Source organism: Spirillospora sp. NPDC047279, from assembly GCF_040643285.1.
Taxonomy (GTDB): Bacteria; Actinomycetota; Actinomycetes; order Streptosporangiales; family Streptosporangiaceae; genus Spirillospora.
This window is the reverse complement of sequence record NZ_JBEYUA010000012.1, coordinates 59883-288466: the sequence shown is the minus strand read 5'-3', so window position 1 is coordinate 288466 and position 228584 is coordinate 59883. Positions and strand designations below refer to the sequence as shown.

The 228584-nt window shown below is 72.4% G+C and carries 208 protein-coding genes, 2 pseudogenes and 3 riboswitches (1 of these 213 only partly in view); of the genes and pseudogenes, 90 read left to right on the top strand and 120 right to left on the bottom strand.

What is annotated here, in order from left to right; all coding sequences use genetic code 11:
• The 4 genes from fmt to ABZ810_RS29885 all read right to left on the bottom strand — a co-directional run.
• Positions 1 to 427 carry the 5' portion of a methionyl-tRNA formyltransferase gene (gene fmt, locus ABZ810_RS29900; RefSeq protein WP_358409007.1) on the bottom strand. The gene continues 524 nt to the left of window position 1, outside the view, so only the first 427 of its 951 coding nucleotides appear in the window; it begins with the start codon at positions 425 to 427; its stop codon lies off the left edge, out of view.
• Position 428: 1 nt separating this feature from the next.
• Positions 429 to 974: a peptide deformylase gene (def, locus tag ABZ810_RS29895; protein ID WP_358409005.1), complete on the bottom strand. Its 546-nt coding sequence runs from the start codon at positions 972 to 974 to the stop codon at positions 429 to 431.
• A 75-nt stretch (positions 975 to 1049) separates the two neighbouring features.
• Positions 1050 to 2858, bottom strand: coding sequence for a hypothetical protein (locus tag ABZ810_RS29890; RefSeq protein WP_358409004.1), 1809 nt, complete (start codon positions 2856 to 2858; stop codon positions 1050 to 1052).
• Between the two features lie 16 nt (positions 2859 to 2874).
• A complete protein-coding gene (locus ABZ810_RS29885) occupies positions 2875 to 5046 on the bottom strand; it encodes a primosomal protein N' (RefSeq protein WP_358409003.1) in 2172 nt (723 codons plus the stop codon).
• 193 nt (positions 5047 to 5239) lie between these two features.
• On the opposite strand from ABZ810_RS29885, the gene ABZ810_RS29880 reads away from it, so the two are divergent.
• Together ABZ810_RS29880 and ABZ810_RS29875 are read left to right on the top strand one after the other, a co-directional pair.
• On the top strand, positions 5240 to 6919 hold the full coding sequence (locus ABZ810_RS29880; protein ID WP_358409002.1) for an MFS transporter: 1680 nt from the start codon (positions 5240 to 5242) through the stop codon (positions 6917 to 6919).
• Between the two features lie 22 nt (positions 6920 to 6941).
• Positions 6942 to 7409: a hypothetical protein gene (locus tag ABZ810_RS29875; protein WP_358409000.1), complete on the top strand. Its 468-nt coding sequence runs from the start codon at positions 6942 to 6944 to the stop codon at positions 7407 to 7409.
• 86 nt (positions 7410 to 7495) lie between these two features.
• Here the strand turns inward: ABZ810_RS29875 and metK are convergent, their stop codons facing one another.
• The 13 genes from metK to pyrR form a co-directional block, all read right to left on the bottom strand.
• On the bottom strand, positions 7496 to 8689 hold the full coding sequence (gene metK / locus ABZ810_RS29870) for a methionine adenosyltransferase (protein ID WP_358408998.1): 1194 nt from the start codon (positions 8687 to 8689) through the stop codon (positions 7496 to 7498).
• A 169-nt stretch (positions 8690 to 8858) separates the two neighbouring features.
• Complete coding sequence (coaBC, locus tag ABZ810_RS29865; protein ID WP_358408997.1) at positions 8859 to 10049, bottom strand: bifunctional phosphopantothenoylcysteine decarboxylase/phosphopantothenate--cysteine ligase CoaBC; 1191 nt, start codon at positions 10047 to 10049, stop codon at positions 8859 to 8861.
• A gap of 14 nt (positions 10050 to 10063) precedes the next feature.
• On the bottom strand, positions 10064 to 10318 hold the full coding sequence (rpoZ, locus tag ABZ810_RS29860) for a DNA-directed RNA polymerase subunit omega (RefSeq protein WP_151566392.1): 255 nt from the start codon (positions 10316 to 10318) through the stop codon (positions 10064 to 10066).
• A 22-nt stretch (positions 10319 to 10340) separates the two neighbouring features.
• Positions 10341 to 10970, bottom strand: coding sequence for a guanylate kinase (gene gmk / locus ABZ810_RS29855; protein ID WP_358408995.1), 630 nt, complete (start codon positions 10968 to 10970; stop codon positions 10341 to 10343).
• A 62-nt stretch (positions 10971 to 11032) separates the two neighbouring features.
• Positions 11033 to 11356, bottom strand: coding sequence for an integration host factor, actinobacterial type (gene mihF / locus ABZ810_RS29850; RefSeq protein ID WP_358408993.1), 324 nt, complete (start codon positions 11354 to 11356; stop codon positions 11033 to 11035).
• A gap of 659 nt (positions 11357 to 12015) precedes the next feature.
• On the bottom strand, positions 12016 to 12714 hold the full coding sequence (gene pyrF / locus ABZ810_RS29845) for an orotidine-5'-phosphate decarboxylase (protein ID WP_358408991.1): 699 nt from the start codon (positions 12712 to 12714) through the stop codon (positions 12016 to 12018).
• Positions 12711 to 13694, bottom strand: coding sequence for a dihydroorotate dehydrogenase (locus ABZ810_RS29840; RefSeq protein WP_358408989.1), 984 nt, complete (start codon positions 13692 to 13694; stop codon positions 12711 to 12713). The genes pyrF and ABZ810_RS29840 overlap by 4 nt, the downstream gene beginning before the upstream one ends.
• A complete protein-coding gene (locus ABZ810_RS29835) occupies positions 13691 to 14569 on the bottom strand; it encodes a dihydroorotate dehydrogenase electron transfer subunit (protein WP_358408988.1) in 879 nt (292 codons plus the stop codon). Before ABZ810_RS29835 ends, ABZ810_RS29840 begins: the two co-directional genes overlap by 4 nt.
• Before the next feature lie 73 nt (positions 14570 to 14642).
• Complete coding sequence (gene carB / locus ABZ810_RS29830; RefSeq protein WP_358408986.1) at positions 14643 to 17981, bottom strand: carbamoyl-phosphate synthase large subunit; 3339 nt, start codon at positions 17979 to 17981, stop codon at positions 14643 to 14645.
• Entirely contained in the window at positions 17981 to 19132 is a 1152-nt protein-coding gene (gene carA / locus ABZ810_RS29825; RefSeq protein WP_358408985.1) for a glutamine-hydrolyzing carbamoyl-phosphate synthase small subunit, read from the bottom strand. Before carA ends, carB begins: the two co-directional genes overlap by 1 nt.
• Positions 19129 to 20415 carry a dihydroorotase gene (locus tag ABZ810_RS29820; protein WP_358408983.1) on the bottom strand — a complete coding sequence of 429 codons (1287 nt, stop codon included), beginning with the start codon at positions 20413 to 20415 and terminating at the stop codon, positions 19129 to 19131. Before ABZ810_RS29820 ends, carA begins: the two co-directional genes overlap by 4 nt.
• A gap of 61 nt (positions 20416 to 20476) precedes the next feature.
• Positions 20477 to 21418, bottom strand: coding sequence for an aspartate carbamoyltransferase catalytic subunit (locus tag ABZ810_RS29815; protein ID WP_358408981.1), 942 nt, complete (start codon positions 21416 to 21418; stop codon positions 20477 to 20479).
• A complete protein-coding gene (gene pyrR, locus ABZ810_RS29810) occupies positions 21415 to 22011 on the bottom strand; it encodes a bifunctional pyr operon transcriptional regulator/uracil phosphoribosyltransferase PyrR (RefSeq protein ID WP_358409093.1) in 597 nt (198 codons plus the stop codon). Before pyrR ends, ABZ810_RS29815 begins: the two co-directional genes overlap by 4 nt.
• Before the next feature lie 397 nt (positions 22012 to 22408).
• Between pyrR and ABZ810_RS29805 the strand changes: the two genes are divergently transcribed.
• Positions 22409 to 22903, top strand: coding sequence for a transcriptional regulator (locus ABZ810_RS29805; protein ID WP_030145002.1), 495 nt, complete (start codon positions 22409 to 22411; stop codon positions 22901 to 22903).
• 179 nt (positions 22904 to 23082) lie between these two features.
• On the opposite strand, the gene ABZ810_RS29800 is transcribed toward ABZ810_RS29805, so the two are convergent.
• The 4 genes from ABZ810_RS29800 to ABZ810_RS29785 all read right to left on the bottom strand — a co-directional run bounded on the left by ABZ810_RS29800 (position 23083) and on the right by ABZ810_RS29785 (position 28562).
• Positions 23083 to 24507: an amidase family protein gene (locus tag ABZ810_RS29800; protein WP_358408979.1), complete on the bottom strand. Its 1425-nt coding sequence runs from the start codon at positions 24505 to 24507 to the stop codon at positions 23083 to 23085.
• A gap of 68 nt (positions 24508 to 24575) precedes the next feature.
• On the bottom strand, positions 24576 to 25985 hold the full coding sequence (locus ABZ810_RS29795; protein WP_358408977.1) for an MFS transporter: 1410 nt from the start codon (positions 25983 to 25985) through the stop codon (positions 24576 to 24578).
• A gap of 949 nt (positions 25986 to 26934) precedes the next feature.
• Positions 26935 to 27438 (bottom strand): SAV_6107 family HEPN domain-containing protein, encoded by a 504-nt coding sequence (locus tag ABZ810_RS29790; RefSeq protein WP_358408976.1) that lies wholly within the window; start codon positions 27436 to 27438, stop codon positions 26935 to 26937.
• Between the two features lie 296 nt (positions 27439 to 27734).
• Positions 27735 to 28562: a peptidoglycan-binding protein gene (locus ABZ810_RS29785; RefSeq protein ID WP_358408975.1), complete on the bottom strand. Its 828-nt coding sequence runs from the start codon at positions 28560 to 28562 to the stop codon at positions 27735 to 27737.
• Positions 28563 to 28659: 97 nt separating this feature from the next.
• On the opposite strand from ABZ810_RS29785, the gene ABZ810_RS29780 reads away from it, so the two are divergent.
• From ABZ810_RS29780 to ABZ810_RS29760, 5 genes are read left to right on the top strand one after another with little or no spacing between them, the layout of a single operon-like run.
• Entirely contained in the window at positions 28660 to 29127 is a 468-nt protein-coding gene (locus tag ABZ810_RS29780; RefSeq protein ID WP_358408974.1) for a YbaK/EbsC family protein, read from the top strand.
• Between the two features lie 4 nt (positions 29128 to 29131).
• Positions 29132 to 29488 carry an arsenate reductase family protein gene (locus tag ABZ810_RS29775; RefSeq protein ID WP_358408973.1) on the top strand — a complete coding sequence of 119 codons (357 nt, stop codon included), beginning with the start codon at positions 29132 to 29134 and terminating at the stop codon, positions 29486 to 29488.
• 44 nt (positions 29489 to 29532) lie between these two features.
• Entirely contained in the window at positions 29533 to 30417 is an 885-nt protein-coding gene (locus ABZ810_RS29770) for a hypothetical protein (protein ID WP_358408972.1), read from the top strand.
• A 36-nt stretch (positions 30418 to 30453) separates the two neighbouring features.
• Positions 30454 to 30786, top strand: a complete 333-nt coding sequence (locus ABZ810_RS29765; RefSeq protein ID WP_358408970.1) for a hypothetical protein — start codon at positions 30454 to 30456, stop codon at positions 30784 to 30786.
• A 20-nt stretch (positions 30787 to 30806) separates the two neighbouring features.
• The gene (locus ABZ810_RS29760) at positions 30807 to 31406 is read left to right on the top strand and encodes a GNAT family N-acetyltransferase (RefSeq protein WP_358408969.1); all 600 of its coding nucleotides are present in this window, start codon (positions 30807 to 30809) and stop codon (positions 31404 to 31406) included.
• Here the strand turns inward: ABZ810_RS29760 and metF are convergent.
• Positions 31343 to 32278: a methylenetetrahydrofolate reductase [NAD(P)H] gene (gene metF / locus ABZ810_RS29755; RefSeq protein ID WP_358408968.1), complete on the bottom strand. Its 936-nt coding sequence runs from the start codon at positions 32276 to 32278 to the stop codon at positions 31343 to 31345. The genes ABZ810_RS29760 and metF overlap by 64 nt on opposite strands.
• Positions 32279 to 32348: 70 nt before the next feature.
• Here metF and ABZ810_RS29750 point away from each other — a divergent pair, with 70 nt between their 5' ends.
• From ABZ810_RS29750 to ABZ810_RS29735, 4 genes are all read left to right on the top strand, one after another.
• Complete coding sequence (locus ABZ810_RS29750; protein ID WP_358408967.1) at positions 32349 to 33401, top strand: polyprenyl synthetase family protein; 1053 nt, start codon at positions 32349 to 32351, stop codon at positions 33399 to 33401.
• Positions 33402 to 33571: 170 nt separating this feature from the next.
• A complete protein-coding gene (locus ABZ810_RS29745) occupies positions 33572 to 34114 on the top strand; it encodes a carboxymuconolactone decarboxylase family protein (protein WP_358408966.1) in 543 nt (180 codons plus the stop codon).
• Positions 34111 to 36294, top strand: a complete 2184-nt coding sequence (locus ABZ810_RS29740) for a glycoside hydrolase family 3 C-terminal domain-containing protein (protein ID WP_358408965.1) — start codon at positions 34111 to 34113, stop codon at positions 36292 to 36294. Before ABZ810_RS29745 ends, ABZ810_RS29740 begins: the two co-directional genes overlap by 4 nt.
• A gap of 87 nt (positions 36295 to 36381) precedes the next feature.
• On the top strand, positions 36382 to 37338 hold the full coding sequence (locus ABZ810_RS29735; RefSeq protein WP_358408964.1) for a serine/threonine-protein kinase: 957 nt from the start codon (positions 36382 to 36384) through the stop codon (positions 37336 to 37338).
• 15 nt (positions 37339 to 37353) lie between these two features.
• Here ABZ810_RS29735 and ABZ810_RS29730 read toward each other — a convergent pair whose 3' ends face one another.
• The 4 genes from ABZ810_RS29730 to ABZ810_RS29715 form a co-directional block, all read right to left on the bottom strand.
• Positions 37354 to 37518, bottom strand: coding sequence for a hypothetical protein (locus ABZ810_RS29730; RefSeq protein WP_358408962.1), 165 nt, complete (start codon positions 37516 to 37518; stop codon positions 37354 to 37356).
• 106 nt (positions 37519 to 37624) lie between these two features.
• Positions 37625 to 38302, bottom strand: coding sequence for a thiamine phosphate synthase (gene thiE, locus ABZ810_RS29725; protein WP_358408961.1), 678 nt, complete (start codon positions 38300 to 38302; stop codon positions 37625 to 37627).
• Positions 38303 to 38485: 183 nt separating this feature from the next.
• Positions 38486 to 38860 (bottom strand): Rv2175c family DNA-binding protein, encoded by a 375-nt coding sequence (locus ABZ810_RS29720; RefSeq protein ID WP_358408959.1) that lies wholly within the window; start codon positions 38858 to 38860, stop codon positions 38486 to 38488.
• A 47-nt stretch (positions 38861 to 38907) separates the two neighbouring features.
• The gene (locus tag ABZ810_RS29715; RefSeq protein ID WP_358408958.1) at positions 38908 to 40095 is read right to left on the bottom strand and encodes an FAD-dependent oxidoreductase; all 1188 of its coding nucleotides are present in this window, start codon (positions 40093 to 40095) and stop codon (positions 38908 to 38910) included.
• 86 nt (positions 40096 to 40181) lie between these two features.
• Positions 40182 to 40295, top strand: a riboswitch (TPP riboswitch).
• On the opposite strand from ABZ810_RS29715, the gene thiO reads away from it, so the two are divergent.
• The 4 genes from thiO to ABZ810_RS29695 all read left to right on the top strand — a co-directional run bounded on the left by thiO (position 40285) and on the right by ABZ810_RS29695 (position 43557).
• Positions 40285 to 41442 (top strand): glycine oxidase ThiO, encoded by a 1158-nt coding sequence (gene thiO, locus ABZ810_RS29710; RefSeq protein ID WP_358408957.1) that lies wholly within the window; start codon positions 40285 to 40287, stop codon positions 41440 to 41442. It overlaps the preceding riboswitch by 11 nt.
• Positions 41439 to 41639, top strand: a complete 201-nt coding sequence (gene thiS, locus ABZ810_RS29705; protein WP_358408956.1) for a sulfur carrier protein ThiS — start codon at positions 41439 to 41441, stop codon at positions 41637 to 41639. The genes thiO and thiS overlap by 4 nt, the downstream gene beginning before the upstream one ends.
• A 1-nt stretch (position 41640) precedes the next feature.
• Positions 41641 to 42423, top strand: coding sequence for a thiazole synthase (locus ABZ810_RS29700; protein WP_358408954.1), 783 nt, complete (start codon positions 41641 to 41643; stop codon positions 42421 to 42423).
• 141 nt (positions 42424 to 42564) lie between these two features.
• Positions 42565 to 43557 carry a DMT family transporter gene (locus ABZ810_RS29695; protein WP_358408953.1) on the top strand — a complete coding sequence of 331 codons (993 nt, stop codon included), beginning with the start codon at positions 42565 to 42567 and terminating at the stop codon, positions 43555 to 43557.
• On the opposite strand, the gene ABZ810_RS29690 is transcribed toward ABZ810_RS29695, so the two are convergent.
• The gene (locus tag ABZ810_RS29690) at positions 43527 to 44606 is read right to left on the bottom strand and encodes a serpin family protein (protein WP_358408951.1); all 1080 of its coding nucleotides are present in this window, start codon (positions 44604 to 44606) and stop codon (positions 43527 to 43529) included. The two genes, ABZ810_RS29695 and ABZ810_RS29690, sit on opposite strands and share 31 nt — an antisense overlap.
• A 76-nt stretch (positions 44607 to 44682) precedes the next feature.
• On the opposite strand from ABZ810_RS29690, the gene pknB reads away from it, so the two are divergent.
• Together pknB and ABZ810_RS29680 are read left to right on the top strand one after the other, a co-directional pair.
• Positions 44683 to 46632, top strand: a complete 1950-nt coding sequence (gene pknB, locus ABZ810_RS29685) for a Stk1 family PASTA domain-containing Ser/Thr kinase (RefSeq protein WP_358408950.1) — start codon at positions 44683 to 44685, stop codon at positions 46630 to 46632.
• 33 nt (positions 46633 to 46665) lie between these two features.
• A complete protein-coding gene (locus ABZ810_RS29680) occupies positions 46666 to 47517 on the top strand; it encodes a deoxyribonuclease IV (protein ID WP_358408948.1) in 852 nt (283 codons plus the stop codon).
• 433 nt (positions 47518 to 47950) lie between these two features.
• On the opposite strand, the gene ABZ810_RS29675 is transcribed toward ABZ810_RS29680, so the two are convergent.
• From ABZ810_RS29675 to ABZ810_RS29655, 5 genes are all read right to left on the bottom strand, one after another.
• Entirely contained in the window at positions 47951 to 49657 is a 1707-nt protein-coding gene (locus ABZ810_RS29675; protein WP_358409092.1) for a cation acetate symporter, read from the bottom strand.
• Between the two features lie 5 nt (positions 49658 to 49662).
• Positions 49663 to 50040, bottom strand: coding sequence for a hypothetical protein (locus tag ABZ810_RS29670; RefSeq protein ID WP_358408946.1), 378 nt, complete (start codon positions 50038 to 50040; stop codon positions 49663 to 49665).
• A 48-nt stretch (positions 50041 to 50088) separates the two neighbouring features.
• Positions 50089 to 50880, bottom strand: coding sequence for a LytTR family DNA-binding domain-containing protein (locus ABZ810_RS29665; RefSeq protein ID WP_358408945.1), 792 nt, complete (start codon positions 50878 to 50880; stop codon positions 50089 to 50091).
• A 96-nt stretch (positions 50881 to 50976) separates the two neighbouring features.
• Complete coding sequence (locus tag ABZ810_RS29660; protein WP_358408944.1) at positions 50977 to 52287, bottom strand: histidine kinase; 1311 nt, start codon at positions 52285 to 52287, stop codon at positions 50977 to 50979.
• Between the two features lie 26 nt (positions 52288 to 52313).
• Positions 52314 to 52919 (bottom strand): sulfite oxidase-like oxidoreductase, encoded by a 606-nt coding sequence (locus tag ABZ810_RS29655; protein ID WP_358408943.1) that lies wholly within the window; start codon positions 52917 to 52919, stop codon positions 52314 to 52316.
• A 273-nt stretch (positions 52920 to 53192) separates the two neighbouring features.
• On the opposite strand from ABZ810_RS29655, the gene aroF reads away from it, so the two are divergent.
• From aroF to ABZ810_RS29640, 3 genes are all read left to right on the top strand, one after another.
• Positions 53193 to 54233, top strand: a complete 1041-nt coding sequence (gene aroF, locus ABZ810_RS29650; protein ID WP_358408942.1) for a 3-deoxy-7-phosphoheptulonate synthase — start codon at positions 53193 to 53195, stop codon at positions 54231 to 54233.
• A 359-nt stretch (positions 54234 to 54592) separates the two neighbouring features.
• The gene (locus tag ABZ810_RS29645; protein WP_358408941.1) at positions 54593 to 55459 is read left to right on the top strand and encodes an EamA family transporter; all 867 of its coding nucleotides are present in this window, start codon (positions 54593 to 54595) and stop codon (positions 55457 to 55459) included.
• Positions 55460 to 55596: 137 nt separating this feature from the next.
• Positions 55597 to 56487, top strand: a complete 891-nt coding sequence (locus ABZ810_RS29640; RefSeq protein ID WP_358408939.1) for a DUF5954 family protein — start codon at positions 55597 to 55599, stop codon at positions 56485 to 56487.
• A gap of 33 nt (positions 56488 to 56520) precedes the next feature.
• On the opposite strand, the gene thiI is transcribed toward ABZ810_RS29640, so the two are convergent.
• Together thiI and ABZ810_RS29630 are read right to left on the bottom strand one after the other, a co-directional pair.
• Positions 56521 to 57750, bottom strand: coding sequence for a tRNA uracil 4-sulfurtransferase ThiI (gene thiI, locus ABZ810_RS29635; RefSeq protein WP_358408938.1), 1230 nt, complete (start codon positions 57748 to 57750; stop codon positions 56521 to 56523).
• Between the two features lie 166 nt (positions 57751 to 57916).
• On the bottom strand, positions 57917 to 59554 hold the full coding sequence (locus tag ABZ810_RS29630; RefSeq protein ID WP_358408936.1) for a helix-turn-helix transcriptional regulator: 1638 nt from the start codon (positions 59552 to 59554) through the stop codon (positions 57917 to 57919).
• Between the two features lie 237 nt (positions 59555 to 59791).
• Between ABZ810_RS29630 and ABZ810_RS29625 the strand changes: the two genes are divergently transcribed.
• On the top strand, positions 59792 to 60286 hold the full coding sequence (locus ABZ810_RS29625) for a hypothetical protein (RefSeq protein ID WP_358408935.1): 495 nt from the start codon (positions 59792 to 59794) through the stop codon (positions 60284 to 60286).
• Between the two features lie 73 nt (positions 60287 to 60359).
• Here ABZ810_RS29625 and ABZ810_RS29620 read toward each other — a convergent pair whose 3' ends face one another.
• Both ABZ810_RS29620 and ABZ810_RS29615 read right to left on the bottom strand, forming a co-directional pair.
• Positions 60360 to 60815 (bottom strand): nitroreductase family deazaflavin-dependent oxidoreductase, encoded by a 456-nt coding sequence (locus ABZ810_RS29620; protein ID WP_358408932.1) that lies wholly within the window; start codon positions 60813 to 60815, stop codon positions 60360 to 60362.
• A gap of 180 nt (positions 60816 to 60995) precedes the next feature.
• Positions 60996 to 62021 carry a 6-phosphofructokinase gene (locus ABZ810_RS29615; protein ID WP_358409091.1) on the bottom strand — a complete coding sequence of 342 codons (1026 nt, stop codon included), beginning with the start codon at positions 62019 to 62021 and terminating at the stop codon, positions 60996 to 60998.
• 143 nt (positions 62022 to 62164) lie between these two features.
• Between ABZ810_RS29615 and ABZ810_RS29610 the strand changes: the two genes are divergently transcribed.
• Positions 62165 to 62674, top strand: a complete 510-nt coding sequence (locus ABZ810_RS29610) for a DCC1-like thiol-disulfide oxidoreductase family protein (protein WP_358408930.1) — start codon at positions 62165 to 62167, stop codon at positions 62672 to 62674.
• Here the strand turns inward: ABZ810_RS29610 and ABZ810_RS29605 are convergent.
• The 5 genes from ABZ810_RS29605 to ABZ810_RS29585 form a co-directional block, all read right to left on the bottom strand.
• Positions 62655 to 63095: a hypothetical protein gene (locus ABZ810_RS29605; RefSeq protein WP_358408927.1), complete on the bottom strand. Its 441-nt coding sequence runs from the start codon at positions 63093 to 63095 to the stop codon at positions 62655 to 62657. The genes ABZ810_RS29610 and ABZ810_RS29605 overlap by 20 nt on opposite strands.
• Complete coding sequence (locus tag ABZ810_RS29600) at positions 63092 to 63907, bottom strand: DUF692 domain-containing protein (protein WP_358408926.1); 816 nt, start codon at positions 63905 to 63907, stop codon at positions 63092 to 63094. The genes ABZ810_RS29605 and ABZ810_RS29600 overlap by 4 nt, the downstream gene beginning before the upstream one ends.
• Positions 63904 to 64809, bottom strand: coding sequence for a TIGR04222 domain-containing membrane protein (locus ABZ810_RS29595; RefSeq protein ID WP_358408924.1), 906 nt, complete (start codon positions 64807 to 64809; stop codon positions 63904 to 63906). The genes ABZ810_RS29600 and ABZ810_RS29595 overlap by 4 nt, the downstream gene beginning before the upstream one ends.
• Positions 64806 to 65699, bottom strand: coding sequence for a TIGR04222 domain-containing membrane protein (locus ABZ810_RS29590; protein ID WP_358408922.1), 894 nt, complete (start codon positions 65697 to 65699; stop codon positions 64806 to 64808). The genes ABZ810_RS29595 and ABZ810_RS29590 overlap by 4 nt, the downstream gene beginning before the upstream one ends.
• A gap of 120 nt (positions 65700 to 65819) precedes the next feature.
• Positions 65820 to 66458: a response regulator transcription factor gene (locus tag ABZ810_RS29585; protein WP_358409089.1), complete on the bottom strand. Its 639-nt coding sequence runs from the start codon at positions 66456 to 66458 to the stop codon at positions 65820 to 65822.
• Between the two features lie 166 nt (positions 66459 to 66624).
• On the opposite strand from ABZ810_RS29585, the gene ABZ810_RS29580 reads away from it, so the two are divergent.
• Positions 66625 to 67314 carry a hypothetical protein gene (locus ABZ810_RS29580; RefSeq protein WP_358408919.1) on the top strand — a complete coding sequence of 230 codons (690 nt, stop codon included), beginning with the start codon at positions 66625 to 66627 and terminating at the stop codon, positions 67312 to 67314.
• 1 nt (position 67315) lies between these two features.
• Entirely contained in the window at positions 67316 to 69919 is a 2604-nt protein-coding gene (locus tag ABZ810_RS29575) for an AAA family ATPase (protein ID WP_358408916.1), read from the top strand.
• Here the strand turns inward: ABZ810_RS29575 and ABZ810_RS29570 are convergent.
• Together ABZ810_RS29570 and ABZ810_RS29565 are read right to left on the bottom strand one after the other, a co-directional pair.
• Entirely contained in the window at positions 69911 to 71149 is a 1239-nt protein-coding gene (locus ABZ810_RS29570; RefSeq protein ID WP_358408914.1) for a DUF5931 domain-containing protein, read from the bottom strand. The genes ABZ810_RS29575 and ABZ810_RS29570 overlap by 9 nt on opposite strands.
• A gap of 22 nt (positions 71150 to 71171) precedes the next feature.
• Positions 71172 to 71885: a lysophospholipid acyltransferase family protein gene (locus ABZ810_RS29565; RefSeq protein ID WP_358408912.1), complete on the bottom strand. Its 714-nt coding sequence runs from the start codon at positions 71883 to 71885 to the stop codon at positions 71172 to 71174.
• Positions 71886 to 72216: 331 nt separating this feature from the next.
• Here ABZ810_RS29565 and ABZ810_RS29560 point away from each other — a divergent pair, with 331 nt between their 5' ends.
• Positions 72217 to 73152, top strand: coding sequence for a hypothetical protein (locus ABZ810_RS29560; RefSeq protein WP_358408910.1), 936 nt, complete (start codon positions 72217 to 72219; stop codon positions 73150 to 73152).
• Between the two features lie 10 nt (positions 73153 to 73162).
• On the opposite strand, the gene ABZ810_RS29555 is transcribed toward ABZ810_RS29560, so the two are convergent.
• The 6 genes from ABZ810_RS29555 to ABZ810_RS29530 form a co-directional block, all read right to left on the bottom strand.
• Complete coding sequence (locus ABZ810_RS29555) at positions 73163 to 73885, bottom strand: endonuclease/exonuclease/phosphatase family protein (RefSeq protein WP_358408907.1); 723 nt, start codon at positions 73883 to 73885, stop codon at positions 73163 to 73165.
• A 94-nt stretch (positions 73886 to 73979) separates the two neighbouring features.
• Positions 73980 to 74924: an ROK family glucokinase gene (locus ABZ810_RS29550; RefSeq protein WP_358408905.1), complete on the bottom strand. Its 945-nt coding sequence runs from the start codon at positions 74922 to 74924 to the stop codon at positions 73980 to 73982.
• A gap of 60 nt (positions 74925 to 74984) precedes the next feature.
• The gene (locus tag ABZ810_RS29545) at positions 74985 to 75443 is read right to left on the bottom strand and encodes a hypothetical protein (RefSeq protein WP_358408902.1); all 459 of its coding nucleotides are present in this window, start codon (positions 75441 to 75443) and stop codon (positions 74985 to 74987) included.
• Between the two features lie 67 nt (positions 75444 to 75510).
• Positions 75511 to 75945, bottom strand: coding sequence for an SRPBCC family protein (locus tag ABZ810_RS29540; protein ID WP_358408899.1), 435 nt, complete (start codon positions 75943 to 75945; stop codon positions 75511 to 75513).
• A gap of 46 nt (positions 75946 to 75991) precedes the next feature.
• On the bottom strand, positions 75992 to 76759 hold the full coding sequence (locus ABZ810_RS29535; RefSeq protein ID WP_358408897.1) for a metallophosphoesterase: 768 nt from the start codon (positions 76757 to 76759) through the stop codon (positions 75992 to 75994).
• Between the two features lie 66 nt (positions 76760 to 76825).
• On the bottom strand, positions 76826 to 77524 hold the full coding sequence (locus ABZ810_RS29530) for a copper homeostasis protein CutC (RefSeq protein ID WP_358408895.1): 699 nt from the start codon (positions 77522 to 77524) through the stop codon (positions 76826 to 76828).
• Between the two features lie 229 nt (positions 77525 to 77753).
• On the opposite strand from ABZ810_RS29530, the gene ABZ810_RS29525 reads away from it, so the two are divergent.
• The gene (locus ABZ810_RS29525) at positions 77754 to 79544 is read left to right on the top strand and encodes an AMP-dependent synthetase/ligase (protein WP_358408893.1); all 1791 of its coding nucleotides are present in this window, start codon (positions 77754 to 77756) and stop codon (positions 79542 to 79544) included.
• A 78-nt stretch (positions 79545 to 79622) separates the two neighbouring features.
• Here the strand turns inward: ABZ810_RS29525 and ABZ810_RS29520 are convergent, their stop codons facing one another.
• The 6 genes from ABZ810_RS29520 to ABZ810_RS29495 all read right to left on the bottom strand — a co-directional run bounded on the left by ABZ810_RS29520 (position 79623) and on the right by ABZ810_RS29495 (position 86212).
• Positions 79623 to 80276: an SDR family oxidoreductase gene (locus ABZ810_RS29520; protein WP_358408891.1), complete on the bottom strand. Its 654-nt coding sequence runs from the start codon at positions 80274 to 80276 to the stop codon at positions 79623 to 79625.
• A 109-nt stretch (positions 80277 to 80385) separates the two neighbouring features.
• Positions 80386 to 81654 (bottom strand): DUF1996 domain-containing protein, encoded by a 1269-nt coding sequence (locus ABZ810_RS29515; protein ID WP_358408889.1) that lies wholly within the window; start codon positions 81652 to 81654, stop codon positions 80386 to 80388.
• A 34-nt stretch (positions 81655 to 81688) separates the two neighbouring features.
• Entirely contained in the window at positions 81689 to 82318 is a 630-nt protein-coding gene (locus ABZ810_RS29510) for a DUF4142 domain-containing protein (RefSeq protein WP_358408888.1), read from the bottom strand.
• Between the two features lie 168 nt (positions 82319 to 82486).
• Positions 82487 to 84001 carry a ferredoxin gene (locus ABZ810_RS29505; RefSeq protein ID WP_358408886.1) on the bottom strand — a complete coding sequence of 505 codons (1515 nt, stop codon included), beginning with the start codon at positions 83999 to 84001 and terminating at the stop codon, positions 82487 to 82489.
• Positions 83998 to 84768 (bottom strand): hypothetical protein, encoded by a 771-nt coding sequence (locus ABZ810_RS29500; protein ID WP_358408885.1) that lies wholly within the window; start codon positions 84766 to 84768, stop codon positions 83998 to 84000. Before ABZ810_RS29500 ends, ABZ810_RS29505 begins: the two co-directional genes overlap by 4 nt.
• The gene (locus ABZ810_RS29495) at positions 84749 to 86212 is read right to left on the bottom strand and encodes a hypothetical protein (RefSeq protein WP_358408884.1); all 1464 of its coding nucleotides are present in this window, start codon (positions 86210 to 86212) and stop codon (positions 84749 to 84751) included. Before ABZ810_RS29495 ends, ABZ810_RS29500 begins: the two co-directional genes overlap by 20 nt.
• Before the next feature lie 2329 nt (positions 86213 to 88541).
• Here ABZ810_RS29495 and ABZ810_RS29490 point away from each other — a divergent pair.
• Positions 88542 to 88916: a hypothetical protein gene (locus ABZ810_RS29490; protein WP_358408883.1), complete on the top strand. Its 375-nt coding sequence runs from the start codon at positions 88542 to 88544 to the stop codon at positions 88914 to 88916.
• Positions 88917 to 89075: 159 nt separating this feature from the next.
• A complete protein-coding gene (locus ABZ810_RS29485; RefSeq protein WP_358408880.1) occupies positions 89076 to 90053 on the top strand; it encodes a lytic polysaccharide monooxygenase in 978 nt (325 codons plus the stop codon).
• A gap of 126 nt (positions 90054 to 90179) precedes the next feature.
• Here ABZ810_RS29485 and ABZ810_RS29480 read toward each other — a convergent pair whose 3' ends face one another.
• The 5 genes from ABZ810_RS29480 to ABZ810_RS29460 all read right to left on the bottom strand — a co-directional run bounded on the left by ABZ810_RS29480 (position 90180) and on the right by ABZ810_RS29460 (position 95791).
• Complete coding sequence (locus ABZ810_RS29480; RefSeq protein ID WP_358408878.1) at positions 90180 to 91307, bottom strand: glycosyltransferase family 4 protein; 1128 nt, start codon at positions 91305 to 91307, stop codon at positions 90180 to 90182.
• A gap of 87 nt (positions 91308 to 91394) precedes the next feature.
• The gene (locus ABZ810_RS29475; RefSeq protein ID WP_358408876.1) at positions 91395 to 93068 is read right to left on the bottom strand and encodes a ubiquinol-cytochrome c reductase cytochrome b subunit; all 1674 of its coding nucleotides are present in this window, start codon (positions 93066 to 93068) and stop codon (positions 91395 to 91397) included.
• Positions 93065 to 94171: a Rieske 2Fe-2S domain-containing protein gene (locus tag ABZ810_RS29470; RefSeq protein ID WP_358408873.1), complete on the bottom strand. Its 1107-nt coding sequence runs from the start codon at positions 94169 to 94171 to the stop codon at positions 93065 to 93067. Before ABZ810_RS29470 ends, ABZ810_RS29475 begins: the two co-directional genes overlap by 4 nt.
• Positions 94168 to 95085 carry a cytochrome c gene (locus ABZ810_RS29465; protein WP_358408872.1) on the bottom strand — a complete coding sequence of 306 codons (918 nt, stop codon included), beginning with the start codon at positions 95083 to 95085 and terminating at the stop codon, positions 94168 to 94170. Before ABZ810_RS29465 ends, ABZ810_RS29470 begins: the two co-directional genes overlap by 4 nt.
• Positions 95086 to 95137: 52 nt before the next feature.
• Positions 95138 to 95791, bottom strand: coding sequence for a heme-copper oxidase subunit III (locus ABZ810_RS29460; protein ID WP_358408871.1), 654 nt, complete (start codon positions 95789 to 95791; stop codon positions 95138 to 95140).
• A 178-nt stretch (positions 95792 to 95969) separates the two neighbouring features.
• Here ABZ810_RS29460 and ABZ810_RS29455 point away from each other — a divergent pair, with 178 nt between their 5' ends.
• Together ABZ810_RS29455 and trpD are read left to right on the top strand one after the other, a co-directional pair.
• Positions 95970 to 96392 carry a hypothetical protein gene (locus ABZ810_RS29455; RefSeq protein WP_358408868.1) on the top strand — a complete coding sequence of 141 codons (423 nt, stop codon included), beginning with the start codon at positions 95970 to 95972 and terminating at the stop codon, positions 96390 to 96392.
• A 68-nt stretch (positions 96393 to 96460) separates the two neighbouring features.
• On the top strand, positions 96461 to 97507 hold the full coding sequence (gene trpD, locus ABZ810_RS29450; protein ID WP_358408865.1) for an anthranilate phosphoribosyltransferase: 1047 nt from the start codon (positions 96461 to 96463) through the stop codon (positions 97505 to 97507).
• Between the two features lie 150 nt (positions 97508 to 97657).
• Here trpD and ABZ810_RS29445 read toward each other — a convergent pair whose 3' ends face one another.
• The gene (locus ABZ810_RS29445; RefSeq protein ID WP_358408863.1) at positions 97658 to 97960 is read right to left on the bottom strand and encodes a hypothetical protein; all 303 of its coding nucleotides are present in this window, start codon (positions 97958 to 97960) and stop codon (positions 97658 to 97660) included.
• 1650 nt (positions 97961 to 99610) lie between these two features.
• Between ABZ810_RS29445 and ABZ810_RS29440 the strand changes: the two are divergent.
• A pseudogene (locus ABZ810_RS29440) lies at positions 99611 to 100497 on the top strand (IS5 family transposase).
• 260 nt (positions 100498 to 100757) lie between these two features.
• Here ABZ810_RS29440 and ABZ810_RS29435 read toward each other — a convergent pair.
• Entirely contained in the window at positions 100758 to 102047 is a 1290-nt protein-coding gene (locus ABZ810_RS29435) for a DUF222 domain-containing protein (protein ID WP_358408860.1), read from the bottom strand.
• A gap of 789 nt (positions 102048 to 102836) precedes the next feature.
• Here ABZ810_RS29435 and ABZ810_RS29430 point away from each other — a divergent pair.
• Positions 102837 to 102986, top strand: a complete 150-nt coding sequence (locus tag ABZ810_RS29430; protein WP_358408858.1) for a hypothetical protein — start codon at positions 102837 to 102839, stop codon at positions 102984 to 102986.
• 165 nt (positions 102987 to 103151) lie between these two features.
• Here the strand turns inward: ABZ810_RS29430 and ABZ810_RS29425 are convergent, their stop codons facing one another.
• From ABZ810_RS29425 to ABZ810_RS29415, 3 genes are read right to left on the bottom strand one after another with little or no spacing between them, the layout of a single operon-like run.
• Positions 103152 to 103439 carry an Lrp/AsnC ligand binding domain-containing protein gene (locus ABZ810_RS29425; RefSeq protein WP_358408856.1) on the bottom strand — a complete coding sequence of 96 codons (288 nt, stop codon included), beginning with the start codon at positions 103437 to 103439 and terminating at the stop codon, positions 103152 to 103154.
• Positions 103440 to 103472: 33 nt separating this feature from the next.
• Positions 103473 to 104222, bottom strand: a complete 750-nt coding sequence (locus ABZ810_RS29420; RefSeq protein WP_358408853.1) for a rhomboid family intramembrane serine protease — start codon at positions 104220 to 104222, stop codon at positions 103473 to 103475.
• Positions 104223 to 104264: 42 nt separating this feature from the next.
• Positions 104265 to 106055 carry a DEDD exonuclease domain-containing protein gene (locus tag ABZ810_RS29415; RefSeq protein ID WP_358408850.1) on the bottom strand — a complete coding sequence of 597 codons (1791 nt, stop codon included), beginning with the start codon at positions 106053 to 106055 and terminating at the stop codon, positions 104265 to 104267.
• A gap of 277 nt (positions 106056 to 106332) precedes the next feature.
• Between ABZ810_RS29415 and ABZ810_RS29410 the strand changes: the two genes are divergently transcribed.
• From ABZ810_RS29410 to ABZ810_RS29380, 7 genes are all read left to right on the top strand, one after another.
• Positions 106333 to 107601, top strand: coding sequence for an NYN domain-containing protein (locus ABZ810_RS29410; protein WP_358408848.1), 1269 nt, complete (start codon positions 106333 to 106335; stop codon positions 107599 to 107601).
• A gap of 406 nt (positions 107602 to 108007) precedes the next feature.
• Positions 108008 to 108199, top strand: a complete 192-nt coding sequence (locus ABZ810_RS29405; RefSeq protein WP_358408846.1) for a hypothetical protein — start codon at positions 108008 to 108010, stop codon at positions 108197 to 108199.
• Positions 108200 to 108367: 168 nt separating this feature from the next.
• Positions 108368 to 109354, top strand: a complete 987-nt coding sequence (locus ABZ810_RS29400; protein ID WP_358408844.1) for an NlpC/P60 family protein — start codon at positions 108368 to 108370, stop codon at positions 109352 to 109354.
• 404 nt (positions 109355 to 109758) lie between these two features.
• A riboswitch (cyclic di-AMP (ydaO/yuaA leader) is annotated at positions 109759 to 109948 on the top strand.
• Between the two features lie 23 nt (positions 109949 to 109971).
• Positions 109972 to 110502: a C40 family peptidase gene (locus tag ABZ810_RS29395; RefSeq protein WP_358408843.1), complete on the top strand. Its 531-nt coding sequence runs from the start codon at positions 109972 to 109974 to the stop codon at positions 110500 to 110502.
• Positions 110503 to 110608: 106 nt separating this feature from the next.
• A riboswitch (cyclic di-AMP (ydaO/yuaA leader) is annotated at positions 110609 to 110783 on the top strand.
• Positions 110784 to 110793: 10 nt separating this feature from the next.
• A complete protein-coding gene (locus ABZ810_RS29390; RefSeq protein ID WP_358408840.1) occupies positions 110794 to 111582 on the top strand; it encodes a CHAP domain-containing protein in 789 nt (262 codons plus the stop codon).
• 52 nt (positions 111583 to 111634) lie between these two features.
• Positions 111635 to 112930 carry a hypothetical protein gene (locus ABZ810_RS29385; protein ID WP_358408838.1) on the top strand — a complete coding sequence of 432 codons (1296 nt, stop codon included), beginning with the start codon at positions 111635 to 111637 and terminating at the stop codon, positions 112928 to 112930.
• Between the two features lie 635 nt (positions 112931 to 113565).
• Positions 113566 to 114849 (top strand): M48 family metallopeptidase, encoded by a 1284-nt coding sequence (locus ABZ810_RS29380; RefSeq protein ID WP_358408837.1) that lies wholly within the window; start codon positions 113566 to 113568, stop codon positions 114847 to 114849.
• Positions 114850 to 114913: 64 nt separating this feature from the next.
• Here ABZ810_RS29380 and ABZ810_RS29375 read toward each other — a convergent pair whose 3' ends face one another.
• The 4 genes from ABZ810_RS29375 to coxB all read right to left on the bottom strand — a co-directional run bounded on the left by ABZ810_RS29375 (position 114914) and on the right by coxB (position 119267).
• Positions 114914 to 116257, bottom strand: a complete 1344-nt coding sequence (locus ABZ810_RS29375; protein WP_358409088.1) for an Ig-like domain-containing protein — start codon at positions 116255 to 116257, stop codon at positions 114914 to 114916.
• A 131-nt stretch (positions 116258 to 116388) separates the two neighbouring features.
• On the bottom strand, positions 116389 to 116799 hold the full coding sequence (locus ABZ810_RS29370; protein WP_358408835.1) for a cytochrome c oxidase subunit 4: 411 nt from the start codon (positions 116797 to 116799) through the stop codon (positions 116389 to 116391).
• Between the two features lie 3 nt (positions 116800 to 116802).
• Positions 116803 to 118401, bottom strand: a complete 1599-nt coding sequence (gene ctaD, locus ABZ810_RS29365) for a cytochrome c oxidase subunit I (protein WP_358409086.1) — start codon at positions 118399 to 118401, stop codon at positions 116803 to 116805.
• A gap of 74 nt (positions 118402 to 118475) precedes the next feature.
• Positions 118476 to 119267, bottom strand: coding sequence for a cytochrome c oxidase subunit II (gene coxB, locus ABZ810_RS29360; protein ID WP_358408833.1), 792 nt, complete (start codon positions 119265 to 119267; stop codon positions 118476 to 118478).
• 167 nt (positions 119268 to 119434) lie between these two features.
• Between coxB and ABZ810_RS29355 the strand changes: the two genes are divergently transcribed.
• Together ABZ810_RS29355 and ABZ810_RS29350 are read left to right on the top strand one after the other, a co-directional pair.
• On the top strand, positions 119435 to 120580 hold the full coding sequence (locus ABZ810_RS29355; RefSeq protein WP_358408830.1) for a cysteine desulfurase family protein: 1146 nt from the start codon (positions 119435 to 119437) through the stop codon (positions 120578 to 120580).
• Between the two features lie 130 nt (positions 120581 to 120710).
• Positions 120711 to 120962, top strand: a complete 252-nt coding sequence (locus tag ABZ810_RS29350) for a sulfurtransferase TusA family protein (RefSeq protein WP_358409085.1) — start codon at positions 120711 to 120713, stop codon at positions 120960 to 120962.
• A 241-nt stretch (positions 120963 to 121203) separates the two neighbouring features.
• Here the strand turns inward: ABZ810_RS29350 and ABZ810_RS29345 are convergent, their stop codons facing one another.
• Both ABZ810_RS29345 and ABZ810_RS29340 read right to left on the bottom strand, forming a co-directional pair.
• Positions 121204 to 122190 carry a carbohydrate kinase family protein gene (locus ABZ810_RS29345; protein ID WP_358408827.1) on the bottom strand — a complete coding sequence of 329 codons (987 nt, stop codon included), beginning with the start codon at positions 122188 to 122190 and terminating at the stop codon, positions 121204 to 121206.
• A gap of 271 nt (positions 122191 to 122461) precedes the next feature.
• Positions 122462 to 122827: an iron-sulfur cluster assembly accessory protein gene (locus tag ABZ810_RS29340; RefSeq protein ID WP_358408825.1), complete on the bottom strand. Its 366-nt coding sequence runs from the start codon at positions 122825 to 122827 to the stop codon at positions 122462 to 122464.
• Positions 122828 to 123119: 292 nt separating this feature from the next.
• On the opposite strand from ABZ810_RS29340, the gene nadA reads away from it, so the two are divergent.
• Entirely contained in the window at positions 123120 to 124274 is a 1155-nt protein-coding gene (nadA, locus tag ABZ810_RS29335; protein WP_358408823.1) for a quinolinate synthase NadA, read from the top strand.
• A 141-nt stretch (positions 124275 to 124415) separates the two neighbouring features.
• Here the strand turns inward: nadA and ABZ810_RS29330 are convergent, their stop codons facing one another.
• The 7 genes from ABZ810_RS29330 to ABZ810_RS29300 all read right to left on the bottom strand — a co-directional run bounded on the left by ABZ810_RS29330 (position 124416) and on the right by ABZ810_RS29300 (position 129560).
• Positions 124416 to 125180, bottom strand: a complete 765-nt coding sequence (locus tag ABZ810_RS29330; protein ID WP_358408820.1) for a maleylpyruvate isomerase family mycothiol-dependent enzyme — start codon at positions 125178 to 125180, stop codon at positions 124416 to 124418.
• 42 nt (positions 125181 to 125222) lie between these two features.
• On the bottom strand, positions 125223 to 125801 hold the full coding sequence (locus ABZ810_RS29325) for a hypothetical protein (RefSeq protein WP_358408818.1): 579 nt from the start codon (positions 125799 to 125801) through the stop codon (positions 125223 to 125225).
• A 4-nt stretch (positions 125802 to 125805) separates the two neighbouring features.
• Positions 125806 to 126714 (bottom strand): M48 family metalloprotease, encoded by a 909-nt coding sequence (locus ABZ810_RS29320; protein ID WP_358408815.1) that lies wholly within the window; start codon positions 126712 to 126714, stop codon positions 125806 to 125808.
• Between the two features lie 84 nt (positions 126715 to 126798).
• Positions 126799 to 127368: a hypothetical protein gene (locus tag ABZ810_RS29315; protein ID WP_358408814.1), complete on the bottom strand. Its 570-nt coding sequence runs from the start codon at positions 127366 to 127368 to the stop codon at positions 126799 to 126801.
• Positions 127369 to 127370: 2 nt separating this feature from the next.
• Entirely contained in the window at positions 127371 to 128288 is a 918-nt protein-coding gene (gene htpX, locus ABZ810_RS29310) for a zinc metalloprotease HtpX (RefSeq protein ID WP_358408811.1), read from the bottom strand.
• 181 nt (positions 128289 to 128469) lie between these two features.
• On the bottom strand, positions 128470 to 128748 hold the full coding sequence (locus ABZ810_RS29305) for a hypothetical protein (RefSeq protein ID WP_358408808.1): 279 nt from the start codon (positions 128746 to 128748) through the stop codon (positions 128470 to 128472).
• A complete protein-coding gene (locus tag ABZ810_RS29300; protein ID WP_358408806.1) occupies positions 128745 to 129560 on the bottom strand; it encodes a PspA/IM30 family protein in 816 nt (271 codons plus the stop codon). The genes ABZ810_RS29305 and ABZ810_RS29300 overlap by 4 nt, the downstream gene beginning before the upstream one ends.
• Before the next feature lie 107 nt (positions 129561 to 129667).
• On the opposite strand from ABZ810_RS29300, the gene ABZ810_RS29295 reads away from it, so the two are divergent.
• From ABZ810_RS29295 to ABZ810_RS29275, 5 genes are all read left to right on the top strand, one after another.
• Positions 129668 to 130264: a DUF3043 domain-containing protein gene (locus tag ABZ810_RS29295; RefSeq protein ID WP_358408803.1), complete on the top strand. Its 597-nt coding sequence runs from the start codon at positions 129668 to 129670 to the stop codon at positions 130262 to 130264.
• 34 nt (positions 130265 to 130298) lie between these two features.
• Positions 130299 to 131300: an aldo/keto reductase family protein gene (locus tag ABZ810_RS29290; RefSeq protein WP_358408800.1), complete on the top strand. Its 1002-nt coding sequence runs from the start codon at positions 130299 to 130301 to the stop codon at positions 131298 to 131300.
• Between the two features lie 168 nt (positions 131301 to 131468).
• Complete coding sequence (locus tag ABZ810_RS29285; protein WP_358408798.1) at positions 131469 to 131666, top strand: hypothetical protein; 198 nt, start codon at positions 131469 to 131471, stop codon at positions 131664 to 131666.
• A 53-nt stretch (positions 131667 to 131719) separates the two neighbouring features.
• The gene (locus ABZ810_RS29280; protein ID WP_358408795.1) at positions 131720 to 132676 is read left to right on the top strand and encodes a bifunctional adenosylcobinamide kinase/adenosylcobinamide-phosphate guanylyltransferase; all 957 of its coding nucleotides are present in this window, start codon (positions 131720 to 131722) and stop codon (positions 132674 to 132676) included.
• Positions 132673 to 133413: an adenosylcobinamide-GDP ribazoletransferase gene (locus ABZ810_RS29275; protein WP_358408792.1), complete on the top strand. Its 741-nt coding sequence runs from the start codon at positions 132673 to 132675 to the stop codon at positions 133411 to 133413. The genes ABZ810_RS29280 and ABZ810_RS29275 overlap by 4 nt, the downstream gene beginning before the upstream one ends.
• Here ABZ810_RS29275 and ABZ810_RS29270 read toward each other — a convergent pair.
• From ABZ810_RS29270 to ABZ810_RS29245, 6 genes are all read right to left on the bottom strand, one after another.
• On the bottom strand, positions 133402 to 136179 hold the full coding sequence (locus tag ABZ810_RS29270; protein WP_358408790.1) for a fumarate reductase/succinate dehydrogenase flavoprotein subunit: 2778 nt from the start codon (positions 136177 to 136179) through the stop codon (positions 133402 to 133404). The two genes, ABZ810_RS29275 and ABZ810_RS29270, sit on opposite strands and share 12 nt — an antisense overlap.
• Positions 136179 to 136916, bottom strand: coding sequence for an ABC transporter ATP-binding protein (locus ABZ810_RS29265; RefSeq protein WP_358408787.1), 738 nt, complete (start codon positions 136914 to 136916; stop codon positions 136179 to 136181). Before ABZ810_RS29265 ends, ABZ810_RS29270 begins: the two co-directional genes overlap by 1 nt.
• Positions 136913 to 137677: an ABC transporter permease gene (locus ABZ810_RS29260; RefSeq protein ID WP_358408785.1), complete on the bottom strand. Its 765-nt coding sequence runs from the start codon at positions 137675 to 137677 to the stop codon at positions 136913 to 136915. The genes ABZ810_RS29265 and ABZ810_RS29260 overlap by 4 nt, the downstream gene beginning before the upstream one ends.
• Positions 137674 to 139065, bottom strand: coding sequence for an ABC transporter substrate-binding protein (locus ABZ810_RS29255; protein WP_358408782.1), 1392 nt, complete (start codon positions 139063 to 139065; stop codon positions 137674 to 137676). The genes ABZ810_RS29260 and ABZ810_RS29255 overlap by 4 nt, the downstream gene beginning before the upstream one ends.
• A 71-nt stretch (positions 139066 to 139136) precedes the next feature.
• Complete coding sequence (locus tag ABZ810_RS29250; RefSeq protein ID WP_358408780.1) at positions 139137 to 139364, bottom strand: 4Fe-4S dicluster domain-containing protein; 228 nt, start codon at positions 139362 to 139364, stop codon at positions 139137 to 139139.
• Complete coding sequence (locus ABZ810_RS29245) at positions 139328 to 140182, bottom strand: GntR family transcriptional regulator (protein ID WP_358408778.1); 855 nt, start codon at positions 140180 to 140182, stop codon at positions 139328 to 139330. Before ABZ810_RS29245 ends, ABZ810_RS29250 begins: the two co-directional genes overlap by 37 nt.
• Before the next feature lie 230 nt (positions 140183 to 140412).
• On the opposite strand from ABZ810_RS29245, the gene ABZ810_RS29240 reads away from it, so the two are divergent.
• The 8 genes from ABZ810_RS29240 (at position 140413) to lipB (ending at position 149035) form a co-directional block, all read left to right on the top strand.
• A complete protein-coding gene (locus ABZ810_RS29240; RefSeq protein WP_358408775.1) occupies positions 140413 to 141888 on the top strand; it encodes a leucyl aminopeptidase in 1476 nt (491 codons plus the stop codon).
• Positions 141889 to 142033: 145 nt separating this feature from the next.
• Positions 142034 to 143425, top strand: coding sequence for a dihydrolipoyl dehydrogenase (gene lpdA / locus ABZ810_RS29235; RefSeq protein ID WP_358408772.1), 1392 nt, complete (start codon positions 142034 to 142036; stop codon positions 143423 to 143425).
• Positions 143426 to 143463: 38 nt separating this feature from the next.
• Entirely contained in the window at positions 143464 to 144972 is a 1509-nt protein-coding gene (gene sucB, locus ABZ810_RS29230) for a 2-oxoglutarate dehydrogenase, E2 component, dihydrolipoamide succinyltransferase (protein WP_358408770.1), read from the top strand.
• Between the two features lie 260 nt (positions 144973 to 145232).
• Entirely contained in the window at positions 145233 to 145658 is a 426-nt protein-coding gene (locus ABZ810_RS29225; RefSeq protein ID WP_358408767.1) for a Uma2 family endonuclease, read from the top strand.
• Between the two features lie 96 nt (positions 145659 to 145754).
• On the top strand, positions 145755 to 146474 hold the full coding sequence (locus ABZ810_RS29220; RefSeq protein WP_358408764.1) for a DUF981 family protein: 720 nt from the start codon (positions 145755 to 145757) through the stop codon (positions 146472 to 146474).
• 55 nt (positions 146475 to 146529) lie between these two features.
• Positions 146530 to 147444 carry a TIGR01777 family oxidoreductase gene (locus tag ABZ810_RS29215; RefSeq protein WP_358408762.1) on the top strand — a complete coding sequence of 305 codons (915 nt, stop codon included), beginning with the start codon at positions 146530 to 146532 and terminating at the stop codon, positions 147442 to 147444.
• Between the two features lie 86 nt (positions 147445 to 147530).
• On the top strand, positions 147531 to 148268 hold the full coding sequence (locus tag ABZ810_RS29210) for a peptidase E (RefSeq protein WP_358408760.1): 738 nt from the start codon (positions 147531 to 147533) through the stop codon (positions 148266 to 148268).
• A 98-nt stretch (positions 148269 to 148366) separates the two neighbouring features.
• Complete coding sequence (gene lipB, locus ABZ810_RS29205) at positions 148367 to 149035, top strand: lipoyl(octanoyl) transferase LipB (RefSeq protein WP_358409083.1); 669 nt, start codon at positions 148367 to 148369, stop codon at positions 149033 to 149035.
• Positions 149036 to 149273: 238 nt separating this feature from the next.
• On the opposite strand, the gene ABZ810_RS29200 is transcribed toward lipB, so the two are convergent.
• Positions 149274 to 149783 carry a YfbM family protein gene (locus ABZ810_RS29200; RefSeq protein ID WP_358408757.1) on the bottom strand — a complete coding sequence of 170 codons (510 nt, stop codon included), beginning with the start codon at positions 149781 to 149783 and terminating at the stop codon, positions 149274 to 149276.
• A gap of 234 nt (positions 149784 to 150017) precedes the next feature.
• On the opposite strand from ABZ810_RS29200, the gene lipA reads away from it, so the two are divergent.
• Both lipA and ABZ810_RS29190 read left to right on the top strand, forming a co-directional pair.
• Positions 150018 to 150947 (top strand): lipoyl synthase, encoded by a 930-nt coding sequence (lipA, locus tag ABZ810_RS29195; RefSeq protein WP_358408754.1) that lies wholly within the window; start codon positions 150018 to 150020, stop codon positions 150945 to 150947.
• Between the two features lie 54 nt (positions 150948 to 151001).
• Positions 151002 to 151697 (top strand): DUF4191 domain-containing protein, encoded by a 696-nt coding sequence (locus ABZ810_RS29190; protein ID WP_358408751.1) that lies wholly within the window; start codon positions 151002 to 151004, stop codon positions 151695 to 151697.
• A 55-nt stretch (positions 151698 to 151752) separates the two neighbouring features.
• Here the strand turns inward: ABZ810_RS29190 and ABZ810_RS29185 are convergent, their stop codons facing one another.
• Positions 151753 to 152238 (bottom strand): RDD family protein, encoded by a 486-nt coding sequence (locus tag ABZ810_RS29185; RefSeq protein ID WP_358408748.1) that lies wholly within the window; start codon positions 152236 to 152238, stop codon positions 151753 to 151755.
• Between the two features lie 176 nt (positions 152239 to 152414).
• On the opposite strand from ABZ810_RS29185, the gene glnA reads away from it, so the two are divergent.
• Positions 152415 to 153839 carry a type I glutamate--ammonia ligase gene (gene glnA / locus ABZ810_RS29180; RefSeq protein ID WP_358408745.1) on the top strand — a complete coding sequence of 475 codons (1425 nt, stop codon included), beginning with the start codon at positions 152415 to 152417 and terminating at the stop codon, positions 153837 to 153839.
• A 154-nt stretch (positions 153840 to 153993) separates the two neighbouring features.
• Here glnA and ABZ810_RS29175 read toward each other — a convergent pair whose 3' ends face one another.
• Positions 153994 to 154188, bottom strand: a complete 195-nt coding sequence (locus tag ABZ810_RS29175; RefSeq protein WP_358408742.1) for a hypothetical protein — start codon at positions 154186 to 154188, stop codon at positions 153994 to 153996.
• Between the two features lie 195 nt (positions 154189 to 154383).
• On the opposite strand from ABZ810_RS29175, the gene ABZ810_RS29170 reads away from it, so the two are divergent.
• Positions 154384 to 155499, top strand: coding sequence for a helix-turn-helix transcriptional regulator (locus ABZ810_RS29170; RefSeq protein ID WP_358408739.1), 1116 nt, complete (start codon positions 154384 to 154386; stop codon positions 155497 to 155499).
• A 10-nt stretch (positions 155500 to 155509) separates the two neighbouring features.
• Here ABZ810_RS29170 and ABZ810_RS29165 read toward each other — a convergent pair whose 3' ends face one another.
• Positions 155510 to 156844: a peptidase C39 family protein gene (locus ABZ810_RS29165; protein WP_358408736.1), complete on the bottom strand. Its 1335-nt coding sequence runs from the start codon at positions 156842 to 156844 to the stop codon at positions 155510 to 155512.
• Positions 156845 to 157012: 168 nt separating this feature from the next.
• Between ABZ810_RS29165 and ABZ810_RS29160 the strand changes: the two genes are divergently transcribed.
• Both ABZ810_RS29160 and ABZ810_RS29155 read left to right on the top strand, forming a co-directional pair.
• Entirely contained in the window at positions 157013 to 159181 is a 2169-nt protein-coding gene (locus ABZ810_RS29160) for a DEAD/DEAH box helicase (RefSeq protein ID WP_358408733.1), read from the top strand.
• Positions 159182 to 159335: 154 nt separating this feature from the next.
• Positions 159336 to 159743, top strand: a complete 408-nt coding sequence (locus ABZ810_RS29155; protein ID WP_358408731.1) for an OsmC family protein — start codon at positions 159336 to 159338, stop codon at positions 159741 to 159743.
• A 28-nt stretch (positions 159744 to 159771) separates the two neighbouring features.
• On the opposite strand, the gene ABZ810_RS29150 is transcribed toward ABZ810_RS29155, so the two are convergent.
• Positions 159772 to 161283, bottom strand: coding sequence for an alpha/beta hydrolase (locus ABZ810_RS29150; protein ID WP_358408729.1), 1512 nt, complete (start codon positions 161281 to 161283; stop codon positions 159772 to 159774).
• A gap of 283 nt (positions 161284 to 161566) precedes the next feature.
• On the opposite strand from ABZ810_RS29150, the gene ABZ810_RS29145 reads away from it, so the two are divergent.
• Positions 161567 to 162559, top strand: a complete 993-nt coding sequence (locus ABZ810_RS29145; protein ID WP_358408727.1) for a phosphatase PAP2 family protein — start codon at positions 161567 to 161569, stop codon at positions 162557 to 162559.
• Between the two features lie 13 nt (positions 162560 to 162572).
• Positions 162573 to 163517 carry a phosphatase PAP2 family protein gene (locus ABZ810_RS29140; RefSeq protein WP_358408724.1) on the top strand — a complete coding sequence of 315 codons (945 nt, stop codon included), beginning with the start codon at positions 162573 to 162575 and terminating at the stop codon, positions 163515 to 163517.
• Positions 163518 to 163554: 37 nt separating this feature from the next.
• Here the strand turns inward: ABZ810_RS29140 and ABZ810_RS29135 are convergent, their stop codons facing one another.
• On the bottom strand, positions 163555 to 166578 hold the full coding sequence (locus ABZ810_RS29135; protein WP_358408721.1) for a bifunctional [glutamine synthetase] adenylyltransferase/[glutamine synthetase]-adenylyl-L-tyrosine phosphorylase: 3024 nt from the start codon (positions 166576 to 166578) through the stop codon (positions 163555 to 163557).
• 103 nt (positions 166579 to 166681) lie between these two features.
• Positions 166682 to 168043 carry a glutamine synthetase family protein gene (locus ABZ810_RS29130; protein WP_358408718.1) on the bottom strand — a complete coding sequence of 454 codons (1362 nt, stop codon included), beginning with the start codon at positions 168041 to 168043 and terminating at the stop codon, positions 166682 to 166684.
• Between the two features lie 319 nt (positions 168044 to 168362).
• Between ABZ810_RS29130 and ABZ810_RS29125 the strand changes: the two genes are divergently transcribed.
• Complete coding sequence (locus tag ABZ810_RS29125; protein ID WP_358408716.1) at positions 168363 to 169406, top strand: terpene synthase family protein; 1044 nt, start codon at positions 168363 to 168365, stop codon at positions 169404 to 169406.
• Here ABZ810_RS29125 and ABZ810_RS29120 read toward each other — a convergent pair.
• The gene (locus tag ABZ810_RS29120; protein WP_358408714.1) at positions 169389 to 170408 is read right to left on the bottom strand and encodes a DUF5937 family protein; all 1020 of its coding nucleotides are present in this window, start codon (positions 170406 to 170408) and stop codon (positions 169389 to 169391) included. The genes ABZ810_RS29125 and ABZ810_RS29120 overlap by 18 nt on opposite strands.
• A gap of 55 nt (positions 170409 to 170463) precedes the next feature.
• Between ABZ810_RS29120 and ABZ810_RS29115 the strand changes: the two genes are divergently transcribed.
• Positions 170464 to 171723 carry an MFS transporter gene (locus ABZ810_RS29115; RefSeq protein WP_358408711.1) on the top strand — a complete coding sequence of 420 codons (1260 nt, stop codon included), beginning with the start codon at positions 170464 to 170466 and terminating at the stop codon, positions 171721 to 171723.
• Positions 171724 to 171791: 68 nt separating this feature from the next.
• On the top strand, positions 171792 to 173591 hold the full coding sequence (locus ABZ810_RS29110) for an NAD+ synthase (RefSeq protein WP_358408709.1): 1800 nt from the start codon (positions 171792 to 171794) through the stop codon (positions 173589 to 173591).
• A gap of 32 nt (positions 173592 to 173623) precedes the next feature.
• On the opposite strand, the gene ABZ810_RS29105 is transcribed toward ABZ810_RS29110, so the two are convergent.
• The 3 genes from ABZ810_RS29105 to ABZ810_RS29095 form a co-directional block, all read right to left on the bottom strand.
• Positions 173624 to 175738: a SpoIIE family protein phosphatase gene (locus tag ABZ810_RS29105; protein ID WP_358408706.1), complete on the bottom strand. Its 2115-nt coding sequence runs from the start codon at positions 175736 to 175738 to the stop codon at positions 173624 to 173626.
• A gap of 143 nt (positions 175739 to 175881) precedes the next feature.
• Entirely contained in the window at positions 175882 to 176490 is a 609-nt protein-coding gene (locus tag ABZ810_RS29100; RefSeq protein WP_358408704.1) for a TetR/AcrR family transcriptional regulator, read from the bottom strand.
• 14 nt (positions 176491 to 176504) lie between these two features.
• Positions 176505 to 178082, bottom strand: coding sequence for an MFS transporter (locus ABZ810_RS29095; protein ID WP_358408702.1), 1578 nt, complete (start codon positions 178080 to 178082; stop codon positions 176505 to 176507).
• Positions 178083 to 178315: 233 nt separating this feature from the next.
• On the opposite strand from ABZ810_RS29095, the gene panB reads away from it, so the two are divergent.
• Complete coding sequence (gene panB / locus ABZ810_RS29090; protein ID WP_358408701.1) at positions 178316 to 179176, top strand: 3-methyl-2-oxobutanoate hydroxymethyltransferase; 861 nt, start codon at positions 178316 to 178318, stop codon at positions 179174 to 179176.
• Positions 179177 to 179266: 90 nt separating this feature from the next.
• On the opposite strand, the gene ABZ810_RS29085 is transcribed toward panB, so the two are convergent.
• From ABZ810_RS29085 to npdG, 4 genes are all read right to left on the bottom strand, one after another.
• Positions 179267 to 180004 carry a hypothetical protein gene (locus tag ABZ810_RS29085; protein ID WP_358408699.1) on the bottom strand — a complete coding sequence of 246 codons (738 nt, stop codon included), beginning with the start codon at positions 180002 to 180004 and terminating at the stop codon, positions 179267 to 179269.
• Positions 180004 to 180411, bottom strand: coding sequence for a hypothetical protein (locus ABZ810_RS29080; RefSeq protein ID WP_358408698.1), 408 nt, complete (start codon positions 180409 to 180411; stop codon positions 180004 to 180006). The genes ABZ810_RS29085 and ABZ810_RS29080 overlap by 1 nt, the downstream gene beginning before the upstream one ends.
• 98 nt (positions 180412 to 180509) lie before the next feature.
• Entirely contained in the window at positions 180510 to 181598 is a 1089-nt protein-coding gene (locus ABZ810_RS29075) for an NAD-binding protein (protein ID WP_358408695.1), read from the bottom strand.
• A gap of 58 nt (positions 181599 to 181656) precedes the next feature.
• A complete protein-coding gene (npdG, locus tag ABZ810_RS29070) occupies positions 181657 to 182349 on the bottom strand; it encodes an NADPH-dependent F420 reductase (RefSeq protein ID WP_358408693.1) in 693 nt (230 codons plus the stop codon).
• A 90-nt stretch (positions 182350 to 182439) separates the two neighbouring features.
• On the opposite strand from npdG, the gene ABZ810_RS29065 reads away from it, so the two are divergent.
• Positions 182440 to 183057: a hypothetical protein gene (locus tag ABZ810_RS29065; protein WP_358408692.1), complete on the top strand. Its 618-nt coding sequence runs from the start codon at positions 182440 to 182442 to the stop codon at positions 183055 to 183057.
• Between the two features lie 22 nt (positions 183058 to 183079).
• Here ABZ810_RS29065 and ABZ810_RS29060 read toward each other — a convergent pair whose 3' ends face one another.
• The gene (locus ABZ810_RS29060; protein ID WP_358408691.1) at positions 183080 to 183277 is read right to left on the bottom strand and encodes a hypothetical protein; all 198 of its coding nucleotides are present in this window, start codon (positions 183275 to 183277) and stop codon (positions 183080 to 183082) included.
• A 67-nt stretch (positions 183278 to 183344) separates the two neighbouring features.
• Here ABZ810_RS29060 and map point away from each other — a divergent pair, with 67 nt between their 5' ends.
• The 4 genes from map to ABZ810_RS29040 all read left to right on the top strand — a co-directional run bounded on the left by map (position 183345) and on the right by ABZ810_RS29040 (position 186968).
• Positions 183345 to 184196, top strand: a complete 852-nt coding sequence (map, locus tag ABZ810_RS29055) for a type I methionyl aminopeptidase (protein ID WP_358408690.1) — start codon at positions 183345 to 183347, stop codon at positions 184194 to 184196.
• A 77-nt stretch (positions 184197 to 184273) separates the two neighbouring features.
• Positions 184274 to 184960, top strand: a complete 687-nt coding sequence (locus tag ABZ810_RS29050; RefSeq protein ID WP_358408687.1) for a helix-hairpin-helix domain-containing protein — start codon at positions 184274 to 184276, stop codon at positions 184958 to 184960.
• 67 nt (positions 184961 to 185027) lie between these two features.
• Entirely contained in the window at positions 185028 to 185876 is an 849-nt protein-coding gene (locus ABZ810_RS29045; RefSeq protein WP_358408686.1) for a class I SAM-dependent methyltransferase, read from the top strand.
• Between the two features lie 9 nt (positions 185877 to 185885).
• Complete coding sequence (locus tag ABZ810_RS29040) at positions 185886 to 186968, top strand: DNA polymerase ligase N-terminal domain-containing protein (RefSeq protein WP_358408684.1); 1083 nt, start codon at positions 185886 to 185888, stop codon at positions 186966 to 186968.
• Here ABZ810_RS29040 and ABZ810_RS29035 read toward each other — a convergent pair.
• Positions 186943 to 187182: a hypothetical protein gene (locus ABZ810_RS29035; RefSeq protein ID WP_358408682.1), complete on the bottom strand. Its 240-nt coding sequence runs from the start codon at positions 187180 to 187182 to the stop codon at positions 186943 to 186945. The genes ABZ810_RS29040 and ABZ810_RS29035 overlap by 26 nt on opposite strands.
• A 58-nt stretch (positions 187183 to 187240) precedes the next feature.
• Here ABZ810_RS29035 and ABZ810_RS29030 point away from each other — a divergent pair, with 58 nt between their 5' ends.
• Positions 187241 to 187957 (top strand): metal-dependent hydrolase, encoded by a 717-nt coding sequence (locus ABZ810_RS29030; protein WP_358408681.1) that lies wholly within the window; start codon positions 187241 to 187243, stop codon positions 187955 to 187957.
• Between the two features lie 62 nt (positions 187958 to 188019).
• Here the strand turns inward: ABZ810_RS29030 and ABZ810_RS29025 are convergent, their stop codons facing one another.
• Complete coding sequence (locus tag ABZ810_RS29025) at positions 188020 to 189114, bottom strand: hypothetical protein (RefSeq protein WP_358408679.1); 1095 nt, start codon at positions 189112 to 189114, stop codon at positions 188020 to 188022.
• A gap of 172 nt (positions 189115 to 189286) precedes the next feature.
• Here ABZ810_RS29025 and ABZ810_RS29020 point away from each other — a divergent pair, with 172 nt between their 5' ends.
• On the top strand, positions 189287 to 190351 hold the full coding sequence (locus ABZ810_RS29020; protein WP_358408677.1) for a trypsin-like peptidase domain-containing protein: 1065 nt from the start codon (positions 189287 to 189289) through the stop codon (positions 190349 to 190351).
• A 23-nt stretch (positions 190352 to 190374) separates the two neighbouring features.
• Here ABZ810_RS29020 and ABZ810_RS29015 read toward each other — a convergent pair whose 3' ends face one another.
• The 9 genes and pseudogenes from ABZ810_RS29015 to ABZ810_RS28975 form a co-directional block, all read right to left on the bottom strand.
• Positions 190375 to 191946 carry an FAD-binding oxidoreductase gene (locus tag ABZ810_RS29015; protein WP_358408676.1) on the bottom strand — a complete coding sequence of 524 codons (1572 nt, stop codon included), beginning with the start codon at positions 191944 to 191946 and terminating at the stop codon, positions 190375 to 190377.
• Position 191947: 1 nt separating this feature from the next.
• Positions 191948 to 193675, bottom strand: a complete 1728-nt coding sequence (locus ABZ810_RS29010) for an AMP-binding protein (protein ID WP_358408674.1) — start codon at positions 193673 to 193675, stop codon at positions 191948 to 191950.
• A gap of 97 nt (positions 193676 to 193772) precedes the next feature.
• On the bottom strand, positions 193773 to 194447 hold the full coding sequence (locus tag ABZ810_RS29005) for a response regulator transcription factor (RefSeq protein WP_358408673.1): 675 nt from the start codon (positions 194445 to 194447) through the stop codon (positions 193773 to 193775).
• Positions 194444 to 195676, bottom strand: coding sequence for a histidine kinase (locus ABZ810_RS29000; RefSeq protein WP_358408672.1), 1233 nt, complete (start codon positions 195674 to 195676; stop codon positions 194444 to 194446). The genes ABZ810_RS29005 and ABZ810_RS29000 overlap by 4 nt, the downstream gene beginning before the upstream one ends.
• A gap of 126 nt (positions 195677 to 195802) precedes the next feature.
• The gene (locus ABZ810_RS28995) at positions 195803 to 197824 is read right to left on the bottom strand and encodes a cytochrome c oxidase assembly protein (protein ID WP_358408670.1); all 2022 of its coding nucleotides are present in this window, start codon (positions 197822 to 197824) and stop codon (positions 195803 to 195805) included.
• Positions 197817 to 198443, bottom strand: a complete 627-nt coding sequence (locus ABZ810_RS28990) for a copper resistance protein CopC (protein ID WP_358408667.1) — start codon at positions 198441 to 198443, stop codon at positions 197817 to 197819. Before ABZ810_RS28990 ends, ABZ810_RS28995 begins: the two co-directional genes overlap by 8 nt.
• Positions 198444 to 198541: 98 nt before the next feature.
• Entirely contained in the window at positions 198542 to 200146 is a 1605-nt protein-coding gene (locus ABZ810_RS28985) for an AMP-binding protein (protein ID WP_358408665.1), read from the bottom strand.
• 89 nt (positions 200147 to 200235) lie between these two features.
• On the bottom strand, positions 200236 to 201552 hold the full coding sequence (locus ABZ810_RS28980; protein ID WP_358408663.1) for a tetratricopeptide repeat protein: 1317 nt from the start codon (positions 201550 to 201552) through the stop codon (positions 200236 to 200238).
• Between the two features lie 25 nt (positions 201553 to 201577).
• Positions 201578 to 201910: pseudogene (locus tag ABZ810_RS28975) on the bottom strand (helix-turn-helix domain-containing protein); the annotation flags it as partial.
• A gap of 80 nt (positions 201911 to 201990) precedes the next feature.
• Between ABZ810_RS28975 and uraH the strand changes: the two are divergent.
• The 7 genes from uraH (at position 201991) to ABZ810_RS28940 (ending at position 209354) form a co-directional block, all read left to right on the top strand.
• Positions 201991 to 202320 carry a hydroxyisourate hydrolase gene (gene uraH, locus ABZ810_RS28970; RefSeq protein WP_358408660.1) on the top strand — a complete coding sequence of 110 codons (330 nt, stop codon included), beginning with the start codon at positions 201991 to 201993 and terminating at the stop codon, positions 202318 to 202320.
• A gap of 88 nt (positions 202321 to 202408) precedes the next feature.
• Positions 202409 to 203863, top strand: a complete 1455-nt coding sequence (locus ABZ810_RS28965; RefSeq protein WP_358408659.1) for an NCS2 family permease — start codon at positions 202409 to 202411, stop codon at positions 203861 to 203863.
• Between the two features lie 142 nt (positions 203864 to 204005).
• Positions 204006 to 205169, top strand: a complete 1164-nt coding sequence (locus ABZ810_RS28960; protein WP_358408657.1) for a glycerate kinase — start codon at positions 204006 to 204008, stop codon at positions 205167 to 205169.
• 208 nt (positions 205170 to 205377) lie between these two features.
• Positions 205378 to 206493 (top strand): alanine dehydrogenase, encoded by a 1116-nt coding sequence (gene ald / locus ABZ810_RS28955; protein ID WP_358408655.1) that lies wholly within the window; start codon positions 205378 to 205380, stop codon positions 206491 to 206493.
• Positions 206494 to 206511: 18 nt separating this feature from the next.
• Positions 206512 to 207108 carry a histidine phosphatase family protein gene (locus tag ABZ810_RS28950; RefSeq protein WP_358408653.1) on the top strand — a complete coding sequence of 199 codons (597 nt, stop codon included), beginning with the start codon at positions 206512 to 206514 and terminating at the stop codon, positions 207106 to 207108.
• 305 nt (positions 207109 to 207413) lie between these two features.
• A complete protein-coding gene (locus ABZ810_RS28945; RefSeq protein WP_358408652.1) occupies positions 207414 to 207710 on the top strand; it encodes a metal-sensitive transcriptional regulator in 297 nt (98 codons plus the stop codon).
• A gap of 102 nt (positions 207711 to 207812) precedes the next feature.
• The gene (locus ABZ810_RS28940) at positions 207813 to 209354 is read left to right on the top strand and encodes a DHA2 family efflux MFS transporter permease subunit (RefSeq protein ID WP_358408651.1); all 1542 of its coding nucleotides are present in this window, start codon (positions 207813 to 207815) and stop codon (positions 209352 to 209354) included.
• A gap of 18 nt (positions 209355 to 209372) precedes the next feature.
• Here ABZ810_RS28940 and ABZ810_RS28935 read toward each other — a convergent pair whose 3' ends face one another.
• The 3 genes from ABZ810_RS28935 to ggt form a co-directional block, all read right to left on the bottom strand.
• On the bottom strand, positions 209373 to 210236 hold the full coding sequence (locus ABZ810_RS28935) for an oxygenase MpaB family protein (protein ID WP_358408650.1): 864 nt from the start codon (positions 210234 to 210236) through the stop codon (positions 209373 to 209375).
• Positions 210237 to 210318: 82 nt separating this feature from the next.
• Positions 210319 to 210681: a divalent-cation tolerance protein CutA gene (gene cutA / locus ABZ810_RS28930; protein ID WP_358408648.1), complete on the bottom strand. Its 363-nt coding sequence runs from the start codon at positions 210679 to 210681 to the stop codon at positions 210319 to 210321.
• A 47-nt stretch (positions 210682 to 210728) separates the two neighbouring features.
• Positions 210729 to 212606: a gamma-glutamyltransferase gene (ggt, locus tag ABZ810_RS28925; RefSeq protein ID WP_358408646.1), complete on the bottom strand. Its 1878-nt coding sequence runs from the start codon at positions 212604 to 212606 to the stop codon at positions 210729 to 210731.
• A 284-nt stretch (positions 212607 to 212890) separates the two neighbouring features.
• Here ggt and ABZ810_RS28920 point away from each other — a divergent pair, with 284 nt between their 5' ends.
• From ABZ810_RS28920 to ABZ810_RS28900, 5 genes are all read left to right on the top strand, one after another.
• The gene (locus ABZ810_RS28920) at positions 212891 to 214963 is read left to right on the top strand and encodes an amino acid permease (protein ID WP_358408645.1); all 2073 of its coding nucleotides are present in this window, start codon (positions 212891 to 212893) and stop codon (positions 214961 to 214963) included.
• A gap of 155 nt (positions 214964 to 215118) precedes the next feature.
• Positions 215119 to 215937 (top strand): NUDIX domain-containing protein, encoded by an 819-nt coding sequence (locus ABZ810_RS28915; protein ID WP_358408644.1) that lies wholly within the window; start codon positions 215119 to 215121, stop codon positions 215935 to 215937.
• Positions 215934 to 217145: a lipopolysaccharide kinase InaA family protein gene (locus ABZ810_RS28910; RefSeq protein ID WP_358408643.1), complete on the top strand. Its 1212-nt coding sequence runs from the start codon at positions 215934 to 215936 to the stop codon at positions 217143 to 217145. The genes ABZ810_RS28915 and ABZ810_RS28910 overlap by 4 nt, the downstream gene beginning before the upstream one ends.
• A gap of 11 nt (positions 217146 to 217156) precedes the next feature.
• Positions 217157 to 218125, top strand: a complete 969-nt coding sequence (locus ABZ810_RS28905) for a hypothetical protein (protein WP_358408641.1) — start codon at positions 217157 to 217159, stop codon at positions 218123 to 218125.
• A gap of 9 nt (positions 218126 to 218134) precedes the next feature.
• A complete protein-coding gene (locus ABZ810_RS28900) occupies positions 218135 to 219412 on the top strand; it encodes an adenylosuccinate synthetase (RefSeq protein WP_358408640.1) in 1278 nt (425 codons plus the stop codon).
• On the opposite strand, the gene ABZ810_RS28895 is transcribed toward ABZ810_RS28900, so the two are convergent.
• Positions 219405 to 220943 carry a cytosine permease gene (locus ABZ810_RS28895; RefSeq protein WP_358408638.1) on the bottom strand — a complete coding sequence of 513 codons (1539 nt, stop codon included), beginning with the start codon at positions 220941 to 220943 and terminating at the stop codon, positions 219405 to 219407. The two genes, ABZ810_RS28900 and ABZ810_RS28895, sit on opposite strands and share 8 nt — an antisense overlap.
• A gap of 29 nt (positions 220944 to 220972) precedes the next feature.
• The gene (locus ABZ810_RS28890; protein ID WP_358408636.1) at positions 220973 to 221932 is read right to left on the bottom strand and encodes a 2-oxoglutarate and iron-dependent oxygenase domain-containing protein; all 960 of its coding nucleotides are present in this window, start codon (positions 221930 to 221932) and stop codon (positions 220973 to 220975) included.
• A 159-nt stretch (positions 221933 to 222091) separates the two neighbouring features.
• Between ABZ810_RS28890 and ABZ810_RS28885 the strand changes: the two genes are divergently transcribed.
• A complete protein-coding gene (locus ABZ810_RS28885) occupies positions 222092 to 222802 on the top strand; it encodes a 3-keto-5-aminohexanoate cleavage protein (RefSeq protein ID WP_358408633.1) in 711 nt (236 codons plus the stop codon).
• Positions 222803 to 222823: 21 nt separating this feature from the next.
• On the opposite strand, the gene ABZ810_RS28880 is transcribed toward ABZ810_RS28885, so the two are convergent.
• The 3 genes from ABZ810_RS28880 to ABZ810_RS28870 form a co-directional block, all read right to left on the bottom strand.
• Positions 222824 to 223642 (bottom strand): phytanoyl-CoA dioxygenase family protein, encoded by an 819-nt coding sequence (locus ABZ810_RS28880; protein ID WP_358408632.1) that lies wholly within the window; start codon positions 223640 to 223642, stop codon positions 222824 to 222826.
• Between the two features lie 104 nt (positions 223643 to 223746).
• Complete coding sequence (locus tag ABZ810_RS28875) at positions 223747 to 224970, bottom strand: helix-turn-helix domain-containing protein (RefSeq protein WP_358408631.1); 1224 nt, start codon at positions 224968 to 224970, stop codon at positions 223747 to 223749.
• 117 nt (positions 224971 to 225087) lie between these two features.
• Entirely contained in the window at positions 225088 to 225978 is an 891-nt protein-coding gene (locus ABZ810_RS28870; protein ID WP_358408629.1) for a diiron oxygenase, read from the bottom strand.
• Positions 225979 to 226092: 114 nt separating this feature from the next.
• Between ABZ810_RS28870 and ABZ810_RS28865 the strand changes: the two genes are divergently transcribed.
• Positions 226093 to 226737 carry a TetR/AcrR family transcriptional regulator gene (locus ABZ810_RS28865; protein WP_358408627.1) on the top strand — a complete coding sequence of 215 codons (645 nt, stop codon included), beginning with the start codon at positions 226093 to 226095 and terminating at the stop codon, positions 226735 to 226737.
• 146 nt (positions 226738 to 226883) lie between these two features.
• Here the strand turns inward: ABZ810_RS28865 and ABZ810_RS28860 are convergent, their stop codons facing one another.
• Positions 226884 to 227909 (bottom strand): S1 family peptidase, encoded by a 1026-nt coding sequence (locus ABZ810_RS28860; protein WP_358408626.1) that lies wholly within the window; start codon positions 227907 to 227909, stop codon positions 226884 to 226886.
• Positions 227910 to 228259: 350 nt separating this feature from the next.
• Here ABZ810_RS28860 and ABZ810_RS28855 point away from each other — a divergent pair, with 350 nt between their 5' ends.
• Complete coding sequence (locus ABZ810_RS28855) at positions 228260 to 228454, top strand: CsbD family protein (protein WP_358408625.1); 195 nt, start codon at positions 228260 to 228262, stop codon at positions 228452 to 228454.
• Positions 228455 to 228584: the final 130 nt, after the last annotated feature.

Genomic DNA, 228584 nt, shown 5'->3' with positions numbered 1-228584 from the left:
CGAGGCCCTCCTCGATCTGGAACGTGGCCGCGCCGGTGACGTCGTCGCCGTGCAGGATCGCGTGCTGCACGGGCGCCGCCCCGCGCCAGGCGGGCAGCAGCGAGAAGTGCAGGTTGACCCAGCCGTGCCGCGGGATCGCCAGGGCCTTGGGCCGCAGCAGCGCCCCGTAGGCGACGACCGGGCAGCAGTCCGGCGCGATCTCCCTCAGCCGCTCCAGGAAGGCCGGGTCGCTCGCCTTGGCGGGCTTGAGCACCTCGACCCCGGCCGCCTCGGCGGTCTCCGCGACCGGGCTGGCCACCAGCTTGCGGCCGCGTCCCGACCGCCCGTCGGGCCGGGTGACCACCGCGGCGACCTCGTGGCCCGACGCCAGCAGCGCCTCCAGCGAGGGGACGGCGGTCTCGGGCGTACCTGCGAAGACCAGACGCACGTCAGAGGGCCTTCCCGAAGGTGCGGTGCGGGGAGTCCTTGACGACCGGGGCGGGCTCGCCGAACCACTCGGCCTCGCGGATGGCCTTCATCGCGGCCTTGCGCTGCTCGGGGTCCATCCGGTCGATGAAGATGATCCCGTCCAGATGGTCGGTCTCGTGCTGGACGCACCGGGCCAGCAGGTCGGTGCCCTCCAGCGTGATGGGCTCACCGTGCATGTTGAAGCCCTGGGCCACCGCCCGGTAGGCGCGCGGCGTGGGGAAGCTCAGCCCGGGCAGGGACAGGCAGCCCTCCTCGCCGTCCTGCTGCTCCTCCGACAGGTCGAGCGTGGGGTTGACCACATGCCCGAGCCGGTCGTCGACGTAGTAGGTGAACACCCGCAGGCCCACGCCGAGCTGCGGCGCCGCCAGCCCCGCGCCGGGCGCGTCGATCATCGTGTCGGTGAGGTCCTTGACGAGCTGGCGCAGCTCCTTGTCGAAGTCGGTGACCGGGTCGGCCGGGGTGCGGAGCACAGGGTCGCCGAAGAGGCGGATGGGCTTGACGGCCAACGGGCACTCCGTTTCCTGCAAGTGGGCTCGAGGCGAGGGTGGACGAATACCTGCTCCGCCCAGTCTACGGAGACTTCAGCCACGTCCAGGACCCGAGCGCGCCTTGTAGGCGGCCTTGCGGGCCGCCTTGGCGACCGTCCGGTCGGGCACGTGGGCGCCCAGCGCGTCCAGCACGTCGGCGGTGGCCGGGTGCTCGCACTGCCACATCTCGTCGATCATGCCGCCCAGCTCGACCCCGGCCGGCGCGTCGGCCAGCGCGGCCTCCACCGCCTCCGCGGGCTCGGCGGTCTCCAGCATGCCGGCGACGGTGTCGACGAACATCCAGACGAACTCGCCGCGCTCCAGCTCGATCGGCGTGCCGGTCTTCTGGTTGAGCCAGAGCGCCGCGTACGGGCGGACGAGCGGATGGCCGCCGGCCTCCTCGATCAGCGGCGCGACCTCCGGGCCCAGCCGGTGCAGGACGGCGGCGGCGAGGTTGCGGGCGCCGGGCCCGCCGGTCCGCATGACCTGGAGTAGCTCGGCGGCGGCGGCCTCGGGCTCCCGCCCGGCCAGCCAGCCCGCGATCTCCTCGTCGGCGGTGTCCTGGCGGTGCCAGACCAGCCCGGCCACCAGGTCGCCCGCCGTGGAGGCGGCCAGGTCGCCCACCACCGGCGCCACGAAGCCGTCGGCGACGAGCAGCTCGCGCACGCCCCAGACGCCGAGCGGGGTGAGCGCGTATTCTCCGCCGGTCTCGGCCAGGGCGCCCCAGTGCACGAGGTCGTCGAGCTCCAGCCGCAGCGCCGCGCGGGCGGCGTCTGCCACGGCGCGCCGGTCGGACAGCTCGTACGCCTCGCCGATGTGGTCGACGAGGACGTCGGCCAGGTCGGCGGCCGGGGTCGCGTCCTCCTGCTCGTACAGGTGGATCAGGACGCCGGTCAGCTCGTTCTGCACCAGCTCGATCGCGTCGAGGCCGTCGTCGCCCTCGTGCTCGGGCACCGCGACCGCGTCGAACAGCCGCAGCCACGCGCTGAGCGCCGTCTCGTCGTCGGCCTCGCGCAGGTCGTCCAGCGAGGGGCCGGCGACGGCCGTCCCGCCCTTGGCGGCGAGCATCTCGGCCTCGACCGCGGCCCACCAGAGCCGGTCGAGCTCGGGCAGGTCGGACTGGTCCTCGACCTCCAGGTCCTCGGCCCGCCGCGGGGTCTCCAGTCCCAGCGCCTCGGCGGCGGCGAGGGCGTCGGCTCCGGGCAGGTCGCCGAACTCGGTGACGGCGCGGCCGTCCGCCCACTCGGCCAGGCCGCGGACCTGGGCGGTCAGCGCGGACGCGCGGGCGGCGGCGGCCAGCTCGGCCTCGGGCGCCAGCCGTACGGGCGGCACGACGAGCTCCTCGGCCTGCCGCAGGTAGTCCTCGGTGCGGGCGTACCGCTCCTCCTCGGGCAGGTCCTCGAACTCCCGCAACCAGCGGTCGACCTCGTCCTGGTCGTCGAGGGAGACGCCGTCGGCGGCCATCATGGCGCTGATCACCTCGGCGGCGGCCTGCCGCTCGGTGGTGTCGGCCTCGGTGACGATCGTGGTGAACTCGGGCGCGAGGCGGTCGAGCTCGGCCCGCAGCTCGGCGGCCCGGGCGTCGGAGACCTCGCCGGTCTCGCCGAGGAACGCCGCCAGCGCGTGCGCGGTCGCCAGGATCGCGGGCACCTCGTCGGCGCCGGCGACGACCTCGGCGGGAAAGATCTTGAGCAGCAGGTCGCTCAGCCGCTCGGGGGTGAGCTCGGGCGGCCCGCCCAGGCCGAGCTCGTCCCTCGCGAGGTCCAGGAGCAGCAGCGCACCCTGTACGTCGACGGCGTCGTCACGCCCGTCCGCCCATCGCCGCAGATCGTCGGCGAGGGTCTCCACCCAGTTGTCGGCCACGCGGAAACCTTAGTGCTCAGAGCAGCTCCAGGGGGTCGATCTGGACGCGGACGTACTCCTCGGCCTTGCGCGCGCTGCGCACGCCCTGCGCCTCCTTGAGCGCCTTCGCCAGAGCGGGCCCGGCCGCACGCCGGACGCGGATCAGCGCCCGTTCCCGCTCGGGCGCGTCGCCTTCCAGCGTGGCGGGCGCGGACGCGGCGGACGCGGGCGCCGACACCGGGCCCAGGACCTCGGCGCCGTCGGGCAGCCTGGCGTCCGACAGCAGCCCGCGGATCGCCGCCGGCGAGGCCGTCAGCGAGGCCATCCGGACGGCGGGCGGGAACCCGGCCTCGCGGCGTTCCTCCAGCTCGCGCTCGGCGAAGGTGACCGGGTCCCAGCGGACGAGCGCCTGCACGGCGGGCAGCGAGCCGTCCGCCGCCACGACGACCGGGCCGCCGGGCCGGACGAGGGCGGCCGCGTTCATCCAGCGGCGCAGCGTCTCCTCGCCCGCGCGCAGGTCGGCGCGGCCCAGCAGCGCCCAGCCGTCCAGCAGGAGCGCCGCGGTGTAGCCGTCCTCGGCCATCGGCTCGGCGCCCGGGGTGGCCACCACCAGGGCTCGCTGCGGTCCGATCCGGTCGAGGACGGCGCCGCGGCCCGACGTCCGCACCGCGACGCCGGGGAACGCCCGGCCCAGCTCCTCGGCGGTGCGCTTGGCGCCGACGACGATCGCGCGGATGTGGATGTGGCCGCACTCGGGGCAGCGCCAGTCTCCGGCGATGCGCCCGCACCAGCGGCAGTAGGGCGTGGCGTGCGAGGACTGGAGGGCGAGCGGCCCCTGGCAGGCGGTGCAGCGCGCCTGCGTGCGGCAGCGCCCGCAGGCGAGCGCGGGCAGGTAGCCGCGGCGCGGCACCTGGACGAGCACGGGCCCGTCCTCGAGGGCGCGCCGCGCGGCCTGGAACGCCATGTTCGGCAGGCGGGCGGTGCGGGCGGCGGCGTCCTTGGGCAGTTCGGCGTCCTCGCCGACCGGCCCGACGCGCGGCATGAGCTCCCGGATCCGGACGCGGTCGGCGGCCAGCGCGTGGGCCCAGCCCGACTCGACCAGCTGCGTCCCCTCGGTCGTCCGGGTGAACCCGCCGATCAGCGCCGCGGCGCCGGTGCGGTGCGCCCGCAGCGCCAGGACCTCGCGGGGATGCGGGTACGGGGCGTGCGGGTCGGGGTGCACGTCGTCGCCGTCGTCCCACAGCACGACCAGGCCCAGATCGTGGACGGGCGCGAACATCGCGGCGCGGGTGCCGACCACGGCGCGGGCCGAGCCGCGCAGGATCGCCAGCCACCGCCGGTAGCGCTCGGACGGCTTCAGGTCGGCGGTGAGCGCGACGTGCCGCCCCTCCCCCAGCTCGGCCGTGAGCGCCTCGTCGACCCGGGCGACGTCGCGCCAGTCGGCGACCACGATCAGGGCGCCGCGGCCGGCCGCCAGCGCGACGGCGGCGGCGCGGGCCAGCGCGGCGGCCCACTCCGGGCCCGGCAGTGCGGTCCAGACGGCGCGCGGCGCCCGCCCGCCGGCGAGCGCGGTCAGGAAGGAGGGGCCGTTGGGGTAGCCGGCCCAGGCGCCGGGCCCGTCCGGAGCCTCGGTGCCGGAGTGTTCGCCGGGCGGTTCGGCCTCGACCCGGGCCTGCCGGGGCGGGATCGCCAGGCGCAGCACGTCGAAGAGGGACCCGGCGTAGCGGTCGGCGACCTCGCGGGCCAGCGCGGCGATCTCCGGTGCCAGCACCGGCTCCGGCGAGACCACACGGTCCAGGAAACTGAGCCGCCCCTCGTGGTCGCTCTCCGCGACGCGTTCGAGAAGGAAGCCGTCCACCAGCTGGCCGGCGAACCGCACGCGGACCCGGCAGCCGGGCACAGCCTGCTCGTCCAGCTCGGTCTGCACGAGGTAGTCGAAAGGGCGGTCCAGATGCGGGAGGGCCACGTCCACCGCGATCCTCGCCACCGGGAGGTTGTCGGCGGGCCGCCGCGCACCCTTCTTGGCCGTCCTGCGGGCCGCGGCCCCCTTGGCGCCCGGCTTGGCGGCGGTCTTGGCTCCGTTCCCGCCGCCGTTCCCGCCGTTCCCGCCGTTCTTGCCGGCGGGCTTGCGCGGGGGCTTCGCGGCGGGCTCGGGAACGATGTCGTCCAGCCCCGGGATGAGCTCCGCCTCGCCGCCTTCGTTCGTCACGTCCCCGTCCTACCAGATGAGGGGCGCCCGGCCGCCGGACGGCTCGGCCGGGCCGGCCGGGTCGCCGGTTTGAACTACCACCCGGTTGACGGGATCATTGCCCGATGCCCTCGGGTCCCCTTATGTCCTTCAAGAACGCGGCCTTCAAGAACGCGGCCTTCAGCAACACGGCCTTCAGCAGCACCCCGGTCGCGTGACCACCGCCGAGACCCCGGAACGGGTGGCGGGCCGGGCCGCCGACGCGCCGCCGCGCCGGGTGTCCCCGCCGCCGTCCGCCGCGCGGCGGGCGCGGGACTGGCTCGACCCCCGCAAGCCGGTGATGGCGGCCACGCTCACGGCGGGGATCCTGCACCTGGTGTGGGGGTTCTACCTGGCCAACAACGGCGGCGACCTCGCCGCCCAGGCCGCCTGGACGACGTTCGCGCGGCAGCATCCCGAGGCCTCCTACAACCTGGCCTGGTACGGCGGCATGCACCCGGCCTCCTACAGCGTGCTGTCCCCGTACCTCATGGGCTGGTTCGGCATCCGCACGGTCGCTGCGGTCACCGGCACGTTGTCGGCGACGCTGGTCGGCCTGCTGCTGGTGAAGTTCCGGGCGCCGATGGCGACGACCGCGGCGGTCTGGGCCGGTTTCGCCATCTCGTGCAACTCCGCGTCCGGCCGGGTGACCTTCGGCCTGGGCCTGCTGTTCGCGCTGTGGGCGGTGTTCCCGGCGTTCTCGCCGCGCGGCACCCCGGCGATCAGGGCCGGCGGCATGTTGCTGCTCGGCGTGCTCGCGACGCTGGCCAGCCCGGTGGCCGGCCTGTTCGTGCTGGTGCTGGCGGCGGCGCTGTTCCTGACCGGCCGGCGCCGGGCCGGGATCATGCTGGCGCTGGGCCCGCCGCTGGTCGTGGCGGCGACATCGGCGCTGTTCCCGTTCTACGGCAAGCAGCCGATCTCCACGACGGCCATCGTGCTGCCCACGCTCGCCAGCGTGGTCGCGGTGACGCTGTGCGCGCCGCGGTCGTGGACGGTCGTGCGCGTCGGCGCGGGCGTCTACCTGATCGGGATCCTGCTCACCTGGGCCATCCCCTCGCCGATCGGCAGCAACGTCGAACGGCTCGCGCTGATGTTCGGCGGGATGTTCCTGATCATCGCCGTGGCCCGCACCACCGGCCGGTTCCGGCTGGCGGTGCTCTGCCTGGCGTTCATGGTCACCTCGGTCTGGCAGGTGGTCAAGCCGGTCGACGACCTGATCCACACCCGCCCGGCGGGCGCGACCGCGCGGCACTCCAAAGCCCTGATCGCCGAGCTGCGCCGGCTCGGCGCCGACCGCGGCCGGATCGAGGTCGTCCCGCTGCGCTCGCACTGGGAGGCGTACGGCCTGAGCAAGGACTTCACCCTCGCCCGCGGCTGGAACCGCCAGGTCGACGCCCACCGCAACGCGCTCTTCTACGACAGGACGCTCGGCGCCGGGACCTACCGCGACTGGCTGCGCACCTGGGCGGTGCGCTACGTCGTGCTGCCCGAACGCGAGGTCGACTGGGCCGCGCGCGACGAGGCGGCCCTCGTCCGCGGCGGCCAGCCGTACCTCAGCGAGGTCTGGCGCGACCGGCACTGGCGCGTCTACCAGGTCGCCGACCCCACGCCGCTGGCCGACGCGCCCGCCGCCGTGGAGCGCATCGACCCCGACCGGCTGGTCGTGCGGATGCCCGCCAAGGGCTCGGTGCTCCTGCGCATCGCGTGGTCGCCCTGGCTGAGCGTGCGCGGGCCCGGGGACGGCTGCGTGGCGCGCGCGGGCGACTTCGTCCGGCTGGACGCGCCCGGCCCCGGCCGCTACTCCATCGGCGCCCGCTACGAGCTCCCCCGCGGCACCCCCTGCTCGACCGGCTGATCCGGTGGTCACGCCGTGGCGAGTGACCCCCGGCGGCCTCCGCGCGGTCGTGCGGGGACGGCACGCGGTCTTCCCTTCCGCCGACCCGCAGGACGATGTGCGGCGCTGGCGCGGCTACGACGGCGTGCACGTCTTCATGTCGGGGCCGGACAGGGTCACCGCCATGCGCCTGGCCGGGCCCGAGGAGGCGCGCCGCGTCCAGCCCGAGCTCCGCCGCCTGGTGGCCGACTTCCGCCGCCGGGCCCGCGCCCTGGTCTCCGGGGACGACGAGGGCTGGGCCGCCTTCCCGCACGGCCCGCACATCCGCTTCGAGCACCCCGGCACCGGTGTGGTCGTCGAGGCCCACGAGGAGCGCCCCGACGACCTCGACGCGTTCTTCCTGCTGGAGTTCGCCGAGACGGCGGGCGGCTATCCGGCCGTGACCGCCGCCTGCGTCCACGGCTTCCACGACATGCTCCACCTGCTGCGGACGGGCGGCTTCCTGGACTGAGACGCGCGAAGGCCCCGGGGAGCGGCTCCCCGGGGCCTCGCGTTCGTGCCGTGGATCGCGCGTTCGTACGCGCGCCGTGCCGTTCGTCAGAGACCGGCGGCCTGGGCCAGGGCCTCGGCGCGGTCGGTGCGCTCCCAGGAGAAGTCCGGCTCCGGACGGCCGAAGTGGCCGTACGCGGCGGTCTGGGAGTAGATCGGGCGCAGCAGGTCCAGGTCGCGGACGATGGCGGCCGGGCGCAGGTCGAAGACCTGGGCGACGGCCTCCTGGATCTTGGTCACGGACACCTTCTCGGTGCCGAAGGTCTCCACGAAGACGCCGACCGGGTGGGCCTTGCCGATCGCGTAGGCGACCTGCACCTCGGCGCGCTCGGCGAGCCGCGCCGCGACGATGTTCTTGGCGACCCAGCGCATGGCGTACGCGGCGGACCGGTCGACCTTGGACGGGTCCTTGCCGGAGAACGCGCCGCCGCCGTGGCGGGCCATGCCGCCGTAGGTGTCGACGATGATCTTGCGGCCGGTGAGGCCGGCGTCGCCCATCGGGCCGCCGATCTCGAAGCGGCCGGTCGGGTTGACCAGCAGCCGGTAGTCGCTGACGTCCAGGTCGAACTGGGCGAGCACGGGGTCGACCACGTGCTCCTTGATGTCCGGGGCCAGCAGCTCCTTGAGGTCGATGTCGGGAGCGTGCTGGCTGGAGACGACGACGGTGTCGAGGCGCACCGCGCGGTCGCCGTCGTACTCGATGGTGACCTGGGTCTTGCCGTCCGGGCGCAGGTAGGGCACCTGGCCGGACTTGCGAACGGCCGAAAGGCGGTGGGACAGCTTGTGCGCGAGCGTGATGGGCAGCGGCATCAGCTCGGGGGTCTCGCTGGTCGCGTAACCGAACATCAGGCCCTGGTCGCCGGCGCCCTGCCGGTCGAGGTCGTCGATGCCCTCGCCCTCGCGGGTCTCGTACGCGTCGTCAACACCCTGCGCGATGTCCGGGGACTGCGCGCCGATCGACACCGACACGCCGCAGGAGTGGCCGTCGAAGCCCTTCTTGGACGAGTCGTAGCCGATCTCGAGGATCTTCTCCCGGATGACGCCGGGGATGTCCACGTAGGTCTCGGTGGTGACCTCGCCGGCGACGTGCACCTGGCCAGTGGTGATCATGGTCTCGACGGCGACCCGGCTCTTGGGGTCGTCCTTGAGCATGGAATCGAGGATCGCGTCACTGATCTGGTCCGCGATCTTGTCCGGATGTCCTTCGGTGACGGACTCGGAGGTGAACAGGCGGCGAGACACGTTACGTGAACTCCTTGCAGCGGCTGCTGACTGATGTCGCAGGGCGGACGGACGAAAAAGGGAGGCGGCGGGCGACCGTGCCCCCCGCCAGGTCTTATGAGCTTGTCGCGGCGAAGTCTATCGGCCCTCACTCGAGGGACGCTCATTCCTCACCGATCTGGTAGGTATATCACTCGAGCCGAGCGGTCACGAGGTCCCACACCAGGTCAGCGAGGGCCTCCTTGGGCCCCCGCGGGAACGTCACCGGATCGCCGTCGGCCGCGAGCACCGTCGCCGCGTTGTCGGCCTGCCCGAAGGTGATGCCGTCCCCGACCTGGTTGACGACCAGCAGGTCACAGCCCTTGCGGGCGAGCTTCTCGCGGCCGTTGGCCAGCACGTCGTCGGTCTCGGCGGCGAACCCCACGATCACCTGGCCCGGCGCGCGCCGCTGGCCGAGCTCGGCCAGAATGTCCGGGTTCTTGGTCAGCCGGATCGGCTCGGGCTCGGCGCCCGGAGACTTCTTGATCTTCGAGCCCTGGTAGTCGGCCGGTCGAAAGTCGGCCACCGCGGCGGCCATCACGACCGAGTCGGCGTCACCGGCGGCCTCGAGGACGACCTTGCGCATCTCCTCGGCCGAGCCCACGGGCACCACGTCGGCCCCCGCCGGATCCGGCAACGCGACGTTGGCCGCCACCAGGGTCACCCTGGCCCCCCGGGCCGCGGCCGTGCGCGCCAGGGCATAGCCCTGCAGACCCGAGGAACGGTTGCCGATGAACCGCACCGGGTCGATGGCCTCGCGCGTGCCGCCCGCGGAGATCACCACGTGCCGCCCGGAGAGGTCGGAGGGGGCGCCGGCCAGGATCCGCGTCGCGACCTCGAACAGCTCGGCGGGCTCGGGCAGCCGGCCCTTGCCGGTGTCCTTGCCGGTGAGCCGCCCGGACGCGGGCTCGATCACGATGGCGCCGCGGGCGCGCAGGGTCGCCACGTTGGCCCGGGTCGCCGCGTGCTCCCACATCTCGGTGTGCATCGCGGGCGCGAACACCACGGGACACCGCGCCGTCAGCAGCGTGTTGGTGAGCAGGTCGTCGGCGAGCCCGTGCGCCGCACGGGCCAGCAGGTCGGCCGTCGCCGGGGCCACGAAGACGAGGTCCGCCTCCTGACCCAGCCGGACGTGCGGGACCTCGCTGACCCCGTCCCAGACGTCGGTCGCCACCGGCCGCCCCGACAGGGCGGCCCAGGTGGGCTCGCCCACGAAGCGCAGGGCGTCCCGGGTGGGCACGACGGTGACGTCGTGCCCCGACTCCTTCAGCCGGCGCAGCAGTTCGCACGCCTTGTACGCGGCGATGCCCGCGCTGACGCCGAGGACGACGCGAGAGGTCATGATCGGTTGGAGCTTCAGCCCTCGATGGGCTCGGCGTTGAGGAGGCCTTCGCGCGTCTCGCGGAGCGCGATCGACAGCGGCTTCTCCTGCACCTGGGTCTCGACGAGCGGGCCGACGTACTCGAGCAGGCCCTCGCCCAGCTGGGCGTAGTAGGCGTTGATCTGCCGCGCGCGCTTGGCGGCGATGCTCACGAGGCCGTACTTGGTGTCGACGACCTCGAGGAGCTCGTCGATCGACGGGTTGGTGATGCCTTCGGTGCTGGCTGCCACACCGTCGCCTTCCACTAGTGGATTATTGAACGGACATCAACGTTACCAGCTCACCGCACACGTCCTGGACGGCCGTGTTGATCAAGGTGACGTCGAACTCCTTCTCGGCGGCCAGCTCGATCCGGGCCGCCTCGAGCCTGCGCTCGATCACCTCGGGCGGCTCGGTCCCGCGGCCGACCAGCCGGCGGACGAGCTCCTCCCACGAGGGCGGCGCCAGGAACACCAGGATCGCCTCGGGCATGCTCTGCCGGACCTGCCGCGCCCCCTGGAGGTCGATCTCCAGGAGCACGGACTCGCCGCGTCCGAGGCGCTCCATCACGGGACGCCGCGGCGTCCCGTAACGGTTGCCCGCGAACTCGGCCCACTCCAGCAGCTCCCCTTCGGCGACGAGCCGGTCGAAACCGGCGTCGTCGACGAAGAAGTACTGCACGCCGTGGGTCTCACCCGGCCGCGGGGGCCGGGTGGTCACCGAGACCGACAGCCACACCTCTGGGTGCGCTCGCCGGATCTCGGCGACGACCGTGCTCTTGCCGACGCCTGACGGACCGGAGAGGACCGTCAGCCGCCGCACGAGCTGGTCTTGCGTCTGGGAGCCGTCCGGCACAGGAATGGGTGTGCCGGAACTGGACGGGATGGGGCCGGAGGCGGGCATGCCCATGGGTATACCCCAGCCGGCCGCGACGTCCGAACCGCCGCGCCCGCCCGCGAGTCGCATCAGCGGCTGCCGCCGCCGAACTCACGCTCCAGGGAGGCACGCTGGTTGGCGCCGAGGCCGCGCACGCGGCGCGACTCGGCGATGCCCAGACGTTCCATGATCTGCTTCGCACGCACCTTGCCCACACCGGGCAGGGATTCGAGGAGGGCCGACACCTTCATCTTTCCGATGACGTCGTCGGTCTGCCCCTCCTTGAGGACCTCGGCAAGCGAGGTTCCCCCGTGCTTGAGCTTGTTCTTCACCTCGGCCCGCTCCTTGCGAGCCTTGGCAGCCTTCTCAAGGGCTGCGGCGCGCTGTTCGGGGGTTAGGGGCGGAAGAGCCACGCCGGGTCACCTCAGGTTTCCACTCGACGGAGTCGGACGGGTTGGGAAACTAGCGAGTTCAGACCCCATAAGGCAACGTGAAGTGCCGTTTAGCACGCCACAAAATCACGAAAATCACTCCTTGGAGTGTCCTGAATACGGACGGTGCACAACTCGGACCCCTGTAAGCCCAACCCCCCGCCATCCTGGGCCTTTCGCAAGATCGCAAAAAACCACCCTTCCGGGCACTAAAAGTGTCACCTGTCACCCCACGCCCCCGACCTCCCCGTGATCCGCATCACACTTCCACCCGATTAACCCGCAACCCCCGAATGCCCGCCCCGATTAACCCAATTTGTCCACTTCTTGGGAACGCCAGTCAGACCCGACACACAACCCACGAACCCCCAATCCCCACTCCAATCCCACCCGCGCCGGCACGGCGGCACGGCGGCACGGCGGCACGGCGGCACGGCGGCACGGCGGCACGGCGGCACGGCGGCACGGCGGCACGGCGCGCGTCGGGTAGGCGGGACCGCGGGCACGACGGCACGGCCGCGCGGCGGAACGGCGGACGGCTAGAGGTTCGGCCGAAGTGGCGGGAGTGGCGGGAGTGGCGGGAGTGGCGGGAGCGGGGGCGAACGTGCGGGAGCGGGTGAGGGGCGGTTCGGGCGGGCGCGTCAGGGGGTTGCGGCTCGGCGGAGGGCGACGGCGATGGCGGCGGCCGCGGCGCCGGGGTCGGGGGCGCCGGTGATGGGGCGGCCGATCACGAGGAGGTCGGCGCCGGCGGAGAGGGCCTCCTCGGGGGTGGCGACGCGGGCCTGGTCCTGGGTGTCGGCGCCGGGGGGACGGACGCCCGGGGTGATGAGGGTGATGTCGGGGCCGACCTCTGCGCGGACCGCAGCGGCCTCCTGAGGCGAGCAGACAAGCGCTTGGGCTCCCGCGTCCACCGCGAGGGCCGCGAGGCGGCGTACGGCGTCTGAGGCCGGTCCGGCGAGGCCGATGGAGGTCAGGTCGGCGTCGTTGAGGGACGTGAGCACGGTCACGGCCGCGATCTTGGTGGCGGGGGCGGCCTCGACGGCGGCGCGGATCATCGCCTGGCCGCCGCCGGCGTGCACGGTGAGGAACGCGGGCTTGAGGCGGGCCACGGCGCGGGTGGCGCCGGCGACCGTGGCCGGGATGTCGTGCAACTTGAGGTCGAGGAAGACCTGGACGCGGCTGGCGCCGCGCACGCTGGCCACGACGTCGGGGCCGTAGCGCAGGTAGAGCTCGAGGCCCACCTTCACGGTGCTGACGTGCGGGGTCACCAGGCTGGCCCAGCGGGCGGCGGTCTCCAGGTCGGGCGCGTCCAGGGCGACGGCGATGGGGGCGGGGATCACGGCAGCTTCTCCTTTTCCGCGCTCCGTTCCTCGACGGGCTCGGGGTGGACCTGGGGCGGTACGTATCCGGTGGGCTTGTGGGCGAGGCCGATGGCGTCGGCGAGGCGGAGGCGGCGGGTGGAGAGCGCCTCGTCCAGCTCGCGGGTGATGCGCTGGGCCGCGGACGGGTCGTGGAAGAGCGTCGTGCCGACCGCCACGGCGGAGGCGCCGGCCAGGACGAACTCCAGGGCGTCCAGGCCGGTGGCGACGCCGCCCACGCCGATGATGGGCGTGGTGGGGAGCGCGGCGTGCACCTGGTAGACGCAGCGGAGCGCCACCGGGCGGATGGCGGGACCGCTGAGCCCGCCGGAGACGCCGGTGAGGGACGGCCGCAGGGTCTGCGGGTCGACGGCCATGCCCTCGATGGTGTTGATCAGGGTGAGGCCGTCGGCGCCCGCGTCGGCGCAGGCCAGGGCGATGGTGACGATGTCGGTGACGTCGGGCGCGAGCTTGGCGAAGACCGGGACGCGGGCGTGCGTCCTGACGGCGCGGACCACCGCGGCGGCGGCCTGCGGGTGCCAGGCGAACATCCGGCCGCGGTCCTCGACGTTGGGGCAGGCGATGTTGACCTCGATCGCGGTGATGCCGGGCGTGGTGGCCAGCCGCCGCGACAGCTCGGCGTACTCCTCGACGCTGTTGCCCGCCACCGAGACGATCGTGCGCACCTCCTGCTCCTGGAGCCAGGGCAGGTCGCGTTCGAGGAACGAGTCGATGCCCGGCCCGGGCAGGCCCATGGCGGTGAGGAGGCCGCTCGGGGTCTCGGTCATGCGCGGCGTCGGGCGGCCGGCGCGGGGCTGCGGCATGACCGAGGTGGTGACGAACGCGCCGATGCGGGAGAGGTCGAAGAACTGCGCGAGCTCCCGCCCGGTGCCGCCGCAGCCGGCGGCCGTCATGACGGGGCTGGGCAGGTCGAGCAGCGGCGTCTTCATGCGTTCGCTCACTTGGTACCTCCGCTGAATGCGCGGGGGGCGCCGAGGGCGTCGAACGGGATGGTGCCCAGGTCGCCCCAGCGGACCCGGTCGCCGCGCAGCACCGGGCCGTCGGCGCAGGCGCGGACCATGCGGGTGACGCCGTCGTCGCCGTGGATCGGCAGGACGCACGTCATGCACACGCCGATGCCGCACGCGCCGGTCTCTTGCAGGAACTCCTCGACCGAGACCTGGGAGGGGAGGCCGTAGTTGGCGGCGGTGGCGGTGACGGTGCGCAGGAGGCGGGTGGGGCCGCAGCCGTAGAGGACGTCGGCGCCGGTCTCCTGGATGACGCGCGGGAGGACGCCGCGGACGGTGCCGGGCTCTCCCAGGGTGCCGTCCTCGGTGGTGATGACGGCGGTGTCGCCGATGCGCTGGGCCATGCGCGAGCCGAAGACCTGGCGCGCGGACGGGCCGCCGAGGACGAAGTGCACCTGGCAGCCGCGCCGGTGCAGGGTGTCGGCGAGGGCGAAGAGGGCCGCTCCCCCGGGGCCGCCGCCGACGAGCAGGCAGCTCACCGGGTCGCGCGGCAGGCGGAACGGGCGGCCCAGCGGCCCGACGAGGTCGACCTGGTCGCGGGCGCGGCGGCCGGCGAGCCAGGCGGTGCCGGGGTCGCGGTCGGCGAAGACGACCTCGACGGTGCCGCCGTAGTCGGACTTGACCTCGTAGACGCCGAAGCAGCGGCGGACGAGACGGCTGGTGTGCTCGCCGCCGACGGCGAGGGCCACGAACTGACCGGGCCGGAAACGTTCGGCGATCGCCGGCGCCACCAGCGTCATCGCGTGGTAGTCCTGCACCTGGCGGACCGTCAGAACGGTTGCCGACGTCTGCACCGGTGTGTCGGACACCCATCTCCCTCTCGTCGTGTGCGGCCGGGCGGGGCCGTTCCGCAGCGGCGGCCCCGCCCGGTTCGTCAGCGCGTCACGCCGGGCCCGCGCCGTGCCGGCCGTCGAGCCGTTCGGCGTGCTCCTGCAGCGAGCGCACGCCGACCTGGCCTCCGGCGACGGCCTCGATGCCCTGTACCGCGGCGGCGAGCCCCTGCACGGTGGTCACGCACGGCACGCCGCGCAGCACCGCGGCGGTACGGATCTCGTAACCGTCGAGACGCGGCCCCGACTGACCGGGGCTTCCGAAGGGAGTATTGACGATGAGGTCCACCTCGCCGTCGAGGACGCGCCGCACGATGGTGGGCTCGCCATCCGATCCGGGGCCTTCGCTGTGCTTCCGCACGATCTTGGCACGGACGCCGTTGCGGCGCAGGACCTCGGCGGTGCCCTCGGTGGCCAGGATCTCGAACCCCAGGTCGGCGAGCCGCTTCACCGGGAAGATCATGTGCCGCTTGTCCCGGTTGGCGACGGAGACGAACGCCCGGCCCTTGGTCGGCAGCCCGCCGCCGTACGCGGCCAGCTGCGACTTGGCGTAGGCGGTGCCGAAGACCTCGTCGATGCCCATGACCTCGCCGGTCGACCGCATCTCGGGGCTGAGCACGATGTCGACGCCCTGCCCCTCGGCGTTGCGGAACCGGTCGAACGGCAGCACGGCCTCCTTGACCGCGATGGGCGCGTCGAGCGGCAGCGAGCCGCCGTCTCCCTCCGCGGGCAGGATCCCCTCACTCCGGAGCTGGGAGATGGTGGCGCCCATCATCACGCGGGCCGCCGCCTTGGCGAGCGGGACGGCGGTCGCCTTGGAGACGAACGGGACGGTGCGCGAGGCGCGCGGGTTGGCCTCCAGGACGTAGAGCACGCCGGCCGACAGCGCGTACTGCACGTTCATCAGGCCGCGCACGCCGATGCCGCGCGCGAGCGCCTCGGTCGACTCGCGGATGCGCCGGATGTCCTCGTGCCCGAGGGTGATCGGCGGGAGCGCGCACGCCGAGTCGCCGGAGTGGATGCCGGCCTCCTCGATGTGCTCCATGACGCCGCCGAGGTAGAGATCCTCGCCGTCGAACAGCGCGTCCACGTCGATCTCGATGGCCTCGTCCAGGAACCGGTCGACCAGCACCGGGTGCTCGGGGCTGGCGTCGGTCGCCTTCTCCATGTACGTGCGCAGCGTGGCGTCGTCGTAGACGATCTCCATGCCGCGCCCGCCGAGCACGTAGGACGGCCGGACGAGCACCGGGTAGCCGATCTCGTCGGCGATCTCGCGCGCCTCCTCGAACGAGGTGGCGGTGCCGTGCTTGGGCGCGGCCAGCCCGGCGCGGTGCAGGACGCGGCCGAACGCGCCGCGCTCCTCGGCCAGGTGGATGCTCTCCGGCGAGGTGCCGACGATCGGCACGCCGGCGTCCTTGAGCTTCTGCGCCAGGCCCAGGGGCGTCTGCCCGCCGAGCTGGACGATCACGCCCGCGACCTCGCCGGACTTCTGCTCGGCGTGCACGACCTCCAGGACGTCCTCCAGCGTGAGCGGCTCGAAGTAGAGCCGGTCGGAGGTGTCGTAGTCGGTCGAGACGGTCTCGGGGTTGCAGTTGACCATGACGGTCTCGTAGCCCGCCTCGGCGAGCGTGAACGAGGCGTGCACGCAGCTGTAGTCGAACTCGACGCCCTGGCCGATGCGGTTGGGCCCGGAGCCGAGGATGAGGACCTTGGGCTTGGCTCCCGGCGGCACCTCGGTCTCCTCGTCGTACGCCGAGTACAGGTACGGGGTCTGCGCCGCGAACTCGGCCGCGCACGTGTCGACGGTCAGGTAGACCGGCCGGATGCCGAGGGCGTGCCGCAGCTCGCGCACGACCTCCTCCGACAGGCCGCGCAACTCCCCGATCTGCGCGTCGGAGAAGCCGTGCCGCTTGGCGCGCAGGATCTTGTCCTTGGTGAGCGCGTCCTCGGCGGTGCGGATCTCGTCGGCGATCTCGTTGACGCCGGCGATCTGGTCGAGGAACCACGGGTCGATGCCGGTCGCCGCGTACAGGTCCTGGATGGACGCGCCGGCGTGCAGCGCCCGCTGGACCTTGCGCAGCCGCCCGTCGTGCGGCCGCGCGGTCTCCTCGACGAGCGCGGCGAGGTCGGTGACCTCGCCGGCCCACGAGAAGGACGAGCCCTTCTGCTCCAGCGAGCGCAGCGCCTTCTGCAGGGCCTCGGTGAAGTTGCGGCCGATGGCCATGGCCTCGCCGACCGACTTCATGTGGGTGGTGAGCGTGCCGTCCGCGCCGGGGAACTTCTCAAACGCGAACCGCGGCACCTTGACCACGATGTAGTCGAGGCTCGGCTCGAAGCTCGCCGGGGTCTCGCGGGTGATGTCGTTCGGGATCTCGTCGAGGGTGTAACCGACCGCCAGCCGGGCCGCGATCTTGGCGATCGGGAAGCCGGTGGCCTTGGACGCCAGCGCCGACGACCGCGACACGCGCGGGTTCATCTCGATGACGATCATGCGGCCGGTGCCCGGGTGCACGGCGAACTGGATGTTGCAGCCGCCGGTGTCGACGCCGACCTCGCGGATGACCGCGATCGCGACGTCCCGCATGTTCTGGTATTCGCGGTCGGTCAGCGTCAGCGCGGGCGCGACGGTGATCGAGTCGCCGGTGTGCACGCCCATCGGGTCGAGGTTCTCGATGGAGCAGACGATCACGACGTTGTCGTGCCGGTCGCGCATGACCTCCAGCTCGTACTCCTTCCAGCCGAGGATCGACTCCTCCAGGAGCACCTCGCTGGTCGGGGACGCGTCGAGGCCGGTGCCGGCGATGCGGCGCAGGTCGTCCTCGGTGTGCGCGAAGCCGGAGCCCGCGCCGCCCATGGTGAACGAGGGGCGCACGACCAGCGGGTAGCCGAGCTCGCCCGCGGCCGTCATGACCTCGTCCATCGTGTGGCAGATGATCGAACGCGCGGACTCGGCGTTGAGGCCCTGCTCGCGCGCGACCTTGGCGACGACCTCCTTGAACTTCTCACGGTTCTCGCCCGCCTGGATGGCGTCGACGTCGGCGCCGATCAGCTCGACGCCGTAACGCTCCAGCACGCCGTTCTCGTACAGCGCGATCGCGGTGTTGAGGGCCGTCTGGCCGCCCAGCGTGGGCAGCAGCGCGTCCGGGCGCTCCTTGTCGATGATCTTCTCGACGACGTCCGGGGTGATCGGCTCGACGTACGTGGCGTCGGCGAACTCCGGGTCGGTCATGATCGTCGCCGGGTTGCTGTTGACCAGCACGACCCGCAGGCCCTCGGCCTTGAGCACCCGGCACGCCTGCGTCCCGGAGTAGTCGAACTCGCAGGCCTGGCCGATGACGATCGGGCCGGACCCGATGACCAGGACGGACTTCAGATCTTCACGGCGCGGCATTACTTCGGCCCCTCCACGTCCACGCGCGTCCGCCGCGCGCCTTCCATGAGCTCGCAGAAACGGTCGAAGAGGCCGGTCGCGTCGTGCGGACCGGCCGCGGCCTCCGGGTGGTACTGGACGCTGAACGCCGGACGGTCGAGGAGCCGGAGCCCCTCCACGCAGTTGTCGTTCAGGTTGACGTGGCTGACCTCGCCGCGCCCGTACGGGGTGTCGAACGGGCCGTCGGCGGGCGCGTCGACCGCGAAGCCGTGGTTGTGCGCCGAGACGTCGACCTTGCCGGTGCGGCGGTCCTGCACCGGCTGGTTGACGCCGCGGTGGCCGAACCGCAGCTTGTAGGTGCCGAGGCCGAGCGCGCGGCCGAAGATCTGGTTGCCGAAGCAGATGCCGAAGAACGGCGTGCCCGCGTCGAGCACCCCGCGCAGCGCCGCCACCTGGTGGTCGGCCGTCGCCGGGTCGCCGGGCCCGTTGGAGAAGAACACGCCGTCGGGCTCGAGCGCGAGGATCTCCTCGGCCGTCACCGTCGCGGGCAGGACGTGCACCTCGCAGCCGCGCTCGGCCATCCGGTGCGGCGTCATCGCCTTGATGCCCAGGTCGACCGCCGCGACCGTGAACCGCTTCTCGCCGATCGCGGGGACCACGTACGGCTCGGTGGTGGCGACCCCGGCGGCCAGCTCGGCGCCCTCCATCCGCGGGGACGCCAGCACCCTGTCCAGCAGCTCCCGCTCGCCGGCGAGGGCGGCCTCGCCGCTGAAGATGCCGGCGCGCATGGCGCCGCGGTCCCGCAGGTGCCGGGTGAGCGCGCGGGTGCCGGGCATCGCGATGCCCACCACGCCCTGCTCGCGCAGCGCCGACCCCAGCGAGCCGGTGGCCCGCCAGTTGGACGCGACCCGCGCGGGCTCGCGCACCACGTACCCGGCCACCTGGATGCGCCTGGACTCGGGGTCCTCGTCGTTGACACCGGTGTTGCCGATGTGCGGCGCGGTCATCGCCACGATCTGCCGGGCGTACGAGGGGTCGGTGAGGGTCTCCTGATAACCGGTCATGCCGGTGTTGAACACCATCTCGCCGAAGGTCTCCCCCTCCGCCCCGTAAGCGACCCCGTGAAAAACTCGTCCGTCTTCCAGGATCAGAACCGCAGGGGGTTGGGTCACTGAAGCTTTCCTTCCAGCACGGTCGGGCGGCCGCGCAGGAAGGTGGCGACGACCCGGCCCGGCAGCTCCAGCCCGGTGAACGGGGTGTTGCGGCTCTTGGAGGTCATCGCCGCCGGGTCCACGGCGCGGCGCGGCGACGGGTCGTACAGCGTGATGTTGGCCGGCGAGCCGGCCTGGAGCGGACGACCCTGTCCGCTGAGGCGCCCGATCTGGGCGGGACGGTAGGACATGCGGTCGGCGACCCCGGCCCAGTCGAGCAGGTCGGTCTCCACCATGGCCTCCTGGACGACCGGCAGCGCGGTCTCCAGGCCGATCATGCCCATGGCCGCGACGGCCCACTCGGTCTCCTTCGCCTCGACCGGGTGGGGCGCGTGGTCGGTGGCGACGCAGTCGATGGTGCCGTCGGCCAGGGCGTGCCGGAGCGCGGTGACGTCGTCGGCGGTGCGCAGCGGCGGGTTGACCTTGTAGATCGGGTCGTACGTCTCGGCCCGGCCGTCGTTGAGCAGCAGGTGGTGCGGGGTGACCTCGGCGGTGACCTGCACGCCCTTGCTCTTGGCCCAGCGGATCAGCTCGATCGAGCCCGCGGTGGAGACGTGGCAGACGTGCAGGCGCGAGCCGACGTGCTCGGCGAGCAGCACGTCGCGGGCGATGATCGCCTCCTCGGCGACCGCGGGCCAGCCGCGCATGCCGAGCGCCGCCGACATGACGCCCTCGTTCATCTGGGCGCCCTCGGTGAGGCGCGGCTCCTGCGCGTGCTGGGCGACGACGCCGTCGAACGCCTTCACGTACTCCAGCGCGCGCCGCATGATGACCGCGTCGGAGACGCAGTGGCCGTCGTCGGAGAAGACGCGCACGCCCGCCGCCGAGTCGGCCATCGCGCCGAGCTCGGCGAGCTGCTCGCCCGCGATGCCGCGGGTGACGGCGCCGACCGGCTGGACGTCGCAGTAGCCGGCCTCGCGGCCCAGCCGCCACACCTGCTCGACCACGCCCGCGGTGTCGGCGACCGGGTCGGTGTTGGCCATGGCGTGCACGGCGGTGAACCCGCCCATCGCGGCGGCCTTGGTGCCGGACTCGACGGTCTCGGCGTCCTCGCGGCCCGGCTCGCGCAGGTGGGTGTGCAGGTCGACCAGGCCCGGCAGCGCGACGAGCCCCTGGGCGTCGACGACCTCGGCGCCGTCGGCGCTCAGCCCGGCGCCGACCTCGGCGATCTGGCCGTCGCGGACCAGGATGTCGGCCGGGTCGCCGCCCAGGATCCGGGCGTTCTTGATCAGGTACGTCGTCACTCCGAGACCTCCTTGCCGATGGCGAGACGGGGAACCGTCGCAGTGAAGCAGGCCGGCCCGCTCATTCCGCGACCTCCTTGCCGATCGCCGGCTCGGAGCCGCCGAGAAGCAGATAGAGCACGGCCATGCGGGCGCTGACGCCGTTGGCGACCTGCTCGACGATGGTGGAACGGACCGAGTCGGCCACGTCGGCGGCGATCTCGACGCCGCGGTTCATCGGGCCGGGGTGCATGACGATGGCGTCGTCGGACATCCGCGCCATGCGCTCCCCGTCCAGGCCGTAGCGCCGGCTGTACTCGCGCACGGTCGGGAAGTACGAGGCGTTCATGCGCTCGTGCTGGACGCGCAGCATCATCACCACGTCGCTCTTGGGCAGCACCGCGTCGAGGTCGTAGGACACCTCGCACGGCCAGGTGTCGATCGCGACTGGGACCAGGGTCGGCGGGGCGACCAGCGTCACCTCGGCACCGAGCGTGGTGAGCAGCAGGGTGTTGGAGCGTGCCACCCGGCTGTGCAGGATGTCGCCGACGATGGTGACCCTGCGTCCCTCCAGGCTGCCGAGCCGCTGGCGCATGGTGAACGCGTCGAGCAGCGCCTGGGTCGGGTGCTCGTGCGTGCCGTCGCCGGCGTTGATCACGCTGCCCTGGACCCAGTTGGCCAGCCGGTGCGGGGCGCCGGAGGCCATGTGCCGGATGACGACGCCGTCGGCGCCCATCGCCTCGAGCGTCAGCGCGGTGTCCTTGAGGCTCTCGCCCTTGGAGACGCTGGAGCCCTTGGCGGAGAAGTTGATCACGTCCGCGGACAGCCGCTTGGCCGCCGCCTCGAAGGAGATGCGGGTCCGGGTGGAGTCCTCGAAGAAGAGGTTGACCACGGTGCGGCCGCGCAGGGTCGGCAGCTTCTTGATGGAGCGGCCGGAGACCTGGGCGAGCTCCTCGGCGGTGTCCAGGACGAGCAGCGCGTCGTCCCTGGTCAGGTCCGCGGCGGAGATGAGATGGCGCTTCACTTCTTTCGTTCCTCCTTCGGCCCCAGAACCACCGCGTCGCGGTCGTCGTTCTCGGCCAGCAGGACCCTGACGTTCTCGCGCTTGGAGGTGGGCAGGTTCTTGCCCACGTAGTCGGCCCGGATCGGCAGCTCGCGGTGGCCGCGGTCGACCAGGACGGCGAGCTGGACGGCGCGCGGGCGGCCCAGGTCGTTGAGCGCGTCGAGCGCCGCGCGCACGGTGCGGCCGGAGTAGAGCACGTCGTCGACCAGGACGACGATGCGGTCGTCGATGCCCTCGGCGGGCAGGTCGGTGCGGCTGAGCGCGCGGGCGGGCTTCATGCGCAGGTCGTCGCGGTACATCGTCACGTCGAGCGAACCCCAGGGCACGGGCCGGCCCTCGACCTCCTGCAGGAGCGCGGCCAGCCGCTGGGCGAGCGTCACGCCGCGGGTCTGGATGCCGAGGAGGACGACGTCGTCGCCGCCCTTGGTGCGTTCGAGGATCTCGTGCGCGATACGGGTGAGCGCGCGCCGGATGTCGGGCCCTTCGAGAACGGCCTTGTGACCGTCCGCCACGCTCGTCTCGACCGGCCCATCCGGCCGGGAGGCAGCATTCACCACCGAAACCTCCTTTCCCGCCTCACAGGACGGGTCTTAAAGGACGCCTTGTCCCCATCACGGTAGCAGTCACACCTGGCTGGCAAGTACCCGGGGCCACCATGTCTTGCCTGGTGAGAGCGGTCACACCGGACGAAGGAAAGGCCACTTCGGCGGTCCGGCGAAACGCCTGGGACATCTGGCCTGCGGGGCTTCGCGCCGATCCGGACGCCCCGGATCGAGACCTGCGGATTCGACCCCTTTTTTCCAATCAGCTTGACCTAGGGCCGTCACCGTTTTACCGTCACTGTCCGTAACCATCCCTGGAGATGGACCCTTAGGGCGATGTGGCCCGCCGGATCCTGATCTTCCCCAGGGCCCGACAACGACGACGAAAGTGAGCCTGGGGGGCCGCAACATGCCGTCTGAATACGCTAAGGCTCTCGGCGCGCGCCTGCGCGCCATCCGCACCCAGCAGGGCCTTTCCCTGCACGGTGTGGAGGAGAAGTCACGCGGCCGCTGGAAGGCCGTCGTCGTGGGTTCGTACGAGCGGGGCGACCGCGCCGTCACCGTTCAGAAGCTGGCCGAGCTCGCCGATTTCTATGGCGTGCCGGTTTCCGAGTTGCTGCCCGGCGGAGCTGCGCCGAGCCCTCTCGGGCCTACACCCAAGCTCGTGATCGATCTCGAGCGGCTGCAGCAGCTTCCGAAGGACAAGGCCGGTCCACTCGCCCGTTACGCCGCGACGATTCAAAGCCAGCGGGGCGACTACAACGGAAAGGTCCTGTCCATCCGGCAGGAGGACCTGCGTTCGCTTGCAGTGATCTATGACAAGTCTCCGACCGAGCTGACCGAAGAGCTCATCACCTGGGGTGTTCTCGACCCGGAGGCGCGCCGCGCCGTCGAGTCGTTCTGATCCCGCCGGGCGGTGGCGCCCCCGCGCCGCCTCCCGACCGGCCCGCTGAATGAGCGGGCCATGCTTCGGTATCCGGGGCGTGATGAAACCATCACGCCCCGGATCTGTTCTTCCGGTTTCCCCGGCAGCCGTCCGGCCGTGACCAGGAGTGGTCAAAGACCCGTGTGGGTGATCATGGATCAGTGGTCATGGCCGCAGCCGTCGGCGCCGTCCGGCACCCGCCGCCCCGAGGCCGCCCACGCGGCGCGGTCGGCCGCCGTGTCGTCGATGCCGTACCCGGGGGCGAACCGCCGCCACGGCCGGACCGCCTCCAGCTGGGCCGCCAGGCCGAGCAGCAGCGCCTCGTTGCCCGGCGCGGCCACGAGCTGCACCGACAGCGGCAGACCGGCGTCGTCCACGCCCATCGGCACCGTGGCGGCCGGATAGCCCGCCAGGTTCCAGGCCGCCGTCATCGGCGCGTAGGTGATCGCCGACCCGACGCTGTGCAGCCACGACCCCGAACCCCACTGCCGCGCCTTCGGCGCCCGCTGCGCGAGCGTCGGCATGACCAGGACGTCACGGCGCCCGAACAGCGGCGCGACCGCCTCCCGGAACCGCTGCCGGTCGTCCGGCCGCGGCGGCAGGACCTTCGCCGCGACCCGTCCCGCCCGGACGTGCCGCCGCGTGCGGGTCTCCAGGCGCGGGTCCGCGAAGAGCGGCTCGGCGTCCGCCCTCGGCAGGGCGAACCAGCGGGACACCACCGCGGTGCCGGCCCAGAGCGGGTAGGCGGGGTCGTCCCGCACCACCTGGTGGCCGAGCCCCACGAACACCTTGCCCGCGGCCCGTACCGCCGCCTTGAGGTCCGGCCTGATGCGGACGCCGGGCGCGGGCGGCTTGACCGACAGCGCGATCCGCACGCCACGCGGGTCGTCCGGCTCCGCCAGCTCGGCCCGGTCGGCCATCACCGAGAGCATCAGCGCCGCGTCCGCCACCGTCGTCGCGAGCGGCCCGTTCTCGGCCATCGAGTCCCAGGCGTCGGTGCCGAGCTCGGCCGGCACCAGGCCCAGCCCCGGCTTGATCCCGAACAGCCCGCAGTTGGCGGCGGGAATCCTGATCGACCCGGCCCCGTCGTTCCCGTGCGCGACCGGCACCATCCCGGACGCCACCGCCGCGGCCGAGCCGCCCGACGAGCCGCCCGCCGTCCGCGCCGGGTCCCACGGGTTGCGGGCGATCCCGTAGACGTTGTCGGTGAAGGGGTAGATGCCGAACTCGGGGAGGTTGCTCAGCCCCACCACCACCGCGCCCGCGGCCCGCAGCCGCGCCACCACGGTGTGGTCGGCCTCCTGCGGCGCGTCCGGCGTCGCCGCCGACCCGACCCGCATCGGCTCGCCCGCCACCGGCACGTTGTCCTTGATCGCCACCGGGACGCCGGCGAGCGGCCCGCCGGCGACCTCCGCCGCCTCGGCCAGCGCCCGTTCGCGCCGGACCCGCACGAACGCGCCCAGCTCGCCGTCGAGCGCCTCGATGCGCTCCAGATGCTCCCGGACGACCTCGACCGCCGTGACCTCGCCCGCGCGCACCGCGGCCGAGATCTCCGTGGCGCTCCGCCCCACCCAGTCATTCATGGAGACAGAGTCTGCCATTCCGCCACACCATCCGCCCCGGGGACGACCCTGCTCCCACGGCCCTCAGATCACGCGGACGCGGGCACCGCCGGGCGCTCGGCGCGTCCCCGCTCCGCACGCCCACGGCGTGGGGCGACGAGCGCCAGGACCACCACCCCCGCCATCGCCACGGCGCTCACCGCGAACCCGATCGTGAACCCGCTCTCCGCGGGCAGCCCGCCGACCACGGACGCCGCCACGATGACCGCGCTGACCTGGGTGCCCAGCGAGGCTCCCACCGTACGGATCAGCGTGTTGATCCCGGTGGCCACCCCGGTCTCGCTCACCGGCACCGCGGCCACCACGAGGTTCGCGACCGCCGCGTACGCGAACCCCAGGCCGACGCCCCGCACGATCCCGCCCGAGTACAGCTGCCACATCTCCGCGTGCCGGAACGCCAGGAACCCGTAGCCGACCCCGGTCAGCACGGCGCCCGCCAGCAGCACCGCCCGCGACCCGACCCTGCGGTCCAGCAGGCCCGCGGTCATTCCCGCCACGGTCATCCCGACGCTGGCCGGAATCTGCAGCAGCGCGGCCTGGGTCGCCGTGCCCCCGAACCCGAATCCGGACCGTTCCGGCAGCTGCACCAGCAGCGGGAAGAGCACTCCCCCGGCCATCAGCGCGTACCCGGACAGCAGCGAGGCCGCGTTGGCCGTCCACACTCCCCGCCGCCGCATCAGCTTCAGGTCGACCAGCGGATCGGCGACCCGCCGTTCCACCACCACCCAGAGCACCGCCAGCCCGAGCGACAGCGCCAGCAGGCCGATCACGCCGGGCGAGGCCCAGCCCCAGTCCATGCCCTGCGTCAGCGCGGTCAGCGCGGCGACCAGCCACCCCGCGAACAGCGCCGCCCCCCACCAGTCGACCGGTGCGCCCCGCCGGGGCCCAGAAGAAGATGGAACGATCCACCACGCGAGCAGAAATCCGGGCACCAGCCCCGCCACCGGCACCCAGAGCAACCACCGCCACCCCAGCTGGTCGATGATCGGCCCGGCGATGCACCACGACACCGCGCCGCCCAGCCCGAGCATCGACGACATCAGCCCCACCGCCGACGCGGTCCGCTCCGGCGGGAAGACGTCCCGGATGAGCGTGTAGGCCAGCGGGAAGACCCCGCCCCCGATCCCGCTCAGCACCCGCCCCACGAGCATGACCTGCAACGACCCCGCCGACGCCGCGACGACCATCCCCACCGTCGCGACCGCGACCACGACCAGCAGCACCCGCCGCGGCCCGTAGAGGTCCCCCAGCCTCCCCACCACCGGCGTCGCCACCGCCGCCGACAACGTCATCGCGGTCAGCGCCCACGCCGCCCCGGCCGCCGTCGTGTCCAGCCCCTCCTGCAACAGCGGCAGCGCGGGCGTCACGACCGCCATCGAGAGCGAGTACGCCATGACGCCGAGGAAGGCCAGCAACGGCACCAGACCCCGCCCGCCCACGCTCCCGCCTCCTCGCATCGCGCCATAACTTTCTCACGAGGGCGTAAAACGTTCGCGCGCGGACACCAGGACCCCGCCGGTGGGGCCGCCTCGGGGGGGAGCGGCCGCCACCGGCGTGGCCGGCTGGCTGGGACCGTCCTCTCGACGGAGGTGTTGACCAGACGGTCCCAGCGATCAGGGCCGGGGCCGCCGCGCCGGTGAGGAGTGACGAACGGCGGCCCCGGCTCCCCCCGCGTGGCCGGTTCAATGGGGGAGGAACGGCCACCCTCTCCCAGGATCTGGAGCCAGACCCCAGAAGAGGCAGGGGCTAAGAAAGAACCAGAGCATGAAGGCAGAGCCCCCACGCCAGACGTTCCAGAAGGCGCCCCCTCGAACCGGCACGAACGATCGAACAAAGCGCGGTAGCCCCCACCCCGAACTCAAGAGCCACCCCCGAAAAGGAGCCGGGACGAAGTAGAGCCCCACCTCGAAGACCCCAGAGGAACACCCCCTGAGCCGGCACTAACGGTCAAGCAGATGCCCCCACCCCCGGACTCATCCCTTGAGCCCAAGAGCCACCCCCGAGAGGGAACCGGGCGAAGCAGAGCCCACCTCCAAGGCCCCAGGGGAACACCCCCCTGGGCTGGTAACTAACGGGTCGGGCAGATGCCCCCGGACTCAAGAGCCCGAACCCGGAGGAGGCCGGGGGCGGGGGGCACCCCACCCCCGGACTCAAGAGCTCCAACCCCGGAAGGGGCCGGGGGCGTGGGGGCAGAGCCCCCACACCGGGGGTTCCAGGGGGTCGCCCCCTGGGCAAGCATCAACGGACGGACGAGGGAGGCGGCCGCCAGGCCGCCGACCACGCCCCGGCCATCCGGCCGGGGTCGCCCCCTGGGCTAGCACTTGACCGCCCGACCGTGGGGAAGGTGCGCGAAGCGCACCGACCACACGTCCCCAGAGGAGGAGGCGGTCAACTCGCCCAGGTGTCGGGGATCGGGAGGGTGGGCTGGCTGGTGATGCCGAGGGAGTCTTCGACCAGGGACACGAAGATCTCGGCGTCGTGCATGAGCTCGTCGGCCTCGCGCGGGGCGACCGCGCGCGGGAGGCCCGCCTCGGCGGCGGCGCGCTTGTCGGCGCCGGCGGCGAAGAAGGCGGCCCACTCACGGAGTGCGGGGTCGGCTTCGGGCAGGAGCACCCAGACGCTGCGCGGACGGCCGCGCCGGTGGGTGTCGAGCGGCTCCTTGGAGGCCAGCACCGCGGCGGCGGCGCGCAGGGCCGCCAGGTGGGCGCAGACGTAGCGGACGGCGGGCGAGGTCGCTTCGGCCGCCTCGGCCAGGCCCATGCGGGCGGCCTGGAGCTGCCCGACGGCGGTGTGCGCGGGCCGGGGTGCAGGAAGCGGTCGGGGGCGAGGGCCCGGTGGCTGGCTGAACTGGGCGGACGAGTGAACGCTGTGTGCGGTCATCGTTGCGGACATGCCTGTCTCCTTCCGGCTCGGGCCGGTCGGGCGGAGAGCTTCCCCTCACTCCGCCCGACCGTCCGTACCCGTGGGGACCACGGGGACGTCGCCCTGGCGCGGGCCGCGAGTCCCGGCGCCAGCGTCGAACGTAAGTTCGACGCACTCACAGTAAATCGCCCTGGTGGCGATTCGTCAATGTGTTCGAACGCGTGTCGCCGACCGATGTGATTGCGCTGGTCAGCGGCATGGGACCAGTAGAACACCAGGGTCTGACAGTCCGTCCCGCGCAGGTCATCGACCCGGGGCGACGTACGTCACTTCGGGCGGCGGAGGTGCACCGGGACGTTGGTGGCGACGAGCTCGGGGAAGTACTCGGCGATGTGCATGGGCATCCGGACGCACCCGTGCGAGGCCGGGTAGCGGGGGACGTCGAGCGCGCCGTGGAAGGCGATGCCGCCGTTGAAGTAGATGGGGTTGTAGAGCTGCCCGAGGGGCGAGATCTCCCAGCCCGAGGCGCGGCGGCCGGTGCGGAAGTCGCCGGTGCCGGTGGTCGCGTAGCGGCAGCGGGCCACGGTGGCGCCGCGGTCCTTGGCGCAGTAGTACTCCCCCGAGCCGGACGAGATGTGGCTGATGAGGGCGGGCTCGCCGTCCTTGTAGACCACCAGGTACTGCCGCTTGAGGTCGACGTCGACGCGGTCGCGTTCGCGGCGCTTGGCCATCGGCCGCGGCTCCTCCGGCGCGTCCAGGGCCTTCCAGAACGCCGTGCCGACCGTGCTGCTCACCTTGAGCCGGTTGACCTTCTGGAACGCCCACACGGCCATCTGGGTGCTGATCCCGTACTTGCCGTCGGCGCGCCCGGGGTCGTAGTCGAGCTCCTTGAGGCGGCGCTGGAGCTCGCGGACGGCGGGGCCCTTGGCCCCCGCCTTGAGCCGGGGGCGCGGCGCCGGCGAGGCGGCGGGCGGGGACGCGGAGGGCGTGCCGGACGCGGGCGGCCTCGAGGTGGCCGGGGTCGACGTGGCCGGGGTCGACGTGGCCGGGGTCGACGGCGCGGACGTGGCGCTCCGGGTGGAACCGGTCGCCGAACATCCCGCCAGCGCCACGACGCCGGCCGCGATCATCGTTCCGCTCGTCCGCACGTTCATCTGCTCACCTCTTGCCCCATCCCTCCCGTTGGATGCGCGCGAGGGCCGGCGGGTTCACCGGCCTTCCGCCGGGTCTGCACACCTTAGGGTTCTGGCCATGCATCCCAACACCGAACGGGTGACCTCGGCCCTGCGCGCGAGCGGCGCGGCGGGCGAGATCGTCGAGCTCCCCGAGTCCGCCCCCACCGCCCAGGCGGCCGCCGACCAGCTGGGCTGTGAGATCGGCGCGATCGCCAACAGCCTGATCTTCAACGCGGACGGGGCGCCGCTGCTGGTGCTCACCAGCGGCGCCCACCGGGTCGACACGGGCCGGGTGGCGGCGCTGGTGGGCGCGGAGAAGGTCAAGCGGGCGACCCCGGAGTTCGTCCGGGAGGCGACCGGGCAGCCGATCGGGGGCGTCGCGCCGGTGGGCCACCCGGTGCCGGTCCGTACCCTCGTGGACGTCTGGCTGCAGAAGCACGACCAGGTGTGGGCGGCCGGCGGGCATCCGCACACGGTCTTCCCGACCACCTTCGACGAACTGCTGCGCATCACCGGGGGCGACCCCGCGGAAGTGGGAGACTGACCACGTGAGCACCGAGATCTGGCACAACCCGCGCTGCTCGAAGAGCCGCACCGCCAAGGCCGCGCTGGACGAGGCGGGCGTCGAGTACGTCGAGCGCCGCTACCTGGACGAGCCGCCGACGGCCGAGGAGCTCGACGCCGTCCTGACGCGGATCGGGGCGGAGCCGTGGGAGGTGGCGAGGCTGGCCGAGCCGGTCGCCAAGGAGCTGGGCCTGAAGGACCTCGAGCACGACCGCGCGCGGTGGATCGAGCTCATGGTCGCCCACCCGGCGCTCATCCAGCGGCCGATCGTCCTGACGGACGCGGTGGCGGTCGTGGCGCGCGACCCCGAGTCGGTGCGCAAGGCACTCGACAGCGCGTGACGCGGGTGTGATTCTGGGGAACCATACGCTGGTAGGGAGGGGCGATGTCAGCGGAGATGCGCACCGGCCCGGGTGCCCGCCACTCGGATTTCCGGGGGATCGATCCCGCGGCGCTCAACCAGCTCATCAGGCAGGTCAAGGACGCCGACAACGCGATCAAGAGCTGGCTCAGCTCCCACCGCCCGCCGGCGGGCGTCCCGGCCACCGGGCACCGCCAGGCCGACCAGGTCGCGCGGTGGGCCGCCGACCAGCTGGGCATGCTCTCCCGCCGCTACAACTTCGCGATCACGCATCCGGACCGGGGCGGCGGGGTGGACGCTCCCCCGGCGGCGCCCGCGCCGGAGTCCGGCACGCCCGACCCGGGGACGCCCCGCAGCGGCGGCGGCACGCCCGCGCCGCCGCCCGCCAAGCCTCCGACCTCCAAGCCACCGACGTCCAAGCCACCGACGTCCAAGGCGCCCTCGGACCGGGGCACCACCCCGCGCGGCGCCGGCGATCTGGGCGAGTTCCCCACCCGGCAGGCGGCGCTCAAGGCGGCCAAGACCGACGCGCTCGCCGTGGTCGCCGCCGTCCAGGACCGCAAGCCCGTCCCCGACCCGGTGTGGAAGCACCTCAAGGCCAACGCCGACGACCCCGACTACACCGAGAAGTTGTACGACCGGCTCGGCCCGGCCGGGATCGCCGAGCTGGTCAGGGCCGCGGAGGGCGACCAGGCCAGACTGGCGGCGATCCGTGAGTCGATCGGCGTGGCGAGCCACCACCTGTCGATGGACGTCAAGTGGCTGCGGGCATTGCTCGCCGAGGCCGACCGCACCGGCGTGCGCCCGGTCGTCGTGCAGGTGCTCACCGGCGCCGACATGACCAGGAAGACCCGGGAGGCGCTGGCCGGTCTCGGCCTGCGGCCCGGCACCCGGGCGGCGGCACTGTGACGACCGAGCCGCGACGACCCGAGCTGTAAGGACCTGATGTCCGTCCCCCCGCCCCCCGGCAGCCTCCCGCCACCGCTGGACGACACGTCCGCGATGTCGCTGCCGCCCACCGAGAAGCCCAACCCGGTCTACCGGGAGCTCTACCAGGCCTACGCCGCCGCGTACGGCAGCATCGGGCAGCTGCGCAAGGCGCTCGACCCGGCGTTGAAGACGCTGCGCGGCACCGACGCCTGGCTGGGCCCGGAGTCGCGCGAGTGGGGCGGGCAGCTGGACGCACGGCGTGGCGACCTGCAGAAGGCGGCCGATCGTATCCTCTGGGACATGTACGACCGGCTGTCGGCGACCCAGCGCGTCATCACGCGCGCGTGATCAGGTTTACTCTCTGATCCGTGAGGGAGCCGAAGCTGCGTGAGATCGACGAGCGGGGCTTCCGGCGCCGTCTCAACGCCATCCTGGACGTCTACGCCGCCGCGATGCGGCCCCCGTTCGAGCAGTTGCCCGGCCGCCACACGATCATGGAGCGGCACGCCGCGTACCCCGGGTTCCGGGCCTTCGTGGGCGAGGGCCGCGGCTCGTTCCTCTCGCCGGTGACCGTCGCCGGCTTCGCCTACGGCTTCCACGGCGCCGGCGGCCAGTGGTGGCACGACGTCGTCCACCACGCGCTGACCGAGCGGGGCGGGCCCGAGCACGCCGCGGAGTGGCTCGACGACCCGTTCGAGGTCGCCGAGCTGCACGTCCATCCCGACCACCAGGGCCGCGGCCTCGGCCGGGCCCTGCTGACCTCGCTGTGCGCGGGACGCCGGGAACGCACGGTGGTGCTCTCGACGCTCGACCTCAGGCCGGACTCGCCGGCCCGCCGCCTCTACCGGTCGGTGGGCATGATCGATCTGCTCACCGACTTCGAGTTCCCCGGGGGCGGGCCGCGTTACGCGGTGATGGGCGCGGCGTTCCCGCTGGCGCCGTACGCCGCCGCGTCCAGCAGCCCGTAGACCTCGCGGGTCGCCGTCGACTTGTTGAACGTGATGAAGTGGATGCCGGGGGCGTCCTGCTCGAGCAGCTCGCGGCACAACTCGGCGGCGTGCTCGATGCCCAGCCGCCGCACCGCCTCGGGGTCGTCGGCGACGGCCTCGAAGCGTGCCCGCACCTCGGCCGGGAACGGCGCGCCCGACAGCTGCTCGGACCGCTCGATCGTGCTCATCTGCGTCACCGGCATGATGCCGGGCAGGATCGGCACGTCGCAGCCGGCCGCCGCGGCCCGGTCGCGCAGCCGGAAGTAGTCGTCGGCGCGGAAGAACATCTGGGTGATCGCGTAGTCGGCGCCCGCCCGGCACTTCTCCACGAAGTAGCGGGTGTCGCTCTCGATGTCGCGCGACCGCGGGTGCTTGTAGGGGAACGCGGCGACGCCCACGCAGAAGTCGCCGTAGGAGCGGATCATCTGGACGAGGTCGGCCGCGTACTCCACGCCGTCCGGATGCTTGATCCACTCCCCCATCGGGTCGCCCGGCGGGTCGCCGCGCAGCGCCAGGATGTTGCGCACGCCGACGGACGCGAACCGCCCGATCAGGTGGCGCAGCTCGGCCTGGGAGTGGTCGACCGCGGTGAAGTGCGCGACCGGGGTCAGGGTGGTGTCGGTGGCGATGCGCTCGACGATGTCGACGGTCTTGTCGCGGGTGCCGCCACCCGCCCCGTAGGTCACCGAGACGAACGTGGGGTTGAGGGACTCGAGCTCGCGGATCGTGCGCCAGAGCGTCCGGGCGCCCTTCTCCGTCTTGGGCGGGAAGAACTCGAACGAGAAGGACCGGCCGCCCGCCGCGAGCAGCTCGCGGATGGTGGGCGCCCGGTCGGGGCGTGCGCGTCGCATCCCCCTAGCCTAATGGAGGCCCGAGAACCCCTGGCGTCTCCGGCATGTCCGGATCGATACGATCACGTTCATGTCCACCCGGCTCATCCGCAAGGAGGTCGACGAGGCGCTGGTGGCCTTCGTCGACCGTCAGCGCCCCGCCCTGCTGGGCATCAGCGACGAACTGGCGCCCATGCTGGCGACACTGGACGGCCTGCTGGCCGGGGGCAAGCGGCTGCGGCCCGCCTTCTGCTACTGGGCCTGGCACGGTGCGGGCGGCGGTGCGCGGCCGGAGCTGGTCACGGCGGCGGCCTCGCTGGAGCTGCTCCAGGCCAGCGCGCTGATCCACGACGACGTGATGGACGCCAGCGACACCCGCCGGGGACAGCCGTCGGTGCACCGCCGGTTCGAGGCGATGCACCGCGAGCAGGGCCGTCCCGGCGCCGCGGCGCAGTTCGGCGAGGGCGCGGCGATCCTGCTCGGCGACCTGTGCCTGGCCTGGTCGGGCGAGATGTTCGAGTCGAGCGGCCTGGAGCCGGACCGGCTGGCCCGGGGCCGCGCGGTCTACGACCTCATGCGGACCGAGGTGATGGCCGGCCAGTACCTGGACATGCTGGAGGGCACCCGCGACACCGGCACGGTGGACACGGCGCTGCGGGTGGTGGAGTACAAGAGCGCCAAGTACACGATCGAACGGCCGCTGCACCTGGGGGCGGCCCTGGCCGGCGCGCCGCTCGAGGTCACCGGGGCGCTGAGCGCGTACGGGCTGCCGCTGGGCGTCGCGTTCCAGCTCCGCGACGACGTGCTCGGGGTGTTCGGCGATCCGGCCGAGACCGGCAAGCCCGCCGGGGACGACCTGCGCGAGGGCAAGCGCACCGTGCTGGTCGCCCTCACGCTGGAGCGGGCCGACGCGGCGCAGGCCGCGATGATGCGCACCTATCTGGGAGATCCGGGGCTGGACGAGGCGGGCGTGACCGCGCTGCGCACGATCATCGAGGAGACCGGCGGCCTGGCGGCCTGCGAAGCCATGATCGACCGGTACGCGGCCGAGTCGGGCGCGGCGCTGGAGGGCGCCCCGCTCACCGAGGAGGCGCGGGGCGCGCTGGGCGAGCTCATGATCGCCGCCACCGCCCGGCGCGTCTGACGCGGCCGCCCCGGCACGTTCGGCACGCACGTTCGGGCACGCGCGTTCGGGCACGTCGGCGGCGGTCCGGCCGGCGCCCTGGTTTACCTGTGTGACGAATTTGACACGATGTGGCCACTTAGGGCTGCCGGGGTAGCACTGTGACACCGTTTGGTGGCAGAAATATCGCCATGCCTCCCGAACAGCCCGATGGCCGGACACCGCGCATCGCCCCGCTCCCCCGCGACGAATGGGGCGACCTCCTGAAGGTCGTGGCCGACACCACCGGGCCGCTCAACATCTTCACCACGCTCGGCCGCCATCCCGCGCTGTTCGAGTCGTGGATCGGGTTCGGGTCCATGCTGCTCATGAAGGGCACGCTCGGCGCGCGCGACCGCGAGCTCGCCATCCTGCGCACGGCCCACCACCGTTCCTGCGCGTACGAGTGGCACCACCACCACCGGATCGGCCTGGAGGCGGGCCTGACCGAGGCGGAGATCGCCGCGCTGCGCCTCGACCTGGACGGCCACGGCTGGAGCCCCGAGGACCGCATGGTGCTGGCCGCCGCCGACGAGCTGCACGCCGAGGGCACGGTGACCGGCGCCACCTGGGCCGAGCTCGCCGGGCGGTACGACGAGCGCGAGCTGATCGAACTGGTGATCCTCATCGGCCACTACCACATGGTGGCCTTCGCCCTGAACGCCCTGAACGTCCAGCCCGAGGAGGAGACGTGACCTCCCCAGCCAGGTGGCGCTGGACGGCCGGCGCCGGGGCGCTGGCCGCCGTTCTCGCGCTGCTGGCCGTGCCCGCGCCGTCCGCCCGGGCGGTGCGGCCGGCGCAGAGTGCGCAGGCCGCCGGGCGCTGCGGCGACCCCGTCCAGCGGCCGTGGTGCGACACCTCGCTGACCGCCGACCGGCGGGCCGGGCTGCTGCTGGCCGCGCTCTCGGTGGACGAGCGGATCGCGCTGCTGGCGACCGACGACCCGCTCGGCGGCCCGCTCGGCGGGTTCACCGAGAACGCGCACGCCGACACCAACGCCGGGATCGACCGGCTCGGCGTCCCGCCGCTCTACATGGCCGACGGGCCCGCCGGCGTACGGCAGGGCAGGGCCACCCAGCTGCCCGCGCCGATCTCGCTCGCCGCCGGGTTCGACCAGGCCATCGCGCAGCGGTACGGGGCGACCGTCGGCTGGGAGGCCCGGCACCGCGGCAACGACGTGATCTTCGGCCCGACCGTGGACGTGCTGCGCACCCCGTGGAACGGCCGCACGTTCGAGGCGTTCGGCGAGGACCCGTTCCTGTCCTCGGCCACCGGCGCCGCCTGGGTGCGCGGTGCGCAGAGCCAGGGCGTGGCCGCCTCGGTCAAGCACCTGGCCGTCTACACGCAGGAGACCAACCGGCTCCGCCTCAACATGAAGGTCGCGCCGCGCACGCTCCGCGAGATCTACCTGCCGCCCTTCGAGGCCGCGGTGAAGGACGGCAGGGCCGGCACCGTCATGTGCGGGTTCGGGCAGCTGAACGGGCGCTGGTCGTGCGAGGACGGCGGCGTCCTCAACAAGATCCTGCGGGACGAGTGGGGCTTCACGGGCTTCGTGCCCTCCGACCACACGGCGGCGCACGACGCGGCCAGCGCGGCCAACGGCGGCCTCGACCTGGAGATGCCGATCGGGCTGCAGTTCAACGCCTGGCGGCTCAAGCAGGCGATGAGCCAGCAGAAGGTCACGCAGGCCACGATCGACGGCGCGGCCCGCAACGTCCTCCGCACGATGTTCGCGTTCGGGGTCTTCGACCGCGCCGCGTACGCCAACGACCTCACCCGGATCGACCGGACCGCGAGCGAGACCGCCGCCCGGGAGATCGCCGAGGCCGGGATCACCCTGCTCAAGAACTCCGGCGGCGCGCTCCCGCTCCGGGCGCCGAAGTCGGTCGCGCTGATCGGCAAGAGCGCCGAGGAGGTGCCGAGCGGCTTCGGCTCGGCGCAGGTGCAGCCGTTCTCCGTCGTCTCGCCGCGGCAGGGCATCACCCGGCGCGCGGGCGCCGGCACCAAGGTCACCTACCACGACGGCGGCGACCGCGGCCGGGCCGCGCGGGCGGCCGGGGAGGCCGAGGTCGCGATCGTCTTCGCCGCCGACGGGCAGGGCGAGTTCTTCGACAAGTCGTGCCTGACGCTGACCTGCAGCGGGCTGTTCGCCCGCGACCACGACGCGCTGATCTCCGAGGTCGCCCGCGCCAACCCCAACACCATCGTGGTGCTGGAGACCGGCGGGCCGGTGACGGCGCCGTGGGCCGACCAGGTCAAGGGCATCGTCGAGGCCTGGTATCCCGGGCAGCAGGGCGGCAACGCGATCGCCCGGGTGCTGTTCGGCGACGTGGACCCCGGCGGGCGGCTCCCGGTGAGCTTCCCCGCCCGGGAGGCCGACGCGCCCACGGCGGCCAACCCGGCGCAGTTCCCCGGGCAGGACGGCACCGTGACGTTCTCCGAGGGCGTCTTCGTGGGCTACCGGCATTACGACGCCAGGGGCATCGCGCCGCGCTTCCCGTTCGGCCACGGCCTCTCGTACACCAGCTTCCGCTACAGCGACCTGGCGGTGAGCCCGAACGCGGTGCAGGTCACCGTGACCAACACCGGCTCGCGGGCCGGCCACGCCGTGCCGCAGCTCTACCTGGGGCTGCCCTCGGCGGGCGTGGACGTGCCGCAGCCGCCCCGCCAGCTGAAGGGGTTCCGCAAGGTCACGCTGGCGCCGGGGCAGAGCACCCGGGTCACCTTCCCGCTCACCGCGCGCTCGCTCGCCTACTGGAACGAGTCGGCGAACGGCTGGAAGGTCGCTCCGGGCTGTTACCGGGTCATGGTCGGGGCGTCGTCCCGCGACATCGCGCTGACCGGCGGATTCGGCCAGGGAGGAGCGTCCTGCTAGGCAAGATCCTGGATCCCCTGCCGTTCACCCTCCGCACACGGTACAAATAAGGCAATCCATGTCGACCCCGCCGACCCGGAGCCCCCAGTGCCGCACAAGTCCCTTAATGGGAGGACGCTTCCGCGTTCCTCCTCGCACGGCCGGCCACTGGGCCCGGACGATCCGCGCCAGGTAGGGCGCTACGAGCTGATAGGCCGCCTCGGCGAAGGCGGCCAGGGCGTGGTCTACCTCGGCCGCGCCGACGGCGCCGACGACCTGGTGACGGTCAAGCTGCTGCGCGGCGGCACCGCCGCCGGGCAGCGGGCGCGCGCCCGCTTCGTCAAGGAGGCCGACGCCGCGCTCCAGGTCGCGGGCCGGCACACCGCCCGCGTGCTGGACGCCGACGTCACCGGCGACCGCCCGTACATCGTCAGCGAGTTCGTCGAGGGCCCCTCGCTCCAGCACGTCATCGAGGAGGACGGCCCGCTGCACGACGGCCCCCTCCAGCGCATGGCCCTGCGCACCGCGAGCGCGCTGGCCTCGATCCACAAGGCGGGCGTGGTGCACCGCGACTTCAAGCCCGGCAACGTGCTGCTCGGGCCGGACGGCGCGAAGGTGATCGACTTCGGGGTGGCCCGGATGGCGGACGCCACGCCGATCACCACCGGGCCGGTCGGCACCCCGGCCTACATGGCGCCCGAGCAGATCGAGGACGAGCCGGTCGGCCCGCCCGCCGACGTCTTCGCGTGGGGCGCCACGATGGTCTTCGCCGCCACCGGCCGGCCGCCGTTCGGCACCGGCCCCAGCGCGGCCGTCATGCGCCGCGTCACCACCCGCAGGCCCGACCTGGGCGAGCTGGAGGGGCCGCTGCGCGACCTGGTCGCCCGCTGCCTGGACAAGAACCCGGCGGCGCGGCCCACCGCGCGCCAGATCATCCGGGCGCTGCGGGACGACGAGCCGCCGCGCCCCAAGGCCAGGCCGCGGCGCATCCCCGCCTATCGCTGGCGGATGATGGTGGCGCTGGCGGCCGTCATGGCGGCCGGATTCCTCATCGGCCTCCTCTGAGGACCGAGCCCGGGCTCACCAGTGCGGCGGGCGCTCCTCCAGCAGGCGGTCGTCGTCGCTGCCGCCGCCGCGCCACTCGCCCCATCCGGTGTCGGTGTCGTCCGACGTCTGGTCCGGCAGGATCTCCATCTCGTCGTCGGTCAGGTCGACCGGCCGGTCGTCGTCGGGTCCCATGCTCATGGATCCATTGTCGGGCATGCCCCGGCCTCCTTTGAGCGAACCCCGCCCTAAGGAACGGTGAACGGCGCCACCCCCGAGGGCGGCCCGAGCGCGGCCCGGACGCAGGTCAGTCGGGCGGTTGAGGCAGCCGGCGGGACAGCTCGGCCGCGGCGGCGCGCGGGTCGGCGGCCTCGGTGAGGGCGCGGACGACCACGATCCGGCGGGCTCCGGCGGCGAGCACCTCGTCGAGGTTGCCGTGGTCGATGCCGCCGATGGCGAACCAGGGGCGCCCCTCGCGCTGCGACGCCACGTACTCCAGCAGCTTGGGCCCGGGGGCCGCGCGGCCGGGCTTGGTCGGCGTCGGCCAGACGGGGCCCGCGCAGAAGTAGTCGACGCCGGGCTCCGCGGCGGCCGCCGCGGCCTGCTCGCCGGAGTGCGTGGACCGGCCGATCAGGATGTCCTCGCCGACGATGGCTCGGGCCGCCGGGACCGGCAGGTCGTCCTGGCCCAGGTGCAGGACGTCGGCGTGCACGGCGTGCGCGATGTCGGCGCGGTCGTTGACCGCCAGCAGGGCGCCGTGGCGGTCGCACGCGGCCCGGAAGGCCTCCAGGTGCTCGATCTCCTGGCGCGCCTCCAGCCCCTTCTGGCGGAGCTGGACGATGTCGACACCGCCGGCCAGGACGGCGTCGAGGAACTCCGGCAGGTCGCCCTGCCGCTCCCTGGCGTCCGTGCAGAGGTAGAGGCGCGCGCGGCCGAGCCGCGCCTGCAGGCTGACGGCGCGGTCGGTGAGCAGGTGCCTGGACACGTGGGGGCCGGTTCCTTTCTCAGGCGTGAACGTGAGCGTGAGTCACAGGTGCGCGGACATGCCCATGGACATGGGCGCGGGGCCACGCGGCGACATCCGCGTGACCCCGCAATCCTGTCACGTCAGGCTTCTTCCAGATCTGGGCGGTATGGGGTTGTGTGAGGCGGCCCGGGAGGGCGGCCGTCAGAACGCGAGCGCCTGCGCTCGCCTGCGCACCTCGGTGCCCCGGTTTTCGGCGAGCGCCTCGGCCGGCGTCCCCGGCAGCGTGTCGTCCGGCGTGAACAACCACCGCAGGGTCTCGACGTCGCCGAAGCCGGCGTCCGACAGCAGGGTGAGCGTGCCGGGCAGGCCCTTGATGACCTGGCCGTCCTTGATGAACGCGGCCGGCACCGCGGGCCGGCCCTCCCGGCGCACGGCCAGGAGCTTGCGTTCACTGAGGAGCTGCTTGGTGCGGTTGAGCCTGATGCCGAGGCGTTCGGTCGCCTCGTTGAGGGAGAGCCACTCCCCGACCAGGCCATCGGTGCGCGGGTCAAGATCGTTGTCGACAGTCGCGTGCATCTGCGTCACGTCACCCTGCCTACCACGCGCGCCGATCCGTCAAACCCTCAGGTTCGCACCGCCTGCCGCACGGGCACCTCGGGGTCGGCGAGGGCCGCCGGGTCGACCGGGGTGCCCGCGGTGATCACCCGGCGGGACTGCACCAGGTCACGGGGCCTGTCGACGGTCAGGACCGCGTCCAGCCGGTCGCCGGTGAGCCAGCAGACGGCCCACTTGTCCCCCGCCGGATCGCCCCGGTGGATCATGCGTTCGGCGACCGGGTGATGCCCCGCGTACTGCACCATCTTCCCGAACTGCTCGGACCAGAAGTAAGGAACGGCGTCGTAGGTCTCCTGGCGCCCGAGCAGGGACGCGGCGGCCACCTCGGGGGCGTTGAGCGCGGTGTCCCAGTGCTCGACGAGCAGCCGGCGCCCGTACCGCTCCGACCACCAGGCCGCGCAGTCGCCCACCGCGACGATGCCGGGCCGGCCGGTGCGCAGCGAGGAGTCGGTGACGACGCCGCGCTCGATCTCCAGCCCGGAGCCCTCCAGCCAGCCGATCTCGGGCCGGACGCCGACGCCCACGACGATCTCGTCGGCCTCGAGGTGGTCGCCGCCGGCCAGGGCCAGGCGGCCGTGCTCGATCGCGGCGACCTTGACGCCGGTGCGGAGCTCGATGCCCGCCTCGGCGTACCAGCGCGCGGTCAGGGCGCCCACCTCGGGCCCGATCGCGTTGGCCAGCGGCGTGTCCGCGGCCTCCACCACCGTGACGGCGCAGCCCTTCTTGGCGGCGGTGGTGGCGACCTCGGCGCCGATCCAACCCGCGCCGACGATGACGACGCGGGCGCCCTCGGTCAGCCCCTCGCGCAGCCGCCGCGCGTCGTCGACGGTGCGCAGCACATGTTGCGGGCCGTCTCCCGGCAGCGTGACGGGCGTCGCGCCGGTGGCGATCACCAGCCCGTCGAACGGCAGGTCGCCGGCCGTGGTGGAGAGCGTCCCGCCGCCGCCGTCGGCCGGGCTCAGCCCGGTCGCGCGCTCGCCGAGCAGCAGCTCGCAGCGCAGCCCGTCCCAGTCGGCGTCGACCGTGGTGTCGTCGCTGTCGCCGGCGAGCACCGCCTTCGACAGCGGCGGCCGGTCGTACGGTCTGTGCCGTTCGGCCGAGACGAGCGTGAGCCCGCCCTCGTACCCCTTGCTCCGAAGTGCCTCGACGGACCGCACGCCCGCCAGCCCGCCGCCCACGACGATGACCCTGTCCATGAAGGTGAACCTTAGTCGGGCCGTCCGCGGCAGAACTAGACGGGTGTCCAGACATATGCGCACATTCAGACGGACGTAGGGTGGAGGTGCACGAACGCGGGAGTCCGGTGCGACCGGGCTGAGAGGGCCCCTGATCGGGGGGCCGACCGCCACGACCTGATCCGGATCATGCCGGCGAAGGGAGCCCGGATGGACATTGTGATCATTGGCGCCGGCGTCATCGGCCTGGCCACCGCCTGGCGGGCCGCCGCCCGCGGGGCCGCCGTCACGCTGGTCGATCCCGAGCCGGCGAGCGGCGCCTCGTCCGTCGCCGCCGGGATGCTGACCCCGGTGAGCGAGCTCACCTACGGCGAGGAGCCGCTGCTGCGCCTCGGCCTGGCGTCCCGCGAGCGCTACGGCGCGTTCATCGCCGAGCTCGAGGAGCTGACCGGCCACGACACCGGCTACCGCGGCGACGGCATCCTGGAGGTCGCGTTCGACTCCGACGACCTCGGCTATCTCGACGACCTGCGCCGCTTCCAGGAGTCGCTGGGCATCCGCGTGGAGGCGCTCACCGGCCGCGAGTGCCGCAAGGCCGAACCGATGCTGGCGCCGGGCGTGCGCGGCGGCCTGCTGGCCCCCGAGGACGGTTCCGTCGACCCGCGCAGGCTCGCCCCCGCCCTGCTCGCCGCGGCCGGGAGGCTGGGCGTACGGCTCGTCCGGCGCCGCGCGGCCGCCGTGATCGTCGAGAACGACGCGGCGGCGGGGGTGCGGCTGGACGACGGCTCGGAGATCCGGGCCGCGAAGGTGCTGCTGGCCGCCGGTCCGTGGTCGGGCGACGTCGAGGGGCTGCCGCCCGGCGTCGTGCCGCCCGTCCGGCCGGTGAAGGGCCAGGTCATCCGGCTCCGCACGCGCGTTCCGTTCCTCCGGCGGGCCACCCGCGGGCTGGTCAGGGGATCGTCGGTCTACCTCGTGCCGCGCGCGGACGGGGAGATCGTGATCGGCGCCACCCAGGAGGAGCTGGGGTTCGACACCCGCGTCACCGCCGGAGGCGTGTGGGAGCTGCTCCGCGACGCGCGCGAGCTGCTGCCCGGCGTCACCGAGCTGGAGTTCACCGAGGTCTCGGCGGGCCTGCGGCCGGGGTCGCCGGACAACGCGCCGGTGATGGGCCCGACCGCGCTGCCGGGGTTCTTCCTCGGCACCGGGCACTTCCGCAACGGGATCCTGCTCGCCCCGGTCAGCGCCGACGTGCTGACCGAGGTGCTGCTGGACGGCACCGTGCCCGAGGTCGGAAGGCCGTTCGCGCCCGGCCGGTTCGACGCCGCCGGGGCGAACGGGCCGAAGACGAGAGTGGGGGGAGCCTCGTGAGGGTGTTCGTCAACGGCGAGGAACGCGACCTGCCCGACGGCACGAGCGTCGCGGCGGTGGTCGCCACCGTCACCACGGCCGCGTCCGGCGTGGCGGCGGCGCTCAACGACGAGGTCGTCCGGCGGTCCGAGTGGGACGCGACGACGGTACGCGAGGCGGATCGGCTCGAGGTGCTGACCGCCGTGCAGGGAGGTTGACGTGGAAGGGCGAGACACCGGGCGGCTGGCCGTCGGGGGCCGCGAGTACGACTCGCGGCTGATCATGGGCACCGGCGGCGCGCCGAGCATGCACGTGCTGCGCGAGGCGCTCGTCGCGTCCGGCACGCGGCTGACGACGGTCGCGATGCGCCGGGTCGACCCGGCGGCGCGCGGGTCGGTGCTGGACGTGCTGCGCGAGTGCGGCATCGAGGTGCTGCCCAACACCGCCGGCTGCTTCACGGCGGGCGAGGCCGTGCTGACCGCCAAGCTGGCACGCGAGGCCCTGGAGACCGATCTGGTCAAGCTGGAGGTCATCGCCGACGAGCACACGCTGCTGCCGGACCCGATCGAGCTGGTCGACGCCGCCGAGCAGCTCGTCGACGACGGCTTCACCGTCATGGCCTACACCAACGACGACCCGGTGCTGGCCCGGCGGCTGGAGCAGCTCGGCTGCGCCGCGGTGATGCCCCTCGGCTCGCCGATCGGCTCGGGCCTGGGCATCCGCAACCCGCACAACATCGAGCTGATCGTCGAACGCGCGAACGTGCCGATCATCCTGGACGCGGGACTCGGCACGGCCAGCGACGCCGCGCTGGCGATGGAGCTCGGCTGCGACGCGGTGCTGCTCGCGACCGCCGTGACCCGGGCGCAGTCGCCCGCCCTGATGGCCGCCGCCATGCGGCACGCGGTCGAGGCGGGGCATCTGGCCCGGCAGGCGGGCCGCATCCCCAAGCGCCGCTACGCGCAGGCCTCGTCTCCGTTCGAGGGCATGAGCGGCTCATGATTAAGCCGTTCTAATGAGTGGCCTCTAGAAACAATCACTGGACCTCAACGGTCGCACGGGCCAAAACTGGGACCACCGACACCGCAACCAGCAGCGTTTATTCGGTGTTCCTCGAAACGTCCCCGGCCTAAGGTGCAGCGCATGGATCAAGCGAAGGCGGCCTCGTCCCGCCAGGAGAGGCTGGCCGTCCTCGCAGCGGCCGTCACGGTCGTGTTGTGGGCGTCGGCGTTCGTCGCCATCAGGAGCGCCGGCAAGGAGTACAGCCCCGGCGCCCTGGCGCTCGGCCGGCTGCTCGCCGGGTCGATCACGCTCGGGCTGATCTGCCTGGTCCGCCGCGAGGGCCTGCCGCCGCGCGCCGCCTGGCCCGGGATCCTGGCGTCCGGGCTGCTGTGGTTCGGCCTCTACATGGTCGTGCTCAACTGGGGCGAGCAGGAGGTGGACGCGGGCACCGCGGCCCTCCTGGTCAACGTCGGGCCCATCCTCATCGCGCTGCTGGGCGGCTGGCTGCTCAAGGAGGGCTTCCCGCCCCGGCTGATGGCCGGGATGGCCGTCTCGTTCGCCGGGGCCGCCGTCGTCGGCGTCTCGATGTCGGACGGCGGCCGCTCGTCGCTGCTCGGCGTCCTGCTGTGCCTGCTGGCCGCCGTCACCTACGCGGCGGGCGTGGTGAGCCAGAAGCCCGCGCTGCGCCACGGCTCCGCGCTCCAGGTCACCACCTGGGGTTGTGTCATCGGCACGGTCGCCTGCCTGCCGTTCGCGGGGCAGCTGGTCTCCGAGCTGCCGGACGCCTCACCCGGCGCCACCCTGAACGTGATCTACCTGGGCGTCTTCCCGACCGCGCTCGCCTTCACCACCTGGGCCTACGCGCTGGCGCGCACGTCCGCGGGCAAGATGGGCGCGACCACCTACGCCGCCCCCGCCCTGGTCGTGCTGATGTCGTGGCTGATCCTCGGCGAGGTGCCCGGCTGGCTGACCCTCGCGGGCGGCGTGCTCTGCCTCGCGGGCGTGGCCGTCTCCCGGGGCGGCCGCAAGCCCGTCGCCGCCCCCTCCCCCGTGATCGAGCCCGACGGGCCGGCGGACGGGCCCGAGCCCGCGCGGGGCGCCGCTCAGGGCTCGACGACGCGCGCCATGAAGTAGACGGCCCCGGTCACCGCGTGCCGGACGATGACCAGGAACGGCCGGTCGACCACGAACGGCACCGGATCGTCCTCGGGCACGAACGCGACCGCGCGCATGACCAGCGCGGTCGCCGCCGCCCCCTCGAAGCCCTCCTCGTCGACGTCGAGCACGGCCTTGTGGATCGCCTGGTCGATCCAGAGGCCGCCGTCGGCGGTGATGCCGGAGAAGTCGGCGTCCCGGCCGAACGCCGCCTCGACGCCCAAGGCCCGGAGGGCGCCGTTGAGGACGGCCTCCCCCTCGATCCTGAAGCGCGGCAGCGCCAGGTCGAGCTTGACGTGCGACGAGGCCGAGTAGAGCGCGCCGAGCACGTCCGCCGTCAGGCCCCGTTCGGCCTCGGCGAGATCGCCGTCGGGCAGCAGGACGTCGACGAGCACCTCGCTGCCGGTGCCCAGCGTCGCCAGCCGCCAGCCGTGGCCGGCCGCGTGCCCCATGCGCTCGGCCTGCCGCATCGTCGGGACCTGGCGCGTCCCCGACGGCGCGCGGAAGGCGGCCGGCGCGGTCGCGTTCCGGCCGAAGGGGCGCAGCCACGCCACCTTGAGGTAGATCGCGTTGACGATGACCGCCACCGTCTCGGCGGTGATCGAGCCGGCCGGGATCAGATCCTTGATCAGGCTCCTGGTGGTCTCCTCCACCTGGCGGTTGATCTCGCGCCGGGAGCCCTCGGGGTCACCGCCGAGGTCGGCGTCGTGCAGGGCGCCGCCCGGCCAGCCGAGCACGGCCTTCTGGAACTCGGCCCGGAAGCCGAGGCCGGACTGCGTCCACAGATCGTTGGCGACCGCGATCTCGGCGTGGTCCAGCCGCGCCGCGCGCGCCAACTCCCGGCCGAGATCTCCCAGGTCACCGCCGGGCGCGAGGGCCGCGGCCAGCTCCTCGTACGTCCGACCGCGCGCGCCCGCCGACGCCACGCCGAGCGCCGAGGCGACGGAGTAGGGCGACCAGACGAAGTTTCCCCCGCCCGGAAGCCCGCCGTGCAGCGAGAGCGCGAACTCGTGATGAGGGGAGCCCATGGAGCGACAGTACGGGATTCATGCTCATACTCCCGACTGATGAGACCACCATGAATTCACCTTTAAACTCGCTCTGATGGACGCGACGGTTGCTGATCCACTCGTCGGGCAGGTGCTCGACGGGCGCTACCGCATTGAGTCCCGAGTCGCCCGGGGAGGCATGGCCACGGTCTACGTGGCCCGCGACCTCAGGCTCGACCGGGTGATCGCACTCAAGGTGATGCACTCCCATCTGGCGGCCGACGACGACTTCGTCCGGCGCTTCATCGGGGAGGCCAAGGCCGCCGCGGCCCTCTCGCATCCCAACGTGGTCGCGGTCTACGACCAGCGGACCGACGGCGAGCACGTCTTCCTGGTGATGGAGTACGTCCCGGGGCGCACGCTGCGCGACCTGCTCAGCGAGCGGGGCCGGCTGGGCCCGCGCGCGGCACTGGAGATCATGCAGCCGGTGCTGGCCGCGCTGGGCGCCGCGCACCGCGGCGGGCTCGTGCACCGCGACGTCAAGCCCGAGAACGTGCTGATCACCGATGACGGCCAGGTCAAGGTGGCCGACTTCGGGCTGGCCCGGGCCGAGTCCGCGAGCAAGATGACCAAGACCGGGCTGATCATCGGCACGGTCGGCTACCTCGCGCCCGAGCAGGTGCTGTCGGGCAACGCCGACGTACGGTCGGACGTCTACGCCGCCGGCGTGCTGATGTTCGAGCTGATCACCGGCCGGCTGCCGCACGAGGGCGACTCCCCGCTCGCGGTGGCCTACAAGCACGTCAACGAGGTCGTCCCGGCGCCGTCCACGCTGGTGCCCGGCCTGACGCCGGAGATCGACCTGCTGGTCACCCGCGCCACCTCGCACGACCCGGCGCGCCGCCCGCAGGACGCCAACCAGTACCTGGCCGCCGCCGCGGAGGTCTACGGCGGGCTGCCGCGCGACTTCGACCAGCGCGTCGAGGCCGCCTCCCGCAACCACACGGCCGTGTTCGAGGCGGGCCCGATGGCGCCGCCCGCCGACGGGCGCACGTCCGTGTTCGGCGCGGGCCCGACCGAGCCGCCCGGCTACGCGCAGGCCCCCTACGACTACCCCCCGCAGACCCGCACCGACCGCGCGATCGGCGCGCTCACCGGCAAGTACGTGCTCATCGCGATCGGCGCGGTGGCGGCGGTGATCCTCGGCTGGGCGGTCTGGTACCAGGTGTCCGGCCAGTACGACCACGTCCCCGACAAGATCATCGGGATGGACCTCGCGTCCGCCCGGCAGCAACTCCAGGACGACGGCCTCCAGGTGAGGGTCGCCGGCGCGGTCTACTCCGACCGGGTCAGGAAGGGCCAGGTCGCCAAGTCCGTGCCCGGTCCGGGCGCGCGCCTCACCAGCGGCTCGGTCGTGACGCTGACGCCGTCCAAGGGCCGGACGCCCCGCGAGGTGCCGGACGTGGAGGGCAAGTCCCTCGACGAGGCCCGGCAGACCCTCCAGGGCAGGGGCTTCACCCCCGGCGACGTCCAGAAGCAGTCGAGCACCAGCGTCCCCAAGGACAAGGTCGTCCGCACCGACCCGCAGGGCGGCGAACGCCAGTCGCCGGACGAGCCCGTCAACATCGTGGTCAGCACCGGGATGTCGATGCCCGATCTCGTCGGCCGCAACGGCGAGGAGGCCGAGAACACCCTCCGGTCGATGGGCCTCGAGGTCACCGTCGAGAAGCAGAAGGACGAGAACAAGCCGCCAGGCTCCGTCCTCAGCCAGAACCCCCAGGGCGGCACCGGCGTCTCCAGGAACGACCCCGTCACCATCGTCGTCAACGAGAAGGACTGCCTCTTCGGCAACTTCTTCTGCGACGACGAGGGCGGCGGCGACGGCGAGCGCATCCCGGTGCCCAACGTGACCGGCCAGAACGTCAACGACGCACGGCGCGCCCTGGAGAACTCCGGCTTCCGGGTCAAGGTGATCGGCGTCGGCGGCAACAAGGTGCACTTCCAGAATCCCAGCAGCGGCGACGCCCCGCGCGACTCGGAGATCACCCTCGTCCGGGGACCCTGACCAGGCCCGGTGCGCGGCTAGGGTTGAACGTCTATGACCTCTCCTGAGAGCCCCGTCGGGGGCCATGTTCCGGTGGCCGGAGGGCTGGCCACCGGCGGCCTGAAGTACGCCGCCGAGATCGGCGCCGAGACCGTCCAGGTGTTCGTGTCCAACCCGCGCGGGTGGGCGCAGGCGGCGGGCAGGGCCGCCGAGGACGAGAAGATGCGCGAGGCCGGCCTGCCGGTCTTCGTGCACGCGCCCTACCTGGTCAACTTCGGCTCCCCCGGCGCCGAGACGCTGGACAAGTCGGTGTCCTCGGTCCGGCACGCCCTCCGCCGTGGCCACGAGATCGGCGCGCGCGGCGTCGTCGTGCACACCGGATCGGCGGTCAGCCAGCCGTTCGACGACGCGATGCGGCAGGTGCGCGAGCACGTGCTCCCGCTGCTCGAGGAGTTGCCCGACGACGCGCCGGACCTGCTGCTGGAGCCGATGGCCGGGCAGGGCGCGATGCTCTGCGCCACCGTCGACCAGCTCGGGCCGTTCTTCGAACGGCTGGAGTCCCACCCCAAGCTCGGGGTCTGCCTCGACACCTGCCACGCCTTCGCCGCCGGGCACGACCTGGCCGCGCCGGAGGGCGTCAGGAAGACCATCGACCTGCTCGTCCAGACGGTCGGCTCGGGCCGTCTCAGGCTCGTCCACGCCAACGACTCCAAGGACGCGTGCGGGTCGTTCAAGGACCGGCACGAGAACATCGGCGCCGGCCTGATCGGCGAGCGCCCGTTCGCCGAGCTCTTCCGCCACCCGGAGGTCGCGGGGGTGCCGTTCATCATCGAGACCTCCGGCCGCAGCGCCGAGCCGCACGGCAACGACATCGCCACCCTGAAGCGCCTGCGCGACGAGGGCTGAGGGCGGCCCGGACGCTGGACCGTTCCCGCTCCGGACGCCCGACCGTTCGTCGCCCGGGATCGACCGCTCGTCGTACGGCTACGCTACGTATAACGCTGACTACACACCGTTTATCGAGGGTGGGGTTTCATCGCTCCCGATCGGTATCAAGACACCTCTAGTGTTCCTACTACCGCTTCGGGGGAGCGGGCGGGAAAGCCGCCGGGAGGCGCCGGACCTGCGAAGACCCCGACCTGAACGACACTGGAGATCCGGTGGGCGCCAGTCGTGCACCGGATCAAGAGCCGTCGGATCCCGTACCGGGGGGGTGGGATCCGATGGCGGTCGGCTCGGGCGCTACTGAACAGTCGGGGGGTTGTTCAGTAGCGCCCGAGTCTTTTTTCCGTCACCGGATGAGCCAGTGGATGAGCCAGTGGATGAGCCGGCGGGTGCGTCAGCGGGTGATGATCTCCTCGGGCAGGTGCAGGCGGGCCATGGCCCGGTCGGCCCGCCGCGGGATCCGGCGGGACGTGAGCAGCGACACCCCCACCATCACCGCGACGGTGACCGGGACGAGGACGATCGCGGGACGGGCCAGGACGACCTCCGCCCAGCCGGGCCACGGGCCGCCGAAGATGGAGACGACCCCGGCGGTCACCGCGAGCCCTCCCCCGACGACCAGGCCGGTGCCCGCACCGGCGGCGGTGAGGCGGCGCCACCAGATGCCGAGGACCAGCAGCGGGCACAGCGAGCACGCGGAGACCGTGAGCGCCAGCGTGACCAGGCCCGCCGCGCCCAGGGGCCCGACCCGGGAGACGAGCAGGAGCGGCACCGCCAGCGCGACCAGGGCGCCGAGCCGGAACGCCCGGACGCCGCCGAGCCGGAAGCCCTGCGAGATCGTGCCGCCGATGGCCACCACGATCCCGCAGGAGGTGGAGATGAACGCGGCGAACGCGCCCGCGGCGACGAGCCCGGTGAGGAGGGCCCCGACGGCGCCCGGCGCGAGGCGCTGCGGAAGCATCAGGATCGTGGCGTCGGTGTCGCCCGTCATGAGGAGCTCCGGCGTGTAGAGGCGCCCCAGCGCCCCGTACAGGGCCGGGAACACGTAGAAGAGCGACAGGAGCACCGGGACCATCGCGGCGGTGCGGCGGGCCGCGCGCCCGCACCGGTCGGTGTAGAAGCGCATGAGGATGTGCGGCAGTCCCATCGTGCCCAGCAGGACGCCCAGCAGGGCCGAGTAGGTGGCGAACAGCGGGTGTTGCTGGTCGCGGCCGAAGGGCACGGCCCAGGTGTCACCGGACTGCACGGGCAGGCGTTCGGCGTGCGGGACGGGCGCGCCCGCCGGGAAGACCAGGACGGTCCTGTCCCCCACGACGTGCCGCCCGGGGGCGAGGGAGACCACCGCGCTCTCGTGCCAGGTGCCGTCCAGCGTCCCGCGGACGCCGACGGGCGTGACGCCGGTGACGTTGACCGCCACCCCGGTCTGCACCCGCACGGTCGTGGTGCGCTCGAACGAGGGGAGCCGCGGCCCGGTCGGGTCGTCGGCGCCGTCCAGGTGCCACAACGACAGCAGCGCGACGGCGGGCACGGCGATCGCGACCAGCTTGACCCAGTACTGCACGCCCTGGACGACGGTGATGCTGCGCATGCCGCCGGCCAGGACGATGGCCAGCACGGCCGCGACCACGACGGCCCAGCCGGCCCACACCGGCGCGCCGGTCAGCACGCGCAGCGTGACGCCCGCCCCCTGGAACTGCGGGAGCAGGTAGAACCAGCCGATGAAGCACACGCAGGCGCTGACGATCCGCCGCACCGCGCGCGACCCGAGCCGCCACTCGGCGAAGTCGGAGATCGTGTACGCGCCGGACCGCCGCAGCGGCGCGGTCACGAACGCCAGCAGCAGGACGTATCCGGCGGCGGCGCCGATCGGCAGCCACAACATGTCGGCGCCGTAGGCCAGCACGAGCCCGGCGGTGCCGAGGAACGCCGCCGCCGAGATGTACTCGCTGCTGATCGCCGACGCGTTCCACGCCGGGCTGACGCCGCGCGAGGCGACGAGGAAGTCGGAGGTGGTGGCGGTGCGGCGGCGCCGGTACGAGCCGAGCACCGCCACCATGCCGAGCACCGCGACCAGGGCGGTCAGCGCGGCCGCCACGGCCATCACGATCACGAACGGTCCACCAGGCCGACGAACTCGCGTTCGGTGCGTTCGGCCTGCCGCAGGTGCCGGGCGGCGGCGGCGATCCAGATCGGGTGGACGCAGAGCGCCAGGCCCAGCCACGACACGGGGACGCCGTGCAGGCGCGACCGGGCGAGGACGGGAAGGGCCAGGAGCAGCAGCGGCAGCCCGATGACCACGAACGCCACGATCGCCAGCGTGGCGAGCGCGGTGCGCAGCTGGGCGCGGATCAGGGCGCGCACGTAGACGGCCCCGAGTTCGGTCTGCTCGTCGAGGTCGTGCGCGAGGCTCCAGCGGCCGCCGCCGTCCGCGCGGGCCCGGTGCGTGCGCGGGCTCGACACCGCGACCCTGCGCTGGTCGGTCATCCCCGCCCCGCCCCCGCGGGCCGGTCGTCCCCGCCGCGCCGCTGCCGGTCAGTCATCCTCGTCCCGCCCCTGCTGGTCGATCTCGGTGTGGCGGAACCGGCGGACGAGCAGGTCGCGCACCTCCCGGGTGTGCCGGCGGCTCACCGGGAGCAGCTCCGCGCCGACCTGGACGGCCGCCCGGCCGCCGTCGAAGCGCAGCTCGCTGATGTGCGCGGAGGCCACGAGGGTGCTGCGGTGGATGCGGATGAACCCGGCCGCCTCCCACCGCCGGGCCAGCGCGGCCAGCGGCATGCGGACGAGGTAGCTGCCGTCGTCGGTGTGGAGCCGGACGTAGTCGCCCTGGGCCTCGACGTAGGTCACCGCGCGGCGGGAGACCAGGCGGGTGCGGCCGGCCAGCTCGACCGGGACCATCTCGTCGGGGGCGGGCTGCTCGGACGCGTCGTCGTCGCCCCGGGACGGCCGGCGCACCGCCTCGTCCACCCTGCGCACCGCCTCGGCGAGCCGCTCGGGCCGCACCGGCTTGAGCAGGTAGTCGAGCGCGCCGAGCTCGTAGGCGGCGACGGCGCAGTCGTCGTGCGCGGTCACGAACACCACCTCGGGCGGCTCGGCGAACCCGGTGAGCAGCCGGGTGAAGTCCAGGCCGTCGAGGCCGGGCATGCGGATGTCGAGGAAGACCGCGTCGAGGCGCTCGCCCGCGACGAGCATCCGGCTGAGGTCGCGCAGTGCCGCCGCGGCGTCACCGGCGCCGCTGACCTGCTCGATCCGCGGATCCTCGCGCAGCAGGTAGACCAGCTCTTCCAGTGCGGGGACCTCGTCGTCGACGGCCAGGACGCGCAGCATAACGACGACCTTGCCGTGATTACTCACCGTCCGCAATCGGTTTCGCCATGTGAGGAGAATGTCGCGCCCGGAATCCGGCCGGCGCCCGCCCCGAGGTCAGTCCGGGAACACCCCGGGCCGGTACTTGGGCACGCGCAGGTTGACCTTGGTGCCGGCGCCGAGTGCGGTCTCCACGGTCAGCCCGTACTCGTCGCCGTAGACCTGCCGCATCCGCTCGTCCACGTTCGCCAGGCCGATGCCCGCGCCGGCCCCGCTGCGCCGTTCCCGCCCGGCCGGGCCGGCGCCCGCGGAGAGGATGCCGCGCAGCCGCTCGGGGTCCATGCCGACGCCGTCGTCCTCGACGCTGATGGCCGCCTCGGCGCCCGCGTCGCGCGCCACGATCCGGATGTGGAACGACTCGCGGCTGCCCTCCATCCCGTGCCTGATGGAGTTCTCGACCAGCGGCTGGAGCGACAGGAACGGCACCGCCACCGGCAGCACCTCGGGCGCGACCTCCACGCTGAAATGCAGCCGGTCGCCGAACCTGGCGCGTTCGAGGAGCAGGTAGCGGTCGATCGACCGGAGCTCGTCGGCGAGCGTGGTGAAGTCGCGCGGGTTGCGGAACGAGTAGCGGGCGAAGTCGGCGAAGTCGAGCAGCAGCTCGCGGGCGCGCTCGGGGTCGGTCCGCACGAACGAGGCGATCGTGGTCAGCGAGTTGTAGACGAAGTGCGGCGAGATCTGCGCGCGCAGCGCCCGCATCTCCGCCTCGGCGAGCCGGGCCCGCGAGGAGTCGAGCTCGGCCAGCTCGAGCTGGCTGGAGATCCATCGCGCCACCTCGCCCACCGCGCGGACGCGGGCGGCCGACGCGCCGGGCCCGTACGCGGCGAGGGCCCCCTCGACCCGGCCCTCGACCGACAGCGGAGCGATCATGGCCACCCGGATCCGGCACAGCGGGTCGTCGCAGCCGTTCAGCTCCGGGGCCACCACCCGCGGGCGCCCGGAGGCCAGCACCGGCTGGGCGTGCAGCACGGCCTTGCCGGAGTGCGCGGAGCCGCACGGGCCGTCCCAGACGAGCAGGCGCCCGGCCTCGGCCTCCGGCTCACCGCGCGCGCGACCGCCGCCGTCGTCGCCGTTGTCGGGGTCGGCCTCGTCGTCGGCGGGCCGCACCGCGACCAGCGCGACCGCCTCGGCGCCCAGCAGCACCCGCAGATGCCGCGCCGCCTTGCGGGCCGACTCGCGGGTCAGCCCGGCGCGCAGCGACGGCGACGCCTTGGAGATGGTGTGCAGGGTCGCGAACGTCGCCTCGTCGGCGAGCGTCCCGAAACCGCGGCGGCGCGCGCGCACCCAGCGGCGCAGGCTGCTCGCGGCGAGCGCGGACCCGGTGATGGCGCCACAGGCCACCACGTCCAGTACGGATGGTACGACCACGACGACTTACGGTAACGCCCCCGGCGTCACAGCGGTGGGGATTCGCCTGCGTCCTCCTGATAGGAGTAGCGCTGCTCGCTCCAGGGGTCGGCCACGTTGTGGTAGCCGCGCTCCTCCCAGAACCCGCGCCTGTCCTTGACCAGGTACTCGACGCCGCGCACCCACTTCACGCTCTTCCACGCGTACAGGTGCGGCACCACGATCCGGATCGGGAAGCCGTGGTCGGGGCTGAGCCGCTCGCCGTTGCGGTGGGTCGCGAACAGCGTGCCCTCGGCCAGGAAGTCGCTCATCCGGATGTTGGCGCTGTAGCCGTACTCGGCCCACACCATGACGTGCGTGACGTCGGGGGCGGGCGGGGCCGCCTCCACGATGGCCGAGCCGGAGATCCCCTCCCACTCGTTGTCGGGGATCGTGAACTTGGTGACGCAGTGGAAGTCGGCGACGGTGGTGATCCGGGGCAGCGCGTCGAACTCGTCCCACGTCCAGCGGTGCTGTTCGCCGGACTCGGTCGCGCCGAAGACCCGGAAGTCCCAGGTTTTGGGACGGAACTTGGGCACCGGGCCGTAGTGCAGGACTGGCCAGCCGCGGGGGATGTACTGCCCGGGCGGCAGTTGCTTTTCGGGTGGCGACATGACGCGGGCCATACTGCCATCCGGGGTGAGCTGAGCCATATTCGGCCCCTCCCCGGCCGGTGCGCGTGGCCCATGGGCTACGCTGTGTGCCATGCGCAGCGTGATCTATTTCTTTTGGTACGACCAGCCCGGGCGGCTGGTCTGCCAGTCGCTGCGCTGACAGACCTCGAAACGACAAGCCCCGGGCCTTGATGGTCCGGGGCTTTCGTCGTCTCAGGGGCGGTGCAGGCGCGCGGGGTCCACCCCCGCCGGGATGAGGAGAGGCAGTACACCATGGTCGTCGTCATGGCCCCGGAGGCCAGCGAAGCGGATATCAGAGCCGTCGTCTCACTGGTCGAGACGGCGGGCGGCGACGCCTTCGTCAGCCGCGGTGTGGAACGCACCATCGTCGGGCTGGTGGGCGACGTCCAGCAGTTCGGCTCGCTCAACCTGCGCGGCATGCGCGGGGTCACCGACGTGGTCCGGATCTCCGTGCCGTACAAGCTCGTCAGCCGGGAGAACCACGGCGAGCGTTCGGTCGTCCGGGTCGGCGGCGTGCCGATCGGTCCCGGCACCATGACGCTCATCGCCGGCCCGTGCGCGGTCGAAACCCCCGAGCAGACCCTGGGCGCCGCCCAGATGGCCCAGGCGGCGGGCGCGACCCTGCTGCGCGGCGGCGCGTTCAAGCCGCGCACGTCGCCGTACGCCTTCCAGGGCCTGGGCGAGGCCGGGCTGCGGATCCTCGCCGACGTCCGGGAGGAGACCGGCATGCCGGTCGTCACCGAGGTCGTGGACGCGCAGGACGTCGAGCTCGTCGCCTCGTACGCCGACATGCTCCAGATCGGCACCCGCAACGCGCAGAACTTCGCGCTCCTCCAGGCCGCCGGCGAGTCCGGCAAGCCGGTGATGCTCAAGCGCGGCATGAGCGGCACCGTCGAGGAGTGGCTGATGGCCGCCGAGTACGTCGCGCAGCGCGGCAACCTCGACATCGTGCTGTGCGAGCGCGGCATCCGCACGTTCGAGAAGGCCACCCGCAACACCCTGGACATCTCCGCGGTCCCGGTCGCCCAGCGCCTCTCCCACCTGCCGGTGATCGTGGACCCGTCGCACTCGGGCGGCAGCCGCGACCTCGTCCTGCCGCTCACCCGGGCCGCCATCGCGGTCGGCGCGGACGGCGTGATCATCGACGTGCACCCGCACCCGGAGACCGCCCTCTGCGACGGCCCGCAGGCGCTCGTGGACGGCGACCTGCGCGAGCTGGCCAAGGTGGTGCGCGACATGCCGCCGCTGGTCGGCCGCAACCTCACCGGGACCCCTGACGAGGTCCCCGCCTGACGAGGTCCCGCCTGAAAGGCGCCTCTTCCTCACCGCCGTGAATCCCTCGCCGCCGTGGTCATGCAGCCGGAGACCCCGCAAGCATGATCACGGCGGATGGTAGGGTCGGCCCATGGCGTACTGGACCCCCAACTGCGGCCCGCCGGTCTCCTGACCCGGGGCGTCAGCGGCTTCACACCCTTCTGACCATCTCGACCGGCGCTGACGACGCGCGCCCGGTCCCGCTGGTCCGCGCCCCGGATTCGAGCCTTCCTTCCGGTTTCGAGTTCAGGAGCACCTTCGTGTCCGTACGCACTCTTTCTCGGCGCGCGCTCTCCCGGCGTGACACCTCCCGACGCACGTCTTCCCGTCCCGCACGCGTGGGCGGCTCAGCCGACATCCTGGTGGCCGCCTGCCTGTGGGGCACCACCGGGACGGTCCGCACCTTCGTCGACGGCGCGTCCAACGTCTCGATCGCGGCGGCCCGCATCGTCCTCGGCGGCGGCCTGCTGCTGGTCCTCGCGGTGTTCACCGCCCGGGCCGGGCTGCGCGCGCTGCTCGCCGTCCGGCGCAACTGGGCGCTGGTCGGGCTGGGCGCCCTCGCCATCGCCGTCTACCAGGGGGCGTTCTTCATCGCGGTCGCCCGGACCGGCGTCGCGATCGGCACCGTCGTCACGATCGGCAGCGCGCCCGCGTTCGCCGGCCTGATCGGTGTGATCACCCGCCAGGCGGCCCTCTCCCGGCGCTGGCTGGCCGCCACCGCGGGCGCGGTGACCGGCTGCGCGCTGCTCGTCGGCGGCGGCGAGTCCGCCGGGGCCGATCCGGTGGGCGTCGCGCTGGCGCTGCTGTCCGGGCTGTCGTACGCGGTGTACGCCACCCTCGCGGCGGCCCTCATCGGGCGCGGCGAGAGCGACCGGGCGGTGGTGGCCGCGCTGTTCGGCGCGGCGGCGGCCGTGATGGCGCCGGTGCTGGTGCTGTCCGGGACCGCCTGGATGGTCTCGGCGTCCGGCGCGCTGATCATCCTGTACCTGGGCGGCGTCACCACGGCGGGCGGCTACATGTTGTTCGCGCGCGGGCTGCGCACCACCCCGGCCACCACGGCGACGACGCTGACGCTCGCCGAACCGGCGGTCGCGGCGGTGCTCGGCGTGCTCGTGCTGGGCGAGCACCTCGGCGGGCCCGCGGTGGCCGGCCTCGGGCTCGTGGCGGTCAGCCTGATCGTGCTGATCGCGCCCGCGCGCCGATGATCTGACGGCCGGCCCGACGGCCGATCCGACGACGAACGGGCGGCCCGCCGTCCGGGGCGGGCCACCCGTTCAAATCGGAACGAAAATGTGCCGCGAACCTCTCGCCAGCACCGCTTCCGGCGGGGATGATGTCGCGCATGACAACAGGCGATGGGGACGCCGGGGGGCGGTTGTTCCCCGAAGACCTGGACGACGTCGATCCGGTCGCCGCGGTGATGCTGGCGGACGCCTGCCGTTCCATCGCCGCCTATCCGGAGCTCGTCGTCGTCGGCGCGCTGTTCACCGCCGCCGAACGGGTCGCGCGCGGCTGGCAGATCGTCTGCCCCTGCGACCCGATCCCGCAGGGCGCCCGCGAGCTCCTCGCCGAGCACCTCAACGACCGCGCCGCGCTGGCCGAGGGCCCGGACGCGCGCGAGCTGCGAGCCGCCGCCCGCGACCTGGCGGGCGAGCCCTGCGACGACCTCAGGGCGGCCGGGAGCCACTTCCGGATCGTGCGGATCGAGCAGGTGGTGCGCACCGGCCCGGACGGGCCCGAGCCGCCGCGGCCGACCGATCTCGATCCGGTGCCGGGCGACCTGCGGCTGCCGCCGTGCCGCCCGTACGACCTGCTGCCCAACGACCAGATGACCCCTGACATCGCCACCGCCGAGCTGCTGTGCCAGCTGCTGGACGCCGCCGCCATCGCCGGCGGCGAGCCGTCCGAGGCGTTCCTGACGCCGGTGCTGGTCGCTCCCGCGTTCACCGTCGCGGAGCGCATCGGCGGCCAGTGGCGTCCGGCCGGGCGCCTGCACGAGACGCCGCAGCGGGCGCGGGAGTCGCTCGCCACCTACTTCCGGCACGTCGTACCGGCGGTCGAGCACCCGGCGGAGGAGGAGCTCGAGGAGTACGCCGACGCGGCCGAGCAGCTCGCCGACCAGTCACGCCGCAACGGCATCGAGGTGGCGGGCCGCCGCTTCCGCGTCGTGCGGATCGAGCGCATCGCGCTCATGGGCGCCGACGGCCCCGAGCCGCCGCGCCCGCACGACTGACCGGCCGCCGACCGCCTTGTCGGGAGCCGCTGATCAGGAGTCGCCGTAGACCGGGCGGTGCTCCTGGACCGACTCGGCGAGCTGGTCGGCCAGCTCGGCGACGTCCAGGCGCTTCTCGATCTGCCGCAGATCTTCGATCTTGGCCCGGGTCTCGGCGCGGCGCGGCGCGAGCAGCGTGCAGCAGTCCTCGTCCGGCAGCTCGGAGATCGACAACGTCCGGACGCGGCGCGCCTGGTCCATGATCTCGGTCTTGTCCATGCCGATCAGCGGCCGCAGGATCGGCAGCTCCACCGCGTCGTCGAGCGCGGTGATGTTGGTCAGCGTCTGGCTGCTCACCTGGCCCAGGGCGTCGCCGGTGATCAGGGTGCCGCCGCCCAGCCGGTGCGCCAGCACCTCGCCGGTCTTGAGCATCAGCCGGCGCTGCGCGATCACCGCGAGCTTGTCGGCGCCGGACGTCTTGATCTGCTGCTGGGCCTTGCCGAACGGCACCACGAACAACCGCGAGCCGCCCTGGAACTTGTCCAGCTCGCGCACCAGCGCGTACGCCTTGTAGATCGACTCGGGCCCGGTGAAGGGCATCCCGGAGAAGTGCAGGTAGTCGACGCGCAGCCCGCGCCGCATCATGCGGTAGGCGGCGACGGGCGAGTCGATCCCGCCCGACATGAGCACCAGGCCCCGGCCGCTCATCCCCACCGGCAGCCCGCCCTGACCTGGCAGCCCGCCGGAGAACACGAACGCCTCGTCGCGGTCGATCTCGATGGAGACCGTGTGGTCGGGGCCCTTGAGCCTGACCGGCAGCCCGTAGGTGTCGTTGATCAGCCCGCCGACCTGGCGGTCGAGCTCGGTCGACGTCAGCGGGAACCGCTTGTCGCGGCGCTTGGTCCGCACCGCGAACGTGCCCGTCCGCCCGGCCATCAGCTCGAGCGCCGCCCGCTGGACGCTCTCGACGTCCTTGCCCACGCGCCAGGCCCGGTGCGCCCAGACGATCCCCATGACATCGCTGATCCGCGCGGCCAGAGCGTCGATCTTCTCGACCGTCGCGTCCTTGGTCCGCACGATGAAGACCCCGTGCCGCCTGATCACGTCCACCCGGGCGATCGGCCGGACGGCGGTCCGCACGTTGTCGGCCAGCCGGCGCTCGAACAGCTCGCGGTTCTTGCCCTTGAGCACGACCTCGCCCAGTTTGATCAGCACGCACGGCTCCCCGTCGACGGTGGCGGCCGGCGCCGGGACCTCCGCGGGCGCGGTGTCGAGCGTGGTCATGCGAGATCCTCCTGGAGAAAAAGCGAACTGGCCAAGCCCCAAGTGTGGCCCAGCAAACCCAACACCGCGACCCAGAAACCTGTTCCGCGCGTGACCCCGATCACAGAACGGCGCCCGCCGCCCGGTCCCGCCTCCGCAGCCTGACCGAACCTGCGGGGTACCGCACCTAGCCGATGAGGACGGGGCGTTCGGAGATCTGGACGGGCTCGCCCGGACGCACCGGGGATCGTGTTCCGTCGAGACGGTCCACGGCGGCGGCGCCGGCCGGCGCGGGCACGGCGGCGGTCCCCGCGTGCGTCCAGCGGATGACCGCGGGCCGGCCGGCGATGACGAACTCGCACTGCCAGACATTGGCGGGAAGCCCGATCGGCGCGCCCTGACCGCACGCGCGGATCAAGGCGCCCGACAACCAGCGCTGGAGGCGGTCGACGGCCAGCGCGGCAGGCGTCGGTGCCCCGCCCACCGCCTGCAGGGTGAGCGGGACGTTGCTCTTGCCCCAGAGGTAGAAGAACATGCGCCGCACGTAGTACATGTCGGCGTGCAGCCCGGTGAGGAAGTAGCGGACGGCGTAGTTCACCGAACGCTCCTCGTCGAGCCGCCCGCCGAACGCGTCATCGTAGGACGGCCCGGTCTCCCAGACCGGCAGGCTGATGGCGAACTCGTTCAGCACGCGAGTCAGCGCGCGCACACCGCCCAGCATGGTCTCGGGTGGAACGGCCGGGCTCGCCTGCTCCTTGACGGCCATCACGTCGCAGTGGCGGAAGCCGCCGAGCCGGGCGAAGCGGCGCAGCTTCGCCTGCGATCCGGGAGTCTGCAGCCGCCCCATGCTCGGGCACACCACCCGCGCTTCCGGGTCGGCACGCCTGATGGCGCGGCCTGCGCGCCGGGTCAGCTCCACGAGCTGCTCCATGGTCCCGGTGTAGAGGCGGTGGTCGAAGCCGCTGTCCCAGACCTCGTAGGCCGCGAATCTCCCCTTGTATCTGGACGCGACCGCGCCGACGAACCCGTCCCACTCCCGGAGGTCGTCCGGGCCGGTGGAGCGCGACCCGTCCGGGAACGGCATCCTCGCCGAATCCGGCGCGGCCCATGCGGGGGTGCCGCCGAACACGTACATCGCGTCGAGCCCCCCGCGTCCGGCCCCTTCCGCCAGCCGGTCCATGGTCGCCCAGTCGTACCGCCTCGGTCTCGGCTCCACGTTCGCCCAGCGGGAGTGGCTGTTCCAGAACCGGACGGCGCCGACTCTGAACGAGGGCATCAGTCCCGTGTCGGAGGCGACGGTCACCCCGAACAACTCGGGGTCCACGGGTTTCGGATGTTTGGCCCAGGCGGGCCCGGTGATCCGCTGTGCACGCGGGGCCGGTGCCGCGTCCGACCGCGGGACGACTCCGGAGGCCGACACCCCGAGGGCCAGCAGCGCCACCGCGACGGCCAGCGCCGGCCACTGGAGGGAAGGGCGCCGCGCATTTCCGGCCGGTTCGACGATCTCCGTCGGTGGATTCCCGAACTCCGCGGGCGGATTCCCGAACGGCTCGATGATCTCCGCCGGGGGTTCCCTTTCCCGGCAGGCGGAAACCCAGACCTCGAGAAGTTCGCGGATCTCGCGCGCGTCGGCCCCGCAGGCTCGTGCGATACGGGAAACGGTCTCAGCGTCGCCGGGAACACCCTTGCCGGTGCAGTATCGATGAAGTGTCGATCTGCTCGTCAGCGCCTCTCGGCTCAACTCCTCATAACTGCGCTTCCTGCGTTCCTTCATCGCCCGCAGCAGCCGCGCGAAATCCGCCGCCGCTCCCTCAGGCGTCTCCAACCGAACCCCCTGATGCCCCCGCATCCGCGATGAAAGAATGGTCGCACACGTCCCAAAGTCTCGTCGAACGCCCAGTTCAGGGGCCGTTCCGCATCCCATCCGTCCCGTAGGACGTCTCGGACATTGCCCAGTACGAACCGCCCCGGCGACAGTTGTTCCCGTTCGCCGGAATGCACTCCGAAGACCCAGAGACGAGCGAGAGTGCACCCGGATGTCCGATCCGAGAACGGGGAGAAAATGACCATCAAGTCCGCGACCACCGCGATCACGGCCGTCGCCGCGTTCGGCGTGCTCGCACCGGCCGCCACCGCCCTCGCCGCCCCATCGGCCCCGGCACGAACGGCGGTGAAGGCCGCCGCCGCACCGGCCGCGGCGCCGGCGCCCGCCGCCGCGAAAAAGGCCACGTGCGGCAGCCATCCGTGGGACGTCTCCGCCACCCTGAAGGGATATGGCGTCAAGGTCGGGAAGGTGAAGGCCTCGGCGCATCAGTGGCGCGTGACGGACCTCACCTACGGCTACATCAAGACCAGGAAGCGCGGTGTGAAGATCACCGTGGAGAGCAAGAAGCACGGAAAGTGCGGCTGGTTCAAGGCTCGCCCCAACGGCGACGGAACCTACGAGCGGCGGACGGGGACTCTCCCCAACCGGAGCGACTCCATCCGCGTCTGCCTGAAGGTCCCCGGCCACAAGGCCAAGTGCGGGAAGTGGAAGAAGGAAGGGGCGGACGGCTGACCGCCGCGCTCCTTCGGAGGGCCTGAGACGGGGACGTCGCGTGGCGGCGTCCCCGTCGCCTTCGCGAGGGTGGTCACCGCGGGGTGAGGCGGACGACCGGGTACTCGCGGTCGGACTTGCTCTGGTACTTGGCGATGCGGGGCTGGGCCTCGGCGATCCGCTTGAACGCCTCGTCGCGGTCGGCCCCCTCCAGCCGCTGCGGGGTGACCGGGACGGCCGTCCTGCCGGGCAGCTCGATCGTGGCCTTGTCGGCGTTGGCCATCAGGTTGGCGAACCAGTCGGGGTGCCGGCTCCCGCCGCCGGAAGCGATGATCAGGCGCGCGTCCTCGCCGTCGGCGAACCAGGCCACGGGGGTCTCGCGGCTCTCCCCGCTCCGGCGGCCGACCGTGTTCAGGATCAGCACGTCCATGCCCATGAAACCGCCCTTCCCCTTGCGGATCTTGCGGTTCATACGGGCGTTCGCCCTGTGCTGCATCCACCGCGAGAACGCTCCTGGGGTGCCCTTCTCCCGCTTCCGGTCGGGTGCCATAACCGTTCCTCCGTTGATCATGTCGCTCGCCCTGCTGCCGTGTCCCCCAACGCTAGGGAAGCGGCGGGCACGCCGCTTCTTCATTCCTGCTCGGCCCGTCGGTGCAGGTCAGGGCGGAGCGAGCCCGGGACCGCGAAGGGGGACGCCACCGGTGGCGTCCCCCCTTCTCCGAGATCCGATCTAGCCGAAGAAGACCTCGGCCTCTTCGTAACGCTCGATGGGGACGGTCTTGAGCTCGGCGGTGGCGGCCGACAGGTCGACGCGGGCGATGTCGGTGCCCTGGAGGGCGACCATCTTGCCGTAGTCGCCGTCGCGGACCGCGTCGATGGCCTGGAGGCCGAAGCGGGTGGCCAGGACGCGGTCGAAGGCGCTCGGGGTACCGCCGCGCTGGATGTGGCCCAGGACGGTGGCGCGGGCCTCCTTGCCGGTCCGCTTCTCGATCTCGTCGGCGAGGCGCTGGCCGATGCCGCCGAGGCGGACGTGGCCGAACGCGTCGAGCTCGCCGGTCTGGACCTGCATCTGGCCGTCGATCGGGTGGGCGCCCTCGGACACCACGATGATCGGGGCGTAACGGGTCTTGAAGCGGCTCTCGACGTAGGCGACGACCTTGTCGATGTCGAAGGGGCGCTCGGGGATGAGGATGACGTTGGCGCCCGCGGCCATGCCGGCGTGCAGCGCGATCCAGCCCGCGTGACGGCCCATGACCTCGCAGATCAGCGCGCGGTGGTGGCTCTCGGCGGTGGTGTGCAGCCGGTCGATGGCCTCCATCGCGATGTTGACCGCGGTGTCGAAGCCGAACGTGTAGTCGGTGGCGTTGAGGTCGTTGTCGATCGTCTTGGGGACGCCGACGACGTTGACGCCGTGGGTGTAGAGCTCGCGCGCCACGCCCAGGGTGTCCTCGCCGCCGATCGCGATGAGCGCGTCGACGCCGAGGCCGGCGAGGTTGTCCTTGATCTTCTCGATGCCGCCCTCGACCTTGATCGGGTTCGTCCGCGACGAGCCGAGGATGGTGCCGCCGCGCGGCAGGATGCCGCGGACCGCCTGGACGTCCAGGGCGATCGTGTCGCCTTCGAGGGGGCCGCGCCAGCCGGCCCTGAAGCCGACGAACTCATAGCCGAAGACCTGGACGCCCTTGCGCACCACGGCGCGGATCACGGCGTTCAGGCCGGGACAGTCACCTCCGCCGGTCAGCACTCCGACGCGCATGCCTTCTTGCTCGGTCAACGGGTCCTCCCAGGTCGATCGGCGTTCCAGCCTAGTCGTGCGAACGTGACGGCACACGGCATTCGCGGAGCCGTGTGCCGGGTCTCCGCAGTGGTCTAGACCATACCGGGTGAGAGAATCGGGACATGACGCCACGACGACGTCCCGTGCTGGTTTTCGACGGCGACTGCGGCTTCTGCTCGTCGTCGGTGCGCTTCATGCGGCGGCGCATCCCGACGTCGGCCGAGGCGGTGCCCTACCAGTCCGCCGACCTGGCGGCGCTCGGCACGTCGGTGGAGCAGGCGTCGTACGAGGTCGTGTGGGTGGCGCGCGACGGCCGCACCCACGGCGGCGCCCTCGGCGTCGCCAAGATGCTCGTCGACGCGGGCGGGGTGTGGCGGCCGCTGGGGCTGATCGCGCAGGTGCCGCCGTTCCGGTGGCTGGCGCACGGCCTCTACCGGCTGATCGCCGCCAACCGTGGCCGGCTGCCGGGCGGCACGCCCGCGTGCGCACTGCCCAAGGACGCACTGCCCAAGGACGCACTGCCCAACGACTCGCAGGCCAAGGACGCGCAGCCCAAGGACGCACAGGCCAAGGACGCACAGGCCAAGGACGCGCAGGCCAAGGACGCGCAGCTCAGGAACGGCGGGCCATGACGCGCGTGCGGCCGCGCAGCTGCACGGCGACGCCGCCGGGGACGCGGCGCACGGCCGCCCGCCGCGGGCGCGGGGCCGACTCTCCGTCGTAGGCGTGCCGGGCCTCGGTGAGGGCGAGCTCGATCAGGGCCGCGCGCGGCAGAGACTCGCGGTGGGCGCGAGCGAAATCCCAGGCGTCGCGCATCGAGCCGTTGGTGGGACGTTCGGCGGCCCACCCGGCGAACGTGTCCGCCCACGCGGGACCGTACGAGGCGGCCAGCATCGGCCAGGCGCGCGCGACCTCTCCGGCGCGCTTGCGCAGGATGCCGCGGGCCGCCGCGCGCACGGCGTCGCCGTCGAAGCCGGGCGGCACCTCGCCGCCCGCCGTCATCGCCCTGACCAAGGCCTCCTGCGCGGCGGCGAGGGCGGGGTCGAGGCTCATGTGACCGGCTCCAGGCCGGCGGCCACGGCGATGGCGTCCAGCTCGGCGCGCAGTTCGGCGGCGGGCGGATAGCGGCCGTCGCGTTCGAGCAGCAGTCCGGGCGGGCGGCGGCGCGCGCAGAGCTCCTTGGCCAGCGCGAGCACCTCGGGCGGCACGGGCGCGGTGTGGGTGTCGTGGTAGCGGCCGCCCTGCTCGTCGCCGCCCGCGATGTGGCAGTAGGCGACACGTTCGAGGGGCAGGCGGTCCAGGAGCGCGGCCGGGTCCTCGCCGCGGTTGCGCGCGTTGGCGTAGACGTTGGCGATGTCGAGCAGGAGGAACGCGCCGGTGCGTTCGACCAGCTCGGTGAGGAAGTCGCCCTCCTCGTACTCGGCGTCCGGCCAGTCGAAGAGCGCGGCGATGGGCTCGACGGCGAGCGGCACCGGCAGCCCGGCCTGGGTGGCGCGGATGTTGGCGGTGAGGACGTCGAGCGCCGCCCTGGTGCGCGGCACCGGCAGCAGGTGCCCGGCCTCCACTCCCCCGGCGCGGACGAACGCCACGTGCTCGCTGACCAGCGGCGCGTCCAGCAGTTCGGCGCAGCGGGCGAGGTGCTCGACACGTTCGGGCGCGACCGGCTCGGCGCCGCCCAGGGAGAGCTTCACGCCGTGCGGAACGATCCGGACGCCGCGGTCGCGCAGCGCCAGGAGGTCGGCGGGCGGGTGCCCCTCGTGCACCGACTCGGCGACCACCTCGGTGAAACGCAGGCCGGGCAGTTCCTTGACGAACCCGGAGATCTCCGGCCGCCAGCCGATCCCGACGCCCAGCTGCCCGATCATCCGCCCCCGCCTCCTCCTCCTCCGCAGCCACCGCCGCCACCACCGCCACAGCTCGACCCGCCGCCGCAGCTCGACCCACCGCCTCCGCCGCCACAGCTCGACCCGCAGGAGCCGCCACCACCATCGCCCGAGCCGGAACCCATGACGTCGCTCGCGCCCGAGTCGTCGGCGAAGACCGGGTCGATGCTCACCAGCACCGCGGCGCCGAACAGCGCGGCGCCGAGCGTGGCGGCCTCCGGTCCGTAGGTGTTCCAGGACGGGTCGCCGGCCGGGTTGAGGTGGGAGTTCGCGCTGAGCGAGTCGGACACGGCGCTCCGGCCGGCCTTCGTCGCGCGCGGCACCCTCTTCACCTGGTTGAGCGCGAGGACGAGCGCGGCGAACACCGGGATCACGTAGAACCCCCGCCGGTCGTCCTCGTACAGGGCGAGGAGCCCGATGACCGGAAGCGCGACGGCGAAGGGCCAGACCGACAGCCGGATCTTCAGCCGGTCGCCCGCGCCGGGCGCGAGGCCCTGCTGTTCGAGCCCGTCACGGAGCCGGTGGATCTCGGCCTGGATCGCCGGGTGCCGCGGCAGGTCGCGGGCGGAGACGGCGCCGCCGTGCAGGATCACCTGGTGGACGGCCAGGTCGAGCGGCGTCCGCAGGGTGCGCAGGTCGGAGACGACCCGCAGCCGACCGCCGGTGCTGGTGACCACACCAGCGGAGCACAACCCCGCGAGAGCCGCGCCCACCGCGCGCCGCGGCCCGCCGTTGAGATAGGCGACCTCGTACGCGTGAAGCGGACGCGCGGGCTTGCGCCCCCTGGCGAGCGTCGTGCGTACCGCGTTCGTCGCGAAGTACGCGAAGAGCAGCACGATGCCGCAGGTGAAGAAGTAGAAGAAGTGGTCGTCGAAGTCGCTCATCCGCCGCACCCTCCGCCACAACCGCCGCCTCCGCAGCCGCCGCCCCCGCCGTCGCCCCCGCCGCCACTGTCGCCGCCGCCCCCGCCAGACGTGCTCATGTAGTTCCTCAGCTCGGCCTCCTCCGCGAACGCGGGGTCGAAGCTCATCAGTGCCGTCGTGCCGAACAGCGCCACGCCGAACGCCGCACCCGTCGCGCCGTACGTCGCCCAGGCCGGGCTCGACGACGGGTCGAGGTGGGCGAGCCGCTCCCGGGTGACGCGGAGCGTCGCCCTGCCGCCGCGCGTCATCGTGCCGGCGGCCAGGAAGAAGAGGCAGACCAGGACGAGGAGGACCTCGGCGGCGATGAGGAAGCCGACCGCGCGGTCGGCCGAGATCCCCGCCCACAGGCGGGCGAAGCCCACGATCGCCAGCGCCCAGAGCAGGAGCGAGGTCGTGCGCATGGCGGTCTTCTCGCCCGCGGTGAGCGCCAGGCCCTCACGTTCCAGCGACCCGCGCAGCGCGTCCAGCTCGGCACGCACTCGCGGATCGTCGGGGAGGTCCCTGACCTTGATCTCGCCGGACTGCCGGACGACATCGTGCACCACGGCCTCGATCGGGGCCGCGTCCGGGATCGGGGTGTCGGTGACGCGCACCCGTCCACCGCCCGCGGCCTCGATCGCGCCGTGCGCGCGCAACGCCGCCAGGACCGTTCCGATGACGCGGACGCGGCCGCCGGTGAGATGGGCGACCTCGTACGGATGCAGCTCCCGCTGGGCGGAGTGGCCGGTCGCGAGCGTCCTGCGGATCAGCACCACGATGACGGTCAGCGCGACCGCCGCCGGTAGAAAGATCCCCCAGAGGAACACCGGACCCGCGATCCCCCACGTGTCCCCTGCCGCGGCAAGTGGCATCTGCCCTCCCTGTCGCCCGGGCACCGGTCCCGATGCCTCCTACCGCAATAGATGCGCCAGGATCCGATTCGGTTTCGCGTCTTGTGACGCTGGGAGCGCGCACACCGCCGGAACGGCCGGTCAGTCGTCCTGGTCGAGGCCCTTTTCGATGGCGTAGCGGACGAGCTCGACGCGGTTGTGCAGCTGGAGCTTGTTGAGGGTGTTCTGGACGTGGTTCTGCACGGTCCGGTGGGAGAGCACCAGGCGCTGGGCGATCTGCTTGTACGTGAGGCCCTTGGCGACGAGCCGCAGCACCTCGGTCTCGCGCTCGGTCAGCCGGGGGGCGTCGTCCTCCTCGCGCCGCGGCGCCGACGCCAGCCTGCGGTACTCCCCGAGCACCAGGCCCGCGAGGCCGGGCGTGAAGACGGCGTCGCCGTCACCGGTGCGCCGCACCGCGTCGAGGAACTCCTCCCGCGCGGCCGACTTCAGCAGGTAGCCGGTGGCGCCCGCCTTGACCGCCTCCAGGACGTCCTCCTGCTCGCCGCTGGCCGAGAGCACCAGGACCCGGACGGGCGGTTCGGCGGCGGCGAGGTGGCGGGTCACCTCGACCCCGCTGATGTCGGGCAGCTGGAGGTCGACGACCGCCACCTGGGGACGCGCCGCGGCGGCGATGCGCACCGCGGTCCGGCCCTCCCCCGCGGTCGCCACGACCTCGTGGCCGGCCTCGGTCAGGTCGCGCGCGACGGACTCCCGCCACATCGGGTGGTCGTCGACGACCATCACCCGGAGCGGGTCCGTTTCGGAGGGAACGTCACTCACGTGCGCCACTGTAGGCCAGGGTCGGTCACCGAGATATCGGCGTGATTCAACCGCTACCGGGGTGTGATACGCGTTTCGGGGCATATATGCGTCAGGCACCTATCTTGCATTCCCCCGCGGAGGCTCCATGGCGCGACCTGGCGTGCGCACCATTCCGCTCGGCCGGGTGGCGGTCGCCTCGACCGCGATGCTGGTCACGACCCTGACCGCGTGCGGAGCTCCTGATTTCACGTATGTGAAGAACTCCACCGCGAAGACGTACTTCAAGGTCCCCGCCGAATGGCACAAGATCGAACAGCGGGAACTCGACAACGCGATGACCTCTGACGATCCCGACTCGGCCGCCGCCCAGGCACGGCCCAAGACGATGTGGTCGATCGGCTACGACGCGCACGACGACCCCGACGCGTTCCACTTCTACGGTCTCAACACCGACCAGCCGTTCGTCTTCGCCCTGATCCGCCCGCTCACCCGCGAGGAGCGCGGCTCGATCTCCCTCGACCGCCTCCGCGACGCGTTCCTGCCGGTGACCGAGGGGGCCCGGCAGACGCTCGCCCAGCAGAACGGCGGGCTCAGCGACTTCGAGCTGCTGCGCGACGAGGAGCTCGAGCCGAAGGGCGACGGCCTGCGCGGCGTCCGCACCACGTTCAACTACCGGTTCCCCACCCTGCTGACGTTGCAGACCTTCGACGTGAGCTCGTACGCCAGCGACCAGGGCCGTCTGTACGTGATGGTCATCCGCTGTTCGGCGCGCTGCTTCCTGGACCGCAAGGGCGAACTGGACTCGATCGCCCGCTCCTTCACGGTGAGGACCTGACATGATCTTCCGGCGCGGGCGCGGCGGCGACGCCGAGGCTCCTGAGGACGCCAAGGCCCCTGAAAGCGACGCGGCCCCTGAAAGCGACGCGGCCCCTGAAAGCGACGCGGCCCCTGAAAGCGACGCGGCCCCTGAAAGCGACGCGGCCCCTGAAAGCGACGCGGCTCCCGAAAGCGACGCAGTCCCTGAAAGCGACGCGGCCCCCGGAAGCCGCGTCACGTTCGCCACGCGCAAGCGGCAGTCGCTCTGGGACCGCGTGCGCTACCTGCTCCTCCTGACGCTGCTGTGGTTCGTCCTCGTCTGGGCGGCCATGGCCGACAACCCGCTGCTGCCGTTCGTGGACGCGATGCGCGAGCAGGCGAGCGCGGCGGCCTGGGTGTTCGTGCTGCTCGGGCTGGAGCTGGTCCGCCAGGCGCACTTCTTCGTCAGCGAACGGTGGGGGCGCTACCACCACTTCTGGACCCACCGGGTGTTCGGCGGCTTCGAACGCACCACGCACCGCCGGTTCAGGCCGTGGACCCGGTACCGCGTCTGGCGGGCCGTGACCTGGGCCTTCTGGATCGCGGTCTTCGCGTTCGTCGCGGGCAAGCTGCTGGACACCTCGCCGGTGCTGGCGTTGTTCCAGGCGCCCGCGCTGCTCTGGAAGGCGCTCCCCTTCCTGCTCCAGATCGTCTTCCTGTTCTTCGTGATCATCATCCAGTTCGTCGGACTGTTCTGGTTCCTGTCCCGGGGCGGCATCGACACCTACATGCCCGACGACATCACGACGCGGTTCGGCGACGTCTGGGGCCAGGACCACGTCGTCGAGCGGGTCAAGGAGAACATCGTCTTCCTGGAGCGGCCGCGCGAGATCGAGGCCAAGGGCGGGTACGTGCCCGGCGGCATCCTGCTGTGGGGACCGCCCGGCACCGGCAAGACCCTGATGGCCGAGGCGGTGGCGGGCGAGACGGGCCACCCGTACGTCTTCGTCGACCCCGGCGCGTTCATCCAGATGTTCATGGGCATCGGCGTGCTCAAGGTCAAGTCGCTGTTCCGCAAGCTGCGCAAGTTGTCGCTGCGGTACGGCGGCGTGATCGTCTTCTTCGACGAGGCCGACTCCCTCGGCCGCCGCGGCGCCCTCGCCCAGGTCGGCCCGGGCGGCCGGCCGGCGGCGGGCGCCGGCCCGGCCGGGGCCAGGCCCGCGGCGTTCCAGGCCGCGGGCTGCCACGGGATCTCCTACCTGTCCCCCGACACCCGCTGGCAGCTCGCCCGCGACGCGCTCGCCGGCGCCGGTCCCGGCGCCGGCGGGCCGTCGCCGCGCCGCGACCGGTTCTTCATGGGCGGCGGCATGAACGGCGGTGGCGGCGGCGACATGGGCACTCTCCAGGCGCTGCTCACCGAGCTGTCCGGGCTCAAGAAGCCGCGCGGCTTCGTCAACAGGTACGTGCGGCGGCTGCTCGGCATGAAGCCCAAGCCGCCGCCCAAGTACCGGATCCTGGTCATGATGGCGACCAACATGCCCGAGGCGCTGGACGAGGCGCTGCTGCGGCCGGGCCGCATCGACCGCATCTACAAGGTCGGCTACCCGTCCAAGGCGGGGCGCGTCCGCACGTACGAGGGCTACTTCTCCAAGGTGGCGCACGAGCTCACCGGCGACGAGATCGACAAGCTCGCCACGATCACCCCGTACGCGACCGGCGCGAGCATCAAGGACCTGGTGAACGAGGCGCTCATCACCGCCATCCGGGACGGCCGCGAGGTCATCACCTGGGCCGACGTCATGAAGGCCAAGCAGCTGAAGAGCCTGGGACCGCCCGAGGGCGTGGAATACCACGACCGCGAGCGGCACGCGACGGCCGTGCACGAGGCCTGCCACGCGGTGGTGGCCATCAGGGCGCGCCGCCATCTGGAGATCGACATCGCGACGATCGAGAAGGGCGCGGAGTACCTCGGGATGGTCGCCAGCATCCCGGTGGAGGACCAGTTCACCCAGTGGCGCAGCGAGTACCAGTCCGACGTCCTCGTCTCGCTGGCCTCGCTCGCGGGCGAGCGCATGTTCTTCGGCGGCGACAGCTCGTCGGGGGTGTCCGGCGACCTGGAGTCCGCGACGCGGGTGGCCTCGCTGATGGAGGGCTACTGGGGCATGGGCTCCACCATCTCCTCGCACGCCGTCTCCGACCAGCTCGGCACGGGCACGCCGGGCGGTGGCGGGCGCGGCGCCAAGGAGGCGGAGAAGGAGATGCGCCGCGCGCTCGCCGACCGCATCGAGGACCAGCTCACCGTGCTGCTCAAGCAGGTGGAACGCATGCTGGAGCAGGACCGTGTCGCGGTGCTCGCGGTGGCGCACGCGCTGGAGACCCACAAGACGCTCCAGGGCGAGGACGTGCTCGCCGTGATGGAGGGCCGCGAGGGGCCGCTGGTGGACGGCCGGCTCTACGCCGACCCGCGGTTCCGGCGGGAGCTGGAGGCCTACCACCAGGCCGCGCTGGCCGCCCACCGGGGCCGCACCCCGGTCCAGCTCAGCCTGCCCGCCGGCCCCGAGCCGGTGGTGCGGGACAGCGCGCGGACCCCGTCTCCGCCGGGGCCGGCGGGGCCGGTGGGGCCGCCGGGGGCGCCGTCAGGCTGAGGAGCGCACGGTCATCTCGATCTCGGTGCCCTCCCCCGGCGCCGAGATGATCGAGACCGTGCCGCCGAGGTCGCGGACGCGGCCCTGGATGGACTGGGCGACGCCGAGCCGGCCGGCGGCGGCGGCCTCGGCCAGGCGGCCGGGCTCCATGCCGGGGCCGTCGTCGCGCACGCTCACCGTGACCTCGCCCGGGCCCGGCCCGTCCTCCAGCAGCACCCAGGCGCGCGTGCCGTCGCCGCCGTGCCGCCGGACGTTGTCGAGCGCCGCCGCGACCGCCGCGGCCAGCTCGCCGGCCGCGTGCTCGGGCAGGTGGACCGGGGTGGCCGGGGTCGAGACGGTCACGGTCGTGGACGAGTGGCCGGTCAGCAGGGACCGGACGTCGACCGGCGTCCCGCCTCCGTCACCGTTCCCGCCTCCGTCACCGTTCCTGTCTCCGTCACCGTTCCTGTATCGGCCGGGCCCCCGCCCGCGCGCCGCCGGCGGCGACGCGGGCCGCGAGACGGCGGACGCCGCGGGTCCCGAGCCGATCAGGGCCCGCAGCGCGGCCTCCTGCTCCCCCGCCAGCCGGCCCAGCTCCGCCGCCTCGCCGCCCATCTCGTTGCCGCGCCGCTGCACCATCGCCAGCACCTGGAGCACCGAGTCGTGGATGCGGCGGGCGAGCCGCTCGCGTTCCCGGGTGGCCGACTCCAGCTCGACCGCGCGGGCCAGCCGCGCCTCCGCGTCCCGGGCCAGCTTGACCACGTGCCCGACGACGAGCCCGGCCATGAACAGCAACACGATGCCGTTGAGCGTGCTGCCGGGAAAACTGCTGCCCGTGCCGGCGATGGCGTGCACCAGGACGCCCGACGCGGCCAGCACCAGCGCGGCGGTCATGCCGAGCCGCTTGCCGCCGACGACCGCCCACGCCAGCACCGCCGCGGCGACCCAGGAGACCGGGAGAGTGGGCTCGCCCAGCGCCAGCCGCGTCGGATGCTCCACCCACGCGGTGGCGAGCAGGCAGCCCGACGCCACCGCCAGATCGGCGGCGAGCAGCGGCCACCCGCGCCGGGACGCGTCGGCGTAGGCGTACGTCGCGATCGCGGTCCAGGCCGTCATCACGCCCAGCACGACCCAGCCGCCCAGCGGATGGCGGTAGTCGCCGAAGTTCTTGACGATCATGATCGCGGCGTAGGCCAGCGCGATCACGCGGTAGACCGAGACCGCCCGCCACAACGCGGCCTCGAGCCCCATGCCGCCCACGTCCGTGCCCGCGTCAGTCGTCGTCGGACGGCCGGGGCTCCTTGCCCGCCATCTCGGCCTTGACGTCGGCGGCGTACCGGTCGACGTACTCCTGGCCCGACAGTTCCTGGATCGCCTGCATGATCTCATCGGTGATCTTGCGCAGCACCTCGTGGTCGTCCTCGCTGCCGTAGTAGCGCGAGAAGTCCAGCGGCGCACCGAACCGCACGCCGGGCCGCACGCCCACCTTGGGGTAGGGCTTGCCGGGCGGCATCAGCTCGAACGTGTTGATCATCGCCATCGGGACCACCGGCACCCGCGACTTCAGCGCCAGCCGGGCGGCGCCGGTCTTCCCCCGGTAGAGCCGGTTGTCGGGCGCCCGGGTGCCCTCGGGGTAGATCCCCAGCAGCTTGCCCTCGTTGAGGATCCGCAGGCCGGTCTGCAGGGCGGCCTCGGCGGCGCTGCCGCCGGTGCGGTCGACCGGCACGACGCCCACCCCGGTCATGAAGGCCCTGGTGGCCAGTCCCTTGATCCCCGTACCGGTGAAGTAGTCGTCCTTGCCGATGAAGAAGATCGGGCGCATCAGCGGCAGGGGGCCGAAGAAGTGGTCGGCGAACGACAGGTGGTTGCCGACCAGGAGGGCGGGACCCCGCTTCGGGACGTTCCTCATGCCCGAGTTCCGGGGGCGCCAGACGACGTACATGATCGGCGAGAGAATGATCCTCAGCAGGATCCAGAACCAGAGCATGCCGACACCTTTTCTCCGACGAACCGGGGATGATGGCACATCTTCCCATCTCGTGGCCCTGCTGCCCACACCAGGAGCCCGCGGTCCCCGCGCCCCGTGGTGCCGGTCACAGCCCGGGGAACGTAGGCTCTCCGGAGGAAATCACAATCGGGTGCGTCCGGGGGCTTGTCCCGCGCGGCGCAGCGAATACCGTGGGACACACGTTTCGGGGTGTCCAGGAGTGTCGCCGAGGCTCACGGGCGGGCACACCGGGGCACAGACGTCTTAGGGGGGCGAGGACCGCCATGCCGGTGCTGCCGGTCACGCCGGAGTCGACGAAGGAGCCGGCCCCGTGAATCGCCGTGGCAATGGACTGTCAGCGGACACCTACTCCCCGCTGGTCGACCTCGCCCCGCATCTGGCCGACGCCATGCTGGCGGCGTTGCGCGATGCGGGCGTCGCGGCCTACGCCGCCGCCCCGGAGGAGATCGCCGACGAGCCCGCGCCGATCGCCGGGCTGACGGCGGGAGACGCCCTCGACCGGCTCTACGTGGACGTCGACATGAAGCCGACCGCCGAGGGCATCCTGCGCGCCCAGCTCACCCGGCTGCGCGACGCGCGGGGCGCCGAGTCCGACATGCTCGAGGAGCGGCCGGACGAGGGCGGCACCCTGGACACCGGGCCGCAGGGCGGGCTCGACACCGCCCCGCAGGGCGGCCTGGACACCGCGCCGCGCAAGGGCGAGGGCGCGGACGACCCCGACGACGCCGGCGCCAGGCCGGCCGGCACCGGCCCGGCCGGCGAGGGCGGCAGCGGCGACCGGCCCTCGTCCGCCGAACGCGACGAGGACGCCATCTGGGCCGAGATCGTCGCCGGGTTCGACGCCACCCACGAGGGTGACCGGGTGCCCTGGCCCGACCAGGAGAACCTCCAGGAGGAGGAGCCCGAGGAGCCCGAGCCGGGCGACGACCGCACCGGCCGCCTCCCCCGCGCCCGCGTGATCAAGCCGGCCGACGGCGAGGACGAGGAGTTCCCCGGGTCCGACGACGAGGGCCACTACGTCCCGCCGCCGCCCCCGCCGCTGCCGAGCACCGACCCGCTCACCAAGGGCGCCTGGATCGCGCTGATCGGCGGTCCCGTCTACCTGCTGGTCACCGTGATCCTCGACTGGGAGGTGCCCGGCTGGGCCGCGTTCCTGGCGGTGGCCGCGTTCATCGGCGGGTTCGTCACGCTGGTGTTGCGGATGGGCGACGAGCCGCGCGACCCCGACGACGGCGCGGTGGTCTGACCCGCCGGCGTCAGGCCGGGCCGGGGAGCCTCAGGTCGGCGACGACCGGACGGTGGTCGGTGGCCGCCGGGTACAGCGCGGCGACCTCGGGATCGGCCGGGACGCCGCAGCCGGTGACCTCGATCGTGCGGTCGGCGAAGACGCCGTCGATGCGGCGTCGCGGGTCGCGGGACGAGAAGGTCGGCTCCTCCCCCGCGGGCGCCACCGCCCACCCGTCCTGGAAGCCCGCGAGCAGCATCGTCCAGCAGACGCCGCCGGGCTGCTCGTTGATGTCCCCGGTCAGCACCACGGGCGCCCCGTGGTGGCGGCGCGCCCGGTCGAGGCTCGCGATCAGCTCGCCGGTGTGCGCGCGGCGCGGTTCGTCGAAGAGGTCCAGATGCGTGCTGGCGGCGATCATCCGGCGCGCGTCCGGCCCGGCGCCGACCTCCAGCACCGCCACCGCCAGCGCCCGCCGGTGGATCCCGGGGACCCTGGTCAGCAGGTGGAACTCGCTGCCGAGCCGGCGCGCCCTCGGCCCGATGAACACGGCGAGGCCGCAGGCCCGCCGTCCCGCCGCGATCTTCATCCCGCAGGCGCGCGCGAGCCGCCACCGCTGCCAGCGCCAGCACCAGAAGCGCGGCACCTCCTGGAGGCACAGCACGTCGGGCCGGAGAATGCGCACGACCTGGGCCACCGCGCCGGGGTCGTCCCGCAGCGAACGGATGTTGTAGCTCATCACGCGAACGGTGGTCACCCCAGCCACCTCCCCACCGTGGGCCAATCCCGGATCCCGGTCAGGTGATCGGTCAGGAAAGGATCGCCCGCCGCGCGCCGGACCCGCCGCCGGATCAGATCCGGGCGAGGTCCGCGGCGCCGACGATCCCGGCGGCCGAGCCGAGCTCGGCGATCCTGATCTCGGCCATCGGGCGGTGCCCGCGGCCGGTGAGCGCGTCCTCGAACGCCGCGCGCGTCGGGTCGAGCAGCAGGTCGCCCGCGTCCGACAACCCGCCGCCGATGATGAACGCCCCGGGGTCGAGGATCGCGGCCAGGTCGGCCAGCCCCTGACCGGTCCACCGGGCGACCGTGCGGAAACACTCCAGCGCGGCCTTGTCGCCCTCCCGGGCGGCCTCGGTGACCTCCGGGCCGCTGATGCCCTCCGGCGAGCCGTCGCCGAGCTCCAGCAGCCGTCCCGCCATCGCCGGGGAGACCCGGGCCAGCTCGCGGGCCTCGTGCACCAGCGCGTTGCCGCTGGCGTACTGCTCCCAGCAGCCGCGGTTGCCGCAACCGCAGCGGCGGCCGTCCGGCACCACCCGGAAGTGCCCCGCCTCGGCGCCGATGCCGAACCGCCCCCGGTAGAGCTCGCCGTTGATGATGATGCCGCAGCCGATCCCGGTGCCCAGGGTGATCAGGACGAGGAAGTCCTCGCCGCGGCCCGCGCCGAACCTCGCCTCGCCCCACGCGGTGGCGTTGGCGTCGTTCTCCACCACCACCGGGAGCCCGACCTGCTCCTCGACCTTCTGCTTGATCGGCTCCTCGCGCCAGGCGAGGTTGGGCGCGAACAGCACGGTCGAACGGGCCTCGTCGACGAACCCCGCGGTGCCGAGCCCGACCGCCGACACGTCCTCGAACTTGCTCTTGAGCAGGTCGACGACCTCGGCGATGACCTCGGCGGTCTCCTTGGGATTGGTGGAGGGTGTGGGACGCCGTACCTTCTCCAGGATCGTGCCGCGGTCGTCCACCACACCCGCGGCGACCTTCGTACCCCCCACATCCACGCCGATGGTCAGGGCCATGTACGGTTCCTCCTCTTTCACGGGCCCCGGCGGAGCCCGTCGCGCACGTTCCTGCGTGCGCTACCCGATGTCGATGGGATCGTTCCCGGCGGACGGCCCGCCGCCGCCCTCGCCGGGCGGCCGGGACCCGCCGGGCTCGGAAGGAGCGCGGTGGTCATTCGGCCGCCCGGGGGCGCGGGTGCGCTCGAAGGCCGCGAGCACGTCGAACGCCGCCGCCATCAGCGACTGCCCGGCCTGCCTGACGTGCGTCGTGACGTCGGGGCCGGTCTCGCGCGCCAGGGCGATGGCCCGGCAGATCGGGCAGTTGCGGCACTCGGGGGCGCCGGTCGCGATGTGCGGGTCGCCGGCCGCGGCGCGGCTCCACACGTCGTCGGCCGTGGCACGGCTCCACACGTCGTCGGGCTCGCCCATCGCGCCGCGCTGCCCGGGATTGCCCCCGCCGGTGCCGCCGATCCTGCGCCACAGCGAGCCGAAGAGCTTGGCGGCCTCGTCGAGGGCATCGCCTGGTTGCTCGGTCATAAGAACATTTTCCATCTCGTCGTCGGCGAGAAACGTACCGCTCCTGCCCTGGTAACGACCGGATTAATCAGCTCTCGACGTGTCGTTTGAGGCCTTTGAGGGCCGAGTCGATGATGCGCTTCTCCGCCTTGCGCTTCACCATGCCGATCATGGGCACCCGGACGTCGACGGCGAGCTCGTAGGTGACGTCGGTGCCACCGCCGCCCTCCGCAAGGGTGTAGGCGCCGTGCAGGCTCGTCACGACGTTGCCCTTGTCGACCAGCTCCCACCGGACGGCGTCGTCGCCCTCCCAGTGGTAGGAGAGCCCGACGGTGTCACTGAACGGGCCGCCGTCGAAGGTGAGCCGGGCCCGCGCCGGGCGGCCGTCGGCCCCGGTCTCCTCGACGGCGAACTCGCGGATGCCGCTCGCCCAGCCCGGATAGGCCTCCAGGTCGGCGATCACCGCCATGATCTCGGTCTTCGCCGCCTTGATCGTGATCGAAGAACTCGTCCGGTCGGCCATCTCGCGTTCCCTTCACTCCGGCTCGCCGTGCCCTGGAAAGTATTTTTCACACCGACAACACATAAGGCACCCCACCGGCCCGGAAATGCCCCACATTCACACATTCAGTGCGTCCGATACGCATTCTCCGGGCGAGGGGCTGGTGCACGTGCCCGAAGAGCACGTATTTCGGCTGCGTCTCGTGGATGGCCGCCAGCACCGCCTCGCTCCCCCGCTCGAAGCGCCGCGCGACGGTGTCGTACAGCAGTTCGGGCACCGCGGGCGGGATGTGGCAGCACAACACGTCGACGGCCCCCACCGCGGCGACCTTCTCGGCGTAGACCTCGTCGTCCAGCTCGTACGGCGTACGGTATTCGGTGCGCAGCCCGCCGCCGACGAAGCCGAACCGCAGCCCGCCGATCTCGGTCACCTCCCCGTCGAGCACGTGGTGCCCCTCCTTGGCATAGTCGGCCCACATGTGCGGGATGTCGACGTTGCCGTAGGTGAGGTAGGCCGGGACGGGCATCGCCTCGAAGAGCTCCTCGTACTGGCGCCGCACCGCGCGCTCGATGTGCGGCCAGGCGTCCCCGTCGAGCGACTCCCACATCCGCCGGGAGAAGTCGCGGGCCTCCTGGAAGCGCTTCTGCGTCCGCAGGGCGATGAACTCGTCGGCGTTCTCCTGACCGAACAGGTCGGCGAAGATGCCCTGCCCGTGATCGGAGTAGTCGATGAAGAGAATGAGATCGCCCAGGCAGATGAACGCGTCCGCCCCGTCCCCCGCGCGTTTGAGTGCCTCCGCGCGGCCGTGGACGTCGCTCACCACATGGATCCGCATGAACCGACTCTAATGGGGCCGGGCCGTACCGATGACCCCGCGCCGGGCGTTCCCGGCCGTGCCGCCTCAGTCGTCCGTCGCGGCGGCGACGAGGGCCTTCCACTCGCGGACCAGCGACGCGTCCACCGGCGCCTCCCACGCGCCGTCCGGCCGGACGGCGGTGCCGACGTGGAACTTCGACACCCCCGCGGCGCCCAGGACCGCCACGTGCTTACGGCGCAGTCCGCCGCCCGCCATGATCATCCCGGCCGCGTCCGGGCCCTCGGCGGCGCGCCGGACGAGCAGGTCGACCCCGGCGTCCACGCCGCGGGCCGAGCCCGCGGTGAGCACCGTGTCGAGGGTGCCGCCCAGCTCCCGCACGGTCCGCCAGGCGGGCGCGGGGTCCACCGCGTGGTCGAGGGCGCGGTGGAACGTCCACGGCAGCGGCGCGACCACCGCGGCCAGCTTGCTCGTGGCGCCGACGTCGATCTGGCCGAACGGGTCGAGGAAGCCCAGCACGAAGCCGTCCGCGCCCGCCTCCTTGAGGGTCTCGGCCGCCACCCGCAGGCGGTCGAGCTCGTGCGCCGAGGTCCGGAAACCGGCGTTGGCCCGCACCATGACGCGCAGCGGCAGTGATGTGACCTCCCTCATGCGCGCGACCACGTCCGGATCGGGGGTGAGCCCGTCGGCGGCCATGTCGGCGACGACCTCGATCCGGTCGGCCCCGCCCTCCTGCGCGGCGCGCGCGTCGGCCGTGTCCAGCGCGATCACCTCGAGCAGCGCCATCGAACCTCCCGAATCACCGGCATCCCGCTCCCCGTAAACGTCCAGCTCAAGGGTAGGCGACCCGGTGGTCCCGGCCGGGTGGCCGGTCGTGGTCTTTGCCTCACCGTTAACCGGAAACCCAGGCCGACACGGGCATGAACAGGTGCTTACCTACTGGTGGGTATCCTTGGGGCACGGGAAACCGGTACCGTCGTCCCCGCCGTTTGCAGTGCTCAAGCAAGGAGTGGCCGTGCGCGAGTTCAGCGTCCCCGCCATGGTGGAGGTGCCCGGCTCCACCAATCTGACCGACGCGCCGTTCGAACGGGCCGCGGCCCATCCCGGCCAGATCGTCCTGCGGCGCAAGTCCGGCGACGTCTGGCGCGCGGTGACCGCGGCCGAGTTCGCCGCCGAGGTGACCGAGATCGCCAAGGGACTGGTCGCCGCGGGCGTCGAGCCCGGCGACCGGGTCGCCCTGATGTCCAGGACGCGGTACGAGTGGACCGTTCTGGACTACGCCATCTGGACGGCCGGCGCGGTCGCCGTGCCGATCTACGAGACGTCCTCCGCCGAGCAGGTCAAGTGGATCGTCGGCGACTCCAACGCCAAGGCCGTGTTCGCCGAGTCCGACAAGCACCTGGCCGCGATCGCCGAGGTCCGGGAGGAGCTCCCGGGCCTCTCGCACGTCTGGGGCATCGACGCCGGCGACCTCGACGCCGTCGTCACCCTGGGCGAGGAGGTCGCCGACGAGACGATCGCCGAGCGGCGCCGCAGCCGCGGCTCCGGCGACCTCGCCACGCTCGTCTACACCTCGGGCACCACCGGCCGCCCCAAGGGCTGCGAGCTCACCCACGGCAACTTCGTACTGACCGCGCGCAACGCCATCCAGGGCGCGATCTCCGAGGTCGCGGTCGACGGCAGCTCGACGTTGCTGTTCCTGCCGCTGGCGCACGTGTTCGCCCGGCTGATCGAGGTCGCCTGCATCGAGGGCGGCATCGTCCTCGGCCACAGCGACATCGCGGGACTGCTGCCCGACCTCGCCTCGTTCCAGCCGACCTTCCTGCTCGCCGTCCCGCGGGTCTTCGAGAAGGTCTACAACGGTGCCGAGCAGAAGGCCTCCGCCGACGGCAAGGGCAAGATCTTCGCCGCCGCCGCGGAGACCGCGATCGCCTACAGCAAGGCGATCCAGGACGGCAAGCCGGGTCTGGGCCTCAAGGCCAGGCACAAGGTCTTCGACGTGCTCGTCTACGGCAAGCTGCGCGCCGCCGTCGGCGGCAAGGTGCAGTACGCGGTGTCCGGCGGCGCCGCGCTGGGCGAGCGGCTCGGCCACTTCTTCCGCGGCGTGGGCATCACGATCCTGGAGGGCTACGGCCTCACCGAGACCACCGCCCCCGCGACCGTCAACCGGCCCACCGCCATCAAGATCGGCACGGTCGGCCGCCCGATCCCCGGCGTGACCGTGCGGATCGCCGACGACGGCGAGGTCCTGGTCCAGGGCATCAACATCCTGACCGGCTACTGGAACAACGAGACCGCCTCCAAGGAGGCCCTCGAGGACGGCTGGTTCCACACCGGCGACATCGGCACGCTCGACGCCGAGGGCTACCTCAGGATCACCGGGCGCAAGAAGGAGATCCTCGTCACGGCCGCGGGCAAGAACGTCGCGCCCGCCCCGCTCGAGGACCGGCTGCGCGCCCACCCGCTGATCAGCCAGTGCCTGGTCGTGGGCGACGGGCGCAAGTTCATCAGCGCCCTGATCACGCTGGACGAGGAGGCGCTGACCCCCTGGAAGGCCCAGCACGGCAAGCCGGCCGACATGACCGTCGAGGAGCTGCGCCGCGACCCGGACGTCGTCGCCGAGATCGACGCCGCGGTGGCCGAGGCCAACAAGTCGGTCTCGCACGCCGAGGCGATCAAGAAGTACGAGATCCTCGGCGTCGACTTCACCGAGGAGGCCGGGCACATGACGCCCAGCCTCAAGGTGAAGCGCAACGTCGTCATCAGGGACTTCTCCGCCGAGATCGACCGGCTCTACTCGTCCTGACTCCCAGGACGACCCTGACGCCCGGACCATGAGCCGAGCGCCGGCCTCCCCGCCGCGGGGAGGCCGGCGCTCGGGCGTTCAGAGCGCGGCGACCGCGTCGGCGATCGGCTCGTCCCCGTTGATCAGTTCCAGGGTGCGGCGGCGGGCGCCGGGCGCGTCCAGCAGCGCCACGATGACGGCCGCCACGTCGTCGCGGGTCACCGGGCCGCGGCCGACCTCCGGCTCGGCCAGCGTCACCCGGCCGGTCCCCTCGTCGTCGGTGAGCGCGCCGGGCCGCAGGACGACCCAGTCGAGGTCGCGCGCCCGCAGGTCGTCCTCGGCCTCGCCCTTGGCCTTCACGTAGGCCGCCCAGACCTCGTCGGTGCCGGGGCGCGGCGGCTGCCCGGCCCCCATGGACGAGACCTGCACGAACGGGCGGACGCCCGCCCGTTCGGCGGCGCCGGCCAGCAGCACCGAGGCGCCACGGTCGACGGTGTCCTTGCGCGCGGCGCCGCTCCCAGGCCCCGCGCCCGCGGCGAAGACGACGGCGTCCGCGCCGGTCAGCTGGTCGGCGACCTCCTCGGCCCCCGCCTTCTCCAGGTCGAGCACGACCGGCCCGGCGCCGGTCGCGCGCACGTCATCGGCGTGGTCCGGATTGCGGATGAGGCTGAGTACGGTGTCCCCCCGAGCGGTGAGGAGCCGGGCCAGCCGCAACGCGATCTGCCCGTGCCCTCCCGCGATCACAACGTTCATGCGCCCGACGATACCGAGCCGGACGGAGCCGATACCGAGCCGGACGGTACGGAGCCCTCGCCGGCGGGGACTCCGGTCCGCCGGCGAGGGCTCCGCTGGTAGGGGACGGTCAGCAGTTGCGGCCGCCGTTGATGCAGCTCACCGCCTGCCGCATCAGCCGCTCGGGCATGAGGTTCTCGAAGTCGGCGTGGTCGGTCACCGGCTCGTGCCCCTGCTCGGGGAACGAGTCCACGGCGAAGGCCTGGGACTGGGCCGGCAGGTTGTACGAGAGGGTCATCCGCAGCTGCGGGACGGCCTGCGTGCCCTGCGGGCAGTTGCCCTGCTGGTCGGGGAAGACCACGTGGGTCCGGTGGTTGGCGCTGTCGGTGTTACGGCCGTCCCAGCAGCTCGCGAAGTCCAGCACCCGGGTCACCCGGCTGCCGCGCGGGCAGAGCGGGTACTTGTCGGTGAACGCGCGGTTCTGGAAGCCGGTGCAGGTCCACAGGGCCCTGGCGTTGGCGGTGCCGTTGGTGCTCGCCTTGGCGTCCCCGGTGATGATCCGCAGGAACCTCGGCATGGCGACCACCCTCGTCCGCGGGTTGCCGCGGAACTGCAGGCTCACCGAGGCGGGCGTGACGACGCGTCCGGTGTTGCCGTCGGCGGTGCTCTGCTGCGCCTGGTCGGAGTCGTCCTGCTGGGCGCGGATCCGCATCACCGGCCAGAAGAACACCGACTGGTCTCCGCGGGCGCACGTGGTGCCCGCGGCGGCGAGGCTCTCGTCGGTCGAGAAGCCGTCGGTGGACAGGTTGCCCACGTAGTCGTGGATGTGGTGCGCGCCGTTGGAGACGCCGGGCGCCACGATGTAGTTGTCGGGGTTGTGGTGCCCGTTCTCGTTGCGGCCACAGCGCGTGGTGAACGTGCCGCGCGAGGCGCCTCGGCCCTGCCGCACGCGGGGCGCCGGCGGTGCCTGCCTGATGTTGACGAAGTCGTCGGCGTCGGGGCCGGGCTCCACCACGTTCGCCGGCGGCGGGGCGCCCTGGTCGGGCGGGGCGCTCGGGTCGCCCTGATCTCCCTGGTCCCCGTCGTCCGGCGGGGCGCTCGGGTCGGCCGGAGCGCTCGGGTCGGCGCCTCCGCCGTCGGCGGGAGGAGCCGTCGCGCCGCCGTCACCGGGAGCGTTCGGGTCCGCCGGAGCGTTCGGGTCGGCCGGGGCGTTGGGATCGGCCGGGGCGTTCGGATCGGCCGAGGGCTGCCCGCCCTGATCGGGTGGATCGGTCGGATCGGCCGCCACCGCGGCGCCCGCCCGTGTTCCGGGAGCCGCCCCGGCCTGCGCGTCCGTCGCCGACGCCAGCATCACCAGAGCGGCCGGTATGACGAGGACGATGCCTTTCTTTCTGCCCATTCGAATCTCCTTGGAAGCTGGGTGCGATGACCCGTCAAGAAAGGGCCTCTTGAGTGGCCAGGCCGGTGCTCTCCAGCAATGTCATGTGCGTGTTGACGAAGCGGAGCGAACGTTCGGAGAACGCCCGGATCTCGGTGTTCTGGGTCTGCGCCCGCACCTTGGCGATGACGGCGAAGACCTTGCCGTGCGCGGCCCGGAGGCGGAGCACGAAGGTCCGGTCGTAGTCCTCCCCGAACTTGCCCGACATCTCCGCCAGCCAGCGTTTCTGGTCGGCGTTCGGCTCACTCGGCAGGATCACCCCGAGCCGGGCGGCGGTCGCGCGGGCGTCCTCATCGAGCTGCATGTGCTGCTCCATGATCATTTCGCCCACCTCCTTCACCCGGGCACTGGACGCCCGCTGCTGGGCCTGCTGGCCCGCGGGCACCTCCCAGAGACCGGCCCGCCGCACCGCGGCGAGCAGTTCCCGGTCTCCCTGGGACAGCCGTCCCCACCGGGTGTCGGTCACGCCGCCTCTCGTCTCGCCGTCCGCGGGCACGCTGGGCGGGCTGAGAACCACGACCAGCGCGGCCAGGACGGCGGCGGCCGCGGCCCCCACCAGGAACACCTGGCCACGTCCGAACCGCCGCATGGCGCGCTTTTCCGCGAGGCCGTACCGCTTACTCAAGGCGCCCCTGCCTCCTTTCGGGAATGCACCGTTCGACCCGGTGAGGGTCGTCAGGAGATACGCAGGCACCGGATCTCCGGTTCATCTTTCCTGCGCATTTTTCCGACAATTTTCGGCACCTTTCTCCGGGCATGCGAAAAGCATGTGTGCCGCCCCTTTCACGACCGTTCAGGAACGCCGTACGGGCGCTCCCGGCATGCTGCCCGTGACGCGCAGCGCGAGGGCCGGGCACATGGCGACCGCCCGCTGTACGTCGCGTTCCAGCCAGCTCGGCACGTCGGTGCCCAGGACCACCGGGAACCCGTACCGGTCCAGCTGGATCAGTTCCGGGACCAGGTAGGCGCACAGGCCGTGGCCGTCGCAGCGGCTCCAGTCGATCGCCACCCGCCCCTCGGCCCCGGTGGGTATCGGCAGCGGCAGCACCCCGAACACCGGCAGGCCGCACGAGCCGCCGTACCGGTGCATCTCGATGTCGGCACCGAACGCGTCGACCGCCGACAACACGAAGCGCGCCGTCCCGTCCGGGTGGGAACAGGCGCCGCGGCCCCGGCCGATGCCCGCCGCGCGCCGCACGTCCTCCACGCTGCCCGACCCGTCCGACAGCGCGGTGAGCGCCCGCACGACGTCGGGCAGGCCGAGCCGGCACGGCCCGCACTGCCCGGCCGACTGCGCGGCCAGGTAGGAGGCGATCCGGGTGACCTCGCCCAGCGGGCAGCTGCCCTGCCCGAGGGGCAGGATGATGCCCGCGCCGACCGTTCCGCCGACGGCGCGCATCCCCGACCGCGACAACACCGCCAGGGCGGCGCCGTTCGGGTCGAGCCAGCCGCCGTGGTACCCGCCGACCAGCACGCCCAGGTTCGGTGGCACGTCGCAGTGGTCGAGGACCTCCTGCAAGGGGGTGCCGTACGGCGCCTCGACGACGTGGGTGCCGCCCACGGTGAGCAGCGTGGTGCCCGGCTCCTCCTCCAGCCCGGCCGACGCGTACAGGTCGGGGCCGAGCGAGGTGAGCACCGCCAGCTGGGCGAACGTCTCGGTGTTGGACAGCAGGGTCGGGCAGCCGTCGACGCCGAACTCCGACGCCCGGACCTTCACCCCGGGCGGGATCGGCGTCTCGCCGTTGACCGCCCGGACCACCGCGCCGCTCTCGCCCGAGATGAACCGTTCGGCCAGCCGCACCACGCGGGCGGGCATGTGCCGCTCGGCGATGGCGGCCCGCACCGACCGGGCGGCCTCGTCGTCCTCGACCGCCACGATGATCCGCTGGGTGCCCAGCGCGGACGCCGCGATCACCGCGCCGTCCAGCACCAGGTGGGGCGCCCGGCTGAGGAGCACCTTGTCCTTGGAACTGCCCGGCTCGCCCTCGGCGCCGTTCACCACGATGACGGCGTCCTCGTGCGGGCGCCGCCGGTCGGCGCCCTCGCCCGGCAGCAGCTCGGCCACCTCGTCGTCGGGCGGCGTGATCTGCGCCGCGACCGCCATGACCTTGCGCGCGAACGGGAACCCGGCGCCGCCGCGGCCGCGCATGTCGACCTGCTCGCACATCTTGACCAGGTCGTCGAGCGCCGGCATGTAGAGCTTGCCGTGCACGGCGAGGTGCCGGTCGAGGTCGAGCCGTTCGAACCGGTCGAAACCCAGTGTCAGCCGTGGACCACCGATGTTGGTGACGGTGACGGTAGAGCTCATCCGAGCACCTCGGTCTCACGGGGGTCCGGCGCGGGGGCGGGCTCGGCGGCGGCGCGGCTCATGGAGCGGCCGGGGTCGCGTTCGCGGACGGCCTGCGCCAGCGGCATCCCGGCGTCCTCGCCGACGTGCCGGACGTCCCGCGGCTTGACCACGACGATCATCCGGGTGACCAGGCCGAGCGCCACCGCGCCCGCGCAGAGCACGTAGCTCAGCGTCACCCAGGCCGCCGCGGGCCGGCCCGCGGTCAGTCCGTGCAGGATCGCGACCGGCCAGCTCAGGTAGGCGATCGCGTGCATCGACCGCCACAACCAGGGCCGGGAGCCGAACGCGAACCGGCCGCGCAGCAGCCCGGTCAGCACCGTCACGATCATCAGGTCCAGCGCCACCGCGCCGAGGCCGACCGGGCCCGACGCGGGCACCACGATCTGGGCCGGCGCCGCGAGCCCGCCCAGCACCTTCACCAGGAAGTGCGCGACGAGGAACGTCACGGCGAGCATGGACGCGGCCCGGTGCAGGCCCTGCGCGAAGACACGGTGCCGGATGGCCAGGATGAGGCGGTCGGTGGCCAGCAGGCCGCTCACCACGGCGACGGTCATCGCCAGCAGGGCGAAGACGCCGGCGTAGAACGAGAGGAAACGCTGCACGTCGCCGGCCACGGCGGCGCCGGGCGGGGTCGCCGCGCCGACGAGGACCGCGATGGACGCGATGACCACGACGCGCAGCGTCCAGTTCGGCAGCGCCGGCTCGTCACTGCTCTGTGTCCGCACTGTTCGTATTCCCCTTCTGCTCGTCAGCCGCCGGCGGAGTGCCGGGGCTGGTGCCGGGCTTCGGCTTGGGATCGCCCGCGCCCGGCGGCTCCGTCGGCGGCACCGGCCCGAGATTGGCCAGCAGCCCGCCGGGGAGCACTTGGAGAAGACCTCGTTCGGCGTACCCGAGGAGGGGCTGCGCCCGCTCCCGGAAGATCCAGCCGCCGAGCTGCGCACCGTCCAGCGGGACGGTGTCGGTGGCCCGGCGCAGGGCGAACTGCACCTCGTCGCGGGGCGACGCCGCGCCGCCGCACGGCGCGTCGGTACCGGTCCGGCCGAGCGCGTCGCCCTGCTTGACCACGCTGCCGTCGCGAATCCGCGCGACGTCGCGCATGCGGTAGTAGCCGGTGGCCAGCCCGCTCGGGTGGATGACCAGCACGAAGCCGCGGTCGCCCTGGGCGCAGAAGCGGTAGAACCGCCCGTCGCCGGCGGACACGACCCGCCCGTCCCCGCCCCAGAAGGCCAGGGCGCCCAGCGGGCGCGCACCCGCCGACGCGCGGTCGCCGGTGCCCAGCGTCCAGGCGCCGCCGACCTTCCACGGCAACATCAGCCCGTCGCCGACCCGGCTGCCGTTGGTGGCCGCCGCGGCCTGCCCGGCCGTCGCGGAGTTGTAACGGCTCAGCAGCCGCGCCTCGCTGACCGACATCACCGCGGCAGGCATGCGGCCGACCAGCCCGGCGAACGCCGTCGTGCCGGACAGGGCGGGCTGCCACTTCCCCGCCGACCAGTGCGCCGCGAACAGCGACACCTGGGGCATGGCCGACCGCCCGCTCGGCACCGGTAGCGCTGTAGTGCCGAACACCCAGGTCCGGTCGCGGCTCGTGCGGCTCACGCCGACCATCGGCGGGCGGTCGAGTTCGGTTCCGTACTCCTGCCGGGCCGCGGGCCCGCGCTGGGCCAGCGTGAGATCACGGACCTGCGAGGTCAGCGCCTGGAGGTCGGGCGCCGCCACGGGGGTCGTCGGCTGGCGTCCGGTCTGCCGCTTCTGCGGGTCGCGGTCGGGCACGCCGGCCTTGGCGTCCGGCTTGTCCAGGGGCCGTTCCGCCCCCGCGGGCCCGGGGTCGCCGATCGGCCCGCCCTCGAGCACGCTGCGCTCCACGATCGCGAGCATCGCGAGGCCGGTCGCGATGGAGAAGATGATCGCCCCGGTGTTCAGCCGGTCGGTGCCGAACGAGCGCCGCGCCTTCGGCGCGGGCCCCGTCCGCCGCGGCCGGCCCACCGGCTCCCGCCCGGCGCCCCGGCGCCGTTCGGGCCCGCCCCGGCCGCCGCCGGGTCCGGTCTGCTGCCGGCGCCCGGGCTTGCGGTCGGGGCCGCCACGTCCGCGTTCGGGCGCGGGACGGCCACGCTGAGGCGGGCTCGGGCGGCGTTCGGCCGCGGCCCGCCCGCCTTGGGGCGAGCTCTGCACACGTTCCTGAACGGGTCGCGGCCGCTCGCTCTCGGGGGCACCCTGCCCACGCCCGCTGGCGGGCACGGCCGTTCCGGCTCCGGTACCGCCACCGCTCCCGGCGCGCTTGGGCTTGGGGACTCCCTGCCCGCGCTCGTGGACCGGCCACCCCCGCTCACCCGCCAGCGCGCTGGTCCCCTGGTCGAAGGCACGCCCGGTCGCGGGCGCGCCGCGACCGGGCCCGGCCGCGCCCCTGCCACGTCCAGGCGCACCTTGCGGCGCACCCTGCCGAGGCCCGGACCGCTCTGTGTGCGGAACCCCCGCGGCGGGGCGTTCACGCTGTGGAGCGCCCTGTCCCGGCGCGGACCGCTCGCCTTGAGGAGCGCCCTGTCCCGGCGCGGGGCGTCCGCCTTGAGGAACGCCCTGCCCTGGAGCAGGTCGCCCGCCTGGGGCGCCACCCCGCCCGGGCACGGGACGCCCGCCTTGCGGAAGACCCTGCCCGGGCGCGGAACGCCAGGCCTGCGGAACGCTCTGCGCGGGCGCGGTACGGCCACCGTGCGCGGGAAAGGCCCGCCCACCCTGGGCCGCGCCCTGCGCCGGCGCGGGGGATCCCACCCGGAACCATTCCTGTCCGGGAACAGAACTCTCGTCCTGCGGAACACCCTGTGCGGGCGCGGGAACCCCGGCGCGCGAGGCATCATGCCCCCGCGCGGGACGGCCGCCCTGGGGCGCGCCCTGCCCGGACGCGGGGACCCCGGTCCGGGAGGCGTCCTGCGCGGGCGTGGTGCGCCTGCGCTGGGGAAGGCCCTGCGCCGGTGCCGGGCGCCCGGTACGGGGCGCGTCCTGCCCGGGCGCGGGGCGCTCGCTCCGGGAGGAGTCCTGCCCACGCTCGGGTGCGGGCGTGCCGCGGCCGGACCGGCCGCGTTCGGGGGTGCCTTCCTGAGCCGCACGGCGGCCACGGGACTGGGCCGCGCGGCGGCCTCGCCGGCCGGCCGCGGGCGCGGCCTGCCGGTCCATCTCGGGCATCGCCCGACGCCAGGCGGGTGCGGTGGCCCAGTCAGTGGCCGCTCGCACCTCAGGCCGTGGGGATGCCTGTCGCGCCTGCTCCGCCGTCTCCTGCGGCACCTCGTACCGCTGGTATGGCGCGACCTCGGTGGCCGCCTGCCTCTGGGCATCCTGCCGCTGGGCATCAGGCGGCTGCGAGTTCGGCGCCTGCTTGCGCCGGCGGGCACGTTTGTCACGCGCCTTCGACCGTCGCCGAGACTCCCACTCCAGTTCGGGACGTTCCCAGGGAAGGGGACGATCCCAATTGTCGCGCTGCGCCATGCCCCTCTCCCGTGGAGGAGGCGGAGGTACGGCGAACGCCGGTGTTCCGTTGTGCGTCCCGGGTCCGCTCCACCCAGGGCGCGCTCTGACTTCCTGTGGGTCGTGGACGCCGGTTTCGAAGCCCGCTCCGCTTCAGCGGCGCCCATCGACTTCACCGGAGCATACGCCCCACGGGCCACTTTGATGAGAGTTGGCGCCAAATATCCCTCAGGCCAGGCATTTTCCGATGGTCCAGTGGGCTCGCTGAACGGTACGCGCGGACGCGGCGGGGTGTTCACCGTTCGCCGGCGAAGTTCGTCGGCGAAGGTCCTTCAGGAAGCGCGCGGCGAGCGGAACGGCGGTCCGGGGACCCGAGCCGCCCTCCCCGATCGGGCTCCCGGAGGCGCCCGATCTCGACACTGATCAGAACAGCTTCCGCCGGCAACGAGATGGAGTCCTGATGCTCATGTTCCGGTTGAGACGTCCCTTGGGGGATGCCGGAGATGTCCGACTTAGCCCTACCTCAGACCCCCCTTAAGAGCGCCCTAACAGGGGCGACAGACGGCTCGCGGCGACCTAGCTTCGGAGGTGTCAGAAGGCCGGTGACCAGACCGGAGGAGGTGCCCCGAGATGAGCGACGACAGAGCCGGGGCGGCCCACCCTCCCCGGTGCGTCCCGGCCTCGGGCCGGGGTCGTGCCCGGCATCCCGTCCACGCTTCTCAGATCCTCCCGGCGCCGGCCTCCCTGCACGGCACGCCCACCTCCAGGTTCTCCCCCAACTCAGGGCGTCCCGGGCCGGCTCGGCAAGGATCGGCACCCCACCTCGACAGGGGCCCGCGTGGAAATCGGTCTCCGGGACGGGCACGACCCCCTCTACACGTGAGGTGAGCTCCCCGCCGTCGGCGCGGCGGACGGGGCGCTCATCTCGCTTGGCTCCCAGCCGGGTCCCCGGGCTGATCCCCCAGCGATCCCCGAGGCGAATCCCCAGGCGCGACTGAGTATCCGTACTCATGGCGGCGGCCGCCCGCCGCGAGATCCTCGGTGCATGACGACAACGCACCGCATCGAGCCCGGAGCCGGACGGACAATGCGCCGCGCCGCCGGCATCGGGGCCGTGATCGGTCTGGCCGCCTGCGCCCCCGTCCTGATGACGACCGTCGGCCCCCAGGTGCTGGCGGCGTTGCGGCCCGGCGGCCTCATCGGCCCGCACCTGCTGACCGGGCTGCGGCCGGGCGGCACTCTGGCGGGCCTGCGTTCGGGCGGCGGCACGCTGAACGGCATCCGCGCCACCACCGCGTCGCTGACCGGGCTCAAGCCGCTCTCGATGCCGATCCCCGTCGGACCGGCCGACCGGGCGCGGGTCACGCTCCTCCGTGCGGCCTGCCGGCGGCGCCTGGAGGACCTCCGTCCGAGCCGGTGACCCCGCGACCGACCGGCGACCCACCGGCGCCGGCGCCGGCGGGTTCAGCCAAGATCCTTACTGGCCACTCAGGTGATCCTTAAAGGACCCATAAGCCCAGCCGAAACCCGCGGCACCGCCCCTAACCTGCTCAGGACCTCACCCCGCAGGAGGATCTTGATGCGTGCACGACGTGCCGCGGTGGCTCTGACCTTCGCCTCCGTGCCGGTCGCCGTGATCGGCCTGGCCGCCGCCCCGGCGTCGTCCCATGGCACGATGCAGACGCCGATCAGCCGGGCCCTCACCTGCTATCAGGAGAACCCGGAATCCCCCAGATCGGCGGCCTGCAAGGCCGCGGTCGCCGCCGGCGGCCCCCAGGCCTTCTACGACTGGAACGGCATCAGGATCGGCGACGCCGGTGGACGGCACCGGCAGCGCATCCCGGACGGCAGGTTGTGCAGCGCGGGCAACGCCGCGTTCAAGGGCCTCGATCTGGCCCGCGCGGACTGGCCCGCCACCAGGCTGACCTCAGGCGCCTCCTACACGTTCCGTTTCAAGGCGACCGCCCGGCACCGCGGCGGGTTCCAGCTGTACATCACCAGGAACGGCTACAACCCGGCCAAGCCGCTCAGGTGGTCCGACCTGGAGCGCGCGCCGTTCCTGAGCAAGGCCGATCCGGCCGTGCGGAACGGCGCGTACACCCTCCCCGGCAGGCTGCCCGCGGGAAAGACCGGGCGCCACCTGATCTACGGGATCTGGCAGCGCAGCGACAGTCCCGAGGCGTTCTACTCGTGCTCGGACGTGATCTTCGGCAAGGGCGGCTCAAGCGGCGGCGCGGTCACCACCGGCGCCGGCACGGGCGCAGGCACCACGCCGAGCAAGCCGCCCACGCCCGCGCCGCCCGGACCGTCCAAGCCCGCCGCCGGCTCCCCGCCCACCACCGCGGCGAGCGGCCACCACCACGGCGCGGTCGACCTCCGCGCCCGTCCCGCCTCGGGCGGCACGCCCGCCGAGGGGACGGCGACCGGAACCGCGCTCATCGCCGGCGCGGCCGGCCTGACGCTCGGCGGCATCGGCGGCCTCCTGCTGACCGGCCGCCGCCGTCGCACCGGCACGGACACCGGCACGGACACCGGCACCGGCCGCCACGAGGCCTGACCCCCTAAGAACCAGCCAGGCGGCCCTGCTCCCGCTCGACGGGCCGCCCTCCCCTGCCGAGTGCCGGCCGTCCCCGCCCGGACGGCCGGCACTCGCCCCTTCGCCCGAGGTGCCGTCGATCCGGCGTCAGGCGGTGAGCAGCGCGTCGAGGCGGGCGGCCTGGATCTCCCAGCGCCACTCGCGCTCGATCCAGGCGCGGCCCTGCTCGCCCATCTTGCGGGCCCGTTCCGGGTCCATCAGGAGGTCGACGAGGGACTCGGCGAGCCGCCGGACGGACCGGCCGGGCACGACGATCCCCGTCTCGCCCGCCAGGACGGCGTCAGGAGCTCCCCCGGAGTCACCGGCGACCACCGGCAGCCCGGTGGCGGACGCCTCCAGGTAGACGATCCCCAGGCCCTCCACGTCCAGCCCGTGGTTGCGCGTCCGGCACGGCATCGCGAACACGTCGCCCGCGTCATAGTGAGCGGGCAGCTCCTCCCAGGGGACGCTGCCCGTGAAGGTCACCGACCGGGTGACGTCCAGGGACGCGGCCAGCTTCTCCAGGTCGGCGCGGTAGGGGCCGCCGCCGACCAGCAGCAGCGCCGCCTCCGGCACCCTCCGCAGCACGTGCGGCCAGGCGTGCAGGAGGGCGTCCTGCCCCTTGCGCGGAACCAGCCGGGACACGCAGACGACCACCGGACGCCCCGTGAGCCCGAGGCGCTCGCGGACGCCCGCGCCTCCCGCCCCGCGGAAGTAGACGTTCTCGTCGACGCCCGGCGCCAGCCGCGCCATCGCCGCCGCGGCCGCCGGTGACAGGGCCCGCGCCATCCGCGACCGGGTGTACTCCCCCAGATAGGTGAGCACGTCCACGCCGTCACCGATCCGGCGCAGCAGGCGGCGCGCCCCGGGCAGGGACGCCCAGCCCGCCTCGTGCCCGTGGGTGATCCCGACGAAGCGCTCCGCCCCGTACCGCCGCAGGCGCGTGGCCAGCAGCCCGAGCGGGGCCGAGGCGCCGAACAACACCGAGTCGCAGCCCTCGGAACGGATGATCTCCCCCGCCCGCCGCGCCACCGACGGCGTCGGCAACATCAGCGACGTGGGGTGCCGGACGACCGGGTACGGCTGCCCTGCGTCGAACTCGGCCGCGCCCTTCCAGGCCGGCGCGTACACCACGACCGAGCCGGGCGGCCGCCGCAGGACCAGCCCCTGGACGAACGTCTGGATGCCGCCGGGCCGCGGCGGGAAATCGTTGGTCACGACAAGGGTCTTGGTCATCTCCGGTCCCAGCATACGGAGGGCATGAACGAAGCCCGTCACCGGTACCGGTGACGGGCTTCGTCCGTGGTGAACGGCAGGCCGCCGCTAGCGGCTCAGCTCCTTGTCGCTCTTGCCGGACTCGACCGCGTGCTCGTCGTGCCCGTGGCCGTTGTGCCCGTTGTGGCCGTTCTCCTCGACCGGGATGTCGTCGAAGGTCCAGGCGCGCTGCAACCTCGACCGCAGCAGCCCCAGCGGGCCCTTGGTGCCCGGGGCGGGGACGCCGTTGGAGTCGAGCGCGGGCGCCTCCGGCTTGGCGTTCTCCTTGCTGAGGATGACGGTGCGCTCCTCCTCGCGGGCGGGCTCGTGCCGCTCGCTGAACTCGCCGTCGGGCGAGGCGAGGATGATGCCGCTCTCCACGCCGTGCGCGATGGTGTCGGCGTCCTTGCGCTGCAACCCCAGGCAGATGCGCTTGGTGATGACGTACGCCAGGACCGGGCCGACGAAGATCGCCACCCGGAAGAACCAGGTCGTCGCGAACAGCGAGACGTGGAACTTCTCGGCGATGACGTCGTTCGCGCCGGCCAGCCACAGGATGCCGTAGAACGCCACCGCGGCCATGCCCACGCCGGTGCGGACCGGGGCGTTGCGCGGCCGGTCGTTGACGTGGTGGCTGCGCTTGTCGCCGGTCACCCAGGCCTCGAGGAACGGCCAGACCGCGGCACCGGTGAAGATGATGCCGAGCGGGCCGAGCGCCGGGATCAGCACGTTCCAGCTGATCGTGTGGCCGAAGGCGGTGGTCTCCCAGCCCGGCATGAGCCGCAGCGAGCCTTCGAGGATGCCCATGTAGAAGTCGGGCTGCGACGCCGACGAGATCGCGCCGGGGTCGTAGGGGCCGAACATCCAGATCGGGTTGATCTGGGCGAACGCCCCCATCAGCGCCACCACACCGAACGTGAACAGGAAGTAGGCGCCCGTCTTGGCCATGAAGACCGGGTAGAACGGGTAGCCGTACACCTGCTCCTCGGTCTGGTTCTTGACCGGCATCGCGGTGTGCTTCTGGTGCCACATGATCATCAGGTGCGCGGTGATCAGGGCAAGGAAGATGCCCGGGATCAGCAGGATGTGCAGCGTGAAGAGGCGCGGGATCAGCTCGCCGTGCAGGCCCTCGGGGAACTCGCCCCCGAACAGGAACATGTACCCGTACGTGCCGACCACCGGGATCGACTCGAGCACGCCCTGGGTGATCCGCAGCCCCGTGCCGGACAGCAGGTCGTCCGGCAGCGAGTAGCCGAACAGGCCCTCGAGCATGCCCAGCGTGAACATCACGATGCCGATGAGCCAGTTGATCTCACGCGGCTTGCGGTAGGCGCCGGTGAAGAACACCCGCAACATGTGCGCCATGATCGACGCCATGAACAGGATGGCGGCCCAGTGGTGGATCTGCCGCATGAGCAGGCCGCCGCGCACGTCGAACGAGATGTGCAGCGCCGAGGCGTAGGCCTCGGACATCTTCACCCCGTGCAGCGGCGCGTACGAGCCCTCGTAGACCGTCTCCTGCATGCTCGGCTGGAACCAGAGCGTCAGGAAGGTGCCGGTCAGCAGCAGGATGATGAACGAGTAGAGCGCGATCTCGCCCAGCATGAACGACCAGTGGTCCGGAAAGACCTTCTTCACGTTCCGCTTGAAGAAGGTGGTGGAGCCCAGCCGTTCGTCGATGAAGGTCAGCGGAGCCTCGACGGCCTTCGGCGCCGACTGGTTCGCGGCCGTTGCCTCGCTCATCCGCGCTCCCAGAAGCTCGGGCCGATCGGCTCGGGATAGTCGGACGTGGCTACGAGGTAGCCGTCCTCCACGGCGAGCGGCAGCTGCGGCAGCGGACGCGCCGCCGGTCCGAAGATGACCTTCGCCGCGTCGGTCGCGTCGAAGGTCGACTGGTGGCACGGGCAGAGGATGTGGTGCGTGGTCTGCTCGTACAGGGCCGCGGGGCAGCCGACGTGCGTGCAGATCTTGGAGTACGCGACGATCCCGTTGACGTGCCAGTTCTCACGTCCCTTGGCCGGCTTGAACTGGTCGGCCGGAACGTTGATCAGGATGGTCACCGACTTGGCGATCTCGTTGAGCGCGTGGTGGCTCTCCTCGACGCCCTCCGGCAGCACCGTGATCATGCCGCCGGGGCTGGAGAAGTCGCTCACCTTCAGCGGCTTGTTGGTGCCGTCGACGACCAGGCGCACGCCCTTCTTGCCCTCGGCCTGCGCCTTCTTGACGGCCTCGCCCCAGAACGTGTGGCGCAGCCGCTTCTCCGGCAGCGGGCCGAGGTCGCGCAGCAGCACCAGCGGGGCCAGGCCCAGCGGGGCGGCGGCCAGCAGCAGCGTGCGGCGCAGCAGCGGCCGCTTGGTGATGGCGCTGTCCTCGGCGCCGTCCAGGAACTCCTGGGTGAACGCCGCCCGCGTCTCGGTGTCGGACTTGAGCTCGTGCCGCTCCTGGATGATCGGCGCGCTGGTCATCAGCCGCCGCACCCAGATGGTGACGCCGATGGCCATCGCCAGGAACGACACCGCCATCGTGCCGCCGAGCCAGAAGTTGGACTCGCGCGCGCGGAAGATGCCGTGCATCCCGCCGTCGCGGCCGCTCCAGCCGATGTAGTACGCGATGAACGCGACGCTCGCCGCGAACGCGAGAAGGAAGAAGAGCGCGACGATCCGCTCGGCCCTCTTGGCCGACTTCTCGTCGAGCTCCAGCGTCTCGCGCGCGGGCGCGGCCGGCGGCTCGTCCACGGTCAGCAGCTGCTTCTCGGCGGCGGGAGCCGGCGTGCCGACCACACGTTCTGGCCGGCCGCCGTCCTCCTGCGGCTCGTGGGCGCCGCCCGGTTCCTTGTTGTCGCTCATGACTTCTTCAGCTTCTTCGGCTTCTTGGCGGTGATCCACATCGCCGCCAGGACCAGCATGCCAATACCGATCAGCCACCCGGCCAGGCCCTCCGACACCGGGCCGATGCGGCCGAGGCCGTTACCGCCCGGGTTGGGCTCCTCACGCGACTGGACGATGTAGGCGATGATCGCCTGCTTGTCCTTCTCGGTGAGCGTGGTGTCGTTGAAGACCGGCATCGCCTGCGGGCCCGTGAGCATGGCCTCGTAGATCTGGGTGGGCGTGACGTCGTCGCCGCTCAGCGGCGGGGCGTACTTGCCACCGGTCAGGGCGCCGCCCTGGCCGGTGAAGTTGTGGCACTGCGCGCAGTTGGTGCGGAACAGCTTGCCGCCCAGCGCGGCGTCGCCCTTGTGCGGGTCGCCGACCTGCTCCTTGGTCGGCACCGGCGGACCGCCGCCCAGCGACTGGATGTAGGCGCGCAGGTCCTCGAGGTTCTTCTCGGCCTGGGCCTTCTGCTTCTCGGCCGCCGCGCGCTGCTTCTCGTCGTGGTAGTCCGTCTTGATCGTGGTGTCGAAGTCGGGGATCGGCTTCTTGCGCGGCATCTGCGCGCCAGGGTTCATCGCGGGCATGCGGCCCGTGGCGACCTGGAAGTCGACCGATGCTGCGCCCACGCCCAGCAGGCTCGGGGCGAGCGGATTGCCCTTGGCGTCCTTGGTGCCCTCGGCGTTCAGACCGTGGCAACTGGCGCAGTTCTTGTTGAACAGCTGCTGGCCGTTCTTCAGATCGGCGGCCGCCTGGGTGGTCTGGTTCGTCGCCTCGGCACGGTCAGTCTGCGGTGAGAAGCCGGTGAGAACGCCGGCGATCGCCGCCAGGGCCGCCAGCACGACGGCGTAGCCCGCCCAGGGGCGCCGTCGCCATGCGGTGAACCTTTTCACGGATTTCCCCGTTCGGGTCATGTCGTCGGTTGAGGTCAAGCTGGTCGGCTGGTCAGAGGTCGAGAAGGTAGATCGTGGCGAAGAGCCCGATCCACACCACGTCGACGAAGTGCCAGTAGTACGAAACGACGATCGCGCTCGTCGCCTGCTCATGGGTCCACCGCTTCGCGGCGTACGTGCGTCCCAGTACGAAGAGGAACGCGACAAGGCCACCTGTGACGTGGAGGCCGTGGAAGCCGGTGGTCAGGTAGAACACCGAGCCGTACGCCGAGGACGACAGCGTGAGGCCGTCGTGCGTGACGAGCTGGTAGTACTCGTAGGCCTGACCGGCGACGAAGTAGGCGCCCATCAGGAACGAGAGCACGTACCACTCGCGCAGGCCCCACCGGGTGAAGTTGAGCAGGCCGCCGTCACGGCCGACCTTGCCGGCCTCGGCCTTGAACACGCCCATCTGGCAGGTCACGGAGGACAGCACCAGGATGGTGGTGTTGAAGGCGGACAGCGGCAGGTCGAGCTCGGCGCCGGGCCACTCGCCACCCTGACCGATGGTCACGGAGCGGATCGTGAAGTACATCGCGAACAACGCCGCGAAGAACATGAGCTCAGACGACAACCAGACGATCGTCCCCACGCTGACCAGATTGGGTCGATTCGCCCGAGCGTGGGGTGTTGTCTCTATCGCGGATGCTGTTGCCACGGGCAGCATTATTACGTGACCCGTTCCATCACCGACGCATGACCCCCCTTCAGGAGTTCCCGAGCGTGTCACGGCAGCTCGCGGAAATGCCTTCCGAGACGCCCGAAAAGCCCGCGTGACAAGGGATTCCGGCTCTGGCGAGCCCGGATCTCGTGCGCGCGGGGCCGAACCGGTAGCCTTCTCTGCCATGAGCACCGCCTCGGAGAGCCCGATGAAGGTTCTCGTCTACAGCGACGACGCCAACACCCGCGCCCAGATCCGTCTGGCGCTCGGCCGCCGCCCGGCCGCCGACCTCCCGTTGATCGAGTACGTCGAGGTCGCGACCCAGCCCGCCGTGGTGGCGCGGCTCGACGAGGGCGACATCGACGTGGCGATCGTGGACGCGGAGGCGCAGCCTGCGGGCGGGCTCGGGGTCTGCCGCCAGGCCAAGGACGAGGTGTACGACTGCCCGCCGGTGCTCGCGATCATCGCGCGGCGCGACGACGGCTGGCTGGCGACGTGGTCGCGCGCCGACGCCGTGGTGAGCCTGCCGCTCGACCCGATGGCCCTGGCCAACTCCGTCGCCGACCTCATGCGCTGGCGCGCGGGCAACCGCCTCCCGGCTCTCTAAGGACCTTTCGCCCGGGGGTGCGCCCCCGCGCATCCCCCGCACTCTCGATCCCGATCACTGGGGGAAGCATGGACGCGCGTACGACCTGGCCGGCACTGCTCAACGCCCTCCTCGACGGCGAGTCGCTGTCGAGCGCCGAGACCACCTGGGCGATGAACCAGATCATGGCCGGGGAGGCCACCGACGCGCAGATCGCCGGTTTCGCGGTCGCCATGCGCGCCAAGGGCGAGACCGTCGCCGAGGTCGCCGGCCTCGCCGAGGGCATGTACGCCAACGCCACCCCCATCCAGGTCCCCGGCCAGATCGCCGACCTGGTCGGCACCGGCGGCGACCGTGCCCACACGGTCAACATCTCCACCATGGCCGCCGTCGTCGCGGCCGCCGCCGGCATCAAGGTCGTCAAGCACGGCAACCGCGCCGCGTCCTCCTCCTGCGGAGCCGCCGACCTCCTGGAGGGCCTCGGCGTCGCCATCGACCTGCCCCCCGAGCGCACCGCCCAGGTCGTCGAAGAGGTCGGCATCACCTTCTGCTTCGCCCCCCTCTACCACCCCGCCCTCAAGTACGCGGCCAAGACCCGCCGCGAGCTGGGCACCCCCACCGTCTTCAACTTCCTGGGCCCGCTGACCAACCCCGCCAGGCCCAAGGCCCAGGCCGTCGGCGTCTTCCACCCCCGCATGGCCGGGATCGTCGCGGGCGTCTTCGCCGAACGCGGCTGCTCGTCCCTGGTCTTCCGCGGCGACGACGGCCTCGACGAGCTCACCACCACCGGCACCTCCACGGTCTGGGCCGTCCGTGAGGGCACCTCCACCGAGACCACGTTCAACCCCGCCGACCTGGGCATCCCGCCCGCGAAACCCGAGGACCTCCGAGGCGCCGACGCCGCCTTCAACGGCCGCGTCGCCCGCGAGACCTTCGCCGGCGCCCCCGGCGCCGTCCGCGACATGGTCCGCCTCAACGCCGCGGCCCTCATCGTCGCCGCCGAGGGCACTCCCCCGGCCGACCGCCTCACCGAAACCCTCGCCGCCGCCTACGACCGCACCGCCGAAGTGATCGACTCAGGCGCCACGTCCGCCCTCCTCGACCGCTGGATCCAAACCTCCCAGTCCCTCAAGTAACCCCGGGAGCCGGGAGCAGCCCTCCAGGCCCCCTCACCCCCTCCAGCGACACAAGACGCCGGGCCGGAGGCCCCGGCCCGGCGTCCACACCCAGCCCGGACTCCGGGGCCGTCGCAGCCGAGATCATCAGATCGACATCTGGCGACCCGCTCAACCACGCTGACGTTCGCCCCGCCCCACCACGATGCCGCCGCCCTCCCCCACCGGCAGGCCGCAGGCCCGGCCAGGCCGGATCAGCTCCTCGACCGGGCTCGGCAGGAGCCTCTCGAAGTCGATCGGCTCCGCCCAGGCCGGCGTCACGACGATCCGCACCATGCCGTCGCAGAGCGAGCGGACCCCGGCCTCCCACTCGACCCGCTGCTCGGCCGTCATCGTGTAACCGCCGTTCAGTTGGCGGTCCTCCTCCGGGACGCCGTCGACGACGTCCAGCTCCGCCTGCCGGCAGATCAGCACGGGCTTCGGCGGGTTGCACCCCGCTTTCGCTCGTCAGGGCCACCGCCGAGTTGAGCCGCAGGGACCGGAGCTCGGGCACGTCCATCGACGTGCACATGACGATCTCCGAGCCGTTCCAGCTGAACCCGATCGTGATGTTCCGCAACGTGCCGTGTCCTTGGCGACGTAGGCCGGCCGGACCAGACCGCGAGCCCGAAACTCCTGGCTGATCGGGCACTTGAGTGCCTCGGCAATCTTGTTCGGCTCCATGGTCAGCGCCCCCTTGACGGCTCAGGACCCGCCCCATCCCGTTTTCAGGGCCAGCCTCTCCCCTCGGGCGCCGTTGGAGGTGAGAGTCGAGTGGAAGCGGTCGTCCCCCTGGTTGGTGTGGTCGTCGGTCTGCGGCTGGGGCGGTGCTGGGGTTCGAGCTTGGCGGCGACGAACGAAGCGGGTGGACGGCCAGGTATCGCCGATCGGCTGAAGGTCTCCGGGTGGCTGGCGTTCAAGCTGAAGGCATGGCCGCGCTTCCCCCGGGGGACGTGTCGGTGCGGGTACGGCGGTCAGATCAGGTCCGTTGGAGGCGGGGGTTGAGCGCAATCGGTCGCCCCTTTAGCCGGTGTAGTCATCCGACTGCGGGCAGGGGCGGTGCTGGAGTTCGAGCTTGGCGGCGACGAACGAAATGAGTGAACGGCCGGGCATAGCCGGTCAACTGAAGGTCTCCGGTGGCTGACGTTCACGCCGAAGGGCTTAGCCGCGCTTCGCACGGGATGTGCCGGTGCGGGTGCCGCGATCAGATCAGGTCCGCTGAGCGCGAGGGCTGAGTGGGAGCGGTCGCCCCTTTGGCCGGTGTAGTCGTCCGTCTGCGGCTGGGGCGGCGCTGAGGCTCGAACTTGGCAACGACGAACGAAGGGAGCGGATAGCGGGGATGGCGGCTTAGGTGAAGGCTTTCGGGTGGCTAGCGTTCAAGCTGAAGGGCATTGCCGCGCTTCGCACGGGGAGTGTGTCGGTGCGGGCGCGGCGGTCAGATCAGGTCCGCTGGGGGGCGAGGGTTGAGCGGGGCGGTTGCCCCTCTGGCCGGTGTGGTCGTCCGGCTGTCGGCTGGGGCGGTGCTGGGGCTCGAGCTTGGCGGCGACCGAACGGAGTGAGCGGACGGCGAGTATGGCCGTTAGTTGAAGGTCCCCGGTAGCTGGCGTTCACGCTGACAAGCGATGCTGCCCTCCGCGCGGGGTGTGCGTCCGGTGCAGGGGCGGCGGTCACTTCAGGTTGGCTCGGGTGGGGGTTAGGCGGGGCCGGTCGCCCCTTTGGCCGGCGTAGCCGTCCGGCTGCGGGCAAGGCCGGCCCTGGGGCTCGAACTTGGCAGCAACGAACAAAGGGGAGTGGACAGCGGGCATGCCCTGTTAGGTGAAGGCTTTTGGGTAGCTGGCGTTCACACTGAAGCGCATTGCCGCGCTTCGCACGGGATGTGCCGGTGCAGGCGCGGCGGTCAGATCAGGTCCGTTGGAGGCGAGGGTTGAGCGGGGGGCGGTTGCCCCTCTGGCCGATGTGGTCGTCCGGCTGTCGGCTGGGGCGGTGCTGGGGTTCGGACCTGGTGGCGGCAGGCGAAGGGTGCGGGGTTAGCGCCTGTTTCGGAAGTGGATCATCAGAGTGATCTGCTTCTGGGATGATCTTGGGATGAGTAGTGGTGATCTGACCGCCGCGCAGTGGGCGGTGCTGGGGCCGCTGCTGCCGATGGGCAACAAGCCGGAACGGCCTCCGACGTGGTCCAAGCGGCAGCTCGTTGATGGGATCCGGTGGCGGACTCGGACCGGTGCACCGTGGCGGGACGTGCCTGAGCGGTATGACAGGCAAGTGGGAGACGGTGTACGGGTTGTTCCGCCGTTGGCAGCGGGATGGGACCTGGGCGCAGATCCTGGCCGAGTTGCAGACCCGAGCTGATGTCGAGGGGCTGATCACCGGGGAGGCGAACGTGGACTCCACATCATGCGGGCGCATCAGCATGCGGCCGGTGCCCGCAAAAGGGGATCTGCAGAAGAGTCACCCGGCGGCGTAGTCCGCGAACCAGATGATCATGCTCTGGGGGTGGTCGAGGGGTGGGTTGTCGACCAAGCTGCACCTGGCCTGGGAGCAGGGCCCGAACCGTTGTCGCTGGTCATCACCGCCGGACAGCGCGGTGATGTACCCCAGTTCGAGGTGGTGATGGCCGGCATCCGCGTCGCGCGTCCGGGCGGCGGCCGTCCCCGCACCCGGCCGGACCGGGTGCGGGCCGACAAGGCATATTCCTCTCGCGCGATCCGCGCGCATCTGCGGCGGCGGGGTATTGCCTGCACCATCCGCGAGCCGGCCGACCAGACCGGGCACCGGCTGCGGCGCGGCAGCCGCGCGGCAGCCGCGGTGGCCGTCCACCACTGTTCGACCGCGACGACTACCGCAGCCGCCACGCCGTCGAGTGCGGCATCACCCGGTTCAAGCGCCACCGGGCCATGGCGACCGGGTACGACAAGCTGGCAGCACGTTACGAGGCCACGCTCCTGGTTGTAGCGATCAACGAGTGGCTGTGACCGCCTTGAAACAGGCCCTACTAGGTGGGGGTGGGCGTGACGGTAGTTGGGGGTTCAGGCCGGGAGGCTGGCTGCTGTTCGCCGGGAGTCACTTGAGTGGGTGTGGTGGGTTGTATCTGTTGAACGGGGAGGTGGTGGCCGCTGGTGTCAGCGTGATCCCTTGCGGCGGCGCTGGAAGGGGCAGGTGGTCGTAGGCGCGCCTGTAGGCCCGGTGATGTGGTGGTCGCCGGACCGTGGGCTGGTTGCGGGGGTGGGATAAGTCAGGCTGCGAGGTGGTGGTCGTCCCACGGGTTGCCGCTGTCACCTGGGTCGGGTGATCGTCCGGTGGGCCATCTGCCCCGTCTGGAGCGTGTGATCCCGTCGGGTGGCAGCGCCCGGTAGACGTACCGCCCGTGCCGGTCTTTGGTGATCTTCATCTGTGCCGGGTGGGTGTGCTTCCAGCGGTTGTGCCAGCCGCAGCACAGGGCGAGTTTGTTGATGTCGGTGGGGCTGTTTCCCAGTGCCCATCCGTCAACATGGTCGACTTCGCAGAGGAAGCCGGGGACTTCGCAGCCGTGGACGGCGCAGGTGTCGTATTGGGTTTCCAGGACGCGGCGTTGGCCTGGGCTGGCGATGCGGGTGGTGTGGCCCAGGTAGAGCGGCACGTTCCCCGGCCCCAGGAGCAGGGGTGAGATTCCGGCGGTGAGCGCCAGGCGCCGCACCTGCTCGGCCGGGATGGGGGTGCCGTCACGCAACCAACCGGGCGCGTCCTCGCCCATCAGCGTTTCGAGGTTGGCGATGACGGTGACCCGGGTGTCTTTGTGGCCCTGTGACAGCACGGTGGTCAACGCGGCTGCCGTCCGCTCGCCCAAGTCACGCCGGTCGTCGCTGCCGGCTGGTTTGGCCAGGTGGCCGAGGGTGCCGTCCAGGATCGCGGTGTCTTCGGGATTGAGCCACCCGTTCACATACGACCCACCATCCAGCGACCGGCTCAACGTCAGCCACGACCGTTCATAGCCGCGCTTGACGTCTTCGGGGACTTTCTCGGTGCCGTTCTGCTCGGCCACCAGATCGTGGATCTTGCGGCCCAACCGGGCGACCTTGCCCGCCGACAGCCCGTCGCTGGCGGCGTTCAACAGAATGTCCTCGGCCGCCGCGCAGTCCTCATCGTTCAACCGCTGCACGGCGTCGGCGACCGTAGCCGCATAACCGAGCGACAGGTCACCGCTGCCCAGGTCCTTACTCACCCGCTCCAGACGCGGCAACTGCCGGGCCAGAGTGATGCGCTCCTTGGCGCGGCCTTCCCGCATCCCCAGACGGCAGCGCAGCCACGCCTGGGTGGACGGCAGCCCCCAGTTTTTCATTTCACCGGTGCGGTCCACTACTGCGATCATCGCGGCCAATGCGGATTCACCCTGGTCGAACGCACGCGCCAAACCTTCGGCCAGCTCCATGCAGGCGGCACCGGAGTCGGGTGCGGGCCTCTGAGTGAGTTGGGTGGCGATCGCGGCTACCGCTTCCACCAATTCTGCAGTGGAAGCGGTCTCTAGATCCGCGACGATCGAACGCATGTCTTGATTATATCGACGGTGACGGATTGCAATTATCTGATTACGGACATTTCGATTGGCCGCAGGTGGCCATCAATTCTTCGGGCGCAAATAGGTCGCGGCGGGCGGCACCGTTGGGTGGTTGACCAGGCCGCGGCGGCGGCACCTTTCCGGTGGTTGACCAGGCCGCGGCGGGCGACACCTTTGGATGGTTGATCGTCCAACAGTCGGTGCGCGACCCGGCACGGGTGAGTCAGAGTCTCAACCGGGTTGCCGCTGGTGGACGGCTGAGCGGAGCCGAACTGATCCACCGCGCACAAGCCTCCGCCTCTCCAAGCGTTGCTGTCACATTGACCGGGGTCCCAGAAACCCGAGGATGCGATGAGGCGGAGGCGGCGCTGCCGCCTAAGGTTGCGCCGACAACCCGCGCTTCGCGCGGCCCAGAAGTTCGAACATCAGCGATCAGCAACACCCGCACAATGGCAGGAAAGCACGACCGGCCGCCTACTTTCTTGTCGATGCCAAGTTTGAACAGCAGACCGCGCTCACCCGCACACGGGCAAGGCGAATGAGCCAACGGGGTGGCCATAGCCGCCGCCCCCGAAGGGGCTAATGATCTAGCCGAAGAATGTGCCGACCCGCAGCGAGCCATCAAGGCCCAAACGCCCGCCACCTTCTTGTCGCCGCCGAGCTTGAACAGAAGGCTCACTGACGCCGCACCCGGGCGGACAGCTGGGCCAAAGGGGTGACCGAACCCGCTATCCCGAAAGGCTAATGTCCCGAAGGGCTAATGAGCTAAGCGTAGAAGCCTTGACTCGCAGCGAGAAACAATCCCCGCCACCCGCCGCCTTTCTCGTCACCAACTGGGACGACGAACTCAAGGCGATCACCGCCGGGCGGGCCGTCATCGCCACCGCGGCCGAGACCACGCGGTTCTACCCCAGATCCAACCTGGTCTGAGGTTCCGGTGCGCGACGCCCCGCCTTGCCGGTGGGCCTTCGCCTGGCGCACCGACGACCACAACCCGCTGATCCGCGCCCTCACCGCGCCCTCACCGCGGGCGTCGACAGCAGGCGTCGACAGCGGCAACGACGACCGCCTGAAACAGGTCGCTCGGGACCCGCGTCAGTCGGAGTCGGGGAGGCCCAGGGAGAAGGCGGCGTCGAGGTCGTGCTTGGAGTAGGTCTCGAAGGCGATGTGGGTCTCGGTCTCACGGATGCCGGGGATCTTGTTGAGACGGCCCGGGATCACGTCGTTGAACTCCTCGTGGCGGTGCACGCGGACCATCGCGATCAGGTCGTACTTGCCGGTGATCGAGTAGACCTCGCTGACACCGTCGAGGGCGGCGATCGTCTCGGCCACCTCGCGGATGCGCGCGACTTCGGTCTTGACCAGCACGATCGCGGTATGCACGGCACTACTCCCCTTCGAGCGACTGGCCCGAGCCTATCCCCTGGACAGCGCCGCGATACGCCGGGCGGGGCCGGCCCGCCGGGCCAGGACGGCGAAGAGCACCCCGGCCACGAAGCCGTAGATGTGCGCGACGTACGCCACGTTGCTCTCCTCGTCGCCCAGGGACAGCCACTGGAGGACGAACCAGTAGCCCAGGACCACCCACACGGGCAGCCTGATCACGATGATCGGGGGCACGAAGCTGACCACGCGGCCGCGCGGGTTGAGGATCAGGTAGGCGCCCAGGACCCCGGCGATCGCGCCGGACGCGCCGATGAGGGGCACGGTCGAGTCGGGCGAGGTGTAGGCGAACCCGTAGACGGCGACCAGCCCGAAGAACAGGTAGCTGAACAGGTAGCGCAACCGGCCGAGGCGGTCTTCGACGCCCATGCCGATCACGAAGAGCGCCACCAGGTTGCCGAGCAGGTGCAGGGCGCCCGAGTGCAGGAACATCGACGAGAACGCCGAGAGCCACGGGGTCTTGTCGAACTCGGCCTGGCCGCATCGGCGGGCGATGGACGGCGGGACGGGCTGCTGCTCACCCGTGGTGAGCTCCTTGGGGATCGCGCCGTGCTCGAGGGTGAACTCGACCGCGTTGCAGCGGCGGGTGTCGCCCTCGCCGTACCAGGTGGCGAAGTTGGCCATCGGGGTGATCAGGAAGACGATCACGTTGGCCGCGACCAGGAGATAGGTCACCCAGGGCACGCGCCGTGCGGGCTGGCTGTCATAGAGAGGCAGCGCCACCCTCGCCCATCCTCTCGGCTTGCCCTGGTATTTCCGGTCTGCTCACCTTAGTGGGCGTCCGGCCCCGCGGTCTCGCGGCTCCGTTTCGACGTAGGCGTTGTCGATCCATCGCCGTACGCTCTCGGCTCCGTGGGCGGGGCAGCTCCACTCGCCGTCGACCTCGGCCAGCCGGGCGCCGGGCGAGTCGAGCCAGCGCAGCACGCACTCCATCTCCTCGGCGGTGGCGCTGCCGGACGGGCCCGGGCCGGGGAACACCGTCTCGGCGGTCGCGACGAGCGCGTCGAGGTAGGGCCGCGGGTGGGCGCGCGGCGGGATCGTTCCAGCGGCGGCGAGCCTGCCGTGCCGGACCACGGCCAGCTCCCAGCCCCCGTCGAACGCCGGGCGGGCGGCCACGAGCTGGGTGAGGCGGGCCAGGGCCGTGAGGCGCTGGCCCCGCGCAGCAGCCCGCACGAACGCGGCCAGCCGGTCGCGCTGGGCCGCGGCCTCCTCATAGCGCAGCCCGACGGTGAGGCGGTCGATGCGCACCTGAGCGGCCGCGACCACGGGCCGCACGTCCCCCTTCATGATCGAACGGGCCGACGCGGCGTGCAGCTCGTAGGCCTCGGCGGGCTCCCGGCCCTCACACGGCGCCCCGCACCGGCCGATCTCGCCCAGCAGGCAGCTGCGCGCGCCGCCGCGTTCGATCAGGCGGGGCGTGAGCCGCTGGGTGCACTGCCGGAGGGGCACGGCCTCGTGCAGCGCGGCCTGCGCCTCCTCGGCCTGCCGTTTGGACGCCAGCGGGCCCAGGTAGACCGCGCCGTCGTCCTTGCACTCGCGGACGATCGACAACCGGGGGAACGGCTCGACGGTCAGCTTGAGCCACATGGCGCGTTCGGGGAACTTGGAGCGGCGGTTGTAGCGGGGCTTGTGCTGGGCGATCAGCCGCAGCTCGCGCACCTCCGCCTCCAGCCCGGTGGCACAGACGATCGTCCGGACCTTGTCGGCGAGACCGACCATCTCGCGCACCCGGTGGCGCGTCTCGGAGCCGGTGAAGTAGCTGCGGACCCGCGTGCGCAGGTCGGTGCTCTTGCCCACGTAGAGCACCTCGCCGCGGTCGTCCTCGAAGAGGTAGACGCCGGGGGCGTTGGGCACGTCGTCGGCCAGGTAGCGCTTGCGGCGCTGCTCGGGCGTCGGCGCCTTGGCGAACGACTTGAGCTCCTCCAGCGAGGTGACGCTGAACGAGCCGAGCCGTTCGATCAGGCCGTGCAGCACGTCGACGGTGGCGCGGGCGTCGGCGAGGGCGCGGTGGATCGGCTCGGTGCCGGACCGGAAGAAGCGGGCCAGCGTGGCGAGCTTGCAGTTGGGCACCTCGTCCTTGGTCAGCACCCGGCGGGCGAGGTCGACGGTGTCGATCACGGTGAACGCGGGCCACGCGTACCCCTGCCGGGCGCAGGCGACCTTGAGGAAGCCGATGTCGAACGAGGCGTTGTGGGCGACCAGCACGCAGCCGCGGGCGAACTCCAGGAACGCCGGGAGCACCCGCTCGATCCGGGGCGCGGCGTAGACCATCTGCTGGGTGATGCCGGTGAGCGCGGTGATGAACGGCGGGATCTCGCCGCCCGGGTCGACCAGGGTGCCGAAGTCGCCCAGCTCCACTCCCCCGCGTACCTTGACCGCACCGATCTCGGTGATCGCCGACTCGGACGGGGAGCCCCCGGTCGTCTCGAGGTCGACGACCACGAACGTGACGTCGGCGAGGGGGGTGCCGAGATCGTCCAGGGTGCCCTGGACGCCCTCGGCGCCCGGGCCTCCTGCGGATCGGTCGCGGCTGGCGGGGCGGGCCGGGTGGGTCATGACCGCGACCGTAGAGGTGGCCACTGACAGTTCACGGAGCGCTAGGGTTGAATCACGGGCCGGGGGCGACCCGTACCGGCGCCGAGCAGGCCGCCGGTTTCCGCGTACTCGTGCCGTTTTTCCGTGTGTTCGTGCTGGTTAAGGCGCCCGGCGCGCGGAAATACTCAGCGCACGGCGGTGCACCAGGCCTGGGAGGAGCAGGATCATCGACAGCGGCCCCGGAGCGGACGGCGAGGAACGCCTGCCCGGCTCCCTGCCCGAGGCGGTGCGCCAAGGCGTGGTGGAGGTCGCCGCCGATCTGATCGGGTCCCTGCCCGCCACCGAGGTCCCGCTGCCCCTGCGCCGCTTCGCCCAGTTCGAGCGCCGCAAGCGCGCCAAGCTCGCCGGGCAGCACATCGCCGCCCTGCTGGAGAAGGACTCCGGGTTCCGCGGCCGGGTCGCCGAGCATCTGCGCGAGTCCGAGCCCGAGCTGGCCGGCGTGGTCGAGGACGGCCAGGTGCCGCCCGCCGCCGATCCGGTCCGGGTCGCCGTCGTCGGCTACCTGCTGCGCCCGGCCGGCTGGACGGCCCTGGTCGCCGCCGCCCGCGCCGAGCTGGAACGCTCCGCGAGCATCTCCGAGAGCGAGGCGGCCGAACGCAAGATCGCCGCGCTGCGGGACGAGCTGTCGGCCGCCCGCTCCGCCCGTTCGGCCGAGCTCGACAAGCTCCGCGGCGAGCTGCGCGACAGCAAGGCCGAGGTCGCCGAGCTGCGCCGCAAGCTGCACGAGGCGCGGTCCAGGGCCAAGGCCGCCGAAGACCGCGCCGGCGCCGTGGAGGCCCGCACCGAGCGCGAGCTGGCGACGGCGCGCGACACCACCGCCGCCGCCGAGAAGGAGGTGCGCAAGCTGCGCGCCCGCACCGCCCAGGCCGAGGCCACCGCCGAGCATGCCCGCCGGGCCGCCCGCGAGGGCCGCAACGTCGAGGACATCCGCCTGCGGATGTTGCTCGACACGCTGGTGGACGCCGCGCAGGGCGTCCGGCGCGAGCTGGCCCTCCCCACCACGATCGACCGGCCCGCGGACGCGGTCGCCGGGGCCGAGCCCGACAAGCTGGCGCACCGCAACCTGCCCGGCCGCGCCCTCTCCGACGACGACCCCCAGCTGCTCGACCGCCTGCTCACGCTGCCGCAGGTGCACCTGATCATCGACGGCTACAACGTCACCAAGACCGGCTACGGCGAGCTGCCGCTGGCCGACCAGCGCAGCCGGCTGCTGTCCGGGCTCGGCGGCCTGGCCGCGCAGACCCGCGCCGAGGTCACCTGCGTGTTCGACGGGGCCGACCTGGACGCCCCGGTCCTGATCGCCGCGCCGCGCGGCGTCCGGGTGATGTTCAGCCAGCCGGGCCAGACCGCCGACGAGCTGATCGGCGAGCTGGTCCGCGTCGAGCCCACCGGCCGGGCCGTGGTGGTCGTCTCCTCCGACCGCGAGGTCGCCGACGCCGCCCGCCGCTCCGGCGCCCGCCCCGCGGTGTCCGCCCTCCTCCTCCGCCGCCTCTCCCGCTCCTCCTGACCCCGCTCCCGCCGCCTTCCTGGCTCCGCCCTCCTCGCGCTCCCTTCCTCGCGCCGCCCTCCTGGCGCCGCCTTCCTCACGCCGCCCTCCTCACGCCGCCCTCCTCGCGCCGCCCTCCTGGCGCCGCCCTCCTCACGCCGCCCTCCTCGCCCTGGTCTGCTCGCCCTGGTCTGCTCGCGCTGGCCTGCTCGCCCTGGTCTGCTCGCCCTGGTCTGCTCGCGCTGGTCTTGACCGTCTTGCGCGGCTGCCCGAGTTCGCCCGCCGCCGGCGCTGACCATGCGGTTTCTGGGCTCTGACCAGGGAGCACGTCGTTCTGTCACACCTGGGTCGTACTGTCCGTCACGAAGGCAGCACGACCCGATGTGCACGACCCGATGTGTCAGACCCCGAGTGTGAGGAGGACGGCATGCTGATCGAGTGCGAGGGGTGCCAGGTGCGCGGCACCGGATGCGGCGACTGTGTGGTGACCACCCTGCTGGCGGCGCCGACGGAGGGTGTGGTCGATCTCGACGTGGGCGAACGGCGGGCCCTGCAGGTGCTGGCCGATCTCGACATGGTCCCGCCGCTGCGGCTGACCCCGGGCGAGCGCGCATCGTGACCGGCGAGCGCACACCGTGAGTTCGGGACGCGGATCGTGATCTGATCGTCACGGAATGGGGTAAAAGCTGGGCGAGCTTGATGAATACTGACGATTCGGTTGTGACTGGTGTGCCCCCTCGCTAATGTCAGCCGCTGATATAGGCGGACGAGAGGGGCATATCCGACCGTGGCCAGTGATCGCAGCTCCCGGCGGCTGATGGCGACAGCCTGCCTCGCCGCGACGACCACCATGGTGTTGCCCATGGCGTCGGCGCACGCTGAGCCCAAGCCCACCGCGGCCCAGGTCCAGAAGAAGCTCAACAAGCTCAACGAGCAGGTTGAGGATCTGGTCGAGAAGTACAACCAGGTCGGCGAGGATCTCAAGATCGCCAAGAAGAAGCTCCAGGCCAAGCAGCGTGCCGCCAAGGACGAGGAACTCGCGTTCGAGACCCTCCGCGGCAAGATCGCTCAGATGGCCGCCACCGCCTACAAGAACGGCGAGACCGGCGACGTCGCGGGCTTCATCGGCAGCGATGACCCGCAGGCCGTTCTCGACCAGTCGGCGGTCTTCACGCACCTGTCCCGCAACCGCAACTCCGAGGTGACCCAGTTCCTGACCGCCGCACAGCGGGTGCAGCGGGAGAAGGCCCAGGCCCAGCGCGCCTACGACGACGCCGCGGGCAAGGCCAAGGAGCTCAAGGACCAGAAGGCCAAGGTCGAGAAGTCGATCGCGGCCCAAAAGCGGGCGCTCGCCAAGTTCGGCATCAAGACCCAGAAGTCCGGCGGCGGCGCCATCGGCGGCACCTACAACGGCCCCGCCAGCGGCTCGGCCCGCACGGCGCTCGACTTCGCCTACAGCAAGCTCGGCACGCCGTACCAGTACGGCGGCACCGGCCCCCGCTACGACTGCTCCGGCCTGACCATGCGGGCCTGGGAGGCCGCCGGGGTCAGCATCACCCGGACGACCAACTCGCAGTGGGCCGCCACCAAGCGCGTCGCCAAGAGCGACCTGCAGCCCGGCGACCTGGTCTTCTTCCGCAGCCTGGGCCACGTCGGCCTGTACGTGGGCAACGGCCAGATGATCCACTCGCCGAGCACCGGCAAGAGCGTCCAGGTCGTCAGCATCACCTCCGGCTACTACCTGTCGAACTACTACGGCGCCGGACGGCCGTGACGCTCGACACTTCGCGCCCCTAGCCCGGGCGCACCAGAGAACGGACCAGGTCTGACCTGGTCCGTTCTTTACTTTGCGACCGATTTGCTTTCGGTTGACCCTTTGATACTTTGTGGCGACCCGCGGCGCTCACCAGGCGTCGCGTCCCCCCGCTCGACACCGTCCAGGTGCCGAGGCCGGTGCGACGCCCTCCACGCGCCGCACCCGACCGGCCGGCTCAGCCGTACCGTGCGCACGCTCAGGCGTGCATGGCGCCGAACGAGCGCGTCACGACGGCTTTCCATCGAGTCCGGGCCGACGGCGGTTCCCCTGTCTTGGGGCCGCCCCATCACACAACATCAGCGCCGCGCTTTCGCACGCGGGACACAGGGTCCCGCGCACGGGCCCCATCGCGCCCCAGGATCGCCGCGGCAGCGCCGAGTCCGCCATCGCGCGGAGCCGGGGACCCACTCTCGCGGCCCGTCCCTCTTCGACGGGCCCCGAACGGGGTGAATCGGCGCGCCCTCCTTCGATCCCCTCGAACCGGGCGCACCGTAGGGCAACTTCCACGCCCGAACCCGTCAGCTAACCCGGTAGGCGTCTGGAAGAAGGAGACTCCCCTGTCCAGCAACGCTGTCATGTCCCGTCGCGTCCGCTTCGGCGGTCTCGTGGTCGCCACCGCGGTGGCCACCCCCCTTCTCGCGACGGGACCCGCCCCCTCCGCCGAGGCGGCCACCAAGGCCGTTCCGGTGGCCAAGGTCGTCAAGCAGGCCAAGCACAAGACCTGGGCCGAGCGCCAGAAGCTCGCCCAGAAGGCCCTGAAGTACGCGTTCAAGAAGAAGGGCAAGCCGTACCGCTACGGCGCGGCCGGTCCTCACGCCTTCGACTGCTCCGGTCTCGTGCAGTGGTCGTACCGCAAGGCCGGGGTCAAGCTGCCCCGCGTCACCACCGCCCAGTACCGCGCGGTCAAGAACAAGGTGTCCTGGAAGAAGCTCGCCCCCGGCGATCTGGTCTTCTTCAACGGCAAGGGCCACGTGGGCATCGTGTCCAAGCGCAAGGGCAACAAGATCTGGATGATCCACGCCCCCAACAGCCGCAGCCACGTGAAGGTCGTCAAGCTCGACAGCTACCGCAAGAAGACCTTCTCCGGCGCGGTCCGTCCCTACTGAGCCACGTCTTCTACCGAGCCACATCCCTCCCTCACCGGGCGCGGCCGTTCCCTCCCCCCGTGAACGGCCGCGCCCGATCCCCTCAGAAATCTTGAACGGCCGTTTCGGACGGCCACCGCCGAGTCCGCGCACGCGCGGAGCCGGGGACCCACCATGCCTCCGCCCCGACCAGGGGCCCGGCTGAGCAGTCCCTTGGGGTGAATCGGCCTGCGCGCAGGCCGTAGGGCAGCTTCCACGCCCGAACCCGTCAGCTAACCCGGTAGGCGGCATGGAAGCCAAGGAGATCCCCTCGTGCCAGGCAAGCACCGCAAGCCCAGCCCACTCAAGATCACCCTGCGTACCACCGGCGGCCTCGTCGCGGGCGCCGCCGTCATCGGGACGGCGACCGTCACCGCGCAGGCCGCGGTCGGCGCCGCGCCCGCCGGGTCGGCCGCCGCCAAAGCCCCGGCCGCCGCCGCGGCCGTCCAGCCGGGCGCCCCCAAGAAGAAGTCCCACGACGTACCCGAGAAGCTCTCCGGCGACGCGGGCCGGGCGAGCACCGCGCCGTCCGCCGCCGGAGCGTCCAAGGCGCCGGTGAAGACCGAGCCGAAGAAGCCGACCGCCGACGACGCGATCAAGCTCGCCAAGTCCCAGGTGGGCATCTCCGAGGACGAGAACGGCGAGACCAAGTTCAACGAGTGGTACATGGGCACCGACCGCGCCAAGGAGACGCTCGAACGCGACGGCGGCGACCTGGAGGGCTACAGCGACGCCCAGTGGTGCGACATGTTCGTGTCCTGGATCGGCGAGGAGCTCGGGTTCGGCCACGGCATGGGCAGCGACGCCTGGACGGTCGAGCACGCCAAGTGGTTCGAGGAGCAGGACCGCTGGGGCACCGAGCCCAGGCCCGGGGCCATCGTCTTCTTCGACTGGGGCGGTTCCAAGGACATCGACGACATCGTGCACGTCGGCATGGTGGTCAAGGACAACGGCGACGGCACCGTGCAGACCGTCGAGGGCAACACCTCGAACGCCGTCAAGATCCGCGAACGGCCGGCCGGCCAGATCGTCGGCTACGGCTACCCCGACTACGCGAAGTGACCCCGGCGTGACCTGGGCGCGGGCATCCCGGCCCGGTCAATAGGATCGCCGCATGGAACAGGAGCGGCCCGTCGAGAGGCCGGACGAGAGACCCGATGAGCCCGGTGGCGTGTCACGCCGCCGGGCCGTCGCGTTGATCGGCCTCGGCACCGCCGCCTGCGTCGCCGCCGCCGGTGCCGCCCTGGCCGGCGCGGGCGGTGACGACCCGCCTCCGGCGACCGCCGCGGCCGCCACGCCGTCGGAGCCGCCGGACGCCGGCGCGGTCGAGGCCGTCCTGGCCAACCGCGCGGCGGCCGTGCGGGAGCATGATCGGGTCCGGTTCCTCGCCACGGTCGCCTCGGCGCCCGCCGCGTACCAGGAGGCCCAGGCGGCGGTCTACGACAACCTGGCCAGGCTGCCGCTCGGCTCGTGGCGCGAACGCTTCGAGGCGATCGAGCCCGCGACCGCGTCCGGCGCCCCCGCGGTCCGGGTGAGCCTGCGGTACCGGCTGCACGGGTTCGACCGCGGCGAGGTCGCGCGCACCCGCTACCTCACGTTCGCGCGACGGTCCGGCACCTGGGTGATCGTCGGCGACGCCGCCGCCCGCGGCCTGCGCGACGACGTGGAGATGTGGGACGGCGGGCCGCTGACCGTCCGGCGCGGGCGCGGCGGCCTGGTCATCGGCGACGCCCGCGGTCTCGACGAGATCGCGCGGCGGCTGGACGCGGCCGTGCCGGTCGTCACCGGCGTGGTCGGCACCGGCTGGGCCCGGCGCGCGGTCGTGCTCGTCCCCTCCGACCCGGCCCAGGCGTCGGCGCTGGCCGGCGACGACCGGGAGCTCAAGGAGATCGCCGCCCTGGCCGCGGTGGCCCCCGCGGCCGGCGGCGGCCGTGGCGAGGACCGCGTGATCGTCTCGCCCGGCACGTTCGGGCGGCTGAACGACCTCGGCAAGAGCGTCGTGCTCACCCACGAGGTGACCCATGTCGCCACCGGCGGAGCCCAGGACGGCCGGACGCCCGTCTGGCTCATCGAGGGCTTCGCCGACTACGTCGGCTACCGCAAGGCCAAGGTGAGCGTACGGTCGGCCGCCCGCGAGCTGCGCCGCGAGGTCACCGGCGGCCGGACGCCCGCCCGCCTGCCCGCCGCGGACGCCTTCTCCGGCACCGCCCCGCGGCTCTCCCAGGCCTACCAGGAGGCGTGGCTCGCCTGCCGCATGATCGCCGACCGGTACGGTGAACCGGCGCTCGTACGGCTCTACCGGGCCGCCGCGCGCGGCGGCGAGGAGGCCGCCCTGCGCGAGGTGCTGGGCGTCACCCCGCCCCGGTTCACCGCCATGTGGCGCGACTACCTGCACGAGGAGCTGCGTTGACCCACCCCGCCCAGCCTCAGCCGGAGAAGTCACCGGCTGAGCCCGCAGCCCAGCCCGCAGACCACGCCGCAGACCACGCCGCCAAGCCTGAAGAACCACCGGCCGAGCGCACCGAGTCACCGGCCACGCCGACAGACCGCGTCGCCGAACCTGAAGACCAACCGACCAAGGCCATGGACCGCCCCACCGAGCCCGCCGAGACACCAGCCCAAGCCGCAGACCACGCCACCGAACCTGAAGAACCACCGGTTGCGGCAGGGGAACACCCGACCAAGGCGGTCAACCACGCCGCCAAGCCTGAAGAACCACCGGCCGAGCGCGCCGAGTCACCGGCCACGCCGACTGATCGCGTCGCCGAGCCTGAAGAACGACCGACCGAGGCCGTGGACCGCCCCACCGAGCCCGCCGAGACACCAACCCAGGCCGCAGACCACGCCACCGAACCTGAAGAACCACCGGTTGCGGCAGGGGAACACCCGGCCGAGGCGGTGGACCATGCCGCTGAGGTCGCTGATCGTCATGTTGAGACCGGCGACAGGTCGGGCGAGGCCGGTGAGACGTCCGGTGGGAGGGGTGAGGCGTCGGGTGGGGGCGGCGGGGTGTTGGGTGGGGTGGCGGGGATGCGGCGGGCTCGGGTGGCTGCTGCTGTCAGCGCCGGGGTGTTGTTCGGGGCGGTCGGGGTGATCTTGGGGTTGACCACGCCGTGGGAGCCGCTGCCGGGGAAGGTCCCTGGTGGCTCGGTGGCGCCCGATCCGGCGCTGGACTTCACGGCCGCGGAGATCGCGCGGTCCCGGGCGTTCGACGACGCGCTCACGCCTCCCGCCTACGCGGGCCTGGTGACCGGGCTGGCGGTCGTCCTGATCCTGGGCCTGACGCCGCTGGGCTCGCGGCTGATCGGCTGGGCCACCGCGCGGGTGCCTCGCCGCCCGCTGCGGGTGATCGCGGCGGCCCTGCTGCTGACCACGGTGGTACGGGTCGCGGGGCTGCCGTTCGACATCTGGGGCGAGTCGATCCTGCGCCGGTACGGGCTGTCGACCCAGACCTGGGGGTCGTGGCTGGTCGACCAGGCCAAGTCGCTCGGCGTCACCTGGGTGATCTGGTCGCTCGTGCTGGTCCTACTCTTCGCGCTGCTGCGGCGTTTCCCGCGCTACTGGTGGACGGGCGCCGCCGCGGGTGCGTTCGCCCTGGTCATCGGCGTCTCGTTCATCTACCCCATCGTCGTCGAGCCGGTCTTCAACACGTTCCGCTCGCTGCCGGCGGGGCAGCTGCGCACCGACCTGCTGGCGATGGCCGAACGCGACGGGGTGCCGGTCGAGGACGTGCTCGTCGCCGACGCCTCGCGGCGCACGACCGCGCTCAACGCCTACGTCTCGGGCTTCGGCTCCACCCGGCGCATCGTCGTGTACGACACGCTGCTCAAGTCGACCCCGCCCAAGCGCATCGAGTCGATCGTGGCGCACGAGCTGGGGCACGCCAAGAGCAGGGACGTTCTGTACGGGACGCTGGTGGGCGCGCTGGGCGTCGCCGGGGCGGTGTGCCTGCTCCAGCTCGCGCTGACCTCCCCGGCCCTGCGCCGCCGCGCGGCGGCGGGAGAAGGCCTGGCCGACCCGCGGTCGGTGGCGCTGCTGCTGGCGCTCATCACGGTGTCCACCCAGCTGAGCGCCCCCGTGCAGAACCTGGTCAGCCGCAGGATCGAGGCCCGCGCCGACGCGCACGCCCTGGACCTGACCCGGGACCCGGAGACGTTCGTGACGATGCAGCACGAGCTGTCGGTTCGCAACATCTCCGACCTCGGCCCGGACGTCCTGGAGTACGTCCTGTGGCTCACCCATCCGTCGGGGCCCGACCGCATCGCGATGGCCCGCGACTGGGCGCGCATGCACGGCGTTCCCGAGCCGCGCCCCCTCACCCGCCGCTGACTCCGGAACGCGGAAGGGCGGCCACCGCGCCGTGCGGTGACCGCCCTTCCGGCGTTCGCGGTGATCAGCCTGCCTGCGGGCGGTTGCCGCCGGGGCTGGGCGAGGTCGACGGGCCGCCGTCGGGCACCGGGCCGCCGGTCTTGGCGGGCGCCTTCGGAGCGGTGGGAGCCGCCGCGGCCGCCTGCACGGGGCTGCTGCCCTGCGGGCCGACCATCAGCGACTGCTTCAGCGCGCTGCCCTTCACCCAGTCGTCGTAGTCGAGCTGCCAGAAGCCCCAGCCGTTCTCCGGCTCCAGCTCCCGCGCGGTACCGGTGATCCTCACCGGGTCGCCGCGGTAGACCAGGTCGTAGAACCACCGGGCGTTGCTCGGGCTCACGTTGACGCAGCCGTGGCTGACGTTGCTGTTGCCCTGCGAGCCGACCGACCACGGGGCGCTGTGCACGTACTCGCCGCTGTCGGAGATGCGCACGGCCGAGTAGACCGTCTGGCGGTAGTAGCCGGCGCAGCCCGGGCCGCAGCCGACCGTGGAGGAGTCCATGATGACCGGGCTGGCCTTCTCCATGGTCAGGTGGTCGCCGTTGGTGGTGATGTACTTGTAGGCGCCGCCCATGCCCATGCTGACCGGGATGTCGCGCCTCTTCTTGCCGTTGACGCGGACCTGCATCTGGTGCGAGTTCTCGCTGGCCTTGATGATGTGCTCGTCACCGACGCGGAAGTCGATCCGCTGGTTGTCGGTGCCGTACACCCCGTTGGCGAAGCGCACCCCGCTGAGGTGGGCGCGCAGGCTCACGTTGGTGTGGCGCGGCCAGTACTTCTTGGTCCGGAACACCACCCGCTGGTCGTTGAACCAGTGCCAGGTGCCCTCCACCGGCTTGGACGAACGCACCTCGAGGGCCCGCTCGACGGCGGCCCGGTCGGAGACCTCCTTGTCGAAGCTCAGGATGATCGGCATCCCGACCCCGACGGTCTCCTTCGGCGACGGCGCGTCGACCGTGGTCTCCAGCGACCGCTTCACCTTGGCGGTGGCGAACTTGCTGGTCACGGTCTGGGTCTTGCCGTCCAGGCCGAGCGCCGTGACGGTGACCTTGTACTTGGTGGACGGGTCGAGCGTCCACCTCGAACGCCAGGTCTTCTTGTCGGCGCTGAGGCTGCCCTCGACGTCCTCGCCCTTGGTGCTGACGGTGACGTTCTCGATCGTCCCGTTCTGCGCCTGCACCCCGATCGTGCTGTCGGGCCGGAGCTGGCCCGTGCCGTCGCCCGGCGACAGCGCGAGCTTGACGGCCTCCTTGCCATCGGTGAGGCCGCTGTCCGAGCAGCCGGTCACGCCGGCCGCCATCGCCAGTCCGATCACCGCGGCGGTGGCACGTCGTCCGCGCCCCGCCTGTCCTGAGACGACGCCGACCTGCACCGTCAACCCCCCGGTCGTCACTGTGTGAACTTCAGTGTGTCCGTAACGTGATGAGACGGACGTCGACCATTATGAACAGGCCGGTGCCCGCCTAATCGCGAACACCGGCCTGCAGGGCGAATCTTTGCCGATCAGTGGGAGAAGTGCCCCCGGTAGTACTCGAAGACCAGACCGATCGTGGTCATGATGGTCGCCGCGGCGCCGAGGATCACCAGCCACCAGCCGAAGACCACGCCGAGCGTGACCATCGCGGCCGACAGCGCCAGGAACAGCGGCCACCAGCTGTGCGGGCTGAAGAAGCCCAGCTCGCCCGCCGCGTCGGCGATGTCGCCCTCGGGGTCGTCCTCGTAGAGGGGACCGCCGTTGGCGTTCTCCAGCCGCCGGATCGTGAAGTGGATGTAGAACCCGATCAGGCCGGCCAGGCCGACGGCCAGGGCCATCGCCGTGGTGCCGGTCCAGTCCTTGGACCACAGCCAGTAGACGACGTCGGTGACGAGGAAGAACAGCGCACACCCGTAGAACATGAACGCCTGAACGCGCATCGGCTACTCCTTCGATCCGGTGCCGTGACCGGCGAGCTCGGCCTTGGCGCCCACGTGCGGGTGGTGCAGGTCGAACGCGGGCCGCTCGGAGCGGATCTTCGGGATCGAGTTGAAGTTGTGCCGCGGCGGCGGGCAGGACGTCGCCCACTCGAGCGACTGGCCGTAGCCCCACGGGTCGTCGACGTCGACCTTCTTGCCCTTCTTCGCCGTGATGTAGACGTTGTAGAAGAAGGGCAGCAGCGAGATGCCGAGCAGGAACGAGAACGCGGTCGAGATCTGGTTCATCCCGGTGAACTCGCCGGCGTAGTCGGCGTACCGGCGCGGCATGCCCGCGGCGCCCAGCCAGTGCTGGATCAGGAAGGTGCCGTGGAAGCCGATGAAGAGCATCCAGAAGTGCACCTTGCCGAGCGTGTCGTTCAGCATCTTGCCGGTGAACTTGGGCCACCAGAAGTAGAAGCCGGCGAACATCGCGAACACGACCGTGCCGAAGACCACGTAGTGGAAGTGCGCCACCACGAAGTAGGAGTCCGACAGCTGGAAGTCCATCGGCGGCGAGGCCAGGATGACGCCGGTCAGGCCGCCGAACAGGAACGTCACCAGGAAGCCCAGCGACCAGAGCATCGGTGACTCGAACGTCAGTTGTCCTCGCCAGATGGTCCCGACCCAGTTGAAGAACTTCACCCCCGTGGGCACCGCGATCAGGAACGTCATGAACGAGAAGAACGGCAGGAGCACCTGGCCGGTCACGAACATGTGGTGCGCCCACACCGTGATGGACAGGCCCGCGATGGTGATCGTCGCGAACACCAGGCCGATGTAACCGAACACCGGCTTGCGGCTGAACACCGGGAGGATCTCCGTCACGATGCCGAAGAACGGCAAGGCGATGATGTAGACCTCCGGATGCCCGAAGAACCAGAAGAGGTGCTGCCAGAGCAACGCGCCGCCGTGGGCCGCGTCGAAGACGTGCGCGCCGAGCTTGCGGTCGGCCTCCAGCGCCAGCAGCGCGGCGGCCAGGACCGGGAACGCCAGCAGGACCAGGATCGAGGTCAGCAGGATGTTCCAGGTGAAGATCGGCATCCGGAACATCGTCATGCCCGGGGCCCGCATGCACAGGATCGTGGTGATGAAGTTGACCGCGCCCATGATGGTGCCGAAGCCCGACATCGCCAGGCCCATGACCCACATGTCGCCGCCGATGCCCGGCGAGCGCACCGCGTCCGACAGCGGCGCGTAGGCGAACCAGCCGAAGCTGGCGGCGCCGCCCGGCGTGAGGAAGCCGGCCAGCACGATCAGCGAGCCGAACAGGAACAGCCAGTAGGCCAGCATGTTCATGCGCGGGAACGCCACGTCGGGCGCGCCGATCTGCAGCGGCATGATGACGTTGGCGAAGCCGGCGAACAGCGGCGTCGCGAACATCAGCAGCATGATCGTGCCGTGCATGGTGAACAGCTGGTTGAACTGCTCGTTGCTCACCATCTGCAGGCCCGGCTTGTACAGCTCGGCCCGCATGAGCAGCGCCATCACGCCGCCGATCATGAACATCACGAACGACGTGATCAGGTACAGATAGCCGATCACCTTGTGGTCGGTGGACGACATCCAGTTGGCGATGAGCCGCCCCTTGGTCGTCCGCGACGCGGCGATCGGCGCGCTCGGCGCGTGACTCACCGTCGTCACTGGGCACCCCCCGCTGCCTTGGCCTTGGAATCGGCGATGAACTTGGCGTACTCCGCGGGAGACACGACCTTGAGCTGGAAGAGCATCCGGCTGTGGTCCACGCCGCAGAGCTCGGCGCAGCGGCCCTCGTAGAGGCCTTCCTTGCGCGCCGTGAACTCGAACTCGTTGGTGTAGCCCGGCATGACGTCCTTCTTGTAAAGGAGCGCCGGCACCCAGAACGAGTGGATGACGTCGTTGGCGTGCAGCCGCACGCGGACCTTCTGGCCGGACGGGATCGTCATGACCGGCTTGGCCCCCGAGGGGGCGTTGGGCGCGACCGGGACGCCGACCACGGAGGCGACGGTCTGCTCCTTGCCGCCGACCTTCTCCTTGTAGTCGAACTGCCAGCTCCACTGGAAGCCGGTGACGTCGACGACCACGGGCGGGTCGTCGCTCAGCTTCTCGACGTAGTTCTGGTCGCGCGCGGTGAAGTAGAAGAGCACCGCGATGATGACGAACGGGACCGCCGTATAGAGGATCTCGATCGGCATGTTGTAACGCACCTGCGGCGGCAGGTCATCGGAGCGCTTGCGGTGGAACAGGACCGCCCAGATGATCAGTCCCCAGACGACGACTCCCACGGCGAACGCCGCGATCCAGGAGCCCTGCCAGAGCTTCAGCATGCGCTCGGCCTGGTCACTGATCGGCTCGGGCATGCCCAGGCGGGCCACCTCACCGCTACAGGCGGTGGCGGTCATCGCCAGCAGCCCCAGCGCGGCGGCGCTCCTCAATGCACGGCGACCGCGCACAGGCGTGCGCCGCTCCCTAGAGCGGGTCGGACTCACGGAATGCCTTCCCCACGGATGAGAGCCCAGGGAACTCCCGGGCAGTGAGATCAGTTGTCACACGTTTTGGGGGACACATTAGCGCGCGGGTCACCCACACCCTCTGTTGGGTGCCCGGTTAGGGTTCTGGCGTGGCTAACCTCGCCTACTTCGACGCCGCGTCCAGTGAGCCCCTGCACCCGGCGGGGCGGGAGGCTCTGCTGAAGGCCCTGGAGGCCGGCTGGGCGGACCCCGCGCGCCTGTACGGCGTGGCGCGCACGACCCGGATGATGCTCGACCAGGCGCGTGCGCGTGTCGCCAAGGTACTGGGGGTACGGCCCGACGAGGTGTCCTTCGCCTCCTCCGGCACCCAGGCCGTTCACCTGGCCGTGCTCGGCTCGCTCCAGGCGCGCCGCCGCGTCGGCCGCCATCTGGTGGTGAGCGCGGTCGAGCACTCCAGCGTCCTGCACGCCGCGGCGCTGCACGAACGTGACGGCGGCAAGGTGACGATGGTGCCGGTCGACCGGGACGGCCGCGTCGACACGGCCGCGTTCCGGGCGGCGATCCGTCCCGACACGGCGCTGGCCTGCCTGCAGTCGGCCAACCACGAGGTCGGCACGGTGCAGCCGGTCGCGGAGGCCGCCGAGGCCTGCCGGGCCGCGCGGGTGCCGTTGTTCGTGGACGCCGCGCAGTCGGCGGGGCGGGCCGACGTTCCGGAGGGGTGGTCGCTGCTGGCGGCCAGCGCCCACAAGTGGGGCGGGCCGGCGGGCGTCGGGGTGCTGGTCATCCGCAAGAACACCCGCTGGCGGTCGCCGCTGCCCGACGACGAGCGTGAGGGCCGCCGGGTGCCCGGGTTCGAGAACGTGCCGGGCGCGGTCGCCGCCGCGGCGGCGCTGGAGGCCTACCGGGGCGAGATGGCGGCCGACGGTCCCCGCCTGTCGGCGCTCGTCGACCGGATCCGGGAACGTGTGCCGCGCACCATCACCGACGTCCAGGTGGTCGGCGACCCGGTCGGGAGGCTCCCGCATCTGGTCACCTTCTCGTGCCTCTACGTGGAGGGTGAGGCCCTTCTCACCGAACTCGACAGACTGGGATTCGCGGTTTCGTCGGGAAGTTCGTGTACGGCGGATACGCTGCGTCCGAGTCACGTCCTCGAGGCGATGGGAGTGATTACCCATGGCAACGTCCGGGTATCGCTGCCGCGTGGGACGAATTCGACCGATGTCGATCGTTTCCTCGCCGTTCTCCCCGAGGCCGTCACCCGGCTCCGCCGGACCGCCGGAGTGACGACCACATGATCGCCCTGAGCCCCACGACCATCTCCCACACCACCCCGACGAGAGGGAGGCGGGTGCGCCGATGAAGTTCCGAGGCCGTTCCAGGAGCGGCTCGCGGGACGGTGCCGACGGCGCCGCCCCTCCCCAGGCCGTGACCGAGCCGGCCGGGCCGCCGCCCGTGCTGGTCATCGACGCGCTGGGCCGCAAGTGCCCGATCCCGATCATCATGCTGGCCGAACGGCTGCGCGAGGTGCCGATCGGCGAGGTCATCGCGGTGCTCGCCGACGACGTGGCCGCCCGCACCGACGTCCCCGCCTGGTGCCGCATGAAGTCGCAGGACTTCGTGCGCGAGGAGACCCTCCCCCAAGGCGGCTGGGGCTTCCACATCCGCAGGACTTACTAGCTTTCACGGCCTCTGAGCTTTCACGGCCCGGTGGCACGGCCCCGGCCCCCGAGCCGCCGGGCTCGGGGCCGGGGCCGTGCCACGTCGAGCGCGCTGACGGGTCGTGAAGCCGGCCGGAGGCGAAGCTCCACGAGAGATCGCGAAGCGATGTCGCGCTCGCGGGCTTCGCGGTTCGGTGGCCGCGCCCCCAGGCGCGGCCACCGAGGCCGCGAAGCCAACGAACGCAGCGCGGCTTTCGAAATCAGGCGTTGGGGGCCTTGAGGTGGGGCTTGATCTCAGCGGCGGCCTCGTCGCCGTAGGCCTCGGTGAAGCGGGCCAGGAAACGGGAGCCGGACAGGTGGTACTCCTGCGGCCCGGCGACCTCGAGGACGTGCGCGGCGATGAGGTTGCCGACCTGGGCCGCGCGCTCCAGGGACAGGCCCCAGGCGATCGCGGTCAGGAACCCGGCGCGGAACGCGTCGCCGCCGCCGGTCGGGTCGACCACCTTGTCGACCGGGGCGGCGGGCACGTGCAGGCCCTCCTCGCCCTTGCGGTCGATGATGACGCCCTTGGCGCCGAGCGTGGTGAGGCGGACGCCGGTGCGGTCGAGGATCTCGTCGCCGGTCCAGCCGGTCTTCTCCTCGGTCAGCGCCTTCTCGTACTCGTTGGTGAACAGGTACGCGGCGCCGTCGATGAGCTGCCGGATCTCGTCGCCGTTCATCCGGGCGAGCTGCTGGGACGGGTCGGCGGCGAACGGGATGCCCCGGGTGCGGCACTCGTCGGTGTGCCGGAGCATGGCCTCGGGGTCGTTCGGGCTGATGAGCACGAGGTCGAGCCCGCCGACCCGGTCGGCGACCGGCTGGAGCTCGATGGACCGGGCCTCGCTCATCGCGCCGGCGTAGAACGTGGCGATCTGGTTCTGGTCCTGGTCGGTGGTGCACAGGAACCGGGCGGTGTGGTGCAGCTCGGAGACGTGCACCGAGGCGGTGTCGACGCGGTGCCGCTCCAGCCAGGAACGGTAGTCGGCGAAGTCGTCGCCGACCGCGCCGACCAGGATCGACTCCTTGCCCAGGCAGCCCATGGCGAAGCAGATGTTGGGGGCGACGCCGCCCCGCCGGATGTCGAGCTGGTCCACCAGGAACGACAGCGAGACCGTGTCGAGCTGGTCGGGGCGCAGGCTGTCGGTGAACCTGCCCGGGAAGGTCATCAGGTGGTCGGTCGCGATGGAGCCAGTCACGGCGATGCGCACGGCGGGTCGCTCTCCTCGTGGTGTCGTCCGGCTATTCGTCCGGCTTCTCTACAACCCAGCTGGGAACGCTGGCCAGCGTCGGCGGCGTGCCGACAAAGGGCACAGCCTACTTGCCCTCCCTGCCATCGCAGCACATGTCCCAGCCACTGGACAGCCCCTGTCCTCCCGCGGCCGCGGGCATACGGAAGCGGCCCGGACGATGATGCTCGTCCGGGCCGCTCGAATCACGCTCGTGCGCGGCTCGGCCGCGGGGGCGCGGCCGGTCTCGTCCCTAGTTGAACGAGTCGCCGCAGGCGCAGGAGCCCGACGCGTTCGGGTTGTCGATCGTGAAGCCCTGCTTCTCGATCGAGTCCACGAAGTCGATCGTGGCGCCCGTGAGGTACGGGGCGCTCATCCGGTCGACCCGCACCGACAGGCCGTCGAAGTCCTGGACCTGGTCGCCGTCCATCTCACGTTCGTCGAAGAAGAGCTGGTAGATCAGGCCCGAGCAGCCACCCGGCTGCACGGCGACACGCAGCGCAAGGTCGTCGCGGCCCTCCTGCTCGAGCAGGCCCTTGGCCTTCTCGGCGGCGGCGTCGGTGATGACGACGCCCTGCTGCGTGGTCTCCTGCGTGCTCGTCTCGCCTGAAACCGTCATGTGTTCAGCTCCCGGGTGTCGCTACGCCGCGCTTCCACGGCGATCATGTCGCATGTCGCATGTCCATGCCTTGCCGACGAGGACGTTTCCGGCCTCTTCCACAGGACAACGTACCTCGGCTTCTCTCCATTCCGCTTATTCCCAGTGTTTCACCCGGGAGCCCGATCACGCGCCCCGGGACTGCGTTCTCCGTCACACCGGCGACCCCCGAAGGGCCACTTGTCCGCTATGTGTGCGATTATTAGTCGTCAAAGCGACGATAAGCCCCCCATCTCGGGGAGGGAGAACGCCAGTGACCACCCCAGTGCGCGATCTACCACTGCTCTTCCTCGGCGCCGGCGCCGACCCCGCCAGCGAACGCGGCGTGGACTGTCCGGGCGACCTTCCGGCCGCCTCCGACCCCGCCCTGGTGGAACGGGCGCGGGCCGCCAAGGCCGCGCTCGGCGACCAGGTGTTCGTCCTGGGCCACCACTACCAGCGTGACGAGGTCATCCAGTTCGCCGACGTCACGGGCGACTCGTTCAAGCTGGCCCAGCAGGCCGCGGCCCGGCCGGACGCGCCGTACGTCGTGTTCTGCGGCGTGCACTTCATGGCCGAGTCGGCCGACATCCTCACCGCCCCGCACCAGCAGGTCGTGCTGCCCGACCTGGCGGCCGGCTGCTCGATGGCCGACATGGCCACGTTCGACCAGGTCGAGGAGTGCTGGGACGCCCTGGAGGACGCCGGGATCGCCGACGATGTGGTCCCCGTCACGTACATGAACTCCTCGGCCGACATCAAGGCGTTCGTCGGCCGCCACGGCGGGGTCGTCTGCACCTCGTCCAACGCCAGGCGCGCGCTGGACTGGGCCTACTCCAGGGGCTCGAAGGTGCTGTTCCTGCCCGACCAGCACCTGGGGCGCAACACCGGCGTCCTGGAGATGGGCTTCTCGCTGGACGACTGCGTCGTCTACAACCCGCACCGGCGCGACGGCGGGCTCTCCCGGCAGCAGATGCGGGACGCCAGGATGTTGCTCTGGCGCGGCCACTGCTCGGTGCACGGCCGCTTCAGCAAGCAGTCGGTGGACGACGTGCGGGCCCGCGTTCCCGGCGTGAACGTGCTGGTCCACCCCGAGTGCCGGCACGAGGTCGTGCTGGACGCCGACCAGGTCGGCTCGACGGAGTACATCATCCGGACCGTCGAGGCCGCCCCGGCCGGGTCGGCCTGGGCCATCGGCACCGAGCTCAACCTGGTCAAGCGGCTGGCGAACGCGCACCCCGACAAGAACATCATGTTCCTGGACAAGGCGGTCTGCTTCTGCTCGACCATGAACCGGATCGACCTGCCGCACCTGGTCTGGTCGCTGGAGTCCCTGGCCCGCGGCGAGGTCGTCAACCGGATCCAGGTCGACGAGGAGACCGCACACTACGCCCGGGTCGCCCTCGACCAGATGCTGGCCCTTCCCTAAAGGGCCTCCCCGGCCCCCGCACGGGCGGGCTGCGGGCGGCCGGGGGCGGCCCGCAGCCCATCCGGATCTCAGTTCACCCGGTGCCGGTTCACCCGGTGCCGGTTCACCCGGCTCGATTCACCCGGCTCGATTCGCCGGGCCTCAGATGGCGGTGTGCTCGACCCAGCGGATGAGCAGCGCCTCGTCACCGAAGATCAGAAGCCGGGGATCGTCCATCTTCCGGCGGCCCCAGAGGAACAGGAAGAGGTCGGCCGCGGCGGCCCGCACCGTGACGTCGGCCGGCTCGTCCCCCGGCGCCTCGGCGAACCCCTCGGGCGTCAGCCGGAACGCCCAGCGCCCGCCGGTGTCGGTGGCGCGGAACGAGAGCGTCTCTCCGTCGCCGGACAGCTCCCGCATCTTGGGCGTGAAGGCCGCCGCGTACGGCAGGTTGCCGCGCAGCTCGTCGATGCCGTCGGCGGCGACGTCCGGCTCGATGATCGGCCCGCGCCCGGTGGCGAAGTCGGCGTCGCTGCGGTGCACGAGCGTCTCGTGCACCATGCGCCGCGACCAGAAGCGCACCCGCTGGTCGGCACCCCACGTCCAGACGGTGGCGTCGGGGTCGGCCTCCCGCAGCACCCGCAGCAGCTCGGCGGCGCCCTCGGTGAACCACGGCAGGTGAGCGGCGGGCTCGTCGGGGAACTTCACGCCCAGGTCGCGCAGGCCGAGCCGCTTGGCGGACCTGGCCGCCACGTTGCCGCTCGCCCACCGGTGCACGCCGCCCATGTGCCTGATCAGCGCGGACACGTCCCAGCCGGGGCAGGTCGGCACCGGCGCGCCGAGGTCGGCGTCCTGGACGGCGTCCGTGAACCGCCCGATCTCCCGTTCGACCGCGTCGCAGTAGCGCTCGTGACTCCAGGGCGTGCTCACCCATCGAGCCAATCACACGCCCCGATCATCGGCCAAGGGCCGTCAGAGGGCCGGGGCGTCCCAGATCGGGAACCACCGGGCGCGGTCGGGCTCGACCGGCAGCTCGTCCCCGATCGCCGCGCCGGCCCGCGTCTCCAGCGCCTCGTCGCGCCCGCCGCCGACGGCCGGGGCGAACGGGTGGAACAGGCCTCCGACATGTGTGTAGACCAGCGCCAGCCGGTGCCCGTCCGGGCGGGCGAAGCCGACGAGCGAGCACACCAGGTACGGGCCGAAGCCCGCGGCCTCCAGCGCGGCGTGGACCGTGTGCAGGTCGGTCACCACACGTTCGGCCTCGCCCGGCGGCTGCCGGGTGCGCGCCCAGCGGAACCCGTGGTCGTCGGTGTCGAACGCGGCCTCGGCGTCGGGCTCGGTCGCGATCAGGTCCGGCAGCTCCCGCTGGACGCGGGCGAACGCGCCGAACGCCCCGCCGTCGACCGCGCGGTAGCAGACCGAGCCCAGGCCGGACGGGGCGAAGCCGGTCGCCGCCTCCAGGACGGCCGCCGCCGGCACGACGCCGAAGATGCGGTCGAGGTCGGGACCGGCGGCGCCGGAGCGGCCCAGGACGACGTCTCCGAAGGACATGCCGTCACCGCCGTCCGCTCGCGAGCCGCCGGGAGACCTCGGTGAGCCGCGCCACCCGGACCGCCAGGGGCGGATGGGTGGACAGCAGGCCGACCAGGGCCTGGGCCCGGGGCCGGGCGGGCACGATGAGCAGCGCGTTCAGCGGCCGGAGTGCGCGCAGCTCGGCGGCGGGCACGTTCTCGATCTCCGCGCAGATCTTGGTGAGCCCCGACGACGACGCGGACGGGCGCCCGGTGAGCAGCGCGCCGGTGCGGTCGGCGCACAACTCGCGGTGCCGGGACAGCGCCAGGTCGAGCAGGCGGCTCACCGGCCAGAGCAGCAGGGCGACCGGCAGCATCGGGAGCAGGAGCACCCCGGCGAGCCGCGCGGGCCAGCGGCCCTCGTGGAACACGCCGGTCACCGCCCCGAAGGTCATCTCCACGCAGAACGCCGGGAATCCGGCGACGGCTCCCACGATGAGGTCGCGGTGGGCCAGGTGCGCCATCTCGTGGGCGAGCACGCCCTCGAGTTCGGCGACGTCGAGCCGATCGCGCAGGCCGGTGGTCACGCAGACGACCCGGCGGTCACGGGTGCAGCCGGCGGCGAAGGCGTTGGGCACGTCGGTGCCGGCGACCGCGACGCGCGGCTTGGGCAGCCCGGACGACATGCACAGCCGGTCGACCAGCGTGTGCAGCCGCGGCTCCTCGTCGGCCGTCACCTCGCGGGCGTCCATCGCCCACAGCGCGATCCGGTCGGCGTAGCGGAGGTGCCCGGCGAGGACGATCACGATCGCCGCCAGGGCGGCCGCTCCCCAGAGCGGCGAGACGAGGAAGAACGGTGTGACCAGGACGCCGGTCAGCACGGCGAGCAGCGCCATGGTCAGGATCATCCGCGAGGTCCGGCCTCGCTCGGGCGAATAGCGTGCGGGCACCATCGAACCCCCTGCTGCCACCAGGTGTCAGTCGACGGTAAGACGCACGCGGACGGCATTGAGTGCCGCGTGACACGAACCCGGCCGTCAGAGGCCGGGCGCGCCCCAGACGGGGAACCAGCGGGACAGGTCGTCCTCGAACGGCAGGTCGGCGCCGACCGCGCCCTTCACCTGGAGCTCCAGCGCGTTGTCGCGCTTGTCTCCGGGGAGGGGCGCGAACGGGTAGAACGTGCCGCGCTTGTAGAGGTAGACCAGCGCCAGCCGCTGCCCGTCAGGGCCGGTGAAGCCCACCAGCGAGCACAGCAGGTGCGGGCCGAAGCCGTTGGCCTCCAGCGTCGCGTTGACCGCGTGCAGGTCGGTGACCAGCGCGGGCAGGTCGTCGGCGGGCTGGCGGGCGAGCAACCAGGTGTAGCCGTAGGAGTCGGTGCTCAGCTCGACCTTCGGGCCGTCGCCGGCGTCGAGGAGCTCCTGGACGTCCTTCTGCATGCGGGCGAACGCGCCGCCCTCGACGGCCCGGAAGCAGACCGAGCCGAGGCCGGTCGGCGTGAAGCCGGTCGCCGCCTCGAGCGTCAGCGCCGCCGTGGACAGCGCGAACAGCCGGTCGAGGTCGGGCTTGACCGGCTTGGACCGGCCCAGGAGGGTGTCCAGGAACCCCACGGTCAGACTCCCCTGCTCATCTGGTCGGAGATCTTCGACAGCTGGGCGAGCCGCTTGTCCAGCGGCGGGTGCGTGGCGAACAGCGAGGAGACGCTGAAGCCCTTGGTGAAGGCCGGCGCGAAGAAGAACGCGTTGAACGGCTCGGCCGCGCGCAGGTCCTTGGTGGGGATACGGGCGATCTCCCCCGACACCTTGGTCAGCGCGCTGGCCAGCGACGACGGGCGGCCGGTGAGCAGCGCCGCGGAGCGGTCGGCCGACAGCTCCCGGTAGCGGGACAACGCGCGGGTCAGCATGAAGCTGATGCCGTACGCGACCGCGCTGACCGCGACCACGGCCAGCAGGATCAGGCCGGTGTTCTGGTCGCCGTCGCGGCGGCCGAAGCCGCCCCACAGGCCCCACTCCAGCCCGAAGCGGGTGATGAGGCCGGCGCAGACACCCAGGAACGAGGCGATCGTCATGACCGCGACGTCCTTGTGGGCGATGTGCGCCATCTCGTGCGCCAGCACGCCCTCCAGCTCCACCGGGTCGAGCCGGCGCAGCAGCCCCGTCGTGACGCAGACGACCGCCTTCTTCTGGTTGCGGCCGGTCGCGAACGCGTTCGGCACGTCGGTGTCGGCGATCGCCACCTTCGGCTTGGGCGCGTCCGACATCGCGACGATGCGGTCGATCACCCCGTGCAGCTCGGGTGCCTCCTCCGGCGTGACCTCCTTGCCGTGCATGGCGAAGAGGGTCAGCCTGTCGGAGAAGAAGTACTGGACCAGCAGGAACAGGGTGGCGCCGGCCAGCGCGAAGACACCCCACTTGGGCGCGATCACGAAGAACGCCGACACGAAGACGACGTAGACCAGGCCCAGCAGGAACATCGTCACGAGCATCCGTGACGTCAGCCCCCGATCCGAGGCATAACGCGTACGCGCCATATTCACCCCCCCTGTGGGGGATCACCCCCACCTACCCGGCGAAAAGCGGCCATGGGCACTCGCAGGTCCCATGCCGCCCCCGATCGCCGGCACAACCGTTCGCCTCGTACAACGCACAGAGGTGTCCGTTTGTGCCCCCGAGTCCGGATCCCCATACGGGTAGGGGGTGTCGGGCCTGCGGCTAGTCCGGGATCAGGCCCTCGTCCCCGAGCATCGACCGGACCTCGTCCATCGACGCGTCAGCCGGCGGCAGGATCAGCTCGGACGGCTCCAGGCTGTCCGCGGCGAGCGGCGTCCCCACGACGCGCGCCTGGTCGAGCAGAGCGTGCAGAGCCCGCCGGAAGGCACCCTCGTCACCGGACTCGATCGCGTGCTCGACGGCGCTGTCGAGCTCGTTGAGCTTGGCGAGGTCGCCGTCGGCGATCTCACGCTGCCCCTCCCCCATGAGCCGGACGATCACTGGTTGCCTCCGGGCTGCTGCGGCCACTGCTGGGCCTGCGGAGCCTGCTGAGGGGTGTCCTGCTGCTGCGGCGCGGCATTGGGAGTGCCCTGGTTGAGCTCCTTGGGCGCGGGGCCCTGGCCGAGCTCGGCCTTGAGGCGCTCCAGCTCGAGGTCGACGCCCGGGCCCGAGCCCATGCGGTCGAGCTCGGCCTGGATGTCGTCCTTGGGACCGGAGAAGTCCTCGAGGGCGCCGGAGGCCAGCAGCTCGTCGATCGCGCCGGCGCGGGCCTTCATGGTCTCGGTCTTCTCCTCGGCGCGCTGGATCGCCAGGCCGACGTCGCCCATCTCCTCGGAGATGCCGCTGAAGGCCTCGTTGATCTTGGTCTGCGCCTCGGCGGCCGTGTAGGTGGCCTTGATCGTCTCCTTGCGGGTGCGGAAGGAGTCCACCTTGGCCTGCAGGCGCTGGGAGGCCAGCGTGAGCTTCTCCTCCTCACCCTGCAACTGCTGATATTGCACACGCAGGTCGTTCAGCTGGCCGTCGAGGCCCGAGCGCCGCGTCAGCGCCTCGCGGGCGAGGTCCTCACGGCCCACCTGCAGTGCCTTCTTGCCCTGGTCCGTCAATTTGCTCTGCTGCTGCTCCAGCTGGTTGATCTGCAGCTCGAGACGCTTGCGCGAAGTCGCGACGTCGGCGACGCCCCGACGAACCTTCTGCAGCATCTCCAGCTGACGCTGGTAGGAGTAGTCGAGGGTCTCACGAGGATCTTCCATGCGGTCCAGGGCCCTGTTCGCCTTGGACTTGAAGATCATCGACATTCGCTTCATCACGCTCATCGCGCTGGCGCCGGTCCCTTCGTGTGCTGTGCTCAGTCACAAACTGGGCTCAATAACCACTGCTGGGGTTCATATCACCCTACGCGTTAACGCGCGAGGCAGCCACGATGTTCGCAGCCGGTAGGCTGATCTCTGTGTTCCGACGTCGTACCCAGGAAGCCCCCGAAGATCCTCCTCAGGTAGTAAAGCCGGGAGGCAAGGGGCGCCCCACGCCCAAGCGCGCGGATGCCCAGAAGGCACGCCGCCAGCCCATCACGGCCCCCTCCAATCGCAAGGAGGCCTACAAGCGCGTCCGCGAAAAGCAGGCGGAGCAGCGCGTGAAGGCCCGCGAGGGCATGTCCAAGGGCGACGAGAAGTACCTTCTCAAGCGCGACAAGGGCCCGGTGAGACGGCTGGCCCGCGACTACGTCGACAGCCGCCGCACGATCGGCTCGTACCTCATGTACGGGATGTTCGCGATCGTCGCGCTGAGCCTGCTGCCCATCGCGGCGGCCAAGCTGCTGGTGCTGTTCGCTCCCCCGCTGCTGCTGGCCGCGGTGTTCGTCGAGGGCCTCTGGATCTCCAGCCGGATCAAGAAGCTGTCGGCCGAGCGTTTCCCGGACGCGGAGACCAAGGGCGTCGGCCTGTACGCGGCCATGCGCGCCATGCAGATCCGCCGGCTCCGGATGCCCGCCCCTCAGGTCAAGCCCGGCCAAGAGGTCTGATCCCTCCCGATCTCGCGCCGCTAGGGTCGGAAGCATGGAGTTCCGACGACTGGGCCGCAGCGGCCTGCAGATCAGTGAGATCGCCTACGGCAACTGGCTCACCCATGGTTCCCAGGTGGAGGAGGACGCGGCGGTCGCCTGCGTCCAGGCCGCCCTCGACGAGGGGATCACGACCTTCGACACCGCCGACGTCTACGCCGGCACCCGGGCGGAGGACGTCCTCGGCCGCGCGCTGAAGGGGCAGCGGCGCGAGGGCCTGGAGATCTTCACCAAGGTCTACTGGCCGACCGGCCCCGGGCGGAACGACCGCGGGCTGTCGCGCAAGCACGTCTTCGAGTCGATCCACGGCTCGCTGCGCCGCCTCCAGACCGACTACGTCGACCTCTACCAGGCGCACCGGTTCGACCACGAGACGCCGCTCGAGGAGACCCTCCGCACGTTCGAGGACCTGGTCCGGCAGGGCAAGGTGCTCTACGTCGGCGTCTCGGAGTGGCGGGCCGAGGAGATCGCCCGCGCGCTGGAGATCGCCGACCAGATGGGCTTCGACCGCATCGTGTCGAGCCAGCCGCAGTACTCGATGTTGTGGCGGGTCATCGAGAGCGAGGTGATCCCGCTCTGCGAGAAGGAGGGGATCGGCCAGATCGTCTGGTCGCCGATCGCGCAGGGCGTCCTGTCGGGCAAGTACAAGCCGGGACGGCCGCTGCCCGCGGGCACCCGCGCGACCGACGAGAAGGGCGGCGCCGACATGATCAAGCGCTACCTGAACGACGACGTGCTGACCCGCGTGCAGAACCTGGAGCCGGTCGCCGCCGACCTCGGGCTCTCCATGGCGCAGCTGGCGATCGCCTGGGTGCTGCAGAACCCGAACGTGTCGGCCGCCATCGTCGGCGCCTCCCGGCCCGAGCAGGTCCGTGACAACGTCAAGGCCGCCGGGGTGAAGCTGGACGCCGACGTGCTCGCGCGCATCGACGACGTCCTCGGCCCGATCGTGGAGCGCGACCCGGCCCGCACGGTCAGCCCGCAGCGGCGCCCGTGAGCGGGGTCCCGGGGGCGGGGCCGCACCGGCGCCCGGCCCCGGGACCGCGACGGCCCGGCCCCCGTGCGGGCCGCGCGGGCCGGCCGGCCGGCGATCCGCCCGTGAGGCGCCGCTGCGGCGGGCCGGTCGAACGGCTACTCTCGCCGGAACGAGGGAGGACATACCGCTATGGCCTGGAGCTGGCGTTTGGAAAAAGCCGACGGTGACGCGGTCGGCATGTCGGAGGAGAGCTTCTCCACGCAGGCCGACGCGGAGACCTGGCTGGGCGAGAACTGGCGTGCCCTGCGCACCGACGGGGTCGATCAGGTCGTGCTGCTCGACGACGACACCGCCGGATACACGATGAGCCTGCACGACCCGGCCTGACCTCCCCCGACACCCCACCTTTATGATCATCGACCCATGAGCGACGGCGTTCGGTGAACATCGACCTCGGGGGCGCCGCCGGTCCGGACGGCTGGCCGCGGCCCGGTTGCCGTTGTGCCTCCTGCGCCCGCCTCCGCACCGCCGGGATCGGCCACGAGCCCGCCCGGATCCTGATCGACGGCGTGCCGCCGGCCGAACACGCCCATCAGGAAGTGCCCGGCGGGTTCGACGTGCGCCCGTCCCCGGGACGGCGCGTCCTGGTGGCGCGCGGGCCCGGCGCACGGCCGGAAGCGGTCGCCGGAGTCGTGTACGACGCCGTTCTGCTCGACCTGGTCGGCTGTCCCGACCATCTCGGCCTGCTGCGGCGCACCGGCGCGGTGGGCGCCGCCACCGAGGTCCTCAACGTGTACGCCGACCACCGCGTCCCCTCCCCCGCCGAGCTGGAGCGGCGGCTCGGCTTCTGGCTGCCGCCGCGGCGGGGCCCGCACCGCACGCTGCTGCTCGGCGGCGCGCGGTCCGGCAAGTCGGCCGAGGCGGAGCTGCGGCTGATGGGAGATCCGGACGTGACGTACGTGGCGACCGGCCCGGCGCGCGGCGACGACCCCGAGTGGAACGCCCGGGTCGACGCCCACCGGCGGCGGCGCCCGCACTGGTGGGCGACCGCCGAGACCACCGAGCTGGCCCGCGAGCTGACCTCGGGGGCCGGGGCCGGGTCGGGGGCGCTCCTGGTGGACGGCATCGGCACCTGGCTCACCGCCGCGATGGACGAGGCGGGCGCGTGGGAGGACCCGGCGCGGGTGGAGCCGCGCCTGGACGAGCTGATCGCGGCCTGGCGGAGCACTGCGGCCCGGGTCGTGGCGGTGACCGACGAGGTCGGCCTGTCCCTGGTGCCCACGACCCCGGCGGGCCGGGCGTTCCGCGACGTCCTCGGCCATCTCAACCAGCGGCTGGCCGCCGAGTCCGAGGAGGCCGCCCTGGTCATCGCCGGGCGCGTCACCGAGCTGTCGTGAACGGCCTGCGCCTGGCGGTCTCGCTGCTGACCCTGATCCCGGCCGGCTCGCCCCGGGTCGACCGGGCGACGGCTCGCCGCGCGATGGAGCTCGCCCCCATAGTGGGCCTGCCGGTCGGAGGGGCGGCCGCGCTCGTGCTGGTGGCCGGCGATCTCTCCGGCCTGAGCCCGCTGCTCGGTGCCGCGCTGGCGGTCGCGGCGATGGCCGCGATCACCCGTGCCCTCCATCTGGACGGCCTGGCCGACCTCGCCGACGGGCTGGGCAGCGGGCGGCCCGCCGCCGACGCCCTGGCCGTCATGAAGAAGTCCGACATCGGGCCCTTCGGCGTCGTCACGCTGCTCCTGACCCTGCTGGTCCAGGTCGCGGCGCTGGCCTCCGCCCCGTACGCCCCCGTCGCGGTCCTGGTCGCCGCGGTCGCCGGCCGCCTCGCCCTGCCGTGGGCGTGCCGTGAGCCGGTGCCCTCGGCGCGGCCGGGCGGGCTGGGCGCCCTGGTCGCGGGCACGGTGCCGACCCGGGCCGCGGCGGCCGTGACCGGCGCGGTCCTGCTCGCCGCCCTGGCCGCGGGCCTGGCGACCGGCCGCGCCCCGTTCACGGTGGGCGCCGTCCTGGCCGGCCTGGGCGCGGCGCTGCTGCTCCTGCGCCACGCCACCCGCCGCCTCGGCGGCATCACCGGCGACGTGATGGGCGCCCTGGTCGAGACGTCCACCACCACCGCCCTGATCGTCCTAGCCCTCTAGCCCGCCCCGCCCCCGCGCTTCCTGGTCTTGGAGGGCGCGGCGGGCGTAGGCGCGTACGTCGGCGTCGGTGTCCTCCTGGGCCGTACGGAGGGCCTCGGCTATCTCGGCGTTCCCGGGGCCCTCGGTGGCGCCGGCCCAGCCGCCGAGGGTGATGACGGCGGCCTTGCGCACGTCCAGGTGCGGGTCGGAGAGCGCCTTGATGAGCGGTCCGGCGGCGCTCGCCGGGTCGGCGGACGCCAGGCCGCGCGCCGCGCCGGTGCGGACCTGCCAGGCCGGGTCGGTCAGGGCGCCGATCGCCAGCTCGTCCAGGGGGCCGGAGCGGCCGCCGCCCGCGAGGGCCTCCAGCGCGGCCGCGCGGACGAGGTCGTCGGCGTCCTCGACCAGGGCGCCCGGCGGGGCGCCGAGGGTGCCCAGGCCGTGCGCGGCGGCGATCCGCACCTCGCGGTTGGCGTCGGCGCCGGCGCGGGCGACCCCGGCGGCGTCGTCCAGCGAGACCAGGCCGCGCACCGCCTGGAGCCGGACCCGGTGGTCGCCGTCGGCCAGCGCGCCGGTGAAGACCGCGGTGTCGCCGAGCCGCAGGGCGCGCAGCACGTCCAGCGTCACCGCGCGGACGACCGCGTCCCGGCTGCCGAGCGCGGGCAGCAGGACGTCGCGTACCTCGGGGGTGGCGGGCAGGACCTCGACCAGCTCGCGCAGGGCCGTCGCGGCGGCGTGCCGGACCGAGCCGTGGTCGTCGGCCAGGGCCCCGGCGAGCGCGCCCGCCACGCCCTCGGGCACGACCTCGGTGAGGGTGGCGACGGCCGCGCGCCGCACCTTGGGGTCGGCGTCGTCCAGGTAGGGCGTGAGCCGGTCGAGGGTCGGCTGGGTCTCGGCGAGTTCGAGCAGTTCGAGGATGCGGGGCGACCTGCCGACGGGACGGGCCCGCGCGGGCGCGGCGGCGGCCCGGCCGTGCCGGGCCACGGGGCCGCCGTCGTCGACGGTCAGGAGGACGGGCTCGGGGTCGCGTTCGGGCACGTCGATGCCCTCGACGTCCACCAGGTAGGGCGCGACCGGGCGCTTGAGGAACTCCATGGCGCCGTCCTCGCGGCGCCGCAGGTTGAGGTGGTAGAACCAGGCGGCGTCGTCGCGTTCGGGCAGGTCGGCCCGGTCGTGGTAGAGCCCCCACCTGCTCTCGGCGCGGGTGAGCGAGGAGCGGGCGGCCATCTCGGCGCAGTCGCGGATGAACGTGACCTCCGCGCACCGCATCAGCTCGTGCGGCGTGCGGGCGCCCATCCCGGCGATCTCCGACTCCATCCGGGTGAACGTCTCGACGGCGATGTCCAGCCGGGCCGCGGTCTTGGGCGGCGCGACGTAGTCGTTGACGAACCGGCGGAGCTTGAACTCGACCTGCGGCTGGGGCGGCCCGTCGGGGTGGCGCAGCGGCCGGTAGATCAGCTCGTGCGCGGCGGCGATCTGGTCCTCGTCGAGCGGGCTCCCGGCCGCGTGCCCGCCGGCGTGCGCGGTGGCGTGCGCGGTGGCGTGCGCGGTGGCGTGCGCGGTGGCGTGCGCGGCGGCGTGCTCCCCCGCCAGGTCGCCGAAGACGAACGCGCCGATCATGTAGTTGTGCGGCACGCAGGCCAGGTCGCCCGCCGCGTAGAGGCCGGGGACGGTCGTCCGGGCGTTCTCGTCGACCCACACGCCGGAGGCCGAGTGGCCGCCGCACAGGCCGATCTCGGAGATGTGCATCTCGACGTCGTGGGTGCGGTAGTCGTGGCCGCGCCCGGCGTGGAAGGTGCCGCGGGTCGGACGCTCGGTGGTGTGCAGGATGCCCTCCAGCGTCGTCAGCGTCTCGTCCGGCAGATGGCTGAGCTTGAGGTAGATCGGGCCGCGGGCGGAGTCGATCTCCCGCTTGACCTCGGACATCATCTGGCCGGACCAGTAGTCGCAGTCGACGAACCGGTCGCCCCGGGCGTTGACCTGGTAGCCGCCGAACGGGTTGGCGACGTAGGCGCAGGCCGGGCCGTTGTAGTCCTTGATCAGCGGGTTGATCTGGAAGCACTCGATCCCGCTCAGCTCGGCGCCCGCGTGGTAGGCCATCGCGTAGCCGTCGCCGGCGTTCGTCGGGTTCTCGTACGTGCCGTACAGGTAGCCGCTGGCGGGCAGTCCCAGCCGCCCGCAGGCGCCGGTGGCCAGGACGACCGCGCCCGCCGCGACCGTGACGAACTCCCCGCTGCGAGTGTCGAAGCCCACCGCGCCGGCGGCCCGGCCGTCGTGGGTGAGGACGCGGACGGGCATGACGCGGTTCTCGATCCGGACCCTCTCCCGGATGGAACGTCGCCGCAGCACCCGGTAGAGGACCTTCTTGACGTCCTTGCCCTCGGGCATCGGCAGCACGTACGACCCGGACCGGTGCACGCGGCGGACCGCGTACTCGCCGTGCTCGTCCTTCTCGAACTTCACGCCGTACCGTTCGAGCCGCTTCACCATGGCGAAGCCGCGCGTGGCGGTCTGGTGCACGGTGCGCTGGTTCACGATGCCGTCGTTGGCCCGGCTGATCTCGGCGACGTAGGCCTCGGGCGTGGCCTTGCCGGGGATGACCGCGTTGTTGACGCCGTCCATGCCCATGGCCAGGGCGCCCGAGTGCCGGACGTGCGCCTTCTCCAGCAGCAGCACCGAGGCGCCCTGCTCGGCGGCGGTGATGGCGGCCATCGTGCCGGCGGTGCCGCCGCCGATGACCAGCACGTCGCAGCTCAGCTCGCGGCGCTCGGTGACGGGTGGGATCTCCATCAGGCCGCTTCCTCCTTCAGGACGGCGACGCCGAGCTCGGCGAGGATCAGGTCACGCAGGCCGGGCCGCTCGTCGCGGCGGAAGGCGGCGGCGACCCCGTCCGGGCCGAGCACCACGATCCGGTCGCCGAGGAGCAGCGCCTCGTCCACGTCGTGGGTGACGAACACGACGGTGGCGGGCGCGTCCACCAGCACGTCGGCCAGGAGCCGCTGCATGGTGCCGCGCGTCTGGGCGTCGAGCGCCCCGAACGGCTCGTCCATGAGGATCGCGCGCGGCCCGGCGGCCAGGGTGCGGGCGAGCTGGACGCGCTGGCGCATGCCGCCGGACAGCTCGCGCGGGAGCCGCTCGGCCTTGCCGGTGAGGCCGACCCGCTCCAGCCACGCCAGCGCCTCGGCCCGGCGCTCGCGGCGCGGGACGCCGCGCAGCGCGAGGGCCAGCTCCACGTTCCGGCGGGCGCTGCGCCAGGGCAGCAGCGCGTCGTCCTGGAAGACCAGGGCACGGTCGCGCGACGGCCCGGTGACGGGCACGCCGCCGCCGGCGGTCACGCGTCCCGCCGCGACGGGCAGGAGCCCCGCGAACGCGCGCAGGAGCGTGGACTTGCCGCAGCCGGACGGCCCGACGACGACCAGTACCTCCCCCGCCGTCACGTCCAGGTCGAGCCCGGTGATGACGGGCGTGCCGCCGTAGGAGAGGGCGACGCCCTCGGCGTGCAGGGTCAGGGCGCTTCGTTCGCTCATCTCGTCTCCCTCGGCAGCCAGCGGGTGGCGCGGCGGCCGGCCAGCTCGACCGCTCCGGAGGTCAGCCAGCCGAGCAGCCCGATGGTGATCATCCCGACGAGCACGCCCGGGTAGTCGACGATCGTGTACGCCTGCCAGGTGCGGTAGCCGACGCCGAAGTCGCCGGAGATCATCTCGGCGGAGATCACGCAGATCCACGCGACGCCCATGCCGACCGACAGGCCGCCGAAGACCCCCGGCAGGACGCCCGGCAGGACGACGGTCGCCAGCACCCGCGCGCGGGTGCCGCCGAGCGTGCGCACCGCGTCCTCCCAGACCAGCGGGAGCGCCCGCACGGCGTGCCGGGTGCTCACCAGGATCGGGAAGAACGCGGCGACGAACGTGATGAAGACGATGCCCTGCTCGTTCGCCGGGAAGAGCAGGATCGCCACCGGCACCAGCGCGATCGCCGGGATGGGCCGGACGACCTCGAACAGCGGCTGCAGCACGTGGCCCGCCCAGGGCGACCGCGCCACGGCGATGCCGAGCGCGACGCCGAGGACCGCCGCGAGCGCGAACCCGGTGAGGATGCGGACCAGGCTCTGCGCGACGTCCTCGTAGAACTGGGCGTGCTGGACCTGCCGCCGCAGCTCGCGGGCCACGTCCAGCGGGCCGGGGAACCGGTCGAAGCGCATCCACAACCGCACGTCGGCGGCGGTCAGCACGTGCCACGCCAGCAGCGCGGCGGCGAGCGACGCCGGCCTGACCAGTTTCGCCGTCATGCGCGTTCCACCGCGTCCTGGTAGGTGACGATCGTGCTGCCAGGGTGCGCGGCCAGGTACGCGCGGGCGACCTCGTCGGTGGCGAACGCCTGGAACCGCTTCGCGCCGCCGGCCTTCGGGTCCTCGACCCAGACGTCCTTGTCGGCGAACCATCGTGTGCCGGTGGTGGCGTCGGCGACGTAGGCGGCCTTGATGTTCCTGCCCTGCTCCTGGGCCTCGCGCACGCCGCGCAGCAGGGCGACCGGGTCGCCGAACCGCCGGGTCGCCTGCTCCCCCGCGAACCAGATCTCACCGGCGCCCGAGACGGGGGTCTTGGCGACGTCGGCGTCGTAGGAGGAGCCGTACGCCCGCCTGATGTGGGAGTCGTCGATGAAGGGGCTGAGATCGAGCGGGGTCTGCAGCACGCCGATCGACTTCAGGAACGGCACGTCGTGGGCGAGCACGTCCTGGAGCCGCTTCTTGAGCGTCACGTCGAAGGTGGAGACGCCGCCCGCGCCGTTGTAGAGGTAGACGGCCTCGACGGGCAGCCCGGTGGTGGCGGCGACCGACTCCGACGACCTCACCGGGTTGTCGTTGAGGTAGCGGGTGGCGTCGATCTGCGCCTTCAGGAACTCCTGGAGGATCGCGGGCTTGTCGCCGGCGAACTTCTTCCGGACCACGACGCCGTGGAACGTGGGCACGTTCAGGTCGCCGCCGTCGTAGAGGAGGCGGGCCCGGTCCTGCGCTACGAGCACCCCCGGCCACGCCACGAACTGCGAGAGCCCGGCGGCCTTGCCCGACTCCAGCGCGGTGGCGCCCACGGACGGCTGCTGGTTCTCGACCTTGACGTCCTCGGCGCCGTCGAAGCCGTACTTCTTCGCGGCCTGCACGAAGGTGCCGTGCCCGGCCGAGCCGACGCTGGTGGAGACCGTCGTGCCCTTGAGGTCGCGCAGGGTCCTGGCCTTGGAGTCCTTGGCGACCACGACCCCGTTCAGGGCGCCCTTGAGGTTGTAGCCGGTGACCGAGACCAGCCGCGTCTCCGCGTCGCCGCCCTGGGCCTGGGCGCGCGAGCCGTTGATGAGCAGCGGGTAGTCGCCCATCGAACCGATGTCGATCTTGCCGGCGAGCATCTGGGCGGTGATGGGCGCACCGGTGTCGTAGTCCTGCCAGACGACCGAGTAGGTGGTGCCCTCGGACCTGCCGAGCGCGTTCAGCCGCTTCTCGAAGTAGCCGAGCGAGCGGAGCAGGGTCCCGGCCGTGACGGTGTTGATGGTCTTGGACTGGTAGCCGACGACGACCCGGACGGAGTCTCCTCCGCTGGAGGCGTTCCCGGCGACCGTGCACCCGGCCGCCAGGGGCCCGGCCAGGAGGGGAAGGCACGCGGCGGCCGCCGCGAGTGTGCGGTTCATGAGCGGTGGGTCCTTCTGCGAGGGTCTGCGGGCGAGGTCGGCGGAGAAGGTCGGCGGAGAAGGTCGCCGGATCACCGGAGGAGGTACGGCATGTTCACGGTCACGGCGCCGGTGGGACAGCGGTCGGCGCAGGGGCCGCAGTACCAGCACTCGTCCACGTGCATGTAGGCCTTGCCCGTCGCGGGGTCGATGGCCAGGGCGTCCAGCGGGCAGACGTCGATGCAGAGCGTGCAGCCGTCGATGCACAGGGCCTCGTCGACGGTCACGGGGACGTCAGCGCGGTTCTCGACCAGGGACATGAAGGTCCTCCAAGGGCTGGGAAGGAGGGCGGGGGCCCGCCCCGGCGGAGGGTGCCGCTCATGGTGATGCGGTCTCCCCGGAAGCGGATGAACTCCAGATCGACGGGACGGCCGTCGGCCAGGTGGGTGAGGCGTTCGGCCATCAGCAGGGCAGCGCCGCGCGGGGCTTCGAGCACGGCGGCCGAGTGCGGGTCGGCGTTGACCGCCTCCACGGTGAGCTCGCCGTTGCCGAGCGGCTGGCCGGCGAGGCGTTCGAGCAGGACGAAGATGTCGTTGTGCGCCAGGTCCTCGGCGAGCAGCGGCTCCCCGAGGTCGCGGGCGATGTAGGTGAGGTCGAGCGACAGCGGGATCCCGTTGAGGCGGCGCAGCCGCTCGATGTAGACGACCGGCTCGCCGGCCGGCAGCCGCAGCCGGGCGCTGATCTCCCCGGGCGGCGTGATCAGCCCGGTGGTGCGCACCTCGTTGGCGACCTCGCCGTGCTCGCGCAGGGTCTCGGCCAGGCCGAGCAGGCGTTCCAGGCCGTGCGGGTACTTCTCGGTGGCCACGGTCGTGCCCACTCCCGGGCACCGTTCGATCAGCCCCTCGGCGCGCAGCAGGTCGAGGGCGTCGCGGACGGCGTTGCGCGAGGTGGCGAAGTCGCGGACCAGGTCCGCCTCGGGCGGCAGCACGCCGTCCGGGAACACGCCGTGCAGGACCTGGCGGCGCAGCACGTCGGCGATCTGCCGGGCCCGGTCCGCCCGGAGCCGCCGGGCGTCGGTCAGCGTGAGCGCCGGCGCCTCCGCTCCGCGGGCGGCTCTGGTGGAGTCTCTGCTGGTCACAGCAGGAACCTACTAAATCAGTCGGAATAGTGGAATAGGTCCCGCGCTCCGCCACCCCCGGCGCCCCGAAATCGGCTCCGACCTGCACCGGCGCGCTCCGCCCTGGGCGTTACGCCACCCGCGGACGGGTCCGGGGAGCGCCCCGGAGATCGAATCCCGAGGTCGCGCCGATGGCAATGCTTGATCCAAAAGGGCGAAACCGGTCACCGAGAGGACTAACATCGGACTACGTGACGAGCATCAGCCTGGACGGCGCAGCCACCGAGACCCTCGACGTCGACGCGATCGTGATCGGCGTCGTCCCGGCCGGCGGAGACGCCGGCTCCGGCCCCGCCCTCGCCGCGGGCGCCGAAGGGCTCGAGCGGGCACTCTCGGGACGGCTGGCCACGGCACTCGCCGCGCTCGGCGCCACCGGCAAGGCCGGTGAGGTCACCAAGCTGCCGACGCTCGGCGCGGTGACCGCCCCCGTCATCGCCGCGGTCGGCCTGGGCGCCGAGCCCGGCACCGAAGACCTGCGCCGCGCCGCCGGCGCCGCGGTCCGCGCGCTGGCCGGCACCGCGCGGGTCGCCGTCGCGCTCCCCGGCGGCTCCCCCGCCGACACCGAGGCGATCGCTCTCGGCGCGCTGCTGGGCAACTACAGCTTCGGCACCTACCGCACCGGCGAGCAGAAGAGCCCGGTCGAGGAGATCACCATCGTCGGCGAGGGCGACGCCGGGCGCGCCCGCACCCTGGCCGAGGCGATCGTCCTGGTGCGCGACCTGGTCAACACCCCGCCCTCCGACCTCAACCCCGAGGTCTTCGCCGAGATCGCCGAGCGGGTCGCCGGCGAGGCCGGGCTCGACGTCGAGGTGCTCGACGAGAAGGCCCTCGTCGAGGGCGGCTACGGCGGCATCGCGGGCGTCGGCCAGGGGTCGGCCAACCCGCCGCGTCTGGTCCGGCTCGCCTACTCCCACCCCGAGGCCACCAAGACCCTCACCCTGGTCGGCAAGGGCATCACGTTCGACTCCGGCGGCCTGTCCCTCAAGCCGTCCGAGGCCATGGACTGGATGAAGTCCGACATGGGCGGCGCGGGCGCCGTGCTCGGCGCCCTCCAGGCCATCGCCGCGCTGCGCCCCAAGGTCAACGTGGTCGGCTACCTCGCCCTCGCCGAGAACATGCCGAGCGGCACCGCGCAGCGCCCCTCCGACGTCATCCGCATCTACGGCGGCACCACCGTCGAGGTCCTCAACACCGACGCCGAGGGCCGCCTGGTGCTGGCCGACGCACTCGTGCGCTCCGGGGAGGACGCCCCCGACCTGCTGGTCGACGTCGCGACCCTCACCGGCGCGCAACTGGTCGCGCTCGGCACCCGCACCACCGGAGTCATGGCCAACGACGACGCCGTCCGTGAGAAGGTGGTGGCGGCGGCCGAGCGTGCCGGGGAGCCCTCGTGGGGCATGCCGCTGCCGGCCGAGCTGCGCAAGGGGCTCGACTCCGCGGTGGCCGACATCGCCAACATCAGCGGCGAGCGCTGGGGCGGCATGCTGGTCGCCGGGGTCTTCCTCAAGGAGTTCGTCCCGGACGGCGTCCGGTGGGCGCACCTGGACATCGCGGGCCCGTCCTTCAACAAGGGCGAGCCGTACGGGTACACCCCTAAGGGCGGCACCGGCGCCGCAACACGTACGTTGGTGGAAGTCGCCGAAGCCCTCGCGGCCGGGGAGCTGTAGGCGCGGCCGACAACCGAATAGATTTCCTCTCGGACGACGGGGTCCGGCCCGCACCGGGCCCTGTCCGCCGCGAGGCGTCGGTGCCGACCGGCACCGGCAAGCACGAGTACCGGAAACCACGGGTACCGGAGGCAGGGAGCGTCCAGTGGCCAACAGCGGCCCCTTCGACATCGTCGTCCTAGGTGGTGGCAGCGGCGGATACGCGTGCGCGCTCCGAGCCGCGGAGCTCGGCAAGTCCGTGGCGCTCGTCGAGCGCGACAGGCTCGGCGGCACCTGCCTCAACCGCGGGTGCATCCCCACCAAGGCCCTCCTGCACGCCGCGGAGGTCGCCGACCAGACCCGCGAGGCCGCCGCGTTCGGCATCCGGGCCACCTTCGAGGGCATCGACGTCGCGGGCGTCAACGCCTACAAGGACAAGGTCGTCTCGACCACGGTCAAGGGCCTCACCGGCCTGATCAAGTCCAAGGGCATCACGGTCGTCGAGGGCGACGGCCGGCTCACCGGCCCGACCACCGTCGAGGTGACCGGGGCCGACGGCTCGACCGCCGCGCTGGAGGGGCAGCACGTCGTGCTGGCCACCGGCTCGGTGCCGCGGTCGCTGCCCGGCCTCGAGATCGACGGTGAGCGGATCATCTCCAGCGACCACGCGCTGAGGCTCGAGCACGTTCCGGCGTCGGTCGTCGTCCTCGGCGGCGGCGTGATCGGCGTCGAGTTCGCCAGCGTGTGGCGCTCGTTCGGCGCCGAGGTGACCATCGTCGAGGCGCTCCCGCACCTGCTGCCGCTGGAGGAGGAGTCCAACTCCAAGCGGCTCGAGCGGGCGTTCCGCAAGCGCGGCATCAAGTACGAGCTGGGCGTGAGGTTCCAGGGCATCAAGCCGACCCCGGGCGGCGTCTCGGTGTCGCTGGACGACGGCAAGACCATCGACGCCGAGCTGCTGCTCGTCGCGGTCGGCCGCGGGCCGGTGTCCCAGGGCATCGGCCTGGAGGAGGTCGGCGTCGAGGTCGAGCGCGGCTTCGTCAAGGTCGACGAGTTCTGCCGGACGAACGTCCCCACCATCTCGGCCGTCGGCGACCTGATCCCGACCCCGCAGCTGGCGCACGTCGGCTTCGCCGAGGGCATCCTGGTCGCCGAGCGGCTCGGCGGGCTCACCCCGCCGCCGATCGACTACGACGGCGTCCCCCGCATCACCTACTCCGACCCCGAGGTCGCCGCGGTGGGCATCACCACCAAGGTCGCCAGGGAGCGCGGTTACGAGATCAACGAGGTCACCTACGACCTGGCCGGCAACCCGAAGAGCAAGATCCTCGGGACGCAGGGCGAGGTCAAGGTGATCGCGGCCGTGGACGGTCCGGTCCTCGGCATCCACATGGTCGGTGCCCGCGTGGGCGAGCTCATCACGGAGGGTCAGCTCATCTACAACTGGGAGGCCCTTCCCGCGGAGGTGGCCCAGTTGATCCATCCTCACCCGACCCAATCCGAAGCGGTCGGCGAGGCGCACCTCGCTCTCGCCGGCAAGCCACTGCACGTGCACGGCTGAACGCCCGCACAGGAAATTTCGAAGGAGTCGCGAGAGCCATGCCGGTCTCCGTCACAATGCCCCAGCTCGGCGAGAGCGTCACCGAGGGCACCGTCACCCGCTGGCTGAAGAAGGAGGGTGAGCACGTCGAGACGGACGAGCCGCTCCTGGAGGTGTCGACCGACAAGGTCGACACCGAGATCCCTTCACCCGCGTCGGGCATCCTGACCAGCATCACCGTCGCCGAGGACGAGACCGTCGAGGTCGGCGCCGAGCTCGCCGTCATCGGCGACGCCGGTGACGCGCCGGCCCCGAAGGACGAGCCGAAGCAGGAGGAGGCGCAGGCCGAGCCGGAGCCCCAGCAGCAGGCCCAACAGGAGCAGCCCGAGCCCGAGCCCGAGCAGCAGCCGCAGGCCCAGCAGGCGGCGCCGCCCGCGCCGGCCCCGGCCGCCCAGCAGGGCCCGCCGCCCTCCGCATGGCCGCCGCCCGCCGCCCAGCAGCCTCCGGCCGCGCCGCAGCAGCAGGCCCCGCCGCAGCAGCCGCCGGCACAGCAGCCCGCGCCCGCCGCCGAGGCCCCCTCGGGCGGCTCGGGTGACGGCCCCTACGTGACCCCGCTGGTACGCAAGCTCGCCTCCGAGCACAACGTCGACCTCACCCAGGTCACCGGCACCGGCGTCGGCGGCCGCATCCGCAAGCAGGACGTCCTGGAGGCCGCGCGCGCCGCGCAGGCCGCCGCCCAGGCCCCGGCGCCCGCGCCGCAGGCCCCCGCCGCCGCCCCGGCACAGGCTCCGGCCGCCGCCCAGGCGCCCGCACCGGCCGCGCCGACCGCGGAGGCCGCCGCGCTGCGCGGCAAGACCGAGAAGATGAGCCGCATCCGGCAGACCATCGCCCGCCGCATGGTCGAGTCGCTGCACGTCTCCGCGCAGCTCACCACGGTGGTCGAGGTGGACATCACCAAGATCGCCCGGCTGCGCGACCGCGCCAAGGCCGACTTCCAGGCCCGCGAGGGCGTCAAGCTGTCGTTCCTGCCGTTCTTCGCGCTGGCGACGATCGAGGCCCTCAAGGTCCACCCCAAGCTCAACGCCGTCATCAACAGCGAGACCAACGAGGTCACCTACCACGACGTGGAGAACCTCAGCCTCGCGGTCGACGTGCCCGAGCGCGGCCTGATGGTCCCGGTCATCCACAACGCCGGCCAGCTCAACCTGGGCGGCCTGGCGCAGCGGATCGCCGACGTCGCCGAGCGCACCCGCACCAACAAGGTCAGCCCGGACGAGCTGGCCGGCGGCACGTTCACGCTGACCAACACCGGCAGCCGGGGCGCGCTGTTCGACACCCCGATCCTCAACCAGCCGCAGGTCGGCATGCTCGGCACCGGCGCCGTCGTCAAGCGCCCCGCCGTCATCGACGACCCCGACCTGGGCGAGGTCATCGCCGTCCGGTCCATGGTCTACCTGGCCCTGAGCTACGACCACCGCCTGATCGACGGCGCCGACGCCGCCCGCTTCCTCGCCACCATCAAGCACCGCCTCGAAGAGGGCAACTTCGAAGCCGAACTCGGCCTCTAGTCCAGAGCCCTCTCGACGACGGAACCCCGCCCCTCCGCCAAGGAGGCGGCGGGGTTCCGTCGTCACAGCCCACGACGCGTCGACCTCGATGGTGTGTGTCGCGTACCAGGCTTGGTACGGGGCGTACCAAGCCTGGTACGCGGCACCCCTCCCATGCGGCATCCTGGGTATGCCTCGGTGTGCCGGAAGAGCGACCCGGCCACCCGCCTCGGGAGCTTCGAACACCGGGCGATCGTCGAGGCGATCGTCGATTCATCAAGATGGCGTTCTATACCTCGATCACCCCGGTCAACTGGGCCACGCATTCCGAGAACTTCCAGTGGGACCTTCCCGATGAAACGCGACGTTTCTACGTTCCCGACATCGTGGTCACCCGCAGGGGAGGCCGGAACACCGCTGAAGAACGTGAAGGCATCGCCCTCGTGGTCGAGGTGACCTTGCCGAAGTCGCCTGACACGGTCTACAACGACCGTGAGATCAAGCCGAAGCAGTACGCCAAGGCGGGAATCCCGTTCTACCTGCTGGTGGACCAGGAGCTGCGCACGTGGACGCTCCATGCCCTCGCCGACGGCTGGGCCCGCTACCAGATCGCCGATGAGGGTCGCTACGGCGACGACATCAAGCTCCCTGGGCCGTTCGGCTTCACCATCCCGACGGGCGACTGGCCCCGGTACGAGAACGCCTGATCGGAGACAGTTCAAGATCGTCCAAAGTCTCGCTCGGGATCGGCGGGGCTGGGGGTGGCGGGGTATTTCCCCAGGTGACAGACCTGAGGAGATGCCGTGAACGTGGCTGTGATCGCTGAGGCGCCGCTGAAGATCAACTGGGCTGAGATGCCCACGTACAACACGATCATGGCGGTCGCGGCCGGGGCCGGGCTGCTGCTGGTGGTCGGGCTGGGCCGCCGGCTCCTCACCGCGGGCACGCCGGTCAAGACCGAGGGCTGGGCGCTGGCCTTCGGCGTGCTCGGCACGATCCTCACGCTCACCGGCCTGCACATGACGCTGACCTGGCCGCTGGCCGCCGGGGGCTTCCCGTTCGACAACATCATCTTCGGCGAGCCCGCGCTGGCGTTCGGCGTGCTGATGCTGGCCGCCGCGCTGATGTTGTGGAAACGCGGCGCCGTGCTCGAGGAGGCGCCCGACCGGCCCGCGACCGTGGCCGCGCTGGCGGGCCCGGTGTCGGTGTTCGTGCTGGGGATGGGCCTGGCGTGCTTCGGGATCTGCGCCGCGGGCCTGTGGTACGAGCTGTTCGCCGCGCCCGAGCAGGAGCCGATCTCGGGCCTGCTCGCCGGCCACCCGATGGTCGAGGCGACGTTCATCTCGCTGCTGTACGCCCTCGTCGGCGTCGGCGCCGTGTTGTTCCCCGCCGCCCTGAGGACGCCGCGCGGCGGCGTCGTCAAGGTCGTCGGCGTGTGCTGGGGCCTGGCCGGCATCGCGTTCCTGCTGTTCGGCGCGCTCAACTACTTCACCCACATCGGCCTGATCGTCAACACCATGTGACGTTCCCCGTGGGAGATCCGGGACGGTGGGAGGCAGGCGTTCTAGGGTGGGATCCATGAAGGTCGTCATCAGCGGGGCGAGCGGGCTCATCGGCAGCGCGCTCGTGAAGGACCTGCGCAAGGACGGGCACGACGTCGTCCGGCTGGTCCGGCGCGAACCGGCGGAGGCCGACGAGGCCCGCTGGGACCCGCACGGCACCGTCGACGCCAAGGCGCTCGAAGGTTGCGACGCGGTGGTGCACCTGGCGGGCGCCGGGGTCGGCGACCGGCCCTGGACCGAGGCGTACAAGGAGAAGATCCGCGACAGCCGGCTCAGCGGCACCCGCGCGCTGGCCGAGGCGCTCGCCGGGCTGGACGCCAGGCCGCGGGTGCTGGTGTCCGGGTCGGCCATCGGCTACTACGGCGACACCGGCGGCCGTGAGGTCGACGAGGACTCGCCGGCGGGCGAGGGGTTCCTCGCCGACCTCGTGCGCGACTGGGAGCCCGCGGCGGCGCCCGCCGCCGAGGCGGGCATCCGGGTCGTCCATCCGCGGACGGGGATCGTGCTGGCGGGCGACGGCGGGCAGCTCGGCCGGACGTTGCCGCTCTTCAAGCTCGGGCTCGGCGGCAGGCTCGGCGACGGCACGCAGTGGGTCAGCTGGATCTCCATCACCGACCACATCGCCGCGCTGCGGTACCTGATCGACCACGACGAGCTGTCCGGGCCGGTCAACCTGACCGCGCCCGCGCCGGTGACCAACGCGGTCTTCACCAAGGCGGTCGGGCAGGCGCTGGGACGGCCGACGCTCCTGAGCGTGCCCAAGTTCGCGCTGCGGCTCGCGCTGCGCGACTTCGCCGACGAGGGACCGCTCGTCAGCCAGCGGGTGCTGCCGCGCCGGCTGGAGGGGGCGGGCTTCGAGTTCGCCCACCCGGACGTCAACGCGGCCGTCCGCGCGGCCGTCCGCGCGGCCGTCCGCGCAGAGCACGCGTAACACCAAGAATCACCAAAGTCGCGCCCAGCCCCGCACGGTAGCCGTACGGTGACTCTGAGACGACAAGTCGAGCAGAAGGCGGGCAAATGAGCACCGACGGACAGCCGCACATCCTCGCGATCGGCGGAGGGACCTTCGTACCGGACGACCGGTACGGCATGGCGCCCAGTCCCCTGCTGCGCTACGCCCTCGACCTGACCGGCCAGGACCGGCCCCGGATCTGCTTCCTCGCCACCGCGCTGGGCGACGGGGCCGAGTACGTCGCGCGCGGTTACGCCGCGCTCTCCACGCTCGACGCCGAGGTCAGCCATCTCGCGCTGTTCCCGATGCCCAACCTCCAGGACATGCGCTCGCACCTGCTGAGCCAGGACCTGATCTACGTGTTCGGCGGCAGCGTGGCCAACCTGCTCGCGCTGTGGCGGCTGCACGGCGTCGACGAGATCCTGCGCGAGGCCTGGAACGAGGGCGTCGTGCTGTCCGGGCAGAGCGCCGGGGCCCTCTGCTGGCACGTCGGCGGCAACACCGACTCCTACGGGCCGCAGCTGCGGCCGCTCACCGACGGGCTCGGCTTCCTCCCGTACTCCTGCGGCGTGCACTACGACAGCGACGCGCAGCGCCGGCCGCTGCTCCAGCAGCTGGTCGGCGAGGGCACCCTGCCCGGCGGCTACGCGGCGGACGAGTCGGTCGCGCTGCACTACGTGGGCACCGAGTTCGTCCAGGCCGTCTCGTACGCCAAGGACGCGGGCGCCTACCGCATCGAGCCGGACGGCCCGGGCACCGCCAAGGAGACCCCGATCGACCCGAGGCTCCTGTCGTCGATCTGAGCCGTAAGCTGGTCGGCGTGAGCGAACTGGACGTACGCGAGGACGCGCCCCCGGTCGCCGCGGGCAGCACGGCGGAGACCCCGCCCGCGACCCGTGAGCTGATCTTCGTCCACGTGGGCTTCGGCACCGCCGCGGTCCCGTACGAGAAGGCCTGGGACCTGCAACGCCGCACCCAGGAGCGGCGGATCGACGACGAGATCTCCGACAGCGTGCTGCTGCTGGAGCACGAGCCGGTCTACACGGCTGGCAAGCGCACCGCGGCCCTCGACCGCCCGCTCGGCGACCCCGGCGCACCGGTGATCGACGTCGACCGCGGCGGCAAGATCACCTGGCACGGCCCGGGACAGCTCACCGGCTATCCGATCGTCAAGCTGCCGGACTCGCGCGGCGGCGTCGCGTTCGTGCGGCTGCTCGAGCACATGATGATGGCGGTCTGCGCGGAGTTCGGCCTGGAGACCATGTTCGTCGAGGACCGCAGCGGGCTCTGGGTCCCCGGCTCCCCCGACCGCAAGCTCGGCTCGATCGGGCTGCGGGTGCGGCGCGGCGTCACCATGCACGGCTTCCAGATCAACTGCGACTGCGACATGACGTGGTTCGACAAGATCAACCCGTGCGGCTTCACCGACACCGGCTCCACCTCGCTCTCCAGGGAGCTCGGCCGACCGGTGTCGGTGGCCGAGGTGACCCCGCTGGTCGAACGCCACCTCACCCGGCTCCTCGGCGCCACCGAGCCGCTGCACCGCACCGTCGCCCAGCTCGAGTCATAGGCTTCCGACCGCCCGGACCGGCGGCCTGCGGCCCTGTGGCCGTTGTGGCTCGTGTGGCCGTTGTGGCTCGTGTGGCCGTTGTGGCTCGTGTGGCCGTTGTGGCTCGCGTGACCGTTGTGGCTCCTGCGGGTGCGTGCGCCTCTGCGGACTTCAGGGCATGCGAGAGGCCCGGCGTGCCTGGGGAGCCTGCCGGGCGCCTGATCGTGCGTATGGAACGTTGTGGGGGCCGTTCAGGAGGTCAGGACGAGGTCATGACCTTGAAGACGGCCTGGCCGTCGGCGGCGGCCTTGGCGTAGAAGCGGGCCAGGTCCTCGTAGGCGGGCTTGAGGACGCGGTCGCGCGTCTTGTCGGTGAGGCTCGAGGAGTCCTGCACCTCGGCCATCGCCATGGCCGACGGGTCGTAACGGCCCGCGATCGCGCCGAACGGGGTGCTCGCCAGGTGCTCGGCGGCGGGCCTGACCCGCTCCGGCGCCAGGTAGATCACGTCGAGCCCCAGCTCCGCGGCGCCGTCCTCGGTGAGCAGCCTGCCGCCGCAGACCACGTCGGCCTCCGGCTGGCGCCCGTCCCACGGATCGCCGGTGATCAGATAGTGCAGCGCCTGCCAGTGTCCGCCCAGGTCGAGCACGTGCTCGCCGGGCTGTCGGCGCCGCCAGTCGGGCGTGCCGAAGACCAGGCGGGCGACCCGGGACGGGTCCGGCTCCCCCTCCATGGTCGGGGGCACCCTGAGGTACGACATTGCCAGACCCACGGTGGTCCCTCCTGCGTACGACGTGACGACAGGGAGTCACCCTAGAGAGATCAACAGCTACCGAGGGTGGAAACGCGGGAATCGGCCTCCGTCAGGCCCCTGATCTTCCCGATCGTTATCTTCGGGCCCGATTCCGTTATCTTCAGGACAGCTTACGGATCTCGACCGCGGCGGCGTGGCGCACCTCTCCCGCCCGATGTGCCGAAGCGCGCGGCCGGGACGTAATCTGAGGACGTGACGACGGCGACACCTGAGGGACGCAAGCTCCTCCGCATCGAGGCCCGCAACAGCCAGACCCCCATCGAGCGCAAGCCCGACTGGATCAAGACGCGGCTCAAGATGGGCCCGCAGTACCGCGAGCTCACCAAGCTGGTGAAGTCCGAGGGACTGCACACCGTCTGCCAGGAGGCCGGCTGTCCCAACATCTACGAGTGCTGGGAAGACCGCGAGGCCACGTTCCTCATCGGCGGCGACCAGTGCACGCGGCGGTGCGACTTCTGCCAGATCGACACCGGCAAGCCCGCCGAGTTCGACCGCGACGAGCCGCGCCGCGTCGCCGAGTCCGTCGCGCAGATGGGCCTCCGGTACGCGACCGTCACCGGTGTCGCCCGCGACGACCTCGAGGACGGCGGCGCCTGGTTGTACGCCGAGACCGTCCGGCGGATCCACGACGCGATCCCCGGCTGCGGCGTCGAGCTGCTGATCCCCGACTTCAACGCCGAGCCCCACCTGCTCGCCGAGGTCTTCGGCTCCCGGCCCGAGGTGCTCGCGCACAACGTCGAGACGGTGCCGCGGATCTTCAAGCGCATCCGTCCCGGTTTCCGCTACGAACGTTCGCTGGACGTGATCACGCAGGCCCGCGCCGCCGGGCTCGTCACCAAGTCCAACCTCATCCTCGGCATGGGCGAGACCCGCGAGGAGGTCTCCGAGGCCCTGCGCGACCTGCACGAGGCGGGCACCGAGCTGGTGACGATCACCCAGTACCTGCGGCCCAGCCCGCGGCACCACCCGGTCGAGCGCTGGGTCAAGCCCGAGGAGTTCGTCGAGCTCTCCGCCGAGGCGGAGGAGATCGGCTTCGCCGGCGTCATGTCCGGCCCGCTCGTCCGCTCCAGCTACCGCGCCGGCCGCCTCTACAAGCAGGCCGTCGAGGCGCGGAAGTCCTGAAGACGGGTCCCCGCCAGTCCTGACAAGGGGTAGCGCACGACTATCCTGGGGGCTATGTCTAACAAGCCCACGGACGGGGCCCAGGAGCGTCCGGGCCGCCTCAAGCAGATCCGCATGGTCGCCCAGGTACTCCGCCAGGCGGACCCGAAGGCCCTCCCGATCGTCTTCGCCTCGGCGATCGGCACCCTGGTCGTCGTCATCCTCATCGGATGGTTGATCGGGCAGCTGTGGTTCTTCATCCCGCTGGGGATCCTGGCGGCGGTCGCCGTGGGCATGATCGTTTTTGGCCAGATGGCGCAGCGCGCCCAGTACAAGGTGATCGCCGGCCAGCCCGGCGCCGCCGCCGCGATCCTGAAGAACATGCGCGGCGGCTGGACGGTCACCGAGGCGGTCAGCGGCAACCGCAACCTCGACATGGTGCACCGCGCCGTCGGCAGGCCCGGCGTCGTCCTGGTGTCGGAGGGCCCGGGCAGCCGCGTCGGGCCGCTGCTCGGCGCGGAGAAGAAGCGCATCTCCCGCGCCGCCCAGCAGGTGCCGATCTATGACATCCAGGTCGGTGACGAGGAGGGCCAGGTCCCCGTCGACAAGCTGCAGCGCCACCTGATGAAGCTGCCGCGCAACCTGACCAAGGCCCAGGTCGCGGAGTTGAACGACCGCTTGCAGGCCCTCCCCCGGTCCATGCAGATGCCGAAGGGCCCCATGCCCAAGGGCAGCCGCATGCCGAAGGGCCCCAAGCCCAAGATGCGCTGAGCCGTCCGGACATCCAGCGGCGCCCCGGCCTCACGGCCCCGGGCGCCGTTGCCGTTCAGGGGCGGACGTTGACCTCGACCGTGTTGGACGCGCGGTCGTGCATGCCGCGGTAGTCGCGGTCCCAGATGATCGCGGGGATGACCAGGAGCAGCAGGACGGTGCGGACCAGCGACCACAGCGGCCCGACCGGCCTGCCGTCCAGCCGGATCACCCGGATGCCGGTCACCCGCTTGCCGATCGTCTGGCCCAGCGTCGCCACGAGCAGCCACGCCTGGAGGGCGAAGACGCCGGTGTTGGCCAGCGACCGCGTACCCGGGTCCCAGTCGAGGACGCGCGCCAGGAAGGCCCCGATGAGCGCGGCGACCAGCAGGTCGATCAGCAACGCCAGCACCCGGCGCCCGTAGGACGCGACCGCGCCGGTCCCCTTTTCGGGGAATCCCAGGCGTTCGCCCGGGTAGTCCAGTTCCGCGCCGGCGCCCGCGCGCGTCCCGCCCAGCCAGGTCTGCGTCCAGCGCGTGCCCGGCTCCTTGCCGCTGCTCATGGCCCTACGCTATCCGGTCCCCCGCTAAAGTCGGATTCAGGGCGTGGCATGCCCGCGCCGGACCCTCGCCCTGCAGCAGAATGTGATGCGTAACACAGGCGAAACATATGGGACACGGCCGGGAAACGGCCCGCTCATAGCCTTCCGTAAGCCCAAAAGCGCCCCAAGGAGGCTGGATGTTCAGCAGCGCCGATGAGGTCCTGAGCTTCATCAGGAACGAAGGTGTGCGATTCGTCGACTGCCGGTTCGTGGACCTTCCCGGGAAGATGCAGCACTTCACCTTCCCGGTGGAGAGCTTCGGCGAGAGCGTCTTCACCGAGGGGCTCATGTTCGACGGCTCGTCGGTCCGCGGGTTCCAGGAGATTCACGAGTCGGACATGCTCCTGCTGCCCGACCCGAGCACCGCGGTGGTCGACCCCTTCCGTCAGCACAAGACGCTGAACCTCAACTTCTTCGTGCACGACCCGCTGACCGGGGAGCCCTACAGCCGCGACCCGCGCAACGTCGCGAAGAAGGCCCAGGAGTACCTCCGCGGCACCAACATCGCCGACACCTGCTACTTCGGCCCCGAGGCCGAGTTCTACATCTTCGACGACGTCCGGTTCGAGACCAAGGAGAACGCGGGCTACTACTACCTCGACTCGATCGAGGGCGCCTGGAACACCGGCCGCGAGGAGGCCGGCGGCAACCTGGGCGCGAAGCCCCCCTACAAGGGCGGCTACTTCCCCGTTCCCCCGATGGACCACTACACCGACCTCCGCTCGGAGATGGTGTCCCAGCTCCTGGACGTCGGCATCCACGTCGAGATGCAGCACCACGAGGTCGGCACGGCGGGCCAGGCGGAGATCGACTTCCGCTTCGACACCCTGCTCAAGACGGCCGACAACCTGCTGCTCTACAAGTACATCGTCAAGAACGTCGCGCGCGCCGCGGGCAAGACCGTGACGTTCATGCCCAAGCCCATCTTCGGTGACAACGGCTCGGGCATGCACTGCCACCAGTCGCTCTGGAAGGACGGCTCGCCGCTCTTCTACGACGAGGTCGGCTACGCGGGCCTGTCGGACAACGCCCGCTACTACATCGGCGGCCTCCTGAAGCACGCGCCGTCGCTTCTCGCCTTCACCAACCCGACGGTGAACTCCTACCACCGCCTGGTCCCCGGCTTCGAGGCCCCGGTCAACCTGGTCTACTCCCAGCGCAACCGCTCGGCGTGCATCCGCATCCCGATCACGGGCTCCAACCCGAAGGCCAAGCGCGTCGAGTTCCGGGTGCCCGACCCGTCCTGCAACCCCTACCTCGCCTTCTCGGCGATGCTCATGGCGGGCCTGGACGGCATCAAGAACAAGATCGAGCCCGCCGAGCCGGTCGACAAGGACCTCTACGAGCTTCCGCCCGAAGAGGCCCGCGCGATCCCCACGGTCCCCGGCTCCCTCGAGGCGGTGCTCGCCGCCCTGGAGGCCGACCACGACTACCTCCTCGAGGGCGGCGTCTTCACGCCCGACCTCATCGAGACGTGGATCGCCATGAAGCGCGAGTTCGAGATCGACCCGATCCGCCTTCGCCCGCACCCGCACGAGTTCGAGCTCTACTACGACATCTGAGCGAGGACGCCCACGGGGCGCGCCGGCCTGGAGGGGCGGCGCGCCCCTTGGGCTTTCCGGGGTCATCCCCCGGGTTCGAAGACCACCTGGTACACGCGGCCGTCGGGCGTCCCGAGGAACACCCCGTCCACCGCGGTGACCACGCCCGTAGCGCTCATCGGTCCGCCCCCATCAGCTTGGCGCGCAGCCCTTCGGCGTCGTCGGCCTCGAAGCACGAGGCACCCTCCCGGACGAACCTTCCCGGTTCGGGGCCCCGGGTGGCCCACCACCGCCCGCGGTCGCTGGTCAGGATGGACCAGCCGGGGAACTCCCGCCTCAGGGCGGCCTTGGTCTCCGCTACCGTCGTCATCAGCCGGACTCGCTTCCGGTCAGGCCCTCGGATCACCCGGCGTTCGCCCGCCGCCGAGGGCCGTTCTCTGTGCCGCTGGCACACTCACCACCCCAGCCCACCGGCCCGGCGGCTACCGTGGAAGACGTTGTCCAGTGCCCTCCCATCACGGACAACACCGATAACGGGTCAACCCGGGGTGAAGCGGGTGAGGCGATGAGCTTCGGTGAACAACTGCGACGGCTCATGGCCGAGCGAGGCGTCTCGCTGCGCACACTGGCCAAGCAGGTCCCCTGCGACGCGGGCCACCTGTCGAAGGTCTCCCACGGCCACAAGACGCCCTCGGCCAAGCTCGCCGAACGCCTCGACGAGCTCCTCGGCGCCGAAGGCCGCCTCGCCGCCCGCAGACCGGCCAAGGCGTTCCGCCAGACGCTGAACGGCGACCTGACGCCCGACGACGAAGAACGGCTGCGCCTGGCCGCAGAAAAGCCTGCACGCGCTGACCTGACCGTGGTCGACAACCTCGCCACGATCCTCGCGGCGCAGCGGCGTACCGAGGACGTCGTCGGCTCCGGGCCGCTCATCGAGCCGGTCCGCGCGCAGCTGGCCGCGGTCGCCGACATGGTGAAGGAGGCCCGCGGCGGCGTACGCGGGCCGCTGCTCGACGTAGGCGCGCAGTGGAGCCAGTTCGCGGGCTGGCTGCACGCCAGCATCGGCCGCCCCGACCAGGCACTCGGCCATCTCGGCACCACCCTGGAATGGGCCACCGAACGAGGCGACCAGGCCATGGTGGGCGCGGTGATGTCATGGCGCGGGTATATCGCCGAACGCGCCGGGCAGATCGGTCCCATGGTCGGGCTCTCGCAGGCGGGGCAGCGACTCCGCAACTCGGTCGGTCGCGTGTACGACCTCTACCAGGAGGCCCGCGGCCAGGCCCTGCTCGGCGACGCAGGGGAGGTCGACCGGCTCACCGCCCGCGCCGCAGAGGAGGCCGAGGACCTGCGTCCCGACGACTGCCGTCCGTGGGAGTACTACTACTTCGCGCCGGGATTCTTCACCATGGAGCACGGCGTCGCGTACCGCATCCTCGGCCGCACCGATCCGGAGCGCAACGCCCAGGCCGTGACCCTCCTGCGCCGCGGGCTGGACGAGTTGCCGATGGCCATGCGCGAGTCGGAATGGGCGGGCGACTTCGTCTACCAGCTGGGCCGCGCCTACCGGCAGGCCGACGAGACCGCCGAAGCAGAACGGCTGGCGGGTGGGCTGGACGACCTCGCGCGGCGGATCGACTCCGAGCGGCTCGGGCGGCAGGCCGCCGCGCTCCGCTGGTGAGCTCGGGCCGTCAGCGGATGCCGACGGTGTGGAGGGCGTGGTGCTGGGCGGGGGTCAGGCGGGTCGGGAAGTAGAGGTAGCAGACGCCGCCGGTGCCGCTGGAGATGCCGCCGCTGGCGTTCCTGCGCTTGGTGCGCAGCCAGATGTTCTCCCACTCGCGGCGGTCGTAGACGCGGCGGACGGCCTCGTTGCTGGGGGACGCGGGGTCGTTGGCGATGACGTCGCCGTCCTCGGTGAAGCCGATGACGGTCATGAGGTGACCGGAGGTGCCGTAGCCCGCGCCGGTGAGCTCCGACGCCAGGAACGACTGCGAGGTGATGAGGGGGATGCCGGCGTGGACGAGGGTCTCGGCGTCGTTGAGCGAGCCCAGGCGGGTGACGACGCCCTGCATGTCGCGGTAGGTCGCGGCGTAGGCGGCGTTGAAGGGCCAGTTGCCGCACCCCTCGTACTGGTAGTCGTAGGTGAAGCGGGCCGCGTGGCACACCTGCGGGTCGGCGTAGGCGGGGTCGACCCAGGCCAGGTCGGCGGCGGTGGGCCTGCGCCCCCAGTACTCGATGATCATCTGGGACGAGGTGGGGCTGCACCAGGCCTCTCCCCCGTTGTCGTACTCGGGGTACTGGCCCTGGTGGATCGACTGGGAGTAGCGCGGGACCTGGAGCTCGCGGGCGACGCGCGGCGTGGACGCGGGGACCTCGAAGCGGTCGGGGACGTCCGACCCCATCGCGCCCAGGCGCCAGACGGTCGGGCTGGTGCCGCCCGGCCTGCGGTGGAGCGTCAGGCGCAGCTCGTACGAGGTCAGGCGGAGGCCGGTCGCCGGGGAGTCGATGGAGAACGTGTCGGTCCAGACGGTGCTCTTGCCGTCGGTCTGGTCGTCGACCGAGGTGCGGCGGATGTCGGCGTCGCCCGCCGCCCAGCGTCCCATCACGTACCAGGGGGTGGCGGTGCCGTCGGTGTAGGTGCCGCGCAGCTCGACCGCGATCCAGGTGCCGGCCGGGACGTGGGCGTTCCAGGAGGGGATCACCTCGGTGGAGGGGACGCGGAGCTCGTGCACGGGAGAGGTCCAGGTGGCGTACTCCCAGGTGGAGGTCGTCCCGGTGTGCGGGTCGGTGTAGTCGGTGGTGCCGGCGGGCCGGGCGATGGTGACGCCGGGGCGGTGCCCCGAGGTCACGCGCGTGCCCCGGCCCTTGCCGCGCACCCAGTCCGGGCGGCTGGTCCACGAACGGTTGTCGATGAGGGGCCGTGGCGGCGCGCCCTGGGCGGCGGAGGCGTGCGACGGGATGGCCGAGCCCGCCACGACGGCGAGTCCGGTGGTGAGCACGGCGCGCCGGGAGACCGAACTGCTCATGGAAGCCCCTCAGGAGAGATCGAAGGCGTGTGGACACCGTCGAGTGTCCGCTCGTGGCACCGCGCGGACAATGGCGATCTCTGCCATATACCCAGTGATCACATTCGGCGCTGACGGGGTTTCGGTGTCGGACGCGGGTGGCATCATGTGCTGCGGACGGAGGGCAGCATGACGCAGGAGTTGCTGAGGGGGCGGCCGCCCGCCGAGCCCAAGGAGCTGCTGCGCGAGGCGTACGGCCTGCGGGACGCGGCGCGGGCGCTGATCGACGACCACCGCCGGGCGCTCAACGCCGTGCAGGAGGCGCTGCGGCCGATGCGGCGCCGGGCGGCGCGGGAGCAGCTGGCGACGATGCCGGTGTCGCGGCTCAAGGACGTGACGAGCGGGCGGCTCCAGCTGCCCGCGCTCGAACGCGCCGAGATCGAGACGGTCGGGCAGGTCCTCGACACCACGGCGTACGAGCTGCAGTGCCTGCCGGGCATCGGGCCCCAGACCGCCAAGCAGATCACCACGGCGGCGGAGCAGATCGCCGAGGCGGCCGAGCGGGCGGCGAGCATCCGCATCGGGCTCGACCGCGGCGACCGCGAGCTGACGGCGCTGGTGGTCGCGCTGCACCTGCTGGTCAACGCCGGGCCCGAAGTGCCGCGGGCGCGGCAGACCGCCGAGGAGCTCGACGAACGGCTGTCGCCGCTGGTCGCGACGGCGCGGCACGCGGTGAGCTGGTGGCGGCGGCTGCTCGCCGGGCGCGAGCGGCGCGAGGAGGGCATGGCGGCCCTCGGCGAGATCGGGCAGGTGCTGCGCGAGGAGCAGGCGCGGGGCACTCCCGAGCTGCTGGCCCAGGCGTCGGTCGATCTGCTCCGGCCGCGGGCGACCGGCGACGAGGCGTGGATCGACTTCGAGCTTCGGGCCTCCGACTACTACGCCCTGCTGGCCGACCTCGCCGCCCTCGATCCGGAGCGCGACGGGGCCGAGGGGTTCCTGCCCGACGACGTGGCGCGGCGGGTCAAGGCCCAGCCGCTGGACGAGACGCATCTGCGCGTGTCGCTGCGCGGCTACCAGTCGTTCGGCGCCCGGTTCGCGCTGGCGCAGCGGCGGGTGGTGCTCGGCGACGAGATGGGGCTCGGCAAGACCGTGCAGGCCATCGCCGCGATCGCGCACCTGCGCGCGGAGGGCGCGACGCACTTCCTGGTGGCGTGCCCGGCGAGCGTGCTCATCAACTGGCTGCGCGAGATCGACGCGCGCAGCGTGCTGGAGGCGCACGCGGTGCACGGTTCGGGCCGGGCGGCCGCCCTGCACCGGTGGGCGCGCGACGGCGGGGTCGCGGTGACGACGCTCGACGTGCTGCACACTCTCAGGGGGCCGGAGCCGCGGCTCGGCATGCTCGTGGTCGACGAGGCGCACTACGTGAAAAACCCCGAGACGCGGCGTTCGCAGGCGGTGGCCCAGTGGTGCGCGCGGGCCGACCGGGTGCTCTTCCTGAGCGGCACGCCGATGGAAAACCGCGTCGACGAGTTCCGCAACCTCGTCGCCCATCTCCAGCCGGAGCTGGTGCCGGCCGTGCGGCGCAGCGACGCGGCGATGGGGCCGCGGGCGTTCCGGGCGGCGGTCGCCCCGGCCTACCTGCGCCGCAACCAGCGCGACGTTCTGGTCGAGCTGCCCGAGGTGATGCACGTCGACGAGTGGGAGGAGTTCAGCCGTGCCGACGCGGCGGCCTACCGGCACGCGGTGGCGTCCGGCAACTTCATGGCCATGCGCAGCGCCGCCTACTCCGTTCCGCGCAAGTCGGCCAAGCTCAAGCGGGTCGTCGAGCTGGTCGAGGAGGCGGCGGCCAACGAGCTCAAGGTCGTGGTCTTCTCCTACTTCCGCGACGTGCTGGCGACCGTGGGGGCGGCGATCGGCCCGCGGGCGCACGGCCCGATCGCCGGCGGCGTGCCGCCCGACCGGCGCCAGGCGATGGTCGACGCGTTCACCGACGAGCCCGGTCACGCGGTGCTGCTCGGCCAGATCCAGGCGGGCGGCACCGGCCTCAACCTCCAGGCCGCGTCGGTCGTCATCCTCTGCGAGCCGCAGGTCAAGCCCACGCTGGAGAGCCAGGCCGTGGCCCGCGCGCACCGCATGGGCCAGGTGCGCACCGTCCAGGTGCACCGCATCCTCACCACCGACAGCGTCGACCAGCGCATGCTCGACCTGCTGCACGGCAAGAACGCCCTGTTCGACGCCTACGCGCGGCACAGCGACATCGCCGAGGCCACCCCGGACGCCGTCGACATCTCCGAGCAGGCCCTGGCCCGCCAGATCGTCGAGGAGGAGCAGCTCCGCCTCGCGTCCCCCCGTTCCTGAGCAGGGACGCGACGGCCCGGCGGGCCGACCGGGGGGCCGGGGAAGATCCTGGACGGCCGCCGTGTTTCGATGGGCGACAGCGAAGAACGATCAGCACGGACGATCAGCACGGAACGATCAGCACGGACGATCAGCGGAGAGAGGCTGGACTGCCATGGCCACGGTGAGGGTGGAACGGACCGAGGACGGTTACCAGGCCACCAACGACCGCGGTGCGCACGTCGTCATCGGCGACTCCACCGAGGTCGAGGGCGCGTTCACGCCCGTCGAGCTGCTCCTGGCGGCGCTCGGCGGCTGCGAGATCGTGACCGTCGAGCCGCTGACCGCGCAGCGCGGGCACCGCATGGTCCGGCTCGCCGCCCAGGTGTCGGCCGACAAGGTCGCCACCAGCAGGCTCGGCACGATCACCGTCAACTACGAGGTGGAGCTCCCCGAGGGCGACGACGAGGCGGCCGACGTGCTCGCCAAGGTCGCGCAGCGCGTGCACGAGAAGTACTGCACGGTCGGCAACGCGCTCAAGGAGCCGATGAAGGTCGACCAGACCATCACCCACCAGTCCTGACCCCAGGCCCGGCCGGACCGCCCGCGGGTCAGGGGCAGGTGGTGCCGTCGGCGGGCACCTTCCCTTCGAGGAGGTAGGCGTCGACGGCGGCCTGGACGCAGGTGTCGCCGGTGTCGTACGCGCCGTGCCCCTCCCCCTTAAGGGTGACCAGGGTCGCCTTGCCGCCCAGTTCCTTGGTCAGCCCCGGCGCCCAGGCGTACGGGGTGGCGGGGTCGCCGGTGTTGCCGACGACCACGATGGGCGCGGCGTCCGGGGCGCTGACCTCCTTGGAGGCGTCGTCGCCCTCGACCGGCCAGCCGGTGCACTGGAGGATCCCCCAGGCCATGGACGGCCCGAAGACGGGCGAGGCGTTGCGGAACCGCGGCAGCACCCGCCGCACGTCCTCGGTGGTGTACCGGTCGGTGGTGTCGGCGCAGTTGATGGCCGTGTTGGCCGCCATCAGGTTGTTGTAGTGGCCCGACTCGTTCCGTCCCAGCTGGAGGTCGGCGAGGGCGAGCAGGGTGGTGCCCTCCCCCGAGTCGACCGCCTCGGCCAGGCCCTGCCCGAGGACGGGCCACAGCTGCTTGCTGTAGAGCGCGGCGAGGACGCCGGTCGTGCCCAGGCTCTGGGTGAGGTTGCGGCCGCTCCCGGTGGGGAGCGGCCTGGAGTCCAGGCCGTTGAGGAGCGTCCGCACCGAGGCGACGACCTCGTCGGCGTTCGTGCCCAGCGGGCAGGACGCCTCGCCGAGCTGGGCGCAGGCGGCGGCGAAGTTGCCGAGCGCCCGCTGGAACGCGGTGGCCTGCTGGAGGCTGAGGTTCTCCGTGCTGATCTTGGTGTCCACGGCGCCGTCCAGGACGGCCCGTCCCACCTGCGCGGGGAGCTGGTGGGCATAGTTGCCGCCGAGCCACGTCCCGTACGAGATCCCGAAGTAGTTGAGCCTGGCGTCGCCCAGCGACGTCCGGATCACGTCCAGGTCGCGGGCGGCGTCGAGCGTGCCGACGTACGGCAGGACCTTGCCGGAACGGGCCTCGCAGGCCCGGTCGTAGGCGGCCTGCTCGGCGGTGAAGGCCTTCTCCTCGGCGGTGTCGTCGGGCGAGGAGTCCATCGCCGCGATCTGGTCCATGCGCTGGTCGTCGACGCACGTCACCGGGGCGCTCTTGCCGACCCCGCGCGGGTCGAAGCTCACCAGGTCGTAGCGGGTGTTGAGCTTCTTGTAACCGCCCGCGGCCTGCGCGAGCGCGTCGACGCCCGAGCCGCCGGGCCCGCCGAAGTTGAACACCAGGGAGCCGATGCGGCCGCCGGGCCCGGTCGCCTTCGCCCTGATGAGCGCCAGGTCGATGGTCTCCCCACCGGGCTTGTCGTAGTCCAGGGGCACCTTGACCGTGGCGCACTCGAAGCCGGACGCGGGCGAGGGCTGGCCGGGCGCCGTGGCCGGCAACCCCGAGCAGGCCTTCCAGGAAGGTTGCTGCCGGCCCAGACCGGACGGCAGCGAGGTCGCGGAAACGGTCCGCGCCTCCGTGTCGCCGCCGCAGGCCGCGAGACCGAAAGCGGCCAGAAGCACGACACTCGCCGTCCCTGTGTCGGGTATTGACACCCTCCACACCATTCGTCCCCTCCGTTCATCTCACGGGGGGCGCTGCTGACCTACCCAGCTCCTCTTATGCTGACTCCTGATCAAGCAACCCCCGAGGTCCCCGGCCTTTCCCTGACCTTCCTCCGCCCCCCGGCCGCGACCTCCCCCAAAGGTCCGGAAAGCATCTCAGGGACGTACTACTCAAGGCTGAGATGAAGACCATTCGTCGCGGTGATCTCAAATAGGTGGCCGTCCCGCAAAGATAGGGAGCATGGCCCAAATCGCCCCACCCGCTCCGCGAGGCCAGACCGCTCCGGCCCCTCCCGCCCCCGCGCGGCGGGCCGTCCGCGTTCCGGCCGCCAAGCTCAGGAAGCTCGGCGTGCCACCGGTGTGGCGTGAACTCCTGCTGATCGCGATCTTCTACGCCGCCTACATGCTCACGCGGATGATCCTGGTCCAGGACGGGACGGCGCCCGCCTTCGCGCACGCCGACCAGATCCTCGCGGCGGAGCGCGCGATGGGCATCGACGTCGAGCTGGGCCTCAACCAGATGTTGCTCCAGGTGCCGTGGCTCGCCCGCACCGCCAACATCTTCTACGCCACCGCGCACTTCGCGGTGACGCTGGGCGTGGTGGTCTGGCTCTACCGGCGGCGGCCGGACGACTACCGGTGGGCGCGCACCGGGATCATGATCGCCACCGGGGTGGCACTGCTGGGCTTCTGGCTCTACCCGCTGGCGCCGCCGCGGTTCCTGCACTCCGAGGGCTTCGTCGACCCGGTCACCGCGCTGCACTCGCTGGGCCTGTACGCCAGCGACGCCTCGGGGACGCTCACCAACCAGTACGCGGCGATGCCCTCGATGCACGCCGGCTGGGCCATGTGGTGCGGCTTCCTGCTGATGCGCCTGGCGGTCCGGCGCTGGGCGAAGGTGCTCGGCCTGATCTACCCGGCGACCACCGTGTTCGTCATTCTTTCCACCGCAAACCACTACATTTTGGACGCAGTGGCCGGAATCGCGCTGATCGGGGCGGCGATGGGCCTGTCGTGGCTGCTCTACCACCGCTGCCCGCAGGCGCTCCTGGACCTCCGGGCGCGCACCGCGGCCACGGCGGTCCAGGCCGCGGGACGGATCCCGCTCGGCCGGCTCACGCCAGGGCGGAGCCCTGTCGTCCGGCCCCCGCTCGTTCCGGCCCCCCTCGGCCGGCGCCGCACGGGCGGGAACGACTCACCCGTGGTCGGTGGGGCCACGGAATCGGGCATTTGACACTCTTGACCTCATGACCACAGCGGCCGACGCGTCCGGAGACGAGGTCCGCCCGGTATCCGAGGAGACGGACACCGCGCGGACGGACGGCGGCGCGCGCACGTCCGGCACGGCGGCGAACGGGCACGGGGCGCCGGCGGACGGCCCCCGAACGGCGGACGGCAGGCGGACGGGCGACGAACCGCGGCCGGTCGAGGGGGCACCCACGGCTGAGGCGGCGGCGGGTGCGGTGCGCGGGAGCCGGCCGCGGTTGTGGCCGGAGATCCTGCTGGTGCTGATCGGCTACGGCGCGTACTCGCTGGTCCGCAACCTCGTGCCGACCGACCACGCGATGGCCTCGCACCGCGCGTACGAGCTGCTCGGCCTCGAGTACACGCTCAACCTCGACGTCGAGTACACCCTCAACCGGCTGTTCGTCACCCACCCGTGGGTGGCGATCCCGGCCAACTACTTCTACGCCACCGCGCACATGATCGTGACGGCCGGCGTGCTGATCTGGCTCTACCTGCGGCATCCGGGCCGGTATCCCGCCTACCGCTCGATCATCTTCGCCACCACGATGGTCGGGCTCGTCGGCTTCTGGCTGTTCCCGCTGGCCCCGCCGCGGATGTTGCCGGGCTTCACCGACACCGTGATCAACTTCGGGACCTGGGGCATCTACGACTCGGGCCCGACCGCCTCGATGTCCAACCAGTACGCGGCGATGCCGTCCATGCACATGGCCTGGTCGATCTGGTGCGCGGTGGCGGTGATCGGCGTCGTCCGCAACCGGTGGGTCGCCGCCGTCGCCGCCCTCTATCCGGTGATCACCTTCATCGTGATCATGGGTACGGCCAATCACTACGTGCTGGACGCGGTGGGCGGCGCCGCGGCCCTGGCCCTCGGCCACGCGATCAGCCGGAGCGCGTTCCGCGTGGGCGCCCTGGCCCTCTCGCCCCGCGGCGGGCGCCTGGGCTGAACGCGGCGTCCCGCGCCGGCGACGTCCCGGCGGACGGTCACTCGGCGCCGTAGAAGACGCGTTCGACCACGGCACGGGCGCGGCGCGCGTGCCTGCGGTAGTCCTCGATCAGGTCGCCCGTGCCGGGGTAGCCGAGCACCCGGGTCACCGCGCTGCGTTCGCGATGGTGGTCGGTGGGCAGCAGGTCGGACGCGCGGCCCCGCACCAGCATGATGACGCCGCGGATGCGGGTGGCGAGCTTCCACGCCTCGGCGAGCACCTCGGCGTCGGCCGCGTCGAGCAGGCGGGCCGGCACGGCGGCCTCGAGGGTGGCGAGGGTACGGGTGGTGCGCAGTTGCGGGATGTCGTGGGCATGCCGCAGTTGCAGCAGCTGGGCCACCCATTCGACGTCCGACAACCCGCCGGGGCCGAGCTTGATGTGCTGCCTGCGGTCGACGCCGCGCGGGAGCCGTTCGGACTCCATCCGCGCCTTCAGCCGGCGGATCCCGCGCACGGCGTCCTCGCCGATGCCGCCCTCCGGCCAGCGCACCGGGTCGATGAGGGCGCGGAACCGCTCGCACAGGCCCGGGTCGCCGATGATCGGGTCGGCGCGCAGAAGCGCCTGGCTCTCCCACGGCTCGGACCAGCGGGCGTAGTACGCGGCGTACGAGGCGAGCGTGCGCACCAGCGGGCCCTGCCGCCCCTCGGGCCGCAGGTTGGGGTCGATCTCCAGCACCGGGTCGGGGCCGGGCAGCGCGAGCAGCCTGCGCAGTTCCTCGGCGACGGCGTGGGCCGCCCTGCTGGCCTCCCGCTCGTCCGCGCCGGGCAGCGGGTCGTGCACGAACATCACGTCGGCGTCGCTGCCGTAGCCGAGCTCGTGGCCGCCGAACCGGCCCATCGCCACCACGGCCATGCGGGTCGGCAGCGGTTCCCGCCGTTCCAGCTCGATCTTGTTGACGGCGGCCCGCAGCGCCGCCTCGATGGTGACGGTGGTGATGTCGGTGAGGGACTCGCCGACCGCCCGCACGTCCGCGAGGTCCAGCAGGTCGGCGACCGCGACGCGGAACAGCTCGCGCCGCCGCAGCCCGCGCACCACCGCGACCGCGTCCTCGGCCGCGGTCTCCAGGCCGTCGGCGCGGCGCTTGACGGCCGCCATCGCCTCGACCCGCAACGTCTCGTACGGCCGCGGGGCCAGGCCGGTCTCGTTGCCGAGCATGGCGACCGCCTCGGGGGCGCGCAGCAGCAGGTCGGTGGCGTAGCGGCTGGACGCCAGGACGCGCGCCATGCGCTCGGCCACCGTCACCTCGTCGCGCAGCAGCCGCAGGTACCACGGGGTGGTGCCGAGCGCGTCGCTGACCTGCCGGAACCCGAGCAGCCCGGCGTCGGGGTCGGGCGCGTCGGCGAACCAGCCGAGCATCACCGGCAGCAACGTGCGCTGGATGGCGGCACGCCGCGACACCCCGGACGTGAGCGCCTCGATGTGGCGGAGCGCCCCCGCCGGGTCGTCGAAGCCGAGCGCCTCCAGCCGGGTGCGGGCCGCCTCGGGCGTCAGCCGGGCCTCCTCGCCGGGGAGCCGCGCCACGGCCCGCAGCAGCGGCCGGTAGAAGAGCTTCTCGTGGATGCGCCGCACCTCGCGCGCGTGCCGGCGCCACAACGCGGTGAACTCCCCCACCGGGTCGGTGCGCAGGCCGAGGGCGCGGCCGAGCCGGCGCAGGTCGTCGGTGTCGTCGGGCACCAGATGCGTGCGGCGCAGCCGGTAGAGCTGGATGAGGTGCTCGACCCGCCGCAGGAACCGGTACGCCGAGGTGAGCGCCGCGGCGTCGTCGCGCCCGACGTACCCGCCGTGCGACAACACCGTCAGCGCGTCCAGCGTCGCCGGCACGCGCAGCGTCGCGTCCGCCCGGCCGTGGACGAGCTGCAGCAGCTGCACCGCGAACTCGACGTCGCGCAGCCCGCCGGGCCCCAGCTTGAGCTGCCGGTCGGCGTCCTCGCCGCGCTGCGTCAGGTGCGTCTCCACCCGGCGGCGCATCGCCTGGACGTCCTCGACGAAGCCCTCGCCCTCGGCGGCCTTCCAGACCATCGGCGTGATCGTGTCCACGTAGCGGCGGCCCAGCTCGGCGTCGCCGGCGACCGGGCGGGCCTTCAGGAGCGCCTGGAACTCCCAGGTCTTGGCCCAGCGCTCGTAGTAGGCGCGGTGGCTGGCCAGGGTCCGCACCAGCGGCCCGGCCTTGCCCTCCGGGCGCAGCGCCGGGTCGACCTCCCAGAGCGCGCCCTCCTCGGTGGTGTCCGAGCAGGCTCGCATCAGCGCCGACGCGAGCCGGGTCGCGGTGCGCAGCCCGGTCTCCTCCGGGTGGCCCTCGCGCGCCTCGGCCACGAAGATCACATCGACGTCGCTGACGTAGTTGAGCTCGCGCGCGCCGCACTTGCCCATGCCGATGACCGCGAGCCGGCACGCCGCGTGCTCGGGGACGGCGGCGCGCGCCACCGCCAGGCCCGCCTCCAGGGCGGCCGCCGCGAGGTCCGCGAGCTCGGCGGCGACCCGCCCGACGTCGGCCGCGCCGATCAGGTCGCGTCCCGCCAGGTGGAGCAGGTGCCGCCGGTACGCGGCGCGCAGCGCGACCAGCGTCGCGGGCCCGGAGCCGGCCGCGACCGGCTCGGGACCGGCCGAGTCGGCGCCCACCGCCCGCAGCAGGTCGGTGCGCACGACCTCGGGCGAGGGTGATTGGAGCGCTCCATCGCCGCGCAGGACCCGCCAGTCGCCGGGATGCCGGGCAAGATGATCACCCAGGGCCGCGCTGACGCCCAGCACGGTGAACAGGCGTTCCCTCGTCTCGGGATCCTTGCGCAGCACGGCCCGCAGCTCGGCGTCGCCGGGCGCCGCGGTCAGCAGCCGCAGCACCCCCGCGAGCGCGAGGTCGGGGTCGGCGGTGGCGCCGAGCGCGTCCAGCTGCCGGTCGCCGAGCGTGCCGTCCGGGTCCTCCTCGATCAGCCGCCGCTCGGCCAGGCCCGCGTCGGTGAAGCCGAGTCTGGCCAGGCGCCCGGCCAGCGAAGGACGACGATCAGAGGTCCAGGGGTGCTGCACGACTCCACCGTAATCGGACGGACCCGTCACGGAAGGAGAAGGCCACACCCGGAAGATCTCGATTACGTCTAGGCCGTTGGGCCGTGTCCCGAGAGCCCGGCGGTCAGAGGACGGCGATGAGGCGCTGGCGCTCGTACGGGGTCACCTGGCGGCGGTAGTCCTCCCACTCCTGGCGCTTGTTGCGCAGGAAGAAGTCGAAGACGTGCTCGCCGAGGACGTCGGCCATCAGCTCCGAGCGCTCCATCGCGTGGATGGCCTCGTCGAGGCTCTGCGGGAGCGGCTCGATGCCCAGGGCGCGGCGTTCGGCCGAGGTGAGGGCCCACACGTCGTCCTCGGCGCCCGGGGGGAGCTCGTAGCCCTCCTCGATGCCCTTGAGGCCGGCGCCGAGGATCGCGGCGAACGCCAGGTAGGGGTTGGCCGCGGTGTCCAGGGACCGGAACTCGATGCGGGTGGCGTGCCCCTTCTGCGGCTTGTACATCGGGACGCGCACCAGGGCGGACCGGTTGTTGTGGCCCCAGCAGATGTAGGACGGGGCCTCGCCGCCGGCGCCCGCGGTGGAGCCGACGCCGCCCCACAGGCGCTTGTAGGAGTTGACCCACTGGTTGCAGACCGCGGTGATCTCGGCCGAGTGGCGCAGCACGCCGGCGATGAACGCACGCCCGACCTTGGAGAGCTGGAACTCCGAGCCCGGCTCGTAGAAGGCGTTGCGGTCGCCCTCGAACAGCGACATGTGGGTGTGCATGCCCGAGCCCGGGTGGTCGGTGAAGGGCTTGGGCATGAACGAGGCGTACACGCCCTGCTCGAGCGCCACCTCCTTCATGACCAGCCGGAACGTCATGATGTTGTCGGCGGTGGTGAGCGCGTCGGCGTAGCGCAGGTCGATCTCCTGCTGGCCGGGGGCGCCCTCGTGGTGGCTGAACTCCACCGAGATCCCCATCGCCTCCAGCATGGTGATCGCGTTGCGCCGGAAGTCGTGCGCGGAGCTGTGCGGGGTGTGGTCGAAGTAGCCGCCCGAGTCGACCGGGACCGGCTCGCGCCCGTCCTCCGGCCGGTCCTTGAGCAGGAAGAACTCCACCTCGGGATGGGTGTAGAAGGTGAAGCCGAGGTCGGCGGCCCGCGCCAGCGCGCGCTTGAGCACGTACCGCGGGTCGGCGAAGCTCGGCGTGCCGTCCGGCATCAGGATGTCGCAGAAGATCCGGGCCACCCCGGGGCTCTCGGACCGCCACGGCAGCACCTGGAACGTGGACGGGTCCGGCTTGGCGATCATGTCCGCCTCGTAGACCCGGGCGAAGCCCTCGATCGCCGACCCGTCGAAGCCGATGCCCTCGGCGAAGGCACCTTCGAGCTCGGCGGGCGCGACCGCGACGGACTTCAGGAAACCGAGCACGTCGGTGAACCACAGCCGGATGAAGCGGATGTCGCGCTCCTCCAGCGTGCGGAGCACGAACTCCTGCTGACGGTCCAAAGCCTTCTCCCTACCGATCGCCGTGCCGACTTTCGACGTATGCCCGGGCCGGGCGCCGCCACACCGGGAACGTTTCCGCAGGTGCCGACAGGTCCGGCTACTTCGCAGTATGCCCCGGCGCTGTTTCCGAGACGTTACACGCCCGAGATCATGGCGCAGCCGGGCACGAAGCCGCATATACCGCCACCCCGAACTCTGCCACATGACCTGCGTGCTCTCACAGCAGCGACCGGGATCGTGGCCCATGACACGGGTTTCCCCGAATTTGACGTGGCGATCTTCGGACCGATCCAACCCGGTCATTAGCGTTGATCGCGTCGTGGACACCTCCCTGCTGCTCTCGCTGACCGACCGGGTCGCCGCTCTGGCCGCCCCCTCGGTCATGCACCCGCACGCCTGGCCGCTGGGCGAGCGGGTGGACGCCTGGGCGCGCGGCAGGGGCCTGGTCCTGGGCGATCCGGACACCTCGGCGCTGGGCCGCGGCCGGTTCGAACGGCTGGCCGCCCGGGTGTTCCCGACCGGCGAACTCGACCGGGTGGAGCTCTTCGCCCGCTGGCTGACCTGGTCGTTCGCCCTGGACGACACGCTGGACGACGCCCCGATGGGCACGAGCGCCACCGCGGTGCACGGCCTGTACGAAGATCTCCTCAAGGCGATGCGCCGCGGCCACGCCAAGCCGGGCGCGCGCCCGCTGGAGGCCGTGGTCGTGGAGTTGTGGCGGGCCACCGCGCCGGGCATGAGCCGCGACTGGCGGCGCCGGTTCCTTCAGCACATGGAGGAGCACCGGGCCGGCTGCGCGGCCGAGGCGGTCGACCGCCGGATGGGGGTGACTCCCCCGCTGGAGGGTTATCCGGCGCTGCGCCGGCGCGCGTCGGGGCCGTTCCTGTTCGACCTGGCCGAGCCGGTCCTCGGGGTGGAGCTGCCGCCCCGCCTGCTGACCACCCCCGCCTGGAAGGTCCTGATGGAGGGCACCGCGGACGTCCTGGCCTGGTGCAACGACCTCGCCTCGTACGCCAAGGAGGCGGCCCGCGGCGACGTGCACAACCAGGTCGCCGTCCTGGAGGCCGCCTACGGCTTCGATCCGCCGCAGGCCGCCGGCTGGGTCGTGGACCACATCGCGCACCGCGTACTGGACGTCCAGGCCGCCGCCCGGACCATGAGCGAGACCCTCGACCTGTTGCGGCTCTCCCCGGAGGAGCGCAGCGCCTCCGCCCAGGTCGTCCGGGCCCTGCTGGACGCGCCCCGGGCCCATCTGGACTGGCTCGCCGAGTCGGGCCGCTACAGCCTGGAGGGCGGTGGCCTGGCCGCGCTGGTGCCCGGCCAGCGCCAGCCGCGCCTGGACGCCCTAGCCTCCCTGCGCTGACCCCGCCGGTCCCGCCGGCCCGGCTGACTCCGCCGGCTCACCCGGCCCGGCCAGGGCGTCGCCGGACCTGGTGCGCCCGTAGAGGACCCGGCGGCCCAGCCGGTGCCCCGTGACCAGGCCGGACGCCCGCAGGACGCCCAGATGCTGGCTGATCGCGCCGGGGGTGACGTCCAGGCGGCGGGCCAGCTCGGTGGTGGACGCCGGGGTGCCGAGGGCCAGCAGGAGCTGGGCGCGGCGGCGGCCGATCAGCGCGGCGAGGGCGTCCGGCGGGGCGGCGGGACTGGACTCCCACAGGGTCGCGACGCCGTACGGCGGGTAGCTGAGCATCGGCTGGTAGGGCGGCACCATGACCGAAACCTGCGGCCACACGAACACGCTCGGCACCAGCAGCAGGCCCCGGCCCGCGAGCTCGCCGCGGTGGTCCCACCAGCGGTCGACGTAAAGGGTGCCGCCCTCCCAGCGCACCGCCCGGTGCAGGTCGGCGAAGACCCCCTCGGCTCCGGACGTGCTGAGGGCGCGGGCGCGGCGGAGCACGTCGCCCTCCAGGAGGTCGCGGATGCCCTCCCAGTACGGCTCGACGGCGGCGGCCCAGAACCGTTCGAGCTGCCCGCAGAGGATCTCCAGGGACCGTTCGGGCTCGGCGGCCATGGCCAGCCGGGCCGGCCCGGCGACGTTGCCGCGTTCGGTCCACCGCATCTCCTCGGCGACCACCTCCGGCGGCGTGGCCCGGACGATCTCCAGCTCGGCGCCGAAGTCCGGGAGCGGGGTCTCCGGCGGCGGTGTCAGGAAGTCGGGGATGTAGCCGGTCGCCGGCACCGCGCCGCGCAGCAGGCCGACGTCGAGCCCGCGCAGGCGCGGCCGGACGGCGTGCACCCAGGGCAGGTGCAGGGCCCGCCGGGAGGGGTCGGCCAGCACCCGCAGCCCGTGGACCAGCTCCCAGAGCGGCGAGAACGCGAACCTGACCCGCGCCACGTCGTCGGTGCGGAACACGAACTCGATCATTTAGTCCAGGCTAAATCATTTTCGCCGGCGAACGGCGGCCCGGACCATCGACCACGTGACCGCCCTGGACGACACCGCCCCCGCCGCCGCGCCGCCGCGGCTGCCCGCGTTCCTGCACGACCGGATCGGCGGGTTCCCCCGCACCTTCTGGATCCTGTGGGCGGGGACGCTGCTCAACCGGCTCGGCACCATGGTCGAGCCGTTCCTGGGGCTCTACCTGACGACCACGCGCGGGTTGTCGCTCGGGCAGGCCGGGCTGGTGATGGCCGTCCTCGGCGCCGGATCGCTGGTCAGCCAGCTCGTGGGCGGCGTCCTGGCCGACCGGATCGGCCGCAGGGCCACGCTGACGGCGGGCACCGTCCTGACCGGCGCGGCCATGCTCGCGCTCGGCTACGCGCAGGGCATCGTGTCGATCGTCGCGTCGGTGCTGCTGCTGGGGCTCGTCCTGGACCTCTACCGCCCCGCGTCCCAGGCGATGGTGGCCGACATCATCTCCCCCGCCGAACGGCCGCGCGCGTTCGCCCTGCTGTTCTGGGCGATCAACCTGGGCTGGGCGGTCGCCACGATCCTCGGCGGCACGCTGGCCCAGCACGGCTTCCTGTGGTTGTTCTGGATCGACGCGATCACCTGCGCCGGGTTCGGCGTCCTGGTGTGGCGGGCGGTGCCCGACTCTCGGCCGGAGAAGCCGCGCGCCCTGCCGGGCGAGGGGGGCCACGGGGCGGGCGGCTTCCTCGACGCGCTGCGCGACCGGGTCATGGTCGTGTACGTGGTGCTCGGCGTCGCCTACACCTTCGTCCTCCTCCAGGGCATGACCACCATGGCGCTGGCCATGAAGGAGGACGGCCTCGGCCCGCAGGCGTACGGCATCGCGGTCGCCGCCAACGGGATGATCATCATCGTCGTCCAGCCGCTGGTGGCGGCGTGGCTGACCCGCCGCGACCACAGCCGGGTGCTGGCCGCGGGGTTCGCCCTGGTCGGCCTCGGATACGGGCTCACCGCGTTCGCCGGGTCGTTGTGGAGCTACGTCGGGACCGTCCTGGTCTGGACGCTGGGCGAGATCATCGCGGCGTCGGTGATCCAGGCCGTGGTCGCCGACCTGGCACCGCCGCACCTGCGCGGCCGCTACAGCGGCCTCTACGGGATGGCGTGGTCGGGCGGCTTCCTGCTGGCACCGCTCGGCGGCACCCAGCTGCTCGCGGTGGGCGCGCCCGCCCTGTGGCTGACCTGCCTGGCCCTGGGCCTGGCGGCGGCCGCGGGGCAGCTCGCCCTCGGCCCCGCGATCCGGCGCCGCCGGGTGGCGGCCTTGACGACCTGAGCCGCTTTTCGTCATAGTGACGATACCCGCCTGCGGATCGGAAACGGCGGCGGCTTAGGCTGGTGGATGTGGCACAGCTACGGATCGCGCTCGCACAGGTGAACTCGACGGTCGGCGACCTCGACGGCAACTCCGACCTCATCGTGGAATGGACCCGGCGCGCCGCCGGGGAGGGCGCGCACCTGGTCGCGTTCCCCGAGATGACGCTGACCGGCTACCCGGTCGAGGACCTCGCCCTGCGCGCGTCCTTCGTCGAGGGCTCGGTGCGCGCGCTGGAGCGCACCGCGCGCCGGCTCGCCGACGAGGGCCTCGGCCACGTCCCGGTCGTGACCGGATACCTCGACCGCCGCACGATCGGCCTGATCCGGGCCGGCCAGCCCGCCGGGTCGCCGCTCGACGCCGCCGCCTGGCTGCACGAGGGCGAGGTGCTGATGCGCTCGGCCAAGCACCACCTGCCCAACTACGGCGTCTTCGACGAATACCGCATCTTCGTGCGCGGCGACACGCTGCCCGTGGTCCGGGTCAACGGCGTGGACGTCGCGACCGTGGTCTGCGAGGACCTCTGGCAGGACGGCGGCCCCGTCAGCGTGACCGAGACGGCCGAGGCCGGGCTCCTGCTGTCCCTCAACGCCTCCCCGTACGAGCGCGACAAGGACGACTTCCGCCTCGAGCTGTGCGCCCAGCGCGCCGTGGAGGCGGGCTGCGCGCTCGCCTACGTCAACATGGTCGGCGGCCAGGACGAGCTGGTCTTCGACGGCGACTCGGTCATCGTGGGCGCCGACGGCACGCTGCTGGCCCGCGCGCCGCAGTTCGCCGAGCACCTGCTGGTGGCCGACCTGGCGCTGCCCGCCGCCGACCCGGCGCTGGAGCCGAGCCGCACCCCGGTCGACGCGCTCGACGGCACCACGATCACCATCGACCGGCACGTGCTGTCCTCCGCGCCGGTCCCGGCCTACCCGGTCCGGCCGCAGGAGCTGGCCGAGCCGCTCGACGAGCTCGGCGAGGTCTACGCGGCCCTGGTCCTGGGCACCCGCGACTACGTCCGCAAGAACGGCTTCCGCTCGGTGATCCTCGGCCTGTCCGGCGGCATCGACTCGGCCCTGGTCGCGACGATCGCCGCCGACGCCATCGGACCCGGCAACGTGCACGCCGTCCTGCTGCCCAGCCGCTACTCCTCGGAGGGCTCGGTCACCGACGCCGAAGACCTGGTCAAGCGCCAGGGCCTGCACTCGCGCGTGGTGCCGATCGCCGACATGGTCGAGGCGTTCGAGAAGCAGCTCGACCTGACCGGCCTCGCCGAGGAGAACCTCCAGGCCCGCATCCGCGCGAACGTGTGGATGGGCCTGTCCAACGAGGAGGGCCACCTGGTCCTGACCGGCGGCAACAAGAGCGAGCTGGCCACCGGCTACTCCACCCTCTACGGCGACTCGGCGGGCGGCTTCGGCCCCATCAAGGACCTGGTCAAGACGATGGTCTGGGCGCTGGCCCGCTGGCGCAACGCCCAGGTCGGGGCCGGGTCCGGCCTGCCGTTCCTGCACCCGTTCGAGGCCGAGCCGATCCCCGAGGTCATCATCGGCAAGGAGCCCTCGGCCGAGCTGCGCCCCGGCCAGCGCGACAGCGACTCGCTGCCGCCCTACGACGTGCTCGACCCGCTGCTGGTCGACTACGTCGAGCGCGACCTGGGCCGCGACGCCCTGGTCGCCGCCGGCCACGACCCGGCGCTGGTCGAACGGGTCATCCGGCTGGTCGACCTCGCGGAGTACAAGCGCCGGCAGTACCCGCCGGGCCCGAAGGTCACCACCAAGAACTTCGGCCGCGACCGCCGCCTGCCCATCACCAACCGCTGGCGCGAACCCTCGGCCGGGTGACTCCGGCGAGCGTCCGGGCGGGCGCGAGGCCGCTATTCGCGGTGGTGGTGCTCCCCCGGCCAGGTGGGCACCGGCTCTGAGGGGTCGGGGTCGACGCCGGGGATGGTCTGCTCGCACCAGACGACCTTGCCCGCGGCGGTGCGGCGGGTGCCCCAGCGGTGCGCGAGCTGGCTCACGACCAGCAGGCCGCGGCCGTTCTCCTCGTCGTCGGCCGCGTGCCGCAGGCGCGGCAGCGCCGCGGACCGGTCCAGGACCTCGCAGACGACCGTGCGCTCCATCAGGAGCCGCAGCTCGATCGGCCCGGGCGCGTAGCGCAGCGCGTTGGTGATGAGCTCGGACGCCAGCAGCTCGGTGGTGTAGGAGAGGTCGCCCAGCTCCCACTCGTCCAGCTTGCTGCGCACCAGGCCGCGGGCACGGCGCACGGCGGCCGGGTCGGCGGGCAGCGTCCAGGTGGCGCAGCGGTCCTGCGGCAGGCGGTGCAGCCGGGCGATCAGCACCGCGATGTCGTCGCGGTGATGGTCGGCGTAGACGCCCTCGATCGTGGCCTTGGCGAGGTCTTCCATCGGGCGGTCGACGCTCCCGGGGCCGAACGTGGAACGCAGCCGGGCGAGGCCGTCGTCGATGTCGGTGCCGCGGTTCTCCACCAGGCCGTCGGTGTAGATGACGAAGAGGCTGCCGTCCTCGACCTTGAACTCGCGGCTCTCGATGGTGGCGCCGCCGGAGACGCCGAGCGGGGGCGCCGGCGGCACCTCCAGGAACTCGTTGCTCCCCGTGGGCGCGACGAGCAGTGGCGGGAGATGGCCCGCGGAGGCGATCTCGATCGTGCCGGTGGTCGCGTCGTAGACCGCGTAGACGCAGGTGGCGAAGTGCGGCTCCTGCTCGCCCAGCTCGATCATCAGCTCGTGCATGACGTGCAGCGCGTCGGCGGGCGGCAGCTCGAGGTTGGCGAGCGTGTGCAGCGCCGTGCGCAGCCGGCCCATGGTGACGGCCGCGCGCACGCCGTGCCCGGCGACGTCGCCGACGATGAGCGCGACGCGGGCGCCGGGCAGCGCGATCGACTCGTACCAGTCGCCGCCGACCTCGACCAGCTTGCTGCCGGGCAGGTAGCGGTGCCGCACCTCGACCGAGGACGGCGCCGACAGCCGGTTGGGCAGCAGGCTGCGCTGCAGGGTGAGCGCGGTCGCGCGCTCGCGGCTGAACAACCGCGCGTTGTCGATGACGATCGCGGCACGGGAGGCGAACTCCATGCCGATCTCGACGTCGTAGGCGTCGAACTTGCGGAAGCCGGGCACCCGGGTGCAGGCGATGAAGCCGAGCAGCGTGTCGCGCGCGATGAGCGGCAGCAGCACCATCGAGACGCCGGTGAGCAGCTCGCCCACCGGGAGGCGGCGCCACCTGTCGGCGATGTCGCCGGCCAGCCGCACGTCGACGTGCGGCAGGTGGACGGGACGCGCGGTGTCGAGCACCTCGCGGTAGGGGGTGCCCTCGGGGTAGATGAGGACCTCGCCGACCGGGAACGTGGCGGTCCACGCCGGGTTGCCGTCGTCGGAGGTCACCGCGATGCGGCGCAGCACCGCCGAGCCCGACTCGCTGTGCACCTCGTCGGCGGCGACCAGGCTCTCCAGGATCAGCACCGAGGCGGTCGTGCAGAAGTGCGGGACGATGACGTCGACCAGTCCCTTGGCGGTCTGGTCGAGGTCGAGCGAGGCGCCGAAGCGTGCGAGCGGGTCGTCCATCAGCGCGCGGCGCATCAGCGCCGGATCCTGGTAGCGCTCGCTGGGCGGCAGCGCGACCCGGACGAACAGCAGGCCCGCGGGCGATCCCTCGGCGGTGTTGCCGACCAGCGGCTGCGCGGTCACGACCGCGTCCGCCGAACCGCCGTCGTCGCGGCGCACGCCCAGCACCGCACGGCGCTCCTGGCCGCCGGTGATGGCCTCGAGCAGCGCCTCGAGCTCGGCCTTGGAATCGTCGTCGACCAGGTCGGCGGCGGCCCTGCCGATGAGGTCGGCCGGTGGACGCCCGAGCACGGCCTGCGCGTTCGGTCCGCACTGGACGATGCTCTGTGCCCCGTCGATGCCGAGGACGAGCGTCCGCGACGCGGTATCGGCGGTGGCCGCATCGCTCTGCGGCGCAATCACGGATCTCACCTGACGCGCTCCAGACAGCCGGTCTTACCACTCCCCAGCGCCAGTATGGAGCATTAGGGGGGATCAGGGGAGAAGATCACGCCTGCCACGCCGAAACAGCGCGCGGTGGGCCGGTGCCGGTCAGTGCCCACCGGCCGTGCCGGTCAGTGCCCACCGGCCGCGATGCCGTCGAGCAGGGTCGCCACGACCGCCTCGGGGAAGCCGGGCGGCAGTTGGTCGCTCGGCGTCTTCTGGTTGAGCGAGCCGATGAACATCGCCAGCGCCACCTCCACGTCGACCTCCGGCCGCAGCTCTCCCTTGTCGATGCCGCGCCGCAGCGCCGCGCGGATCACGTCGCGGCGCGGCTCGATGACGTCCTGCCGGTAGCGCGCGTACAGCTCGGGGTACTTCTCCGCGCTGCCGACCACGTTCCAGAAGCACTTGGCGTGCTTGCGATGCCGTTCGCCGTGCATGGCGCGCGCCAGCGCCAGCAGGTCGGCGCGCACCGACTCGCCGGGCGGCGTCTCCAGCGTGCCCTTCGCCGACGCGAGCGCGTCGACGATGAGCGCCTCCTTGTTGGGCCAGCGCCGGTAGATCGTGGTCTTGCCGACGCCGGCGCGGGCGGCCACCGCCTCGATCGAGACGCCGGCCACCCCCGACTCCTCGGCGAGGAGGTCGAGGGTGGCCTCGATGATCGCCTTGTCCGCGCGCTCGCTGCGCGGCCGCCCCGGGGACCGCCCGCCCCCGGGCCGCTGCGTCGTCGTCTCACTCATGCCGAGTCAACTTTTCATACTCCGGCGGTCTCCCGCTCCTGGCGCGCCACGTCTCCAGTGTGCCCGCCGACCGGGGCGGCGGTGGCGTCGCGGCCCGGCATCCACTTGAGGACGACCATCGCGCCGAGGAAGGCGATGACGGCGGCGGCGATCGCGGCGGTGTGCATGCCGTGCATGAACGCGCGGTTCGCGGACTCGATCAGCCCCTCCCCCGCGGCGCCCAGCCCGGAGCCGATGTGGTTGGCGCCCTCGACCGACTCGGCGGCCGCGTGCCGCGCGTCCGGCGGCAGGGCCGCGAGCCGGTCGGCCAGGTCCTGGCGGTAGACCGAGGCGACGACCGAGCCGAGCACGGCGACGCCGAGCGCGACCGCGACCTGCCGGGCGGTGTTGTTGATGGCCGAGCCCGCGCCCGCCTTCTCCCTGGGCAGCGCCGACATGACCGACTCGGTCGCCGGCGGCATCACGTTCGCCATGCCGCTGCCCTGGATGAAGAAGATGACGCCGAGCACCCACAGCGGGCTGCTCTCGTCCACGAACTGGTAGCCGGCCAGCGCCGCAGTGACCAGCAGCAGGCCGACCGTGCAGACGGCCTTGGCGCCGTACCGGCGCACCATCGTCGCGCTGCGGGTGGAGAAGATGAGCTGCGCCGCCGCGAACGGCAGCACCATCGCGCCCGCCTGCAGCGGGGACAGGCCGCGCACCGACTGCATGTAGAAGTTGGTGAAGAAGAACACCCCGGCCGCGGCGAAGAAGCACAGCGCGATCGCGGCGACGGCGGCCGACAGGCGCGGGTCGCGGAACAGCCGGACGTCGAACGCCGGGTGCTCGGTGCGCGCCTCGTGCCAGACGAACAGCGCCAGCACGGCGAGGCCGAGGAGGATCGGGCCGAGCACGCCGGGCACGAGCCAGGCGCCGCGCTCGCCGCCCTGGATGATGCCGTACGAGACGGCGACCAGGCCGATGATCGACAGCAGCACGCCGAACGGGTCGAGGCCGCCGGGCAGCGGGTTGCGCGACTCGGGCACCAGGAGGCCCATCAGGACCAGGCCGACCACCACGACCGGCACGTTGATGAGGAAGACCGAGCCCCACCAGAAGTGGGCGAGCAGGAGGCCGCCGGTGACCGGGCCGATGGCCACGGCCAGGCCGACCGCGCCGGCCCAGATGCCGATCGCGCGGCCGCGCTCGTGCGGCTCGAAGACGTTGGTGATGATGGACAGCGTCTGCGGCATGATCGCGGCGCCGCCCAGGCCCATCAGCGCGCGGGCCCAGATCAGCTGGTCGGGCGTCTGCGCGTACGCCGAGGCCAGCGAGGCGACGGCGAAGACGACCATGCCCGCCATCAGGACGCGCTTGCGTCCGAACCGGTCGCCGAGCACCCCGAACGTGAACAGCAGCCCGGCGAAGACCAGCGTGTAGGAGTTGATCGACCACTCCAGCTGGCTCTGCGTCGCCCCCAGCCCCTGGTTCGGGTCGGCGATGGTCTTGAGCGCCACGTTGAGGATCGTGTTGTCGAGGACGACGACGAGCAGGCTGAACGTGAGCACGCCCAGGATCGCCCAGCGACGGCGCTGGATTGCTTCTTGATCCACTGCACTCCCTCGGATCCCCGTGACCCGGGACACACTCGGGCCGGGAAGATCCAGCGATACGGATTCGTTTCGTAATGACGTACCGAAAAGTACTCCCGATCTCTCCGATACGCAACCGTATCGTTTCGATATTACTTCGGGAATGTCCGAGGGTTCCGAAACCGTTCCTCGAGTGGGATCATCGGTTTCGTCCGGGTACGCCACCGTGGCGCCTCGAGACGTGGAGGTTCAGCGTGTCTTCATCTTCTGCATCTTCCGCTCCCACCGCTCAGCCGACCGCCCTGTACGGCGGCAAGAGCAACAGGCGGGTCAACGTACGCGACATCGCCCGCGCCAAGGAGCGCGGCGAGAAGTGGCCCATGCTCACCGCGTACGACGCCCTCACCGCCCGGGTGTTCGACGAGGCGGGCATCCCCGTGCTCCTGGTCGGCGACTCGGCCGCGATGGTCGTCTACGGCTACGACTCGACGATCCCGGTCACCGTCGACGACCTCATCCCGCTGACCGCCGCGGTGGTCCGCGGCTCCACGCGCGCGATGGTCGTCGCCGACCTGCCGTTCGGCTCGTACCAGACCGGCGTCGCCGAGGGCCTCGCCACCGCCACCCGCTTCCTCAAGGAGACCGGCGCGCACGCCGTCAAGCTCGAGGGCGGCCGCCGGGTCCTCCCCCAGGCGGAGGCCATGGTCGCGGCGGGCATCCCGGTGATGGGCCACCTCGGCCTCACCCCGCAGTCGGTCAACGTCTTCGGCGGCTACCGCGTGCAGGGCCGCGGCCAGGCGGGCGACGAGCTCATGGCCGACGCCAAGGCGCTGGAGGCCGCGGGCGCGTTCGCCGTCGTGCTGGAGTGCGTCCCCGAGGACCTCGCCTCCAAGGTGACCCACTCGCTGTCGATCCCGACCATCGGCATCGGCGCGGGCGACGACACCGACGCGCAGGTGCTCGTCTGGCAGGACATGGCCGGGCTCACCCCGCACACCGCCAAGTTCGTCAAGAAGTACGCCGACCTGCAGACCGTTCTCGGCGACGCGGCGCGGCAGTACGCCGACGAGGTCGTCGGCGGGGCCTTCCCCACGGCCGAGCACAGCTACCACTGATCCACCCCGTGGAAACGGCCGGGCCCGCCCGGCCGTTTCCGCTTTGCGGCACCGGTCCCGGCGGTCGGCGCCGGCCGTCGGCGTGAGCCGTCAGTCCGGGTTGGACCGCACCGGGTCGCGGGCGGGCTCGCGCGGGCCGGGCACCCGCGCGCCGTTGCCGTTGCCGGTGTCACCGGACCGCGCCGGCTGGATCTCGATCTCGGACCGCAGCGTGCCGACGGCGGCCCGGAGCACGTCCGGCCCGGCCACGTTGATGAGCAGCAGCCCGAGGTTGAGCGCCTTCTGCCGGTCGGTCATCTCGTCGGTGCCCGCGAGCGCGTCGACGGCCGTGCGCAGCGCCGCCTGGTCTTCGGCCGAGACGTTCTGCAGCAGGCCCAGGCAGTAGGTGGGCAGCGCGAGCCGTGACTTGTCGAACGAGATGTCGGCCATGATGTCGCCGGCCTCCGAGGCCCTGGTCTTGGCCTGCATGCGGTCGACGCCGCGGTCGGCGGCCGCCAGCAGCGCGCTCAGCAGCGTGCTCGGCCCGACCGCGACGTCCTCGTCGCCGACCCGCACGGTGAAGACCGCGCTACGGAAGATCATCATCGAGCCGAGGCTCGCGGCGAGGACCTGGGCGGCGCCCACCATCGCGGGTGAGGTGACGCCCAGCTTCCAGTCGAAGGTGTGCAGGAGCAGCAGCGAGCCCGCGCCCGCCGCACCGTTGATCAGGACGTACGCCCAGGTGCTCGGCACCTTGACGAGCTTGCCCGGATGGTCGCGGTAGCGGCTGATGAGCTCGGCGACCCCCACCAGGCAGCTCAGCGCGACCGTGACGAGGTAGTCGACCATCACCCTGGCCCGAGGTCGCCGGTCCGGCGGACCACCTCGTCGACCTCGCGTTCGACGGCGACCAGACCGCTGTCGCGCAGCGCCTCGACGGCCTCGGCGATCTCCAGGAGGCCCAGCCCGGTGCCGTGGTGGATCTCTTCGAGCGTCTGCGGCACGCCGACCGCGTCAAGCTGGCCGAGGACCCGGCGGCATCTGTCGGGCAGGTCGGTGTCGTCGCCTCCGCCGGACGCGTGGCCCGGCTCCGGCTTCGATCCCGGCCCGGACGGCCCGGACGGCCCCGACGGCTCCCCGGACGGCTCGGCGGCCGAGACGCGCCGTTCGTCGCGCCCGGGAGCGGTGCCGCCGCCCTGGCCGCCGGACGGCGTCAGGAAGGTGCTCCACGGGTCGGTCGAGCGCTTCTGCCTCATCGTCACCTGCCCTGTCGGCTCGATCATACGACGGGGTGGTGCCGAGGTCATGCCCCCGCGTCAAGAGTAGGACGCATGGGCCACGTCGGACGTTCCGGTCATTTCTTCGACGGGACGGCGGTCTCGCCCGACCCGTCGCCGGACTCCTCGTCCTCGTCCTCGTCGCGGCCCTTCGAGCGCACCACGATCACCCGGTCGCCGCGCTGCAACATCCGGCAGTCCCGGTGGTCGTACGGAAGGGTCCGGCCCTCCCTGACCAGCGCGAGCGCGGGCTCGCGGATCGCCCGCAGCGGCTTGCCGAGCTCGTCGACGGTCACCTCGCGCTCGATGAGGTCAAGGCCGCTGCCCTGGTCCAGGAGGTCCTCGATGATCTGGCTGACGTTCGGCTCGCTGGTCGAGACGCCCAGCAGCCGCCCGGCCGCCTCGGACGAGGTCACCACGTGGTCGGCGCCGCTCTGCCGCAGCAGCTGGAGGTTCTCCGACTCGCGCACCGACGCCTGGATGCCCGCGGTCGGGTTGAGGTGCCGGACCGACAGCGTGACCAGCACGGCGGTGTCGTCGCGGGCGGTCGCCACCACGATCTCGCGGGCACGTTCCACCGCCGCCTGCCGCAACACCGAGTTGCGGGTGGCGTCGCCGGCCACCGCGACGAACCCGGCCTCCGCCGCCTCGGCGACGGCCCGCGGGTCCGGGTCGACGACCACGATCGAATCGCGCGGGGTCCCCGACTTGAGCAGGCTCTTGATGGCGCTGCGGCCCTTCGTGCCGTAGCCCACCACCACGATGTGGTCCCGCACCCGATCCCTCCAGCGCGACAGCCGCCAGTCCTGGCGGGTCCGTTCCGCGAGCACCTCGAGGGTCGTGCCGACGAGGACGATGAGGAACAGCACCCGCACCGGCGTGATGTAGATGGTGTTGACCAGCCGGGCGAAGTCGCTGACCGGCGCGATGTCGCCGTACCCGGTGGTCGAGATGGTCACCGTCGAGTAGTAGAACGCGTCCAGCAGCGACAGCTCGCCGCCGTTGTTGTCCTTGTAGCCGTCGCGGTCGAAGTAGACCACGGCGACCACGGAGAGCAGCAGGAACATCGCGATGCCGACGCGGTACAGCACCGAGTGCAGCGGCCCGGCCTTGGACGAGGGCAGGAGCACGCGCGGACGCCGTGTCCCGTTCTCTCCCTCGACCACGATCAGCACCGTACTGAGTCGGCGGCGCAAAGTCCCGGCTTACACGTGAAGAGACGCGTCACACGTCGGTGATCCGCAGTCCCGCGTGCGCCTTGTAGCGCCGGTTGATCGAGATCAGGTTGGCGGTGAACGCCTCGACCTGGTGCGCGTTGCGCAGCCGGCCGCCGTAGACGCCGCGCATGCCGGGGATGCGGGCCGCGAGGGCCTGCACCAGGTCGGTCGCCTCCCGGTCCTCGCCGAGCACGAGGACGTCGAGCTCCATCTCGTCCACCTCGGGGTCGAGCAGCAGCTTGGCGGAGACGTGGTGGAACGCGGCGACCACGCGGCTGTCGGCGAGCACGGCGGCGGCCTGCTCGGCGGCGCTGCCCTCCTCGACCGGCAGCGCGAACGCGCCCTTCTTGTCGAAGCCCATCGGGTTCACGCAGTCGACGACGATCTTGCCGGCCAGCTCGGCGCGCAGCGACTCCAGCGTGGCCCGGTGCCCGTCCCACGGCACCGCGATGATCACGACGTCCGCCTCGCCCGCCGCGACCGCGTTCTCCGCGCCGCGCACCGGGAGCCCCTCGCCCAGCGCCGCCGCGGCCTCCTCGGCCCGCTCCGCCTTGCGCGAGCCGATGATCACCTCGTGCCCGGCCAGCGCGAACCGCCGCGCGAGGCCGCCGCCCTGGTCACCGGTGCCGCCGAGGATGCCGATCGTCAGTCCGCTGACGTCAGGGAGGTCGTAAGGCGTCTTCGTCTGCTGCTCAGTCATGATTCGAAGTCTGCCAGGTCGGCCCGAACGGGATTCAGCCGACCGCCCTCCTCGCCGAAACGCTCGGCAGGGCCCGCCGTCTGCGGCACGATGGACGGTGTGGACGCCGAGCAGGTGATGTTGCTGCGGGAGGTGCTGGGCTCGTCCGGGTGGCTGGAGCGCACCGGCGAGTTCGGCCGCGCGCTGCGCGTCAACGCCCGCACGCCGGGCGGGCTGCTGCTCGTCGGCACTCCCGCCGAGGACCCCTGGCACCTGGCCGCGCACCTCGACGACGAGAGCCGCTACGGCGCCGTGCCCGCCCTCTCCCCCACCCTGGTGCGCTGGTCTCCGCCCGACGACGCGCCCGCGCACCTGCGGATCGGGCTGGAGCGGCTGGAGCGGGCGCAGCGCGGGGAGACGCTCTTCGTGGTCGCCGAGGACGAGGCGCCGGTGCCGCTCCTGGAACGCGTCGACGACGCCCGCCGCACCGGCGCGGTGATCATGACCATGGACGGCGGCGACCGGGAGCTCCAGGGACTGGCCCACGAGGCGCTGACGGTCGAGCCCGGCGAGGCGCTCCTCTCGTTCGACGGCGCCCAGCACCTGGTCAGCGCAGCCGCGGGCCAGGAGGCGGCGGCGCCGCGCGCCAGGCCCGGCCTGCGCGACCGGCTGGCCCGCGTGCTCGACAAGATCAGCGGCCCGGCGATCGACGATCGGCACCTTCCCTGATCGCACGCCCTGGCCCCGGCCCCTAGTCGTCGCCGTCGAAGCCCGCGTCCTGCTTCTTCCAGGCCTCGTTGCGCTGGCGGGCGGTCTCCAGTGCGTTCGCGGCCTCGGACTGGCTCGGGTAGGGGCCCATACGGTCCTTGTCGGGACATCCTGCGCCGTGCTCGACCTTCATGTGCTTGAGGCAGAACCACCAGTCGCCGTCGTTGGCCGCGTCACTCATCACAATCCTCCGATCATGGCCGTGCTCCGGATTCGTGCCCGGATCCGGCTGGCTACACTCCACATATATGACGACCCAAGTACTCCGACCCGGCCGCGTCTCGCCCATGCGCAAGGTTCCCGCCCACATCACGCGCCCGGAGTACGTCGGCAAGAAGCGCCCCAGGACCGGTGAGCCGGACGTCAAGTCCCCCGAGATCATCGAGCGTATGCGGGTGGCGGGCAAGATCGCCGCACAGGCGCTCGAAGAGGTCGGCAGGCACATCAGACCGGGCGTGACGACCGACGAACTGGACGTCATCGGGCACGAGTTCCTGCTGGCGCACGACGCCTACCCGTCCACGCTGGGCTACCGCGGCTTCCCCAAGTCGTTGTGCACCTCGATCAACGAGGTGATCTGCCACGGCATCCCGGACGACACGGTGCTGAACGACGGCGACATCATCAACATCGACATCACCGCGTTCATCGACGGGGTGCACGGCGACACCGACGCCACCTTCCTGTGCGGGGACGTCGACGAGGAGTCGCGGCTGCTGGTCGAGCGCACCCGCGAGGCCACCATGCGGGCGATCAGGTCGGTCGCGCCGGGCCGCGCGCTCAACGTGATCGGCCGGGTGATCGAGTCGTACGCCCGGCGGTTCGGCTACGGGGTGGTGCGCGACTTCACCGGTCACGGCATCGGCACCACGTTCCACTCGGGCCTGGTCGTGCCGCACTACGACGACCCCAACGCCACCACGCTCATGCAGCCGGGCATGACGTTCACCATCGAACCGATGCTGACGCTGGGCACCTTCGACTACGACATGTGGGACGACGGCTGGACGGTCGTCACCAAGGACCGCAAGCGCACCGCGCAGTTCGAGCACACGCTCCTGGTGACCGAAGAAGGCCACGAGATCCTGACCCTTCCCTGACCATTCCGTGGCCGTACCCTCGGGTACAAAAAGGATCTAGGGCTCAAAACACCCATACCGGCTCGGGAGATCACTCGATGAACGCCCCAGCGCCGTACGAACCGCGTGTCCCGTCGGACAGCATGCCGCCCGGACGGGCCGCGCTGAGCGTGACCTGGGCCGCGCTGCCGTTCCTGACCCTCGGTTACGCGACCCCCTTCACGTTCGCGGCGGCGGCCCTGTGGCGGCGCAGCGCCCACCTTCTCGTGGCGTCGGCGGCCTACATCGGGATCTTCGCGACGCTGCTCGTGCTCCTGCCCGACATCGACGACGACGGCACCCGGCGCATCATCGGCATCCTCACGTTCGTGCTGGCCATCGTGGGCTGCGGCCACGCCTTCCTGATCAGGCGCCGCGTCTTCGACCCGGACGGGATGTCCGCGGTCGGCAACGACATGGTCGTCGAGCGGGTCAAGCGGCAGCGGCTGCTGCGCGACAAGGCCCGCAAGCTGGCCGCCGGCGACCCCGGGCTCGCCCGCGAGCTGCGCATCGGGCGGCCCGACCTGCCGCGCCAGTACAACGACGGCGGGCTGGTCGACGTCAACCACGCGCCCGCCGAGGCGCTGACCCTGCTGCCCGGCATCACGCCCGAGCTGGCCGTCAAGATCGAACGCGTGCGCGCCGAGACCGGCGGGTTCGTGTCCGCCGAGGAGCTGTCCGCCGTGGCCGGGCTGCCGCCCTCGCTCACCGCCGACGTCGCGGACTACGCGGTCTTCATCCGCTGACCCGGCCGATTGCGCTGAGAACGATTCTCGTTGTCATGATCCTCCCGGTCGTGCCAGGCTCGTTCCCATGGCGAACCCCGAGGACGTGAAGGCCGCGATCGCCGAGATCTTCGACCGGTCGGCGGCGACCTACGAACAGGTCGGACCCGAGTTCTTCGCACCCATCGGCGCCGAGCTGGCCCGCCGCGCGGCGCCCCGGCCCGGCGAACGGGTGCTCGACGTCGGGTGCGGCCGGGGCCACAGCCTGCTGCCCGCGGCCGAGGCCGTCGGCACCGGCGGTGCCGCGGTCGGCATCGACCTGGCGCCGGGCATGGTCGCGGGCACCGCCGCCGAGGCCGAACGGCGCGGCCTGAGCCAGGTCTCGGTGCTCGTGGGCGACGCCACCGCCCCCGACGTCGCGCCGGGCTCGTTCGACGTGGTCATCGCGGGGCTGGTCATCTTCTTCCTGCCCGACCCGGACGCCGCCCTGCGGGCCTGGGCCAAGGCGCTCGGCCCCGGAGGCCGGCTGGCCCTCACCACGTTCGGCGCCCAGGATCCCCGGCACGCGCAGGCCATGAAGACGATCGTCGGTTTCCTGCCCGACGCCGGCACCCCGACCCGGCGTGCCGCCGAGGCGCTCCGCGACACCGAGGCGGTGCACCGGGCGCTGCTGGCCAACGGGTTCACCGGCATCGCGCACGCGGAGGTCACGTTCGAGACCCGCTTCGACGGGCCGGGGCAGTGGTGGGAGTGGGTGTGGTCGCACGGCGGCCGCGACGTCGTCGAACGCCTGCCCGCCGACCGGGTGGACGCCGCCCGCGAGGCCGCGTGCACGGTCATGGAGGACGCCCGGACGCCCGGCGGCGATCTCGCCATCCAGACCATCGTCCGTTACTCGACGGCCGTCCCGGTGCAGGAGTCGGCCGTTCCTGGGTAGACAGTCCCCGTGGCGCCCAAGACTGCGGACAAGGGCAAGGACGAGCCCGGCAAGGACGAGCCCGGCGAGGACGGCGGCCGGCTCGGCGAATACCGGCGCAAGCGCGACGCGGGCAGGACGCCCGAGCCCGTGCCGAGCGGCGAGGCGGCGCTCCCCCGCGGCGACGACGACACGTTCGTGATCCAGGAGCACCACGCCCGCAGCCTGCACTGGGACCTGCGGCTGGAACGCGACGGCGTGCTCGTCTCGTGGGCGGTGCCCAAGGGCGTCCCGCCCGACCCGAAGGTCAACCACCTGGCCGTGCACACCGAGGACCACCCGCTGGAGTACGCCGCGTTCGAGGGCGACATCCCGCGCGGCGAGTACGGCGCCGGCTCGATGACGATCTGGGACCGCGGCACGTACGAGACCGAGAAGTGGTCCGACCGCGAGGTCATGATCGTCCTGCACGGGTCGAGGGTCTCCGGCCGGTACGTGCTGTTCCGCACCGGCGGCAAGAACTGGATGATCCACCGGATGGACCCGCCCGCCGACCCGGACGCCGAGCCGCTGCCCGAGCGGCTGCGGCCGATGCGCCCGGCCGAGCGCGCCCGGCTGCCCCGCGACCAGGCGTCGTTCGGCTTCGAGTTCGCGTGGGGCGGCCGCCGGCTGCTGGCCTACGTCGAGGGCGGCCGCACCCGCTTCACCGACGGCCGGGCCCGCGAGGTCGGCGGCCCCGCCGGGCTCGGCGGCCCCGCCGGGCTCGGCGGCCCGCTCGGCCGCGCGCTGGGCGCACGGCCCGCGGTCCTGGACGGCGAGCTCGCGCAGGTCGACGGCCGCGAGACCTACCTGATCTTCGACCTGCTGCATCTCGACGGCCACCCCCTGCTCGACCGGCCGTACGAGGAGCGGCGCGACCTGCTCGACGGCCTCGGGCTGTCCGGGCCGCGCTGGCAGACCACGCCGTGGTTCCCCGGCGACGGCGGGGCGGTGCGCGAGACCGCCCGCCTCCAGGGCCTGCCCGGCGTCCTCGCCAAACGGCTCGGCTCCCCCTACAGGCCCGGCGAGCAGAGCGACGCCTGGCGCCTCATCCCCGTCCGCAAGTCTCAATAGGCGACGGTGATGCGGCGACGGTGATGCGGCGCCGGATCGCGTCGCCCTTCTCCAGCTCGTCGACGTGCCGTTCGCCGTCCTCGTTCAGCGGGCTGCCCGCGGCGGCGAGAACGCACACGGTCATGGCGGTCCGTGGTGGAACCTGGGGCGGGTCGATCGACTCCAATTCGGTACATGTCGGCATCGGCGTGCCGCCGTCGCCGACAGTGACCATCCGGTTAGAGTCCGGCCGTGGCGATGAAAAAGGTGAATACGCGGGTGAAGCTCGCATGATGGGTCAGACGCACGCCCTCAGCGGCGCGCTGGTCTGGATGGCCGCCGTCCCGGTGATAAGCCAGGAGAGACTCCTCGGCGAACACGCGGTCTCCCTCTCCCCCCAGCAGGTGCTCGCGGGCGCCGTGGTCTGCGCGGGCGCCGCGATCCTCCCCGACATCGACCATCACAACGGGCGCATCGCCAACACCTTCGGCCCGATCACCAAGGTCATGTGCAAGTGGATCGGCAAGGCGTCCGGCGGGCACCGGATGGCCACCCACTCGATCCTGTTCGCCGTCGTCATCGGCGTGATCATGGACCTGCTGGCCACGCACTACGTGTACGCCTGGTGGGCCTGCCTCTTCATGATCGTGGGCCTGGGCCTGCGCGGGGTCGGGTTCGACTTCGAGGGCAAGGAGCCGCAGTCCGCGCTGGCCGACTGCGCGCTGGCCGGGATCACCGTCTGGCTCATGCACGACCTCGACATGAGCTTCGTCGGCTTCGCGATAACGCTCGGCTGCCTGGCGCACGTCGCCGGCGACTGCCTGACACCGCGCGGCTGCCCGGTCTTCTGGCCGCTCAGATGGCGCGTCGACGTCCCGCTGATCCCGAAGACGAACGGCAAGGTGGAGAAGTTCGTCATCGCCCCCCTGATCACCCTCGGGGTCGCGATCCTGACCATCCGCTCCATGCTCGGCGACGTCGCCGTCGACTGGCTCAACCGAACGGGCTGACGGTGGAGGCCGCCGGTGCCCCGGGGGACGAGCCCTGGGGCACCGGCGGGTCGTGCCTGGCGTCAGAAGCGGGTCACCAGGGCGATGCGGTCGTGGTCGACGAGGAAGCCGTCGGACACGAAGGTGACCTCGCCGCCGTACTCCAGGGCGGTCTCGATGATGTTGTCGACCACGTCGTCGACGACGTCGGCGCCCTTCAGCGCGCCCAGCGGGCCCTCGACCGGGACGAGCTCGCCCTCGGTCTTGACGGCCGGGGCGTAGTAGCCGCGCTCGACCACCAGGTGCTCGCCGCGGCCCTCCTCGACCAGCGTCATCACCTCGGCCAGGCCGGCGGCGTAGCGCTGGATGCTGCGCGCGGCCTCCAGCTCGGTGAGCACCGCGACCTCGCGGAAGTCCTCGTACGCCTGGAGGACCGGGCGGGCCAGCTCGGCGAGCTGGGCGGCCGGGGCGCCCTCGTAGCTGCCGTCGATGCGGCCCGCCACGGTCACGCCCGGCCCGGAGAACTCGTCGAAGAACGCCTGGTGGCGGGTGACGCCGGCGACGATGACGGGCCGCCTGTCCTTGCCCAGGACGGTGTGCAGGGCGGCGACCACCTCGCGGATGAGCTGCCGGTGCTGCTCGTCGCCGTGGCGGGCGAGGCGCGGCGAGTGCCGGGTGGTCCGCTCCTCGCCGTCCTCGGCCGGGACGATCGGGAAGCCGCGCCCGGTGAACTCGGTGAGCTCCTCGCCCTGCCCGTCCCAGAGCCGGGTCTGCTGGTCGGAGATGGACAGCAGCCAGTAACGCGGCATGCGGGTGTAGGCGGCGACCAGGTCGCGGGTGGCGAACGTGGTGTCCACGATGACCCGCTCGTCGACCGGCTGGTCGATGGTGAAGGCATGGTGCTCGCCGTCCGGTGCCGCGAACAGCACCAGGCCGTCCGCCGCGTACCTCAGGTCCACCTCCCCGGCCGCCTGTTCGAGGCCGCGCACGACCTCGTCGACGGCACCGGGCGTGACCCGGGCGTCCTCGCGCAGCCGGCGGCGCACCTCCGCCAGGAGGTTGCGGAGCCGGATCGGGTCCTGCCGGTTCTCCGGCGCCGTGCGGTTGGTCGGCATCAGCACCGACACCGCAGGGAAGGTCCGCGGCTTGCGCAGTTCGGACAGAGTAACGGCGTCCATGATCCCCCGATCGTTTGGTCTTGACCGCTGCTGTCTCATTCATAACGAACCGCAGGTAAATGAGGCGTAAGAGGGGATTGAGGATCGCGGCGGGTTAAAGCCGGAACCAAGATCAAGGGGGCGTGCGGCGTGCCGGGCGGCCGGGGCGGGGGCGCCGGGGGACAACTCCTGCATGGACATCAGGATCACCAGGACGGGTGCGGCCGCGCTGGCCGGGCTGGCGCTACTGACGGGCTGCAGCGGCGGGAGCGAGAGGAAGGCCGCGCCGGTCGCGGCGTCGGGCGGCCCGACGGTCAGCGCGGTCCCGGCAGCCACCGAAGTCGAACAACAGTTCGAGAAGGTCGTCGCGGCCGTGCTGCCGTCCGTCGTGGAGATCGAGACCGACCAGGGCGAGGGCTCGGGCGTGGTCTTCGACGACAAGGGCGCCATCGTCACCAACGCGCACGTCGTCGCGGGCGCCCGGAAGATCGAGGTCACCGCGGCCAGCGGCGGCACTCCCCTTCAGGCCAGCCTGGTGGGCTCGTTCGCCGCCGACGACCTGGCCGTGATCCGGGTCTCCGGCGGAGACCTCAAGCCCGCCGTGTTCGGCGACTCCGGCAACCTCAAGGTCGGCCAGATGGTGCTCGCCATGGGCAACCCGCTGGGCCTGACCAGCAGCGTCACCAACGGCATCGTCTCGGCGCTCGGCCGGACCGTGTCGACCAAGCGGGAGGGCGCGTTCCCCGGCTCCACCGTCGCCAACGCCATCCAGACCAGCGCCGCGATCAACCCCGGCAACAGCGGCGGCGCGCTGGTCACCATGAACGGCGAGGTCATCGGCATCCCGACCGCGGCAGCCTCGGACCCGCAGATGGGCGGCGCGGCCGTCGGCATCGGCTTCGCCGTCCAGAGCAACACCGTCAAGTCGATCGCGCCGCAGCTCATCCAGTCGGGGAAGGTCTCCGCCTCCGGCCGCGCCGCCCTCGGCGTGACCGTGCGCACCGTCATCGACCCCGACAGCGGGCGGCAGACCGCGGTCGGCGTGGTCGACGTCACCGCCGACGGCCCGGCCGACAAGGCGGGCATCGAGCCCGGCGACCTGATCCTCTCGGTCAACGGCACCGCCACGCCCAGCCAGACCGCCCTCTCGGAGGTGCTCGCCACCCTCAAGCCCGGCGCCACCACCAAGGTCGAGGTCCAGCACCCCGACGGCTCCAAGGCCACCGTCGACGTCACCCTCGGCCAGCTTCCCGCATAGGTTCCGTCCCGGCAGGGCGTGCCTCAGACCAGCACGCCGGGGTTGAGGACGCCGGCCGGGTCGACCGCCGCCTTGGCGGCGCGCAGGGCCGCGGCGAAGGGGTCGGGGCGCTGGCGGTCGTACCAGGGCCGGTGGTCGCGGCCGACGGCGTGGTGGTGGGTGATGGTGCCGCCCGCGGCGAGGATGGCCTCGCCCGCGGCGCGCTTGATCCCGTCCCACTGGGCGATCTCGTCGCCGCGGCGGGCCGGGGTGAGGACGGTGAAGTACGGGGCCGGGCCGTCGGGGTAGGTGAAGGTGAAGCGGCAGGTCACGATCCCGGCGCCGCCGAGGGCGTCCCGGACGGCCCCGGTCACCGCGGCGTGGAAGGCCGGGAAGCGGTCCCACGTGATCGCGGTCTCGAAGGTCTCGGCGACCAGGCCGATCGCCGGGTAGGCGTTGCGCAGGTAGGGCATCCGCAGGAAGGCGTCCTTCCACGCGCCGCCCTGCCCGCCACCCTGCCCGCCACCCTGCCCGCCACCACCGCCCGTCCGGACCTCGTCCCACGTCCCGCCGTACGACCCGGCGATCTCCAGGCCGCGGTCCATCCAGGCGCCCACCGGGTGGTCGGCGGACTCGAAGGCCAGCATGAGCAGCGCGTACGTGCCGTCGCCGCCGGACGTGAGCCGGGCCTCGACGGGGTCGAGCAGCCGGCAGTTGGACGGGTACAGGCCCGCCTGCGAGATCTCCCGGACCGCGTCCGCCGCACGTTCGAACGACGGGAAGCGCACCGCCGCCGAGGCGCGGTGGACGGGCCTGGGGCGGACCCGGACCCACGCCTCGGTGATGACGCCCAGCGCCCCCTCCGAGCCCAGCAACATCCGGTCGGGCGAGATCCCGGCGCCCGAGCCGGGCACCCGCCGCGACTCCCAGACGCCGCGCGGGGTGAGGGCGCGGACCGACTCCACGAGATCGTCGATGTGGGTGGCGAGCGTGGCGAAGTGCCCGCCCGCCCGCGTGGCGATCCAGCCGCCGAGCGTGGAGAACTCGTACGACTGCGGGAAGTGGCGCAACGTCAGCCCGTGCCCGGCCAGGCCCCGGTCGATCGCGGGACCGAGCATGCCCGCCTGGACGCGCGCGGCCCGCGAGACCTCGTCGACCTCCAGGACGCGGTCGAGGCGGGTGAGGTCGAGGCTGACCGACGGCCCGAGGTCGCGGGGCTCGACGCCCCCGACCACGCTCGTGCCGCCGCCGTAGGGGACGACGGCGACGCCGGTGTTCTCGGCCCACTCCAGGACGCGGATGAGGTCGTGCTCGTCGTCCGGGTACGCCACGACGTCGGGCGGGCCGTCGAAGCGCCCCCGGAAGGCCCGCACGAGGTCGCGGTAGGCCTGCCCGTACGTGTGGGAGATCCGCTCGTACGGGTCGGTCGTGCAGAACGTGAACGGCGGCGGAGCCACCCGGGGCGGGGGCGGTTCGGGGAGGCCGGCGGGCGTCTCGACGACGCCGTCGAGCTTCAGCCCCGTCACGGCGGCCATCAGCCCGGCGGCCGCGGCGACGTCGGCCGCCGACGGCTCCTCGTCCGCGTACCCCCACGCCCAGTGGCTCCGCCGCCTCATGTCAGAGCCGCTCCCTCAGGTCGCGCTTGAGGACCTTGCCCGCGGCCGACACCGGGATCTCGTCCACGAACCGCAGGGCGCGCAGCCTCTTGTAGTGCACGACCTCGGCGTTGACGAAGGCGATCAGGTCCTCCTCGGTGACGTCGCCGGACCGCACCACGAACGCGGTGGCCAGCTCGCCGGCGGCCGGGTCGGGCTTGCCGACGACCGCGGCGTTCACGACCGCGGGGTGGGTGAAGAGGATCTCCTCCAACTCGCGCGGGTACACGTTGTAGCCGTTGTAGATCAGCATGTCCTTCTTGCGGTCGACGATGGCCAGGTAGCCGTCCCCGTCCAGTGTGCCGATGTCCCCGGTGCGCAGCCAGCCGTCCGCGCCGAGCACGGCCGCGGTCTCCTCGGGACGGTCCAGGTAGCCGGTCATGACCTGCGGGCCCTTGATGCAGACCTCGCCCTCCTCGCCCGCCGGGAGGCCGGGCGTGGCGTCGTCCACGGTCTCCTCGTCCACGCCAACGATCTTGATCTGGGTGTCGAAGACCGGCAGGCCGACCGTGCCGAGCCTGCGCTCCGCGGACCGGGCGGCCGGGTTGGAGGTGGCGCCCATGGTCACCTCGGTGAGGCCGTAGGCCTCCACGACGACCGCGTCGGGGAACTTGGCGTTGAGCCGCTTCAGCATCTCCACCGACAGCGGCGCGGCGCCCGACGAGATCGCCCGCACCGACGACAGGTCCCGGGTGTCGAACGTCGGGTCGGCGAAGACCGCGGAGAAGAGCGCGGGCGCGCCGCCGAGGTCGGTCGCGCGGAACTTCTCCATGTCGGCCAGGAACGCCGGGACGTCCAGGCGCGGGTGCACCACGATCGTGCTGCCGAGCAGCAGCAGCCTGTTGAGGTAGCCGATGGTGCCCATCGCGTGGAACCACGGGGCCACGCTGACGATCACTCCGGTGCCGAGCCGGGACGGGTACTCCTCCTCGGAGCCGATCTGGTCGAGGACCACCCCGCCCCGGTCGTCCAGCGCGGGCACCGAGCCGCTGCCGACGCAGGCGTACTGCAACGAGGAGACGACCGCGTTGCGGTGCGGGAGCATGACCCCCTTGGAGCGCCCGGTGGTGCCGCCGGTGTAGGCGATGTGCGCCGGCGAGGAGGTGTCGATCCCGACGGACGGGAAGTCGTCCGGCCGCCCGGCGCCGATCTCGCCGAAGTCCACGCCGACCTCGGCGAACGCGCCGTCGCAGAGGCCCTTGATGTCCACCGGGCCGTCCACCAGCCCGGCGACGACGACCGTCTTCACGTTCGTCCGGCCGAGGGCCTCGGCCAGCGGGGCGGCCACGAAGTCCAGCGTGACCACCGCGACCGCGCCGCAGTCGGCCAGCTGGAACGCCAGCTCGCCGGCGGGCAGCAGCGGGTTGCAGGGTGAGAACGTCGCGCCCGCGAGCAGCGTCCCGTAGTAGGCGATCGGGAACTGCGGCAGGTTGGGCAGGTGGAGCGCCACCACGTCGCCGGGCCCGATGCCGCGGGCGATCAGCCCGTGGGCGAAACGGGCCGCCTCCCGCGCCAGCTCGGTGTAGGAGATGTCGCGCCCCGCGTAGTGCAGGGCGGTGCGGTCGCCCCACCGCCGGGCCGCGCCCGCGAGGATCGCGCCCACGGGCACGTCCGGGTAGTCCAGCGACGTCGGCAGCCCGGCCGGCCATCGCGGGGAGAGTTCAGGAGACGTCGCGCCGATCGTCGTCACGTACGAACACAGCCCTTCACGAGTCTTTGCAGGTCGTCAGGGCAAATAGAATCGCGTTCGGGTGGGTTTGCGCAAGTGACCGGTTACGCCTGGACGGTCACGACGCCACCGTGATGAAGCCCGTCTCGTAGGCCAGGATCACGGCCTGGGTGCGGTCGCGGGCCTGGAGCTTGGCCAGGACGTTGCCGACGTGGGTCTTCACCGTCTGCGGGCTGACGAACAGCTCGCCGGCGATCTCGGCGTTCGAGTGGCCCTTGGCCATCAGCCGCAGCACGTCGGCCTCGCGCTCGGTCAGCCGGGCGTGCCAGCGCGCGCCCTTCGCCTCGCCGCCCCGGCCGCCCGCCGGCCCGGTGGCGTGCGCGGCGGCCAGCGACCGGATCGCGGCCGGGAACAACAACGTGTCGCCGTGCGCCACCATCCGGATGGCCTGCAGGATCTCCTCCGGCCTGGTGCGCTTGAGCAGGAACCCGCTGGCGCCGGCCTTGAGCGCGTCGTAGACGTACTCGTCGTTCTCGAACGTGGTGACCACGATGACCCGGGGCGGCTCCGGCGAGCTCTCCATGATGTTGCGGGTGGCCTGGATGCCGTCCAGCCTGGGCATCCGCACGTCCATCAGGATCACGTCCGGGTCGAGCCTGCGGACCTCGGCCGGCACGTCGGCGCCGTCGGCGGCCTCGCCGACCACGGTGAGGTCGGGTTCGGCGTTGATGATGGCGGCCAGGCCGGCGCGGATGAGCCGCTCGTCGTCCACCAGGAGCACCTTCGTGGTCATGATCCCGACCTTAGGGGCAGGGACACCGCGACGCGCCAGCGCCCGCCGTCGGCGCCCGCGGACATGTGGCCGCGCAGGACGGTCGCCCGTTCCCGGATGCCCTCCAGCCCGCGCCCGCCGCTGTGATGCCCGGCGGACGCGCCGCCCAGCGGATTGCTCACCTCGACCTCCAGCCGTTCGGAACGGATCATGATGCGCAGCCGCACCGGCACCTTGCCGGCGTGCCGCAGCGCGTTGGTCAGCGTCTCCTGGACGATCCGGTACGCCTCGCGGGAGACGGCGGCGGGCACGAGCTCGACGCCCGCGTCCACCTCGGCGTCGAGCTCGACGCCGGCGAGCCGGGTCTGCTCCAGGAGCCGCTCGACGTCCTTGAGGGTGAACTGCGGGGCGGTCCGCGGCGCGGCGTCCTCGCGCAGCAGGCCGAGCACGTGGTCCAGGTCCTCCAGCGCCGACCGCGCCGACTCCTCGATCGCGCCGAGCGCCTCGCGGGCGAACGCCGGGTCGGTGCCGAGCACCCGCCCGGCCGCCGCGGCCTGGAGGGTCACCACGCTCAGCGCGTGCCCGACCGAGTCGTGCAGCTCGCGGGCCAGCCGGTTGCGCTCGGCCAGCCGCACCGCCTCGCTCTCCAGCTCGGCCAGCCGCTCGGTCGGCGACGGCCCGAGGAAGCGCGGCGCCAGCCGGCTCAGCACGTCACCGGTCAGGACGATCAGCGCGAGCAGCACGAACACCATCGCCAGGCCGGCCACGGGGCCGAGCCACGCCAGCGAGCTGGACTTCCAGTCGTGCAGCGGCGACTGCGGGTCGGTGAACATCGACCAGTCGGCGAACGGGAAGAGCAGCAGCGCGATCGCGAACGGCGGGACGGCCAGGCTGAGCGCGGCGATCAGCACCCCCGCGTGCAGGTGCAGGCTGAACCACGCGCCGGTCCGCAGCCGCGACTCCCGGCTCGCGGCCGGGGGCGGGTCCAGCCCGGCGCTCGCGCCGCCCAGCAGCTCCCGGCACGCGGTGCCCTCCAGGGCCCGCACGGTCGGGACGAGCCCGGTGACGAACGCGCCCAGCACCGGCAGGCCGAGCACGATGACGGCGATGAGCGCGCCCCGGTTGGTGACGATCGAGGCGAGCACCAGGCCGAGGAACCAGTACGGCATGAGCAGCGCGCCGCCCACGACGAGGTACGACCACCGTTTCCAGGTGGTCCTTTCGGCGATCAGGCGCAGAACCAAGGGCACACGACGATCCTTACAGATCTCCCGGGCCCCGGGCTCCCCCGCAGGTCGGGGGCTTCTCCCCCGGCCGGGTGAGACCCGGGCGCCGGGCGGCCCCGGCCGCCGCGGCCCGGCCGCCGCTCCTGCGGCTCAGCTCTTGCGGCTCCGCTCGTCCCGCTCCGCGAGCTTGGCGAGCCGGGAGTTGTAGGCCGCCAGCTCGTCGTCCTCCGGGTCTCCCCCGGCGGCCGCGGCCCGGTCGGCCTTGCGGTCGAGCCGCCTGGCCTGCCGCTGGTCGTCGAAGTACCACTGGAAGGCCAGCACGATCAGCACGATGAACGTGGGGATCTCGCCGAAGCCCCAGGCGATGGCGCCGCCGGTGTGCTGGTCCTTGATGATCGAGGTGCCCCACGGCGGGTCGACCGCGGTGTACCAGCCCCGGGCGATCGGCTCCCCGAGGTTCATCAGCGCGAGGCCGAAGAACGCGTGGAACGGCATCGTCACGAACAGCAGCAGGATCCGGCCCGGGTAGGGCAGCTTCTTGGGCGCCGGGTCGACCCCGATCAGCACCCAGAAGAAGAGCGTCCCCGCCAGCAGGAAGTGGACGCTCATCGCGATGTGCCCGAGGTGGTTGCGCATCGCGCCCTCGAACAGCGAGGTGAAGTAGAGCGTGAACGTGCTCGCCACGAAGATGATCGTCGCCACCGCGGGGTGGGCGATGAACGCGGTGACCCTGCTGTGCAGCGCGACCGTCAGCCACTCGCGCGGCCCCCGGTCACCCCTGATCGCGGCGGGCTTGAGGGCCCGCAGCGCCAGCGTCACCGGGGCGCCCATCACCAGGAAGATCGGCGTCAGCATGGACAGCACCATGTGCTGCACCATGTGCGCGCTGAAGAGCACCTGCGCGTAGCGCGCCACGCCGGTCTCGGTGACCGCCACGATGCTGAGCAGCCCGATGAACCACGAGACGGTGCGCCCCATCGACCAGGCGTCGCCGCGCCGCCGCAGCCGGACCACGGCGGCCACGTAGAGCCCGCCGAGCACGACGACCAGGACGGCGAAGAAGAGGTCGAACGTCCACATCGAGGCCAGCCGGCCCGGCGTGATCGGGGGCGGCATCTCGTAGCCGGTCAGGCCCTTGACCCGCGACTCCTCGGTGGCCGGCGCCGGCGGCGCGGTGCGCGCCAGCGCGACGGCGAGGCCCATGGTCGCGGCCATGACGGCCGCCTCGACGCCCGCCAGCCGGGTGAACGCGAGCGGCTTGCGCTCGGTGATGGCGGGCAGCGTGCGCCGCCGGTGCCACCAGCCGAACCAGCCCAGCACCACGAAGAACGCGATCTTGCCCAGGGCGAGCCGGCCGTAGTCGGTGCTGAGCAGCTCGGCCGGGTCGGGCAGCCGGGCGATGACGTTGACCAGCCCGCTGGCCCCGACGGTGATGTAGCACCAGAGCGCCATGCGGCTGAACCGGTCGGACATCACGTCCAGCCGGTCGCGTCCCCGCGCGGCGTGCACGACGAGCAGCGCCAGCCCGCCGACCCACGGGACCACGGCCGCCACGTGCAGCGCCACGCCCGTCACGGCCACCGAGTGGTTGGCCGCGGAGGCCGCGTGCCCGGTCAGCGGCGGCGGGAGCAGGGCCGCCATCGCCAGCGCCAGCAGCCCGAGGGCCGCGCCCGGCGTGACCGCGGTGCGCGCCAGCAGGGCGACGACCACGGCCAGCAGCACGACCAGCATGAGGGCGGTGCCCTGCGGCAGCTGCCCCACGTACGCGCTGAGCTCGCTGCCGGTGACGACCTGCCCGACGGGCTCGCCGAGCACGTCGGCGATGGTGAAGACCAGGGTCGCGGCCGCCGCGGCGGCCCATGCCGCCGCGACCCACGACCCGGCGCGCAGGTAGCCGACCGCGTCGTCGGACAGGGCGGCCTCGCGCCCGCCCGACAGCGGCAGCAGGACGCCGGCGGCCAGCAGCGACCCGACGGTCACCGCCGCGCACAGGTCCATCAGCAACCGGGAGACCGGCAGGCCCCACCGGGTGACCACGCCCGCGTCCCCGAGCCCCGGGATGACCTCTTCGGCCACCGCCCCGCCGAGCACCAGCCCGGCCACCAGGGTGATGACCGAGACCGCGGTGGCGACGACCGCGACTCGGAGGACGCCGAGCGTGCCCTTATTCACTTCCGGACGCCGCCCCGTGCTTGCGCTTGGCCCGGAAGACGATCCCGACGCCGATGCCGATGCCGATCAGCACCCCGACGACGACCATGATCAGGATGGTGCCGCCGCCGGACTCCTCGTCGGCCTTGGCGGGCTCGGTGCCGTCCTTCATGGGCTCTGCGGTGGTGGCCATCCCGGCCGCCTGCGGCCCGCCGGTCTCCTCCGCGCCGGCGATCTTCTCGCCGGTGCCCTCGGCGGTCTCCGCGGTGGCGGTGAACGTCAGGTCGGACTTCTCGATCCGGTGCCCGTCCTCGCCCACGACCGCGTACGACACGGTGTAGGTGCCGGCGGGCAGCATCCCGTTGAGCTTCTGGGTGACCTTGGTGCCCGCCCGGGTGGCCTCACCGGACTGGAACTCCTTGCCCTTGTCGTCCTTGACCAGCACCTTGGCCACGCTGATCTTGTCGCTGAAGACCAGGTCGACCTGGGCGACACCACCTGCGGTGGCGTCCTTGCCCGGTGTGCTGCTGACGAGCCGGGTGTGCGCGTGAGCGGGGGAAACGAAAATCGCCGCGAAGAGCGCGACAAGCGCGGCGACGATGCCGGCACGACGGGCCGGCATACGAAGTGAGGTGGGCATCAGTTCTCCAGTGAGGGCGCGAGCAACCACACCTTACTGAGCCCGCGCCGGTGGTGCGCTCCAGGGCGGGAACTGAGATCAGGGGGTGATCATTGAGATCAGGGGGTGACCAGGAGGTGGGTCCGGCCGTGCGCGGCGAACTCGGTGCGCAGGGTCTCGGCCCGGTCCGGGGAGAGCGGTTCGTAGGCGAGGTCGCGGCCGGGGCGATACCAGACGGGGTCGGCGGTCTCCCACAGGTCGCGGCGGAGCGGGCGCTTGTCGACCTTCCCGGTGGCGGTGAGGGGCATCGAGGGGATCACGCGGACGAAGCGCGGGGCCCACTTGGTGCCGAGGTCGGGCTGCGCGGCCAGGAAGGCGGCCAGCTCACCGGGGTCGAATCCGGCGTGGAGCTCCAGGGCCGCCATGACCTGGTCGCCCGTACGCGGGTCGGGGACGGGGTAGACGGCGCACATGACGACGGCGGGCCAGCGGGACAGGATGCGCTCGACGGGGGCCGCGGCGAAGTTCTCGCTGTCCACCCGGAGGCGGTCGGCGCCGCGGCCGGCGAAGTAAAAGAAGCCCTTCTCGTCGCGGTAGCCCAGGTCGCCGCTCCAGTACTTGCCGTCGCGGACCCGTTCGGCGTCGGCCTCGGGGTTCTTGTAGTAGCCCTCGAACGCCGACGCCACGTTCAGGCCGACGATCTCGCCGATCGACTCGGGGTTGAGCAGGGTGGCGTGGTCGTCGAAAAGGGCGCGGGGGCACTCGGCGCCGGTCTCGGGGTCGAGGATCGCGACCTCCACGCCGGGCTGGGGCACGCCCAGCGCGTCCGGCGGCGTCTCCGGGGTCTTCTGCAGGGAGATGGCGCCCTCGCTGGAGCCGTACCCCTCGATGATCATGCAGCCGAAGCGGGCGCTGAAGCGCGCCATGTCCTGGGCCGAGGCCTCGGTGCCGAAGCAGGCCTGGAGCGTGTTGCCGGCGTCGTCGGGCGACTCGGGGGTCGCCAGGATGTAGGCGAGGGCGCGGCCGACGTAGTTGAAGTAGGTGACGCCGTAACGGCGGACGTCGGGCAGGAAGCCGGACGCGGAGAAGCGGCGGCGCAGCGCGACCGTGGCCCCGGCGTGCACGGCCATCGCCAGGTTGGCCATCACCGCGTTGCCGTGGAAGAGGGGCATCGCGACGTAGGTCACCGCCTCGCGGGTGATGCCCATGCGCGCCGACATCACGGCGATCGCGGCGAGCCTGCCCTGGCCGCACGCGACCGCCTTGGGCGCCCCGGTCGAGCCCGAGGTGAACAGCAGCAGGAGCCGGTCCTGGGGCTGGACGGGGACGGGGTCGGCCGGTCCGGGGAGGTCGTAGGGCCGGTCGACCAGGATCAGCGGGATGCCGGGCTCTCCCAGCGATTCGCCGAGGAGCCCGGCGTGCGCCGAGTCGGTGACGATCAGCGTGCAGTCGGTGTGCCGGATGTCGGCGGCCAGCTCGGCGCCGCGGCGGGTGGGGTTGATCCCGACGACGGTGGCGCCGGCGAGGGCGGCGGCGCCGATCCAGAAGACGTACTCCGGCACGTTCTCCAGGAGCACGCCGACGTGCGTGCCGGGCTCCAGCAGCCCGGCGCGGCGCCGGGCCGCGGTCACGACCTCGTCCCAGCTGTACGACTCGTCCTCGAAGCGCAGGCCGGTGTGCGCGTCACCGGCCCGCGCCAGCAGGAGTTCCGCGAAGGTCACCACGATCGCGAGCGTGTCACCAAGCGGTCGCTTGGTCAAGAGCTCGCGTCGCCTTCGCAGGTCAGGGCGCCCTCCCCGCGCGGTTCAGGCCGCTAGACCCCCGCGCAGGTCAGCGCACGGCGGTACGCGGCGAGCCGCGGCTCGTCCGGCGCCCCGGTCTCGGCGAGCAGCTCGGCGAGGTCGAACCAGGCCTGCGCCGCCTCCCGGGTGGACTCCATCTCCTCCAGGTGGGTCGCGGCCCGGGTGAGCACGTCGACGGCGCGGTCCCGGCGGCCCAGCCGCACGCAGGCCTCGCCCAGGACGGTGAGCGCCCACGCGGTGGCCCGGCGCGGCGCGTCGCCGAGCAGGTCGAGCGCCTGCTCGGCCAGCTCGACCGCCTCGGCCGGACGGCCCATCGCGATCTCGGCGCGGGCCAGCTCGGTCAGGCACCAGGCGACGTCGATCTCGCCGGCCGCGCTGGTGTTGATCTCGCTGCGGACCCGGGTGAGCAGGTCGCGGGCACGGCCCGCCTGGTCGGGGCGGGCCCGCAGGAGCAGCCCGGCGTAGGCGATGCGCAGCCGGTGCAGGTTGCGCGGGTCGGAGCTCAGCCCGCCCTCGGGCCGCTCCCCCGCCAGCGCCAGCGCCCGCTCGGCGAGCGTGACGCCCTCCTCGTACTCTCCGCGCACCTCGGCGACGTACGCGGCCTCCCAGTAGGCGGCCATCCGCGCGCGCGGGCTGCCGATCCGCTCGGCGCGGTCGATGAGCTGGTCGGCCAGCTGGCGGGCCCGGACCAGGTCGCCGCGCTCGATGAACGCGGCCAGCAGCGCGGCCCCGAGGTGGACGGCGGCGTCGGTGGAGTCGGCGCCGATCGCGATGAGGTGGCGCAGGGCCTCCTCGGCGACCTGGACGCTGGCGCTGATGTCGCCGCGTTCGCGCAGGCAACGGCTGAGCGCGACGTGCACCTTGGACCAGTGGTCCAGGTCGGCGTCGGCCGACGCCTCCGCGGTCAGCGCGCGCAGGCCCGCGATCGACTCCTCGAGCTCGCCGGCCGCCTCCAGGGCGAGGGCGTGGCCCCAGCGCGCCTGGTGCAGCATCTCCGGCAGCGCGACCGCGTCGGCGTTGGCCAGGACCTCGGCGAAGCGGGTCCGCGCCTCGGCCGCCGCGCCGTTCTGCAGGGCGATCTCGGCGTAGTCGAGCGTGACCCGCAGCTCGTCGACCACGTCCTCGCTGACCCCGCTGACCAGGTACGTCGGCGAACAACTCAGCTTGGCGGCGAGCAGTTCGATGACGCTCGGCGCGGGCACCCTCTTGTCGCTCTCGATCAGCGAGATATAGCTGTCGGAGAGCTCCGGGAACGCCAGCTGAGCCTGACTGACGCCCTGCCGGATGCGCAACGCCCGGATCCGCTGTCCGAGAGTCTCCCGATCCATCGTGTGACCACCGCCTACGACCGTCTCACCGCTGCGTCGCTCGCAGGGCGAGGAAGAAATCGACTCGATCTTCCAGTGTGCCGAGATCCCGCCCGGTAAGTTCCTCGATTCGGCGGATCCGGTACCGAAGCGTGTTCACATGGACATGCAGCCGCGTCGCGGTACGGCTCCAGGAGCCGGAGCATGCCAGGAACATCTCCAGGGTGTGCACGAGATCGGCCCGCCTGTCGGTGTCGTACTCCTCCAGGGGGCCCAGCAGCCGGTCGCGGAACGACCAGCGCACGCGCTCCGGCACCGAGGCCAGCAACAACGCGTACGAGTCGATGTCTCCGACCAACTCTCGCATTCGCACCTCGGCAGGCTATACAGGGCGGTACGGCCGAGTACAGAAGGGGGGCCGGAGACTACGGAGCGCAGTCTCCTGCTGTACTGGCGACCATGAGCCTGTCCACGCACGTCCTCGACACCCACCGCGGACTCCCGGCGACCGGCGTTCCGGTCCGCCTCGACCGGCACGACGGGGAGACGTGGCGATCCGTCGCGGAGGGCGAGACCGACGCCGACGGCCGCTGGAGGGCCCTCGAGGAGCCGCCGGAGACCGGCACGTACCGGCTGCGGTTCGGCACCGGCCCCTATTTCGCCGGGCTGGGCGTCCCGACGTTCTACCCCGAGATCTCCGTGATCTTCACGGTCGCCGACGGCGGCACCCGCCAGCACGTCCCGCTGCTCCTCAGCCCCTACGGGTACTCCACCTACCGCGGCAGCTGACCCGTCCTGATAGGAACGAACCGATTAAATCGGCACCATTTACTCCAGTATCGGTTCGACCGTATCTAGCCATGGGCAGTTAAAGATCATGTCTCACAGCACGGCCGCCACCGCCGACGACGCCCCGCCGCCCGCGGGCGGCGGACCCCGCACCCCGATCGACAGGTTCTTCGACCTGACCGGGCGGGGCACCACCGTCGCGCGCGAGCTCCGCGGCGGGGTCACCACGTTCTTCGCGATGGCCTACATCATCCTGCTCAACCCGATCATCCTGGGCGGGGCGAAGGACGTCACCGGCGCGACCCTCTCGATCCCGCAGCTCACCACCATGACCGCGCTCTCGGCCGCGATCGCGACGATCATCATGGGCCTGGTCGGGAACGCACCGCTCGCGGTCGCCGCCGGGCTCGGCATCAACGCGGTCGTGGCCTTCCAGGCCGCGCCGGTGATGACCTGGCCCCAGGCGATGGGCCTGGTGGTGCTGGAGGGCTGCGTCATCGTGCTGCTGGCGGTCTCCGGCGTGCGCGAACGCATCATGAACGCGATCCCGCTGTCGCTCAAGCACGCCATCGCGGTCGGCATCGGCTGCTTCATCGCCCTGGTCGGCCTGGTGGACTCCGGGTTCGTGACCTCCAGCGACCAGAGCCCGCCGCTCGCCCTCGGCACCGGCGGCCACCTGCAGACCTGGCCGGTCGTGGTGTTCGCGTTCTCGCTGGTCCTGATGATCGTGCTGTACGTGCGCAAGGTGCCGGGCGCGATCCTCATCGGCATCATCGCCGCCACCGTGCTCGCCGTGGTCATCCAGGCGAACGCGTCGATCCCCCAGGGCGGCTGGGGCATCGTGACCCCGGACATGCCCGACCGGCTGTTCGCCGTCCCCGACTTCGGCCTCTTCGGCAACGTCGACCTGTTCGGCGCGTTCGGCCAGGCCGGGGTCATCACCGCGCTGGTGGTGCTGTTCACCCTGGTGCTCTCGGGGTTCTTCGACGCGATGGGCACGATCCTGGGCATCAGCGACGAGGCCGGGCTGGTCAACGAGCGCGGCGAGGTGCCGCGGCTGGGCCGCATCCTGACCGTGGACGGCGTGTCCGCCGCGCTGGGCGGCGTGACGAGCTCGTCGGCCAACACCGTCTTCGTGGAGTCCGCGGCCGGCGTCGGCGAGGGCGCCCGCACCGGGCTGGCCAACCTCGCCACCGGCGCGCTCTTCGCCGTGACGCTCTTCCTCACCCCGCTGGCCGCGGTCGTGCCCGCCCAGGCCGCCGCGCCCGCCCTGGTGCTGGTCGGCGCCCTGATGATGACGCAGGTCGCCAAGCTCGACTGGAGCGACCTGGGCGTCGCCATCCCGGCGTTCCTCACCATCGTCTTCATGCCGTTCACGTACTCGATCACGATCGGCATCGGGATGGGCGTGGTCAGTTACGCCGCCATCAAGGCCGCCCGCGGGCAGTGGCGCGAGGTCTCGGTCTGGCTCTGGCCGGTCGTCGTGCTGTTCCTGCTCTTCTTCGCCATCAGCCCCATCGAGGAGTGGCTCGGCGTGAAGTAGGCGGGACGGGGGCGGACCACTGAGATTCCAGTTCGTCCGGTACTCCGATTTGGATGCCGCCGGGGAAGTGGAAGGTGTCAAATAGTGCCTTCATGGCGTAAGCAGAAGGTAGGGCCTTACCCCCCTGCGTGAAAGGCTGGCAGTGGTTTCCGCGGACACTCCCCCCGATCCGCCCCCGCGCGGTCACGTGCTGCTCGCGCCGGACAGGTTCCCGGGGACGCTCACCGCACCCGAGGTGGCCCGCCACCTCGCCGCCGGGCTGCGCCGCGCCCGCCCGCAGGTGCCCCTGGTGGAGCTGCCGGTGGCCGACGGCGGGGAGGGCACCGCGGAGGCCGCGGTCGTCTCGGGTTTCCGCCGGGTCGAGCTGGAGGTCTGCGGACCCACCGGGCGCCCGGTCACCGCGTCCCTGGCGATCGACGGCACCACCGCCGTGGTGGAGCTGGCCCAGGCCTCCGGGCTGCGGCGGCTGCCCGGCGGCAAGCCGCAGCCGCTCACCGCGACGAGCCTGGGCACCGGGCAGCTCGTCGCGCACGCGCTGCGCCTGGGCGCGCGCCGGATCGTCCTCGGGGTCGGCGGCGGCGCCTGCACCGACGGCGGGGCCGGGCTCGTCCAGGGGCTCGGCGGGCGGCTGCTCGACGCGCTCGGCAAGGACCTCCCGCCGGGCGGCGCGGCGCTGCGCTCGCTGCACGCGCTCGACCTGCGCGCGATGCCCGACCTGTCGGGCGTCACGGTGATCCTCGCGGGCGGCTCCGGCGACCCGCTCCTCGGCCGCAACGGCGCGGCGGCCACCGGCCCCCGCCGGGGGGCGGGCCGCGAGGAGGTGAGGATTCTCGACGCGGGTCTGCGCCGCTGGGCCGACCTGGCGGAGGCGGCGTGCCGCAGACCCAGCCGCGACCGGCAGGGGGCGGGCGCGGCCGGCGGAGTGGGTTTCGCCGCGTTCGCCTTCCTCGGCGCGCGGTTCGAGCCGGGGGTCGGGCCGCTGCTCGACCTGCTCGGGTTCGCCGAGCGGGCACGCGGCGCACGGCTGATCGTCACCGGCGGGGGCACGCTGGACGTGCAGACGCTGCGCGGCCGGCCGGCGGTCGGGGTGGCCAAGGCGGGGGCGCGGGCGGGGGTCCCGGTGATCGCGGTGGCGGGACGCCGCGGGCTGACCGGCGAGCAGCTGCGCCGGGCCCGCATCCAGGCGGCCTACGTCCTCACCGACATCGAGCCCGACGTGGACCGGTGCCGCCGCCAGGCGGGCCCGCTGCTCGAGCAGCTCACCGTCGCGATCGCCGACGAGTGGCTGCCGCCGCGCGGGGCCTGACCGCCGGAGCGGGACGGACGGAGCATCACCGAGGCTGACGGGCCGCCCGGCGGGCCGGGTTTACATCATGTTCGGAATGCGGGGAATGCCTATACACGTTGGACATGGCAGGAGCGGTCGGTCACATCGCACCCTTGAGGCGTGCGCCGCGGCGCATCCTGCTCACATCCCTGGTCAACGAAGATCGAGGGCACCGTCGGAGGGCATCGTGAAGGTCGGCGTTCCACGCGAGATCAAGAACCATGAGTACCGGGTGGCCATCACCCCGGCGGGAGTGCACGAGCTCGCCCGCCACGGGCACGACGTGTTCATCGAGCGTGGTGCGGGCCTGGGCTCGCACATCCCCGACGACGACTTCGCCGCGGCCGGCGCCAAGATCCTCGACGGCCCGGACGAGGTCTGGGCGGAGGGCGACCTGATCCTCAAGGTCAAGGAGCCCATCGCCGACGAGTTCCACCGGATGCGGCACGGCCAGACCCTCTTCACCTACCTCCACCTCGCCGCCTCGCGCGAGTGCACCGACGCTCTCCTCGACCGCGGCGTGACCGCGATCGCCTACGAGACCGTCCAGCTGCCCAACCGCTCGCTGCCGCTGCTGGCCCCGATGTCCGAGGTGGCCGGCCGCCTCGCCCCCCAGGTGGGCGCCTACAACCTGATGCGCTCCAACGGCGGCCGCGGCGTGCTGCCCGGCGGCGTGCCGGGCGTGGCGCCGGCCAGGGTCGTCGTGGTCGGCGGCGGCGTCTCCGGCCTGAACGCCGCGCAGATCGCGGTCGGGATGGGCTTCGACGTCACGATCCTGGACGTCAACGTCGACCGGCTCCGCCACATCGACGCCATCTACCAGGGCCGGCTCAAGACCCTGGTCTCCAACGCCTACACCGTCGACCAGGAGGCCCGCGCCGCCGACCTGGTCATCGGCGCCGTCCTCATCCCGGGCGCCAAGGCGCCGACGCTCGTCTCCAACGACCTCGTCGCCCGCATGAAGCCCGGCTCGGTGCTCGTCGACATCGCGATCGACCAGGGCGGCTGCTTCGAGGACTCGCGCCCCACCACGCACGCCGACCCCACCTACACGGTGCACGGGTCGGTCTTCTACTGCGTGGCCAACATGCCCGGCTCGGTGCCCAACACCTCGACGCACGCGCTGACCAACGTCACCCTGCCGTACGCCGTGGCCATCGCCGACAAGGGCTGGAAGGACGCGCTGCGCGACGACCCGGCGCTGGCGCTCGGCCTCAACACCCACGACGGCGCGCTCACCTACGACCACGTCGCCGAGGCCCACGGCCTCCCCGTCACCCCGCTCGCCGACGTCCTGGGCTGACTTCCGTACAGTGGCCCCATGGGGGAACTGATCATCCTGCGGCACGGCGAGACCGAGTGGAGCCGGGCCCGGCGCCACACCGGGCGGACCGACCTGCCCCTCACCGAACGCGGCGAGGAGCAGGCCCGCGCGGTGGCTCCGCTGGTGGCGGCGCGGCATCCGGTCCGCGTGCTGGCCAGCCCGGCCGAACGGGCCAGGCGCACCGCCGAGCTGGCCGGGCTGACCGTCGACGAGATCGACCCCGACCTGTGGGAATGGGACTACGGCGGCTACGAGGGCATCACCAGCGCCGCCATCCGCGAGGAGCGGCCCGGCTACTACCTGTGGGACGACGGCGTGATCCCCGGCGACGCCGAGCACCCCGGCGAGACCGTCGAGCAGGTCGGCAAGCGCGTGGACGCCGTGCTGGGCCGGGTCCGCCCCCTGCTCGCGGAGGGCGACGTGGCCCTGGTGGCGCACGGGCACGTGCTGCGCGTCCTGACCGCGCGCTGGCTCGGCCTCGATCCCTCGCAGGGGCGGCTCTTCGCGCTCGACACCGGCACGCTCTCCACGCTGGGCGCCGAGCACGACCGGCCCGTGATCACGTCCTGGAACGTCCCGCCGCCCCCGACGTAGGCCCTGCCTGAGCCGCCGTCACGGCCCCGGTCGCGGGGCCCGCGCCACCTCGCACCGGAACCGCAACGCCGCGGGCGGTGTCCTCGGGTCCCTGCTCACGGCGTTCGCCACGGGGACGGCGACACCTCCACCGAATCGGGCTATGTCACCGTATGGTTGACCTGCGAGATCTGTGCGTCGCTCGCGGCCGCCGCGGCGTTCGCCGCGCGACGCGGGGAGACGGAGTGACCGGGTAGAATACCCCCTGGGGGGTTTCCCTCCAGCGGGTGTTCGTGGGCGTGCCCCAGGCGATTGCGAGGACGACGATGGCGACCGAGACCCCGACGCGCGGCTACACCGCCACCAAGGACCAGCTCCAGACCCGGCTGCGCCGGATCGAGGGCCAGGTCCGCGGCATCGAGCGGATGGTCGAGGACGACCGCTACTGCATCGACGTGCTCACCCAGATCAGCGCCGTCCAGGCGGCGCTCGACAAGGTGGCGCTCGGCCTTCTGGACGGGCATGTGCGGCACTGCGTGGCCGAGGGCGCCGAGGAGGGCAAGGGGGAGGCGATGTCCACCGAACTGATGGCCGCGGTCGGCCGCCTCATGCGGCGGGGCTGACGCCGCGGGGCCCTTGTGGGACGGGACCGGTCCATGGTCTGCTTCCCCCTAGCGGGTCGGGGGACCGAGGCAACGATCGTCTCGAAGGCTAGGGGCCCAGTCATGGCCGACTTTCCGCCTGCGAAATCCTCGAGCTCCCCACCGGCCGGCGCCGCGACGGCGCCGCCCGCCGGGATCGACCGCGCGATCATCGTGCTCGGGCTGGTCGTCGTCTCCGGCAACATCATGGCGATCCTCGACACGACGATCGTCAACGTCGCGCTCGAGCAGCTCGCCCGCGACTTCGGCGCCGACCTGGCGACCATCCAGTGGGTCATCACCGGCTACCTGCTGGCCATGGGCACCGTCATCCCCCTCACCGGCTGGGCCATCGACCGGTTCGGCACCCGCCGGGTGTGGATGACCTCCATCTTCCTCTTCGTTCTCGGCTCGGTCCTGTGCGGCGCCGCCTGGAACGTCGGCAGCCTCATCACGTTCCGCGTCCTCCAGGGGCTCGGTGGCGGCATGCTGATGCCCACCGGCATGTCGATCCTGACGATGGCCGCCGGGCCGCACCGGATGGGCCGCGTCATGAGCATCGTCGGCGTGCCGATGTTGCTCGGGCCGGTGCTGGGCCCGGTGCTCGGCGGCTGGCTGGTCGGCATCGACTGGCGCTGGATCTTCTTCGTCAACCTGCCCGTCGGCATCCTGGCCTTCGCGCTGGCCTGGTGGAAGGTCCCGGACGAGCGCGGCGAGAACGGCGCGTCCGCACTCGACCTGCGCGGGCTGCTCCTGCTGCCGCCCGGGTTCGCCCTGCTGATCTACGGTCTGTCCACGGCGAGCGGCGAGGGGGGCTTCGGCGCGCCGTCGACCATCGCCTGGCTGGTGGCGGGCGCCGCCCTGATGGCGCTCTTCGTGGTGCACAGCCTGGCCCGCCGCGAACGGGCGCTCATCGACGTGCGGCTCTTCGCCGACCGGACGTTCGCGGCGGCCTCGGCGGCGGTGTTCTTCGTCGGCATCGCGCTGCTCGGCTCGCTGCTGCTCCTGCCGCTCTACTTCCAGGTGGCGCGCGGCGAGGACGCGCTGACGGCCGGGCTCCTGCTGGCCCCGCAGGGGCTGGGCGCCGCCTGCGCCATGCCGCTGGCGGGCCTGGCCGTCGACAAGCTCGGCGCCGGCCGCATCGTCCCGCTCGGCATCGTCGTCCTGGTGCTCGGCACCATCCCGTTCGCCATGGTCGAGTCCGACACCTCGTACTGGCTGCTGGGCGGCGCGCTGTTCGTCCGCGGCCTGGGCCTCGGGTGCACGATGATGCCGACCATGTCCGCGGCGATGACGACGCTGACCAGGTCCGCCGTGCCGCGCGCGACCAGCTCGCTCAACATCATCCTGCAGCTCGGCGGCTCGTTCGGCACCGCCCTCCTCGCCGTGGTGTTGTCCCGCGAGATCGGGTCGCGGCTGGCGCAGGCGCCCGGCGGCGGCGCGGGCGAGAGCCGGATGGGCGAGATCCCCGAGGCGGTGCGCGAGCAGGTCGCACCCCAGCTCGCCGAGTCGTTCGCCACCACCTTCTGGGTGGCCCTCATCCTGACCGCGGTGCTGATCGTGCCCGCGCTGTTGCTGCCCAGGAAGGGCGCCGGCACCGGCGCCGGCCCGCCGCCGGTGGCCTGACCTCCGTACCGCGGGACGTCAGGAGGCGACCGGGTAGGCCGGGGCCGTCTCCCTGCGTTCGCGGCTGAGCTCGCGGGCACGCTTGGCGTCCGGGGTGTAGCGCAGCCTTTCGGGGATGACGTGCGACGTGCGGTAGAGGCCCTTGAGCGCCAGCGTGGCGGCGAGGTCGGACGTGGGCAGGCCGGGCAGGCCGTACATCCGGCGGGCCCAGCGCGGCAGCGTCGACACGGTCAGCACGCCGATGGCCGGGGCGGCGAGCTTGAGCGGCAGCAGCTGCCTCGGCACGTCCGGGTTGAACATGCGGCGCAGCCCGACCCTGGCCTCCTTGCACGCCCAGATGTGCGGCCGCATGCCGTCGTAGTAGTCCTTCATCTCGCCGACCGAGGCGGGCACGGCGGCGGGGTCGAGGCCGACGACCTCGGCGGCACGCCGCTGCTCGTCCACGAACCGGTCGGCGTCGGCGCCCGACAGCGGGACGCCCGCGCGGCGGGCGACGTCGAGGTAGGAGTCGACCTCGCCCATGTGCACCCAGAGGAGGTTCTCCGCCTCGTCGACGCGGAACGTCTCGCCGGTGCGCATGTCGAGCCCGGTGAGCTTGGAGTGGAGCTTGCGGATCCGGCGGCCGACGCGGTCGACCTCGTCGTGCGTGCCGTACGTGCGGACGCGCACGAACTCGACGGTGCGGCCGAGCCGCGCCCAGGCCGCGCTCGGGTCCATCAGCTCGGAGTTCTGCGCGGTCCCCCACATCGACCGCGGGTGGAGCGCCTGGAGCAGCAGGGCCCGGACGCCGCCGACCATGAGCACCGGCTCGCCCATGACCCGCCAGGTCACCGAGCCGGGCCCGAACAACCCGTAGTCCTCGTCACTCACCTGTTCCGCCATTGGCCGTCACCTCACCACCCAAAGTAATCAATGACTTATTGCCCCGATATGACCTGGGTCACACGGGGTGGCGCGATCCCGGTCAGTCGACCGCGGCGTCGTCGACGGCCTCGTCCATCTCCGCGGGCTCGGTCTGCTCGGTGACCCAGGCCAGGTAGTCCATGCTCCCCGCCACCACCGAGGTCGCGATGATCTCCGGTGTGTCGTAGGAGTGCACCTCGGTGATGAGGGAGGCGAGCTCGTCGAACCGGTCGGCGGTGGTCTTGAAGACCACCATCCACTCCTCGGCCGACTCGATCTCGCCCTCCCACCAGTAGGTGCTGGCGATGGGCCCGACGAGCTGCGCGCACGCCGCGAGCCGGTCGGTGACCGCCGACTTGGCCAGCTCGGCGGCCTCGGACCGCGAGTCGGTGGTCGTGGTCACCTGCACGTACGCCTGCGCCATGGCAAGCTCCTTCCCCCACGACCGATCGTAGCCGTGCCCCGTGTGTCTTACCTGGCCGGATACACGACGAGCGCCGCACCGCCACCGCGCCTGGACGGCTCGGCCACCGCCTGCACCAGCCCCGGCCGCAGGATCTCCAGCCCGGTGGCCGCGCCGATGGTGCCGGCCGGCGGGCCCGGGAAGAGCTGCACCTGGTGGCCGCGCGCGGCCAGCGCGGCGCCGTAGCGGTCGATGAACGCCTGCTCGGCGAAGACCGCCGGGGTGTTGCGCTGGGTGGCGCGCGGCGCGGCCAGCGACGCGGGCAGGTCCATGCCGAGGTCGATCCGGTTGAGCAGGATCTGCAGCACGGTGGTGATGATGGTCGACCCGCCGGGAGTGCCCAGCGCGAGCAGCGGCCGGCCGTCCTTCAGCACGATCGTGGGGGCCATGCTGCTGCGCGGCCGCTTGCCGGGGCCGGGCAGGTTGGGGTCGGGCGGCGAGCCGGGCGCGGGCGGCGCCAGGCTGAAGTCGGTCAGCTCGTTGTTGAGCAGGAAGCCGCGGCCCGGCACGGTGATGCCGCTGCCGCCGAACTGCTCGATGGTGACGTTGTAGGCCACCACGTTGCCCCACCTGTCGGCGACGACGAGGTGGGTGGTCTGCGGTCCCTCGTACGCCAGCTGCCGGGTCGCCTGCCCGGGCGGGATGCACGGCGTGTAGTCGCCGTCCGGCGAGCCCGGCGCCACCGGCGCGGTGGCGGCCTGGCCGGGGTTGACGAGGCAGGCGCGCTCGCGCGCGAAGCCCTTGGACAGCAGCTCCTTGAGCGGCACGTCCACCTTGGCCGGGTCGCCGACGTAGCGGCCGCGGTCGGCGTAGGCGAGCTTGGTCGCCTCGAGGTAGTAGTGCAGCGTCCGGACGGTGTCCTGCGGCCCGAGCCGGAAGTTGCCCAGGATGTTGAGCGCCTCGCCGACGGTCGATCCGCCCGACGACGACGGCGGCATGCCGTACACGTCGAGGCCGCGATAGGTGACCCGGGTCGGCGACTTGGACAGCGCGTCGTAGGCGCGCAGGTCGGCCGCCTGCATCAGGCCCGGCCGGACGTTGCGCGCGGACGCGGGGTCGACCGGCGGCCGCTGGACGGTGCCGACGACCTCACGGCCCAGCTCGCCCCCGTACAGCCAGCGCGGCCCGCGCTTGGACAGCTCGCGGTAGGTGCGCGCCAGGTCGGGGTTGCGGAACGTCGAGCCGACCTCGGGCAGCGCGCCCCCCGGCAGGAACAACTGCCGGGTCGGGACGATGTCGCGGAAGCGCGCCTCGTTGACCGCGGTCTGGTCGCGGAACTCCTGGTCGACGACGAAGCCGCGGTCGGCGACCTGGATGGCCGGCTTGAGGAGCGTGCGCAGGTCACGGGTGCCGAACCGGCGCAGGCCGAGCTCCCACTGCGCGACCGTGCCCGGCACGCCCACGCTCAGCCCGCTGGTCACGGCCTGGTCGAACGGGATCGCCGCGCCGGTCGCCGGGTCGACGAACGACCGCTCGTTCATCGCGCCCGGCGCGGTCTCGCGGCCGTCCAGCGCGTGCACCCGGCGGCTGCGGGCGTCGTAGTAGGTCATGTAGCCGCCACCGCCGATGGCGGCGACGTACGGCTCCGTGACGCCCAGGGTCGCGCCCGCCGCGACCGCCGCGTCCATGGCGTTGCCGCCCTGCCTGAGCACCTCGATCGCGGTACGGCTCGCGTCGGGGTCCACCGTCGACACGGCGCCGCCGTAGCCGGTGGCCACGGGCTGCCGGCCGGGTGCCTGGACGGGGGCCGGGGGCGCGGCCGCGGGCGTGGCGGCGCCGGCCGGAACGGGTGCGACGAGGGCGGCCGCGAGGGCCGGCAGGACCGCCAGGGCGGTGCGGCCGCGCGGCCTGAACGTGGGAGTGCGGCGGGGCGTGCTGCGGGACACGGAGCCTCCTGGAGAACGCGACGGACCCACCGTGCCATCGATCTCCATTCACCGCCAGCATCCCGGCCGAGGTCGGCCGGACCCCCTGAAAACGCTGGATTTCCGCCATTTCGAAAGTTCTAATGATCTTGACTGCCGACATGCGACGAAGATCCCCATAGAGAACGCACCCGGCCCGAATCAAGGGAAAACGTTGCGGTTTTACCTATACGTGGTGAATTCTTAGGGACTTCAGCAAGCTCTGTCTCGCGAACAGCGGCGCGGGTTCAGGCCAAGGGACACCTATGACCTGGGACATCCGCATGCGCAATGACATGTTCCGGCGGCTGCCCGTGGAGCAGGCGACCGGACAGCTTTACGGGGGACGGCACCGGCTGCGGGTCGTCTACCGGACCCGCGACCTCATCGTGCTCGGGCTGGGCGTCATGATCGGCGCCGGCATTTTCAAGATCGCGGGCCAGCAGGCCGTCAACAACGCCGGCCCCGCCGTGATCATTTCGTTCGTGGTGGCCGGGGTGGTGTGCCTCCTGGCCGCGCTCTCGTACGCCGAGCTGTCCTCGATCATCCCGGTGGCGGGCAGCGCCTACTCCTTCAGCTACGTCGCGTTCGGCGAGCTCTGGGCGTGGGTGGTGGGCTGGGCCCTGGTCCTCGAACTGCTCCTCGCCGCGTCGGTGCTGGCCCGCGCCTGGTCGCTCTACCTGACCCAGGCGCTCAGCGACTTCAGCGTCCCGATCCCCGAGCCGCTGGCCGGCGTGATCGGCCAGGAGAGGGGCTTCGACCTCTTCGCGCTCCTCATCCTGGTGCTGGTCGTCGGCATGCTGGCCACCGGCAGCCGGCTGGGGCTGCGCACGCTCTGGTACATGGTGATGGCCAAGCTCATCGTGCTCGGCCTGGTCATCGCGACCGGGCTGAAGTTCTTCCAGCCGGCCAACCTCACCCCGTTCGTGCCGCCCGCCGAGCCGGCCCCCGACAGCAGCAGCCAGACCGTGATGGACGCGATCTGGGGCGGCATCACCGGCGGCAGCCCGCAGGTGTTCGGGGTCTGGGGCATCCTCGCCGCCACCCCGGCGATCGCGTTCGGCTACATCGGCTTCGACATGATCGCGACCGCGTCCGAGGAGACCGAGGACGCGCCGCGCAAGGTGCCGCGCGGCATGCTCACCGCGCTCTCCATCACGATCGTGCTCTACATCGGCGTCGCGATCGCCATGGTCGGCATGCTCTCGTACAAGAGCCTGGACCCGGAGAAACCGCTGCTGGCGACGGCCTTCGGGCAGGTCGGCGCCGACTCGATGGGCAAGATCATCGACGTGGGCGTGGTGCTCGGCCTGACGACCGTCATCCTGGTGCTGGTCATCAGCCTGACCCGGGTCACCTTCTCCATGGCGCGCGACGGGCTGCTGCCGCGCGGGCTGTCGGAGATGAGCCGCTACAGGGTGCCGTCGAAGGCCACCGTCGCGGCCGGCGGCGCGGCGATCGTCATGTCGCAGACGCTGGACGTGCTCACGCTGGAGCAGATGGTCGTGGTCGGCACCCTGTTCACGTTCATGTTCGTCGCCGCCGGCGTGCTGGCGCTCCGCCGCGACCGACCCGACCTGCACCGCCCGTTCAAGGTCCCGGCGGCCGGGCTGACGGTGCTGGTGACGATCCTGGCGACCGGCTGGCTGATGCTGAACCTGCAGGTCGCCACCTGGGGCTACTTCGCGATCTGGATGGCGATCGGCGTGGTCGTCTATCTGGCGTACGGGCGCCGCAAGAGCCGGCTGCGCGAGCTGCTGGACGCGGAGGCCGCGGGCCCGCCGCCGGTGCCCGCCGGAGCGCCGATGGGCTCGCCGATGAACGTGCCCATCGGCGGGCCGATGAGCGCGCAGACCAACGCGTACATTGGCGGGCCGATGGGCGGGCCGATGGGCGCGCCGCCGCACGGCGCGTACCCGGCGAGCGCCTACCCCGCCGCCTCGCCGGCGCAGAGCGAGTACCCCGCCCCGTCGATGCCGCCCGGCGGATACCCGGACGGCTCGATCCCGGCCGGCATGCGGCAGACGCACACGCCCTCCCCCGCGCCGCCCGCTCCGCCCGCTCCGCCTGTCGGCCGTTCGCAGTCCACGGGCGCCTTCGCCTCCGACCCGTACCACTTCCGGGACCGCCCGCAGGAGCAGCTTCCGGACCAGCGCCGGCCGGACCCGCGCCGTCCCGAGGAGCGCCCCCCCGAACCCGGCCAGCACCCCACCGGCCGGTTCACCCGCGGCCGGTACTCCTCGGACCGGTATGCGACGGACCGGAACGACCGCGGCCGCGACGACCCGTACCGCGACGACGACAACGATCCGCCGCCGGGCGGCCGGCACCGCCGCTGAACGGCGCGCGCCGCCGCCGGCGCGAGAGGCCGTCTCCCCACCCGGGGAGGCGGCCTCTCGCATTTCGGGTCTGGACACGTCGCCGAGGCATGGGCTACGTTCTTCTCAATACGAGATTGACTCAGACTGAGATTGACTCACGAGGAGATCGACGGATGGCCCCGGATCCGCGGCGGGACGAGCAGGAGTTCCTCGCGAACTACGAACCGCGCGACTACGACCCCATCGCGGTCACCGTGGACGTCGTCGCGCTCACCATCCGCGACGGCGTGCTCAACGTCCTGCTGGTCCGGCGCGGCCACGCCCCCTTCGAGGGCAGCTGGGCCCTGCCCGGCGGCTTCGTGCACAGCGTGCGCGACGCCGAGGACCTGCCCGACGCGGCGGTGCGCGAGCTCGCCGAGGAGACCGGGCTCAGCGCCGAGGCCGGCGCGCTCGGCCGTGTCCACCTGGAGCAGCTCGGCACCTACGGCACCCCCGGCCGCGACCCGCGGATGCGCATCATCTCCGTCGCCTACCTCGCGTTCGCGCCCGAGCTCCCCGACCCGGAGGCGGGCGGTGACGCCGCCGACGCGGCCTGGGTCCCGGTGGACGTCCTCGGCCTCACCGAGGGCGCCGGCCAGCGGCCCGGCACGACGCGCAGGCTCGCGTTCGACCACGCCCGCATCCTCGCCGACGGCCTCGAACGCGCCCGCGCCAAGCTGGAGTACACGCCGCTGGCCACCGCCTTCTGCGCACCCGAGTTCACGGTCCCCGAGCTGCGCGCCGTCTACGAGGCGGTCTGGGGCGAGGAGCTGCACGCGGGCAACTTCCACCGGAAGGTCCTGTCGGTGCCCGGATTCGTCGAGGGCACCGGAACCACCTCCGACAAGGTCGGCCGGCGCGGCGGCCCCCGGCCCAAGCTCTACCGCGCGGGCGACGCCCGCCTCTTGCACCCCGCCCTGCTCCGGCCCAGCCGGGAGGAGGAGATCAGATGACCACCGACCACGCCCCCCGAGGCGGCTCCGCCGCCGACCGCACCACCCGAGGGGGGACGACCCCCCGCACCCCCCGAGGCGGCTCCGCCGCCGACCGCACCACCCGAGGGGGGACGACCCCCCCCACCCCCCGAGGCGGCTCCGCCGCCGACCGTGAGCTGGACGAGGCGCTGGCGCGGCTCGACCGGGCCCGTACCGCCTCCGACCTGTTCGGCGACGACCTGGCCGAGGCCACCCGGACCTACCGGCGGCTGGCCCGGCTCGTCCACCCGGACGCCACCGGCGGCCGCACCCGCGACGCGTTCGGCCGGCTCAACGCGCTCTGGCGCGCCCACACCCGCGCCGACGCCGACACCATCTCCACCCGCCGCCACTCGTACCGGCTCGACCACCTCACCGCCGACGGCGACCTGGCCAACCTCTACCACGCGACCTACGACGGGAACCGCGAGGCGGTCATCAAGCTGCCGCGCGACCCCCGCGACAGCGACCTGCTGGAACGTGAGGCGGTCGCGCTGCGGCAGCTGCCCGAGGACGGCGACGAACGGTACCGGGCGTACGTGCCGAAGCTGGTCGAGTCGTTCCGGCACCGTGACGACGCCACCGGCGTGCGGCGGCAGGCCAACGTGATCGAGGCGCTCGGCGGCTTCCGCAGCCTGGCCGAGGTGCGCGCCGCCTACCCGGGCGGCGTCGACCCGCGCGACGCGGCGTGGATGTGGCGGCGGCTGCTGGTCGCGCTCGGCTTCGCGCACCGCGCGGGCGTGCTGCACGGCGCGGTGCTGCCCGAGCACGTGCTCGTCCATCCGGAGAAGCACGGGCTGGTGCTGGTCGACTGGTGCTACTCGGTGCCGGGCTGCTACTCGTACGCCGACGCCACCGGGCGCGTCCCGGCGATGGTCGACCGTTACACCTCCTGGTACCCGCCCGAGGTCCCGGCGAGGGAACGGGCCAGCGCGGCCACCGACATCTACATGGCGACCCTGTGCATGACCGACCTGATGGGCGGGACCGGCCCGGACGGCACGGCGCCCAAGGCGATGCGGATGTTCGCCAAGGGCTGCCTGCTGAGCTCGCGGAAACGCCGCCCGGACGACGCCTGGCGGCTGCTGGGCGAGTTCGACGACCTGCTCGACCGGCTGTACGGACCGCGGCGGTTCCGCCCGTTCCACATGCCGGCCCCCGAACCGACCCCCACTTCTGCGATCTGAGGAGGAACACCATGGGAAGCGGACACTGGTCCACCGACGTCTACGACGCCGCCGCGAGCTATCGCGCGGCCAGCGGCGCCAGCGCCTTCGCCTACAGCGACAGCGGCGCCGCCAAGGTCCACCCCGACCTCGACCCGTACGGCGTGACCGTGCGGGAGAGCCGGGACTCCGACGACCACCCCGACTCGGTCGCCGTCGCGGTGCTGTTCGACGTCACCGGCTCGATGGGCACCGTTCCGCGCACGCTGCAGACCAAGCTGCCCGACCTGCTCGGCCTGCTGCTGCGCAAGGGCTACCTCGAGCACCCGCAGATCCTGTTCGGCGCGATCGGCGACGCGACCTGCGACCGGGCGCCGCTGCAGGTCGGCCAGTTCGAGTCCGACAACCGCATGGACGACGACCTCGGCAAGATCTACCTGGAGAGCGGCGGCGGCGGCCAGATGACCGAGTCGTACGAGCTCGGCATGTACTTCATGGCCCGGCACACCGCGATCGACTGCTACGAGAAGCGCGGCAAGCGGGGCTACCTGTTCATGATCGGCGATGAGCTGGCCTACCCGAAGGTCAAGCGGCGCGAGGTCGGCAAGGTGATCGGCGGCGAGCTCGAAGGGGACGTCCCGGTCGAGGAGATGTTGCGCGAGCTCCAGCGGATGTACGAGGTGTACTTCATCATCCCCGAGGGCGGCTACCACTCGGCGAGCCGGGAGCTGCGCGACTTCTGGCAGGGGCTCCTCGGCCAGCACGTGCTCTACCTGGACGACCTGGGCGCGGCGGCCGAGACGATCGCGCTCACCATCGGGCTCGCGGAGGACGCCATCGACCTGGGCGAGGGCCTGGGGCACCTGGACGAGGCCGGCTCGACGGCCGGCGCGTCGGTCGGCCGCGCGCTCGCCCGGCTCGACGCGGACCGCGCCCCGGTCGCCACCTCGGCCGCCCCGGCCGACCTGCGCGCCACCCCCTCGGCCACGACGCGGCTGTAGGCGGGCGTCATGGGACGGCACGTGATCGTCACCGATCTGGGGTTCGGGGACGCGGGCAAGGGCACCGTCGTCGACTGGTTCTGCGCCCGGGGGCCGGAACGGGTCGACGCGGTGGTGCGGTTCAACGGGGGCGCGCAGGCGGCGCACAACGTCGTCGCGCCGGACGGGAGGCACCACACGTTCGCCCAGTTCGGGTCGGGGACGTTCACGCCGGGCGTGCGCACCCACCTGTCGCGGTTCGTGCTCGTCGACCCGCTCGCCCTCGCCGCCGAGGCCGACCACCTGCGCGCGGTCGGCGTGCCCGACGCCTTCGACCGGCTCACGGTCGACGACGGCGCGCTGCTCACCACGCCGTTCCACCAGGCCGCCAACCGTGCGCGGGAGGCGGCCCGGGGCGCGGCACGGCACGGCTCGTGCGGCATGGGCGTCGGCGAGACCGCCGCGTACGCCCTGGACCACGACGACGCGCCGCGCGCGGGGGACTGCCGCTCCCCCGCGCGGCTGCGCCGCCGGCTCGCCGCGCTGCGCGAGTGGTACCTGGAGTCGTTCCCCGGCGGCGGCCCGGTGCCGTCGGTGCGGGAGTGCATGGAGGTGTTCCTGGCGTTCGGAGGGCGGGTGCGGCTCGTCGGGGGCGAGCACCTCCACGGGCTCCTGCGCGGCGGCAACGTGGTGTTCGAGGGCGCCCAGGGCGTGCTGCTGGACGAGTGGCGCGGCTTCCACCCGTACACCACCTGGTCGACCACCACGTTCGCCAACGCCGAGACGCTGCTGGCCGAGGCGGGCGCGGACGGGCTGCGGCTCGGCGTGCTGCGCGCGTACGCGACGCGGCACGGGCCGGGCCCGTTCGTGACCGAGGACCCGGCGCTGACCGTCGACCTGCCCGACCGGCACAACGCGCACGGCCGCTGGCAGGGCGCGTTCCGGGTCGGGCACCTGGACGCGGTGGCGCTGAGGTACGCGCTGGAGGTCGCCGGCGGGGTCGACGCGCTGGCCGTGACGCACCTCGACATGGCGCGCGAGCGCGACGACCTGATGGTGTGCCGCGCGTACGAGATGGGCGGGCGGCGGGTGGAGCGGCTGCCGGCCGGCCCGGCGCGCGACCTCGACCGGCAGGCCGCGCTCACCCGGCGGCTGCTGACCGCGCGGCCGGTGTACGAGCCGCTCGGCGATGTCGTGCGGACCGTCGAGGAGGTGGCGGGCGCGCCGGTGCTGGTGCGCTCGTCCGGCCCGACGTCCGCCGACAAGGCCTACGGCCGGACGGGCGCGTCCCTCGGGGATCTCACGTGACCTGGGGGTCCGCCGCCTCCTTGTGAGCCGGCTCGTCGACTGTCTTGTCACGATGGGACGCGGGCAGGACGCGCACGAGCAGCGCGTACAGGGCCGCGGCGAGCAGGAAGCCGACCAGCGCGGTGATGTCGCCGATCGACGGCCAGGCGTCCGGTACCGGCCCGGTGTACTTCTGCTGGTTGGAGAACAGCCACACCGAGATCACCACGCCGGCGAGCATGGCGATCGGTCCCGCGTGGTTGGCGTAGGACCTGTCGAACAGCCGCGCCTCGTCCATCGGCGTGCCGCGCCGCAGCCACTGGTCGGTGAGCACCACGCCCAGCCAGGGCGCGACCCAGTACGCGATGATCAGCAGGAACGCCTCGTAGTCGTGGCCCGCGTCCTCCAGCCCGAAGTAGGCCACGACCAGGCCGATCACGCCGAAGGCCAGCGCCGCGGCGGCGCGCTGGAGCGCCACCGGCAACTTCACGCCCAGCGTCACGAACGACATCGCGCCGGAGTAGATGTTGATGGCGTTGGCGCAGATCGCGCCGAGCGTGATGGCCAGCAACGTCAGGTCGCCCAGCCATGAGGGCATGTGGCCGGTGAACGTGCCGGTCGGGTCGCCGAGCGCGTCCCCGCCGATGGTCACGGCCGCCGAGCCGACGATCTGGAGCGTCGTGCAGCCGAGGAAGATGCCCAGGCCCGCGTACAACCCGGTCGCGCGCTTGCCGGTGCCGGGCGGCAGGTAGCGGGTGTAGTCGGCGGCGTAGGGGTTCCAGCCCGCCGCGTAGCCGAACGCCGCGGCGGTCGCGATGAGGAAGCCGCCGAGCCCGCCGCCCTCGCCGCTCGCGGGGGCGGAGAAGTTCGCCTTGCTCAGGATGACGACCGCGCCGACGGCGAAGACGACCGCCAGCACCGGGAACGCGTACCGCTCCACGGTGTGCACCAGGTTGTGGCCGAAGAACCCGATCGCCACCTGGAGCACCACCACGACCGCCAGGCACAGCGGCTTGGGCAGGCCGGTCAGCGTGGCGAGCGCGAACGTGGCGCTGACGCTGTTGACCGCGAACCAGCCGACGCCGCCGGCGATCGTGTTGAGGCCGGCGGGCAGCGCGTTGCCGCGGTAGCCGAACGCGATGCGGCCGAGCACCATCTGCCCGACGCCGTGCCCGGGACCGCGGGCGGACAGGATCCCGTGGGTGACCGCACCCAGCCCGGTGCCGAGCAGGGCCGCCGCGACCGCCTGCCAGAAGCTCAGCCCGAACGCGGCGACCGCGAGCACGCCCAGGAAGATCGTCGCGAACTCCAGGTTGGGCGAGGTCCAGGTCCAGAGCAGCTTCAGCGGCGTGCCGTGCCTCTGGTCGTAGGGGATGAACTCGGTGCCACCGGGCTCCACGGCGGCGAGCCGGTCACCGTACTCGGCCTTCCGGACCTCGACGCCCGCGGGCGGATCCTGCGTCCCGGCGGCGCGGGTCCCGGTCCTGGTCCCGGCTTCGGTCCCGGCTTCGGTCTCGGCTTCGGTCTCGGCTTCGGTCTCGGCTTCGGTCATGGGGGTCCTTCCAGGCAGGCGGGGGCCGGTCAGCCGATCGTGATGGCGTCGAGCCGTTCGAGCAGGAAGTCGTGGGCGCGCACCGGCTCGTGCGCGACCCGGCCGACCGGCGGCCCGATGGACTCGATGCGCGCGTCGGGGTCGCATTCGTAGAAGTAGATGAGCGAGACGAGCTCCTCGTCGGGAGCGCTCGGGTCGGGCGGCAGGACCCGGTGCCGGTTGGACTTCCAGCGGTCGCCGGTCCAGCGGGCGAGCAGGTCGCCGGTGTTGATGGTGAACGAGTCCTCGACGTAGGGGGCGTTCACCCAGCCGCTCTCGTCGGAGTAGACCTGGAGGCCGCCGACGCCGTCCTGGCGGTCCAGCACGGTGACGGTGCCGAAGTCGGTGTGCGGGCCGATCCGGAACTGGCCGGGCTCGGGCGCGCCGAGCTGCGACATCGGCGGGTAGCGGTTGATGTTGAGGGTGTACGAGGCGTGGCCGGTCAGCGAGGTGAAATGGTCGGGGGCCAGGCCGAGGGCGGCGGCGCACAACCGCAGCAGCTCGTCCGAGAGCGTGCGCATCCGGTCGAGGTAGCCGGTGAGGAGCGCTTCGAGCTCGGGCACCTCGCCGGGCCAGACGTTGGGCAGGAACCATTCGGCGTCGAGGACCGGGTCGCCGATCGGGCGGTCCGCGCCGGCCGCGAAGGTCTCCTTGAGGTCGGGCGGCGTCTCGGTGCCCTCGGCGTACCCGTTGGCCTCCACGCCCGGCGGCAGCCAGCCGCGCTCGCCGACCGTCACCGCGTACGGCCGCTTGACCTCCTCCGGGAGCGCGAAGAACCGCTTGGCCGCGGCGCGGATCTCCGACCGGATCCCGGCCGGCACGCCGTGCCCGGTGACGACCAGGAACCCGATCTCGCTCAGCGCCTCGTCCACCCTCGCGGCGATCTCCCGCCGCTCGCCGTCGCCGCCCTCGAACCACGGGCCGAGATCGATGATCGGTACGGAGTCCATGGGGCCCTTCCCTTCACGGCGGTGCGGACGACGCGCTCACTATGTCCCTCGCCACGGACATCCGGAACCCCCCGAAACGGACACGAAACGCCAGCCGGGCAGATTTAACAGGCGCGGAACAGGCGAGGGGTTCCCGAAAGCGTCTGTGAGAATCGGCCCATGATCCAGGTCTGCCCCAACGGCCCGCTCGGCCACTCGGTGCCGCTCACCCCGGACGATCTCGCCGCCTCCGTGCGGGAGGCGGTCGCGGCGGGCGCGCAGGACGTCCATCTCCATCCCAAGGACCCGGCGGGCAACGACTCGGTCGCGCCCGAGCACGTCGCCGCCGCGCTCACCACCGTGCGGGCCGCCGCGCCCGGCGTGCCGGTGGGCGTCACCACCCGGGAGGAGGCGTGCCCGGACCCGCGCCGCCGCGCGGAGCTGGTCACCTCGTGGTCGGTGCTGCCCGACCACGCCTCGGTCAACTGGCACGAGGAGGGCGCCGACCTGGTGGCCGACGCCCTCCTGGCTCACGGCGTGGGCATCGAGGCGGGCATCTTCTCCGGCACGGAGGCGGCCCGGCGGTTCCTGCGCTGGCCGTCCGCCGACCGGGTGCTGCGCGTCCTCGCCGAGGTCGTCGACACCGACCCCGCGACCGCCGCCACGACGGCGCGGGACCTGCTCACCGAGCTCGCGCCCAGCACCCGGCCGCTGCTCCTGCACGGCGAGCACGGGGGTGCCTGGCCGGTGCTCCGCCTGGCCGCGTCACTCGGGCTGGACACCCGGATCGGCCTGGAGGACACCCTGCTGCTGCCCGACGGCTCCCCCGCTCCGGGCAACGCCGCGCTCGTCGCCGTCGCGCGCGAGATCGTCGCCCGGAACGGGGGCTGACCCCGAGCGTTCCGGGCACCGTCAGCTCAGGCCGCCGACGCCGAGGAGCTCCAGGCGTTCGAGGGCGGTGCGGCGCGACGGGCCCGCGTGCGCGGCGCCGGCCGCCCACTCGCGCCACACCGGCCAGCGGCCGGTGTCCACGTCGTCGTGGTCGCCGTCGCAGTCGATCAGGCCGCGCACGGTCCGCCTGCGCTCCTCGCCGGCGGCACCCGGCCATTCCAGGTACTCGACCGACCAGGCGACACGCCGGTCGCCGCCCCGGGACGAGTGATGGAGGTGCGCGTCGAACGCCAGCACGTCGCCGGGCTCGGTCTCCAGGGCCGTGTCCGGGACGGGCAGCCCCGGGAGGAAGCCCTGGTTGGCGGGGTCCCGGGCCAGGTACCGCTCGACCCGCCGGGCGAAGGCCGGGTCGTGCGAGCCGGAGATGACGCGCAGCGCGCCGGTCGCGGCGGTACGCGGGTCGAGATGCAGGAGGAACTTGATCCCGCGCACGTCGGGCCCGACGTCGGTGTGCCAACCGGCGTTGCCGGTGAAGCAGGTCGCGATGCCCGGACCGGCCGGCACCGTCATCGTCCCGCACAGCTCGGTGGCGCCCTGGTAGAAGCGCGGGTCGTCGGCGATCAGCGACTGCGCGAACGGCGCGCGGTCGACCGCCAGCGGCAGGTAGTCGCCGGGGATGCCGCCCTCGTCGCCGGGGGCGGTGCCGATCCCGCCGAACGCGGCGCGCAGCTCGGTGGTCACCTCGGCGCGGAGGCGGGCCGCCTCGCCGGCCGTGAGCAGGCCGCGGAGCACCACGAAGCCGAAGGCCTCGTAGTGCGCGATGTCGTCATGGCTGAACACTCGGGTCTCCTTGGGTCGTCTCGGTGGGGTGCACGGCGATGCCGAGACGACGGCGGAGCCCTGGCGCGTCAGCGTCAGACGAAGCCGGAACCCATGATCCGACCCTACCCGCCGGCGCCGGGCTCGGCCCGGGCGTCGGCCAGCAGCCAGGCGTAGACGACCATGTGCAGTTCGAGGCGGTGCGCCGGGTCGGCCAGGTCGGTGCCGAAGAGGCCCTCGAGCTGGCGCATGCGGTAGCGGATGGTCTGCGGGTGCACCTGGAGGCGCGCCGCCACCTCGGTCGCGTTGAAGCCGCATTCGAGCGCGGCGAGCAACGTCTCGGCGAGCCGCCGCCGGTGCACCGGGCGGGCCTCCTGGAGGGGCGCGAGCCGGCGGGCCGCGACACGTTCGACCAGCTCGCGGTCGCGCATGAGGACCATGACCGGCATGTGCTCCTCGGCGACCACCAGGTCGGACGCGGCGATGACGCCGCGCCGGGTGAGGTCGAGCGCCTGGCGGGCCCAGCTCAGCGACTTGGCCACCTCGGTGAGCTCGACGGTCGGGCCGATCGCCGCGACCCAGCCGCGCAGCCCGGCGGTGAGGAGCCGGCGCCGGCCCGGGCCCTCGGGATCGGGCAGCACCAGGCACGGCTCGTCCAGGTGCAGGCCCACCAGGACGTCGGGCGGCGGGACCGGCCGGCCGGTGGCCGGGCCGCGCTCGACCAGGGCCACCGCGGCGACGGTCTGCGGCAGCGGCCAGCCCGCGTCGGCGGCCTGCTCCTTGATCGAGCGGAGCTGCGGGTCCGCGCCGATCAGCAGTTCGAGCAGGCGCCGGCGGCCCCCCTCGACCTGCCCGGCGGCGCGGGCCGAGGCCTCGGCGTGCCCCTCGGCGACCGCGCCCGCGATCTGGTCGAGGTAGACGAAGACCGCCTGGGCCACCAGGCCGGTGGCGGCGGGGGTGAAACCCTGGCTCTGCCGTTCCGACTCGGCCGTGAGCCGCTGGACGGCGATGCCCGCGCCGATGCGCATGGCGGCCTGCCAGGTCTCGAGGCTGCGGCCCTCCTTGGCCTCGCCGACCCCGATCTGCCGGTGGAAGTCGAGGATCTCGTCGGACGGCGCGTCCGGATCGATCATCAGGTCGATGAAGTGGCCGATCACCCACTCCACCGTCTGGCCGAGCACGTCGGCGTAGCGCGGGTCGTGCGGGCGCGCGTACTCCGGGAGTTCCCGCTCGATCTCGCGGACGGCGTCGCGCGCGATGCCGGGCACGTACTTGCGCAACGCCGCGGCCTTGGCCGGCACGCCGTCAACGGGCAGCCGGAGATCGATCAGACGACCCGGAACATCCAACGCCACACCCTCTCAACGTCGGTTCATAATTTGCCGCAAAACTCCGCGGGCTACTTGTCACCGACGTGACAACTCTCGTTCGGGGGGCGTGCGTTCACCCAGGTGAACGCGAGGCGTTCAGCGCACCAGCCCGGCCCGGCGCCAGAGCGGGCCGCTCACCATCCCGAGCTCGGCCAGGAACGGGACGATCTTCTCCCCCATCCAGAGGCGGGTGTCCTGGTGGTGCGGGTTGGCCAGCGCGATCCGCCGGCCGACGTGCGGCGGGATGCCGACGCTGCGATAGACCTCGGGGTCGACCATGTACTCCATCGCGGCGGTGGCGCCGAACGCGGCGACGGCCCGGTGCAGGGCCTGCCGGGCCCGGCCGACGCCGTCCATGCTGCGCACGATCTCCTCCCGCGCGTACCGCACGTGCCGGGCCTCCTCCACGACGTGGATGCGGCTGATCGTGCGGACGACCGGCTGCACGCGCTCGTCGTCCATCGTCTCGCGCTGGAACCGGTCGAAGAGCTCCTCGCCGACCAGGAAGATCGCCCACATCGAGGGGCCGCCGCCCAGCGCCTTGAACGCGCGGCCGAGGTTGTGCACCGCGCGCGGCACCCCGTACGCGGGCGTGCCGAGCTTGCCGAGCAGGCGGCCGAACATCACCGAGTGCCGCGTCTCGTCGCCGACCTCGGTCAGCGCGAACCGGGCGTGCGCGGTCCGCGGGTCCAGGTCGTAGATGTGCCGCATGAACAGCTGCATCAGGTTCAGCTCCAGCCAGACGCCGATCGCGGTCAGGCTGGCCAGCTCGTGCCGGGAGAGCTCGATGCGCTCCCGCTCCCCCAGGCGGTCCCAGGCCGGCGTCCCGTAGAGCGAGATCCGCTCGGGCGGCATGTAGGGCATGGTGGGATCGAACGGCGCGTCCCAGTCGACCTCGGTCCCGGGGTCGAACGAGGCGCGCGCGGCCGAACGCAGCAACCGGGTCGCGGTGACCTCGCGATCCCTGACCTGTCCGGTGGACGCCATGGAGTCTCCTTGCACGGCCGACGATCTGACATGAACCCATGTCAGACGAACTGACACGCAACGGTGTCAGATGAGGAACCGGGCCTCTACTCAACGGATGATGGGGAGCACGAGGTGGCCGACGCAGTTTCGGACAAGGCCCGCCGGTACGGCGGGCTCGACGCCGCGGAGCGCCGGAGCGCCCGGCGGACCCGGCTGCTGTCGGCGGGCCTGGAGCTCTTCGGCACCGCGGGCCACGCGTCGGTGTCGGTCAAGCAGGTCTGCCGCGAGGCCGGGCTGACCGAGCGGTACTTCTACGAATCGTTCAAGGACCGCGGCGACCTGCTGCGCGCGGTCTTCGACGAGCACATCCAGCGGGTCCGGCAGGCGACGGTCGAGGCGGTGGGCGCCGCCGAGCCACGGATCGAGGCGCAGGCACGGGCCGGCATGGAGGCGTTCATCCGCGCGGTCGCGGGCGACCGCCGCGTCGCCCGCGTCATCTTCCTCGAGGTCGTCGGCGTCAGCCCGGACCTGGAGGACCGGCGGCGCCGCGCGATCCACGACTTCGCCGAGTTCAACGCCGACCTGGCCGCGGGCCACCTCGGCATCACCGCGCCGCCGCGGCTGCGCATGGGCGCCCTCGCGCTCGCCGGCGGCATCATCGAGGTCATGGTCGACTGGACGCTCGGCTACCAGGAGGCCTCGATCGAGGAGATCATCGACCTCCTCACCACCCTCTTCCTGGCCGCCTACCGGCAGTTCGCCGCCGAGGTGGCCTGAGGCGCACGCCCCGGCGCGCCCCGCCCGCGCGCACGAGAACCCCCGCGCACACGAGAACCCCCGAGGCCGTCGGCCCGGCCCCGGGGGTCCCCGCTGTTCGTCCCGTGTGGTCCCGGTCGCGGACGACCGGGTCTGGACGCCCGGGTCTAGTAGACGCTCACGCCATAGACGCCGAGCGGCTCGGTGACGGGCTGGAAGAAGGTGGTGCCGCCCGTCGTGCAGTTGCCGCTGCCGCCGGAGGTGAGGCCGAGGGCGGCGGTGCCGGCGAACAGCGAGCCGCCGCTGTCACCGGGCTGGGCGCACACCGTGGTACGGATCATCCCGTACACGCTGCCCTGCGCGTAGTTCACGGTCTGGTTGAGCGCGGTCACCCGGCCGCTGCGGACACCGGTGGTGCTGCCGCTGCGGCGGACGGTCTCGTTGACGACCGCGTTGCGGGCGGAGGTGATCTCCTGGGAGCCCGAGTACAGGTAGACCGTGCCGGGCTTGGCGATCGAGGTGTTGGTGTAGCGGACGATGCCGTAGTCGTTGCCGGGGAAGCTGGTGCCCGTACGGGTGCCGAGCACGGTGCCGCCCGAGCTCGCGTACCAGGTGGCACCGATGTTGGTGCAGTGGCCGGCGGTCAGGAAGAACTGCGTGCCGGCGCTGTTGCGCACGTTGAAGCCGAGCGAGCAGCGGGAGCCACCGGTGTAGATGGCCTGGCCACCGGCGATCGTCGTGCTGAACGTGCCCGCCACCTTCTCGAGCCGTACGGCGGATCCGTGGGCGGCCGCGGCGTTGCGCACCTTGGCGAGCTTGGCGCCGGTGACCGACTCGTCGTAGGAGAGGACGACCTGGTTGGTGGTCGTGTCGACGGCCCAGGCCGTGCCGGCCACCTTGGCCGTGCGGCCGAGGCTGGCGGTGACCTGGTCGAGGGCGGCGCCGCTGCGGGCGACGCTCTTGGCCACGGCGCCGGCCGCGCGGACCTGCCGGGCCGCGTCGGCGTCGGACACCGTGACGACGAGCTTGCCGCCGTCGAGGTACGAACCCGCGCTGCGGGAACCGAGCTTGCCGGCCAGGGCCGCGGCCAGCGTGCTCGCATCGGACGAGGACGTCGCGGACGGGGCCGCCGCGGCCTGCGCGGCCGGAACGGCGGTCAGCATGGCGGCCGCGGTGGCGGCGGTCAGGCTCACGACAGTGACGGGGCGGATGGGTCTCATCCTCACTGTGCCTCCAGTGAGTCAGAACGTGTCCGGGTGACGCGCTCCGAGTCATGAGAATCGTGAAGAAGCCTCGTATTGCCGACAAGGGGAGAATTGTGCTCAATAGCCTGACTTCATCTGGCAACCCTGCGCAAGCCCCATGTCAGGAAGTCCTGGATCGTTCCAGCTCCTGCCCTGGTCGGCCATCTGACCGGATCCGGCCACGATCACCCTCTTGAACTCCCCTGGCCGCAAATCCCGGCCGTCCGCCCGGAACGCATGGAACACATTTCAGTGGGCAGGGGCGGTGATGTACCGAAAACAATCGAAAGGCGTGAATCATGGGTTTCCTTGACAAGATCAAGAACAAGATGCAGAAGTCGAAGGGCCGGGCCAAGGAGCAGGCAGGACGCGACTCGGGCGACCCCAACCTGGAGGCCGAGGGCCGCAAGGACCGCATGGCCGGTGGCACCAAGCAGGTCGGCGAGCAGGCCAAGGACGCGGCCAAGGAGGCCCGCGACACCTTCCGGCGGTGACGCCGGCGCGCACGGTCGGGTGGGGGGGGGGGGGGGGGCGCCCCCCCCCCCCCCCGGGCGACCCCCAAACACGGGCACAACCCATGGGACCACCACGGAGCCACCGGGGGTTGGTGGGTTGCCACGACCC

Coding starts and splice junctions, on each gene's coding strand:
- coaBC (WP_358408997.1), bottom strand. CDS start 10,049: ATGACCTCTCGCGTCGTCCTCGGCGTCAGCGCGGGCATCGCCGCGTAC.
- gmk (WP_358408995.1), bottom strand. CDS start 10,970: ATGCCCGCCTCCGGCCCCATCCCGTCCAGTTCCGGCACACCCATTCCT.
- carB (WP_358408986.1), bottom strand. CDS start 17,981: ATGCCGCGCCGTGAAGATCTGAAGTCCGTCCTGGTCATCGGGTCCGGC.
- ABZ810_RS29805 (WP_030145002.1), top strand. CDS start 22,409: ATGCCGTCTGAATACGCTAAGGCTCTCGGCGCGCGCCTGCGCGCCATC.
- ABZ810_RS29800 (WP_358408979.1), bottom strand. CDS start 24,507: ATGAATGACTGGGTGGGGCGGAGCGCCACGGAGATCTCGGCCGCGGTG.
- ABZ810_RS29790 (WP_358408976.1), bottom strand. CDS start 27,438: ATGTCCGCAACGATGACCGCACACAGCGTTCACTCGTCCGCCCAGTTC.
- ABZ810_RS29785 (WP_358408975.1), bottom strand. CDS start 28,562: ATGAACGTGCGGACGAGCGGAACGATGATCGCGGCCGGCGTCGTGGCG.
- ABZ810_RS29780 (WP_358408974.1), top strand. CDS start 28,660: ATGCATCCCAACACCGAACGGGTGACCTCGGCCCTGCGCGCGAGCGGC.
- ABZ810_RS29770 (WP_358408972.1), top strand. CDS start 29,533: ATGTCAGCGGAGATGCGCACCGGCCCGGGTGCCCGCCACTCGGATTTC.
- ABZ810_RS29765 (WP_358408970.1), top strand. CDS start 30,454: ATGTCCGTCCCCCCGCCCCCCGGCAGCCTCCCGCCACCGCTGGACGAC.
- metF (WP_358408968.1), bottom strand. CDS start 32,278: ATGCGACGCGCACGCCCCGACCGGGCGCCCACCATCCGCGAGCTGCTC.
- ABZ810_RS29750 (WP_358408967.1), top strand. CDS start 32,349: ATGTCCACCCGGCTCATCCGCAAGGAGGTCGACGAGGCGCTGGTGGCC.
- ABZ810_RS29745 (WP_358408966.1), top strand. CDS start 33,572: ATGCCTCCCGAACAGCCCGATGGCCGGACACCGCGCATCGCCCCGCTC.
- ABZ810_RS29730 (WP_358408962.1), bottom strand. CDS start 37,518: ATGAGCATGGGACCCGACGACGACCGGCCGGTCGACCTGACCGACGAC.
- ABZ810_RS29720 (WP_358408959.1), bottom strand. CDS start 38,860: ATGCACGCGACTGTCGACAACGATCTTGACCCGCGCACCGATGGCCTG.
- ABZ810_RS29715 (WP_358408958.1), bottom strand. CDS start 40,095: ATGGACAGGGTCATCGTCGTGGGCGGCGGGCTGGCGGGCGTGCGGTCC.
- thiO (WP_358408957.1), top strand. CDS start 40,285: ATGGACATTGTGATCATTGGCGCCGGCGTCATCGGCCTGGCCACCGCC.
- ABZ810_RS29695 (WP_358408953.1), top strand. CDS start 42,565: ATGGATCAAGCGAAGGCGGCCTCGTCCCGCCAGGAGAGGCTGGCCGTC.
- ABZ810_RS29690 (WP_358408951.1), bottom strand. CDS start 44,606: ATGGGCTCCCCTCATCACGAGTTCGCGCTCTCGCTGCACGGCGGGCTT.
- pknB (WP_358408950.1), top strand. CDS start 44,683: ATGGACGCGACGGTTGCTGATCCACTCGTCGGGCAGGTGCTCGACGGG.
- ABZ810_RS29680 (WP_358408948.1), top strand. CDS start 46,666: ATGACCTCTCCTGAGAGCCCCGTCGGGGGCCATGTTCCGGTGGCCGGA.
- ABZ810_RS29675 (WP_358409092.1), bottom strand. CDS start 49,657: ATGGCCGTGGCGGCCGCGCTGACCGCCCTGGTCGCGGTGCTCGGCATG.
- ABZ810_RS29670 (WP_358408946.1), bottom strand. CDS start 50,040: ATGACCGACCAGCGCAGGGTCGCGGTGTCGAGCCCGCGCACGCACCGG.
- ABZ810_RS29665 (WP_358408945.1), bottom strand. CDS start 50,880: ATGCTGCGCGTCCTGGCCGTCGACGACGAGGTCCCCGCACTGGAAGAG.
- ABZ810_RS29655 (WP_358408943.1), bottom strand. CDS start 52,919: ATGTCGCCACCCGAAAAGCAACTGCCGCCCGGGCAGTACATCCCCCGC.
- aroF (WP_358408942.1), top strand. CDS start 53,193: ATGGTCGTCGTCATGGCCCCGGAGGCCAGCGAAGCGGATATCAGAGCC.
- ABZ810_RS29640 (WP_358408939.1), top strand. CDS start 55,597: ATGACAACAGGCGATGGGGACGCCGGGGGGCGGTTGTTCCCCGAAGAC.
- thiI (WP_358408938.1), bottom strand. CDS start 57,750: ATGACCACGCTCGACACCGCGCCCGCGGAGGTCCCGGCGCCGGCCGCC.
- ABZ810_RS29625 (WP_358408935.1), top strand. CDS start 59,792: ATGACCATCAAGTCCGCGACCACCGCGATCACGGCCGTCGCCGCGTTC.
- ABZ810_RS29620 (WP_358408932.1), bottom strand. CDS start 60,815: ATGGCACCCGACCGGAAGCGGGAGAAGGGCACCCCAGGAGCGTTCTCG.
- ABZ810_RS29615 (WP_358409091.1), bottom strand. CDS start 62,021: ATGCGCGTCGGAGTGCTGACCGGCGGAGGTGACTGTCCCGGCCTGAAC.
- ABZ810_RS29610 (WP_358408930.1), top strand. CDS start 62,165: ATGACGCCACGACGACGTCCCGTGCTGGTTTTCGACGGCGACTGCGGC.
- ABZ810_RS29605 (WP_358408927.1), bottom strand. CDS start 63,095: ATGAGCCTCGACCCCGCCCTCGCCGCCGCGCAGGAGGCCTTGGTCAGG.
- ABZ810_RS29600 (WP_358408926.1), bottom strand. CDS start 63,907: ATGATCGGGCAGCTGGGCGTCGGGATCGGCTGGCGGCCGGAGATCTCC.
- ABZ810_RS29595 (WP_358408924.1), bottom strand. CDS start 64,809: ATGAGCGACTTCGACGACCACTTCTTCTACTTCTTCACCTGCGGCATC.
- ABZ810_RS29590 (WP_358408922.1), bottom strand. CDS start 65,699: ATGCCACTTGCCGCGGCAGGGGACACGTGGGGGATCGCGGGTCCGGTG.
- ABZ810_RS29585 (WP_358409089.1), bottom strand. CDS start 66,458: ATGGTCGTCGACGACCACCCGATGTGGCGGGAGTCCGTCGCGCGCGAC.
- ABZ810_RS29580 (WP_358408919.1), top strand. CDS start 66,625: ATGGCGCGACCTGGCGTGCGCACCATTCCGCTCGGCCGGGTGGCGGTC.
- ABZ810_RS29575 (WP_358408916.1), top strand. CDS start 67,316: ATGATCTTCCGGCGCGGGCGCGGCGGCGACGCCGAGGCTCCTGAGGAC.
- ABZ810_RS29570 (WP_358408914.1), bottom strand. CDS start 71,149: ATGGGGCTCGAGGCCGCGTTGTGGCGGGCGGTCTCGGTCTACCGCGTG.
- ABZ810_RS29565 (WP_358408912.1), bottom strand. CDS start 71,885: ATGCTCTGGTTCTGGATCCTGCTGAGGATCATTCTCTCGCCGATCATG.
- ABZ810_RS29550 (WP_358408905.1), bottom strand. CDS start 74,924: ATGGCCCTGACCATCGGCGTGGATGTGGGGGGTACGAAGGTCGCCGCG.
- ABZ810_RS29545 (WP_358408902.1), bottom strand. CDS start 75,443: ATGACCGAGCAACCAGGCGATGCCCTCGACGAGGCCGCCAAGCTCTTC.
- ABZ810_RS29540 (WP_358408899.1), bottom strand. CDS start 75,945: ATGGCCGACCGGACGAGTTCTTCGATCACGATCAAGGCGGCGAAGACC.
- ABZ810_RS29535 (WP_358408897.1), bottom strand. CDS start 76,759: ATGCGGATCCATGTGGTGAGCGACGTCCACGGCCGCGCGGAGGCACTC.
- ABZ810_RS29530 (WP_358408895.1), bottom strand. CDS start 77,524: ATGGCGCTGCTCGAGGTGATCGCGCTGGACACGGCCGACGCGCGCGCC.
- ABZ810_RS29520 (WP_358408891.1), bottom strand. CDS start 80,276: ATGAACGTTGTGATCGCGGGAGGGCACGGGCAGATCGCGTTGCGGCTG.
- ABZ810_RS29515 (WP_358408889.1), bottom strand. CDS start 81,654: ATGGGCAGAAAGAAAGGCATCGTCCTCGTCATACCGGCCGCTCTGGTG.
- ABZ810_RS29505 (WP_358408886.1), bottom strand. CDS start 84,001: ATGAGCTCTACCGTCACCGTCACCAACATCGGTGGTCCACGGCTGACA.
- ABZ810_RS29490 (WP_358408883.1), top strand. CDS start 88,542: ATGACGACAACGCACCGCATCGAGCCCGGAGCCGGACGGACAATGCGC.
- ABZ810_RS29485 (WP_358408880.1), top strand. CDS start 89,076: ATGCGTGCACGACGTGCCGCGGTGGCTCTGACCTTCGCCTCCGTGCCG.
- ABZ810_RS29480 (WP_358408878.1), bottom strand. CDS start 91,307: ATGACCAAGACCCTTGTCGTGACCAACGATTTCCCGCCGCGGCCCGGC.
- ABZ810_RS29475 (WP_358408876.1), bottom strand. CDS start 93,068: ATGAGCGAGGCAACGGCCGCGAACCAGTCGGCGCCGAAGGCCGTCGAG.
- ABZ810_RS29470 (WP_358408873.1), bottom strand. CDS start 94,171: ATGAGCGACAACAAGGAACCGGGCGGCGCCCACGAGCCGCAGGAGGAC.
- ABZ810_RS29460 (WP_358408871.1), bottom strand. CDS start 95,791: ATGCTGCCCGTGGCAACAGCATCCGCGATAGAGACAACACCCCACGCT.
- ABZ810_RS29455 (WP_358408868.1), top strand. CDS start 95,970: ATGAGCACCGCCTCGGAGAGCCCGATGAAGGTTCTCGTCTACAGCGAC.
- trpD (WP_358408865.1), top strand. CDS start 96,461: ATGGACGCGCGTACGACCTGGCCGGCACTGCTCAACGCCCTCCTCGAC.
- ABZ810_RS29435 (WP_358408860.1), bottom strand. CDS start 102,047: ATGCGTTCGATCGTCGCGGATCTAGAGACCGCTTCCACTGCAGAATTG.
- ABZ810_RS29415 (WP_358408850.1), bottom strand. CDS start 106,055: ATGACCCACCCGGCCCGCCCCGCCAGCCGCGACCGATCCGCAGGAGGC.
- ABZ810_RS29405 (WP_358408846.1), top strand. CDS start 108,008: ATGCTGATCGAGTGCGAGGGGTGCCAGGTGCGCGGCACCGGATGCGGC.
- ABZ810_RS29395 (WP_358408843.1), top strand. CDS start 109,972: ATGTCCCGTCGCGTCCGCTTCGGCGGTCTCGTGGTCGCCACCGCGGTG.
- ABZ810_RS29385 (WP_358408838.1), top strand. CDS start 111,635: ATGGAACAGGAGCGGCCCGTCGAGAGGCCGGACGAGAGACCCGATGAG.
- ABZ810_RS29370 (WP_358408835.1), bottom strand. CDS start 116,799: ATGCGCGTTCAGGCGTTCATGTTCTACGGGTGTGCGCTGTTCTTCCTC.
- ctaD (WP_358409086.1), bottom strand. CDS start 118,401: ATGTCGTCCACCGACCACAAGGTGATCGGCTATCTGTACCTGATCACG.
- ABZ810_RS29340 (WP_358408825.1), bottom strand. CDS start 122,827: ATGACGGTTTCAGGCGAGACGAGCACGCAGGAGACCACGCAGCAGGGC.
- ABZ810_RS29325 (WP_358408818.1), bottom strand. CDS start 125,801: ATGTCCTTCGGAGACGTCGTCCTGGGCCGCTCCGGCGCCGCCGGTCCC.
- ABZ810_RS29320 (WP_358408815.1), bottom strand. CDS start 126,714: ATGGTGCCCGCACGCTATTCGCCCGAGCGAGGCCGGACCTCGCGGATG.
- htpX (WP_358408811.1), bottom strand. CDS start 128,288: ATGGCGCGTACGCGTTATGCCTCGGATCGGGGGCTGACGTCACGGATG.
- ABZ810_RS29300 (WP_358408806.1), bottom strand. CDS start 129,560: ATGAGCGTGATGAAGCGAATGTCGATGATCTTCAAGTCCAAGGCGAAC.
- ABZ810_RS29295 (WP_358408803.1), top strand. CDS start 129,668: ATGTTCGCAGCCGGTAGGCTGATCTCTGTGTTCCGACGTCGTACCCAG.
- ABZ810_RS29290 (WP_358408800.1), top strand. CDS start 130,299: ATGGAGTTCCGACGACTGGGCCGCAGCGGCCTGCAGATCAGTGAGATC.
- ABZ810_RS29285 (WP_358408798.1), top strand. CDS start 131,469: ATGGCCTGGAGCTGGCGTTTGGAAAAAGCCGACGGTGACGCGGTCGGC.
- ABZ810_RS29270 (WP_358408790.1), bottom strand. CDS start 136,179: ATGGAGATCCCACCCGTCACCGAGCGCCGCGAGCTGAGCTGCGACGTG.
- ABZ810_RS29265 (WP_358408787.1), bottom strand. CDS start 136,916: ATGAGCGAACGAAGCGCCCTGACCCTGCACGCCGAGGGCGTCGCCCTC.
- ABZ810_RS29260 (WP_358408785.1), bottom strand. CDS start 137,677: ATGACGGCGAAACTGGTCAGGCCGGCGTCGCTCGCCGCCGCGCTGCTG.
- ABZ810_RS29255 (WP_358408782.1), bottom strand. CDS start 139,065: ATGAACCGCACACTCGCGGCGGCCGCCGCGTGCCTTCCCCTCCTGGCC.
- ABZ810_RS29250 (WP_358408780.1), bottom strand. CDS start 139,364: ATGTCCCTGGTCGAGAACCGCGCTGACGTCCCCGTGACCGTCGACGAG.
- sucB (WP_358408770.1), top strand. CDS start 143,464: ATGCCGGTCTCCGTCACAATGCCCCAGCTCGGCGAGAGCGTCACCGAG.
- ABZ810_RS29225 (WP_358408767.1), top strand. CDS start 145,233: ATGGCGTTCTATACCTCGATCACCCCGGTCAACTGGGCCACGCATTCC.
- ABZ810_RS29215 (WP_358408762.1), top strand. CDS start 146,530: ATGAAGGTCGTCATCAGCGGGGCGAGCGGGCTCATCGGCAGCGCGCTC.
- ABZ810_RS29210 (WP_358408760.1), top strand. CDS start 147,531: ATGAGCACCGACGGACAGCCGCACATCCTCGCGATCGGCGGAGGGACC.
- ABZ810_RS29190 (WP_358408751.1), top strand. CDS start 151,002: ATGTCTAACAAGCCCACGGACGGGGCCCAGGAGCGTCCGGGCCGCCTC.
- ABZ810_RS29185 (WP_358408748.1), bottom strand. CDS start 152,238: ATGAGCAGCGGCAAGGAGCCGGGCACGCGCTGGACGCAGACCTGGCTG.
- glnA (WP_358408745.1), top strand. CDS start 152,415: ATGTTCAGCAGCGCCGATGAGGTCCTGAGCTTCATCAGGAACGAAGGT.
- ABZ810_RS29175 (WP_358408742.1), bottom strand. CDS start 154,188: ATGACGACGGTAGCGGAGACCAAGGCCGCCCTGAGGCGGGAGTTCCCC.
- ABZ810_RS29170 (WP_358408739.1), top strand. CDS start 154,384: ATGAGCTTCGGTGAACAACTGCGACGGCTCATGGCCGAGCGAGGCGTC.
- ABZ810_RS29165 (WP_358408736.1), bottom strand. CDS start 156,844: ATGAGCAGTTCGGTCTCCCGGCGCGCCGTGCTCACCACCGGACTCGCC.
- ABZ810_RS29160 (WP_358408733.1), top strand. CDS start 157,013: ATGACGCAGGAGTTGCTGAGGGGGCGGCCGCCCGCCGAGCCCAAGGAG.
- ABZ810_RS29155 (WP_358408731.1), top strand. CDS start 159,336: ATGGCCACGGTGAGGGTGGAACGGACCGAGGACGGTTACCAGGCCACC.
- ABZ810_RS29145 (WP_358408727.1), top strand. CDS start 161,567: ATGGCCCAAATCGCCCCACCCGCTCCGCGAGGCCAGACCGCTCCGGCC.
- ABZ810_RS29140 (WP_358408724.1), top strand. CDS start 162,573: ATGACCACAGCGGCCGACGCGTCCGGAGACGAGGTCCGCCCGGTATCC.
- ABZ810_RS29120 (WP_358408714.1), bottom strand. CDS start 170,408: ATGATCGAGTTCGTGTTCCGCACCGACGACGTGGCGCGGGTCAGGTTC.
- ABZ810_RS29100 (WP_358408704.1), bottom strand. CDS start 176,490: ATGAGTGAGACGACGACGCAGCGGCCCGGGGGCGGGCGGTCCCCGGGG.
- ABZ810_RS29085 (WP_358408699.1), bottom strand. CDS start 180,004: ATGGTCGACTACCTCGTCACGGTCGCGCTGAGCTGCCTGGTGGGGGTC.
- ABZ810_RS29080 (WP_358408698.1), bottom strand. CDS start 180,411: ATGAGGCAGAAGCGCTCGACCGACCCGTGGAGCACCTTCCTGACGCCG.
- npdG (WP_358408693.1), bottom strand. CDS start 182,349: ATGACTGAGCAGCAGACGAAGACGCCTTACGACCTCCCTGACGTCAGC.
- ABZ810_RS29065 (WP_358408692.1), top strand. CDS start 182,440: ATGGACGGTGTGGACGCCGAGCAGGTGATGTTGCTGCGGGAGGTGCTG.
- ABZ810_RS29060 (WP_358408691.1), bottom strand. CDS start 183,277: ATGAGTGACGCGGCCAACGACGGCGACTGGTGGTTCTGCCTCAAGCAC.
- map (WP_358408690.1), top strand. CDS start 183,345: ATGACGACCCAAGTACTCCGACCCGGCCGCGTCTCGCCCATGCGCAAG.
- ABZ810_RS29050 (WP_358408687.1), top strand. CDS start 184,274: ATGAACGCCCCAGCGCCGTACGAACCGCGTGTCCCGTCGGACAGCATG.
- ABZ810_RS29045 (WP_358408686.1), top strand. CDS start 185,028: ATGGCGAACCCCGAGGACGTGAAGGCCGCGATCGCCGAGATCTTCGAC.
- ABZ810_RS29035 (WP_358408682.1), bottom strand. CDS start 187,182: ATGGTCACTGTCGGCGACGGCGGCACGCCGATGCCGACATGTACCGAA.
- ABZ810_RS29030 (WP_358408681.1), top strand. CDS start 187,241: ATGGGTCAGACGCACGCCCTCAGCGGCGCGCTGGTCTGGATGGCCGCC.
- ABZ810_RS29025 (WP_358408679.1), bottom strand. CDS start 189,114: ATGGACGCCGTTACTCTGTCCGAACTGCGCAAGCCGCGGACCTTCCCT.
- ABZ810_RS29020 (WP_358408677.1), top strand. CDS start 189,287: ATGGACATCAGGATCACCAGGACGGGTGCGGCCGCGCTGGCCGGGCTG.
- ABZ810_RS29015 (WP_358408676.1), bottom strand. CDS start 191,946: ATGAGGCGGCGGAGCCACTGGGCGTGGGGGTACGCGGACGAGGAGCCG.
- ABZ810_RS29005 (WP_358408673.1), bottom strand. CDS start 194,447: ATGACCACGAAGGTGCTCCTGGTGGACGACGAGCGGCTCATCCGCGCC.
- ABZ810_RS28990 (WP_358408667.1), bottom strand. CDS start 198,443: ATGCCCACCTCACTTCGTATGCCGGCCCGTCGTGCCGGCATCGTCGCC.
- ABZ810_RS28980 (WP_358408663.1), bottom strand. CDS start 201,552: ATGGATCGGGAGACTCTCGGACAGCGGATCCGGGCGTTGCGCATCCGG.
- uraH (WP_358408660.1), top strand. CDS start 201,991: ATGAGCCTGTCCACGCACGTCCTCGACACCCACCGCGGACTCCCGGCG.
- ABZ810_RS28965 (WP_358408659.1), top strand. CDS start 202,409: ATGTCTCACAGCACGGCCGCCACCGCCGACGACGCCCCGCCGCCCGCG.
- ABZ810_RS28950 (WP_358408653.1), top strand. CDS start 206,512: ATGGGGGAACTGATCATCCTGCGGCACGGCGAGACCGAGTGGAGCCGG.
- ABZ810_RS28945 (WP_358408652.1), top strand. CDS start 207,414: ATGGCGACCGAGACCCCGACGCGCGGCTACACCGCCACCAAGGACCAG.
- ABZ810_RS28940 (WP_358408651.1), top strand. CDS start 207,813: ATGGCCGACTTTCCGCCTGCGAAATCCTCGAGCTCCCCACCGGCCGGC.
- ABZ810_RS28935 (WP_358408650.1), bottom strand. CDS start 210,236: ATGGCGGAACAGGTGAGTGACGAGGACTACGGGTTGTTCGGGCCCGGC.
- cutA (WP_358408648.1), bottom strand. CDS start 210,681: ATGGCGCAGGCGTACGTGCAGGTGACCACGACCACCGACTCGCGGTCC.
- ABZ810_RS28920 (WP_358408645.1), top strand. CDS start 212,891: ATGACCTGGGACATCCGCATGCGCAATGACATGTTCCGGCGGCTGCCC.
- ABZ810_RS28915 (WP_358408644.1), top strand. CDS start 215,119: ATGGCCCCGGATCCGCGGCGGGACGAGCAGGAGTTCCTCGCGAACTAC.
- ABZ810_RS28910 (WP_358408643.1), top strand. CDS start 215,934: ATGACCACCGACCACGCCCCCCGAGGCGGCTCCGCCGCCGACCGCACC.
- ABZ810_RS28905 (WP_358408641.1), top strand. CDS start 217,157: ATGGGAAGCGGACACTGGTCCACCGACGTCTACGACGCCGCCGCGAGC.
- ABZ810_RS28900 (WP_358408640.1), top strand. CDS start 218,135: ATGGGACGGCACGTGATCGTCACCGATCTGGGGTTCGGGGACGCGGGC.
- ABZ810_RS28895 (WP_358408638.1), bottom strand. CDS start 220,943: ATGACCGAAGCCGAGACCGAAGCCGAGACCGAAGCCGAGACCGAAGCC.
- ABZ810_RS28890 (WP_358408636.1), bottom strand. CDS start 221,932: ATGGACTCCGTACCGATCATCGATCTCGGCCCGTGGTTCGAGGGCGGC.
- ABZ810_RS28885 (WP_358408633.1), top strand. CDS start 222,092: ATGATCCAGGTCTGCCCCAACGGCCCGCTCGGCCACTCGGTGCCGCTC.
- ABZ810_RS28870 (WP_358408629.1), bottom strand. CDS start 225,978: ATGGCGTCCACCGGACAGGTCAGGGATCGCGAGGTCACCGCGACCCGG.
- ABZ810_RS28855 (WP_358408625.1), top strand. CDS start 228,260: ATGGGTTTCCTTGACAAGATCAAGAACAAGATGCAGAAGTCGAAGGGC.